The 230,686-nt window shown below is 37.8% G+C and carries 208 protein-coding genes and 1 tRNA gene (2 of these 209 only partly in view); 125 read left to right on the forward strand and 84 right to left on the reverse strand.

Annotated elements, in window-relative coordinates:
- The 25 genes from BM207_RS01555 to BM207_RS01675 form a co-directional block, all read left to right on the forward strand.
- Positions 1-1,096 carry the 3' portion of a GumC family protein gene (locus BM207_RS01555; protein ID WP_090991793.1) on the forward strand. 1,298 nt of this gene lie to the left of the window's left edge, so 1,096 of the gene's 2,394 nt are visible here — the last part of the coding sequence; its start codon lies beyond the left edge, outside the window; the stop codon is at positions 1,094-1,096.
- Positions 1,097-1,104: 8 nt separating this feature from the next.
- Positions 1,105-2,412 carry a nucleotide sugar dehydrogenase gene (locus tag BM207_RS01560; protein WP_090991794.1) on the forward strand — a complete coding sequence of 436 codons (1,308 nt, stop codon included), beginning with the start codon at positions 1,105-1,107 and terminating at the stop codon, positions 2,410-2,412.
- 21 nt (positions 2,413-2,433) lie between these two features.
- On the forward strand, positions 2,434-3,450 hold the full coding sequence (gene pseB / locus BM207_RS01565; protein ID WP_090991795.1) for a UDP-N-acetylglucosamine 4,6-dehydratase (inverting): 1,017 nt from the start codon (positions 2,434-2,436) through the stop codon (positions 3,448-3,450).
- Positions 3,450-4,652, forward strand: a complete 1,203-nt coding sequence (pseC, locus tag BM207_RS01570; RefSeq protein WP_090991796.1) for a UDP-4-amino-4,6-dideoxy-N-acetyl-beta-L-altrosamine transaminase — start codon at positions 3,450-3,452, stop codon at positions 4,650-4,652. The genes pseB and pseC overlap by 1 nt, the downstream gene beginning before the upstream one ends.
- Positions 4,636-5,478, forward strand: a complete 843-nt coding sequence (locus tag BM207_RS01575; RefSeq protein ID WP_090991797.1) for an aldo/keto reductase — start codon at positions 4,636-4,638, stop codon at positions 5,476-5,478. Before pseC ends, BM207_RS01575 begins: the two co-directional genes overlap by 17 nt.
- Before the next feature lie 6 nt (positions 5,479-5,484).
- Positions 5,485-6,270: an SDR family oxidoreductase gene (locus tag BM207_RS01580; RefSeq protein WP_090991798.1), complete on the forward strand. Its 786-nt coding sequence runs from the start codon at positions 5,485-5,487 to the stop codon at positions 6,268-6,270.
- Entirely contained in the window at positions 6,248-7,093 is an 846-nt protein-coding gene (locus tag BM207_RS01585) for a cytidylyltransferase domain-containing protein (protein WP_090991799.1), read from the forward strand. The genes BM207_RS01580 and BM207_RS01585 overlap by 23 nt, the downstream gene beginning before the upstream one ends.
- Positions 7,083-8,522: a UDP-2,4-diacetamido-2,4,6-trideoxy-beta-L-altropyranose hydrolase gene (gene pseG, locus BM207_RS01590; protein WP_090991800.1), complete on the forward strand. Its 1,440-nt coding sequence runs from the start codon at positions 7,083-7,085 to the stop codon at positions 8,520-8,522. The genes BM207_RS01585 and pseG overlap by 11 nt, the downstream gene beginning before the upstream one ends.
- A complete protein-coding gene (pseI, locus tag BM207_RS01595) occupies positions 8,523-9,566 on the forward strand; it encodes a pseudaminic acid synthase (protein ID WP_090991801.1) in 1,044 nt (347 codons plus the stop codon).
- 8 nt (positions 9,567-9,574) lie between these two features.
- On the forward strand, positions 9,575-10,780 hold the full coding sequence (locus tag BM207_RS01600; protein ID WP_143095902.1) for an MATE family efflux transporter: 1,206 nt from the start codon (positions 9,575-9,577) through the stop codon (positions 10,778-10,780).
- A complete protein-coding gene (locus BM207_RS01605) occupies positions 10,781-11,953 on the forward strand; it encodes a hypothetical protein (RefSeq protein ID WP_090991803.1) in 1,173 nt (390 codons plus the stop codon).
- Positions 11,954-11,956: 3 nt separating this feature from the next.
- Complete coding sequence (locus tag BM207_RS01610) at positions 11,957-13,741, forward strand: hypothetical protein (protein WP_090991804.1); 1,785 nt, start codon at positions 11,957-11,959, stop codon at positions 13,739-13,741.
- Complete coding sequence (locus BM207_RS01615) at positions 13,741-14,718, forward strand: CapA family protein (RefSeq protein WP_090991805.1); 978 nt, start codon at positions 13,741-13,743, stop codon at positions 14,716-14,718. The genes BM207_RS01610 and BM207_RS01615 overlap by 1 nt, the downstream gene beginning before the upstream one ends.
- Positions 14,711-16,057, forward strand: coding sequence for a phenylacetate--CoA ligase family protein (locus tag BM207_RS01620; RefSeq protein ID WP_090991806.1), 1,347 nt, complete (start codon positions 14,711-14,713; stop codon positions 16,055-16,057). Before BM207_RS01615 ends, BM207_RS01620 begins: the two co-directional genes overlap by 8 nt.
- 4 nt (positions 16,058-16,061) lie before the next feature.
- On the forward strand, positions 16,062-17,138 hold the full coding sequence (locus tag BM207_RS01625) for a pectate lyase family protein (RefSeq protein ID WP_090991807.1): 1,077 nt from the start codon (positions 16,062-16,064) through the stop codon (positions 17,136-17,138).
- Between the two features lie 7 nt (positions 17,139-17,145).
- Positions 17,146-18,243 carry a non-hydrolyzing UDP-N-acetylglucosamine 2-epimerase gene (wecB, locus tag BM207_RS01630; RefSeq protein WP_090991808.1) on the forward strand — a complete coding sequence of 366 codons (1,098 nt, stop codon included), beginning with the start codon at positions 17,146-17,148 and terminating at the stop codon, positions 18,241-18,243.
- Positions 18,244-18,253: 10 nt separating this feature from the next.
- Positions 18,254-20,140 carry an alginate lyase family protein gene (locus tag BM207_RS01635; RefSeq protein WP_218155009.1) on the forward strand — a complete coding sequence of 629 codons (1,887 nt, stop codon included), beginning with the start codon at positions 18,254-18,256 and terminating at the stop codon, positions 20,138-20,140.
- Positions 20,140-21,378 carry a glycosyltransferase family 4 protein gene (locus tag BM207_RS01640; protein ID WP_090991809.1) on the forward strand — a complete coding sequence of 413 codons (1,239 nt, stop codon included), beginning with the start codon at positions 20,140-20,142 and terminating at the stop codon, positions 21,376-21,378. The genes BM207_RS01635 and BM207_RS01640 overlap by 1 nt, the downstream gene beginning before the upstream one ends.
- Positions 21,371-21,973 (forward strand): sugar transferase, encoded by a 603-nt coding sequence (locus BM207_RS01645; protein WP_090991810.1) that lies wholly within the window; start codon positions 21,371-21,373, stop codon positions 21,971-21,973. The genes BM207_RS01640 and BM207_RS01645 overlap by 8 nt, the downstream gene beginning before the upstream one ends.
- Before the next feature lies 1 nt (position 21,974).
- Positions 21,975-22,583, forward strand: coding sequence for an acetyltransferase (locus BM207_RS01650; protein WP_090991811.1), 609 nt, complete (start codon positions 21,975-21,977; stop codon positions 22,581-22,583).
- A gap of 2 nt (positions 22,584-22,585) precedes the next feature.
- A complete protein-coding gene (locus BM207_RS01655; RefSeq protein WP_090991812.1) occupies positions 22,586-23,728 on the forward strand; it encodes a DegT/DnrJ/EryC1/StrS family aminotransferase in 1,143 nt (380 codons plus the stop codon).
- 117 nt (positions 23,729-23,845) lie between these two features.
- Complete coding sequence (locus tag BM207_RS01660; protein ID WP_090991813.1) at positions 23,846-25,789, forward strand: polysaccharide biosynthesis protein; 1,944 nt, start codon at positions 23,846-23,848, stop codon at positions 25,787-25,789.
- Between the two features lie 238 nt (positions 25,790-26,027).
- Positions 26,028-27,626 (forward strand): gliding motility protein RemB, encoded by a 1,599-nt coding sequence (locus BM207_RS01665; RefSeq protein ID WP_090991814.1) that lies wholly within the window; start codon positions 26,028-26,030, stop codon positions 27,624-27,626.
- A gap of 447 nt (positions 27,627-28,073) precedes the next feature.
- Positions 28,074-29,222, forward strand: coding sequence for an ATP-binding protein (locus BM207_RS01670; protein ID WP_218155010.1), 1,149 nt, complete (start codon positions 28,074-28,076; stop codon positions 29,220-29,222).
- Between the two features lie 420 nt (positions 29,223-29,642).
- A complete protein-coding gene (locus tag BM207_RS01675) occupies positions 29,643-29,945 on the forward strand; it encodes a GIY-YIG nuclease family protein (RefSeq protein WP_245768004.1) in 303 nt (100 codons plus the stop codon).
- 112 nt (positions 29,946-30,057) lie between these two features.
- Here the strand turns inward: BM207_RS01675 and BM207_RS01680 are convergent, their stop codons facing one another.
- Together BM207_RS01680 and glyA are read right to left on the reverse strand one after the other, a co-directional pair.
- The gene (locus BM207_RS01680) at positions 30,058-32,826 is read right to left on the reverse strand and encodes a PAS domain-containing hybrid sensor histidine kinase/response regulator (protein WP_090991816.1); all 2,769 of its coding nucleotides are present in this window, start codon (positions 32,824-32,826) and stop codon (positions 30,058-30,060) included.
- Positions 32,827-32,835: 9 nt separating this feature from the next.
- A complete protein-coding gene (glyA, locus tag BM207_RS01685) occupies positions 32,836-34,107 on the reverse strand; it encodes a serine hydroxymethyltransferase (RefSeq protein ID WP_090991817.1) in 1,272 nt (423 codons plus the stop codon).
- 496 nt (positions 34,108-34,603) lie between these two features.
- Between glyA and dxs the strand changes: the two genes are divergently transcribed.
- Positions 34,604-36,532, forward strand: coding sequence for a 1-deoxy-D-xylulose-5-phosphate synthase (dxs, locus tag BM207_RS01695; protein ID WP_090991819.1), 1,929 nt, complete (start codon positions 34,604-34,606; stop codon positions 36,530-36,532).
- Positions 36,533-36,918: 386 nt separating this feature from the next.
- Positions 36,919-37,854 carry a GDP-L-fucose synthase gene (gene fcl, locus BM207_RS01700; RefSeq protein ID WP_090991820.1) on the forward strand — a complete coding sequence of 312 codons (936 nt, stop codon included), beginning with the start codon at positions 36,919-36,921 and terminating at the stop codon, positions 37,852-37,854.
- A 300-nt stretch (positions 37,855-38,154) separates the two neighbouring features.
- Here fcl and BM207_RS01705 read toward each other — a convergent pair whose 3' ends face one another.
- From BM207_RS01705 to BM207_RS01715, 3 genes are read right to left on the reverse strand one after another with little or no spacing between them, the layout of a single operon-like run.
- Positions 38,155-39,537, reverse strand: a complete 1,383-nt coding sequence (locus BM207_RS01705) for a hypothetical protein (protein WP_090991821.1) — start codon at positions 39,535-39,537, stop codon at positions 38,155-38,157.
- Between the two features lie 2 nt (positions 39,538-39,539).
- On the reverse strand, positions 39,540-40,238 hold the full coding sequence (locus tag BM207_RS01710) for a ComF family protein (RefSeq protein WP_090991822.1): 699 nt from the start codon (positions 40,236-40,238) through the stop codon (positions 39,540-39,542).
- Positions 40,239-40,259: 21 nt separating this feature from the next.
- The gene (locus BM207_RS01715; RefSeq protein ID WP_090991823.1) at positions 40,260-41,114 is read right to left on the reverse strand and encodes a transglutaminase-like domain-containing protein; all 855 of its coding nucleotides are present in this window, start codon (positions 41,112-41,114) and stop codon (positions 40,260-40,262) included.
- Between the two features lie 43 nt (positions 41,115-41,157).
- Between BM207_RS01715 and BM207_RS01720 the strand changes: the two genes are divergently transcribed.
- The 3 genes from BM207_RS01720 (at position 41,158) to BM207_RS01730 (ending at position 44,886) form a co-directional block, all read left to right on the forward strand.
- Positions 41,158-41,940, forward strand: a complete 783-nt coding sequence (locus BM207_RS01720; protein ID WP_090992060.1) for an O-methyltransferase — start codon at positions 41,158-41,160, stop codon at positions 41,938-41,940.
- A 206-nt stretch (positions 41,941-42,146) separates the two neighbouring features.
- Positions 42,147-42,527 (forward strand): BlaI/MecI/CopY family transcriptional regulator, encoded by a 381-nt coding sequence (locus BM207_RS01725; RefSeq protein WP_090991824.1) that lies wholly within the window; start codon positions 42,147-42,149, stop codon positions 42,525-42,527.
- Positions 42,514-44,886 (forward strand): N-acetylmuramoyl-L-alanine amidase, encoded by a 2,373-nt coding sequence (locus tag BM207_RS01730; protein WP_090991825.1) that lies wholly within the window; start codon positions 42,514-42,516, stop codon positions 44,884-44,886. Before BM207_RS01725 ends, BM207_RS01730 begins: the two co-directional genes overlap by 14 nt.
- Before the next feature lie 104 nt (positions 44,887-44,990).
- Here the strand turns inward: BM207_RS01730 and BM207_RS01735 are convergent, their stop codons facing one another.
- Genes BM207_RS01735 through BM207_RS01750 form a run of 4 tightly spaced genes read right to left on the reverse strand, consistent with a single transcriptional unit; the run spans position 44,991 to position 49,091 of the window.
- A complete protein-coding gene (locus tag BM207_RS01735) occupies positions 44,991-47,165 on the reverse strand; it encodes a penicillin acylase family protein (protein WP_090991826.1) in 2,175 nt (724 codons plus the stop codon).
- Between the two features lie 7 nt (positions 47,166-47,172).
- A complete protein-coding gene (locus tag BM207_RS01740) occupies positions 47,173-47,661 on the reverse strand; it encodes a DUF5362 family protein (RefSeq protein WP_090991827.1) in 489 nt (162 codons plus the stop codon).
- Between the two features lie 58 nt (positions 47,662-47,719).
- A complete protein-coding gene (locus BM207_RS01745; RefSeq protein WP_090991828.1) occupies positions 47,720-48,850 on the reverse strand; it encodes a BamA/TamA family outer membrane protein in 1,131 nt (376 codons plus the stop codon).
- 37 nt (positions 48,851-48,887) lie between these two features.
- A complete protein-coding gene (locus tag BM207_RS01750; RefSeq protein ID WP_090991829.1) occupies positions 48,888-49,091 on the reverse strand; it encodes a hypothetical protein in 204 nt (67 codons plus the stop codon).
- 338 nt (positions 49,092-49,429) lie between these two features.
- Here BM207_RS01750 and BM207_RS01755 point away from each other — a divergent pair, with 338 nt between their 5' ends.
- The 26 genes from BM207_RS01755 (at position 49,430) to BM207_RS01880 (ending at position 79,330) form a co-directional block, all read left to right on the forward strand.
- Positions 49,430-50,410, forward strand: coding sequence for a deoxyhypusine synthase family protein (locus tag BM207_RS01755; protein WP_090991830.1), 981 nt, complete (start codon positions 49,430-49,432; stop codon positions 50,408-50,410).
- 276 nt (positions 50,411-50,686) lie between these two features.
- Entirely contained in the window at positions 50,687-51,976 is a 1,290-nt protein-coding gene (locus BM207_RS01760; RefSeq protein WP_090991831.1) for a c-type cytochrome, read from the forward strand.
- Positions 51,977-52,022: 46 nt separating this feature from the next.
- Complete coding sequence (locus BM207_RS01765; RefSeq protein WP_090991832.1) at positions 52,023-55,070, forward strand: TAT-variant-translocated molybdopterin oxidoreductase; 3,048 nt, start codon at positions 52,023-52,025, stop codon at positions 55,068-55,070.
- Positions 55,071-55,081: 11 nt separating this feature from the next.
- Positions 55,082-56,554: an NrfD/PsrC family molybdoenzyme membrane anchor subunit gene (nrfD, locus tag BM207_RS01770; protein WP_090991833.1), complete on the forward strand. Its 1,473-nt coding sequence runs from the start codon at positions 55,082-55,084 to the stop codon at positions 56,552-56,554.
- A gap of 2 nt (positions 56,555-56,556) precedes the next feature.
- Entirely contained in the window at positions 56,557-57,093 is a 537-nt protein-coding gene (locus BM207_RS01775) for a DUF3341 domain-containing protein (RefSeq protein ID WP_090991834.1), read from the forward strand.
- Positions 57,065-57,673 (forward strand): c-type cytochrome, encoded by a 609-nt coding sequence (locus BM207_RS01780; protein ID WP_090991835.1) that lies wholly within the window; start codon positions 57,065-57,067, stop codon positions 57,671-57,673. Before BM207_RS01775 ends, BM207_RS01780 begins: the two co-directional genes overlap by 29 nt.
- Positions 57,674-57,688: 15 nt before the next feature.
- On the forward strand, positions 57,689-58,912 hold the full coding sequence (locus tag BM207_RS01785; RefSeq protein WP_090991836.1) for a quinol:cytochrome C oxidoreductase: 1,224 nt from the start codon (positions 57,689-57,691) through the stop codon (positions 58,910-58,912).
- Positions 58,913-58,973: 61 nt separating this feature from the next.
- On the forward strand, positions 58,974-60,203 hold the full coding sequence (locus tag BM207_RS01790; RefSeq protein WP_090991837.1) for a cytochrome c oxidase subunit II: 1,230 nt from the start codon (positions 58,974-58,976) through the stop codon (positions 60,201-60,203).
- 15 nt (positions 60,204-60,218) lie between these two features.
- The gene (locus tag BM207_RS01795; RefSeq protein ID WP_177217033.1) at positions 60,219-62,105 is read left to right on the forward strand and encodes a cytochrome c oxidase subunit I; all 1,887 of its coding nucleotides are present in this window, start codon (positions 60,219-60,221) and stop codon (positions 62,103-62,105) included.
- Between the two features lie 90 nt (positions 62,106-62,195).
- Positions 62,196-63,263 carry a COX15/CtaA family protein gene (locus tag BM207_RS01800; RefSeq protein WP_090991839.1) on the forward strand — a complete coding sequence of 356 codons (1,068 nt, stop codon included), beginning with the start codon at positions 62,196-62,198 and terminating at the stop codon, positions 63,261-63,263.
- Between the two features lie 2 nt (positions 63,264-63,265).
- On the forward strand, positions 63,266-64,174 hold the full coding sequence (gene cyoE, locus BM207_RS01805; protein ID WP_090991840.1) for a heme o synthase: 909 nt from the start codon (positions 63,266-63,268) through the stop codon (positions 64,172-64,174).
- A 1-nt stretch (position 64,175) separates the two neighbouring features.
- Complete coding sequence (locus BM207_RS01810) at positions 64,176-64,751, forward strand: cytochrome c oxidase subunit 3 (protein WP_090991841.1); 576 nt, start codon at positions 64,176-64,178, stop codon at positions 64,749-64,751.
- A gap of 31 nt (positions 64,752-64,782) precedes the next feature.
- Positions 64,783-65,490, forward strand: coding sequence for a cytochrome c oxidase subunit 3 (locus tag BM207_RS01815; RefSeq protein ID WP_090991842.1), 708 nt, complete (start codon positions 64,783-64,785; stop codon positions 65,488-65,490).
- A gap of 24 nt (positions 65,491-65,514) precedes the next feature.
- On the forward strand, positions 65,515-65,868 hold the full coding sequence (locus tag BM207_RS01820; protein ID WP_090991843.1) for a cytochrome C oxidase subunit IV family protein: 354 nt from the start codon (positions 65,515-65,517) through the stop codon (positions 65,866-65,868).
- On the forward strand, positions 65,868-66,575 hold the full coding sequence (locus tag BM207_RS01825; RefSeq protein WP_090991844.1) for an SCO family protein: 708 nt from the start codon (positions 65,868-65,870) through the stop codon (positions 66,573-66,575). The genes BM207_RS01820 and BM207_RS01825 overlap by 1 nt, the downstream gene beginning before the upstream one ends.
- Before the next feature lie 18 nt (positions 66,576-66,593).
- Positions 66,594-67,133, forward strand: coding sequence for a DUF420 domain-containing protein (locus BM207_RS01830; protein ID WP_090991845.1), 540 nt, complete (start codon positions 66,594-66,596; stop codon positions 67,131-67,133).
- Positions 67,134-67,227: 94 nt separating this feature from the next.
- Complete coding sequence (locus BM207_RS01835; protein ID WP_090991846.1) at positions 67,228-67,806, forward strand: RNA polymerase sigma-70 factor; 579 nt, start codon at positions 67,228-67,230, stop codon at positions 67,804-67,806.
- Between the two features lie 67 nt (positions 67,807-67,873).
- Complete coding sequence (locus BM207_RS01840) at positions 67,874-68,839, forward strand: FecR family protein (protein ID WP_090991847.1); 966 nt, start codon at positions 67,874-67,876, stop codon at positions 68,837-68,839.
- 14 nt (positions 68,840-68,853) lie between these two features.
- Positions 68,854-72,513, forward strand: coding sequence for a SusC/RagA family TonB-linked outer membrane protein (locus BM207_RS01845; RefSeq protein WP_090991848.1), 3,660 nt, complete (start codon positions 68,854-68,856; stop codon positions 72,511-72,513).
- A 10-nt stretch (positions 72,514-72,523) separates the two neighbouring features.
- Positions 72,524-74,002, forward strand: coding sequence for a RagB/SusD family nutrient uptake outer membrane protein (locus tag BM207_RS01850; RefSeq protein WP_090991849.1), 1,479 nt, complete (start codon positions 72,524-72,526; stop codon positions 74,000-74,002).
- A gap of 2 nt (positions 74,003-74,004) precedes the next feature.
- A complete protein-coding gene (locus BM207_RS01855; RefSeq protein WP_090991850.1) occupies positions 74,005-75,399 on the forward strand; it encodes a substrate import-associated zinc metallohydrolase lipoprotein in 1,395 nt (464 codons plus the stop codon).
- Positions 75,400-75,403: 4 nt separating this feature from the next.
- Entirely contained in the window at positions 75,404-76,744 is a 1,341-nt protein-coding gene (locus tag BM207_RS01860; protein ID WP_090991851.1) for a DUF4302 domain-containing protein, read from the forward strand.
- Positions 76,745-77,116: 372 nt separating this feature from the next.
- Positions 77,117-77,359 (forward strand): hypothetical protein, encoded by a 243-nt coding sequence (locus BM207_RS01865; protein WP_090991852.1) that lies wholly within the window; start codon positions 77,117-77,119, stop codon positions 77,357-77,359.
- Between the two features lie 17 nt (positions 77,360-77,376).
- A complete protein-coding gene (locus tag BM207_RS01870; protein ID WP_090991853.1) occupies positions 77,377-77,775 on the forward strand; it encodes a DUF983 domain-containing protein in 399 nt (132 codons plus the stop codon).
- Positions 77,776-77,793: 18 nt separating this feature from the next.
- Complete coding sequence (locus BM207_RS01875) at positions 77,794-78,456, forward strand: DUF2461 domain-containing protein (RefSeq protein WP_090991854.1); 663 nt, start codon at positions 77,794-77,796, stop codon at positions 78,454-78,456.
- A gap of 10 nt (positions 78,457-78,466) precedes the next feature.
- A complete protein-coding gene (locus tag BM207_RS01880; protein ID WP_090991855.1) occupies positions 78,467-79,330 on the forward strand; it encodes an OmpA/MotB family protein in 864 nt (287 codons plus the stop codon).
- Positions 79,331-79,338: 8 nt separating this feature from the next.
- On the opposite strand, the gene rfbC is transcribed toward BM207_RS01880, so the two are convergent.
- From rfbC to BM207_RS01895, 3 genes are read right to left on the reverse strand one after another with little or no spacing between them, the layout of a single operon-like run.
- Complete coding sequence (gene rfbC / locus BM207_RS01885) at positions 79,339-79,893, reverse strand: dTDP-4-dehydrorhamnose 3,5-epimerase (protein WP_090992061.1); 555 nt, start codon at positions 79,891-79,893, stop codon at positions 79,339-79,341.
- Position 79,894: 1 nt separating this feature from the next.
- On the reverse strand, positions 79,895-80,197 hold the full coding sequence (locus tag BM207_RS01890; RefSeq protein WP_090991856.1) for a DUF4286 family protein: 303 nt from the start codon (positions 80,195-80,197) through the stop codon (positions 79,895-79,897).
- 30 nt (positions 80,198-80,227) lie between these two features.
- Positions 80,228-82,039: a tetratricopeptide repeat protein gene (locus BM207_RS01895; protein WP_245768005.1), complete on the reverse strand. Its 1,812-nt coding sequence runs from the start codon at positions 82,037-82,039 to the stop codon at positions 80,228-80,230.
- Between the two features lie 323 nt (positions 82,040-82,362).
- On the opposite strand from BM207_RS01895, the gene BM207_RS01900 reads away from it, so the two are divergent.
- Genes BM207_RS01900 through BM207_RS01910 form a run of 3 tightly spaced genes read left to right on the forward strand, consistent with a single transcriptional unit; the run spans position 82,363 to position 86,548 of the window.
- Positions 82,363-84,168 (forward strand): S9 family peptidase, encoded by a 1,806-nt coding sequence (locus BM207_RS01900; protein ID WP_245768006.1) that lies wholly within the window; start codon positions 82,363-82,365, stop codon positions 84,166-84,168.
- Positions 84,169-84,182: 14 nt separating this feature from the next.
- Positions 84,183-85,856 carry a sensor histidine kinase gene (locus BM207_RS01905; protein ID WP_090991858.1) on the forward strand — a complete coding sequence of 558 codons (1,674 nt, stop codon included), beginning with the start codon at positions 84,183-84,185 and terminating at the stop codon, positions 85,854-85,856.
- Between the two features lie 2 nt (positions 85,857-85,858).
- Positions 85,859-86,548: a response regulator transcription factor gene (locus BM207_RS01910; RefSeq protein ID WP_090991859.1), complete on the forward strand. Its 690-nt coding sequence runs from the start codon at positions 85,859-85,861 to the stop codon at positions 86,546-86,548.
- Between the two features lie 28 nt (positions 86,549-86,576).
- On the opposite strand, the gene BM207_RS01915 is transcribed toward BM207_RS01910, so the two are convergent.
- The 4 genes from BM207_RS01915 to BM207_RS01930 are packed head-to-tail and all read right to left on the reverse strand — an operon-like array spanning position 86,577 to position 91,315.
- Positions 86,577-87,455: a UbiA prenyltransferase family protein gene (locus BM207_RS01915; protein ID WP_090991860.1), complete on the reverse strand. Its 879-nt coding sequence runs from the start codon at positions 87,453-87,455 to the stop codon at positions 86,577-86,579.
- Between the two features lie 27 nt (positions 87,456-87,482).
- Positions 87,483-88,748: a metallophosphoesterase gene (locus BM207_RS01920; RefSeq protein ID WP_177217034.1), complete on the reverse strand. Its 1,266-nt coding sequence runs from the start codon at positions 88,746-88,748 to the stop codon at positions 87,483-87,485.
- The gene (locus BM207_RS01925; protein WP_090991861.1) at positions 88,745-90,220 is read right to left on the reverse strand and encodes a P-loop NTPase family protein; all 1,476 of its coding nucleotides are present in this window, start codon (positions 90,218-90,220) and stop codon (positions 88,745-88,747) included. The genes BM207_RS01920 and BM207_RS01925 overlap by 4 nt, the downstream gene beginning before the upstream one ends.
- A gap of 3 nt (positions 90,221-90,223) precedes the next feature.
- Complete coding sequence (locus BM207_RS01930; protein ID WP_090991862.1) at positions 90,224-91,315, reverse strand: vWA domain-containing protein; 1,092 nt, start codon at positions 91,313-91,315, stop codon at positions 90,224-90,226.
- Between the two features lie 156 nt (positions 91,316-91,471).
- Between BM207_RS01930 and BM207_RS01935 the strand changes: the two genes are divergently transcribed.
- On the forward strand, positions 91,472-91,897 hold the full coding sequence (locus BM207_RS01935) for a YybH family protein (RefSeq protein WP_090991863.1): 426 nt from the start codon (positions 91,472-91,474) through the stop codon (positions 91,895-91,897).
- Here BM207_RS01935 and BM207_RS01940 read toward each other — a convergent pair.
- The 5 genes from BM207_RS01940 to BM207_RS19345 all read right to left on the reverse strand — a co-directional run bounded on the left by BM207_RS01940 (position 91,894) and on the right by BM207_RS19345 (position 96,371).
- The gene (locus BM207_RS01940; RefSeq protein WP_090991864.1) at positions 91,894-93,174 is read right to left on the reverse strand and encodes a DUF5690 family protein; all 1,281 of its coding nucleotides are present in this window, start codon (positions 93,172-93,174) and stop codon (positions 91,894-91,896) included. The two genes, BM207_RS01935 and BM207_RS01940, sit on opposite strands and share 4 nt — an antisense overlap.
- Positions 93,175-93,230: 56 nt before the next feature.
- Positions 93,231-94,112 carry a cupin-like domain-containing protein gene (locus BM207_RS01945; protein ID WP_090991865.1) on the reverse strand — a complete coding sequence of 294 codons (882 nt, stop codon included), beginning with the start codon at positions 94,110-94,112 and terminating at the stop codon, positions 93,231-93,233.
- Positions 94,113-94,293: 181 nt separating this feature from the next.
- Positions 94,294-94,845: a fasciclin domain-containing protein gene (locus BM207_RS01950; RefSeq protein WP_090991866.1), complete on the reverse strand. Its 552-nt coding sequence runs from the start codon at positions 94,843-94,845 to the stop codon at positions 94,294-94,296.
- A 125-nt stretch (positions 94,846-94,970) separates the two neighbouring features.
- Positions 94,971-96,122, reverse strand: coding sequence for a radical SAM family heme chaperone HemW (hemW, locus tag BM207_RS01955; protein WP_090991867.1), 1,152 nt, complete (start codon positions 96,120-96,122; stop codon positions 94,971-94,973).
- A gap of 102 nt (positions 96,123-96,224) precedes the next feature.
- Positions 96,225-96,371 (reverse strand): Na+/H+ antiporter NhaA, encoded by a 147-nt coding sequence (locus BM207_RS19345; RefSeq protein ID WP_262497189.1) that lies wholly within the window; start codon positions 96,369-96,371, stop codon positions 96,225-96,227.
- A gap of 201 nt (positions 96,372-96,572) precedes the next feature.
- Between BM207_RS19345 and BM207_RS01965 the strand changes: the two genes are divergently transcribed.
- The 7 genes from BM207_RS01965 to porN all read left to right on the forward strand — a co-directional run bounded on the left by BM207_RS01965 (position 96,573) and on the right by porN (position 103,963).
- Entirely contained in the window at positions 96,573-96,959 is a 387-nt protein-coding gene (locus tag BM207_RS01965; protein ID WP_177217035.1) for a hypothetical protein, read from the forward strand.
- Positions 96,960-97,229: 270 nt separating this feature from the next.
- Positions 97,230-98,180, forward strand: a complete 951-nt coding sequence (locus BM207_RS01970; RefSeq protein WP_090991870.1) for a DUF4271 domain-containing protein — start codon at positions 97,230-97,232, stop codon at positions 98,178-98,180.
- Between the two features lie 16 nt (positions 98,181-98,196).
- Positions 98,197-98,967, forward strand: a complete 771-nt coding sequence (locus BM207_RS01975) for a uroporphyrinogen-III synthase (RefSeq protein WP_090991871.1) — start codon at positions 98,197-98,199, stop codon at positions 98,965-98,967.
- Between the two features lie 310 nt (positions 98,968-99,277).
- A complete protein-coding gene (gene porK / locus BM207_RS01980; protein ID WP_090991872.1) occupies positions 99,278-100,603 on the forward strand; it encodes a T9SS ring complex lipoprotein PorK/GldK in 1,326 nt (441 codons plus the stop codon).
- A gap of 34 nt (positions 100,604-100,637) precedes the next feature.
- Positions 100,638-101,447 carry a type IX secretion system motor protein PorL/GldL gene (gene porL, locus BM207_RS01985; protein ID WP_090991873.1) on the forward strand — a complete coding sequence of 270 codons (810 nt, stop codon included), beginning with the start codon at positions 100,638-100,640 and terminating at the stop codon, positions 101,445-101,447.
- 38 nt (positions 101,448-101,485) lie between these two features.
- Positions 101,486-103,024: a type IX secretion system motor protein PorM/GldM gene (gene porM / locus BM207_RS01990; protein ID WP_090991874.1), complete on the forward strand. Its 1,539-nt coding sequence runs from the start codon at positions 101,486-101,488 to the stop codon at positions 103,022-103,024.
- A gap of 6 nt (positions 103,025-103,030) precedes the next feature.
- The gene (gene porN / locus BM207_RS01995; RefSeq protein ID WP_090991875.1) at positions 103,031-103,963 is read left to right on the forward strand and encodes a type IX secretion system ring subunit PorN/GldN; all 933 of its coding nucleotides are present in this window, start codon (positions 103,031-103,033) and stop codon (positions 103,961-103,963) included.
- Here porN and uvrC read toward each other — a convergent pair.
- Genes uvrC through porW form a run of 3 tightly spaced genes read right to left on the reverse strand, consistent with a single transcriptional unit; the run spans position 103,960 to position 110,725 of the window.
- Positions 103,960-105,771 carry an excinuclease ABC subunit UvrC gene (gene uvrC / locus BM207_RS02000; protein ID WP_090991876.1) on the reverse strand — a complete coding sequence of 604 codons (1,812 nt, stop codon included), beginning with the start codon at positions 105,769-105,771 and terminating at the stop codon, positions 103,960-103,962. The two genes, porN and uvrC, sit on opposite strands and share 4 nt — an antisense overlap.
- A gap of 22 nt (positions 105,772-105,793) precedes the next feature.
- The gene (locus BM207_RS02005; protein ID WP_090991877.1) at positions 105,794-108,019 is read right to left on the reverse strand and encodes a penicillin-binding protein 1A; all 2,226 of its coding nucleotides are present in this window, start codon (positions 108,017-108,019) and stop codon (positions 105,794-105,796) included.
- A 6-nt stretch (positions 108,020-108,025) separates the two neighbouring features.
- A complete protein-coding gene (porW, locus tag BM207_RS02010; protein WP_090992064.1) occupies positions 108,026-110,725 on the reverse strand; it encodes a type IX secretion system periplasmic lipoprotein PorW/SprE in 2,700 nt (899 codons plus the stop codon).
- A 134-nt stretch (positions 110,726-110,859) separates the two neighbouring features.
- On the opposite strand from porW, the gene BM207_RS02015 reads away from it, so the two are divergent.
- From BM207_RS02015 to BM207_RS02060, 9 genes are all read left to right on the forward strand, one after another.
- Positions 110,860-111,099: an AtpZ/AtpI family protein gene (locus tag BM207_RS02015; RefSeq protein ID WP_090991878.1), complete on the forward strand. Its 240-nt coding sequence runs from the start codon at positions 110,860-110,862 to the stop codon at positions 111,097-111,099.
- Between the two features lie 456 nt (positions 111,100-111,555).
- Complete coding sequence (gene atpB / locus BM207_RS02025; protein WP_090991880.1) at positions 111,556-112,716, forward strand: F0F1 ATP synthase subunit A; 1,161 nt, start codon at positions 111,556-111,558, stop codon at positions 112,714-112,716.
- Positions 112,717-112,753: 37 nt separating this feature from the next.
- Positions 112,754-112,969, forward strand: a complete 216-nt coding sequence (gene atpE / locus BM207_RS02030; protein WP_090991881.1) for an ATP synthase F0 subunit C — start codon at positions 112,754-112,756, stop codon at positions 112,967-112,969.
- A gap of 72 nt (positions 112,970-113,041) precedes the next feature.
- A complete protein-coding gene (atpF, locus tag BM207_RS02035) occupies positions 113,042-113,536 on the forward strand; it encodes a F0F1 ATP synthase subunit B (protein ID WP_090991882.1) in 495 nt (164 codons plus the stop codon).
- Positions 113,537-113,643: 107 nt separating this feature from the next.
- On the forward strand, positions 113,644-114,180 hold the full coding sequence (gene atpH / locus BM207_RS02040; protein WP_090991883.1) for an ATP synthase F1 subunit delta: 537 nt from the start codon (positions 113,644-113,646) through the stop codon (positions 114,178-114,180).
- A 39-nt stretch (positions 114,181-114,219) separates the two neighbouring features.
- On the forward strand, positions 114,220-115,791 hold the full coding sequence (atpA, locus tag BM207_RS02045) for a F0F1 ATP synthase subunit alpha (protein WP_090991884.1): 1,572 nt from the start codon (positions 114,220-114,222) through the stop codon (positions 115,789-115,791).
- A gap of 43 nt (positions 115,792-115,834) precedes the next feature.
- Positions 115,835-116,716 (forward strand): ATP synthase F1 subunit gamma, encoded by an 882-nt coding sequence (gene atpG, locus BM207_RS02050; protein WP_090991885.1) that lies wholly within the window; start codon positions 115,835-115,837, stop codon positions 116,714-116,716.
- A gap of 68 nt (positions 116,717-116,784) precedes the next feature.
- A complete protein-coding gene (locus BM207_RS02055) occupies positions 116,785-117,567 on the forward strand; it encodes a 5'-nucleotidase, lipoprotein e(P4) family (RefSeq protein ID WP_090991886.1) in 783 nt (260 codons plus the stop codon).
- A 98-nt stretch (positions 117,568-117,665) separates the two neighbouring features.
- A complete protein-coding gene (locus tag BM207_RS02060; protein ID WP_090991887.1) occupies positions 117,666-117,881 on the forward strand; it encodes a hypothetical protein in 216 nt (71 codons plus the stop codon).
- A gap of 65 nt (positions 117,882-117,946) precedes the next feature.
- Here the strand turns inward: BM207_RS02060 and ruvC are convergent, their stop codons facing one another.
- Positions 117,947-118,513, reverse strand: a complete 567-nt coding sequence (gene ruvC, locus BM207_RS02065) for a crossover junction endodeoxyribonuclease RuvC (protein WP_090991888.1) — start codon at positions 118,511-118,513, stop codon at positions 117,947-117,949.
- Positions 118,514-118,555: 42 nt separating this feature from the next.
- Here ruvC and BM207_RS02070 point away from each other — a divergent pair, with 42 nt between their 5' ends.
- The 11 genes from BM207_RS02070 (at position 118,556) to BM207_RS02125 (ending at position 130,878) form a co-directional block, all read left to right on the forward strand.
- Positions 118,556-119,533 carry a lysylphosphatidylglycerol synthase domain-containing protein gene (locus tag BM207_RS02070; protein WP_090991889.1) on the forward strand — a complete coding sequence of 326 codons (978 nt, stop codon included), beginning with the start codon at positions 118,556-118,558 and terminating at the stop codon, positions 119,531-119,533.
- Positions 119,511-120,647: a glycosyltransferase family 2 protein gene (locus BM207_RS02075; RefSeq protein ID WP_090991890.1), complete on the forward strand. Its 1,137-nt coding sequence runs from the start codon at positions 119,511-119,513 to the stop codon at positions 120,645-120,647. The genes BM207_RS02070 and BM207_RS02075 overlap by 23 nt, the downstream gene beginning before the upstream one ends.
- 7 nt (positions 120,648-120,654) lie before the next feature.
- Positions 120,655-121,791 (forward strand): ABC transporter permease, encoded by a 1,137-nt coding sequence (locus BM207_RS02080; RefSeq protein WP_090991891.1) that lies wholly within the window; start codon positions 120,655-120,657, stop codon positions 121,789-121,791.
- Positions 121,792-122,350: 559 nt separating this feature from the next.
- Entirely contained in the window at positions 122,351-123,025 is a 675-nt protein-coding gene (locus tag BM207_RS02085; protein WP_090991892.1) for a hypothetical protein, read from the forward strand.
- A gap of 679 nt (positions 123,026-123,704) precedes the next feature.
- The gene (locus BM207_RS02095; protein ID WP_177217036.1) at positions 123,705-124,433 is read left to right on the forward strand and encodes a sensor histidine kinase; all 729 of its coding nucleotides are present in this window, start codon (positions 123,705-123,707) and stop codon (positions 124,431-124,433) included.
- 2 nt (positions 124,434-124,435) lie between these two features.
- Positions 124,436-125,080 carry a response regulator transcription factor gene (locus tag BM207_RS02100; RefSeq protein ID WP_090991895.1) on the forward strand — a complete coding sequence of 215 codons (645 nt, stop codon included), beginning with the start codon at positions 124,436-124,438 and terminating at the stop codon, positions 125,078-125,080.
- Positions 125,081-125,104: 24 nt separating this feature from the next.
- The gene (locus BM207_RS02105; protein WP_090991896.1) at positions 125,105-125,707 is read left to right on the forward strand and encodes a ribonuclease HII; all 603 of its coding nucleotides are present in this window, start codon (positions 125,105-125,107) and stop codon (positions 125,705-125,707) included.
- A gap of 27 nt (positions 125,708-125,734) precedes the next feature.
- Positions 125,735-126,937 carry a glycosyltransferase family 4 protein gene (locus BM207_RS02110; RefSeq protein WP_090991897.1) on the forward strand — a complete coding sequence of 401 codons (1,203 nt, stop codon included), beginning with the start codon at positions 125,735-125,737 and terminating at the stop codon, positions 126,935-126,937.
- 265 nt (positions 126,938-127,202) lie between these two features.
- Positions 127,203-128,855 carry a DUF3472 domain-containing protein gene (locus tag BM207_RS02115; protein WP_090991898.1) on the forward strand — a complete coding sequence of 551 codons (1,653 nt, stop codon included), beginning with the start codon at positions 127,203-127,205 and terminating at the stop codon, positions 128,853-128,855.
- A 152-nt stretch (positions 128,856-129,007) separates the two neighbouring features.
- Positions 129,008-130,087 (forward strand): glycine cleavage system aminomethyltransferase GcvT, encoded by a 1,080-nt coding sequence (gcvT, locus tag BM207_RS02120; protein ID WP_090991899.1) that lies wholly within the window; start codon positions 129,008-129,010, stop codon positions 130,085-130,087.
- A 77-nt stretch (positions 130,088-130,164) separates the two neighbouring features.
- On the forward strand, positions 130,165-130,878 hold the full coding sequence (locus BM207_RS02125) for a 2-phosphosulfolactate phosphatase (protein WP_090991900.1): 714 nt from the start codon (positions 130,165-130,167) through the stop codon (positions 130,876-130,878).
- 1 nt (position 130,879) lies between these two features.
- On the opposite strand, the gene BM207_RS02130 is transcribed toward BM207_RS02125, so the two are convergent.
- Positions 130,880-131,662, reverse strand: coding sequence for a patatin-like phospholipase family protein (locus BM207_RS02130; protein WP_090991901.1), 783 nt, complete (start codon positions 131,660-131,662; stop codon positions 130,880-130,882).
- Between the two features lie 10 nt (positions 131,663-131,672).
- A complete protein-coding gene (gene gldB / locus BM207_RS02135) occupies positions 131,673-132,713 on the reverse strand; it encodes a gliding motility lipoprotein GldB (protein ID WP_090991902.1) in 1,041 nt (346 codons plus the stop codon).
- A gap of 45 nt (positions 132,714-132,758) precedes the next feature.
- On the opposite strand from gldB, the gene BM207_RS02140 reads away from it, so the two are divergent.
- Positions 132,759-133,430, forward strand: a complete 672-nt coding sequence (locus BM207_RS02140; RefSeq protein WP_090992065.1) for a porin family protein — start codon at positions 132,759-132,761, stop codon at positions 133,428-133,430.
- Between the two features lie 36 nt (positions 133,431-133,466).
- Positions 133,467-135,110: an NAD+ synthase gene (locus tag BM207_RS02145; RefSeq protein WP_090991903.1), complete on the forward strand. Its 1,644-nt coding sequence runs from the start codon at positions 133,467-133,469 to the stop codon at positions 135,108-135,110.
- Positions 135,111-135,116: 6 nt separating this feature from the next.
- On the opposite strand, the gene lspA is transcribed toward BM207_RS02145, so the two are convergent.
- From lspA to rsmI, 4 genes are read right to left on the reverse strand one after another with little or no spacing between them, the layout of a single operon-like run.
- A complete protein-coding gene (gene lspA / locus BM207_RS02150; protein WP_090992066.1) occupies positions 135,117-135,620 on the reverse strand; it encodes a signal peptidase II in 504 nt (167 codons plus the stop codon).
- 5 nt (positions 135,621-135,625) lie between these two features.
- Positions 135,626-137,242 (reverse strand): apolipoprotein N-acyltransferase, encoded by a 1,617-nt coding sequence (lnt, locus tag BM207_RS02155; RefSeq protein WP_090991904.1) that lies wholly within the window; start codon positions 137,240-137,242, stop codon positions 135,626-135,628.
- 6 nt (positions 137,243-137,248) lie between these two features.
- Positions 137,249-137,833: a PH domain-containing protein gene (locus BM207_RS02160; RefSeq protein ID WP_090991905.1), complete on the reverse strand. Its 585-nt coding sequence runs from the start codon at positions 137,831-137,833 to the stop codon at positions 137,249-137,251.
- Positions 137,834-137,853: 20 nt separating this feature from the next.
- Complete coding sequence (gene rsmI, locus BM207_RS02165) at positions 137,854-138,561, reverse strand: 16S rRNA (cytidine(1402)-2'-O)-methyltransferase (RefSeq protein ID WP_090991906.1); 708 nt, start codon at positions 138,559-138,561, stop codon at positions 137,854-137,856.
- 48 nt (positions 138,562-138,609) lie between these two features.
- Here rsmI and serS point away from each other — a divergent pair, with 48 nt between their 5' ends.
- Positions 138,610-139,881, forward strand: coding sequence for a serine--tRNA ligase (gene serS, locus BM207_RS02170; protein WP_090991907.1), 1,272 nt, complete (start codon positions 138,610-138,612; stop codon positions 139,879-139,881).
- An 88-nt stretch (positions 139,882-139,969) separates the two neighbouring features.
- Here the strand turns inward: serS and BM207_RS02175 are convergent, their stop codons facing one another.
- The 6 genes from BM207_RS02175 to ileS all read right to left on the reverse strand — a co-directional run bounded on the left by BM207_RS02175 (position 139,970) and on the right by ileS (position 146,257).
- Positions 139,970-140,281, reverse strand: a complete 312-nt coding sequence (locus BM207_RS02175) for a hypothetical protein (RefSeq protein WP_090991908.1) — start codon at positions 140,279-140,281, stop codon at positions 139,970-139,972.
- Between the two features lie 134 nt (positions 140,282-140,415).
- Positions 140,416-141,120: an SIMPL domain-containing protein gene (locus BM207_RS02180; RefSeq protein ID WP_090991909.1), complete on the reverse strand. Its 705-nt coding sequence runs from the start codon at positions 141,118-141,120 to the stop codon at positions 140,416-140,418.
- 146 nt (positions 141,121-141,266) lie between these two features.
- The gene (locus BM207_RS02185; RefSeq protein WP_090991910.1) at positions 141,267-141,794 is read right to left on the reverse strand and encodes a GNAT family N-acetyltransferase; all 528 of its coding nucleotides are present in this window, start codon (positions 141,792-141,794) and stop codon (positions 141,267-141,269) included.
- 93 nt (positions 141,795-141,887) lie between these two features.
- Positions 141,888-142,490 carry a lipoprotein signal peptidase gene (locus tag BM207_RS02190; protein ID WP_090991911.1) on the reverse strand — a complete coding sequence of 201 codons (603 nt, stop codon included), beginning with the start codon at positions 142,488-142,490 and terminating at the stop codon, positions 141,888-141,890.
- Positions 142,490-142,873, reverse strand: coding sequence for a TraR/DksA family transcriptional regulator (locus BM207_RS02195; protein WP_090991912.1), 384 nt, complete (start codon positions 142,871-142,873; stop codon positions 142,490-142,492). Before BM207_RS02195 ends, BM207_RS02190 begins: the two co-directional genes overlap by 1 nt.
- A 6-nt stretch (positions 142,874-142,879) precedes the next feature.
- Complete coding sequence (ileS, locus tag BM207_RS02200) at positions 142,880-146,257, reverse strand: isoleucine--tRNA ligase (protein WP_090991913.1); 3,378 nt, start codon at positions 146,255-146,257, stop codon at positions 142,880-142,882.
- 80 nt (positions 146,258-146,337) lie between these two features.
- Between ileS and BM207_RS02205 the strand changes: the two genes are divergently transcribed.
- Positions 146,338-146,523 (forward strand): hypothetical protein, encoded by a 186-nt coding sequence (locus BM207_RS02205; RefSeq protein WP_090991914.1) that lies wholly within the window; start codon positions 146,338-146,340, stop codon positions 146,521-146,523.
- Positions 146,524-146,533: 10 nt separating this feature from the next.
- Positions 146,534-146,797, forward strand: coding sequence for a hypothetical protein (locus tag BM207_RS02210; protein WP_090991915.1), 264 nt, complete (start codon positions 146,534-146,536; stop codon positions 146,795-146,797).
- Between the two features lie 6 nt (positions 146,798-146,803).
- Here the strand turns inward: BM207_RS02210 and BM207_RS02215 are convergent, their stop codons facing one another.
- On the reverse strand, positions 146,804-149,083 hold the full coding sequence (locus BM207_RS02215) for an efflux RND transporter permease subunit (RefSeq protein ID WP_245768007.1): 2,280 nt from the start codon (positions 149,081-149,083) through the stop codon (positions 146,804-146,806).
- Between the two features lie 208 nt (positions 149,084-149,291).
- On the opposite strand from BM207_RS02215, the gene BM207_RS02220 reads away from it, so the two are divergent.
- The 10 genes from BM207_RS02220 (at position 149,292) to BM207_RS02265 (ending at position 159,033) form a co-directional block, all read left to right on the forward strand.
- Positions 149,292-149,642: a diacylglycerol kinase family protein gene (locus tag BM207_RS02220; protein WP_245768008.1), complete on the forward strand. Its 351-nt coding sequence runs from the start codon at positions 149,292-149,294 to the stop codon at positions 149,640-149,642.
- Positions 149,643-150,368 (forward strand): DNA repair protein RecO, encoded by a 726-nt coding sequence (gene recO, locus BM207_RS02225; RefSeq protein WP_090991917.1) that lies wholly within the window; start codon positions 149,643-149,645, stop codon positions 150,366-150,368.
- Between the two features lie 120 nt (positions 150,369-150,488).
- Positions 150,489-150,563: transfer RNA gene (locus tag BM207_RS02230), tRNA-Val, on the forward strand.
- A 319-nt stretch (positions 150,564-150,882) separates the two neighbouring features.
- Positions 150,883-151,851 (forward strand): formylglycine-generating enzyme family protein, encoded by a 969-nt coding sequence (locus BM207_RS02235; RefSeq protein ID WP_090991918.1) that lies wholly within the window; start codon positions 150,883-150,885, stop codon positions 151,849-151,851.
- A gap of 53 nt (positions 151,852-151,904) precedes the next feature.
- Positions 151,905-153,227, forward strand: coding sequence for a Gfo/Idh/MocA family protein (locus tag BM207_RS02240; RefSeq protein ID WP_090991919.1), 1,323 nt, complete (start codon positions 151,905-151,907; stop codon positions 153,225-153,227).
- A gap of 7 nt (positions 153,228-153,234) precedes the next feature.
- Entirely contained in the window at positions 153,235-154,242 is a 1,008-nt protein-coding gene (locus tag BM207_RS02245) for an FAD:protein FMN transferase (RefSeq protein ID WP_090991920.1), read from the forward strand.
- Position 154,243: 1 nt separating this feature from the next.
- Complete coding sequence (locus tag BM207_RS02250; RefSeq protein WP_090991921.1) at positions 154,244-155,242, forward strand: metallophosphoesterase family protein; 999 nt, start codon at positions 154,244-154,246, stop codon at positions 155,240-155,242.
- 34 nt (positions 155,243-155,276) lie between these two features.
- Positions 155,277-156,146 carry an aldose 1-epimerase family protein gene (locus BM207_RS02255; protein ID WP_090991922.1) on the forward strand — a complete coding sequence of 290 codons (870 nt, stop codon included), beginning with the start codon at positions 155,277-155,279 and terminating at the stop codon, positions 156,144-156,146.
- A 20-nt stretch (positions 156,147-156,166) separates the two neighbouring features.
- The gene (locus BM207_RS02260; RefSeq protein ID WP_090992068.1) at positions 156,167-158,539 is read left to right on the forward strand and encodes a phosphocholine-specific phospholipase C; all 2,373 of its coding nucleotides are present in this window, start codon (positions 156,167-156,169) and stop codon (positions 158,537-158,539) included.
- A gap of 8 nt (positions 158,540-158,547) precedes the next feature.
- On the forward strand, positions 158,548-159,033 hold the full coding sequence (locus tag BM207_RS02265; protein WP_090991923.1) for a GNAT family N-acetyltransferase: 486 nt from the start codon (positions 158,548-158,550) through the stop codon (positions 159,031-159,033).
- Here BM207_RS02265 and BM207_RS02270 read toward each other — a convergent pair.
- Positions 159,025-160,218 (reverse strand): DUF2130 domain-containing protein, encoded by a 1,194-nt coding sequence (locus BM207_RS02270; RefSeq protein ID WP_090991924.1) that lies wholly within the window; start codon positions 160,216-160,218, stop codon positions 159,025-159,027. The genes BM207_RS02265 and BM207_RS02270 overlap by 9 nt on opposite strands.
- A 162-nt stretch (positions 160,219-160,380) precedes the next feature.
- Between BM207_RS02270 and BM207_RS02275 the strand changes: the two genes are divergently transcribed.
- From BM207_RS02275 to BM207_RS02290, 4 genes are all read left to right on the forward strand, one after another.
- Positions 160,381-161,616, forward strand: a complete 1,236-nt coding sequence (locus BM207_RS02275) for an MFS transporter (RefSeq protein WP_090991925.1) — start codon at positions 160,381-160,383, stop codon at positions 161,614-161,616.
- 49 nt (positions 161,617-161,665) lie between these two features.
- Positions 161,666-162,025: a response regulator transcription factor gene (locus BM207_RS02280; RefSeq protein ID WP_090991926.1), complete on the forward strand. Its 360-nt coding sequence runs from the start codon at positions 161,666-161,668 to the stop codon at positions 162,023-162,025.
- A 143-nt stretch (positions 162,026-162,168) separates the two neighbouring features.
- Entirely contained in the window at positions 162,169-163,749 is a 1,581-nt protein-coding gene (locus tag BM207_RS02285) for a S8 family peptidase (protein WP_090991927.1), read from the forward strand.
- A gap of 51 nt (positions 163,750-163,800) precedes the next feature.
- A complete protein-coding gene (locus tag BM207_RS02290; RefSeq protein ID WP_090991928.1) occupies positions 163,801-166,164 on the forward strand; it encodes an ATP-binding protein in 2,364 nt (787 codons plus the stop codon).
- Here BM207_RS02290 and BM207_RS02295 read toward each other — a convergent pair.
- A complete protein-coding gene (locus tag BM207_RS02295; RefSeq protein WP_090991929.1) occupies positions 166,161-166,415 on the reverse strand; it encodes a hypothetical protein in 255 nt (84 codons plus the stop codon). The two genes, BM207_RS02290 and BM207_RS02295, sit on opposite strands and share 4 nt — an antisense overlap.
- Positions 166,416-166,469: 54 nt before the next feature.
- The gene (locus BM207_RS02300) at positions 166,470-167,186 is read right to left on the reverse strand and encodes a pirin family protein (protein WP_090992069.1); all 717 of its coding nucleotides are present in this window, start codon (positions 167,184-167,186) and stop codon (positions 166,470-166,472) included.
- 92 nt (positions 167,187-167,278) lie between these two features.
- Between BM207_RS02300 and BM207_RS02305 the strand changes: the two genes are divergently transcribed.
- Positions 167,279-168,421: a putative sensor domain DACNV-containing protein gene (locus BM207_RS02305; protein ID WP_090991930.1), complete on the forward strand. Its 1,143-nt coding sequence runs from the start codon at positions 167,279-167,281 to the stop codon at positions 168,419-168,421.
- Between the two features lies 1 nt (position 168,422).
- Here the strand turns inward: BM207_RS02305 and BM207_RS02310 are convergent, their stop codons facing one another.
- A complete protein-coding gene (locus BM207_RS02310) occupies positions 168,423-168,671 on the reverse strand; it encodes a hypothetical protein (RefSeq protein WP_090991931.1) in 249 nt (82 codons plus the stop codon).
- A 208-nt stretch (positions 168,672-168,879) separates the two neighbouring features.
- Between BM207_RS02310 and BM207_RS02315 the strand changes: the two genes are divergently transcribed.
- The 3 genes from BM207_RS02315 to BM207_RS02325 are packed head-to-tail and all read left to right on the forward strand — an operon-like array spanning position 168,880 to position 171,258.
- Positions 168,880-169,233, forward strand: coding sequence for a PadR family transcriptional regulator (locus BM207_RS02315; protein ID WP_090991932.1), 354 nt, complete (start codon positions 168,880-168,882; stop codon positions 169,231-169,233).
- Between the two features lie 11 nt (positions 169,234-169,244).
- Entirely contained in the window at positions 169,245-170,828 is a 1,584-nt protein-coding gene (locus BM207_RS02320; RefSeq protein WP_090991933.1) for a PspC domain-containing protein, read from the forward strand.
- A gap of 49 nt (positions 170,829-170,877) precedes the next feature.
- Positions 170,878-171,258, forward strand: a complete 381-nt coding sequence (locus tag BM207_RS02325; protein ID WP_143095903.1) for a hypothetical protein — start codon at positions 170,878-170,880, stop codon at positions 171,256-171,258.
- On the opposite strand, the gene BM207_RS02330 is transcribed toward BM207_RS02325, so the two are convergent.
- The 13 genes from BM207_RS02330 to BM207_RS02390 all read right to left on the reverse strand — a co-directional run bounded on the left by BM207_RS02330 (position 171,255) and on the right by BM207_RS02390 (position 185,633).
- On the reverse strand, positions 171,255-173,978 hold the full coding sequence (locus tag BM207_RS02330; protein ID WP_090991935.1) for a hypothetical protein: 2,724 nt from the start codon (positions 173,976-173,978) through the stop codon (positions 171,255-171,257). The genes BM207_RS02325 and BM207_RS02330 overlap by 4 nt on opposite strands.
- 131 nt (positions 173,979-174,109) lie before the next feature.
- Complete coding sequence (locus BM207_RS02335) at positions 174,110-174,742, reverse strand: NAD(P)H-dependent oxidoreductase (RefSeq protein ID WP_090991936.1); 633 nt, start codon at positions 174,740-174,742, stop codon at positions 174,110-174,112.
- A gap of 17 nt (positions 174,743-174,759) precedes the next feature.
- On the reverse strand, positions 174,760-175,356 hold the full coding sequence (locus BM207_RS02340) for a TetR/AcrR family transcriptional regulator (RefSeq protein ID WP_090991937.1): 597 nt from the start codon (positions 175,354-175,356) through the stop codon (positions 174,760-174,762).
- Between the two features lie 134 nt (positions 175,357-175,490).
- Positions 175,491-176,000, reverse strand: a complete 510-nt coding sequence (locus BM207_RS02345; protein WP_143095904.1) for a hypothetical protein — start codon at positions 175,998-176,000, stop codon at positions 175,491-175,493.
- 235 nt (positions 176,001-176,235) lie between these two features.
- A complete protein-coding gene (gene gcvP / locus BM207_RS02350) occupies positions 176,236-179,115 on the reverse strand; it encodes an aminomethyl-transferring glycine dehydrogenase (RefSeq protein ID WP_090991939.1) in 2,880 nt (959 codons plus the stop codon).
- A gap of 82 nt (positions 179,116-179,197) precedes the next feature.
- Entirely contained in the window at positions 179,198-179,761 is a 564-nt protein-coding gene (locus BM207_RS02355) for a hypothetical protein (RefSeq protein WP_090991940.1), read from the reverse strand.
- A gap of 12 nt (positions 179,762-179,773) precedes the next feature.
- On the reverse strand, positions 179,774-180,670 hold the full coding sequence (locus BM207_RS02360; RefSeq protein ID WP_090991941.1) for an EamA family transporter: 897 nt from the start codon (positions 180,668-180,670) through the stop codon (positions 179,774-179,776).
- A gap of 6 nt (positions 180,671-180,676) precedes the next feature.
- Positions 180,677-181,393 carry a pyridoxine 5'-phosphate synthase gene (locus BM207_RS02365; RefSeq protein ID WP_090991942.1) on the reverse strand — a complete coding sequence of 239 codons (717 nt, stop codon included), beginning with the start codon at positions 181,391-181,393 and terminating at the stop codon, positions 180,677-180,679.
- A gap of 7 nt (positions 181,394-181,400) precedes the next feature.
- Complete coding sequence (locus BM207_RS02370) at positions 181,401-181,766, reverse strand: DUF6370 family protein (RefSeq protein ID WP_218155011.1); 366 nt, start codon at positions 181,764-181,766, stop codon at positions 181,401-181,403.
- Positions 181,767-181,847: 81 nt separating this feature from the next.
- Positions 181,848-183,011, reverse strand: coding sequence for an ATP-binding protein (locus BM207_RS02375; protein WP_090991943.1), 1,164 nt, complete (start codon positions 183,009-183,011; stop codon positions 181,848-181,850).
- Between the two features lie 187 nt (positions 183,012-183,198).
- Positions 183,199-184,515 carry an adenosylhomocysteinase gene (ahcY, locus tag BM207_RS02380; protein WP_090991944.1) on the reverse strand — a complete coding sequence of 439 codons (1,317 nt, stop codon included), beginning with the start codon at positions 184,513-184,515 and terminating at the stop codon, positions 183,199-183,201.
- A 111-nt stretch (positions 184,516-184,626) separates the two neighbouring features.
- Positions 184,627-185,187: a S41 family peptidase gene (locus BM207_RS02385; RefSeq protein WP_090991945.1), complete on the reverse strand. Its 561-nt coding sequence runs from the start codon at positions 185,185-185,187 to the stop codon at positions 184,627-184,629.
- A gap of 14 nt (positions 185,188-185,201) precedes the next feature.
- Positions 185,202-185,633 (reverse strand): hypothetical protein, encoded by a 432-nt coding sequence (locus BM207_RS02390; protein WP_143095905.1) that lies wholly within the window; start codon positions 185,631-185,633, stop codon positions 185,202-185,204.
- Between the two features lie 97 nt (positions 185,634-185,730).
- On the opposite strand from BM207_RS02390, the gene BM207_RS02395 reads away from it, so the two are divergent.
- Entirely contained in the window at positions 185,731-186,174 is a 444-nt protein-coding gene (locus BM207_RS02395; RefSeq protein ID WP_090991947.1) for an NfeD family protein, read from the forward strand.
- Positions 186,175-186,180: 6 nt separating this feature from the next.
- A complete protein-coding gene (locus BM207_RS02400) occupies positions 186,181-187,137 on the forward strand; it encodes an SPFH domain-containing protein (protein ID WP_090991948.1) in 957 nt (318 codons plus the stop codon).
- Positions 187,138-187,216: 79 nt separating this feature from the next.
- Here the strand turns inward: BM207_RS02400 and BM207_RS02405 are convergent, their stop codons facing one another.
- The gene (locus BM207_RS02405; protein ID WP_090991949.1) at positions 187,217-187,975 is read right to left on the reverse strand and encodes a hypothetical protein; all 759 of its coding nucleotides are present in this window, start codon (positions 187,973-187,975) and stop codon (positions 187,217-187,219) included.
- A 615-nt stretch (positions 187,976-188,590) separates the two neighbouring features.
- Between BM207_RS02405 and BM207_RS02410 the strand changes: the two genes are divergently transcribed.
- Positions 188,591-188,797: a hypothetical protein gene (locus BM207_RS02410; RefSeq protein ID WP_090991950.1), complete on the forward strand. Its 207-nt coding sequence runs from the start codon at positions 188,591-188,593 to the stop codon at positions 188,795-188,797.
- Here the strand turns inward: BM207_RS02410 and BM207_RS02415 are convergent.
- A complete protein-coding gene (locus BM207_RS02415; RefSeq protein ID WP_090991951.1) occupies positions 188,794-189,903 on the reverse strand; it encodes an acyloxyacyl hydrolase in 1,110 nt (369 codons plus the stop codon). The genes BM207_RS02410 and BM207_RS02415 overlap by 4 nt on opposite strands.
- Positions 189,904-190,875, reverse strand: a complete 972-nt coding sequence (locus BM207_RS02420) for a lipid A deacylase LpxR family protein (RefSeq protein ID WP_090991952.1) — start codon at positions 190,873-190,875, stop codon at positions 189,904-189,906.
- A 68-nt stretch (positions 190,876-190,943) separates the two neighbouring features.
- Here BM207_RS02420 and BM207_RS02425 point away from each other — a divergent pair, with 68 nt between their 5' ends.
- The 4 genes from BM207_RS02425 to BM207_RS02440 all read left to right on the forward strand — a co-directional run bounded on the left by BM207_RS02425 (position 190,944) and on the right by BM207_RS02440 (position 193,191).
- The gene (locus BM207_RS02425; RefSeq protein ID WP_090991953.1) at positions 190,944-191,771 is read left to right on the forward strand and encodes an alpha/beta fold hydrolase; all 828 of its coding nucleotides are present in this window, start codon (positions 190,944-190,946) and stop codon (positions 191,769-191,771) included.
- 187 nt (positions 191,772-191,958) lie between these two features.
- On the forward strand, positions 191,959-192,258 hold the full coding sequence (locus tag BM207_RS19425; RefSeq protein WP_177217038.1) for a DUF2752 domain-containing protein: 300 nt from the start codon (positions 191,959-191,961) through the stop codon (positions 192,256-192,258).
- A gap of 3 nt (positions 192,259-192,261) precedes the next feature.
- The gene (locus BM207_RS02435) at positions 192,262-192,678 is read left to right on the forward strand and encodes a CCC motif membrane protein (RefSeq protein ID WP_218155012.1); all 417 of its coding nucleotides are present in this window, start codon (positions 192,262-192,264) and stop codon (positions 192,676-192,678) included.
- A gap of 102 nt (positions 192,679-192,780) precedes the next feature.
- A complete protein-coding gene (locus BM207_RS02440) occupies positions 192,781-193,191 on the forward strand; it encodes a BrxA/BrxB family bacilliredoxin (RefSeq protein WP_090991955.1) in 411 nt (136 codons plus the stop codon).
- Positions 193,192-193,230: 39 nt separating this feature from the next.
- On the opposite strand, the gene cdaA is transcribed toward BM207_RS02440, so the two are convergent.
- Positions 193,231-194,022, reverse strand: coding sequence for a diadenylate cyclase CdaA (cdaA, locus tag BM207_RS02445; protein WP_090991956.1), 792 nt, complete (start codon positions 194,020-194,022; stop codon positions 193,231-193,233).
- Between the two features lie 73 nt (positions 194,023-194,095).
- Positions 194,096-194,947 carry a dihydropteroate synthase gene (gene folP / locus BM207_RS02450; protein WP_090991957.1) on the reverse strand — a complete coding sequence of 284 codons (852 nt, stop codon included), beginning with the start codon at positions 194,945-194,947 and terminating at the stop codon, positions 194,096-194,098.
- 60 nt (positions 194,948-195,007) lie between these two features.
- Here folP and BM207_RS02455 point away from each other — a divergent pair, with 60 nt between their 5' ends.
- From BM207_RS02455 to BM207_RS02470, 4 genes are read left to right on the forward strand one after another with little or no spacing between them, the layout of a single operon-like run.
- A complete protein-coding gene (locus BM207_RS02455) occupies positions 195,008-195,547 on the forward strand; it encodes a DUF1599 domain-containing protein (RefSeq protein ID WP_090991958.1) in 540 nt (179 codons plus the stop codon).
- A 15-nt stretch (positions 195,548-195,562) separates the two neighbouring features.
- Positions 195,563-196,714 (forward strand): BT_3928 family protein, encoded by a 1,152-nt coding sequence (locus BM207_RS02460; RefSeq protein WP_090991959.1) that lies wholly within the window; start codon positions 195,563-195,565, stop codon positions 196,712-196,714.
- The gene (locus BM207_RS02465) at positions 196,714-197,769 is read left to right on the forward strand and encodes an ABC transporter permease (RefSeq protein WP_090991960.1); all 1,056 of its coding nucleotides are present in this window, start codon (positions 196,714-196,716) and stop codon (positions 197,767-197,769) included. The genes BM207_RS02460 and BM207_RS02465 overlap by 1 nt, the downstream gene beginning before the upstream one ends.
- Before the next feature lie 6 nt (positions 197,770-197,775).
- Positions 197,776-198,270: a shikimate kinase gene (locus BM207_RS02470; RefSeq protein ID WP_090991961.1), complete on the forward strand. Its 495-nt coding sequence runs from the start codon at positions 197,776-197,778 to the stop codon at positions 198,268-198,270.
- A 137-nt stretch (positions 198,271-198,407) separates the two neighbouring features.
- Here the strand turns inward: BM207_RS02470 and BM207_RS02475 are convergent, their stop codons facing one another.
- The 9 genes from BM207_RS02475 to BM207_RS02515 all read right to left on the reverse strand — a co-directional run bounded on the left by BM207_RS02475 (position 198,408) and on the right by BM207_RS02515 (position 208,742).
- Positions 198,408-198,803 (reverse strand): acyl-CoA thioesterase, encoded by a 396-nt coding sequence (locus BM207_RS02475; protein ID WP_090991962.1) that lies wholly within the window; start codon positions 198,801-198,803, stop codon positions 198,408-198,410.
- 10 nt (positions 198,804-198,813) lie between these two features.
- Positions 198,814-200,517, reverse strand: coding sequence for a M28 family peptidase (locus tag BM207_RS02480; RefSeq protein ID WP_090991963.1), 1,704 nt, complete (start codon positions 200,515-200,517; stop codon positions 198,814-198,816).
- Between the two features lie 58 nt (positions 200,518-200,575).
- The gene (locus BM207_RS02485) at positions 200,576-201,022 is read right to left on the reverse strand and encodes a DoxX family protein (RefSeq protein WP_090991964.1); all 447 of its coding nucleotides are present in this window, start codon (positions 201,020-201,022) and stop codon (positions 200,576-200,578) included.
- Positions 201,023-201,092: 70 nt separating this feature from the next.
- Positions 201,093-202,592, reverse strand: a complete 1,500-nt coding sequence (locus BM207_RS02490) for a glycosyltransferase family 39 protein (RefSeq protein WP_090991965.1) — start codon at positions 202,590-202,592, stop codon at positions 201,093-201,095.
- A 5-nt stretch (positions 202,593-202,597) separates the two neighbouring features.
- Positions 202,598-203,629 carry a DUF6807 domain-containing protein gene (locus BM207_RS02495; protein ID WP_090991966.1) on the reverse strand — a complete coding sequence of 344 codons (1,032 nt, stop codon included), beginning with the start codon at positions 203,627-203,629 and terminating at the stop codon, positions 202,598-202,600.
- 48 nt (positions 203,630-203,677) lie between these two features.
- On the reverse strand, positions 203,678-205,651 hold the full coding sequence (locus tag BM207_RS02500; RefSeq protein WP_090991967.1) for a beta-N-acetylhexosaminidase: 1,974 nt from the start codon (positions 205,649-205,651) through the stop codon (positions 203,678-203,680).
- 54 nt (positions 205,652-205,705) lie between these two features.
- The gene (locus tag BM207_RS02505; protein ID WP_090991968.1) at positions 205,706-206,215 is read right to left on the reverse strand and encodes a GNAT family N-acetyltransferase; all 510 of its coding nucleotides are present in this window, start codon (positions 206,213-206,215) and stop codon (positions 205,706-205,708) included.
- A gap of 9 nt (positions 206,216-206,224) precedes the next feature.
- Positions 206,225-207,634, reverse strand: coding sequence for a D-alanyl-D-alanine carboxypeptidase/D-alanyl-D-alanine endopeptidase (gene dacB, locus BM207_RS02510; protein WP_090991969.1), 1,410 nt, complete (start codon positions 207,632-207,634; stop codon positions 206,225-206,227).
- A gap of 115 nt (positions 207,635-207,749) precedes the next feature.
- Complete coding sequence (locus tag BM207_RS02515) at positions 207,750-208,742, reverse strand: aspartate-semialdehyde dehydrogenase (RefSeq protein ID WP_090991970.1); 993 nt, start codon at positions 208,740-208,742, stop codon at positions 207,750-207,752.
- 50 nt (positions 208,743-208,792) lie between these two features.
- Between BM207_RS02515 and BM207_RS02520 the strand changes: the two genes are divergently transcribed.
- Positions 208,793-211,399 (forward strand): lamin tail domain-containing protein, encoded by a 2,607-nt coding sequence (locus tag BM207_RS02520; protein WP_090991971.1) that lies wholly within the window; start codon positions 208,793-208,795, stop codon positions 211,397-211,399.
- A gap of 82 nt (positions 211,400-211,481) precedes the next feature.
- Positions 211,482-211,829, forward strand: a complete 348-nt coding sequence (locus BM207_RS02525; RefSeq protein WP_177217039.1) for a YtxH domain-containing protein — start codon at positions 211,482-211,484, stop codon at positions 211,827-211,829.
- Positions 211,830-211,841: 12 nt separating this feature from the next.
- Here BM207_RS02525 and BM207_RS02530 read toward each other — a convergent pair whose 3' ends face one another.
- The 9 genes from BM207_RS02530 to BM207_RS02570 all read right to left on the reverse strand — a co-directional run bounded on the left by BM207_RS02530 (position 211,842) and on the right by BM207_RS02570 (position 221,239).
- Positions 211,842-212,711 (reverse strand): sugar phosphate isomerase/epimerase family protein, encoded by an 870-nt coding sequence (locus BM207_RS02530; RefSeq protein ID WP_090991973.1) that lies wholly within the window; start codon positions 212,709-212,711, stop codon positions 211,842-211,844.
- A gap of 42 nt (positions 212,712-212,753) precedes the next feature.
- On the reverse strand, positions 212,754-213,986 hold the full coding sequence (locus BM207_RS02535; RefSeq protein WP_090991974.1) for an MFS transporter: 1,233 nt from the start codon (positions 213,984-213,986) through the stop codon (positions 212,754-212,756).
- A gap of 4 nt (positions 213,987-213,990) precedes the next feature.
- Positions 213,991-214,671: a 3-keto-disaccharide hydrolase gene (locus BM207_RS02540; RefSeq protein WP_090991975.1), complete on the reverse strand. Its 681-nt coding sequence runs from the start codon at positions 214,669-214,671 to the stop codon at positions 213,991-213,993.
- Between the two features lie 19 nt (positions 214,672-214,690).
- A complete protein-coding gene (locus BM207_RS02545; protein WP_090991976.1) occupies positions 214,691-216,148 on the reverse strand; it encodes a Gfo/Idh/MocA family protein in 1,458 nt (485 codons plus the stop codon).
- A gap of 17 nt (positions 216,149-216,165) precedes the next feature.
- Entirely contained in the window at positions 216,166-216,546 is a 381-nt protein-coding gene (locus BM207_RS02550; RefSeq protein WP_090991977.1) for a c-type cytochrome, read from the reverse strand.
- Positions 216,547-216,562: 16 nt separating this feature from the next.
- Positions 216,563-217,615: a sugar phosphate isomerase/epimerase family protein gene (locus BM207_RS02555; protein WP_090991978.1), complete on the reverse strand. Its 1,053-nt coding sequence runs from the start codon at positions 217,613-217,615 to the stop codon at positions 216,563-216,565.
- Between the two features lie 5 nt (positions 217,616-217,620).
- On the reverse strand, positions 217,621-218,775 hold the full coding sequence (locus tag BM207_RS02560; protein WP_090991979.1) for a Gfo/Idh/MocA family protein: 1,155 nt from the start codon (positions 218,773-218,775) through the stop codon (positions 217,621-217,623).
- A gap of 68 nt (positions 218,776-218,843) precedes the next feature.
- Positions 218,844-220,544, reverse strand: a complete 1,701-nt coding sequence (locus tag BM207_RS02565; protein ID WP_177217040.1) for a GMC oxidoreductase — start codon at positions 220,542-220,544, stop codon at positions 218,844-218,846.
- 26 nt (positions 220,545-220,570) lie between these two features.
- Positions 220,571-221,239, reverse strand: coding sequence for a gluconate 2-dehydrogenase subunit 3 family protein (locus BM207_RS02570; RefSeq protein WP_090991981.1), 669 nt, complete (start codon positions 221,237-221,239; stop codon positions 220,571-220,573).
- A 255-nt stretch (positions 221,240-221,494) separates the two neighbouring features.
- Here BM207_RS02570 and BM207_RS02575 point away from each other — a divergent pair, with 255 nt between their 5' ends.
- Positions 221,495-222,439, forward strand: a complete 945-nt coding sequence (locus tag BM207_RS02575; protein WP_090991982.1) for an NAD-dependent epimerase/dehydratase family protein — start codon at positions 221,495-221,497, stop codon at positions 222,437-222,439.
- 64 nt (positions 222,440-222,503) lie between these two features.
- Positions 222,504-223,232: a YebC/PmpR family DNA-binding transcriptional regulator gene (locus BM207_RS02580; protein ID WP_090991983.1), complete on the forward strand. Its 729-nt coding sequence runs from the start codon at positions 222,504-222,506 to the stop codon at positions 223,230-223,232.
- A gap of 47 nt (positions 223,233-223,279) precedes the next feature.
- Here BM207_RS02580 and BM207_RS02585 read toward each other — a convergent pair whose 3' ends face one another.
- The 6 genes in view from BM207_RS02585 to BM207_RS02610 are tightly spaced (at most 18 nt apart) and all read right to left on the reverse strand, a layout consistent with a single transcriptional unit that may run on beyond the window.
- Complete coding sequence (locus tag BM207_RS02585) at positions 223,280-224,056, reverse strand: carboxylesterase family protein (protein ID WP_090991984.1); 777 nt, start codon at positions 224,054-224,056, stop codon at positions 223,280-223,282.
- 10 nt (positions 224,057-224,066) lie between these two features.
- Positions 224,067-225,563, reverse strand: coding sequence for a sulfatase family protein (locus BM207_RS02590; protein WP_090991985.1), 1,497 nt, complete (start codon positions 225,561-225,563; stop codon positions 224,067-224,069).
- A gap of 8 nt (positions 225,564-225,571) precedes the next feature.
- Entirely contained in the window at positions 225,572-227,872 is a 2,301-nt protein-coding gene (gene bglX / locus BM207_RS02595; RefSeq protein ID WP_090991986.1) for a beta-glucosidase BglX, read from the reverse strand.
- 18 nt (positions 227,873-227,890) lie between these two features.
- Positions 227,891-228,868, reverse strand: coding sequence for a metallophosphoesterase (locus BM207_RS02600; RefSeq protein WP_090991987.1), 978 nt, complete (start codon positions 228,866-228,868; stop codon positions 227,891-227,893).
- 3 nt (positions 228,869-228,871) lie between these two features.
- On the reverse strand, positions 228,872-230,206 hold the full coding sequence (locus BM207_RS02605; RefSeq protein ID WP_218155013.1) for a glucoamylase family protein: 1,335 nt from the start codon (positions 230,204-230,206) through the stop codon (positions 228,872-228,874).
- Positions 230,207-230,217: 11 nt separating this feature from the next.
- A protein-coding gene (locus BM207_RS02610; protein ID WP_394332962.1) for a glucoamylase family protein crosses the window boundary here: on the reverse strand, positions 230,218-230,686 show its final stretch. Its footprint extends 1,091 nt past the window's final position; 469 of the gene's 1,560 nt are visible here — the last part of the coding sequence; its start codon lies off the right edge, out of view; the stop codon is at positions 230,218-230,220.

Below are 230,686 nucleotides of genomic sequence, written 5' to 3' on the forward strand. Positions count from 1 at the left end.
GCCTGGACAGGAGCGTCAATTAATGAGCATTGAACGTAAAAAGGCTACGAAAGAAAGTATTTATCTATATCTCTTACAAAAGAAAGAGGAAGCCGCCCTGTCTTACGCATCTGCAGTTGCAGACAGTCGAATCGTTGATCCGGCTTTTTCTTCGGGGTTACCGATTAAACCAAAACGACAGCTAATATATTTAGGTGCATTCTTTTTGGGTATTTTAATCCCTGTCGGCTATGTTTATGGAAAAGATCTTTTAAATAATAAGGTTGATGGCGTAAGTGATATAAACAAACTTACTAGAACTCCAGTTTTAGGGGAAATTTTGTATGAGGAAGGTACAGAAGCCATTGTAGTTGCTGCAAATAGCAGAAAGGCTATTGCTGAGCAATTCAGATCTATTCGAACGAACATGGCATTTTTACATGGGAAAACAAAAGAAGGAGAAGGGAAAGTAACCTTATTTACTTCGAGCACTAGTGGTGAAGGTAAATCTTTTGTAGCAAGTAATATAGCTGCAGCTATGGCGATAGCAGGTAAAAAGACTGTATTATTGGAGCTTGATTTGCGCAAACCTAAAGTAAGTAAGTATCTTAATTTAAACAATAAAATTGGTTTAAGTAATTATTTAATTGGTGCGGTAAATATTAATGATATAATACAAGGAACCTCGATAAGTCCAAACTTTTTTGTAATTGGTTCAGGTCCAATTCCTCCTAATCCGTCCGAGTTATTGATACAAACAGAGATAGATAAATTAATCAGCTACTTGAAAGCTAATTATGATGAAATTTTGATTGATACACCACCAATAGGTCTTGTAACTGATGCCCAAATCTTGGCCCGTTTAGCTGATGCGAGTATTTATTTGGTACGACATGGAGTGACATTTAAGCAACAAATTAGCAATCTGGAGGAGTTGTTCCAGCAACGTAAGTTCCCTAAACTTAACGTGATTCTAAACGGAGTAAAGTTAGGTGGCAGTTATGGCTACGGCTATGGTTACGGTTACGGATATGGCTATGGTTATTATTCGGACGATGTAAAACAGAAGAAGAAATCGTTAAAAAATATAAGTAAGAGTTTTTTCAATCGTTTTTAATTCCATCTATGTATACAAATTTTAAAAAAGAAGATAATAAAATTGCAATTATCGGTCTAGGTTATGTAGGCCTGCCATTAGCAATTGAATTTGCCAAACAATATGAAGTGTTGGGTTTTGATATCAACTTAGCTAGAGTTGAAGAATTAAGCGAGGGAAAGGATCGGACCCAAGAAGCAAATTTGGATGATTTAAACAAATTAATTGCTGATAAAGCGAAAGGTGATTTATCAATAGGTATTTCATTCTCTTCAAAAAAAGAGGATCTTAAGAATTATAACGTATTTATTGTTACCGTACCTACACCTATTGATCAATTTAAAGCGCCGGATTTAACACCATTAATTAAGGCTTCTGAAATGCTGGGGTCGGTTTTGAAAGTAGGAGATCTAGTTATTTATGAATCCACTGTATATCCAGGATGTACAGAGGAAGACTGTGTTCCAATTCTTGAAATGCAGTCAGGACTGAAATTTAACGACGATTTTTTTGTTGGCTATTCTCCAGAGCGAATTAACCCAGGTGACAAAGTAAATACACTTGTTAAGATCAAAAAGGTAACTTCAGGGTCAACTCCGGAAATTGCTGATAAAGTAGACAATTTATATAAATCCATCATAATTGCTGGCACTCACAAAGCACCAAGTATAAAAGTTGCTGAGGCTAGTAAAGCTATTGAGAATGCTCAGCGAGATGTTAATATTTCTTTTGTAAATGAACTTGCTTTGATATTTGATCGGATCGGAATTGACACAACCGACGTTATTGAAGCGGCAGGGTCTAAATGGAATTTCTTAAAATACAAACCAGGTTTAGTTGGTGGTCATTGCATCGGCGTTGATCCCTATTATCTAGCTCACAAAGCGCAAGCTTTGGGCTATCATCCACAAGTAATTCTTTCTGGAAGAAGGGTTAACGATAATATGGGAATGTTTGTTGCTAATAAGGTTATTAAATTAATGATAAATAAAGGCCAGGTTATTAAAGGTGCAAAAGCCTTAATATTAGGGTTTACATTTAAAGAGAACTGTCCAGATGTTAGGAATACACGTGTGATTGATATTTATAATGAACTAATTCAGTTTGGTTTAGAAGTTGATATTTATGATCCGTGGGCAAATATTCATGATGTAAAAGAAGAGTACGGTGTGGAAATTAAAGCAGACTTGAATGGCGATTCATACAAATCCATTATTGTAGCTGTTGCACATAATGAATTTTTGAATATCAACTATAAGGAATATAAGGATGCTGGTGCGGTAATTTTTGATACTAAATCTTTTGTTAATAGAGATTTAGTTGATGGTAGGTTATAATAATAAACGATATATAAAACTATGTTAGATCTTAACGGTAAGTCACTTTTAATAACTGGAGGAACAGGCTCCTTGGGGAAGGCATTAACTTCTCATATTTTAAAAAATAGTCCAGGAATAAAAAGGTTGATTATTTTTTCAAGAGATGAACAGAAACAATTTCAAATGGGACAAGACTACCCTGCTAGTAAATACCCACAATTGAGATTTTTTATTGGCGATGTAAGAGATAGAGAGCGTTTAATAAGAGCCATGCAAGGAGTTGATTATGTAATCCATGCTGCAGCGATGAAGCATGTGCCAATTGCAGAGTATAATCCTGACGAATGTATTAAAACCAATATTGGCGGTGCTCAAAATGTTGTAGACGCATGTTTTGCTACAAAGGTTGAGCGTGTTGTAGCTCTGTCTACTGATAAGGCTTGTGCTCCTATTAACTTGTACGGTGCTACAAAGTTAACATCTGATAAGCTTTTCGTAGCTGCAAACAATATTAAGGGAGATAATCCTATTAGATTTTCTGTGGTAAGATATGGAAATGTAATGGGGTCAAATGGTTCTGTAATTCCATTTTTTATCAATAAGAAGAAAGAAGGTAAATTGCCAATCACTGATCCAAAAATGACAAGATTTAATATCTCCCTTGATGGTGGAGTTGATATGGTAATGCATGCCCTTGAAGAAGCATGGGGAGGAGAAATTTTTATACCTAAAATTCCATCTTATAATATTACAGATGTAGCAACGGCTATTGGACCTGATTGTGAACAAGTTATTGTTGGAATTAGACCGGGAGAAAAAGTTCATGAAGAGATGATTACTCCATCCGATTCCTTTTACACTTACGATTTAGGGAAGTATTACACAATTTTGCCTGCAACACACAAATGGAGCTTGGACGAATTTAAGACTAAATTTAATGCTAAATTAGTTGAAGAAGGTTTTGCATACAATTCTGGTGATAATACTGAATGGGAAACAGTTGAAAGCTTGCGGGCTTTAATTAAGGAACATGTCGATTCAACTTTTGAAAACTAATGGAGAATAAAATTATACCATACGGTCGTCAGAATATTACGGAAGAAGATCTTAAGGCTGTTGTAGAGACTTTAAATTCCGACTATTTAACACAAGGACCTAAAATTGAAGAATTTGAGGTTGCCTTTGCGAAATATGTAGGAAGTAAATATGCAGTTGCCCTTGCTAATGGAACTGCGGCGCTACATTTATGTGCTTTGGCCTTGGATGTTAAAGAAGGTACTAAGGTTATTACTACACCAATAACTTTTGCTGCTTCGGCCAATTGTATTCGTTATTGTGGTGGCGAGGTGGTATTTTCAGATATTGATCCTGATACATATTTACTTGATATTAATAAAGTAAGAACTCTTCTTGAAGCATCTCCAAAGGGTACATATCAAGGTATTGTACCAGTGGATTTTGGCGGTAGAGCAGTTAATCTGGAAGAATTCAAAGCACTTGCCGATGAATATGGATTATGGATTATCGAAGATGCATGCCATGCTCCAGGAGGGTATTTTACCGATTCAAAAGGTGCAATACAAAATTGTGGGAATGGTAAAAATGCAGATTTGGCGATATTTTCTTTTCACCCAGTTAAACATATCGCATCGGGTGAAGGTGGAATGATTACTACAAACGATGAGGAATTGTATAAAAAGTTGTTAATGCTGAGAACGCATGGTATAACCAAAAATGCAGATTGCTTTATTAACACAAAGGATTTTGCCGCTGGTGCCGAAAATCAAACTGCCTATCCAGGATGGTATATGGAAATGCAAACACTGGGTTATAACTATCGTTTAACCGATTTTCAAGCTGCGCTTGGATTAAGTCAATTGAATAGGGCAGATGAAGGGATTGATAGGAGGCGTGCGATTGCATTAAAATATGCAGAAGCATTTACAGATAAAACCTTTATCAAAGGACAAGCAGATTCTATCGAGGGGCATGCTTATCACTTATATATTATTGAAGCAGAAAATAGGGTTGGTCTTTATAACTACTTACGTGAGCATAAAATCTTCGCTCAAATTCACTATATACCATGCCATTTGATGCCTTATTATCGAGAACTTGGATGGAAAGAGGGAGATATGCCTCATTCTGAAAACTATTATAAATATTGTATTAGCTTGCCGATGTATCCTACCTTAACAGACGAGGAACAAGATTTTGTAATCGGAAAAATAAATACATTTTATGAACTTCAATCATAAAATTGGATTAGGGACGGTACAATTTGGAATGCCTTACGGTATTTCTAATAGTGGTGGACAGACTTCTGATAAAGAGGTTGCTGATATTTTAAAATACGCATTAAGCAATAATGTATTATTTATTGATACTGCATCTGCTTATGGGAATGCTGAGGATATATTAGGAAAGACTAATTTGGAACCTTTTAAGGTTATTTCTAAATTTATGCCTCCTACTGCCTCTGTGGGTATAGAAGAACAGCTCAATCAGAGCTTGTCAAAATTACAAATTGGTAGCCTTTATGGTTATTTAGCACATCGACCAACTGATCTGTTGAAAAATCCGCATCATTGGCTGGAGTTAGAAAGATTAAGAGAGGAAAATAAGGTAGGCAAAATTGGATACTCATTAAATACAGTAGAAGAACTTATCACCTTGCTTGATAAAGACATGATTCCAGATTTAGTACAGGTGCCTTATAACTATTTTGATAACAGGTTTCGTCATCAATTAATCGAATTGAAATCTCAAGGTTGTGAGATTCATACGAGATCTGCCTTTTTACAAGGCCTCTTTTTTATGAATGTGGATGAGCTCCCTGTATTTTTTGCTGAGGTGAAGGAGGATATTCAAAACTTACAGACTGAATTCAAAGAAAGCTTAGCAAGTGTGTTATTGAAGTATGTCTTATCATTAGACTTCATAGATTGTGTTATAATGGGTGTCGAAAATGTACAACAACTGTCTTTAAACATAACTAATATAAGTGAAGCTCCAATTATCAAAGATTGGAACAGAAAAATATCAGATCTTATTTTAATGCCAGTTAACTGGCCAAGTAAGTAAACAAGCATGATACAAACATTTGACTTAAAAAGTAAAGTAGTTTTAATAACTGGGGGATATGGCCACTTAGGTAGGGCTATTACAGAAAGTTTGGTATACCATGGCGCTAAGGTATATGTCTTAGGAAGGGATGTAGATAAATTTAATCTATGCTTTAACGAGAATGCTGCTCTAGATAAGAATTTGTTTTTTGAGGAAACGGATGTTTCAAATACAATAAGCATTAAAAATTCTTTTAACAAAATATTTAGTGTTGAAGGAAGAATTGATGTACTTGTTAATAATGCGTTTTATAGTAAAGGCCAGTCACCTGAGAAAATGACAGATGAAGAATGGTCTTACGGCATTGATGGGAATCTTGGGAGTACTTTTAGATGTATGCGTGAAATTATTCCTTTTTTTAAAGAATTAAAAGGAGGAAAGATCATTAATGTTTCGTCTATGTATGGAATTGTCGCTCCTCAATTCGAAGTTTATGAAGGATTCCCTTCTTTTTTAAATCCTCCCCATTACGGTGCAGCAAAGGCAGGAGTAATTCAAATGACGAAATACTATGCTAGCTATCTGGGTCATCTAAATATAAATGTAAATACTATTACTCCTGGCCCTTTCCCTTCCAATTCGGTTAAAGTGAATGAAGGGTTTATAAAGGCCCTTGAAAGTAAAACATGCTTAAATAAAATTGGCGAACCAGAAGATTTAGCGGGTGCATTTGTTTTTTTAGCTTCAGATGCCTCAAATTTTATAACTGGGCAAAATTTAATTATAGATGGCGGCTGGACAGCAAAATAAAATTGCTTTGGTTATCCAGGCAAGAATGAGATCTACTCGGCTACCGGGGAAAATTCTATTACCTATACCATTAGGTAGTGGAAAACCATTACTTTCTTGGGTGATAGATGAATTGAAAGCTTTTTCTCTTGCCAATGACATCTTTATAGCTACATCAACAAATCTTGAAAATGATTTACTAGTTTCATATTGTATAGACAATAAAATTCAGTGTTATAGAGGAGAAGAAGATAATGTTTTGAGTAGGTTTATTTCCATTGCTAATATGGGGCCCTACAATTGTATAGTAAGATTAACAGCCGATAATCCCATAATCGATATCGATATATTAGAACGTGTTGTTATGCGTCATCTCAACAATGGAAATGATTATACCAAGACTGAAGATTTACCAGTTGGAATGAATTTCGAGGTTGTTGCTACTTCGGCATTACTGGACTTGCAAAAGTACAAGCTTAGTTTAGACGATGAAGAACATGTCACAATGTTCATTAGAAATAACGAACAGTATAAAAAAGAGATTTATCCAATTGCCGACTATAAGCATTTAAAGGGATTGAGGTTGACAATCGATTACGCCTCGGATTATACGTTAATATCATCTTTACTATCTCAATGCATTAATGATGATAAGTTGAAAGGAATACAGATTGTCGAGAGGGCTTTTAATAAATATCCTTGGATTTTCGAATCTAATGGAGGAAATTTTCAGAAAAAACAGTATCTAGATCTTGATGAAGAACTTAGAGAAGCTCGTGCATTTCTCGAAAACCATGATTTTAAAAGAGTTGCAAAAATCCTAAAAGTAAAAAATGAAGACTAAAGTCTATATTCGCGTCGACGGTAATGGAGATATAGGACTGGGGCACCTAGTTCGATGTATTGCCTTAGGTCAAATGTTGAAAAATGGATTTAAAATTTATTTTTTTTGTAAGGAAGTACCCGAGACCATTATTAGTGATATAATAGCTAACCAATTTGAATTTTTTAAGATTCGAGAAGAATCAGAGTTTTTAGCTATCTTAGAAGGTAATGAGATGGTTGTCTTAGACAATTATTTCTTTGAGCCAAGCTATCAAGAGCAAATTAAAAATTTGGCTGGAAAACTAATATGTATAGATGATTTACACGATAAGAAGTTTTATGCAGATTTGATAATTAATCATGCCCCAGACACCAAAGCTAATGAGTATGATGCAATGCTATATACGCAATTCGCTTTAGGATTAGAATATGCTTTGTTGCGAAGTTTTTTTTTAGAACAAGCAAAAATAGGCCGACAAACTAATCTCATTGAATCAGTTGTAATATGTTTTGGCGGATCTGACCCTAACAACTTAACTTGCAAAACGTTAAAGGTTGTTCTGAAAGAGGCTAGAATTAAAAAAGTTAGTGTTATAATTGGATCCGCTTATAGGTTTAGAAATGATCTAATTAATATCTCCAGCAGATACCCGCATACGTCGGTTTTTACTGCCGTGAGTGAAGAGCAAATGTTGAAACTAATGAGTACGTCAGACCTTGCTATTGTTCCCTCAAGTGGGATCTTATTAGAGGCTCTTGCTACTGGTTGTAGAGTGATCTCAGGAATATATACAGAAAACCAAAAATTTATTTTTTCACAATATAAAGAAGCTGGTTTTTTTGTAAGTGCAGAGGATTTCTCTACAATGAATATTGAAAATGCGTTGAGGACTGTTTTGGCAAAAGAGGGAAGCGCCTATAAAAGTTTAAAAATTGATGGGTGTTCTGGGGAACGAATCTTTAGGATTTTTAATCAACTTAAACTTGAAAATGAAGTTGAATTACGGTACGCAGAACCTGACGATTTAACAATCACTTTTAATTGGGCGAAAGATCCTATAATAAGGGCATTTTCTTTTAATAGAAATGAGATAAAATACTCCGAACATGAAAATTGGTATCTTTCTAAAATTAAGGATAATAAATGTAAGTTTTTTATAGCTCAGAGGAATAGTGAGAAATTAGGCTCAATTCGGTTTGACATAGAAAAGGGCAGAGCTGTTATAAGTTTTTTAGTTGATCCGAAATATCATGGTTTGGGATTAGGACAAATTTTACTAAAAAAAGGTTTAGATAAACTTATAGATGAGGATTTAACAATAAATAGTGTAGTGGGATACGTAATGCCGGATAATTTGGCATCAGTTAAGGCTTTTGAACGATTAGGCTATACTAAAACTATACATAATAGTAATTTTGAATTTATAAAACTATTAAATCAACAATAAATGAAAATAGATTATTTTAATATAGATAATGAGAGTCCGGTTTTTATAATTGCTGAATTGTCAGCAAACCACAATGGGAGAATTGATACCGCTTTAGAGACTATTAAAGCTGCTAAACGTGCGGGTGCTGATTGTATCAAATTTCAAACTTACACCGCAGATACCATTACTATTGATTCCAAAATGGATGATTTTAGAATTGGGGGTACAATTTGGGATGGTCAATATCTCTATGATTTATATAAAGAGGCCTATACCCCTTGGGAATGGCATGAGAAATTATTTCAAGCGGCCAAAGACGAAGGATTGATATGTTTTTCGTCGCCATTTGACCCGACGTCAGTTGAGTTATTAGAGGCTTTAGATGTTCCCGCTTATAAAATTGCATCTTTTGAAATTACAGATATTCCTTTGATTGAGTTAGTTGCTTCTAAGGGCAAGCCAGTAATTATTTCTACTGGAATTGCGACAGAAGATGATATCGAATTAGCTTTAGCTGCTTGTAGAAGAAAAGGAAACAATGATATAGCATTGTTGAAGTGTACTTCCAGCTATCCTGCCCCAATTGAAGAAGCCAATATGATTATGATAAAAGATTTTGCTGCAAAATATGGAGTGATATCAGGGTTGTCTGATCATACTATTGGAAGCACAGTTCCAGTTGTAGCAACTTGTTTTGGTGCGAAGATAATTGAAAAGCATTTTATTTTAGACCGGGCTATTGGGGGACCAGATGCTTCTTTTTCTATGAACGAACAAGAATTTACGGAAATGGTTAAGGCCGTTAGACAAGCAGAAAAGGCTATTGGTGTGGTTGATTATACGTTGACTGAGAAGCAACTAAAAGGCAAAGATTTTTCTAGATCTCTTTATATCGTTGAAGATATAAAGGAGGGTCAAGTGTTCACAAGTTCCAACGTACGTTCTATAAGGCCGGGGTTCGGATTGCATCCAAAGAACTATGAACTTGTACTAGGAAAGAGAGCTACGAAAGACTTGTCTAAAGGTACGGCGATGGATATTCAGTATATAGGTCTAGAATAATGGGCCATGTGAAAAATTCATTAATTTTTTCACTACTAAGATATTTGGAATATGGCTTAGTAGCTTTTTCCTATATTATAGTTGCTAAAAAAGTTGGGCCAGCAGAATATAGTAAAACAATCCCGGGTTTCTTATTTATTACTTATTCGCAATATCTGATGTTGGGGTTGAATCAAGCTCTTATAAAAGCATATTCTACTGAAGATAATGAAGAGATTAGAAGAGTGTATATGAGAAATACGCTTTATTACATTTTTCTAGTTTCTATTTTGGTGGTTTTAGCAGGTATAGCACTACTCCCTAGTGAGATGTTTGTTTATATTTCTTTAATTTCTGTAATGATTTATTTTAGAGGAGTATTTCAAACTCTTTTACGACTAGAAGATAAAATCTTAGGCATCAATATTTCTAATCTTGCATTTTCGTTAACGTATTTTGTACTAGTTTTTTTTTATACGGATAGTATACCCTACTTTTTTGCTGCTTGGCTGATTTCGCTGGTTTTCGCAAATTTTTTTAATGCCTTTCAGGCATTTCCAATAATTAATAGGTTAGGTATTTCGTTTAACTTATCAAATATTCGTGATTTGCGAAATACAATTTTGCCTCAAATAAAGTCCGGAGTAAAAATGACCTTAATTGGCTTAATAACTACTTTTTTTCTCACTTATGATAGATTTATTTTAAATCATTTTTCTACCGATCATATTTTGAAGGGAAATTATCAGTTAGCAGATAATATAGCAGGGGCATTGTATCTCTTATTGACAACAATCTTATTTTATTATTATCCAATAATACTAAATAAGGGAAGTAAAAGTGCGGAATTTCGAGTTAAAGTTGTGAAGTATGGAAGTGTAGGGGTAGTATTAGTTTCACTAGCAATCATTGCTATTGGGCCTTTTTTTATCTCTATGCTAGTACATTTTTTCCCTAGCTATGAGAATATAAGTGAATTTCTAATTTGGCAGGCAGTGCTAAAGATTAATATATTAGGTCTTGGAATAGGAAGTATAATTTCGATAACTTCTAACAAAGAATTCTTTTTTATTAAATTCTGGCTTGTCATTGTTACTTTAGTAATGGCAATTCTTTATTTAACAGCTTCACTGGTAAAAAAGAATTTCCCACTACACTTGCTTTATTTAGAAATTATGATGTTAATAGTTTCGAATGCAGTCTTTTTGTTCATTTCTAAAAGATCCCTAAGATAGATGAGAAATAAAGTTATCTTGTTAAGATATCTGCTTTTAGCGCAATTAGTATATATAGTGGCGGTTTATGGATTTTCTCCTATAATCAACAACGCCATCGGAACAGAGGGGACGGTTTATTTTGTTAGACCTATATCTTATTTTCTTGATTTATTGTTTATTGTTTTTTTTATTAAAAGGGATCAACGAGGAAAGTCAAGTTTAAGATTTTTACTGTTCCTATTAATACCGAGTCTATTGATAGGAATTATGTTTAATTCTTTTTCATCAAGACATATAACCGATTTGCTATTTCCACTTATCTTTTTGTTTAAAATCAGTGCTACACTTGACGTGTTGAAGGTTAGAGAATATAGAGCAGAGTTTTTGATTTTTGTTAAAAAACTAGCAGTAGCTTCATTAATTTCCAGCCTATTAATGCTCTTTGTTTTCTATTTTGTAAGTTATAATAAGCTTAATTATTTGGGATTAACCCCCCTCATTCAACCATATTTTGTTACCTCGCTCCAAAATAGTAATTTGATTGGAACCTTGGGTGCGCTTGCTATTGCATTTTTTAGCGGTAAACGTGCCATCATGCTTGGGTCAATTGTGGTCTTCTTTTTTTATCTAGTTTTTAATATTACTAGGCTAACTAAAAAATTTATACTAGGTGCTGGGATTACTGTTTTTATTGGAATTAATTTTCTAATATTTTTAAGTGATTCGACTGCATTTTTAAAACTTAATAGAACCATAGAGAGCTTAACTTCTGATGATCAAGAAGTTATATCTAGCGTTTTCTCTAGTAGGTCTTCAGAAATTGAAGGGATTATGGATGAAATGAGTGGTATGGATTATGTATTTGGCAAAGGCATCGGATCGACATTTAAATTTCAGAATGATAGTTTTCAATTATATAATAAAGAAGCATTAGGAAACGCTCATTTTTCACCTTTGACGTTGGTTTTTAAGTATGGGATAATTTTTGCCGTTTGCTTTTATCTTTTAATGTTCAGAGGAATTATGCAACTGCGCTCAAGAGATAAAGTAGTTCAATTTTCTGCTCTTTTTATCCTTGCGGTTATTGTAGAATATCTTTTTTCATATGGGTTATTTATAGACCGATATTTACCGATGGCAATTGCGGTAGTTTTATTTGCTAAAATTAACAGAGGAACAATTAATGCCTAAACTGTGAAATTATTTATACTTTTTACCAAAGAAATAAACAACCTTAATATTGACAAGGAAGATTTTGTACTAAGCTATTATGCTGATATTATTACTGATGGAAATAATTTGAAAGTTGAAAGCGGGTACTATGAGAATGACTCTTATTTTGAACAAGTATCTACTCATTTCAATAATTTTTCTTCTCAACTTAATACTAGCTTTGCTGAGGTATTTGAGTCTAATAAAACTATAGCCTATCGAAATTTGCAAATTCCCTTCAAGTGGATAGCGACGATAAATGAACTGCTTCTGAATAACCCCATCACCGAAATTATAATTTCAGATATTGTATTAAATGCAAATTATCTCCCGTATTATGAATCGGAGGGGGAATTTACTCGACAATTACTCTACAAACCCTTTGATTTTTTACCTGATTTAATCTTACAATACTTAAAATCAAATCATCAAAAAATAGATATTGTTTTGTTAAAAAAAAGATCGAAAGTGGGGCTCGCTTGGCGAATTTTTGGCAGACGTTATATATTATTGTTTTTGAAATTCTTGTTATTGCTTGTGAAATTTATAAAATATAAATTGGGTGTTAGGACAGTTCTACTTGGAGCAAGCAATAATCCTGAAATTTTATTTTGTAGCAGAGGGCCAGCTCATTTACAATACATGCAGACACTCATAGGTGAAAAGGCTAATTATTTTACCCATGTAGCGGAAGGTATAACTTCTTCTGGCCAAAGTATTAGCTATTTAAAAACTAAGAACCTTGCTGGGGAATATTATTTAAACCTGATGTCATTTGGAGACCTGTTTTTTAGTTTGACCGAAACACTTGGCTTAATCTTCAAAACCTTATTTTTAAATAAAACAACTTTCAAACATCTTGGTGCAAATCTCAATTTGAATAGTCTGTTGCGAGAAATGGTGATACATCAATTTGATGTGAAAGTGTATGAAAGAAACGTAGAGAGATGCTTGAAAAATAGCAGTAAATTAAAGACCAGTATTAAAATACTAGTTACTCCTGAAATTTATACTCCTTATGCTTTTGTAATCGCAAAACTAGCTAAGGCTAATAATCTCAAAAGTCTACAGGTTCAAACAACGGAAATGAGAATAATAAAGAGGCCTAATTTTATTTATTGTGACAAATTTTTATTCTCGAGTAAGCAGAAATCTCAAGAGCTAATTGACAAAATACCTCATCAGGCAGAGTTGGGTGATTTTTGGGGAAATCCAACCTTAAATCTGACTTCTCAAGAGTTATATCCAATTGAAAGAACGATTGATGTTGTAGTTTATACTCAACCAAGGGTTGAAGAGGAATATGATCATATCATAATTAGCAAGTTGGTATCATTAAAAAAATCGGGCTTACCGATAGCTATTTATATAAAGCCTCATCCAAGAGAATTGCGTAGTAAATTTGAGAGATATGGTATTGATATAACTGTATACGACTCAGCTACATCAATTGATGACTCACTTACTGGTAAACATCTAGCTTTTATTAAACATTCTTCAGTTGATTCTTTAATTTTGCAAAATGGAAGAGTGCCCATCTTATATTGTCTTATTACAAAAGCCGCACGCCTATACAAGCTCAATCATCTCACAGAAGTTTACCAGGGAACCATTACGGACATTGATGAACTTGAAAATAAGTTGTTAAATATTAATTTAATTAGAGAAGACTATGCGAAGTTCAAAACTGAATACTTTGAGTTCTTTTACTCGTCTAAGGATTATCGTGTGTTTCATGAACATCTTATAAAATTTGCAACGGCCTAATGAAAATACTATTTCTCTCGGATTTTGTTCCTGATCCAAAACTCATTTTAAATAGGAGCTTTATAGCATTGTTAAATGATGCTGACAAAATAGTTTTTAATTTGGAAGGCTCTCCACTAACTGGTTCTGATTTAGATAACAGGTCTCAAATTATGCCCATAAATTGTGATGAACTAATCGCCTTTTTGGAAGCTTTTGGAAAAGAGCGTTTTGTAATTGCACTAGCTAATAACCATATTCTGGATAATGGCAGTGTTGGATTGGAGTTTTTAATTCAACAATTAAAGGAATACAATGTACCGTTCTTTGGGACAAAGGAAAAGCCATTTATAATAATCGAAGAGGAAGTTGTGATCCTAAACTTTGTAACTGCAGAAACTGTTGCGAAATATGCTGGTAAAGACCATTTGAATTACCTTTTTTATAATACTAAACAAATTAGAGAACAGATTATCGAAATAGAGCAGCTGCCTAATAAGCCAATTTTATACCCTCACTGGGGTAGAGATATGGACACGACAGTGTTTAAAACCTATAATTTAGGTTTTGATAAAAATCGCTGGTTTGTTTTTGGGCATCATCCTCATGTTATTAGTGGTGTTGGAGATAGAGTGATTTACAGTATGGGAAACACCTTTATACCACATCCTTATTACTATAAGAATTATCCTTCCGTGAGATACGGATTAGCAATAATGTATGATAGTGATACGGAAACTTATTCTAAACTTCTTACAAAGGTAATTACTAGTGATAATTATGTGAAGAATTTTGAATTAACTTGTGAAGATTTTGAAAAAATTCCCACGGAAGTTCTGGACAACGAAAAGCATTTTAGCTCTTTAAAACGTGTTTTTTTAAATTTATTCGCATTTGATGGGACACTGATAGACTTTTTTAGGTTATCAGCTTTACAGATGATATCTGGAGCGTTTAGACTTAAAATTAAATACATGAAGAAAAAAGGATATGAATAAAATTTTAGTACGTCTTAAGAAAAGCAATTTTAAAATTCCAATAGGTTTGGGACAACTCATTGCGAGAATCCCATTCAGGCTGCGACCAGGCTTGGGTAAAGTCTATTCAGAACAAACTAAAATGATTGAGCTTTATCCAAAGATGAGTGATGAAGCTAAACAACAATTTATTTACGAGCGTTTTTTTCGAGTATTTTCACATGCTATACGAAATGTGCCATTTTATAAGGATTTATATGCATCTCATGGCTTAAAAGAAGATGATATAAAATGTTTCGATGACATCAAGAAAGTCCCGGTTATTAATAAGGAGGATTTACTCAACGTTTCTCTTGAATATAGAAGCTACCCTATTCCTAATAGGACTATTGTAAACACCGGTGGCTCTTCAGGTAAAACTTTATCTTTTTATATGGATCCAGCGAGATTTGGAAATGAGTGGTCTCATATTCATTACATTTGGAGTAAGTTAGCTTTTAGTCCGAACGATTTGAAAATTGTATTTGATGGTAGGTCTAATGTTGCCAATAATATACAATATGATTTTTTAAGACATTCTTTACGGTATGATATCTATGCGGATCCCAAGGAAAATGCAACTGCTCTCAAAGGAATAATGAAAAAACATCCCGTTTATTATTTACATGGCTATCCAAGTGCAATATATAATTTCGCATTATTTTGTGAAGAAAAAGATACTGATCTGCTTAATTCCCTCAAAGGAAGCTTAAAAGGGGTGTTCTTATCAAGCGAATTTCCTTCGCCAGTATTTAGAAATAAAATAGAGGAAATATTTGGTGTAAAAACTCAATCATTTTACGGGCATACAGAGACATGTGTTTTGGCCTACGAAAATGAATTACCATTTACTTATGAAGTTTTACAAACCTATGGTTATTGCGAAGCAATTCCAGAAAATGCAAACCACAACTTAGTGGGTACAAGCTATTACAATATGGCATCTCCATTAATAAGATATAATACCGGAGACCAAATCGACAGTGTCGACTACGAAGATGACATTCTTACCAAATTTAAAATATCATCTGGTAGGACTGGTGAATATATTCTGGACAAGATTGGCAATAAAATCCCGTTAACTGGCCTTATTTTTGGAAGGCATCATAAAATTTTTGATTTGAGCAAATTCGTTCAAATCAAGCAAAATGAGCAGGGGAAAGCAACAATTTTGTACGTTTTAAAAGACGATAGTGTTAACCAAGAGATCGGTGCTGATTTATTTGATAGCTCCAATGTAAATGTGGAATTTGAATTCAGTAGAATTGACAACCCTATAATGACCCCTGCTGGGAAAATAAATTTATTAGTTAAAGCTTAACCTTATGAAAAAGTTAATTTTGCTAGTTTTTCCTTTTTTCTTTATGACAACCTTTGGGCAAGTTAAGAGAGAAATAACTGAGGTTCAAACAATAGATGCTTTAAGGACTATTGCTGCCTCAAAAGGGGATGTTGCGATGGTTATAGATACATTAAGAGGTGGGATGTTTATTTATGATCCAACGATTAATGTTTATGATAATGGGTTAAAATTTCCAGCGAAGAACAACACAGGAGGCTGGAAAAGACAAAGGAATGTAGATGATGAAGTACACGTAAGGTGGTATGGCGCTAAGTTTGACAATCGTACCGATGATGCTGCTTCAATACAAGCTGCAATTAATTCGGGATTTATCGTAAAATTTCCAAATGCTTCGAAAGCACTTATTAAATCACCACTTATTATAAACAGAGATAATATTCGCATCTTTGGAAATAATATTACGCTAACATACACAGGCGAAGGGTATGCAATCAAAATGGTTCCTAAAAAGAATTTCCTTATTAATTTGTACATAGAATCTGTATCTGTTCGGGTGAGAGCTGAAAATGCTAAAGGGTTTTTAGTACAATGTTCTCGTTCTAGATTACAGAACTGTAGAGTTACCTTGGAAGGTAACGGGCAAGTAGGATTCGAATTAGCTGGAGATAAAAATGGAACTGGGAGTTACCATAATAGTTTTGATAATTGTTTTGTACAAGGATATAGACATAATGGCAAAGTAAAAACTACTGGTTGGCTGTTTACACATGATGCTACATTTCCTAGCAGAGGTCCTAATGCTAACAAATGGGTAGGTGGACGTGTGGGTCAATGTGAAGTTGGGATGTATATACAAGGGGGTGGCAACGTCATTACAGGGATGACAGCAGAAGGTTGCGGAACAGGCTTTATATTTGAAAATAAAGATTCTAAAAATGGTTGTAATGGAAATCAAGTTATAGCCCCTTATTTAGAGATTACCCATAGGCCGTTTCTTTTTTCAGTCAATTCAAGGCAATCATATGTTTCGAAACCAATTATTACGGGCCAAAAAATAAAAGAATTAAATTTTACCAACGGGAATAAGATAGATTATTAAAATATATATGTTAATTACCATTATTGCAGGAGCACGACCTAATTTTATGAAAATTGCACCCATAGTGCATGCTATTCAAAGTGCGAAAAAAGAGGGAAAGAATGTCGATTTCAGGTTAATCCACACCGGGCAACATTTCGACAAAAAAATGTCGGGAGATTTCTTTGAACAACTGGGAATTCCTGAACCTCATGCAAATTTAGAAGCTGGGGGAGGCACCCAAGCCGAGCAAACTGGTGCTATTATGATTCGTTTTGAACAAGAGTTATTGTCAAATCCTACGGATTTGGTGCTAGTTGTTGGCGATGTAACATCGACAATGGCCTGCGCAATCACAGCACAAAAACTTAAAGTAAAAGTAGCGCATGTGGAGGCCGGAATACGATCAGATGATTGGGGAATGCCAGAAGAGATAAATAGACTAGTAACAGATAGTATTACCAATTATTTCTTCACTACATCTGAGGTAGCTAACGAAAATCTACGCAAAACGGGAATAACTGAAGATAGAATATTTTTTGTAGGCAACACGATGATTGATACGCTATTGAAAAATAGACCTCGTTTTATTGCACCTCCAATTTGGGAGGAAGCAAACTTGCAAGAAAAGGGCTACTTAGTGTTAACGCTTCATAGGCCAGCAAACGTTGATCAAGAGAGTCAATTAAAAGATTTGATGGACGAGATAATTCACCATAGTCACGGAGTTCCTATTGTTTTTCCTGTGCATCCTAGAACCGCAAAGAGTTTGCAGGGTTTGGGTATTGCTGCTCCTAACCTGCACTTCATTGAGCCATTAAGTTATCTTGAGTTTAACTTTTTGGTGGAGAAAGCGAAATTAGTTGTTACAGATTCGGGAGGTATTACAGAGGAAACTACCGTAATGGGGGTGCCGTGTATTACACTACGTGATAATACCGAAAGACCAGAGACTATTACCATTGGAACAAACGAGCTTATAGGAACTAATCCAAATGCGATTAAACCAGCTTTTGATAAGTTATTTAATGGCGATTGGAAAAAAGGCGGAATCCCTCCGTTATGGGATGGAAAAACTGCTGATCGGATCGTAGCTCATTTACTGGAGTTATCTGTAAAAGCTTAAGCACTGTTTGATGATTAAAAAAATTCAACGGGCATTTCAACTAGTCAAAAACATGGGCGGAAGGTATGTTTTTTTCCGGACTGGATTTGAGCTGCGTAAGAGGTTGGGGCTGTTAAAGAAGAAATTCCCCGTGGAACCCGCCTTTCAATCATATTACACGTTGGATGATTGGAGAAGTTCGGCTAAGCCTTTCTTTTTTGAAAGTAGAGAGAGTATTAAGTTCGAGAAACGATTTTCTCCAGAATTGCAAAGTAATTATGATCGTTTAAAGGAGTTTAAATACCCATTCTTTTCGAGTTTGGAATATGAGCTGGGAGCTAAACATGATTGGGTAACAAATCCTGATAATGGGTTTAAATATGATAAAGACTTACATTGGCTTGATGTAAATGACTTTGATAGAAATGCAGGAGATATTAAGTTTGTTTGGGAGCCTTCAAGGTTTTCCCATCTCTATACTATAATCCGATATGATTATCATTCGGGACAAGATTCATCCGAACAAGTTTTTGCAGAAATAGAAAGTTGGTTAAATGGCAACAACATAAATCAAGGGCCTAATTTTAAATGTAGTCAGGAAATCTCTCTTAGGATTTTAAATTGGACTTTCGCCTTATATTATTATAAGAATTCTCCAAGTTTGACAGCCGAACGTTTCGATAAAATACAGCATTACATCTTCTGGCAAACAGAACATGTTTATCATAATATTAATTTCTCGAGAATTGCCGTTCGGAACAACCATGCGATAACAGAAACCTTACTCCTCTATTTGGTAGGGTTACTTTATCCAAAATATCCTGGCGCTGCTAAATGGAAGCAAAAAGGTAAAGCTTGGTTTGAGCAAGAAATTGCTTATCAGGTTTACGAAGATGGAACATTTCTTCAATTTTCGATGAACTACCATAGAGTGGTCGTTCAATTGTTAACCTGGGCTCTTAAGCTCTCTGATTTAAATGGTGAGCGCTTTAAAAATGTAGTTTACGAACGGGCAAAAAAGAGCCTAACGTTTTTGATGAATTGTATGAATGCTGAAGATGGATGGTTACCAAATTATGGTAATAATGATGGTGCACTTTTCTTCAAGCTAAATGATGCCCATTACCGCAACTATATGCCGCAGTTAGAGAGCCTAAGCTACGCACTTAACAAAGGCTGGGAATTCACAAAATTTGAAGACGCTTTATGGTATGGTTTAAGTAATGAGGTTAAAGCAGACCCAATTGAAATGGAGAAAGGTAGCATTAGTTTTGAACAGGGGGGGTATTATTTGTACAGGCCAACAACTGAAAGTCTAAACTTTATTCGCTGCGGTAGTCACAAAGACCGTCCTGCACAGGCCGATAACCTTCATCTCGATATATGGTATGGTGGTAAAAATATTCTACATGATGGAGGTACTTATAAGTATAACTCAGACGAGCGCAACTTAAAGTATTTTATGGGAACTCGTTCTCATAATACAGTGATGTTGGGTGATAATGATCAAATGGAAAAAGGCTCTAGGTTTATTTGGTATCATTGGTCGCAGTGCGAACAGGTTAGTACACAAGAAGCCGATGAATTTTTTCTTTTTGAAGGAACTATTAAGGCGTTTCAACATTTGAACAAAGGCATTCGACACAAAAGGACTATAAAGATTGCAAAAAATGAACCTCGCTGGGAAGTGACAGATGTTATTTTGAATAAGCCAACCGCTTTACCACTGAATCAGTTATGGCATACATCATATTTACATGAGCTCAATTTCGAAGCTACATTGCTTTCTGGAGAAAAGGTTTTAGCCCAAATTGGTGAAGGATATTATTCTTCCTTTTATGGTGTAAAAGAGCCTTGTGATGAAGTGGCCTTTGCTACCAATGAGAATACAATAACTACAATTATAACAATAAAATAATGAGAATACTTTTACTGCATCAATATTTCTTGGAGCAAGATGATCCAGGAGGATCGAGGTTTAACGAACTCACTAGCCAATGGACAGAGCAAGGCCATGAAGTAACAGTAATTGCTGGTATGATGCATTATAACGGGCATGAGAAAAGGCCACAGTATAAGGGTAAGTGGTTTGTGAGTAATAAGCAAGGTAATGTGAACGTATGGCGAACTCATGTTTCTGAAAGTTATAACTCAGGTTTCGTTGGAAGGCTTTGGGGGTATTTCTCTTTTGTTTTCTCTGCCCTTTGGGCCGGCCTTTTTAAAGTAAAAGGTAAGTATGATATAATTTTGGTAACCTCGCCACCGCTTTTTATTGGCATTACCGGTTATTTATTATCTAGAATTAAAGGAAAACCTTTTGTGTTTGAGATAAGAGATTTATGGCCAGAGTCGGCAATTGATACAGGGGTTGTTACCAATAAAATGATCATCAAGCTGGCTTACGCTTTAGAGGCTTTTATTTATAAAAAGGCAAAAAAGATCAATGTGCTTACCCCCGCTTTTAAAAAGACGTTAATCGAAAAGAAACACGTTCCGGAAGAGAAGATAATCTTTATTCCGAATGCGGCCGATTTTAGTTTATCGGATCATTTGTTAGATACCTTTGATGTAAGTGCATTCAGGGAAAAACAAGGCTGGAAGGGCCGTTTTGTAGTTACCTACGTAGGAGCCCACGGAGTAGCGAATCACTTGGATCAGATACTGGAAACCGCCGATTTGATGAGAGATACAAATGTATTATTTGTACTGATAGGACAGGGCATGCAAAAAGAACAACTTAAAGCCTTGGCAACAAGTATGAAACTTACAAATGTTTCATTGCTAGACCCTGTACCTAAAGCCCAAGTATTTGAATATATTTTTGCATCTGATATGGGAGCCTCTGTTTTAAAAAATGTAGACACTTTTAAAACAGTATATTCAAACAAAACGTTCGACTATATGGCTTGTAAAAAGCCCATTTTTATGGCGATTGATGGGGTTTCTCGTGAACTAGTTGAGGAGGCTAATGCGGGTATATTTGTGGAACCAGAAAACCCCCAGGATTTTGCCGCTAAAGTTAAACTGTATATGGCGAACCCGAATTTAATGACAGAACAAGGTGAAGCTGGCTACGCTTATGCCAAGCAAAATTTTGACCGTAAGGTATTGGCCAATAAATATATTGATTATTTGAAAGCATTTAGTAATGTATAAATTTGGATTGAAACGTTTTGTGGATTTTTTATTAGCTTTTCTAGGTTTTATTATACTGCTTCCAGTTTTTTTGATTGTTGCTTCATTGCTTTTCTTTGCAAACCAAGGCAAGCCTTTCTTCTTTCAAACTCGCCCAGGAAAAAATGCTAAATTGTTTAAGATTATCAAGTTTAAAACGATGAACGACAAGCGCGGTGCAGATGGGGAATTATTACCAGACAATGTTCGTTTGACGGCTGTTGGTGCTTTTGTACGAAAAACATCTTTAGATGAAATACCGCAATTATTAAATGTGCTGAAAGGAGATATGAGTCTAATTGGGCCTAGACCGCTGTTGCCAGAGTATTTGCCCTTATATAGCAAGGAGCAATATAGGCGTCACGAAGTGCGGCCGGGCATTACCGGATGGGCACAGGTAAATGGACGCAATGCTATTAGTTGGGAACAGAAGTTTAAATTTGATGTATGGTACGTGGATAATGTTAGTTTTTTATTAGATTTGAAAATATTGTGGTTAACATTTAAAAAAGTTTTAATAAGAGAAGGGATTTCTTCGACCACATCGGCAACGATGGAGAAATTTACGGGGAATTAAAATGCATGTAATAGGTGCTGGTGGCCATGCCAAAGTAGTGATAGATATTATTAAATCCCATAATAATAAAATTGAAGGGGTATGGGCTGAAAATTGTATCACACCTACTTTTTTAGATTATCCATTAAATAATTATAGTGAATTTAAGCAGCTGAATACGCATAGGTTTATTATAGCCATTGGCAATAACCAGGTTAGAAAAAGGATAGCGAATGAATTAATGACGAGTTCGGCAGAGATTGTTCATCCCAGTTGTTCATTATCTGCTTCTGTAGTAATGGGCGCCGGTTGTGTATGTATGGCGAATACAACGATTAACGCAGATGTGGTTATTGGAGATCATGTAATAATAAATAGCAATGCATCTGTTGACCATGACTGTAAAATTGCTAATTTTGTACATATCTCGCCGCAGGTGGGATTGGCAGGCAATGTAACCATAGGCGAGGGTACTCATGTAGGGATTGGCGCTACGGTAATACCGGGAGTTAAGATTGGCAAGTGGGCCACGATTGGTGCGGGAGCTGTTGTGATAAGAGATGTACCAGACTATGCAGTTGTTGTAGGTAATCCTGGTAAAATTATTAAGTACAATAAGATAGAAGATTAAAAATGAATAGTAAAATCTGGCTTTCTTCACCACATATGGGTGGCACAGAGCAAACTTATGTAAATGAAGCTTTTGCAACGAACTGGATCGCACCTTTAGGCCCACATGTGAATGGATTTGAACAAGATTTAGCTACCTATACTGCTGCTAAACACGCTGCCGCTTTAAGCTCGGGTACTGGCGCGTTGCATTTAGCCTTAATTATGCTAGGCGTAAAAGCAGGTGATGAGGTGATTTGCCAAAGCATGACCTTTTCGGCAAGCGCTAACCCAATTGCTTATTTAGGAGCTATACCAGTTTTTATTGATAGTGAAAAAGATACCTGGAACATGTGCCCCGACCTATTGCGGGAGGCCATTGTAGATAGAATTGCGAAGGGCAAAAAACCAAAAGCCATTATCCCGGTGCATTTATATGGAATGCCGGCTAAAATGGATGAGATTAGTGCAATAGCCAATGAATTTGAAATTCCGATAATTGAAGATGCTGCCGAAGCCTTGGGAAGCTCAATAAATGGAAAAGCAATGGGCACATTTGGATTATTGGGCATCCTTTCATTTAATGGGAATAAAATTATTACCACCTCTGGTGGCGGAGCACTGATTTCGGACCAGGAGGAATATATAAACAAAGCCAGATTTTTAGCCACCCAGGCCAGAGACGAAGCGCCTCACTACCAGCATAGCGAAATTGGTTATAACTATAGAATGAGCAATGTTTGCGCAGCGATAGGACGCGGCCAAATGGAAGTTTTGAACGAGCGTGTTGCACAACGAAGAGCCAATTTTGAGTACTATAAAAATACATTGGCCAACTATGATGGCATTACATTTTTAGCAGAACCGAACGGATACTTTAGCAATAGATGGTTAAGTGCGGTATTGATTGATCCTGCTAAAACAAAGGATTTAAATAGGGTACAAATTGCCGCCGAACTAGCATTGGATAATATTGAGAGCCGCCCTTTATGGAAACCTATGCATATGCAGCCGGTATTTAAAGATGCGCCTTATTATGGAAATGGAGTAGCCGAAAGCTTATTCGAAAACGGCTTATGTTTGCCTTCTGGCTCTAATTTAACAACGGAAGATTTAGCGAGAGTTACCTTGGGAATTACCAAGGCTTTTGACGGGCAGCCTGTTTAAAACAGTTACTAATTTTATTTTGTTTATTTTTGCACGTCGAAGGAAACTGGCGTTATAATTGCTTTGACAAATTGACAATAATTATTTGTAAATTTGAACAAACTGACTAAAACTAACATGAAGCTAGCTAAAATTAACATCGTGCCACGTTGGGTTATTTTATCGCTCGACCTCAGCATCTCTATTGTTTCATTAGTTATAGCTTATCTATTAACCCATAACCTGGATATATTTAGCATTGATCCGGTTGCTTTTAGTAGAAATACCCTAATATTAACCCTTTTTAACCTGATTGTATTTTATAACGTAAAAACCTATGCGGGTATTATACGCTATACCAGTGCACAAGATACCTTTAGGGTTTTATTCGCGGTATTTGTGAGCAATGTGGGTTTCGTGTTTTTAAATTTAACCTCGATCTCTTTCCATTATGGGCCGCTTATTTCTAATAAATTACTTTTTGTAAATGGATTAACCAGCTTTTTAATGCTCATTACCTACCGGGTATTGATTAAGTACTTTTTTATGTACATTAAAAACTTAACGCTGGATAAAAGAAAGGTGATTATTTATGGGGCAGGTGAAGCGGGCTTGGCCACTAAACGTACATTTGACCATGATGCGAAGGTGAACAAAACAATTATTGCTTTTGTAGATGATGATGAGCGTAAGGTGGGCAAAACCATTGATGGGGTAAAGATTTTAAATGCAAATAGGTTAGAGGCCTTAATTGTAGACCATGAAGTAGATGAAATTATTTTCGCTTCTTACAGTATTCCGATAGACCGGAAGAATTCGATTGTTGATATTTGTTTAGAAAATGAGGTACTGGTACTGAATATACCACCGGCCGATTTATGGACAGGGGGGGTGCTGCATACGAAGCAGATTCAGCACATTAACATTGAAGATTTATTAAATAGAAAGCCGATTGAAATTGATACCCAAGGGATCCAAAACCAGTTAAAAGGTAAAAGGATTTTGATAACGGGCGCAGCGGGTTCTATTGGTAGTGAAGTAGTAAGGCAGTTAATTGGTTTTGAAACAGGCTTAATTATTTTATGCGACCAATCGGAAACGGCTTTGCACCATATATTTTTGGAACTTACAGAAAGTTATAGCAATACGAATTTCCACGCATTTGTTGGCGATGTGAAAGACGAGAGCAGAATGGAGCACTTATTTGCTACGTATAAACCGCATTATGTGTACCACGCTGCGGCTTACAAGCATGTGCCGTTGATGGAAGATAATCCGAGTGAAGCGATTAAAACAAACGTACTGGGTACCAAAACCATTGCAGATATGTCTGTAAAACATGGCGTGCAGAAGTTTGTAATGATCTCTACGGATAAGGCAGTGAACCCAACGAATATTATGGGGGCATCGAAACGTATTGCAGAGATTTATGTGCAATCGCTTAATAACTCGCTTACCAATCGCGACTTTGTATTTAGCAACGGCCTAAGCTATATTAACGATTTAAATGTGAAGCCAATTACCAAATTCATTACGACCCGTTTTGGGAACGTACTGGGTTCAAACGGTTCGGTAATTCCGAGGTTTAAAGCGCAGATTGAAAAAGGCGGTCCGGTTACGGTTACCCACCCAGAGATTACACGTTATTTTATGACCATACCCGAAGCTTGTAGGTTAGTACTGGAAGCAGGCTGCATGGGCAAGGGTGGCGAGATCTTTATCTTCGACATGGGTAAATCTGTTAAAATTGTAGAGCTGGCTAAAAAGATGATCCGCCTGGCAGGCCTGGTACCTAACGAGGATATTAAGATTTCTTATTCGGGATTGCGCCCGGGCGAGAAGCTATATGAAGAACTGTTAAACGATAACGAAAATACCATGCCTACACATCATGAGAAGATCATGATTGGCAAAGTACGCGAGTACGTATTCGATGACATAGAATCGAAAATATACGGGCTAATTAAACACGCCAAGCAAAATAGCGACCGCAATGTAGTGGTAGCGATGAAAGACCTGGTAACGGAATTTAAGAGCAAAAACTCCGTTTTTGAGGAATTAGACGTAGTGCAGGAAGGGTAAAGGGGGGCTTGGTTGTTTTAGGTTGCGTCCGTCAACGGTGCGTGGTTCATTGCGAGGCTTCCGTCAACGGTGCGTGGTTCAACGGAGCTTCCATCAACAGGGCGTCCGTCATTGCGAGGAGCGTAGCGACGAAGCAATCTCACGGTTAGATTGCTTCGCTGCGCTCGCAATGACGGACGCTTACGCTCGCAATGACGAAACCACATTTCGCTACTACTATTATAACACGCATTAATTCATGACAAGATTATTAAGCTTCTTCCTATTTTTTCTTTCCTTTGCTGCAGCTGCTCAAGAAATTAATCCTTATAGTTTTCGTCAGTACCAAAGGCTTAACCGCTCGTTATATAACATCAATACGAGGTTTCATACTTCGCTAAAACCGGTAATTGGCGACGATACGGTGATTACCAAACAGCTTGATTCGCTATTAACGGATAATCCCTCGGGGAAAACGTATACCACTTGGGGAGGCCGTAAATTGTTTAGCGAGCATTTAGTGGAAGTGAAAAAACCAGATTATTACTTTTACCTGGACTACTTGCCCGATTTGTTGATAGGCAGGGATGTTACGCATGGTATTACTACCTGGTTAAATACCAGGGGCTACCAGCTGGGGGGAAGGATTGGAAAGCAACTGAGCTTTTATACCAGTGGCTTCGAAAACCAGTCGCGTTTTAACGATTACCTGGACAGATACATTACCGATAAATATGTAATACCGGGCATGATGTATTATAAGTTTAGGGATACGAAGCCATCGGTAAATAAAGACTGGGCCTATGCTACGGCAATCATCAATTTTACACCGAATAAGTACTTCACGTTTACGTTGGCACACGATAAAAACTTTATTGGCGACGGCTATAGATCGATGCTGATGAGTGATGTAGCGACGGCTTATCCTTCGTTTAAGATTACCACCACCTTGGGCAATGTAAAGTATATGGCCATGTGGGCGCAGTTTCAGGATCCCTTATCGGAACAGTTTAGCTATGATAGTGGCTTTAGAAAGAAATGGGGAGCTTTTCATTATTTAGATTGGAACGTGAATAACCGTTTATCGCTCGGCTTTTTTGATGCGGTGATATGGAAAGGGGCAGACTCCCTAGGTAAACGGGGCTTTGATGTAACGTACCTTAATCCGATTGTATTTTTAAGAACGATAGAAGGGCTGAACCACTCGCCAGATAATGCATTGGTAGGCTTAACAGCGAAGTATAAGCTATTGAAGAATATGACAGTGTATGGGCAGTTTGCGGCCGATGAGTTTACCGCAAGCCTGGCGTTTAGGGGCAAGGGCGACTGGGTGAATAAGTTTTCTTACCAATTAGGGATAAAAGGTTTTGATGCTTTTAAGCTTAAAAACTTAACCTACTTGGCAGAGTTTAATACGGCACGGCCTTTTATGTATAGTCAGCGATCGTCGTTACTTAACTATGGGCATTATGTGGAAGCCTTGGCACACCCCATGGGCGCTAATTTTAGGGAGTTTGTGAGTATTTGGGACTACCAGTGGGGTAAATGGAACTTTTACCTGCAAGGTAACTTCGCCCGCTATGGCTTAGACCTGAATGGCGAGAACTTTGGGAAAGATATTAACCGCCCATATGATACCCGCCGCCGGGAAGATGGCTATAGAACTGGAGACGGCTTGGAAACGAAGTTCAATTATACAGATGTTAGAATTTCTTATTTAATAAACCCAAAATACAACCTACGCTTTGAACTCGGTGGCATTACCAGAACGGAGAAGAATATGCTGGGCACAGATCGTACGCAACAAATTACTTTTGGCCTGAGAAGCACTTTCAGGAACATTTATCAAGATTTCTAAGGGGAGTAGGCTGCGGGTTCGTCGGCGCTACGTCCGTCAACGAGGCATCCGTCAACGAGGCATTCGCCAACGGTGCGTGCTTCAACGGTGCGTCCGTCAACGGGGTGTCCGTCATCGCGAGGAGTTGCGTCCGTCATTGCGAGGTACAAGGCATCCGTCATTGCGAGGAGCGTAGCGACGAAGCAATCTTTACTAGGTAATTATTTATTCGATTAATCGTCATTGCGAGGAGCGTAGCGACGAAGCAATCTAGTCGTGAGATTGCTTCGCTGCGCTCGCAATGACGGGGTTTACGCTCGCGATGACGGATCATCACTTCAAGTTATTATTTCTAATTTTTGTATACTCGACTATACAAAAATACTGTATATTTGCTTAGTAGACTAAGCAATTTGTAAAATGGACTCCTTACATGAAAAATTCATTCAACGTCTAAATCATACTTCGATGACCTTTATAAGGTCGGCGATGGAGGAAATTCACTGGGAGGCTAGGTTGATTGGCATTAAGGGTGCCCGAGGAATTGGCAAGACTACACTCTTATTGCAATATATTAAGCTACATCATTCGAAGTCCTTAGCAGAAACGCTGTATGTAAGTTTAGATTCCATTTGGTTTAATACACATTCGTTGGTAGAGCTGGCTAGTAAGTTTGAGCTTGCTGGTGGGAAATATTTGTTTTTAGACGAGGTACATAAATATCCAGGTTGGGCACAGGAATTGAAGAATATTTATGATGATTACCCAACCTTAAAAATTGTATTTACAGGCTCCTCTTTGCTAGAAATTTTAAATTCAAGGGCCGATTTAAGTAGAAGAGCGATAGTTTATCGGATGCAAGGTTTCTCTTTTAGAGAATACTTGAGCATGGAAACCGGTATTGTATTTGATAAACTTAGCTTAGAAAATATCTTAGCAAACCATTTAGGGCTAGCTACAACAATTATTGAGAAAATAAAGCCATTCCAGCATTTCGGAAACTATTTGAAATATGGATATTACCCTTTTTATAAAGAACAACTAGCACTTTATGACATGCGGTTGGGAGAAGTAATTAATATGGTGCTGGAAATAGAGTTGCCTCTATTGCGCGGTGTTGAACTTGCTTATATCAATAAGTTAAAACAATTATTGGTGGTAATTGCCAAATCAAGTCCGTTTGTGCCAAACATAAGTAAGTTGAGTGAAAAAATTATCATTAACAGAGCTACTTTATTAGCTTACATACATTATTTAGACGAGGTAGACTTAACGCGAAACCTATATAAGGATGCTCATGGTACAAGTGCTTTGCAGAAACCTTCAAAGGTTTTTCTAGAGAATACCAACATTATTTATACCCTTGCACAAGAAAATACGAATACAGGAAATTTGAGAGAAACATTTTTTGCAAATCAGCTTAGCTTTAAACATCGAATTACCTATACCGGACAGGGCGATTTTCTGGTAGACGATAAATATACTTTCGAAATTGGAGGTAAAGATAAAAGTGGAAAGCAGCTTAAGGGTGTTCATGATTCTTTTATTGTAGCTGACAACATCTTATCTGGACATGGAAATAAAATACCCCTATGGCTCTTTGGGTTCCTTTATTAGGTAATTGTTATTCGGTTAATCGTCAACGGGGCGTCCTTCAACGGGGCATCCTTCAACGGGGCGTACGTCATTGCGAGGAGTTGCGTCCGTCATTGCGAGGAGCGTAGCGACGAAGCAATCTTTACTAGGTAATTATTTATTCGATTAATCGTCATTGCGAGGAGCGTAGCGACGAAGCAATCTAGTTGTGAGATTGCTTCGCTGCGCTCGCAATGACGGGGTTTACACTCGCAATGACGGGTTTAACGCAATGACGGGGTGTACACTCGCAATGACGGGTTTAACGCAATGACGGGACCTTACACTCGCAGTTGGTAAGACCTAACTTCCGCAACTTACATCATTACCCTTTACCCTACTCCCTATTTGCTGGAACGAAAAATTTGTTATATTGAATTTATTCAACATAAACAATCGAAAATGAGGATAGGGAAAGGAGGGTGTGTTTATATCATGACGAATGTAAATCATACTGTTTTGTACACAGGAGTTAGTTCGGATTTAGAATCGAGGGTTTGGGAACATAAGAATCATCAACATCCAAAGAGCTTTTCGGCGAAGTATAGATGCCATAAATTGGTGTATTTTTACTTTTTTATCCACATTGAGGAAGCAATTGATGAAGAGAAAAGAATAAAAGGGGGAAGTAGAAAAGCAAAAGAAAAACTGATCAATGCACTGAACCCGGAATGGCTGGATTTGTATGAGAGTTTGTTTGATTGAGGAGGATATGGGGCATCCGTCATTGCGAGGAGCGTAGCGACGAAGCAATCTCACGGCCAGATTGCTTCGCTGCGCTCGCAATGACGGACGCTACGCACTGACGCTGCGTTTCTTACCTCAAATAATTATTTAATACTTCCTTAATCTCGTTAGGATTAAACGGCTTTAACACATGCCCGTTCATGCCAGAATCTTTGAACTTGGTATGCTCATTGTGCAGCGTGGAGGCGGTTAAGGCAATGATGGGGACGTTTTTGTAATAGTCGCCCACAAGTTCACGGATGATTTTAGTAGTATCAAAGCCATCAATGCCCGGCATTCTGATGTCCATAAAGATTAGATCGTAGGTATTGGCCATTATTTTATTGATGGCTTCTTCGCCATTGACGGCAAAATCGATAACTAATCCCCATTTGCTTAAAAAGCGCTTGGCAATTAAGATGTTTACTTCATTATCATCTACAACGAGCACCTTTTTATCGGTAAACAAATTAGCGACTGCCGGAGCAGCCATCACCTGGTCGTTAGTGTTATTATTGGCAAAAGAGATTTCAAAGCAAAAGGTAGTGCCCTTGCCTTCGGTACTTTTTACTTCAATTTCTGAATCGTAGAGCTTTAACAGTTTTTTGGTGATAGCCAGGCCTAATCCCGTACCGCCATATTTACGGGCAATATCTGTTTTAGCTTGGGTAAAGGTTTCGAAAATATACGATTGCTTATCGGCCGGAATGCCGATACCCGTATCCCTCACTTCGAAATAAATTAACGTATTATTTTCGTCGCTGTGCTTAAATTTAACTTGAAGCTGAATAGTACCATTGTCGGTAAATTTAATAGCGTTGCCAAGCAGGTTTATCAGCACCTGATAGAGCCTTGTTTTATCGCCCAGTAAGGTGGCCGGGATCTGATCATCATAAACTAAAATTAACTGATTGCCCTTTTTGCCCGCGCTAACCTGCAAGGAATTGGTAATATCAACACAAAGGGTATGCAGATCAAAAGGGATGGATTCCAAGTGAAGGTTGCCGGTTTCGATCTTGGTGAAGTCGAGGATATCGTTAATGATATGCAGGAGGTTTTCGCTAGAGAACTTTAGAATATTGAGATCATCTATCTGCGACTCTTTAGGGTCATTGTCAAGCAACAAATGCGTCATACCGATAACCGCATTTAACGGTGTACGTATTTCGTGGCTCATCACCGATAGGAACATTTCTTTCGCTTCGCTAAGCTGGAGGGCCTGCTCACGCGATTCGACCATCTCTCGCTCTACTTGCTTGCGCTGGGTAATATCATTGATGAGCTCTACTTGTCGCTCAATTAAACCTTTATCATTTAAAATAGGGGTGTTATAAACAGAGAGCCAAATTTCTTCTCCGTTTTTCTTATAGGCTAAAACCTCTAAGCTGTGAGGTAATTTAGCTAAAGATTTATCTCGTGATTCGGCAATAGAAGTTCGGTCGGTATTAGGGCCCGAAAGGAGATTGCCCAACATTTTTCCGGATAGTTCGCTTAAGCTATAGCCCAGCAGTTCTTCGAGTGCCGAATTGGCCCAGGTAACTTCTCCTTGGGCATTGGCAATGGTAACCCCGGTATTGGTATTGCTGGCTACGAGTGAAAGCACCTGTAAGTCGTCTTCTACTTTTTTCTTATCGGTGATATCGATAATGATTTCTACTTCACTTTCTACCTTGCCATCTTCATCGAGTACCACGGTATTGTAAACGGAAATCCAGATAGGGGTTTTGTCTTTGCGGTAGGCCAACATATCTACCGTAAAAGATTTGCTTTGCTGGGTCATAGCCCGAGCCCTTTCAATGATAGACCAGTCGGTATCGGGACCGCTGATTAAATCGCCCAATCGCTGTCCCTTTACATCATCGAGGGTAAATCCGGTAATTTTTTCAAAAGCATTGTTGATCCACGTTACCCGGTTATTGGCATCATTGATAACCACACCATTGTCGATTTTACTGGCAACGAAAGAAAGTTTCGTTAACTCATTCTCCACTCTTTTGTTCTCGGTAATATCGCGGCCATAGCAATACCAGCGATCGCCTTTGGCAACCATGCCCCAGCTAATCCACCTAATTTCATTGTGCTTGCTGATGAGCCTGAAATCTAGTGCGAACTGTTTTTGTTTATTTTTTAATCCCTCTTCGAGGGTGTAAACGGTTTTGTTAATATCATCGCGGAAACAGTAGTTCCACATACTTTGCCCAATGGTTTCGTCGACCGTATAATCTAATAAGGTGGTAACCGCCTGGTTGATGAAAAGGATTTCCCCTTGCCGGTTTAAAATGCAGTGGATTTCTGGGGAGGCGGTAAAAATATCTACAAACTCATTGAAGCGCAAGGTTTGTGCCTGAAGCTGCGCATTTTTTCTTTTTAAGGCAAGATGGGTAACCACCTGCTTTGCAAGGGTTTCTATCGCTTCTTTTTGATGTTGATTGATTTCGCGGGGCACAACATCTAACAGGCATAAACAGCCGAGGGGAAAACCATCTTCATCTTTGATTGCGGCACTGGCATAAAAACGAAGGGGAGAATCGACGGCGGCCATGAGGTTGGCGACTAACTCCGGTTGCAGGAGTACATCAGGTGCCACAAAAATCTGGTCCACCAACATGGTATGCTGGCAAATGGTTAAATCTCTGGGAAGGATGAGGTGTTTTTCCTCAATACCAATGGCGGACTTTAAGAAGACCTTATCTGTATCAACAAAGCCAACGTAGGCCATGGGCACATCAACAATTTGTGCGGCGAGCTTAACGAGTAGGTCGAGCTCATGCTCGAAACTTTCGCCCAATACATCATAAGAATGGAGCGCAGCTAAACGCTGACGCTCATATTCTTCAGATTTTATCGGGAAATTAAACATTGTTGGTTTTTACTTGTAAAGCGGGAAATTACGAACTAATGTTTGTACTTTCTCTTTTATTTGCAGTAAATTTTGTTCGTCTTCAGGATTTGATAAAACTTCATCAATTAAATCAACAATTTGCTGCATCTCAGTTTCTTTGAAACCTCTGCTAGTGATAGCTGCGGTACCTACACGCATACCCGAAGTTACAAATGGTGATTTATCGTCAAACGGTACCATATTTTTGTTTACAGTAATATCTGCTTTTTCCAGGGCGTTTTCGGCTAGCTTACCTGTGATGTTCTTGTTGCGGAGATCAATTAACATTAAGTGGTTATCTGTACCGCCAGAGATAATGCCATATCCTTTGGCCACGAAAGCCTTAGCCATAGCCTGTGCATTGGCGCCTACTTGTTTAATGTAAGTTAAATAATCATCAGTTAATGCTTCACCAAAAGCAATTGCTTTAGCAGCAATAATATGTTCTAGCGGACCGCCTTGTGTACCTGGAAAAACAGCCATGTCTAACAAGTTGGACATCATTCTGATTTCGCCTTTAGGTGTTTTTAATCCCCATGGGTTTTCAAAATCTTTACCCATCATGATCATCCCGCCTCTAGGACCTCTTAATGTTTTGTGAGTGGTAGTAGTTACGATATGGCAATGTGGAAGAGGGTTTGCCAATAAGCCTTTGGCAATAAAGCCTGCAGGGTGTGAAATATCTGCCAATACTAAAGCGCCAATTTTATCGGCCACCTTACGGATGAAAGCATAATCCCATTCTCTGGAATAAGCAGAAGCACCGCAGATAATTAATTTAGGTTTTTCGGCTAAAGCAACTTCTTCCAGCTTGGCATAGTCGATGAGGCCATCTTCCTTTTTAACTCCATAGAAATGTGGCTGATATAATTTGCCTGAAAAATTAACTGGAGAACCATGGGTTAAATGTCCGCCATGAGAAAGATCGAAACCTAAGATTTTATCGCCGGGCTGAATTACCGCTAACATCACTGCTGCATTTGCCTGTGCACCTGAGTGCGGCTGTACATTTACCCATTCGGCACCAAAAAGTTGTTTTGCTCTATCAATGGCAATATTCTCGATTTCATCTACTACCTGACAACCGCCATAATAGCGCTTTCCGGGTAAACCTTCGGCATACTTATTAGTTAAAACAGAGCCTGCTGCTTCCATTACTTGTTTACTTACGAAGTTTTCTGAAGCAATTAGTTCAAGACCATGCTCTTGTCTGTCTAATTCTTTATTGATTAAGTCAAAAATTAAGGTGTCTCTTTTCATTTTAATGGGGTTGTATTTTTGGTAAAAATAAGGATTTTATCGGGAAATTTGAAATGGGTTTTGAGCGTAACTGTCCATCCAGAGCGTAGTGCCATTGCGAGGGAATAGTCCGTCATTGCGAGCACACAGCCCGTCATTGCGAGGGAACAGTCCGTCATTGCGAGCGCAGCGAAGCAATCTAGTCGTGAGATTGCTTCGCTGCGCTCGCAATGACGGGAACCTTCCACCTTCACCCTTTCGATCTCCACCCTCCAACCCCCATGACCCACCAACCTCCAAGCCAACCCCCATCCTCTTAACCCCTCCAACCTCCAACCCAGCCCCCTTCCTCTTAACCCCTCGAACTCCAACCCCCTTCCTCTTAACCCCTCCAAGTCATCAACGTTCCTCCTTCAAGCCTCCTCCCATGCCCCTGCCAAAATTTGGAACGATTCTTCATAAAAGTATTAAACAAAATACCGTACTTTGTAAATGATTATTTTTGATAAAATATTGCATGGAAGTTAAGACAGGTCCATTATTAGCTGCGATAAATTACCCCGCTGATTTAAAGAAGTTTAGCGAAGAGGATTTAGAGCAGATTTGCCACGAATTACGACAGTACATTATTGATGTGGTAAGTGTAAACGGAGGCCATTTTGGTGCGAGTTTAGGGGTAGTAGAATTAACAGTAGCCCTACATTACGCATTAAATACGCCTTACGATAAATTGGTATGGGATGTTGGACACCAAGCATATGGACATAAAATACTAACGGGACGGCGAGGTCAGTTTCACACAAACAGGATCATTAATGGTATTAGCGGCTTCCCGAAAATTACGGAAAGCGAATATGATACATTTGGGGTAGGACACTCTTCAACCTCCATATCAGCTGCGCTGGGAATGGCCGTTGCTTCGCATTATAAAGGGGAAAAAGACCGACAACATGTTGCCGTAATTGGCGATGGAGCCATGACAGCGGGTTTGGCCTTCGAAGGATTAAACCATGCAGGAATAGAAAACTCTAACTTATTGGTGATTCTGAACGACAACTGTATGTCGATTGATCCGAATGTTGGTGCACTAAAAGAGTATTTAACAAGTATCACCACCTCAAAATCTTATAACCGTTTTAGGGATGACGTATCGCATGTGTTGACCAAGATTTCTGCGCTTGGTCCGAATGCACATAAATATGTTAAAAAAATAGAAAAAAGCATCAAAGGAACTTTACTGAAACAAAGCAATTTATTTGAAGCATTAAACTTTAGGTATTTTGGACCGGTTGACGGGCATGATGTAAAGCGCTTAGCGGCTACAATTAAAGATTTATCGGCCATACCTGGACCGAAACTATTGCATTGCGTAACAGTTAAGGGAAAAGGATTTGCTTTAGCAGAAAAAGATCAGACCAAATGGCATGCGCCAGGCTTGTTTGATAAAATTACAGGAGAAATCAAGAAATCAGTAGCGGATAAACCACAAGCGCCCAAATATCAGGATGTGTTTGGACATACACTAGTGGAACTGGCCGAAGCCAATGAAAAGATTGTTGGAATTACACCGGCAATGCCTTCGGGATCGTCGCTCAATATTATGATGAAAGCGATGCCAAATAGGGCGTTTGATGTGGGTATTGCAGAGCAACACGCCGTTACGTTCTCGGCAGGATTAGCGACACAGGGCTTGGTGCCGTTTTGTAATATTTATTCGAGCTTTATGCAAAGGGCATATGATCAGGTGATCCACGATGTAGCAATCCAGAACTTGAACGTAGTATTTTGCCTGGACCGGGCTGGCCTGGCAGGAGCAGACGGAGCAACACACCACGGTGCATATGATATAGCCTATATGCGTTGCATCCCCAATATGGTGGTGGCATCGCCGATGAACGAAGAGGAATTAAGGAATTTGATGTTTACGGCGCAGCAGGAAAATGTGGGGCCGTTTACTATTCGTTATCCACGGGGTTCGGGGGTTATGCCCGACTGGAAAAGACCATTTAAGAAATTAACGATCGGTACAGGCCGCAAAATAGCGGATGGAGAAGACGTTGCCATTTTATCAATCGGACATGTGGGTAATTTTGCGGTAGAAGCTTGTACCGCTCTGAACACGGAAGGGATAAATCCGGCGCATTACGACTTGCGTTTTGTAAAGCCATTGGATGCGGCGTTACTGCATGAGGTAGGTAAGCGTTACGCACACGTAATTACGGTGGAAGACGGTTGTGTGCAAGGGGGTATGGGAAGTGCGATCCTGGAGTTTATGGCAGATCATAATTATAAACCAAATATAGTAAGGTTAGGTATTCCGGATGTTTTTGTTGAACATGGAGAACAACCTGAATTATGGGATGTTTGCGGCTACGATACAAATGCGATTATTGCCGCAGTTAAAAAAATTGCAGTAGGAAGAACTACGAAGGTAATGGCGTCCTAGAAAAGGGGCATTGCGTCGCGAGGGTTGCGAAGAGTGAAGCTGAGGGACGTCGCGATACGGTACGGTAGTCATTGAGGGCCCGGTTGTCATTGAGATGCGGTTGTCATTGAGGGTGAATCGTTTTGGTGGCACGTCGTCATGGCGTCATTGCAGGGTGTGTCGTCTTGGTGGCATAGGAGGGGACGTCGTCATTGCAGGGTGCGTCGTCATAGCAGGGTGCGTCGTCATTGCGAGCGCAGCGAAGCAATCTCACGACTAGATTGCTTCGCTGCGCTCGCAATGACGGAAAGTTTTCCTTAGGGAAAATTCTCACTAACAGAAGCGTCTCACCACGTAAGCATCCTATTAACGGGAGTTCATCCCACTACTAAATATTACACAGATTAATGGAAAAGAATTCGAAAATATTTGTTGCTGGCCATAAAGGTATGGTAGGTTCGGCAATTGTGAGAAAGTTAGAGAAAGAAGGCTATACCAATATCATTACGCGCAATTCTTCCATATTAGACTTAAGGAACCAACAGGCAGTGGCAGATTTTTTTGCGCTGGAAAAGCCGGAATATGTTTTCTTAGCGGCGGCAAAAGTGGGGGGCATCATTGCGAACAATACCTATCGGGCTGATTTTTTATATGAAAACCTGTCGATCCAAAATAATGTAATCCACCACGCCTATGTAAATGGCGTGACGAAATTAATGTTCTTGGGATCGAGTTGTATCTATCCGAAACTGGCACCTCAGCCTTTAAAAGAAGAATATTTGTTAACTGGATTGCTGGAAGAAACAAATGAACCTTATGCCATCGCCAAAATTGCGGGAATTAAAATGTGTGATGCCTACCGGAGTCAATATGGCTGTAATTTTATTTCAGTAATGCCAACGAACTTATATGGCTATAATGATAATTACCACCCTCAAAACTCACACGTATTGCCTGCGCTGATCCGTAAATTTGATGAGGCGAAGAAGAATGGCGATGCAACGGTAACAGTTTGGGGCTCTGGCTCGCCGAAAAGGGAGTTTTTATTTGCGGACGACCTGGCAGAAGCTTGTTATTTTTTAATGCAGACTTACAATGAACCAAACCTGATTAATATTGGTACCGGGGAAGACTTGAGCATTAAAGAACTGGCACTGCTTATTAAGGATATTGTTGGTTTTAAAGGCGAATTGGTATTTGATACAACTAAACCAGACGGCACGCCTCGTAAACTTATGGATGTATCTAAATTGCACCAGCAAGGTTGGAAACATAAAATTGAATTAAAAGAAGGACTTAGCTTGGCGTATCAGGATTTCTTGAGCAAAAATTCTTTAGCGTAATTTCCTAGAAAGGCTATAAAAGAGGAAGGGTCGATAATTCCTCAGAATATATCGACCCGTACCATCTAAATTAACGCTCTCGGATATATAAACGCCAAAGCAGTTTAAATGTTTTATAGAATTTAAATTATTTTATTTTTTTTGAAAAGATGAGCTGCGCATCGGGTGAAGGCAGGTTGTACAGAAAAAGTGAAGGGCCGATCACTCCGAAGAATAATCGACCCTTACCATCTAAATTAACGCTCTCGAATACATAAACGTAAAAATTATGCCAAAAGTTCTAAAAAAGATCAAATAACATTAATTTTTTTCGTAACATCCTAAATCAGAGGGAAATAATCTTTTTTCATCGTTCATATCTCTTTTTAGGTAGCGGTTAAAGTAAGGGTCATCGCTTAAGTCGATTCCTTTATTTAGTACGGGACTGTTATTGTTTAAGTTAAAATTGCCTAGAAGCGGGTGTACAAAAAAGAGTTCAGTGTATAAAAAATTACCTGCTGAGAAATAAGATAACTCGGTACATCTTAAAAGGTTGTTTTTAATGACTTTTGTTAAGGTAGTAGCAGGCGATTTTTTGTCGACAATAAACTCATTAGGCAAAACTCCCCAAATGATATTATTTTGGAGATCCAGAGTAAGATGGTCCTGCTGCGTGTTGCTGATAAAATCTGAAAGATACACGGAAGCAGTTTTCCGGGCATAATGTAAATTGAAACCTGCGAAAGTATTTTGTTTTAAGTTATATTTTCCACCTCCAACGCCATATAGTAAGTACTGACCACAATTGTAAAATAGGTTATTGAAGCCTGTGAGCGATGTTTGATAACCTAAAAAGCCTACCACCTCCATGTTTTTCACAATCGTATTAGTTAATAAGAGCTTGGGTTGATCGTTAACAGACAAAGAATCGGCGGTAATGCCCACAATACCGTTTTTAATGACAGCGTAATTGATGTGTGAATTTTTGCTTTTTGGGTAAAAATGTATCCCATTCCATTGTCCGGGGTCTTCTGCATAGAAAGTCTCTAAGCGATCACTTGCAAAAAGGACACTGTCTGTTTTTGTACCCATTACCTTTAATGTCCCCTTAATATTCATTGTGGCATTGCTATGGAAAAGAATTTTACTGCCAGGTTCAATATGAAGACTGGCATCTTCCTCTATAGTTAATGATTTATAAATTACATAGGGAAGTTTGCTGTCCCAGGTAGTATTGGTTTTAATAGTTCCATTGGTTATAAAATTCGCATTCTGCCCATAAGCAATTAATGGAATACTTTTCCGCTGACCATTGTAATCGAATAAAATAGAATCCTTTACAAGGAAGGGTAAGTTTTCATCGGAAGAGTTAATGTTTACCTTGACAAAGACATTTATGGAATCTTTACCATTGATTTTAATTAAGTTTACTTCTGAAGCAGCTTGTCCGTTGATATTTAAACTGTAGGCAGAAATATTTTCGCCGCTTAATTTAATCCGACTGACGACAATGGCTTTTTCGTTAGGGTTGTAAATTTTTAACCTTCTACTTGTTGAACCAACCGTGGTAAATACCGTATCAAATAAAACACTATCGAAAGAAAATGATAGCCGGGCATTCATTTCTTCGGTAATATCTTCCTCCTTTGAGCAAGAAGCAAAAATAATGGCGGTACATAAGAAAAGAAGTAGTTTTATCCTCATAATTACTGTGCAAATGCTAAGCCCGCGATACTCAATTTTTTAATGCCGCACTTAAGTAACGAGTTGCCGCATGCTTCTAGTGTGGCGCCGGTAGTAATAACATCATCCAGCAATAAAATGTGTTTGTTTTTTAAAACTGCTGGATCGACGATTTCAAATACAGTCAACATATTTTCATATCTGTTATATCTCGATTTCTTTGTTTGCGTTTCGGTTACTCGTTTTCGTATTAACTTATTTTCTTTTACCGGAACATTCATTCGTGCTGCTACACCTTTTGCAATATACGAACTTTGATTGTAGCCTCTTTCTCTTTCTTTTTTATGATGTAAAGGCACTGGAATGATATAATCGACATCTTTATAATATTCGCTATCGTTTAGCTTTTCGCCAAGTAGACCACCCAGTTTTACGCCTACTTGCGTTTTGCCATTGTATTTTAAATTGTGGATTAAATTTTGGGTTTTGGTTCCTTTTTTAAAGTACAACATAGCCATCGCCGCTTCGAACGGTAGTCGACCCCAAAGTTGCTTTGCTACTAAATTTTGCTGATGAAGGTGGAAATCTGTATAGGGCAAATCGGACATGCAGCGAAGGCATATAGCCTCCTCGCCGTTGTAAAGACTTAATCCACAGCCGCCACAAAGGTTTGGAAAAAGCAAACCGATTACATCGAGCGCAAGGTGTTTTATTTGTAGCATAAAACAAGGTAACGAAAATTATTATACCAAAATCTCCTGGAGCGCTTTTAGTTCATTGACTTTATCTGTTGAGCCTAAGTTTTCATAGGCAGAAATTAAATTTCTAATAATGCGTCTTATAATTTCGGCATTGCTGCAGGGAGCGTAAAATCCTGGTTGAGGTTCCAAATTTAATTGTCTTAAAAACTGATCAACATCGTGTTTACCGAAGATGGCGCCTTTGTTAAAAGCATTAATATAGAATAATACGCCGTGATCCTTTTCCTCATTGCTTTCATCAATATAGCCTAAAATAAAATGCTGCGGCAAATTAACGCCGTATACCGGAATATCTAATTTCTGGGCCAGGGTAGCATAGATGATGGCCAACGAAATCTGGTTGCCTTTTTTACTTTCTAAAACCTGATTTAAATAGGAATTTTGAGGATCATGATGGTTCTTGGTATTGCCGCTAAAGCCATATTGGTGGTAAAAAACATGGTTAATGAGCTTGATCTTTTCGATAGAGCTCATCTCATATTGCAGATTGAACCAGATCTCACGCTTGATTTCTTCGATCTGATTGATAATATGCTGCTCGTTTAAATCCGGATATTGATAACGATTGATGATCAAGGCGCCCTGTAAAAGGTCGAACGCACCACTTTGATACCATAAATTGAGGTCTTCCTTTACCGTTGTAAACTGGATGGTGTGGACCAGATTTTCTATCCGCTCTTGAAGAACAGTGTTTAGCGACTGCTCCCAGGCATGCTCCAAGTGGGAAATAACTTCAACCCCATAATTTAATAAGCGCTCTTGAACATGTTGGTAGACCTCCTCATCGGGATCGTCTAATAATTTTACCAAGGCATCAATTTCTGCAAGATTTTCCATTAAAATGCAAATTAGAATTTTCTGTTTACCTATTTTTACGGCTATGTTATTTCAATTTGTAGCCGATTATTTGAAGCATCGCCTTACTGCCAAGAGCAGACATGGAACGCATTCGCCATTTGTTTATAAGTTGGTTGATGAGGTAATTTACGATTTTTCTGCAAAAAAAGTATATCAAAACATTGAACTACAACGAAAAAAACTTTTAAATGACGATACCTTACTGTCGATTACCGATTTAGGGGCAGGCTCACAGCTGAATAAGAACAAACAAAAAAAAGTTAGGGAATTGGCGAAGAATGCCTTGAAAACTCCCCGCTTAGCACAGCTAATTTATCGATTGGCAGAAAATCATGCTGCAGAGAAGCTCATCGAGTTAGGTACTTGCCTGGGGATTACCACAGCTTACCTGGCGAAGGCTAAGCCGAAGGCAACAATTGTGACTATAGAGGGCTGCCCGGAAACGGCGAATGTTGCTTACCAAAATTTTGTTGCGCTTGAGTTAAAGAATATTGAACTGCAGGTTGGGAATTTTAATGAACGGTTTCCGAAAGAGGTTGAAAATACCGAGTTATTAGATTTGGTGTACATAGATGGCAACCATACAAAAGAGGCAACATTGAACTATTTTATGCTTTGCCTGCCTAAAGTCCATGAAGGGACACTGCTGATATTTGATGATATTTATTGGAGTGAGGGAATGAAAGAGGCCTGGGAAGAGATTAAGGCGCATTCACAAGTTTCTGTAACTGTTGATTTATTTTGGATCGGTCTGGTTTATTTTAAAAAAGACCAGGTTAAGGAACATTTCAAGATTAAATTCTAAACCAACTTCTAAACCGACTTCGTAAGTCGGCTCAAAAACGTCGACTTACGAAGTCGGACGATTCAACCCCGACTTACGAAGTCGGAAATTTGTCAAAAAGGTTGTGCTCACTGGGATGTGAAGTTTATTCCATTAATAATCAATTAATTACAGTTATAACTGATTTTATAGTTGTATAACTGAAAAATAAGTTATAGATTTAGGTTATGGAAGAATTAACTAAAGCAGAAGAACGTATCATGCAAGTCCTATGGAAATTGCAAACTGCATTTGTCAAAGACATTATTGACGAATTGGACGAAGAACCTAAACCGCCATACAATACCATCTCCTCTATAGTGAGGCTTTTAGAAAAGAAAGGCTATGTTTCTTATAAAGCTTATGGTAAAACCTACGAGTATTTTCCGGCGATAACGAAGGAGGAGTACACGAAAACAACTTTCACGAAACTATTTTCTGGTTACTTCGATAATTCTCCAGCTAGTTTGCTATCGTTTATGGTGAAGGAAGAAAAATTAAGTGCAGAAGATATTGCCGAGTTAACTGCTTTAATCAATAAAAACAAAAAACAAGATGGAACTATTTAGCTACCTCCTCAAAGTAAGTGCATGTTCGATGCTGTTCTTCTCCTTTTATTTACTGGTATTGAGAAACTTTACTTTTTTTAAGATTAACCGATTTTATCTACTGTTTAGCCTATTACTCAGCTTTGTTATTCCTTCGCTGCAGTTTACGATAGAAAGGGAAGTAGCCTCAAGCACACCAATAGAGGGTGCTTTAGTCGCCCCAGGCATGGATTTGAGCAAGGTCGCCTTAGAAACCCCGATAGTAGTGAGCACTGGCTCAGCACCATACGCACAAAGTGAGGTTGATTGGTATGCGCTATTACCTTACCTGTATGGTGGTATTGTTGCCGGCCTTTTACTCTTAACTGGTTGGAGGGTTTATCAGCTGCTGAAACATACTGGTTCTGTGGTTAAAGAAATTAACGGACTGAAAGTGGTGACCAAACAGAGCGGTTTTACCAATTGCTCTTTCTTTAATTATGTTTTTGTTGATGAAAAGAGTTTAACCAAAGGGGAGCTTGTAGTTTTACTAGCCCATGAAGAGGTGCACGCAAGGCAGTACCATTCGGTAGATAAACTGCTGCTAATGGTAGTAAAAGCTGTGCTCTGGTTTAATCCGATTATGTACTTGTACGACAAAGCTTTGGAGCAAGCGCATGAATATGAGGCAGATGAGGCTACCTCGCAGCAAATTGGCACGGAGACATATGCTACGCTGTTATTAAATCTGGCGGTAGCTAAAAGCGCTAACCCATTAATCCACAATTTCGTGAAAAGCCCTATTAAACAAAGAATTAAGATGTTATTTAACTCAAAATCAAAGAATATGAAAAAGTTAGCTTATTTGTTAGCGTTGCCGATTGGACTGATCCTAATTTGGGGCTTTACAGTTGATGTTGTAAACGTATTTCCTAAAGGAAGTCAGGATAAAGATTTTACCTTGGTAATTGATGCCGGTCATGGGGGCAAGGATAAGGGGGCTGTTGTTGATGGCGTTTCTGAGAAGGAAATTGCTCTTTTAATGAGTAAAAAGTTAAAAGTATTGGCGGAAGAAAAAGGGATAAAAGTAATGATTACCCGGGCAAATGATTCTTATATGAGTTTGAAGGATCGCGCTAGCCTGGATGGAAGCTTTCTAATTTCTCTACATGTAAATTCCGCTATTAATGGTAACACGGCAAATGGAGTTGAGATGTTTGTTTCCCCTTCATCAGATCGGTTGAAAGATATCAGGGCGATGAGCATGACCTTTCATTTGTACAAGAACCTAAAAAGTATTAACGGAATCGCCATATCCAATAAGCCAAAACAAAAGAAATTGTACGTATTAGAGAATTCAAAAATGCCAGGTGTGACGCTTGAACTGGGTTATTTAACTAATAAGAATGATTTTCAATTTATCACCAATGAACAGAAGCAAAATGAATTAGCAAAAGCTATTATTGAGGGAGTTTTAAACTATCGGAAAAATAGCAAGAGTGACGAAGAAATTAAGGCTATGCAAAAGGAAGTAGACAGAATTTCGGCAGACTATGCAGCGTGGAAACGCTCCGATAAATATAAACTGAACCTCGCCAAAGCAGCTAAAATCAGACAAAAAACATTAACTGGTAAAATAGAATCTCTTCATTACTTTTCAGTAAGAAATATACTTGATGGTTTTATTTTAAATGTGGATGGGGAACGGTATCGTGTGTATTTAACCAAAGAGCAACTTAAGCACTTTAATTTAGCTGTTGGAGATCCAATTTCGGTAAAGGCAAGTGAAACAGCGGCATGGATAGATTCGGAATACCCGGTTATCCAACCAAAAGAAATCAAGAATGTCGACAAGATATCGTCAACTTCCCCGAAACCAATGCTCCATTCTTCGTCTACTTTAACAGTTGATCAGCATACAAAACTCACGTATGTTAAAGATGGTGTAATGAGTATCTTCGACGGGGAATTAAAGGCTGAGGAAATTGAAATAGATACGGAAGGGGGGCTTGTGACGGCTAAAAATGCCCGGTTTAAGAAAGCAAATGGTAAGTTAACATCAGCGGCTCTCATGAAATTTAACACGAGAACGGGGGGATTTTCTGCAAATTATATGACTAAAGATAATTCAGCTGCTTTTGAGCTGATTTCTAAACTAAAATATGAAGCTTCTGACTCTGTTACTATAAATCGGGTTATGGGCAGTGGAATTATTTTAAGCGGGAATATTAAATTAGCGATTGATAATTACACGATTAAGGGTAGAATTGTTTCAGTTAACGCAGGCTCTAATGTTTTAACAGCACATCTTGGTTCTTTAAAGAAAGGAAATGGACCTGAAATTAAATATGAGAAAATGGAATTTGATCTCTTAACGAAGGAGACAAAATATTCAAATTAACGGAGATATCAGCCCTCCGACTTCGTAAGTCGGCTCAAAATGGTCGACTTACGAAGTCGGACGATTCAACCCCGACTTGCGAAGTCGAAAAAAGTCGAAAATTTTTATAAACCCGGCTGATAGGTTCTTTCTGCATTTTTAAGGACATCTTCCTTGTAAAACAACACCTCCTTAAATTGCCCTTTGCTATACATTAATGCTTGATCGTTAAAATGTTTCGATGTTGGGTCGCCACTATTGCCTCCAGCTAAAATAGATTTCGCCTTTATCTTGCTTCCAAATTCAACTACGCAAACAAAACTATTTCCACTGGTTCCGTAACGTTTATTGGTTTTGAAAAAGCCACTTCTATAAGAGGGCAGTTGGCCCCACATTGCTGATCCAAAGCCAACGGGTATGCTTGGCAATGCATCATCATACTTTTCGTTTATGGCACCAGTTAATCGTTGGAAGCGATTTACTTCGCCCCATGGCATATCCCATTTTCCGTAACGCTTGGTTAAATTTGTGACTACAGCCTTTAAAGGATCTAATAACTCGTTGGGCCTGGCCTTCGCCGCAAACTCGATGGTATTTTGAACTTGATCTTTTTCGCCCTGATCGATATAAACGCGTTGTATATTTGGAATTAATAATTGTGCCCAATCGAACGCCAGGGTTGACGCGATAGAATTTTCATTACAACGATAATCCCATGCCTTGAGCACTGCGAGAGGCTCTTTTAGTTCGGTTAACAAGGGATCGCTCTGTGGCAATTGTTCATAGGCATTTACCAAAGCGGGCACTAGCACTGCAAAAGCAGACAGATAAGTATCGTAACCAGTAGCAATTACCTTGTCGATGTTGTATTTGGTTGGCTGATTTAATAACCTCACCGCATTTACACCCCTAAAATTTTCTCCGTCTGGAGCCATGTAGGGAGGATAATTTTCTTTTTTGGGGCTGTTTGCTCCTGCTACTGAAAAAGGGGTAGAATTACAGTTCTGCAACCATCCGTTTACCGGGTTATAGATATGGACACTTTCTTTAACAGGGTGCAATCCTTTCCAGGCTGTTGCAGAAGTGCTGCCATCAACCACGTTGCCCCAGTTAAATTTTGGATCTCTGATTGGAATGAAGTTGCCGTGCCAGTAGGCGATATTTCCTTTTGCATCGGCATACACAGTGTTGTTAGAGGCATTGGCTTTTAAGTCCATCGCTTTTTGGTAGTCTTCAAAGCTTTTGGCTTTTGTTCTTACCCAACTTTGGATCAAACTTGCCGTGTTTCTGTTCTTTGATTTTAAGCTGATCCATTTTCCATCTCGAATAGCCATAATGGGACCGTTTTTGGTGAAATAGGTGTTGAATTGCTTGGTTTTAATGCTTTTGCCGTCGAGGTATTTGATGCTGACCTTTTTTTGTCCGACAGGGAGGAGTTTCTTATCATACTCATAGAAGAGGCCTTTTGCAGTTTTACTCACTTTCTCAGCATACATATCGGCAATGTCGACGTTATTGGAGGTGTGCATCCAGCCGCAAAACTCATTAAAGCCCTGGTAAATGAAGAATTGTCCCCAGGTAACGGCGCCGTAGGCATTTAGGCCCTGCTCGCTTTGCATTTGTACTTCGGGCCTGAAATAGAAAGTTGTGTGTGGGTTGATGTATAAAATTGCGTTGCCCGATTCGGTAATGGAGGGGGCGAATGCAAAACCATTGGAACCGCTCTGTTGATCTTTAATAACCTTTCGATAGGCCGTGGGAGTATAATCGCCGCTATAAAACTTCTTTAATTCGCCGATGGTGAGGTTTGCTGTATTGATGGCGCCGATGCTTCCGTCGGTCCACAATAGCGGATACCAAGGTTTAAAGCGTTTAAGCAAAGCTGGTTTAACTGCTGGATGCGTGTGGAGATAGAAATTAATGGCTGCAGCTTGTGCATTTAATAAACTTTTTAACCAAGGTTGTGCTTTCTGATAGTCGGCAATGGCCGCGGTGCTGTCGATTAATAATCGGATTTGAAGGTCGTTGAAGATATCTTTCTCGCCGTTTATCTCTGATAATCGCCCTAGTTTTTCGATATAGTTAAGTTCTATGCGTTTGAAATCATCTTCGCATTGCGCATATAATAAACCGAACACAGCGTCGGCATCTGTTTTACCATACACATGGGGGATGCCCCAATTATCGCGGATAATGGTGACCTGTTTAGCTTGCTTTTGATAGGAAGCTATTTCTGTTGCGCTAAAGTTTTGTGCAAATAGGGAGAGCGGGAGGAAAAGGAATAACAGGAATGATTTCATAGCGTGCTTAATTTCTCATCGTTGCAAATATTACTGCACCGATGATTATTAAAATATATACTCCAATAAATACAATTGTGCTAATACCCCAGAGCTTAAACAATGATTTTAACTTTTCTAAAGCATTGGTAATACCAATATTATCTCTGAGTACGATGGCTGAGCTGATTTTACTGCCAAACTGAAAAATGTACAGCGAAGAAAAGAAATAAAATATATCAATTAAAACATAAAATGCGATAATAAAACCCCTCATGCCTGCAACCATATGTGTGCCGGGGTTGTTGTAGGGGTCCATTTGGGTCATTCCTGAAAGGATAGCTCCCATTGCCAAGGAAACAATTATAAACAATCCGCAAAAGATAAATCCCATAATGCCTAAAAACTTTGCCCATTTGGCAGCGGTAAATAGGTAGTATTGTGCCTGTTCATTTAATGCAATGTTTTCGAAAGCTTCAGGGGCTTGGGTAGGTTCGTTAATTTCAATATTTTCCATACAGTATTTAGTTTAAACAAATATGTGTAAATAAAATGGAAATATATTGTTGTGGAAGTTAAAATGCTTCGGCTAGGCTAATATAAAATCCCTTCTGGCGGTCTTCGTTTGCATTCTTTTCTCCGATACCGTAATCTAAGCGTATGCTTAATCCTTTTGCAGGGTCGAAAAAGTACCGTCCGCCGATGCCGTAATTAGGTTTTAATGCGTTTAAAGTGAAGTTGCCGTTTGAAAATACTTTTCCGGTACCACCAAAAGCCACCAGGCCAAAACGATTGCTAAAACGATAGCGGAGTTCGGCTTGTGAGGCTATTAAATTCTCGTCACGATAGCGGCCGGTATAATAACCGCGCATTATTTCGTCGTTACCGAGTTGGGGCAGCAAATAAAATGGGGTATTTTGGCCTTGTATGGTATAGTATATCGCTTGTACACCAAAGACTAATTGAGGGGCAACAGGCCAGAAATTCCGGATATTTGCTTTGATAAGGCTTCCGCTAAAGTTGTTTCCGCCAAAAAAGCTTGGAGCATATTGATAGGTTAGTCTGCCAAAGAAACCTTTCGTAGGATAATTGTTGGAGTTTCGGGTATCATAGCTTTGAGAAATGCCCAGATAAAATACATTACCGCCGTCTCGATCATTTAACGAAGGCGAAGTTTGGTAGAGACCACCAGCGATTTTGTCCTTAAATTGATAACTTTCGAAACCTAATGATATACCTGTATAGGCTGATTTGATAAAGGTTTTTTCAGCATCGAATGCAATTTTAACCAGCTGTTGAATCAAACGGTCTTCATTGATTTGCGCAGTATTATTTCCTATGCCGTAAAAGTTGAAAGGAATTTTTTTAAATCTTATTTCCCCAATTAGGTGATAGCGGTTTTTTCTGGTCCAAGCGTCGCCTTTTAAGGCTAGGTTATATGTTTTTTTTGTGGAATAAGTGGCTGTTCCAGAGAAGTTTGAACTACGGTTGAGGGTGTCTTTTCGATCTACATAAAAGGAGTAGAGTGAGCCTAAGCCAAATTCAAAGCCAATTTCTTGCGAATAGCCTAATGCCGGGATTGGCATAAAACTAGCTTTACGGGTGGTATCCTTTTCGTTTGATAGCAATTTTTGGATCAACTTTTTCTGGGCAGAAACGGGGTTGCTGACTAGGAAAAATATAATTAGCAGGGGCAGTTTTCTCATTGATACAAAGTAAGGGAAAAAGCGTTAGAATTTAACTTTATTCCCAATCTGGCTTAAAACCAATTTTTTTCGATTGGTTAGCTATGGCAAGTGATTTATTTTGCAATTCATCAAGGTATTGAAAGATGATGTCTATGTTTTTGTTTTGTGAAACATGTTTTTTGTCGTGGAGTTGAAGCTTATCCCTAATCTGGGCTATTTCCAATCGGATTGATAATTGATCAGTTAACAAATGACGCATTTTCACAAAAATCCTAATGATTTGAATATTAACCTTCTCTTATTATATAAATCTGGTTCATGATGATTTCATCAGGAAGATATAATTGATCTACTAAATTTGGGATTTTCATATATCGTTTTGGTTACGCACACAATTTATTATTAAATAGCTTTAGCAGCCAAGTTATTTAGGTTGAATTAATATCAACTTAAATAATTTTGATATTTGAATTCTTGCTTAATGAGGCATTCAACGTGGTATCACAAATTGTGATACCACGCTGAATGCATTGAATCGATGATTTTAAGTTTTAAGAGGTAATCGTTACTTTTGCACCCGAACAAAAAAATATAATGATGAGCACGAATAGAGGACCGATATCGAAATTTATGGAGACTAATTATCTTCATTTTAATGCTGCTGCCATGATGGATGCTGCGAAAGGTTATGAAACCCATTTAGATGAGGGCGGTAAAATGATGATTACACTTGCTGGAGCGATGAGTACAGCAGAACTTGGCATTTCTTTAGCAGAAATGATTAGACAAGATAAAGTAGCCATTATTTCATGTACCGGAGCCAACCTTGAAGAAGATATTATGAATCTGGTAGCGCACTCACATTATAAAAGGGTGCCGAATTACCGGGATTTGAGTCCGCAGGACGAGTGGGATTTGCTAGAAAATCACTATAACCGCGTTACAGATACTTGTATTCCGGAAGAAGAGGCTTTTCGTCGCTTACAAAAACATATCCACAAGATCTGGAAAGATGCGGATGATGCTGGCGAACGTTATTTTCCGCATGAGTTTATGTATAAGATGTTGCTAAGTGGCGATTTGGAACAATACTATGAGATCGATCCAAAGAATTCATGGATGTTAGCGGCAGCTGAAAAGAACTTACCAATTGTGGTTCCAGGATGGGAAGACTCTACTATGGGTAATATTTTTGCTTCTTATGTAATGAAAAAGGAGTTAAATGCAACTACTATGAAAAGTGGAATTGAGTATATGGGCTGGTTGGCCGACTGGTATATTGCAAATTCAGCTGGTAAAGGCATAGGTTTTTTCCAAATAGGCGGTGGTATTGCGGGCGATTTCCCGATTTGCGTAGTACCGATGCTTTATCAAGATATGGAAATGGAAAATATTCCTTTCTGGAGCTATTTCTGTCAGATTTCTGATTCGACCACCTCTTATGGTTCGTATTCTGGTGCCGTGCCGAATGAGAAGATTACTTGGGGTAAATTAGATATTCATACACCAAAGTTCATCGTAGAGTCGGATGCGACAATTGTTGCGCCACTGATTTTTGCCTGGATATTGAAAATGTAGTAGGCATTCACAATATTCATTTATTTGGAAGCTCAAAATTTTTTTTGATAAGCAACTTGGTTCGGCGACAACTTTTTTATAAAAACCGTCGATTTCTTAGGTAAAAAGCAAGGAAAACCAACAATTTAGAATGATTATAAATTGTATTTCTCTGTCATTAATATGTCATTGGTATCTTAATAAATTCTACTTTTGTTCAAATCTTTCTGAGCGGTGGAGGCCGGTACTTCAGTTAGCTTTAAATTTTATTTCAAAATATAGCATAAAACACTCATTATGAGGAATATCTCATTAAATTTTAAGAAAGTTTGGAAGTCGGCATTTGTATTTGCTGCTTTCTCTTTTTTAATTCTATCAGGAGCACAAGCACAAGATTTAGTAGAGGGTAAGACTTTATTTAAAGATAAATGTGCTTCTTGTCACAATCTTGCAACCAATAGCACTGGTCCGGCATTAACGCCAAAGATGAACGAATTGGACGAGGCGTATTTAATTCCATGGATTAAAAACAACTTGGCTTTAACTGCATCGGGTAATAAACAAGCTATTGAAGCGTCTAAGTTTTCGCCAACGGAAATGAAGGCTTTCCCAACCTTAACTGACGATCAGATTAAGAGCATTATTGCTTACGCTAAAGTAGGGGAGCCTAAAAAGGAAGTTGCTGCTGGTGAAGCTGCAGTTGATGAAGGTGCTTCTGCCTTATCAATCGTTGGTATCATTGCGATTATTATTTTATCGATCATTGTATTGATAGTTTTAGGACGTGCAGTGAAAATGTTAGAGCGCTTAATTCTACAAAAACAAGGGATTGAAATTGTGGAAGAGGAGTCTGTATCACTTACTGTAGGTGTTGGTAGATTATTCAAAAACAAGAAATTCGTATTTTTCACTGTACTTTGTTTAGTGGTAGTATTAGGTTCATTTGGTTGGATGGGTATGTGGGAAACAGGTGTTCACACAGGTTACAAACCAACACAGCCAATTAAATTCTCGCACGAACTGCATGCAGGTATTAACCAGATCGACTGTCAGTATTGCCATACTGGTCCGTTTAAATCGAAAAATGCAACTATTCCTTCTTTAAATGTATGTATGAACTGCCATAAAAACGTGCAGGCTGTACAGGAAGATGGTTCAGTTTCGCCAGAAATTCAGAAAATATACAATGCCATCGGTTACGATCCGGCTACGCAGACTTACGATAAGACTAAAGAGAAGCCTATCGAGTGGGTACGTGTACACAACCTGCCTGATTTTGCTTATTTCAATCACTCGCAACACGTTGTAGTTGGTGAAGCGGCTATCCGTAAAGAAAAAGGTTTAAAACCAACAGATCCTGTATGTTTTGCTTGTCACGGTCCGGTGAATACAATGGAAGAGTTAGAACAGCATTCTCCATTAACGATGAAATGGTGTATAAACTGCCATAAAGATGCCGATATCTCTGATAAGAAAGATGATGCTTTCTATACGAATGTGATTAAAGCACACGAGAAGATTAAAAAAGGAGAAAAAATTACCCCTGCATTATTGGGTGGTTTAGAGTGTGGTAAATGCCATTATTAATAAATAGATTTTAGTAAAACGTTCGATAAACAGTAATATAGCTTAAATGGAAAGCAATAAAAAATACTGGAAAGGCTTAGAGGAGTATAAAAACACTCCCGATTTTGTTGAAAACAACAAAAACGAATTTGCAGAGCCCCTTCCAATAGAAGATGTTTTAAGTGAAGCAGGTTTAAGTACCGTTACCCCACGCCGCGACTTTTTAAAAGCCTTAGGCTTTGGTTTGGGTGCCGTTACTTTAGCAGCTTGTCAGAAAGCACCAGTACACAAGTCAATTCCTTATTTGATCCGCCCGGAAGAGGTGGTGCCAGGTATTCCGAATTATTATGTTTCAACCTTTAAAGGAAGCCCTGTATTGGTAAAAACGGTAGTTGGACGCCCAATTAAAATAGAGGTTAACCCTAACGGTGGCATGTTTAGCACAGGTACTGATGCACAAGCACAGGCTTCGGTACTTGATTTATATGATGTTTCTAAATTAAAAGCACCAGTGCTTAAAAAGAAAGAAACAACTTGGAGTGAGATGGATGCTTTTGTAAAGGGAGAATTAAACAAAGCCCAAGCATCTGGTAAAAAGATCCGCATTGTTTCTTCTAGCTTAAACAGTCCATCGGCAAAAGCTGTTGTTGCAGATTTTGCTTCAAAATACCCTACTACTAAACATGTACAATACGATGCGGTATCTTATACAGGTATCATCAAAGCAAATGAAAATAGCTTTGGTAAAGCAGTATTGCCAAAATATAACTTTGATAAAGCAGATTTAATTGTAAGTTTTGCGGCCGATTTCTTAGGAACTTGGATCAGCGGCGAGGAGTTTACTGCTCAATATGTTTCTAACAGAAATCATAAATCCTTAGAGAAAAAGAAAATGTCTCGTCATTTTCAATTCGAAACGGGAATGAGTTTAACGGGTACAAATGCTGATACGCGTGTGCCTATTAAGTTATCTGAAGAAGGACCAGCATTAATTGCTTTATATAATGCCATTACAGGTAATAATTTAGCAGGTGCTGCTTTACCGAATAATGCCTATGCAACGAAAGCACTTAAATTAGTAGGAGCTGAGTTACTGCAAAACAAAGGAAAAGCATTGGTAGTTTCGGGTTCAAACGATGTATCTACACAAATTTTAGTGAATGCGATTAATGCTGCTATTGGTAGCTACGGTACTACTATTGATTTAGATAATCCTTGTAAACGTTACGAAGGTAATGACGCTGAATTTGCTGAATTGATCAATGAGATGAATAGGGGCGAAGTTGCTGCGGTATTCTTCTTGAATAGCAATCCTGCTTATGATGCTACAAACGCAAAAGCATTTACGGATGCTTTAACAAAAGTAGCTTTAAAAGTATCATTTGCTGATAGAGCGGATGAGACTGCTGATCTTTGTGACGCGGTTGCGATTACCCCTAACTATTTAGAGTCGTGGGGTGATGCAAACACTTACGAGGGATATTACTCTGTAGTACAACCTACCATTAATCCTGTATTTAATTCCCGCCAGGCAGAGCAAAGTTTATTGATCTGGTCTGACGCTGCGGTTCAGGATTATTATCAATATGTTCGCAATAACTGGGAAAAAACCATTCTTCCATCGGTTGGTAAAACCTGGAATGAATTATTGCAATTGGGAGTTGTATCGTCGACTGCTAAAGCTGCGGGAGCATATAGCTTCGGTATGTCATTAGAAGCAGTTGTGGCTTCGATTTCAGCAAGTAGCAAAGCTTTACAAAAAGATATCGAATTACATGTTTACGAAAGCATTCCAATGCGTGATGGTAAGCATGCGAACAATGCATTTTTACAAGAGCTTCCTGATCCGGTTTCAAAAGTAACTTGGGATAACTATATCGCCCTTGCGCCGAAACAAGCCGAGAAATTAGGTTATAAAGAATTTGACCTTATTACTGTAAAAGGTGAAAATGGTTATGCAGTAGATCTTCCTTTATTAATTCAACCTGGGCAGGCCATGGGTACAGCTTCTGTAGCTTTGGGTTATGGTCGCGTTAAAGTGGGTAAAGCAGGAGATAACGTTGGTAAAAACGCTTTCCCGTTTGTTACTTTTAACAACGGTACTTTAAAATATGCTACAACAGCCAAGTTATCGGCTGCAGGCGGAAGAGAAGAATTAGCGCAAACGCAAACTCACCACTCTTTTGAAGGTAGAAATATTATCAGAGAAACTTCTTTAAAAGATTTCTTAAAAGATCCGGCAGCAGGTTCGGGTAACCACCATAAGCATAAGGTTTATGATTTGTGGACGACTGATAAGCATGAGAAATTAGGTAACGACTGGGTAATGGCAATCGATTTGAATGCTTGTACTGGTTGTGGATCTTGTATCGTTGCTTGTAACGTAGAAAACAATATCCCTGTTGTAGGTAAGGACGAAGTACGTAAACGTAGAGAAATGCACTGGTTACGTATTGATCGTTATTATAGCTTTAATGATGAGAAGGCAGGACATGAAGTAACTAAGGAGAAAGAGATTGCTCACATGGAGGATCTTGATCAAGTTTCTGTAGTGCATCAGCCTATGCTTTGCCAACACTGTGATCACGCACCATGCGAAACAGTTTGTCCGGTATTAGCAACAGTTCACTCATCTGACGGCTTAAACCACATGGCTTATAACCGTTGTGTTGGTACAAGGTATTGTGCAAATAACTGTCCATATAAAGTACGTCGTTTTAACTGGTTCAACTATTGGAATGATTCACGTTTTGATAACTATCTGAACAATGAGTTTACCCAATTAGTATTAAATCCAGATGTTACTACACGTTCTCGTGGGGTAATGGAGAAATGCTCGATGTGTATTCAACGTATCCAGGCTGGTAAATTAACTGCCAAGATGGAGAAACGTGCACTAAAAGATGGAGATATCAAAATGGCTTGTCAGCAGGCTTGTTCAGCAAATGCAATAATTTTCGGCGACAAAAACGATCCGAATTCGGAAGTTGCCAAAGCATTACGTAGCGAACGTATCTATTATGTTTTAGAGGAGATCAACGTACAACCAGGTATTGGTTATATGACAAAAGTTAGAAATATAGATTCAGAAACTAAAGAAGCACACCACGCATAGGAATAAATATTATGTCAGGACATAACGAATCAATTTTAAGAGAACCATTAATTACCGGTAAAGACATTACGTATGCAAAGATTACGGATGATATTTTACTACCGGTAGAGAACAAGCCTAACAAAGCTTGGTGGATTGGGTTTATTATCTCACTTTGTGGGGCTACACTTTGGGTAGTTGCTGTAAGTTATACCTTTTGGTTCGGTATCGGAGCATGGGGTTTAAATAAAACAGTTGGATGGGCTTGGGATATCACCGGTTTCGTATGGTGGGTAGGTATTGGTCACGCAGGAACGCTTATTTCTGCAGTATTGCTACTCTTCCGTCAGAACTGGCGTAACTCAATTAACCGTTCGGCAGAGGCGATGACAATTTTTGCCGTTATCTGCGCCGCAACATATGTTGTATCACACATGGGTCGCCCATGGTTAGCTTATTGGGTATTACCATTACCAAACCAGTTTGGGTCACTTTGGGTGAACTTTAACTCGCCATTGGTATGGGATATGTTTGCCATCTCAACTTATTTCTCTGTATCATTATTATTCTGGTACACAGGTTTATTACCAGATATTGCTACGATTAGAGATCGCGCCGTTGGTATGCGTAAGAAAGTTTACTCTATCCTTTCATTTGGTTGGACGGGTAACGTGAAGACTTGGCAGCGTTTTGAGGCGGTATCGTTGATTTTAGCAGGTATATCTACGCCACTAGTACTTTCGGTACACACTATTGTATCAATGGACTTTGCAACCTCGGTTATTCCGGGATGGCACACGACGATTTTCCCTCCATACTTTGTGGCTGGAGCGATTTTCTCGGGTTTTGCGATGGTATTAACGTTATTATTGGTTGCACGTAAAGTATTAGGATTAGAGAACTATATCACGATGTTCCACATCGAATCGATGAATAAGATTATCATCTTAACAGGTTCAATTGTGGGTGTGGCTTACTTAACGGAGTTCTTTATTGCATGGTATTCAGGTGTAGAATATGAGCAATATGCATTTATCAACAGAGCAACCGGACCTTACTGGTGGGCATACTGGATGATGATGACTTGTAACGTAATTTCTCCTCAGCTGTTATGGTTCAAGAAAATACGTACCAGTATTGCTGCAACCTGGATCTTATCGATTATAGTGAATATCGGTATGTGGTTTGAACGTTTTGTAATCATCGTTACTTCGTTACACCGTGATTACTTACCATCAAGTTGGGTGATGTTTTACCCAACGTGGGTTGACGTAAGTGTATTTGTAGGCTCAATTGGTGTATTCTTTACCTTATTCTTATTGTTCTTAAGAGTATTGCCATCTATTGCAATTGCTGAGGTAAAATTATTATTGAAGAGCGCAAGTGAGCAAGCAAAATTAGAATTGATTAAAGAAGGTCACCTAGATAAAGAACAAGTAAACGAATACATCGAGTCTTTAGATAAGTTTGATAGTGTTAAACAAGAAGAATACGCAAAAATATAACAATGAGTAATATCAAATATATTTTAGGCAGTTTTGGCGATCCTGACGAAATGATGCATGGCATCGAAAAGTTACAGGAAAATAACATCAAGATACATGATGTGTATACGCCCATGCCTATTCACGGCATCGAAGCAAAGTTGGGAGTTAAAAGATCTAGGTTAGATATAGCCGCTTTCTTTTTCGGAATAACAGGTACCATTACCATGTTAACCGGAGTTTATTTAGCTACCGCAGTAGATTGGCCAATAAACATTGGTGGTAAAACGCACTTTGCTTTACCGGATTTTATTCCAATTACGTTTGAGTTAACGATTTTATTCTGTGCTTTTGGCCTGGTAGGATCTTATTATGCATCAACCCATCTTTTTCCGGGAAGAGCACCAAGAGTAATGGATTTACGTGCAACTAATGATCGCTTTATTATTGCGATTGATGCAAAACAAAATATTGAGCACACTAAAATAGATGAATTATTAAAAGGTGCCGGAGCTTTAGAAGTAAAGTATAATGAAAGGAAGTATGTTAGCTATGAATAAGAAGAATATAGTTTACGCCGCATTTACCATGCTTGCTTCTGTGGCGATGCTTTCGGCCTGTAGAGATAGTAAGAGTACAGGTTTAGAGTATGCAAGGAATATGTATGACCCGATTGCTTACAATCAGGATCAGCCAAATAAGAATTTTGCTAATGGGCAGACAGCACAAAGTCCTCCGGCAAATACGGATCCTATCGGTTTTGTAAGGTATGAGTTTGCCAATACACCGGAAGGTTTAAAAGCTGCTGAGGCTGCTGTTGTTAACCCCTTGCCGGTAACTGAGCAAAACTTGTTAGAAGGTAAACATTACTACGAGGTGTTTTGTGGGTTATGCCACGGTGAAAAAGGAGATGGTAATGGTCCGATTACCTTATTGGAAAAAGGAATTACTGCACCTGCATTTCATGGTGAAGGTAAAGAATCATCACGTGGTGGTTTAATGAGTGAGCTTTCTACCGGAAGGATTTACCAAACCATTATGTATGGATACAATGCAATGGGATCTCATGCTTCACAACTTACGCCTTCTGAAAGATGGAAAGTAGTGATGTATGTTCAACAATTACAAAAAATAAAATAAGAAAAGCAGATATAAATGGGAACTCATCATTATAATTTAACTGAACAATTTGAGTTTACAGGGAAAGCTAAAATCCTAAGTATTGTGGGCATCGTATTAGGTGTTGCCGCTATAGCTTATGGTTTTATGAGTGGTGCTCATGAGCGCACATTCGCCAACCTGTTACTAATGGCATATTACTTTGCATGTGTATGTATGTCGGGCGCTTTCTTTTTAGCTGTTCAATTTGTTGCACAGGCAGGCTGGTCTGCCTCGATACTTCGTGTACCTCAGGCGATGGCCAAAGTGTTACCTTTAGCTGTGATTATTTTATTGGTTGTAATAGGTTTAGGCTTATACACGCATAATTTATATCACCACTGGAATGCACCAGGTTTAACGGATCCTAACTCTCCTAATTATGATAAACTGATTGACGGTAAGTCGGCCTTTTTAAATGTGCCTTTCTTTATGGCTCGTCAGGTAATATTCTTAGGTGTATATAGTATTTTCGCAGTATTATTGGCTAAATGGTCTAACAACGAAGATTTGGCAGGGGGATTAAACTCTTACCGTAAAAGTTTCAAATACTCATGTGTATTTTTGGTAATCTACGGATTTACTACGCCGATCTTCGCATTTGATACCATCATGTCATTAGAGGCTCACTGGTTCTCGACCATGTTTGGATGGTATAACTTTGCCGCCATGTGGGTAAGTAGTTTAGCAACGATTGCAGTAATCATTATTCTATTAAAGAAAAGTGGTTATATGAGTTGGGTTAACAATAGCCACCTGCACAATTTAGGTCAGTTCATTTTTGGTTTCTCTATCTTCTGGACTTACGTATGGTTTGCTCAGTTTTTATTGATCTATTATGCAAACATGTCGGAAGAGACTGTTTATTTCTACAAACGTTTTAATGGTTATGAGTTCTGGTTTTACTTGAATTTAGCCTTAAACTTCTTATCTCCGCTTTTATTGTTAATGGATAGAGATAACAAAAGAAGTGAAAATATACTGTTAACGGTTTCAATTATCGTATTGGTTGGTCACTGGGTAGATTACTACCAAATGATTATGCCAGGCATATTTGAACTTGGAACAGCAAGCGGAAGTGGTTTCGGAATTTTAGAAGTTGGTACTGCTTTAGGATTTATTGGCTTATTCACATTTGCGGTATTAACAGCATTGAGTAAAAAGCCTTTAATCGCTAAGAATCACCCGTTTTTACAAGAAAGTTTAAATCATCATCTATAACGGATAGGGGTTTTAACAGATATAAATTAATATAAAAGTACATTGTACTACTTTTAAGAAAATGAGTTTAAAAAGATTGATAAGTAATAAAACAATGGCGGCTTCAGCAGTATTAATGACTGCGTTTACAAGTACCAGTGCGTTTGCACAAGAAGCAGCGGCTGCCGCTACAGCCACAGCAAAACCAATAGATATGACTCCGATCTATAAAACGACGTTGTTTTATGTGTTAGCGTTCTTGCTGCTATGCTTGTTCGTTGCCATTATTGGTAAGGCACTGAAGGTTTACGAATTAACCCGTGAAACTGAAGGTAAAGGCAAAGGAATTAATTGGGATAAGATTAATGCAGTTTTGTTCGCCCTATTTTTAATAGTGGGTTTGTATGGGGTGTATTGGGAATATACCGTACATGGAAATATGCTTTTACCTGAAGCGGCATCAGTGCACGGTGTTAAAATCGATGAGATGTTAAATATTACATTGATTATCACCACTATTGTATTTGTAGCTACTCACATTGTGTTATTTGCATTTGCGTACATGTACAGATACAATAAAGAGAGAAAAGCATATTACTATCCACATAACAATACTTTAGAGAGAGTTTGGACAGTTATTCCAGCTATCGTTTTAACTTTCTTAGTGTTAATGGGTTTCTTAACCTGGAGATCTATTTTCTACAAAATTGAAGATCCAAATAATAAGCCAATCAGTATTGAAGTAACTTCTTCTCAGTTTCAGTGGGATGTTCGATATCCTGGAGCTGATGGTGTTGTTGGAAGAAAGAATTATAAGTTAATTACAGCTATCAATGCCTTAGGGATCGATTTTAACGATAAGAATAGCATGGATGATCAGGTTGCTGACGAGATCGTATTGCCAGTAAATAAACCGGTTCGTTTTAGCTTGGTAAGTAAAGATGTAATTCATAGTTTTTATATGCCTCACTTTAGGGTGCAGCTGAATACGGTACCGGGTATGACTTCTTATTTCGAATTTACGCCTACCATTACTACAGCAGAAATGAAGGTAAAAACGAATGACCCTAGCTTCAAGTATTTATTGCTTTGTGCGAAAATTTGTGGTACTAACCACTATAACATGCAAAAGGCAGTAAGAGTTGTCTCTGAACAGGAGTATAAAGAATGGGTAGCTAAACAAGTACCTTATTTAACAAACGATTTAAGAGAGACCTTTAAATTGCCATTACTTGCTGAGCCAACTGCAGCGCCAGCAGCAGCAGATACTACTGCAAAAGATACTACAAGTCAAATAGCTTTAAAAAAATAATATAGAGCCCTTATTATGTCAACTATATCAGTACACGATACACACCACGATAACCATGATGATCACGCACATGGTCATCACCATGAAACGTTTTTAAGTAAATACGTATTCAGTATGGATCATAAGATGATCGCCAAGCAGTTTTTAATAACTGGTATCATTATGGCGGTTATCGCAATGGGTTTATCTATTTTATTCAGAATTCAATTAGCTTGGCCAGATAAAACCTTCCCGATCCTAGAATCTTTTTTAGGTCACTGGGCAGAGGGTGGTAGAATTAAGCCAGACTTTTATTTATCATTGGTAACCATTCATGGTACCATCATGGTATTCTTTGTATTAACAGCAGGTTTGAGCGGTACGTTCAGTAACTTGTTAATACCATTGCAAGTAGGTGCAAGAGATATGGCTTCGCCATTCTTAAACATGCTTTCTTACTGGTTCTTCTTTATGGCCTGTGTGATTATGATGAGTTCATTCTTCATTCAAACAGGTCCGGCAAGTGCTGGTTGGACGGTTTATCCACCTTTATCGGCTGTGCCGAAAGCGATACCTGGTTCTGAATTGGGTATGACATTATGGTTAATTAGTATGGTATTATTTGTGGCATCATCATTAATGGGTGGTATCAACTATGTAACTACCATTTTAAATATGCGTACTAAAGGAATGGACCTTTGGAAAATGCCATTAACAATCTGGGCATTCTTCTTAACAGCTATTTTAGGTATCCTTTCATTCCCTGTATTAGTTGCAGGTGTTGTGTTATTGGTGTTTGACCGTAGTTTTGGTACGAGTTTTTATTTATCAGATATCGTATTAGGGACACAGATTTTGCCTAATCAAGGTGGATCGCCAATTTTATGGCAACACTTGTTCTGGTTCTTAGGTCACCCAGAGGTATATATTGTAATTATGCCTGCAATGGGTATTTCTTCTGAGATTATCTCTGTAAACTCTAGAAAGCCAATCTTCGGATACCATGCGATGGTTTATTCATTGATCGGTATTACCATATTATCATTCATCGTATGGGGTCACCATATGTTTGTGACGGGTATGAACCCTTGGTTGGGTGGTGTATTTATGATCACTACCTTGATTATTGCGGTTCCATCTGCAGTAAAAACATTTAACTGGTTAGCGACTTTATGGAGAGGTAACATTAGATTTACGCCAGCTATGCTTTTTGCAATTGGCTTGGTATCTTTCTTTATCTCTGGAGGTTTAACGGGTATCTGGTTAGGTAATGCTGCTTTAGATATTAACTTGCATGATACTTATTTTGTTGTTGCCCACTTCCACTTGGTAATGGGATCTGCAGCGATATTTGGAATGCTTGCAGGTGTTTACCACTGGTTCCCTAGGATGTTTGGACGTTTAATGGATAAGAAATTAGGTTATTTGCACTTCTGGGTTACTTTCATTTGTGCTTACCTGGTGTTTTTCCCTTTACACTTCTTAGGTTTAGACGGTGTTCCACGTCGTTATTATGCCTTCACCGAGTTTGAGTTTATGCAAAAATGGTTAACGGTTAACGTTTTGGTAACCTGGGCTGCAATTATAGCTGCATTAGCGCAAGTTGCATTCTTGTTTAACTTCTTCTATTCAATCTTTAGAGGTAAGGTATCTACACAAAACCCTTGGGAGGCAAATACCTTAGAATGGACTGCTCCGGTTGAGCGTATCCATGGTAACTGGCCTGGAGAGATCCCGACTGTTTATCGTTGGCCATATGATTATAGCAAGCCAGGATCTGATGTGGATTTCATTCAACAAACTACTCCTTTCTCTGAAACGATGAGCTCAAATATGCCGCATGATTTTGAAGGAAATGAGGAAGCTGAAGAGATTCAAAAACAATGGGATGCGGTAAATAAACCATCTCAAACAGCAGAATAGACCAGCTAAAAGTTTAAGCATAGTAATAAGGTATCTGCTGAAGTATAACTTACATCAGATACCTTATTTTTTTTATCTATTACCCATCAAATGATTACTAAATCTGAAAGTAGATTTATTAGGTTAAACTTTATCACCATTGTTGTGACACTGTTGGTTATTTTGGCTGGAGGAATAGTGCGGAGCACAGGCTCAGGAATGGGTTGCCCCGATTGGCCAAAATGCTTCGACCAATATATTCCGCCTACGGATGTATCTCAATTGCCGGCTAATTACAAAGAGAAGTACGTTGCTGAGCGACTTGCCAAAAATGAACGTTTTGCGAAGTATTTGGAAAGTATGGGTAAAGCCGAATTGGCTGACAAGATTAGAAAGGATCAAAGTATTACCGTACCAGAAGAATTTAATGCAGCGAAGACCTGGACAGAGTATGTGAATCGTTTAGCCGGTGCTACTTTAGGGATATTTTTATTGATAACGGCAGGCTATGCCTTCGCTTATCGCAAAACAGCTAAAAGGATACTTATACTTAGCCTACTGAATATTTTTGTAGTTGGTTACCAGGGTTGGTTAGGATCTATCGTTGTTTCGACAAACCTAACGCAATGGATAGTTACCGTGCATATGTTATTGGCCCTGGTTATTTTGGCAATTGCAATTTATACCTACAACTATGCTAAGCAATTACATCAACAAAGAAGTGTGATTATGTATCGCATTGCTTGGTTAAAGGGATTTTTGGTATTTACAATTGTGGTAAGTATTGTGCAGATTGTATTGGGAACGGAAGTGAGGGAACACATTGACTCCATTGCTAAATCATTACAGTTTGGAGGCAGAGATACCTGGATTGCGGAACTCGGCGTTGAGTTTTCATACCACAGAGATTTGGCGATATTTTTAACGATCTGCAACTTTGTAGTTTATAAAATGGTAATTGATCGCTTTAGTGGGAAAGCATTACCTTTGATGGCTGCAAATTATATTATCGTAGTATTAGTTATTCAGTTGGCAAGTGGATTTTTGCTAGCTTATTTATCATTACCACCTTATGCACAGGCGATTCATATTTTGTTTTCGACTTTGCTATTTAGCTTACAATATTACCTATACCTTTTAGTGTATAGAACGTCGACCTATAAACCTAAAACTAATTAAAATTGAGACAGTTTTTTTCAGACTTTTCTAAATTGATCAAGTTCAGACTAACATTTTTAGTGGTGTTTTCTGCTTCGGTTACTTTTTTAATCGGCTCGAGAATTCAGATTGAAAGAGGGGTAGTGGAAGGGATTGATTGGACGAATTGGTTAATTCTAGTAATTGGAGGTTTCTTGGTAACGGGGGCTGCGAATTGTTTCAATGAGATTATTGAGGTTGATTTAGATAGACTAATGACGAGAACGAAGGATAGGCCGATGCCTGCTGGTAGGATGACTACCGGACAAGGATTGGTACTGGGTTTGATCATGGGAATTGCAGGTACTTCGCTATTGGTTAAATTAAATCTTGAGACCGGTATGCTATCGGTTTTTTCGATCTTATTATATGCTTTTGCTTATACGCCTTTGAAGCGCAAATCGCCTATATCGGTTTTTGTAGGTGCTATACCAGGGGCTTTACCTCCTCTTATTGGTTATATCGCTGCAATTGGTAGCCGTCAGTCGGAAATAGGCTATGTGGCAGTGGACTACCAAATTGCCGTAATCTTGTTCTTAATTCAGTTTGTATGGCAGTTTCCTCACTTTTGGGCTATTGCATGGGTTTTGGACGATGATTATAAAAAGGCAGGCTTTAGGTTGTTGCCGACAAAGAAGCGCGATAGAACGAGTGCGATTTTTACGTTTGTGAGTACACTTATTTTAATACCCGTAAGCTTATTGCCAACCTTTTATGGTTTTGGTGGTTACTACATTGCAGGGGTATCTATTATAGCAGGATTATTATTTAGTTGGTATGCTTATCAGCTAATGGTTAAAATGGATTTGGCCAGTGCCAGAAAAGTGATGTTTTGTTCTTTTTTTTATATCCCATTGGTACAACTCATCTTATTATTTAATATAAAAATATAACATGGAATTTACAGCAGAGCAGAATGTAAAATTTGATGCTAAACCAAAGAAGTTTATCATGTGGTTATTTGTGGTCTCGTCAACCATTATGTTTGGTGGGTGGACGAGTTACTATATTGTATTTTCAGCATCGAAGGGTAAGGGACACGGCTTGGTATTGCCGGATGTATTTATGTATAGCTCGGTGGTACTGGTAGCAAGTAGTATCACTCTGTTTCTAGCTACAAGAGCATTGAAAAGTAATAAGATTAACATGCAAAGAACTTGGCTATGGATTACCTTAGGGCTTGGCCTTGCTTTTGCCTATTTGCAGTTTGATGCCTGGTCGGCCTTATATCAAAGTGGAGCTGCAATGATCAATAATAATGCGGCTATCTCGATGATTTACATCGTGTCTGGGTTTCACCTATTACACATTTTTGCAGGTCTTTGTATCATTGTAAATAGCTTAATCGGGACTTACAAAGCACTATCAACAGAGAAAGCCGTTTACCGTCAAGAAATTGCTGCTATTTTTTGGCATTTTATAGATATTTTATGGATATATCTGTATGTTTTTTTACTTTTGAACAGTTAGAATTTTTAACAAACTATTATACGATTACTAAATGGATTCATTATCGAAATTAGATCAAGTTAAAACCACTGCATGGGCTGGTGGCCATTCTCCATGGTCGGTAGAATATGGCAAAATAATGATGTGGTTTTTCTTACTATCAGATGCCTTTACTTTCTCTTCATTATTGATATATTATGGAGCGCAAAGATTCACAAAATTTACGTGGCCTTCGCCTGATCTGGTATTCCAATCTATCCCTGGGATAGGTGATCATGGTTATCCTTTGGTTTTTGTAGGGATCATGACCTTTATCTTAATTATGAGTTCTGTGACGATGGTTTTGGCCGTAGAAGCGGGTCATAGAAAAGCCAAGAAGGAAGTTATCTGGTGGATGGTAGCTACGATTATTGGCGGTTTTATGTTTTTGGGCTGTCAGGCGATAGAATGGACGCACTTACACCACGACGGTTTTTGGTGGGGAACAATCCCTTCGGCAGAAGAATTAACCCATTTCTTTAAGGGTCCAGTATCAGCAGTAGCGGCTCAACAATTTGCTAATTTGTTTTTTACCATTACAGGTTTCCACGGTTTCCACGTATTTAGTGGGGTAATCATTAATATCATCATATTAATCATGACGATTAATGGAACATTCGAAAGACGCGGTCATTACTTAATGGTGGAAAAAGTAGGATTGTACTGGCACTTTGTAGATTTAGTGTGGGTGTTTGTATTTACCTTCTTTTACTTGGTTTAATTATTACGTTATCATAAAAATATTATGTCAGAGCACAATATACATACAGAAGAGCATGCACACGGTGAGCATGAAGGAATGACAAAAAAGAAAATTTGGTCGGTATTTGGAATACTACTATTAATTACCGTAATCGAATTTATTATCGCACTATGGGTAATCCCTAACGGATACATGACCCAGCACGTTGGGAACTATATTTATATTGGCTTAACTTTATTAAAGGCCTTTTATATTGTAGCTTATTTTATGCACTTGAAGTTTGAGAAATTGGGATTGCAACTTGCTTTAACAGTTTCCTTCATCTTCATTATTTACTTTATTGTTTTAATGTTGGTAGAGGGAAGCTATATACACGATCACGTGTTTCAAGTTTAATGAATTCTAGTAACATAAAAAAAATATTAATCCTGGTTACCATTCTAGCGGTACCAGGATTTTTGTATTATTTACTTCAGGAAAAAGGGAAAAACAGGTATAAGCCCCTCGCCATTTATGGCCCCAAAGAAGTGGCGAAAACCTTCCACTCTGTGAGGGGTAAGGATGTTCCCGACACCATCTATCACACTATTGGTGATTTTAAGTTAACAAATCAATTTGGTGCTCCAATAAGTTGGAACAAGCGGGCCGGTAAGATCTTTTTAATAGATCTTTTTCATGCGACAGATAGAGGTGTTGCAGTTGATTATGCAAGTAAGGCAATGGCAGGATTTTCGAAGATGTATGCCAGTAATACCATGCTTCACTTTTTGAGTGTGAGTATTAATCCAACAGAAGACACTCCTGAGGTATTAAAGGAATACGGGGAGACGATAGCAGCCAACCACGATAGGTGGGATTTATTAACAGGGGATAGTACAGCGGTATATCAACTGATTAATAAGGGCCTGTTTTTGGATGCGGTTAAAGATGTTAAAGGTGGCGAAACGAAATTCACTTATAGTAATTTATTTGTTTTGGTCGACTCCCAACACCGGATAAGAGGTTATTATGAAGCGACTAATAACGAAGCGCTTTCTAAATTAGATGATGAGATTAAGGTATTGATTGCCGAGGAGTTGAGGAATATGAGAGATGGGAGATAATGAACAAAAAATAGAAAAATGGAATCAACAATAGAGAAAAAATATAACAATTGGATCATCGTGTTATCGGTAGCGATACCTTTGGTTGTTGCGATGCTTTTTGGTGTTAATTTAAGAAAGCTGGGTTACGATGTGAAACCTTTGTCGTTTTTACCACCGATTTATGCAACGATTAACGGAATAACTGCCATTGTATTGATTGCTGCTGTTTGGGCCATCAAGAATGGAAGAAGAAAACTTCATGAATACTTGATGAAGTTTGCTATTTTTCTTTCGGTAGTGTTTTTAGGAATGTATGTAGCCTATCATATGACGGCTAATTCCACTGCATTTGGTGGTGAGGGTGCAATTCGCTATGTATATTATTTCATTTTGATCACACATATTTGCTTGTCGGTTATCATTATTCCGTTTGTATTGGTTACTTACGTGAGGGCTTTAGCGCAAAGATTTGATAAGCATAAGAGAATTGCAAGAATTACTTTTCCGCTTTGGTTATATGTGGCGGTAACTGGTGTGATTGTGTATGTAATGATTTCTCCGTATTATAATTTTTAAAATCTACAGTTGTTTAAATTCTGTTGTTTTACCGTGCATTATTAACGATAATGCCTATATTAGAACGTAACAACATTATTATAATTGTTCAACAGTGGAGATTGCAACCGGTAAAGATTTGTTTAATATTGTCAATAAAGGGCAGACTTTAGCTTTTACCCAATTTTATACAAGTTTTTTTCAAAAGCTCCTTTTAGCCTCGCATAAGTATGTAAAGGACGCTTTTATAGCCGAAGAAATTGTTCAAAACGTTTTTTTGAAGATGTGGGAAAGTCCGGAGGACTTAGAACATGTAATGTCTATAAAGGCCTATATGTACAAATCAGTCATAAACGCTTCCATTAACCATTTAAATAGGCAGAAAAATATTGAACATCATCATCAAAAGATAGCGGCAAATTTTACCGATGGGTATTTAGTAGATACTGACGACGAGAACGAGTTAATAGTTCTTCTACACCGCGAAATTGACAAGCTCCCTCCTCAATGTAAGAGAATATTTAAATTGAATCGATTTGATTGCTTGAAATATAGGGAGATAGCTGAGATGCTTCAGATCTCAGAAAGGACCGTGGAGAATCACATTGCATTAGCTTTAAAAACACTTCGAAAGTCTTTTACGGAAGGGAAATCAACAACTGGGCGCTTTATAATTAGTTTATTTCTGTATTAAATTAATTTTTTAAACCAGCTAGGGGTTTTTAGGTTTCCGTTTGTCATAGCATATAAATACACATTATATGCTTATAAACGATGAGTCGTTGGCGCTGATAACTCGCTATTTGAATAACACTTCTGATGAAACACTCCAACAAGCAGTCGCAGCGTTTCGTTCGGCATCTTCAGAAAACGAGGCATACTTTTCCTCTATGGAAAGATTATGGCATCAATCAGCAAAAGCAGGAGTTCTGGAAGAAATAAACGTAGCGGACGCTGCTAAAAGGTTAAAAAACAACTTGCCTCAAAATGCCTCAAAACCTCAATCTGCGATGGTGTGGATAAGAGGTGTTGCGGCTTCCTTATTAATCTTATCCCTGGGTTATTGGATATTTTCTCATGGTGACAAACCAAATTACCTCGTAAGAGCCACCAGTAGTGGCCAAATTGATTCTGTAAAGCTACCAGATGGTTCGGTCGTAATATTGGCAGGTAGCAGTGAATTAGTTTATCCAGATAAGTTTAATAGTTCTACGAGAGAAATTTCCCTGATAAAAGGAGAGGCTTTTTTTAAGATTATTAGAGACGTTGCACATCCATTTAAAGTTGCTATCAACGAGTCGGAAGTGGTTGTGTTAGGAACATCTTTTAATATTGAGGTAGCGGATAGCGCAATTAACCTTGGGGTTAAAACAGGTAAAGTGTCATTCTCGCCTTATAAGTCTGCCGCTGCATCGATACTAACAGCTGGTCAGGCTATTTCTTATGATGTTAAAAAAAGAGAGGTTTCTTCCAAAACTGCCGAAAATGAGGATGCCTGGTTAACAAAGGAGTTAGTGTTTGTAGATACTCCTTTAGAAGAGGTTTGTAGGCAGCTAACTGATTATTATAAGATTGAGATTAAACTTCAAGATAATAAACAGCATTCAAAAAAGCTAAATGCAAGATTTACTAACCAACCTTTGGACGACGTACTTCTTGTACTCAAGGCAGCCTATAGTTTCGAAATTAAAAAAGAGAACAACCAAATCAACTTAATAACACCCTAAACAAATTAACCACTATGGAGAAAAATTTTTACAAAAGAAAAGCCGTAATGCATTGCTACCGAACGGTACTGCTTGTGTTTGCGATCTTTTGGACGTCTTTAGCCAATGCGGAATTATCGCAAGGTAAATGGAAGCCTGAAAGATTAGAGAATTATTTAAAAAAGATAGAGTTGGCTTATAAAGTTAGCTTTGTTTACGATGCTGATGAAATCAGCAAAGCTATGATTATTGAAGTGCCAGAGAAACTAGGAACTATTCAAGAATCACTTGAGCCGTTAAAGCAAAAAAATATCGGATATAGACAAGTTGGCAATCAAGTGATCTTAAAGATTGAGGTTCCCGCCGTGAAGCCCATTAAAAAAGATATTATCATTAATGGGGTAGTTAAGGATAAAAAGGAGGGAACTGGCGTGCCGGGGGTAAGTATATTCGTGAAAGGAACAAATGTTGTTGTGGCTTCCAACGAGAAGGGTGAGTATCAGATTTCCGTTAAAGATGAGTCAAGTATTTTGGTATTTAAATACTTGGGTTATAAAACAGTGGAAGTAGCAGTAGGAGGTAGAAGAACAATTAATATTGACTTTGAGGAAGATGCAAACCAGCTAAGAGAGATCAATATTGTTTCTACGGGGTACCAAACCTTGGATAGAAAATTATTTACAGGTTCTGCAACAAAAATCAGCGCTAAAGATTCGGAAAGAAGTGGTGTTCCAGATATTAGTAGGATGTTGGAAGGACAAGCTGCCGGTGTTTCAGTTCAAAATGTATCCGGTACATTTGGTGCTGCCCCTAAGATAAGAGTGAGAGGTGCTACATCTTTGTCTGGGGATAATAAACCTTTATGGGTTGTTGATGGAATAATTTTAGAAGATGTGATAAACATTTCTAATGAGGCTCTTTCTACTGGAGATGCGAGCACCTTAATAGGTTCTTCTGTTGCTGGATTAAATCCTGACGACATCGAGTCTTTTACTATTTTGAAGGATGCTGCAGCTACTGCGATGTATGGAGCAAGAGCAATGAATGGGGTTATTGTTGTAACTACTAAAAAAGGACGAGATACTGAAGGAAAGGCTAATATTAACTATTCGAGCACATTTACTACTTATTTAAAACCAAATTACAACAATTTCGATATTATGAACTCTGGTGAGCAGATGTCGGTATTGTTAGAAATGGAGAATAAGGGATATTATACTCATAGTTCCCTTGCAAATTCTTCAAATGGTGGAGTTTTCAACAAAATGTATAATCAGATGTACGATTATAATATTGGGAGTGATTCGTTTACCTTAAATAACAATCTAGGCAGCAGACTTAATTTTTTAAGTAGGTATGCCAGTGCCAATACAGATTGGTTTGACATCCTGTTTAAGAATTCACTTCTTCAAGAGCACTCATTAAGCGTTAATAGTGGTACAGCAAGATCGCAAACATATTTTTCTACAAGTTACACACATGACAGCGGTCAAACCTTAGGTGATAACGTTAAACGTTATACAGCAAATTTGAGGAGTTCATTTAAAGTTAGCGACCGCTTAAGTGCTGAATTATTAATGAATGGATCTATCCGTGATCAACGTTCTCCAGGAACTTTAACGCGTCAATCTGATCCAGTATACGGTCAGTACTCTAGAGATTTTGATATTAACCCATATTCTTATTCTCTAAATACAAGTCGTGTTTTAACGCCATATGCCGAGGACGGAAGCCTAGAGTTTTTTACCCGTAACTATGCGCCATTTAACATTATGAATGAGCTACAAAATAACTATCTTAAATTACAAATGCTTGATTTGAAAGTCCAGGCGGGGGTGAAATATAAGATTTTATCAAAACTAACTTACTCTATTGATGGGGCTTATAGATATGCACGTTCGGAGAGGCAACATCACATTTTAGGCAACTCGAACATGGCCGGAGCTTTTAGAGCAAATCCAAATCCTGCGGTTAATGATGCGAATATCTTCTTATATGATGATCCTGATCTTCCGAATGAGCCATCGGTTGTAGTGCTACCAGAAGGTGGTTTTTTTAACGTGAATAATAATAATATTTTAAATTATTATCTTAGAAATAACTTAGAATTTGACTCGAAGTTCGGTGAAAATCACCGATTAAACGTGTTTGGTTCTTATGAAATGCGCTATACAGATCGTCAGAATTCGAATTTTGACGGGGTTGGTTATCAATATGATAACGGAGGGTTAGTAAATCCGAATTATAGATATTTTAAGAAAGCTATTGAAGGTGGCGCTCCTTATTATGGCATGGGGTATGGATACGACAGGTTTTTAGCGGCAATGGCAAGGGCTGCCTACTCTTTTAAAGAAAGATATAGCTTTAATGCAACTGTTCGTAATGATGGTTCTAATTTAATGGGCAGGTCTAAAGTTGCTCGATGGCTACCAACTTGGAATGTTTCTGGGGCATGGGATATTGACCAGGAATCTTTCTTTAAGGGAGTTAAGCCTTATATTTCGGGTGCAAGAGTAAGGGCAACTTACGGGCTAGTAGGTAGTTTAGGTGCCGCAACCAACTCTTCAGCTGTGTTCTACAACCGGGTTACCTATCGACCTTATGAAAATGAAAAGGAATCTCAAATTTATACTTCAAGTTTAGAAAATTCAGAATTAACTTGGGAAAAATTGTACGAATTAAATATTGGTACCGATTTAACCCTATTTAATAATAAGATAAACTTGACGTTTGATTATTATAAGAGAAATATTTTTGATTTAATTGGAGCGATTAGAACTTCGGGTATAGGCGGTCAGTTTACTAAATTTGCTAATTATGGCGAAATGAAAGCCTATGGTTACGAATTAACCGTTTCAGGAAGTCCTGTGAAAACGACTGATTTTAAATGGAGAACGCAGTTTAACTTTGGTTTTAACAAAAATGAGGTTACTCGTTTAGACATAGATCAGAACATTTGGACATTGGTAAGAGCGGAGGGGGCAGCGAAAAAAGGCTATGCCCAAAGAGGCTTGTTTTCTATTGAATTTGATGGTTTAAATCCCCAATATGGCTATCCAACCTTTGTGGGGCTTAATGGTGTAAGAAATGAAACAAACATTCCTCTACAGGATACAAACGTAGAAAGTTTAGTCTATCATGGGCCTGTAGATCCCATCTTTACAGGTGGTTTTTGGAATCAATTTAGTTATAAGAACTTCACATTATCGGCTTTGTTTACCTTTTCGACAGGAAACTATGTACGATTGCAACCCACATTCACTTCTACCTATAGTGATATGACGGCAATGTCAAAGGATCTATTGAATAGATGGATTATGCCTGGTGATGAAAAAGTAACCAATATTCCATCCATAATGGATAGGTTTTCAAATGCGTCTAGAATTTATAGACCAGATGGAACTACAGTTGTAAATCCAGCATATCCATATAATGCATATAATTATTCCGATCAAAGGGTAGCCAAAGGAGATTTTGTTCGACTAAAGAACATCAGTTTTTCTTATCTCTTACCAGCTAAACTAAGCTCTAAAGTTGGCTTGGCAAACGCACAGTTGTCGATAGTTGGGAATAACGTTGCATTATTATATTCAGATAAAAAGTTAAATGGGGCTGATCCGGAATTCTTTAATAACGGGGGAGTGGCAATGCCGATACCAAAACAATACACGCTTTCTTTAAAGGTTGGATTTTAAAATTTGAATTATGAAACGATTAAATAAATATATTTTACTATTAATAGGAACTGCGGTACTATTTACTTCATGTAAGAAGTATTTGGATCAAAGCCCGGATATGAGGGCAGAGATTAATACAATTGACAAAGTAGCTCAATTATTGGTATCGGCTTATCCTAAGAACAATTACTTGGCTATGGCCGAAACCTATTCTGACAATGTTGTAGATAAGGGATTTGGAGTTGGCCACATCAACGAACCATTTGTAAGTCTTTACAACTGGCAAGACATTGTGGAGACTGGAAACAATACTCCTACGCAATATTGGAACGCATGTTATGCCGCTATTAGTAATGCTAATCAGGCTTTGGAAGCGATTGAGAAGCATAAATTTGGTAACGAGGCGAGAATTTATAAAGGTGAAGCCTTGGTGGCCAGGGCCTATTCTCATTTTATGTTGGTTACCTTTTTTGCCAAAGAATATACCATTGGGTCAGCAAATGACTCTCCTGGAATACCCTATGTACTAGCTCCAGAAACAACAACGTTACCTCAATATGAAAGAGGAACGGTTGCCACTGTTTATGCACAAATAGAGAAGGATTTAGAAGAGGGTTTGCCATTACTTGAGGGTGGGACTTGGAAGGTTCCAAAATATCATTTTACACCAGCAGCGGCTCATGCCTTTGCTTCTCGATTTTATCTATTTAAAGGGAATTGGGATAAAGTAATTCAACATTCAAATCTCATGGTTCCAAATGGAAGTTATGAGGGTAATTTAAGACCATGGAACACAACTTTAACCAACTATACTTCTGCGGAGTTTCAAACAGAAGTAACCAAAGCAGACAAAAGTTATAACGTGCTTTTGGGAGAAACGTATTCAACTTACCAGAGAAGTTCTGTAGGTGGTACCACTAGGTATGGCTTTGGCACTAGTGTTTTTCAGAATTTATACAATGGATTAACCGTTACTGGTGCCAGATTTTACAATAAAGGTTTAAGATGGTCGGATAACAATTACACAACCTATGTATTCAAAGAGTATTTCCATTATACAAATGTAGCTGCTGGAATTGGTTTGCCCTATTTAATGCAGCCTATGTTTATTACTGATGAGGGTTTAATGAACCGAGCAGAAGCATATACCCAGCAAGGTCAGTTTGATTTGGCGTTGGCGGATTTGAACACCTTTGCTTCGGTGCGTATTACAGGTTATAATCCAACTACACATGCGGTAACATTGGCGAAAGCCAAAGCTTTTTTTAATGTTGCAGATGATAAAGATGCGTTAATTAAAACTGTATTGCAATTTAAACAAATTGGATGGATGTGCGAAGGAATGCGTTGGTTTGATATTCTAAGACATCATTTGCCGGTGAAGCATAATCAGTTGTCGGTAACAGGGGTGGAGACCTTCGTAACTTTAGAACCGAATGATAACAGGAGAATGTTCCAAATACCAAAGGAAGCTCAAATTGCAGGTGTTGCCTTAAACCCAAGATAATTATGAAAAAGACATTATATAAATTAATAATGATTGCTCTTGTTTTTGTTGCTTATTCCTGCACAAAGGAAGAGAATTTAGATGTAGATCTCACCAAGTACAATACGGATACTTATGTAAAAGGGCCTATTGATACTTGGTTGCTTAATAATTTGGAAAGTCCGTATAATATACAGACAGTATATCGTTTTGAACGAAATTTGACAGATGTAAACAGAGATTTGTCACCCGTTGCCTTAAATAAAGTTGAACCAATGATGAATGCAGTATTGCAATCATTTTTAAAGCCATACGAAAAAATAGGAGGAAAGACTTTTATTAAGACCTATACACCTAAACAATTCGTACTCTATGGATCTCCTTCTTATAACACGAATGGTTCTATTACATTAGGATCTGCCGACGCAGGTAGGACAGTAATTTTATATGAATTGAACAGCTTGAATTTTAGCAGCGCCAGTGATGTAAAAAGAAAAATAAGAACTATACATCATGAATTTACGCACATCTTGAATCAGAATATCATTATCCCGCCGGCTTTTGAGCAAATATCGAAAGCTGAATACTCTGCAGATTGGACCGGATCAGCAAATACAGCAGCCGTGGCGAAAGAGTTGGGCTTTATTTCGCAATATTCAAGAAGTTCTTTTGGTGAGGATTTTGCTGAAATGGTGGCTTTTTTACTAGTAGAAGGTCAGGTTTATTTTGAAAACTTTTTGTCAACCACAAACGTAACCGCAGCGGCTAAATTACGAGAGAAAGAAAAATTGGTATACGGGTATTATAAAGATTATTATAATATCGATTTTAAAGCTTTGCAAAATGAAGTCCAGGCAGTTTTAAAAACGGTTTATGGGGCTACAGATCCAGTTGATGTTAGTTCGACTTTTCCTATTTATTTAAAGAGCAATAAGGTAAATACCTTAGTTTATGATCCTGGCGCTACACACTATGCCACTTATGGGGCTTCTGCGGCCTTTACCACCTTGTTTAATAACTATAAAGCAATGATTGTTGCGCCTCGCGTATTGCAGAACTTCCAATTTATATTTACAAGTGGAACTACTATGACTTTTAGAATTGAATACGTTAGTGGGACTTCTACTTTAAATGCAGACTACAATTTTACTTATAATGTGAATACGACTACAGGCGAGATAACATTCCAGAAAGTTATGCCGGAAGGAACGGGGACAACATACAACAACGGTCAAAACTCAGCTACGTTACCTGCGTTTGAAACTTACATGTTGCCTTATTTAACGAATAGGACATTTATCGCCTCTTGGTTGCCGTCGGGCATTGGCCCAACGAGCCCACTTTATAGAACTTTTGCGGGTTTTTCAGTGAGTGGAGCCTCGACAAATTATTTTTACGGACCTATTACACTAAAATAATGATATGAAGAAATTAATAATATTATGTACAGTATTGCTAGTCTTAACTGGCTGTAAAGAGTCGGAAATACTAATTTTTGATGAAAAACCTGAAGTAAGACTAACTCAATCGATAACTGAGGTAAGAACAAATCTATTAAGCTCAGCAAACGGATGGATCGCCACACTGCCTACGCAGGCGGGTGGTGGATACGGGTTTTATATGAATTTTGATGCCAATGAAAACGTTAAGATGTACGCGGATTTGAATACAAATTCAATTGGAACTAGTATGGCTTCAACTTATAGACTTAAAACGGTATTAGGGACCGAGTTAATTTTTGATACGTTTAATTATATTTCTATGTTGGCAGACCCTGTACCAGCTGTTTTTGGTGGAGCAGCAGGTTCAGGATTCAAAAGTGATCTAGAGTTTTTACATTTAAGAAGCACGGCTGACAGCATGATTTTTAAAGGTAAAAAATATGGACAAACATTAGCAATGGTAAAAGCTACAGCAGCCCAAAAGGCTGCCTACGAAGCAGGAGGGTATAAAACGGCAATTGATAAGGTTAACGGTTTTTTCATTGGTATCAAAAATCCTTATATAGAAACAGGTGGGGGAGCTCAACTAGCGAAGATCGGGGTTTCAATTAATACGACAAATAGTTTAACATTAGGTAAAAGAATAGAATTGTCTGGACTTGCACCCTCGGGAGAAGTTTTGGCAGGTACTGGTAAATTTGCTTATACATTAAATGGAATTGATTTATTGGGTACGGGTTTGTTAATAAATGGAGTGAAGATGGTTAAAGTTACATTTAAGGATAATGCAACTATGGCATTTTATGATGATCATGGAGTTGAATATGTAATTAAGTCAAACCCTACACCTTTAACTCCTTTAGCTGCTTTGTTTGGTTTCCCGACAACTTTCCCTTACAAGAGAATTACTATCCCTAATACGGGCTTAGTTGCGGGAGTAAATTCTGAGTTCACGGCAGTCTACAATCAAATGCTCGCACTCTTCATTAGTTCGGGTAGAGCAGTTGTATCAACAGCGTTTATTTTATCAAGTAATAGTACTTTCACGGTAGAGGTTAATTATACTTCAGGAAGTTCGGCATTTGTCGCCTCTGCAGCCTATACCTATACTAAAGTTGGTGATATAATCACACTCGGAGATAACCCTATTCCCAATGTAAACTGGCCAACAAGGGCGGCTCAGATTAAACCTTTAGCTGATTATATGCTTACAGGTCCCTTCAAAATTGACTGGGTAGTAAGTAGTAATCCAGCAGTTACAAATATTGGTGGTCTGTATCGTACAGGCAACTCAAATTCATTTATTTATGGGCAATTGTAATTGTTAGTTGTCCCTTAAATTCCTTGACTAATAAGGGAGGTAACGAAAAGTCGCACAGAAAGGAGTAGAAAAATGATTTTCTGCTCCTTTTTTTAGAGGTGTACCATTGCTTTTAGGCTGTATGCGACCTGCCTTTGAGTATGATATTCGTCGTTTCCGATGCCTATTTAAGGATGTCGTCCTGCTACAAAGGGGGGCTAGGGGTTCTGAAGATATTACCTGACGAGAAGATGATAATTTAATAATAGGCAAAGAATTGGGAGATAAAAGCGAACTTTCTATTTCTGTGTGAAAATTAAGGCAGGGCGTAAAAGGGATTTTTTATGACATAATGTTTATATCTCGCAAAAGTTAATCCGTATATTTGCCTTCATGTTTAAACGTGTAATTTTTATACTATTTATCCTGGTTTCAACATTTGCTATTGTTCCTCAAGCAAATGCGCAATGCTCTATGTGTACCATTAGTGCCGAACAGGGAACTAAAAATGGTAACACGCAAGGTAAAGGCCTTAATGACGGCATTATTTATCTATTAGTATTCCCTTATATTTTGATCGCAGGCATAGGCTTATTATGGTATCGTAATTACCGTAAAAAAACGCTTGTTTCTTAGGGCTAACCTTAGCCAAAATGAAGAAAACAACCAAGTTGTACGCACTTATAAAGGGGAAATGCCCTAAATGTAGAAGAGGCGACATATTTACTGGCACTATTTACGGGTTTAATATTCAGCGGACTAATTATAGCTGTAGCCACTGTAAGCAACGGTTTGAAATAGAGCCAGGCTATTTTTATGCAGCTATGTATGTGAGTTATGCGATGAATATGGCCGAAATGATCGCGGCCGGTTTTGCAACCTATTACTTGTCGGGAGGCAGGTTAGATTTTGATGCTATTTGGATTTATGTAGTCTCTATTTTAATCGTCTCTTTATTGTTATCACCATTCAATTATCGATATTCGCGTATAATTTTATTGCATTGGTTATCGCCAAAAATAAAATATAATGCAACTTTTGACCGTGAATGAGTTTAAACAATTGAAGTTATGTTAAATAAAAAGACCTTCGAGTTTCTTGAGTTAATAGCCCAAAATAACAACCGGGAGTGGTTTGCTGAAAATAAGCAGTTGTATGAAGATGCAAAGGCTGATTTATTAGAGATGATAGCTCTGTTAATTAAAGAGTTTTCGGCTATAGACCCACAATACTCGGCAGATACGGAGCCTAAGAAAGTACTTATGCGGATTTATAGGGATGTTCGCTTCAGTAAAAACAAAGATCCTTATAAGAAGAATTATGGCCTCGCTTTCGATGTAAAGGGATATGGGCCTCACACACCAAGTTATTATCTTCACATACAACCGGGAAGCTGTTTCTTTGGCGTGGGCTTTTGGCAGCCTGAGACGCAAGTGCTAAAAATGATCAGAGAGGAAATTGACTACAACGCTTCGGAGTTTGTAGCAATCATTAACGCACCAGATTTTAGAAATACCTATACATTAAGCGAGGAAGATAAATTGAAAAAAGCACCAAAAGGCTATGAAATTGATCATCCTCAAATTGAGTTATTAAAATTAAAAAGCATTATTGCTATATATAAAATAGATGAGAAAGAATTTTTTAAGCCAACCATCGTTAATAAGTTGAAAACTGCTTTCGAAATTATACAACCATTTGTTTTATTTTTGAGAAAAGCGGTAGACCACTAATTACCATAAAATGAAAAACACTTTCTTAGCACTATCTATCTTTCTTCTAGCATCAATTATTAGTTCTTGCGTAATCTTATCGCCCAAAAAATATAAAGCCTTATTGGCTAAACAGGATTCGCTAAATACTGGGTGGACCGAGTCGCAGTTAAAAAGTGAAAGTTTAGAACAATTAATTGCCAGGTTAAGGAAAGATACTACCGGACTTAGTTCACAATTGGCAGATTTGCGGGCACAATATGCGGATATGGATGCTAATTATAATAAATTACGTAGCAATAGCTCTTCAGAGATTAATAAACTTTCGGGCAACCTTGATAAACTATCGGAGGATTTAAAAAAGCGTGAGCAACGCTTGAAAGAGGTGGAAGAGATTCTGCGTAAACGTGATGAGGCAACCAATCAATTGAAGGCGAAATTGCAGGAAGCATTATTGGGCTTTACAAAAAATGGTTTAACTGTAGAAATTAAGAACGGCAAAGTGTATGTTTCGCTTACCGATAAATTATTATTCCCATCGGGAAGTATCATTATTGACGAAAAAGGGAAACAAGCCCTAACACAACTTGCAAACGTGTTAAAGCAACAGCCTGAAATAAATATCGCTGTTGAGGGTCATACCGATTCTCAGAAAATCAACAATCTGGGGCAGATTAAAGATAATTGGGACTTAAGTGTGCTGAGATCGACCTCGGTAGTACGCTTTTTAACGGAAGAGCAACGTGTTGAAAGTGTGAGAATGACCGCCACTGGTAAAGGAGAATTTCAACCCCTTGGTTCTAACGCCACTGCAGAAAGCAGAAGTAAAAATCGTAGGATAGAGATTGTGCTTTCTCCGAAATTGGATGAGCTGTATGATTTGATCAAGAAGTAGCTGGGGTGTTAAAAAGGGCTTTCTAAGGATTTAAAGTTGGGTAATGCTAAATCTTTCTCTGATAGTAAGAAATCACTTTCTTTCAATGAATTTCGCCAATTGATCTGAAGATCTTGATCGTTCCAGCTTACACCGAACTCTGAACCTTTGTGATAATAATTAGTGACTTTGTAAGTAAAGATGGTTTGATCTTCTAACGTTAAAAAGCCGTGTAAAAATCCTGGTGGAACCCATAGTTGTTTATGGTTTTCACCGCTTAATTCAATTGTAAAATGATGCCCGTAAGTAGGAGAGTTTTTTCTGATATCAACGGCAACATCCAGCACACTACCCTGTAAAACCCTAACCAATTTACCTTGTGCGAAAGGAGGTAGTTGGGCGTGTAAACCTCTTAGCGTGCCTTTTTGCGATAAACTCTGATTATCTTGTACAAAATTAGCCTCAATCCCTTTTTCTTCGAAGAGTTTAGCACTATAGCTTTCATAGAAATAACCTCTGCTATCATTCCATAACTTAGGCTCTATTACAAATAGATCTTTAATGGGGGTGTCTATAAATTGCATATTAATCAATAAACTCCATTAGTGAACGAAAGGCAACAAATCTATTTTCGAATTTCGCTTGTACCTTAGCTTGTAGAGCTGGAGCGAAATTTGCCTGATAATCCTCATAATCTTCAAGGGTTTCGGCAATATATTGGGAGCAAAAAGTCGTACCTTCATTAGGAGAATCTACTACTTTTAATAAGCGATTAGAAACAAATTTTTCGGTTGCCAAAACCTCTGGGACATGTATTTCTTTCATCCACTGAAGCCATTCGTCGGCAACAGCATCTTCGATTATTACGGTTACATTGTATAATAGCATTTTGCAAAGGTAATTAATTTGGTTAACCAATCAACCCAGGTTATCGCCTCGTAAATTTCTAAATCTTTTTCGAGCTTCAGCATTGAACATGCTACCGGGATAATTGCTCATTAATTTTTGATACAATATTTTAGCCTGGGCCACGTCATCTAATTTCTTTTCATATAAATCGGCTAAAGTAAATAAAGCGTCGTCAATCCAAATACTATCGTTATGGGAGTCGATCAAATCTTTCAGCACTTCAACAGCTTTGGCCCATTCGCTGGTTTTTAGGAAAATTTTGGCTTTGGCCATTAAGATATCATCTGCTAAACTATTATTGGGGTATAATAGGGGAATACTATCTAATTTTGACAAGGCGAGTTCGGGTCTGTTTTTAAATTGGATCATTTCTGCTTTAGCATACATTAATAGTGCAAGACTATCATTTTTAGCTTGCAGGTTATCAGAAATTAACAGGCTTAAGTTAAGCGCATCGTTTGCAATGAGCTGGGAGGTTGACGCTTTTAAAACATCTGCTTGGGATTTAGCATAATTAAAATCGCCCTGGTAAAAGGCCAGCCTGGTAGAGCGGAATTTAGCATCATTACCGATCGGTTGATTCTCGAACTGTTTTGCTACCTGTTCATAAGTTAAAACGGCTTCCCAGGGTTGTTGAGTGAGGATATAGGTGTCTCCAAGTTCCAATTTTATCCTTCCAATATCCATTGAGGCGATTCCTGGAATAGTAAGGCATTCTTCTAAAGCGGCTTCTGCTTTTTTAATATCATTTAAATAATAGGCCTGCAAATAAGCCCATCGTTGGAGCGCAAATAAAGTCTGCGAGTTTTTCCCGTACTCCTCTAAAATGCTTTTATATTGATCTGCCAAAAGACTGATTTCCTGGGTTTCATATTTACCGTTGATTGCCAATTGAAATCTGGTGTTAACAAGGTGAATTCTGGCTGGCAAATAATAGGGGTTTTCTTTTCCTTTGGTTAAAATATATTCATATGCCTTAATGGCGGTTGAATATGCTTCGTTAGCGATAAAGGTATTTGCAGTATTGAACAGTAGCGCCCCCTCGTCCTTAATGCGCTTATCTTGTGCAATTAATTGCCTCAATGCCATGTCATATTGCTGCTGTTGTAAGAACTGCCAGATAAATAACTGGTTAAAAACCTCTGTGTCGGGTTCTTTCTGGATCTTTTTAAGCAGGGCAGTTTGCAGTAGTTGGTAATCGCTATTGCTTTCAAATACAGATGAAAAAGCATTTTGTGCCTGGGGCAATAATTGCGGAGTTGTACTAAGAACAGTGATATATTCTTCTATTAATTTTATTTTATTTTTCTTGAAACGATAAATGCTGATGAGTTCATAAATAAACGCCTGGTCGTCATTTAATAACTTTCTTCCTTGTAAAAATGTACTGATTGACATATCATAGGCTTCAAAGCGATAAAAATGATTGGCCAGTTCTCTGATACTAAACTCATTTTTTTGCACCTTGCTAATCACATCCAAGAAGATCTTATTTGCTTCGGCTGTGCGACCGCTTTCTAAATAAACTCTTCCCAAAGCAATAGGATATTGCGTTTTTAAGGGGGATTGTGGAATCAATTTCTTAATGATATTTTCAGCTTCTGCATACTTTTTTATTTTAATGAGGGAGGTGAAATAAAGCTCAAAATAATTGTCATCCTTTGTTTCATTAAAAAGCTTTTCTAATAAAACCGCAGCTTTTTCATATTCAGCTTGCTGATAATACTGGAAAGCAAGTGCCTCATTGGCACGGTCTTGCGCTTGAAGGAAAAAAAACGAAAAGCTAAAAAGGATAAATAAGCTTAATTTCTTCAGTAGCATAGCAGGTTTTTAAAATTGATTTTTTTAAAAAAAAATTAGTCAATGATGGTATAAAACAATACTATTGCTAAAATAGCGAAATTGTAACAGCGTATTCTAATTGTTACTCATATTTTATTTGAATAAAGTGCAATCTTCTTACATTGAGTTGGAAATGCCAATTTTATAAAGTAACAATGTTAATGTTTAATGGCTTTTCCATACTGGGGATACGTATTTTTGCCCTACGAAATAATATGACGATTGCGAAGAAATATATAGGACTTATATTAATTACCTTATTCCTTGCCTGTAAGGAAAAAAATAAAGTGAACGTGATACCTGTGGACAATTTTTTTAAGTCGCAGGATAAAGCTACCTATCGTCTTTCTCCAAACGGTGAAAGCATATCTTATTTAAAATTGCAGGACAAAAAACAAAATCTTTTTGTTGAAGACTTAAACACTGGAAAATTAACGCAACTGACAAAGCTAATTGAAAAAAATATCAGCTTTTATTCTTGGGTAAGTAATGACGAGTTGATTTATTATAAAGAAAAGGTGGGAGAAAGATATCAAGCGGATCTTTTTATCATTAACAAGGAAGGCAAAAACGAGAGACAATTAAGTGTAAATGAAAAAGCACGGATTAGGATTTTAGAAGATAAACTTATCGATAATAAATACCTGCTGGTACTTTCTAATAAAAGAGATTCAACGGTTTCTGATGTTTATAGATTAAACGTGAGAGATGGTAAAATGCAGATGGTAAGTCGGAACCCTGGTAATATTACGGGTTGGATGACTGATAGCAAAGGAAAAGTGAGATTAGCTTCGTCAAGCGATGGTGTAAAAGAGACATTGCTGATTAGACAAAGTGAGGATCAACCATTTAAACCCATAGTTACTATCAATTTTAAGACTACCTTAAGGCCTATTGCATTCTCGGAAAGCGAACCGAACATTATGTATGTTATTTCTGATGTTGATAGAGATAAATCTGCTTTGGTAGAATTGGACTGTTTAACTGGCAAGGAACGACGTGTGCTTTTTGCAAATGATACGCTTAATGCGGTTGATGCGCAGTACTCAAAAAACAGAGGAGAAATGGATTATGTGGTTTATGAAAGTTGGAAGAAACAAAAACATTATCTAAATGCAAATGCAAGATCTTTTTATCAGAAGCTGGATAAACTAGTGCCTAATACTGAATATAGGATTATTGATAGAGATAAAAATGAGAAGATATTTGTAGTAAGAACTTTTACAGATCGCAATCCAGGTTCCTATTATTTGTACACAGCGGAGAGTGGTAAGCTGAAAAAGTTAACTGATATTAATTCGGCGATCGACGAAACACAGATGTGTGAGATGAAGCCCATTAAATATACCTCAAGAGATGGACTAGAAATTAATGGCTATTTAACTTTACCATTAAACTCTGATGGTAAGAATTTACCAGTAGTCGTGATCCCGCATAATGGTCCGGGTCAGAGAAATACCTGGGGCTTTAATGCCGAAACCCAGTTTTTAGCAAATAGAGGGTATGCTGTTTTTCAAGTAAACTATAGAGGTTCATCGGGCTATGGGAAGAATTTTTATGCCGCAGGCTTTAAACAGTGGGGAGGGAAAGTGCAGGATGATATTGATGATGGAGTAATGTGGTTGATTACCCAGAAAATAGCTGATCCACAGAAAATAGCTATTTATGGCACAAGCTTCGGCGGCTTTATTGCATTGAATAGTGCTATTAAAAGCCCGGAGCTTTATAAGTGTGCAGCTTCAAATTCTGGGGTGCTTAATTTATTTAATTACTTGATTTCTATTCCTCCATATTTTAGATCTAATTTGCAGATGTATTACGACATTGTGGGAAATCCGGAAACTGATGCGGATTACATGCGACAGGCTTCACCAGTTTTTCATGCTGATAAAATTAATGTGCCTATTTTTATCACCCAAAATATTAAAGATCCAAGGATTAACCCTAGTGACGCAATACGGTTAGTGAAAGAGCTAAAAAAACGGAATATACCTGTTACTTACCACGAAAAAGAAGACTCTCCTTTCTCGATTAACCGGGAAGAAAGCAGGCAAAAGGTGTATGCTGCACTTGAGCAATTTTTAGAAAGCAATTTGAAGAAGAAATAAGCAATTCGAATAAAATGGCTTCAGAAAAGGATAGTGGTTATCGGAAGAACTTCTCGTTGATTGTTACTTTTATTGTACTGATCTCGTTGGTATTTGTACTGTCGCTTTTTCTAGCTTTTAATTTTAGCAAAAAAAATATTGAGAATGATTTTGTATCAGCGAAAGCTAATGTGCTGGAAGAAAGCATCAAACCATACAATGACTTCTTCTTGAATAAACTACAAGAAATCTCTTTTTATAATGGATATTTAGATTCTGCTACCGCGACAAGATTTGTGGATACCATTTTAAGGGATTATCCATTTGTATCTAAGGTTACTTTTTATGATACGGAAGTAAAGAATATAAAGTATGAGGGATATGGCGTAAACGCAGGAGACTTTACGATAGGCATGAAGAATGTGTATCAGTTTGGGCATGATGTACCCAAAGACTCTATTAAGATTTTTGGAGAAGATGAAACTCGCCATCTGTTGAAACCAGGAGATTTTAACACACTTTCGTTAAAGCTGATTACTTTTATCCAAAAACTAGACACCACTAAGGTTCCATCACCGGAAGAATTATTTAGCAATTTTACGAATGTACAAACTAACCGTATCGATTATTTTAATATTCCAAGCTTTGAGTTGCTGAAAACCTACAAGCGTATGGTTACTACAAAACTGGCTTCCAATCCGGTATATCAGCTGGACATGTTTTCATTTGAGCTCGATCAAACCAAGATAAAAATAAAGAATACGAGGCCGCTGTTGTATCAGGACGTTAGAATTGAACCGATTAGTTATGATCCTCTGGTTACTTCATCTGATAATATCACTGGCGAGATTACGCTCGGGGGTCCATTCTCGGATTATAAGCTCTATTTTATTTCATCTAAATCTTTTGTGAAAAAGGAAATCTTTAGCTACTTTTTACCAATAGCTGCTGTGTTGTTTCTATTTTATGGTGTTTTGGTACTGGTAGCGTTTTTGATTTACCGCAATTTAAATGTTAACCATAAGATGTTTAAACTCCAATATGATTTTGTAACCAATCTTACCCACGAGTTTAAAACACCGGTGAGCGTCATTAAAATTGCAGGAAACAATATTAAAAGCGCTACGAGCTTAACGCAAAGGGAGCAGCAGTTATATGGTAAAATTTTAGATGAGGAAGCCGATAAGCTCAATGGTTTAATGAATAAGCTATTAGCTTTTACTCAAATAGAAAATAAAGCGATTACCTTAAATAGAGATGAAATAAATATTGAGGACTTTATAGAAAGCACCATAGAAGTTCATAAGCTAAAACATCCGGATTTTGATTTTACCTATGAAATTTATGGTTTTAAGACGTTTATAGCCGATCCGGTACTATTAGGGAGCTTATTTGATAACCTGGCCGAGAATGCTTATAAGTATTCGAATGAGGGGCAGAAAAAACTGCACATTACTGCTAGGTTGATCAAAGACAAAGTAGTATTGCGGTTTAAAGATGCTGGTATTGGTATTCCATCATCAGAAATAAATAATATCTTTAAAAAGTTTTACCGTATTCAAAACCGATACAACCAAAATGGGAGTGTAGGTTTGGGTTTGGCCTTTTGTAAAGAACTAGTTAACTTTATGAACGGTGAAATTTCTGTTAGAAGTACGGTAAATAAGGGATCAGAATTTAAAATAGTACTACCATATATAAATAATTAAAGATGTCGAAGGGAATAAAAATATTAATCGTAGAAGACGATGAAAATCTTAGATTTTTAGTAGTTCACCGTTTACAGGCTGAGGGTTATCAGGTGCTCGAAAATAGCGATGGTTTAACCGCTGTGCAGACAATTATGACTGAAAAGCCAGACATTGTATTATTAGATTGGATGTTGCCTGGTAAGGAAGGTGCGGAAGTTTGTTCGGAAGTGAGAAAAGCCGGCTATGAAGGATTGGTTATAATGATGACTGCAAAGGCACAAGATGTTGACAAAATTGATGCGTATAACTTTGGGGCCTCTGATTATGTTACGAAGCCTTTTAACATGGATGTACTGGTAGCAATGTTAGATAGTAAGGTTAAGTTTTTATTGAACAATGATCGATCGGAAATCCATCGTTTTGGAAACATGGAGCATCATCCGAATATTCACACGTTGTTTCGTGATGGAAAGAAAATAGAATTAACCATTTTAGAAAACCGTATTCTTTTATACTTTTTGCGTAACCCGAATAAAGTGATAAATAGGGACGAACTGATGTTAGTAGTGTGGGGTTACAATTCGGACGTAAATACCAGAACTTTAGACATGCACATTGTACGTTTGCGTAAAAAAATTGAACTAAATCCAGATAACCCGCAATTATTACAAACGGTTAGAGGAATTGGTTACCGGTTTAATGCGGGGTAGGAGATTTGTGCGTTGTAAGTTGTACGAGTTAAATAAAACTTAAACCGCACAAGATTATATATTGCAATAACATTGTTCCGTCAAGAAAAAAGAAATAATAATATTCGTTTCTTTTGAGGTTTGATTTGAAAATTAACCATCCTGTTAAAAAAATGGTTAGGGCAAGACCTACAACATCCAGATTAATGGTTTTGGTAAACAAAATTAATAAGATAAGATAAGCACCTAATAAAGCCTGGCAAAAGATCCAGGCTTTTTTTTCGCCTAGCATTACCGGAATAGTTTTTAATTCGTAAAGCTTATCTTGGAATAGATCTCTGATATCAAACGGAATAGTTATCGCGCAAATAAACAGAAAGCGTTTAGCCACTAATAATAAAGTTTCGCCGAGGGATACAGAAATGCCATAGTTATTTTCCAGTTCGACAATGGGTAGTAAAACACAACTTACCGACCATACAAAGGCAATTAGAAATAATTTTATACCGGGTAAATTCCTTAACCCAATTTTCTTTTGGTTGACACTTAAAAAAGGAAGGTTATAGGCTATGGCAATGATTCCGACAAAGCTCATTAGCAATTTTGCCTGGATACTGAGGTATAGTAAGGTAATTGGAATGATGCAAAGTGTGGCAATTAAAGTGATAGAGATAATTAAACGGTGATGTGAAAAAATCCATCTAACTCTTTTAAAGGGTGATTTATGAGGCTCTTTTGGTTTTGCTAAGAGCATGCTCAGATTATAGACCAGTAAGGTTGAGAAGAAGACAAAAGCTAATACATATTTGTCTGCCGGGACCTTAAGGAGATAATAAGTAACCAAGCCTTGAGCGACAGCGCAAAAAGCAATGAAAAGATTGCTAAAAAGCAGAAAATCCAAAACAGAAAAAAATGCTCTTTTTACCATCAATTAAAAATTAAGCATAAGTCGATATCAAGATCGCTTTAACTCAAATATCGTAATTTCTGGCAAAATTCCTACACGACCTGGATATCCTAAAAAGCCATAACCTACATTTACGTAAAGCTGTTGTTGCTGCGCTTGATATAAGCCTGCCCATTCTTTATAAATATACTGCACAGGGCTCCACTGAAATTCTTTTAAACGCACTCCAAATTGCATTCCGTGTGTATGACCACTAAACATGGCATCAATGTCAGGGTATTTTTCGAGTATTTCCCCTCTCCAATGCGAGGGATCGTGCGATAGCAACAGTTTTACGGGTAAATCTTCTGTGTTTTGTACGGCCTGATCCATTTTTCCGTATTTAGGGAAGCGTCCCATTCCCCAGTTTTCGATACCTAAAATTCCAATTTCCTCCCCATTAACTTTTAATCTCCTGTTTTCATTCATTAGCAGATCGAAGCCCATTAACTTATGGGTTTTAATCATGTCTTGCAGGTTTTTTATTTTTGCAGGGGAGCTTTCTTTGCCAAAATAGTAATCTCCATAATCATGATTACCTAACGTGGAATAAACACCTAAGGGAGCTTTTATTTTAGCAAAAATGTCTTGGTATTCGGAAACTTCGCTGGTTAAGTTATTGACAAGATCGCCAGTGAAAAAAATAAGATCGGGTTTCTCTGCCAGTAATAAATCTACACCACCTTGCACGGCTGTTTTATTGTAAAAGCTGCCCGAGTGGATATCTGATATTTGCGCTAATTTGATGCCGTCGAATGCTTTTGGAAGATTTGGTAATACGAGTTTAACACGCTTGACGTGATAGTCATACGCTCCTGATACGATGCCCCAACTGAGAGAACTTAAAGGAACTGCGGCGGCTACCAGACCGGCTTTTGTTAAAAAAGCGGAGCGACTGATGAGGTCGTTTGTTGGTTTGTTGGTTAGGTTTTTGGTTTGCTGGTCAGTTTGTTGTTTGGTTTTACTGAAGCCACTAAGTTTATTAATTCCCCGTCTAATATCATCTACCACGAAAAATGGGAGCATAAACATTTTTGCAACGGCCGACAAGAAGAAAGCAACCAGGATAACTGCTCTTAATGTTAGGAATAAGTTTAGAAATATGGCAGCAAAGACACCAATGATCAGTAAGATGTTGAATGTCCACCACGCTATAGTAAAGTTTCTTTTTACTTTGGCAGACCATTTTGTGAAAGAATTTATGATTGCTTTATAACAGTAAAAATCCAATAACAATACTAGTAAGCATATGACGAATAACAAGTAAGATCTCATTCGTCCTCGTCGGCTAAATCTACATTGAAAAGACTATCAAACATATCTGAAAAGCCAAAGCCGCTGTTTAGGTAGTTTTTGCTTAGCTGTGAGAATTCGGCTAGGCCATGAAGTACAAATTCCATTAATAATAAGCTTTGGTTTTCGCTTAACTTGGGATGAAATTTTTGCACAACTTCTTGAAGTCCATCAACTTCTAGCAAAGCTTTTTTGTAAGCCGGGAGGGTTAACTCGTCTCCAATGTCGAGGGTATTACCCTCCGTAAACCATTCGGTTATTTTGCTGTAGGGATTGGCGTTTCTGCTTTTCTTCGCTTTTTCGGGGTCGGGGAAGTATCTGGCAAATAAATGTTTAATTGATTTGCCAATTAAAGTATGTGCTACTTTCGCAGGTCCTTCTAATTCGCCTTCATAGACTAATTCTATTTTACCGGTAACTGCCGGAATAATTCCACTTAGATCGGCTAACCTAGCAAAGGTAGTTTGTTCGTGATTGATCAGCATTCTTCGCTCAGCATTGCTCACCAAGTTTTCATAGGCAGAGATGGTTAGGCGTGCTGAAACGCCCGACTTTTGATCGATAAATTCACTTTTTCGGGCTTCGAAAGCTACTTGCTCTACTAAGTCTTTAATCAGGCCATCTACTTCAATTTGGGAGCGCTGTTCAGTACTAAGTTTCGCTTCCTGAAAAGTAATTTTTTTAGCTATCTCTACTGTCTTCGGATAGTGTGTTAAGATTTGGCTTTCTATCCTGTCTTTTAATGGTGTTACAATACTGCCACGATTGGTGTAATCTTCAGGGTTTGCGGTAAACACAAACTGAATATCTAAAGGCAAACGGAGCTTAAAACCTCTGATTTGAATATCCTTTTCTTGTAACATATTAAATAAGGCAACCTGAATTCTTGCCTGTAGATCGGGCAGCTCATTGATGACAAAAATACTTCTATGGGCTCTTGGGATAAGTCCAAAATGGATTACTCGCTCATCGTTATATGTTAACTTAAGTGTGGCGGCTTTAATCGGGTCTACATCGCCAATTAAATCGGCTACTGTTACATCGGGCGTTGCCAATTTTTCGGTATAACGTTCGCTGCGGTGTTGCCATAAGATTGGCGTTTCATCACCTTTTTGTGTAATTTCATTTTTGGCAAACCAGGAAATCGGATTCAAAGGATCGTCGAATATCTCGCTGCCAGCAACATAGGGAATGTATTCATCTAATAGGTTTACTAATAAACGGGCGATACGTGTTTTCGCTTGTCCGCGCAAACCCAATAATAATATATTGTGACGAGATAGAATAGCTGTTTGTAATTCGGGAATTACCGTCTCATCATAACCTAAAATGCCTTCAAAGCCAGCTTCTTTGTTTTGTAGCTGCTTGATCAGGTTTTTTCGCAGTTCGTCTTTAACGCTTAATGATGTATAGTTGCTGGCTTTTAATTGGCCTAGTGTTGTTATTTCTATCATTATTTACTTAAATGTTTTTCTTCTGTTCTTAATATAATCTTCAAAAATGTATTCTCCCAAACCGGTAAGAGAACTATAAAATGCCCTACCTCCATTTATTTGGGTGAACTGTCTTACAAACTGCTGAAGATAGGGGTCTTGAGCAATCATAAAGGTGGTGATTGGAATATTTAAACGTTTGCATTGTGCAGCCATATTTAAGGTTTTTCCAATTACTTTGCGATCTAATCCCATGCTATTTTTATAATATCTCCCATTTTCTTTTAGGCAGGTAGGTTTGCCATCGGTGATCATGAAGATTTGTTTATTATGTGTTTTTCGTCGTCTGAGTAAATCGGTTGCCAATTCCAATCCTGCCAAGGTGTTGGTATGGTAGGGGCCAACTTGGAGGTACGGAAGGTCTTTAATGGTGATTGGCCAAGCGTCATTCCCAAATACTACGATGTCGAGCGTATCTTTTGGATATTTTGTTTTAATAAGTTCCGCTAATGCCATCGCTGTTTTCTTTGCTGGCGTAATCCGGTCTTCCCCATATAAAATCATCGAGTGGGAAATATCTATCATGAGCACAGTGGAAGTTAGGGTTTTATAGTCTTTTTCTTCTACTTCTAAATCACGTTCTGTTAAAGTAAAATTTCCAATGCCATGGTTAATTTGCGCATTTTGGATGGAAGCTGTCATGTCGATCTGGTCTAAACTGTCGCCAAAGGAAAATTCTCTCCTGTCTGCATTTTTCTCTTCACCAATTCCAGAGATATTGCTATTGTGATTTCCCTTTCCGGCTTTTTTTAATTTTCCGAAAATTTCTTCTAATGCCGATTTGCGGATGGTTTGTTCTGTTTTGGCTGTGATTTTAACTTCTCCGTTTTCTTCTTTGATGTATCCTTTTTCTTTTAAGTCATCCATGAAATCGCCCATGGCATAGTCGTTATTGGTAAACTTGTATTGTTTGTCCAGTTCATTCATCCATGCTAAGGCCTCACCTGCATCTCCCGCAGTATAGTTTAGCAATTCGGTAAAAAGCTTCAGCATTTCATCGAAGCCCCCTTTCGGGCGCTCATCAGGCGTAAAATCAGAAAAATGAAAACCTCTCATATTAGGGTATTAACGGAATATCGAAGGTAAAAGTTTAGGATAGAAGTATTTTAAGCGGGATGTCATATTTGCTCGGCTGGAGCGACGAGCGACGAACTTTTTGCGAGCATAGAAATTAGAATGTTTTAGTAGATTTGTTTTATCAATAATTTAGCCATGAAGAAAATTTCAATCCTTTTATTTTTAATAGTTACTGTATCGGTGCATGCCCAGAAAGTGAGTGATAAACAAGCGATTTTAAACGTATTGGAAAAACAGCGTAGTGACTGGAATAAAGGCGATGTAAAGGCTTATATGCAAGGTTATTGGAAAAGCGATAGTTTATTGTTTGTAGGAAAGAATGGACCTACCTATGGCTGGCAAAAAACCTTAGAGAATTATGAAAAGGGATATCCAGACAAAGCAGCTATGGGATTTTTGACTTTTGGCATTAAAAAGGTTAATCTCATTGCGAAAGATCAAGCCTTTGTACTAGGAAGTTGGCATTTGAAACGTGAAAAAGACGAACCAAAGGGGTATTTCACTTTATTGCTTCGTAAAATTGATGGTATTTGGAAGGTTGTGGTTGATCATAGTAGTTAAGCAGCTCGGGATGACAAAGTGGTTAATTTTTGATATTTCTTCGTAAAATATACCAGTGAAAACAAGGTAATTAGACCCCCAACGATGGAGAGAATTACCACGCTATTTGAGAAAAAGGTAACCCAGTTAAGTTGTATCTTAAAAATTTCTTTACTCATGAGAACGCCAATACTACCCACATAGCCGAAGGAATCGGCAATGTAGATTAGGAAGCCAACGTTACTTGTGTACTTGAAGGTTGAGATTAACCTATCAAAGAATACTGCATTAAAGGGGATATAAACCATATATAAACCTAATCCTACTAAAGTCATCCACCAAATGGGAGATAGGTAATTGATTTTGAATAATATTGTACAGGTGCCAGCTAAGATGAAGCCTGCTAAGATGAAATAGTGTGCTGTTTTTAAAGCGGTAAAATTATTTTTAATTAATACCATACTTCCGATTAGGACAAGTACAATTAAGGTAATTGGCGTTTCTGTTTTAGAAAAAATAGCTGGTTGATTAAAGAATCCCATTTCCTTCCACATCTCTGCTCCAAAATTATCTCTGATGTCTCTAAATATAGTTGCGAAACAATAAATTAATACGCAGGCAATTAGGCCTCCTAGGAATTCTTTGATAAAATTACGTCGGTCATCTTTCGACATGGGTACTCGTTCAGCTCTATAGGTTACATCATCTGCTGTGGGCGGTGGTATCTGCTCCATTAAGTAAACAAATAAGAGCAGGGGCAGCGCAAACGCTAAGCCGGTATAAAATGGTACCCAAAATTCGGAAATGCCGAAATTAACCATCAGCCAAGCGCCAACAGATTTAACAAAACCTGAGGCAAAAATAAAGCTTACTGCTAAGGTGGCTCCAATAAAATCGGTACTCCTTCGTCCCTCGACATAGGAAAATACAACACCCCAAAGCATTCCCAATGGGAAACCATTTAAGAATAGGAAAACGATATTATAAGGTACTGGGATTAAGGCAAAAAGCAACCAGCAAAGCCATGCAAATGCTGTTAATATTAAGATAATTTTACCTCTTCCAGTTCGTTTTAATTCGGAGATGTATTTGATGCCATAGAACTTTGCCAGGAGATATCCGAGCATCTGGCAGATGACCAACACAGTTTTATAGCTATAACCGGCTATGGTGATCCCATCAAAAGTGGCGACGGTAAATGATTTTCGGAAACCGAATATCATGGTATAGGCCAAAAAAACAGCTATTGCTGCGTATAGGCCAGTTTTAACTTGATTGTTGTTTTTGAAGAGACCCATGCTTATTATCAGATTTTCAAGTTGAAGATAACTTAAAAATCTGTAAGTCGAGGCGACTATTTGGGACTTCCGTTACGCATCGCTCTTTCAGCGATTCTTACAGCGCCTTTTTCTCGCCAAGCTGCATATTTTTCTTTGAAAGCCATTTTTATTACGCTGTCTACAGCGCCATGTCTAAATAAGCTCCAAACACTGGCGATTTTACGAGAAATAGATTGATCCCAAGCTCTTAAACTTAAAGAGAATGAACCATCTACATACTTCATCCAATGCCACATGCCAGTAGGCATAAATAAGGTGTCGCCGTGCTCTAAAAATACTTCGTAGCCTTCTACGCCTTTAAGCGCTGGGAATTTCTCAAAATCAGGGTTATCCACTTTATAATCTTCTAAAGCATAAGTAGCGTTAGGTAAGCAGTATAAACGGTCTTTCCATTTATAATCAAAAAGGATAATGTGCTTGCGGCCCCCAAAATGGGTATGGAAAATATGAGGTAAATCGATGTCGTAATGTAAGAATGTTACAGAGTTGGATCCCCCAAAGAACATTGCTGGCATGCTTTCAATAAAGCCGCCCATTAAATCTTTAGGGATTTTAATATCATTTATCAGACTGGGAACTTTCTTAAATAAGTTGAAGAAGAAGATTCTCAATTCAGTAGGTTCTCTTTTAATCAAATCTAAATAATCACCGAATTTCATATGGGCTGTTGCCGCATTGATTGGCTTTGAAGGATCTGCTTTAGAATTGTCGTATAGCGGGACTTCTAGGTCACCTCCAATTTCCTTTAAATAATCTGTTGTCCATTTTTCTCTGGCGGGCCAATCTTTGGTTAAGCCTTTAATAATCAATGGTTTTCTAGCGTCGAGGTAATTTTTTTTAAAATCTTCTCTGCTAATAGTTTCAACGGTGTCAACAGGTTTTAAAATGAAACTCATATGCTGTTTGTCTATGTTTTACGAGGATACAATCTAAATTATTTTCCTCACCACAAAAATGTAAATTAATATTTGAAAAAAATAATTCGCTTTACAAAATGTTAACAGTATGATAATAATCAAAAAGAGCCTCCTTAATTTTTAAGGAGGCTCTTTAAGACAGATTAAAATAGACGATTTATTACTTTGGCATAAGCACTGTGTCAACTACATGGATTACACCATTGCTTTGAAACACATCTTTAATTGTTACCATAGAAGTTCCCCCTTTTTCATCTTTAAGCATTAACTTTTTGCCTTCCATCCAAGCCCATAATTTGCCGCCTTGTACGGTAGTTAATTCTGCTTTTCCATTACCAGCTTTAATTGCTGCGGCGATTTCTTTGCTGCCCATTTTGCCTGCTACCACATGGTAGGTTAAAATGGTTGTTAATGTTTTTTTGTTTTCCGGTTTAACAAGAGTAGCTACTGTTCCAGCGGGTAGTTTATCAAATGCGGCATTTGTTGGTGCGAATACGGTGAACGGTCCGGCACTTTTTAAAGTTTCTACTAAACCGGCTGCTTTAACGGCGGCAACTAAAGTAGTATGATCTTTCGAATTCACGGCATTATCAACAATGTCTTTTGTTGCGTACATTGCTGCGCCGCCAACCATTGGATTTTTTTGTGCTTGCACTTGAGTGCTGATTGTCATAGCTACTACGACAATTGTAGATAGAATTATTCTCTTCATAGTTTTATATTTTATGAAGACAGATACGGAGAAAGAAATAGCTTGGATTTTTAGAACGAGGTTTTTTTTTCGACTTCGTAAGTCGACCTAAAATAAGTCGACTTACGAAGTCGGTTATGAATCGGTCAACTTACGAAGTCGTTATCGTCGTCATCTGTAAAAAGTTCCACAGCCAGGCCATCAGCAAATAGTTTTCCAGTTTCACTCAAAATTATTTTATTATCAAGCCTAATAAGTTTGCCATTTTCGATAAATTCTGCAGCTTGGGATAAGGTTTGTGCTGTATATTTTTGCCCAAATTCTGTTGATATTTTTGTAAGGTCAACGCCCCATTGGGTACGCAAAGCTGTCATAATATACTCATTAAACTGGTTCGTGATCGACAATTCTTCAATGGTTTCTGGAAGGGTGCGGCCATTTAAAGCGGCGAGGTATTGTGCATTATTGGCGACATTTAGATACCTTGTAGTCCCGTTGAAACCATGGGCCGATGGGCCAATTCCTAAGTATGGTACGCCTCGCCAATAATTCGTGTTATGTACAGCATAGCAACCTGGCATACTATAGTTTGAGATCTCGTAATGCTCAAATCCCGCCTTGGTTAAATGCTGATTGAGCATGAGGAATTGAGCGGCGCTTTGCTCATCGTCCAGACCAGTTTGCTGGCCTTTTTTAATAGCGGCAGCTAAAGCAGTTCTGGGTTCGACTGTTAACGAATAGGCGGAGATATGCGGTGTTTTTAATTCGATTGCCTGTTGAATATTTGCCAACCATTTTGGGTCGGTTAATAAAGGATACCCATAAATTAAGTCGATACTCAAGTTCTCAAAGCCTGCATCCTGACTTCTTTTAATACAGCTTTCTGCTTCAATTGCGGTATGTGCTCTGTTCATCCAAACTAAATCTTCCTCAAAAAAAGATTGGATGCCAATGCTAAAGCGATTGATTGGTAGCTGCTTTAAGGCTGTAATTTTTTGCCCATCTAAATCATCTGGATTTGCCTCCATGGTAATTTCGGCAGCGCTTGCAATGGTAAAACACGAAGTTAAGGTGTCGAATATCTTTTGATAGGCTTTTGCAGGCAATACAGAAGGAGTGCCACCACCAAAATAAATACTCTCAATCGTTTCTGCTAGCAGACGATCTTTTTTGAGCATAATCTCTTTGCAAATTGCATCCACCATTTCATCAGCATATTTTAAGGAAGTGCTAAAATGGAAATCGCAATAAGTACATGCTTTTTTACAGAATGGGATGTGAATATAGATGCCGGCCATGTTATGAACCTTGATTAGATGAACTTAAAATGAGGGTAAAATTTATAGTTGTTTTGTTCATTATCTGTGTATAATAATTTCAATTTTTCTTTTACTATGTTGTTACTTAAATGTTACTCGTCTCGATTTTCCACTAACGAAAGTAACAAACATTGTTTCATCTAACCTACATAGCAATTCACGTTTTAGCTCCAGTCCAATTACAAAAAAGAAGATTGCCATCAATCCGTCATTGATCCAGATATGCAAGAGTTATTTAGTTGGGGTCTTTCTGGCTGCTGGCATATTGAAGATTAATTAGTGTACATTTCGTCAATTATAGCCAAAAATAGTATTATTGTAAGGAATTAAATCACTTTACTTTTGTATCTTGATAGGAGTTACTTGTTTGTAACAATTCAGGTACTTTATAGTCAAAAGGTATAGTGTGAAATTAATTGGCTGAACCACATGATTCTAATCGCGAAATGGGTAGTGGTACTTTTTGGATTGTTTCTTATCTGTATAGGATTGCTTATGCTCTTTGCCCCACAGAAAGCTAGAGAAACTTTAAGAAAGGCTGGCAGTACCAATTTTATCAATTATGCTGAAATAACCTTCAGAATGATTCCTGCAGCGGGAATCATCATCTATTCGGACTATTCAAGATTTCCAGAGATATTCAAGATATTTGGATGGTTTATGTTAGCAACCTCTGGTGTTCTTTATCTTGTGCCTAGAAGAATTCACCACGCATTCTCTATGAGCGCGGCAGACGTTCTGAAGCCGCTCTATTTCCGTTTGTTATCGCCATTAACATTGCTATTCGGGGTTGCAGTGATTTATTGCGTAATCTAGTTAGTTTAAAAGATTAAATAGAGGTGTCTAGTTTAGAATACCAATTGATGGGTTGCGATCTTAATCTGAAACGATCATTTTTTTCCACATGATATGGCGATAAAAACCTAATTAAGGTACCTTACCTCTGTTCTTAAAAAGTTAAATATAAGGGTAAGATTTGCGTGTTAACTTATTCCAAAAAGCTTTGATATAAGTGCTTGATAAAGCGATTAGGAAATCAAAATAATAAAGCACTATTTTTGCGATGGCTAATATCTAATCTGTTCTATGTACCAAAAGCTTATTCTGTTTCTTCTTTTAGGTCACTACACTTTCGCACAACAGCCTGGTGTTGATTCATTAACTCAAAAGATCAAACTGGATGCCCGATATTTAGACACTGCAATTATTCAGCAGCAAAGTGTTCGGGATACTGTAGCCCCCGTTTTGCTTCGCACATTAGATTCTTTACAGCGAGTGCAATATGATGACAGTGTTAGGAGAACTTTTGGATTTCCATTTTTCAATCTGCAAGATGCGGTCAAAAATTATAAACGAGCTGATCAAATTCCTCAATATCAAGAAGGAAAACCCATTGAAAGAAGGGACCTATGGATTGTCGCTTCAATTGCTTTCCTACTTATTTTGTTTGCTGTATTAAAGAATTTTTTTGATAAACAACTCACACTGCTCGTTCAATCTTTTTTTAGCAACCGGATACTTGCTAACGTAAATAAGGAAGAAAATTTATTTACTTCTTGGCAATTTTTATTGTTATTTATTCATTTCGGCTTTACTATTGGCTTATTTTTTTATCTAGTTGGACGCCATAAGGAGTTGAGCTTTGTGAAGGACGGCTTTTCAGCATTCATCAGTATTTCAATTGCTATTCTGATTCTTTATGCCTTAAAGATTGTAGTTCTAAAGATGCTAGGCTTCTTTTTTAAAGTGCAGAAACCTATCAATGAATATGTTTCTATATTGTATCTCACTTATTTTAATGCATCATTTTTGTTCATGCCATTGGTAATTGCCTTTGCTTTGTCGCCAGCTCCGTATGGCAAATTTTATATGGCAACTGCGATTGTTTTGTTGTTGATTATATTTGTTTTTCAGATGATTAGAGCGGGATTTACTATTTTATCTCAAAATCGATTTTCAAAAGTCTATTTATTATTGTACTTTTGCACCCTCGAAATTTGCCCTATATTAATATTAATCAAGGCAATAGGATTTTAAGCGGTAATTATTTAAAATGCAGGAAAAGAACGAAGATAGGGTACTCAAGGTAAAAAGTATACTAGTTACATTGCCAAAGCCCGAAACAGAAAAATCACCTTATTTTGACTTAGCGAAGAAGTATAATTTAAAAATTGATTTTAGATCTTTCATTCATGTTGAAGGTGTTGCAGCAAGAGACTTTAGAAAAGACAAGGTTAATTTAGCAGATTTTACGGCCGTGGTATTTACGAGTCGCAACGCGGTTGATCATTTTTTCAGAGTTTGTGAAGAGATGAGATATGAAGTGCCGGCTGATCTAAAATACTTTTGTATTTCGGAGTCGACGGCATTATACCTACAAAAGTATATTCAATATAGGAAGCGAAAGATCTTTTTCGGAAAGCAAACTGCTTCTGATTTAGCGGAGGTTTTGAAAAAGCACTCGACAGAGAAATTCCTTTATCCATGCTCTGATGTAGCTACTGAAGACACGATGAACTTTCTTCAGAAAAACGGATATGACGTTACGCCTGCGGTTTTGTTTAGAACAGTGGTGAGTGATCTTTCCGATCTTGCTGAAGTTTTTTATGATGTGATTGCATTTTTTAGTCCATCAAGTATTCAATCGCTTTACACAAATTTTCCTGATTTTAAACAAAATAAGACTCGAATTGCTGCTTTTGGACTAAATACTCATAAAGCTGTGATGGATGCTGGACTTATTGTAGATATTGCAGCTCCAAGTCCGGAAGCACCCTCCATGATTATGGCAATTGAGAATTATATTAAGAAGTCTAATAAATAAGATAATTGAATTCAAATTGAATTGGAAACCCTCTCAAAGTTAACTTGAGGGGGTTTTTTTATTCTCCTTGGCTTTTCACCTCTATGAGGTGAATGTTTTTGATGATGCGTTTTACTTTGAGTCGAAAGGATAAACCGAAGCGTTAAATACGCTTAACAAGCTTAACGACAATTATTTGAAGTAGTCATGCGGGTAGGGACTGGTTGATTCCATTGTTCAATTTGTTTTTTTTAGGTAAAATATTGTTTATATCGATGATTTTCGATAAAATTGCTATAAATATAGTTTTGATATTGCTATAACTAATAGTATGAGAAAAATTTACTTTCTTGGTTTTCTGATTATTTCAAGCCTTTTTATAGGGTGTTCTAAGAATGGTCAGCAAGGAGAACTGGTAGGCGCTTATAATAAGAAATTCAAGAATAAAACCATTCCATTGGGCATGGTGTTTATTCCGCAAGGAAGAACGTTAATTGGTATGACAGATGAGGACCTGAGTTTTTATCAAGGGTCCCCAAGTAGGATGACTTCATTTACGGCCTTTTATATGGATCAGACGGAGATTACCAACGCCGAATACAGGCAATTTGTAAACTGGGTGAGGGATTCTATTGCGATCACTTCTATGGGGCAAGCCGGGGCGCCAAACCTGTATAAGCCTGCGCCTACAGGAACCACTCCAGCTGGCCCACAAAGCATTAACTGGAATGCGGCTAGTAAAAGTGGAGTGCTTTGGGGAAAAAATAATCAATATTCAGCCAAGCTACAAAACATGTATTATAGTGGTAACGATGCTATTTCAGGGAGAAATGAGATAGATGTGAGACGATTAAGATATGCCTATGAGTATGTTAATTTAGGTTTAGTTGCTGAAGGGAGAAACGACTCTACCAAAAGCAGACAGGATTTTATTGAGAGATATTTAGACAATCCTACTCCTGGAAAGGCAAATGAACACCCATCAGTGAATGTGTATCCTGATACCATGGTTTGGAGAATGGACTATTCTTATTCCCAAAATGATCCAATGGTTGAATCTTACTTCAATCACCCCTCGTACGATGAGTATCCGGTTGTAGGGGTGACTTGGGAGCAGGCTAATGCTTTCTGTAATTGGAGAACTGTTTTTTATAACAATGTTGCAGCAGCACGTAAAATCCCGGTTAATTCGAGAAATAAATACAGGTTGCCAACAGATCAAGAGTTTGAATACGCTGCAAGAGGTGGCAATACTAAAACAACCTATCCGTGGGGCGGGCCATACATCATGAACATCAAAGGATGTTTACAGGCTAACTTTAAAGTGGGAAGAGGGAATTATACGGATGATGGTGGAATGTACACCGTAAATGCAAAATCATATTTGCCAAACGATTACGGTTTGTATTGTATGGCGGGTAATGTTGCAGAATGGACAATTACGGCTTATAATAAATCGGCGACTAGTTTGTTGTTAGATTTTAACCCCAATTATACGAGTAATAGAAAAGGTAATAAAGTAGTGCGTGGAGGTTCGTGGAAAGATATTGGTTTTTTCCTTCAAAACTCCGTGGGCACCTACGAAATGCAGGATAAGCCTAGATCCTATATTGGCTTCCGTTGTGTATCTGATTTCGCAGGTAACAGCATCAACTAACTTCAAACAATAAAACAAAATTTTAAAATAGCATATGGCAGCAAGAAAACAACCAGGTTGGTTACACGTAGCGATTTCCTGGGGAGCAAGTATAGTAATTATCGGAGCATTGGCAAAAATTGTGCATTGGGGAGGCTCCTATGCCAATTATATTATCGGAGTAGGCCTCGGTGTAGAAGCCGTATTGTTCTTTTTGACAGGGTTTTTTCCTCCTGAACCTGAATTGCCTTGGGAACGCGTTTATCCAGAATTAAACCCTGGTTTTGCGGGAGAATTACCGAAAGCAACAGTTAGAACTGCGCCTGCTACAGGTTTCTCTTCCACTGCAGCACTTGACAAAATGTTAGTGGATGCGAAAATTGGTCCCGATCTTATCGAAAGTTTGGGAACTGGCTTGCGCACTTTTGGAGATAAAGTAGCCGCAATTTCAACTGTTTCTGACGCAGCACTTGCTACGAATGAATTTACCGGTAAAGTTAAGACGGCAAGTACCAGTTTCGACAATTTGAATACAGCATTTGGAAAAGCGACCGCTCAATTAGTGGAAATGGGCGAAAGCAACATTGATTCTAAAGCATATCATGACCAAATAAATAATTTGGCTAAGAATTTATCAGCTTTAAACGCAGTTTATGAATTAGAATTACAGGATTCAAGTGCTCATTTAAAATCAATGAATAAATTTTATCAGAATCTATCGTTAACGATGAATAATTTCAATGAGTCGATGGAAGATTCGAAACAATTCAAGGACGAAGTAGGTAAACTGGCTAAAAATCTTTCTTCATTGAATGCTATTTATGGCAATATGCTTACGGCGATGAATCAACCACGTACAAATTAGTATTTTAATTAAATAACCATTACAAAATCTAATTAGACATGGCTGGAGGAAGAGAAACAACAAGGCAGAAGATGATTAATATCATGTATTTGGTATTATTAGCGATGCTTGCTTTGAATGTTTCAGACACAATACTAAATGCTTTTAAGAATATCAACGATAGTTTAGACGCTTCAAAAACCAATGTGAGCACGAGCCTTGACCAGCTATTCAGCGCATTTCAAAATACAGAATTAAAAAATAAGCCTGAACGTGCGAAACCTATTTGGGAAAAGGCAAATAAAGCTAGAGCGTATGCGGATGAGCTGAATAAAGAAATTCAAAGACTTAAAAATGAATTTAGAACTGCTGGTGAGGGGATTGATGAAGAGACAGGAGATTTCGTATTAAGAGAGAATATGGATATCGCTCAAAACATCATGCTCAACAAAAAGGAGGGACAAAAATTAAAAGCCAAAATAAATGAAACCAGAGCAAAATTGATCTCATTGCTGGATGCGAAAGCACAAAGAAATGTTTCTTTTTCGCTAGAAGCCAAAGACTCGGAGAAACCAATTAATGGTAAAAAGAAATGGGAAGAGATTAATTTTGGAGAGGGAACACCTTTAACTGCTGCAAATACAATCCTTACTAAAATTCAAGCGGATTTAAAGAATGCAGAGGCGGAAGTTGTAAAGAGATTGTTTAGTGAAATGAACCAAAATCAAATGACTTTGGATGTATTTAAGGCTGTTGCCGTACCGTCTGGAAGTTATGTAATCCAAGGTCAACCTTATAAGGCTGAAGTGTTTTTGACAGCAAGCGATTCGAAATCTAATCCTAGTATTAGTGTAGGAGGTAATTCCCTGAATGTAAAAGATGGTGTTGGAACCTATACGGGTAGTACAAATGCGGTGGGCTCATACACTTGGCGTGGAACAATACGTGTTAAACAAGCGGATGGGGAAATTAAGATATATGAAACCCAGCCAATTACTTATCAAGTTGCAAAGCCGTCTGCAACGGTTTCTTCTACGAATTTGAATGTAATTTATGCTGGTATTGCAAATCCATTTTCTATTTCTGCTCCGGGTTTTTCATTAGAAAGCATTAAGGCAAGTATTTCTGCGGGCTCTTTATCGGGAAGTGCTGGCAAATATATGGTAAATGTTCCGGGGAGTATGGTTGGTAAGGAAGTTACTATTAATGTATCTGGAACAGCTGATGGAAAATCGCTAAGTTTAGGAAGCAATAAATTTAGAGTAAAACCGATTCCTAATCCTACTGCTAAATTTGCAGGCAGAATGGGGGGCATAATTTCGGGGAATAAAATTGTGAATGAAGGTGTGGTAGTAGCGGCGATAGAGGATTTTGAGTTTGACGTTAAAATTCCGGTTTTAAGATTTACAGTTGTGATTGCTAAACCGAGGCAAGATGCTCAAACTTATAACTGCCAAGGGAGTGCTTTGAGTGCCCAAGCTAAATCGGCGATGTCTTCATTACCTTATCAATCGAGGGTTTATGTCGAGAATATTCAGGTTCAATTGCCAGACGGACGTACGCCGACGATTAATTCTATGGTATTTACAGTAAATTAAAAGATTATGAAAAGATTGCTTTTTTTGGCCATATTTATTTTTACCACAGTGTTCGCGTTTGCACAAACACAAGGCGCCATAACACCTCCAGTTGTCGATAAAAAGGACACTCCAAAAAAGAAACTTATTCCTAAAAAGGATGGATATCTTTCTAAGGAAGTTACTGAAGCGGATACGGTGGTCCCTTATTCTGTTATTAAGGATGAAGATAAAGCTTTTGTAAAGAGGGTTTGGAGAGAAATAGATCTACGTGATCGGGGCAATTCAATACTTGCTTCCCCTAAAGTAAATTTACTAGGCGTAATTTATACGGCACTAAATAATGGCGAATTAGACATGTATGCGCCAGACGACGAAGATTTTAAAGGGCAGCCCTTAAATTCCTCAAGAGGAAATAGCACTACTGCAGGAACGGGTTCGGCTGCTGATACCGCTTTTTTAGGCCTTAATCAAAATACAAATGAATTAAACAGAGCAGACAATGAGTTTTTTGCCGCTAGTTACTCGATCATAAGAATTAAGGAAGACTGGGTATTAGACATTAAAAGAGGGATTTTTGAACCCCGGATTGTTGGTATTGCTCCGGTAAGAATAGACGTTAAAACACCTGTTGATAACAATGGGGTGCCTTTGGTGGATCCCGTTACAAACACGGTGAGAGGGGATACATTGAAATCTGTTGCAGGGTGGTTTTATTTCGATGACCTGAGAGAAATTTTAGTAAAAACCAAGATTGCTAACAATGGCAATGATAACTCGGGTATTAACTTTGATGATGTGTTTGTAAGAAGATTATTTTATAGCAATATTACAAAATGGTCTAACGCAGCAGATAACAGAATTGCGGATTATATAGCTAACTCAAAGGATAGATTAATCGAATCAGAAAGAATAAAGAAATGGTTATCTGATTTTGAACAGGGACTTTGGGAGTATTAAACCTCGTAAGTCTTGCTAAAATATTCAGTTAAGGCTTGGATCTGCTTTTTGTTTAATAAGGTAACCAGCTCTTCTTCTTTAGCTTCTTTAATCCGCTTTACCGACTTAAATTTGACCAATAACTTATCGGCTGTTGCTTTGCCAATGCCCGCTATTTGCTCAAGCTCTGTTTTTAGCGTTCCCTGGTCTCTTTTTTTCCGGTGAAAAGTAATTCCAAAACGGTGTGCCTCGTCCCTTAGCTGCTGAATGATTTTAAGCGTTTCGGATTTTTTATCGAGGTATAACGGCAGGCTATCACCTGGGTAATATAGTTCTTCCAACCGTTTAGCTATACCGATTACAGTCACTTTTTTATCTATACCTAATTTCTTTAAACTAATTAAGGCAGATGATAACTGACCTTTTCCCCCATCGATGATAATCAACTGCGGTAGAGGTTCATTTTCGTCGAGCATTCTTCGATAACGTCTATAAACGGCTTCTTCCATTGTCGCAAAATCATTCGGTCCTTCAACTGTTTTTACGTTAAAATGCCGATAGTCTTTTTTACTGGGCTTGGCATCTTTAAATACTACAATAGCCGAAACGGGATACTTGCCTTGAAAATTCGAATTGTCAAAACACTCTATATGTTGGGGAAGTTGAGTTAAACGCAAATCATTTTTCATCTGACTTAAAATGCGATCAGTACGGAGATCGGGATTAAGTTTTTCGTATTGGTTTAATTTCTCTCTCCTGAAAAATAATACGTTTTTCTCCGAAAGCTCTAACAGCTTTTTCTTTTCACCCAGTTTAGGGACTATGAGTTTTAAATTTGCATCGCTTAAGCTAATCGGGAATGGAACAATAATTTCTTTGGAAGTACTATTAAATTTCGTTCTAAATTCTGTAATTGCGATGGTTAATAGCTCTTCATCGGTTTCATCCAAGCGCTTTTTGATTTCAATGGTCTGCGTCTGGATGATACTGCCATTCATCACTTTTAAGTAGTTCACAAAAGCATATCTCTCATCCGATGCAATACTCACCACATCGATATTGGTAATTGCACTGTTTACCACAGTAGATTTGCTTTGATATTTTTCTAAAAAGGCTAATTTCTTTTGATAAGAATGAGCCAACTCGAAATTTAGTTGATCTGAGGCAACTTTTATGACTTGTTTTACACTTCTAATTACATTGCCAATTTTTCCGTTTAAAATGTCTTTGATCTCTTCAATATTTTGATCATAGTCTTCTTTACTTTGGTAATGCTGACACGGACCTTTACAATTTCCAATCTGATATTCCAGGCAAACCTTGAACTTGCCTGCATCTATATTTTGCGGTGTTAGAGGCAAATTGCAGGTTCTGAGTGTATAGATTTCCTTAATCAGATCTAAGATGGTATGCATCATTCCTACTGAGGCATAAGGGCCGAAATAGGTTGATCCATCTTTAACCATTTTACGGGTCCAATATATGCGAGGGAATGCTTCTCTTTTAATGATAATCCACGGATAAGTTTTATCATCCTTCAGCATAATATTATACTTTGGCTGATGTTTCTTGATCAAGCTGTTTTCTAACAGCCATGCATCTATTTCAGTGTCTACAATAGTAAAACTTATCCTGCGGATTTTGGATACCAGGACCTTGGTTTTTCCATTGAATTGATTTTTATCCTGATTAAAATAAGACCCGACACGATTGCGCAGGTCTTTTGCCTTGCCAATATAAATGAGCAAGTCATCTGAATCATAATACTGGTAAACTCCGGGCTTATGTGGAACATCTACCAATGCCTTTTTATAATCGAAAGCACTCATAAACGAGGAATTACAAGATTAGTTAAAAGCCTAATTTTTTATCGAGCTCAGTTTGTTCCTGTTCAGAAGGGGGGGCATATTGATCACAGTCAACGACAATATTCAGCCCATCTTTTGGGGGTTCGAAGTCAGCCTTACTTACTTTTAATTTGGGATTTGCGTATACCCGTTTCATAAAGCCTGCAAAGATTGGTAATGCCGAATTCGCTCCCTCCCCATCTCTTGTACTTGTAAAGTGAAACGCTCGATCTTCACAGCCTGTCCAAATACCTGCTACAATATCAGGAGATATAGCCATAAACCAACCATCGGAGTTGTTTTGAGTTGTTCCCGTCTTTCCACCAATCGGGGTCTTTATTCCATATTTTCCACTTAACCGCCAGCCTGTACCTCCAGTAATAACCCCTCTTAACATCCTTGTCATTACATATGCAGCCTCTTCGTTCATGGCCAACTTCACAAGTGGCTTACTATCATATAATACTACGCCATTTTTATCTTCAATTCGTGTAATGTAAGTAGGTTGAATCCAAGCGCCCTTATTTGCAAACACACCATATGCCCCTACCATATCATAAATTGAAGCGTCAAAAGAGCCTAAACAGATAGAGGGTACAGCTGGAACGTCGGAAGTGATTCCCATTTTTTTGATTTCATTTACTACGGCAGTAGGGCCTACTTCATTCATTAGGTAGGCAGCAATATAATTTTGGGAATAAGCTAAACCTTTTTGTAAGGTTATTGGTCCGGGTATGGTGCCCGATGATCGTGGAGTCCAATCTTCACTTCCCGGATTTTTAATGGTAACCGGAACATTCGGTACGGGTTGGCAAGGGGAGTAGCCGTTTTCTATAGCAACAGCATAAGTAAAAGGTTTTGCAGTTGAGCCAACTTGTCTGGTTCCCATTTTAACTTGGTCATACTTAAAATGTTCGTAATTAATACCGCCCACCCAAGCTTTGATATAGCCCGTTTTAGGATCCATTGCCATCATCGCATTACGCAGTAGTAGTTTATAGTATTTTACGGAATCGATAGGTTTCATCAAAGTATCAATATTCCCTTTCCAGCTAAAAATGCTCAGATTTGTGGGAGTATTAAAATCTGCTGTAATCTCTTCTTCAGACTTTCCTTCTAGGATTAAAGATTTGTACCGATCTGACCTTTTTATCCCTTGTTGGATCTGCATTTCCATTCCTTTAAATGGATTTCGGCCTTTCCAGCTATTGCTAAATTGTTTCTGAAGAATTTTCATATACTCTTTTTGCGCCTCTTCCGCATAAACTTGCATATCGTAATTAACGGTCGTAATGATTTTTAAACCATCTCTATCTAGATCATAAGGCACCCCATTTTTGGTGATCGACCGCTCTTCTAAGATCTTTTTCACTTCAGATTTCACGATTGCTCTAAAGTAAGGGGCAATCCCATCATTAGAGGTGGCGGCATTGAAGTGCAGGTTAAGCGGTTTTTCTTTAAATAGGTCAAACTCCTGCTGACTTAAAAAATTTTCTTTCACCATAAGGGCCATAATGGTATTCCGTCTGCCCATTGATCTTTCCGGATTTCGTGTTGGGGAATAGCGTGTGATCCCTCTTAATATTCCTACTAATGTGGCCGCTTGCGGAACCGTTAACTTGTCGGCCGTTGTATTGAAATATACTCGTGCTGCCGATTTAATTCCATATGCCTGGTTTCCAAAATCAACCGTGTTTAAGTACATGGTAATGATTTCTTCTTTGGTATAGTTGCGTTCTAGTTTAACCGCGATTACCCACTCCTGAAATTTTTGTATAATTCTTTTTAAGTAATTTTTTTGGCGTCCTTCTTCTGAAAACAAGTTCAACGCCAACTGTTGTGTGATGGTACTTCCTCCTTGCTTTTTACCCATCATGGCATAAGCAAAAATGGTAAATGTACGTTTAAAATCTATTCCGGAATGCGATTTGAAACGGATATCTTCCGTCGCGATTAACGCATTAATTACATTTGGTGAGATTTGAGCATAACCTACATTCGACCTGTTTTTAACGAAATAAGTCCCTAATACTTTCCCATCTTCCGAAATAACTTCGGTAGCCTCGTTGCTCTTTGGGTTTTCGATGGCTCTAAATGAAGGGATTTCACCAAATAAGCCGAAACCTATGCAAACTATAAATAGGGCAAAAAGTATTAATCCCCCGAATAGAAGTTTCCATATACGACGATTGTATTTTTTAGTTAATTCCGGGCTTAACGGTTTAGTCATATTGTATTAATAATTAGTTTTAAAAAATTCAAGGTAGCGGTTTAAAGTTGTCCTGTCCTTAATTTTATCAAAATTTTCTTTACTTATAAAGAAGTTGTTGTAAATATTGGCTGGCACTTTCATTATCTTTGGTAATTGCTTTTTAATTTCCTCACTGTATTCGGCGACCTCACTTAAACTATTGAAATTGCCTACATAAATGATTTGGTCTTCTGCTAAGTCAATGAGTTGATGTTTTAGATTTTCACCAGCGTAGTTACCGCGATTAAATTGGCCAATCCCGAACCGTGATGAACTTACGCTATGTTCCATGCTACCTACACTTACAATGAAATAATAAGTTGTTGATGCGGCAGTGCTAAACAGACCATCGCTTTTAATATTGTTAACTATCCTCGTACTATCATTCGCTATCGGGGTAATTGGTGGGGTTGGGCTATTTGGCTGGGTAATGGGAGCATTCGCTACAGGTGGTGTTTGTACAGGCGTTCCAGCTATGGGATTTACTTTCTGCGCCACAAATTTTTGCTCTGCTTCATCAAAGTCCAACAGAGCGATTTTTCTCTGTTTAAAAACATCCAGGTTAGCATTAATATAGTCCAAGTGCGCGTTTATTAAGGGTCTTATTAATGAATCTGTAGGATATTGTGTGTTGATTTTTTCAAATGCGTTAAGCAGGCTATCTAAATTTGCTGTCTTGCCGATTGAAATAGCCTTTAAATAATCATATTGTATTTGTAATGAGTTTCCTGGGAATCGTTGATTTACTTCGTTGACGCCGGCGATTACGGTAGCATATTCTTTTTTTTCGTAATTGCTAAAGATGTTATTGTAAATTTTGTTAATTTCCAGATCTAAGGCGCTCTGTTTAATACTATATGAGGGGTCTAAAATAGTTTTTGCATAGGTTGATGTCGGATAATCCGTTAAGACCAAATTCTTATAGTAATCCGACTTAGTCTGGTCTATCCCTTTATAACCTAAATATAAGCTATAGTAAGTCGCCTCTAGGTGATTGTTTTTAGGAAATCTACTGAGTAAGGTTTCGTACACTTTAACAGCTTCTTTTTGATCCTCTAAAACCTGTTGGTAAAATCCTGCAATCTCAAAGTAGGCATTTATTATTTCTTGGTTAGATCTTTTCAACTGCTCGCTGGTTAATGGTAATGAAGCGGTATAAGCCTTTATTTGGGCAGCGGTATCTGGTTTTTCAGTAATGCCAAGAGCGCCGTTGCCATTACTGCCATTTGCTATTCCATTTGCGATATTTTGCTGATTTAGTTGTGATGATGATTTGATGCTTTGTCTCCAGTTGTCGCCCAAGGTACGATTGCCCCAGCGCTTTTTAAAATCGCTAAAACCTCTACTAATAGCGATCGGACTTCCAAAATAAAACGTGTTGCCTTGTTTATTGTTAGTTGAACCTATGTTTAATATTTGCCTTGGGCTTGTGGTATTCACATCATCAGCCACTAGTTGAGGTTTTGGCTCAAATAGCTGAGCAATTTTTTTTGTCCGCTGTGGCTCGGTTAGTTTTGCAATAAACTGCAATGTATCTTGTGCACTGATAATCTCATAGCGATTGCTAAGATATTCCAGATTTTGAGACTTCTTTAAAATTTGCTCGTAATTCGGATAATTTTTTGGAAGTGTATTGATGGCGCTATCATAATAAAGTTTTGCGGCAATGTAATCCTTCGTGTTCTTAAAATTAAGATCGGCTATTTTAAGGTAGGATAATCCTTTTTGATTTGAATTAGTTGTGCTCTCTTTAATCGATAATAAATAGAATTCTGTAGCTTTTTGATAGTCGGCATCACTATAATAATCTTCAGCGACCTCATAATAGATCTGGTCTGTATAATCAAGATTCTTATCATCCTTAATTAATTTCAATAGTTGTGCTTTTCGATTAGAAGTTTGTTGGTTTAGCAAGTCATTAATTCTGATTTTGCTCAACCGGGCATTAAAATACATTTCAAAGGGAGCATTACTGTGTTCAACTTTAGTATAATTTTTTAAACTCTCTTCATAATTTTTGTCGTACTCATATAGCTGACCTAGAATATAAGGCCATCGTGTGCGACTTAACATGTGGCTTGATTCTTTAATGGCTCTTTCCAGATATTCGATCGCTTTTTTATAATCTTGACGATTAATGCTCATTTGCGCAAGAGTGGCAAGCGGTTCCCCTTTTTCACGTTTTACCGAATCAAGTGTAACTATTACAGAGTCTAGTAATCGCATGGCCATCATTTCATTATTTAGCTGCATGTAAGTTCTGGCTTTCCAGTTTAATGCATTTAGATAGGTGCGTTTATCTTTTTTGTAAGCTCTTTCTACATAATCAAAATATTCTGCAGCGTTATAATAATTTCCATTGTAGAAATTGGTTTTACCTAAAAGAATATAAGCCTCATCAATGTAATTACTAAAATTTTTTTCCTGTATAATAGTTTGAGCTTTTAAAGCAATATCTGCTAACTCCTGACTTTGGCCAGGGCCGCCAGTTAAATAATCTATGGATGGTGGAGCGATGTTTACGCTTAAGATTTGTTCATAATTATCCTTATAAGTTTGGGAAAGACCTTCTTGATAATCATTAAGTAAAACATTTGCGTTATATATATAGTTATATCGTGCGGATAGATTTTGAAGACGCCTATTTGCTACAGTATCCTTTTGGGTAGAACAAGCCCATAGCATAGCAATTGCTAGGAAGGTTAAAATTAGACAAGCGCTGGTTTTAATGGGGCTATTCAAAAATTTAAATTGAGTGTATAAAACAATATAACAAAATGTAAGCAAAAATATTATATTTTTAATCAATCTTAGCAATTATGACAGATCAAGAAAAAGACGACGTTGGAAAACAGGCGAATAATTTTGCTAAATATACGGGTATGGCTTTTCAAATGTTAGCCACAATCGGCCTCTTTACATTTATTGGTTATAAAATTGACGAACGTCAGCCGCACAATAAGGCTATTTATGCGGCCTTGTTTGGTTTTCTAGGAGTTGTTGTTTCTTTGTATTGGGTAATACGCTCATTAACTAAAAAGAGAAACTTAAATAAGTAGGTTAACAATATATACCCGCTTTATTGTACCTTTGTAGAAAATTATCGATATCTTGAATTTAAGACGTTTTATCTTTTTTTATTTCTTATTTACATTTTTAGTTGCAGGAATTGCCATTGCCTTACCTTATCTTTTTCCTGATACGCTCTTATTGATTGATAAATTCTGGGTTGTTTTCTCTTTTGTAGTTGGAATAACTTTTATAGCTTATTTGGTGGCTTATTTTGGTATTAAAAGAAAGCCTGAAATGGGGGTCATGGCTATCATGGCATCGGTTGGATTAAAGATGTTATTTTCGATGGCTTTTATACTCGTTTACGTGCTCTATACACCCGTAAACCGCATACTTTTTGTGTTCAATTTTTTTTCTTTATATTTCTTATTTAGCGGCTTTGAAATTTACGCTTTGTTGTGTAACTTGCGCCACTCAATAAAAAAGTAAAAAACATACAGTAAATGCACTTCAGTCATATTTTTAAATCAAAAAAAATTGCACAAAGCACTGCTTTTGCGCTTTTTTTAGCATTTTTTAGTCTAAATGTTTCTGCACATCCAGCTTCAGAAGCCCCAGTTTCGACAGAAAATCATGCAACAGCTGCTGCAGACGGAGCCAAAGAAGAGAAGTTTGATATTACTGGTTTTATTTTACATCACATTGCTGATGCACATAGTTTCCATGTTCTTGGAGAAGGTGAGGGTTCAATTAGTATTCCGCTTCCAGTAATTTTATGGACGGATAATGGTTTAGTTACGTTTATGTCCAGTGAATTCCATCATGACGATCAAGGGAAGCATATAGTTGAAAGGAATGGTCAGCGTTTCGTTAACTATCACGAAAAAATTTATGTAGCGTCTGCAACTCCAAATGCCCACGGCGAATATGTGGATGTGGATGCAAAGCATAAGGTGGCGAATGTAATGCCATTGGATTTTTCGATTACGAAGAATGTTTTTACTTTAATTTTTTCCGCAGTCGTATTAATCATTGTTTTTGTGCGTGTTGCAAATGCTTATGCTAAGCGCAAAGGTAAATCTCCAAAAGGCTTCCAGTCATTAATTGAGCCAGTTATTTTGTTTATCAGAGATGATATTGCTATTCCTAATTTGGGCGCTAAGTATGAAGGTTATATGCCGTATTTATTAACCATATTCTTCTTTATTTGGTTTAATAATATATTGGGGATGGTGCCTATTTTTCCTGGGGGTGCAAACTTAACAGGTAATATCAACCTTACGCTAGTATTATCTGTCATTACATTTTTGATAACAAACGTGAAAGCGAATGGTCATTATTGGAAACATATTTTTTGGATGCCAGGTGTTCCTGTTCCAATGAAGATATTTTTAGCTCCATTGGAATTAATGGGCATTTTCACTAAGCCTATTGCTTTGATGATACGTTTGTTTGCGAACATTACTGCTGGTCATATTTTGGTATTAGCTTTATTATGTTTAATCTTTGTGTTTAAATCTGCTTTTATTGCGCCAGTTTCCGTGGTATTCGTAGTGTTTATTAGCATGATTGAATTATTAGTAGGTTTTATACAGGCCTTTATATTTACGGTTTTAACCGCATTATTTATTGGTCTGGCTGTGCAGGAGCATGGCGAACATTAATTAGAAACAATATTGTTTACATATAAATTAAATTAAAATGGTAGTAGGAAGTATTGCTGCAATTGGTGCAGGTTTAGCTGCAGTTGGTGCAGGTATTGGTATCGGTAAAATTGGTGGTTCAGCTTTAGAAAGCGTTGCTCGTCAACCAGAAGCTGCATCTAAAATTCAAACAATGATGTTAATTGCTGCAGCGTTTGTTGAAGCGGTTGCATTATTTGCGGTTGTTGTATCTTTCTTAGGTACAGGCGCTTAAAAAACAAGATTTCGGAGCGGTTGGCTCCGAAATTTTATTGAAATTTTGTAAACAACAATAAAATAATATAAAATGGATTTATTTAGTCCCAGTATTGGTTTAATCGTTTGGAGTGGCGTTGTATTTCTTACATTGCTTTTTATTTTAGCAAAATTTGCTTGGAAGCCAGTAATGGCGGCTATCAAAGAACGTGAGCAATTTATTGACGATGCTTTAAACAAGGCAGAATTGGCTAAACAAGAAATGGCTAGATTAACTGCACAAAACGAAGACTTGATGAAACAAGCTCGTTCTGAGCGCGATGAGATCTTGAAAGAAGCAAAGACGCTGAAGGATAACATCGTTAACGAAGCTAAAACACAGGCTCAAACAGAAGGTGCTAAATTGATTGAAAAGGCTCGTATTGAGATTGAGAATCAAAAGAAAGCAGCTTTAGCTGAATTAAAAGGACAAGTTTCTACTTTGTCTTTAGATATCGCAGAGCGGGTTCTACGTAGTCAATTAGATGATAAAGCAAAACAACAGGATTTGGTAAACAACCTGTTAAAAGATGTGGAATTAAATTAAGTTATAAGTATTACGTTTTAAGTTATAGGTATTTAGGTTTAAGTTTTAGATTTTTAATCGACAACTGAACTTACAACTTACAGCTTACAACTTACAACTAAGAATATATGTCAAGTAAAGCAGCAAGTAGATACGCAAAATCATTAATCGATCTTTCTATAGAGCAAAACGCTTTAGAGGAGTTGAAAAATGATATGGTGCTATTTGAAGATGTTGTTGATAACAACAGTGAATTGGAGGCGATCTTAAAAAACCCTATCGTTCCTTTAGATAAGAAGTCTGGGATTTTGAAGGAGGTTTTTGGCAACAAAGTTCATCATATTACCCAAAGCTTTTTAAAATTGGTTGTGAATAAAGGTAGAGCTGGGATTTTGTTTGAAACATCGAAACAGTTTATTCATCAATACAATTTAATGAAGGGTATTGTAACTGCAGAAGTGACTTCGGCTATTGCATTAACTGATGACAATAGAAAAGAGATCGTAAGTTTAGTAAAAAAAGAACTAGGCGCCAATGAGGTTGTTGTTAAAGAAAAAGTTGACGAGAAATTAATCGGTGGCTTTGTTTTAAAAGTTGGCGATAAGCAATTTGATGCTAGTATTGCTAGCGGTTTAAATAAATTGAAAAGAGAATTTGCACTGTAAAAAGCAAGTAAAAAAAGAATTTAAAAAAACAGAAATATTATGGTAGAGGTAAGACCAGACGAAGTATCGGCAATTATCAGACAACAATTGTCGGGCTTTAAATCAGAAGCTGAGCTTGAAGAAGTTGGTACCGTTTTGCAAGTGGGCGATGGTATTGCTCGTGTTTACGGCTTAACTAAAGTTCAAAGTGGAGAGCTAGTTGAGTTTGCTAATGGATTGCAAGGAATCGTTTTGAACCTTGAAGAAGATAACGTTGGTGTGGTTTTATTGGGGCCAAGCGACGAGATCAAAGAAGGGGACACGATAAAACGTACTAAGAAAATTGCCTCTATTAAAGTTGGTGAAGGTATGTTAGGTCGTGTTGTAAACACGCTTGGTGAGCCTATTGACGGTAAGGGACCAATTTTAGGAGAAACTTATGAGATGCCTTTGGAGCGTAAAGCGCCAGGTGTAATTTATCGTCAGCCAGTTACCGAGCCTTTACAAACAGGTATCAAAGCAATTGATGCAATGATTCCAATTGGCCGTGGTCAGCGTGAGTTGGTTATTGGAGATCGTCAGATTGGTAAAACTGCTGTTTGTATCGATACTATCATCAATCAAAAAGAATTTTACGAGGCAGGAAATCCTGTATTTTGTATATATGTAGCTTGTGGGCAGAAGGCAAGTACTGTGGCAAACGTTGTACGTACTTTAGAAGAAAATGGTGCGATGGCTTATACTGTTGTGGTTGCTGCTTCGGCTGCTGAACCTGCTCCGTTACAGTTTTATGCGCCATTTGCAGGTGCTGCAATTGGTGAGTTTTTCCGCGATACTGGTAGACCAGCTTTAATTGTTTATGATGATCTATCTAAACAAGCAGTTGCTTACCGTGAGGTGTCATTGTTGTTACGTCGCCCACCAGGCCGTGAGGCATATCCAGGTGACGTGTTTTATCTACATAGTCGTTTATTAGAACGTGCTGCGAAAATAAACGCTAACGACGAAATTGCTAAAAACATGAACGATTTACCTGAGTCGCTTAAAGCAATCGTTAAAGGTGGCGGTTCATTAACTGCATTGCCTATTATCGAAACTCAAGCGGGTGATGTTTCTGCGTATATTCCAACTAACGTAATTTCGATTACTGATGGACAGATTTTCTTGGAATCTAATTTATTTAACTCTGGTATCCGTCCTGCAATTAACGTAGGTATCTCGGTATCTCGAGTAGGTGGTAATGCGCAAATTAAATCGATGAAGAAAGTTGCTGGTACTTTAAAATTGGATCAGGCACAATACCGCGAGTTAGAGGCGTTCTCTAAGTTCGGTTCAGATTTAGATGCAGCTACCAAATCCGTATTGGATAAAGGTGCGCGTAACGTAGAGATGTTGAAACAAGCTCAGTTCTCTCCCTTTACGGTAGAGAAACAAGTTGCGATTGTTTATTTGGGTACTAAAAACTTAATGCGTTCTGTTCCAGTAAATAAAGTAAAAGAGTTTGAAGCGGAGTTTTTACAAGCATTAGAATTGCGTCACCCTGAAGCTTTAGCAGCATTAAAAGCTGGTAAATTGGATGATGCTACTGCGGTGTTAGAAACAGTAGCAAAAGAGATCTCAAGTAAATACTAATAGTTATGAGTTACGTAACCCGTAACTCGCAACCCAATATAAGATGGCTAATTTAAAAGAAGTAAGAATTCGTATAGCGTCAGTACAATCTACCCAGCAGATTACCAAAGCCATGAAAATGGTTTCGGCTGCGAAGTTGAAGCGTGCAACTAACGCTATTGTTCAATTACGTCCGTATGCTACTAAACTAAAAGAAATTTTAGGGAATCTTTCAGCAAGTTTAGAAGGGGGTTCTTCTCCATTTATTGAAGAACGCGAGCCTAATAAAGTGTTGATCGTAGTCGTATCATCAAATCGTGGTTTGGCAGGTGCCTTTAACATGAATGTGATTAAAACTGCGAATAATTTAATTGCCGAAAAATATAGCGAACAGCTTAAAAAGGGTAATGTAAGTATCGTTGCGATTGGTAAAAAGTCTCAAGATTTTTATGAGAAGCGCAATTACAAAGTTATTGGAAATAATAATGAAATATATGCAGCGCTTACTTTTGAAAATGTAACAAAAATAACCGAGGCGATTATGACTGGCTTTGAGCAAGGCGAATTTGATAGAGTTGAGGTAGTTTATAATCAGTTTAAAAATGCAGCCGTGCAAATTTTAACGAGCGAACAATTATTGCCGTTACCAAAAGCAGTGGTTAATCTTGAAGCCAAGGCAACAAATGTTGAATACATCCTGGAGCCAAACCAAGAAGAGATTGTTAAGGAACTAATTCCTAAATCGATTAAAACGCAATTATATAAAGCGGTATTGGATTCACACGCTTCTGAGCATGGTGCACGTATGACTTCAATGGATAAAGCGACAGAAAATGCTGGTGATTTATTAAAGGCATTGAAGTTAGCTTATAACCAAGCGCGTCAAGCTGCAATTACTACAGAGTTAACAGAAATTGTAAGTGGTGCAGCAGCACTTAATGGATAAGTTAGCAAAGATTTAAAATATTAACCCTTATCTTAAACGATAAGGGTTTTTTTATGCAACTTTGTCGTATGAAAAGATGCACATTTATTTGGATACTGTTACTGTTGGTCTCCTTCCCAATTGCTAGCTTAGCACAAGCACTAACTCCGGCAAGGGATTTTACAAATGCAGTACTTTGGCAACAAACCAGTGGCGAATATAGGGCGCTCGCTTTTCAAGCCTATAATTTTGCTAGATTATCATTAAAGGAAGCTTTGTGGGAGCAAGCGAATGGTAAACCCAATTGTGTGATTGTAGATGTCGACGAGACGGTATTGGATAACTCCCCTTTTCAGGGACATGAAATTAAAAAAGGTATAAGTTTTTTGCCAGAGGATTGGCATAAATGGACTAGCTTGGCTACTGCTGATACTGTGCCAGGAGCTTTGGCTTTTTTAAAGTTCGCCGCCAGTAAAAAGGTAGAGACTTTTTATGTTACAAATAGGGAGGAAGTTGAGTATACGGCTACTTTAAAGAACCTTCAAAGATTAGGTTTTCCTAACGCTGATGATGCTCATCTATTAGTAAAAACAACTACATCAGATAAAGAAGCACGTCGCCAGAAGGTGTTGGAAAAGTATAATGTACTTTTACTATGCGGAGATAATTTAAGCGATTTTTCTAACGTGTTTTATCGGGAAGGCAAAAATACCAAGGAACAGGTTGATGCGGTTCAGCATTTGTTTGGGGTTAAGTTTATTTTATTGCCCAATCCGATGTATGGCGATTGGGAAAAGCCATTATATAGTGGAGAGAAATTGAGTGAAGGCGATAAAGCTAAGCAGCGATTGGATCGTTTGAAGAGTTATTAGGCCGTAGGGACTCGAGGTATTTTTTTTAAAAAGCCTTAATTTTATGCAATAATTAGCGAATAAATATTAATTTTGTAATCAATAAACTTAAAGAAATCATGGGTCAATCGGAAGAAAGAGAAAAAAGCATGGAAAGTGCAAATAGTACATCAAATTACACACTCATTTTGTGGGGGGTACTTATAGGTATGGTTGGTGTTTATGCACGTTTTGCTTTCGATTCAACTGCGCTTTCTATCGCGTCATGGGTTGTGCTATTCATTGGTTCGGTTGTCGCTTGCAAAGGGGTTTTCAAAATTTTAGACGCAAAATAATTTGCCAGATTTTATATTAAAAGTCTATTTCGCTTATCGGAATGGACTTTTTTATGTAAAAACCTTTAGCCTTTAACTCTTTTCTTATTGTCTTGTGCAAAAGCTTCCCAGCCAGAGTAAGACTTCGAATTACTAGTGGTGGCTATTCGTTGGAATGAATGGCAAACGGCAACTGCTAAACCATCCGTTGCATCTAGAAACTCAGGGGCTTCGTTAAACTTTAATAAGCGCTGCAACATAGCGGCTACCTGCTCTTTACTTGCCGTACCTTTACCGGTAATAGATTGTTTTATCTTGCGGGGTGCGTATTCTGTGACTGAAATATTTCTTGAAAGCGCAGCAGCCATGGCAATTCCCTGAGCCCTGCCTAATTTAAGCATTACTTGTATGTTTTTTCCGTAAAATGGAGCCTCAATGGCTAGGACATCAGGTTTATATGCTTCTATTAAGCCAATGGTTTTTTCAAATATCAGTTGTAGTTTTAAGAAGTGATCATCTAGATGTCCCATTTTAACAATGCCCATGTTAATGAGCTCAATTTTGTTTCCTTTTTCTAAAATTACCCCATAACCCATAATCGCAGTACCCGGGTCGATACCCATAATTATACGTTCCTTTTTTTCAACCAACATACAACAATATTAAGCATATTTGCACATACAAAAAGCAAAAAGTTGACACTTCAATCAAAAAAACTATTTTCTATTTCTCTTAAAATTGCGATTGTGGTTTTTGCATTTTGGTTTATTTATACCAAACTAACATCCAATAACGACCTTAAAAAGTTTATTGCCTTATTGGAAACACTGCCTAAAAGTGAAATTTGGTATGTAGTTTCTTTTGTAATGATTTTAATGCTCCTTAACTGGGGTATGGAAGCCGCTAAATGGAAGCGCCTTATCAAACCAATTGAACCCATTAGCATGTGGAGGGCAATCGAGTCGGTATTCTGCGGATTAACCCTCGCAATTTTTACTCCAAATAGAGTAGGTGAGTACGGAGGCAGGGTTTTCTTTTTATCGCCTAAACGGAGAATAGTTGGAGTAGTTGCAATGGCTGTGGGGAACATAGGACAAATGGTTGTTACAAATGTGTTCGGCGCAATAGCCCTCAGTATATTTATTTTTAAATTTAATCTGCTCGACTATCGTTTGTGTTTAGCGGGTTTCGCCATTGCTGCAATTTTCTGTTTATTTTTTCTCCTCTTTTTCTTTAATATAAAATGGCTTAATACACTCTTACTTTCTATTAAGTACACGCGTAAGTATAAGAAATTCTATATCATTTTAGCGAGATATAAAAAGATAGAGTTGTTTAAAATTTTACTCTTTTGCTTAGCACGATATCTTATCTTTAGTACTGAATATTTTATCATGTTTTATTGGCTGGTGCCAGGGATAAGCTATTTAAATATTTTAATGCTCGTAAGCATTTTGTTCTTTGTTCAATCTTCATTGCCCTCATTAGATTTATTGGATATTGGAATTAGAAGTGTCACTGCATTGTTCTTTTTTAAGTTTGTAACTGATCAAAGCACAGCCGTTGTAGCCTGTATTGCGAGCATTTGGTTCATAAATATTATTATTCCTGCTATCTTAGGTTCTTACTTCGTTTTTAAACTGAATTTCTTTGGAAGCAATAAGCATAGTTAATTATTTATCCATTGCCTTGACACTTGTCTATGTAATTGTTGTCATTACATTTATTAGGGGTTGGCATAGGATAGCTTTGTACAAGAACATTAAAACGACTGCTAAAACAAGGGTGTCGATTTTGGTAGCTGCTAGAAACGAAGAAGCTCATATCGGAAAAACTATCACAGATTTGTTAGCTCAAAACTATCCAACAGAACTCGTTGAAATTATCATTATAAACGATCACTCAACAGATGACACTGCTACTGTTGTAACATCTTTTTCAAACGATGGCGTACTCTTGATTAACCTAAATGAAGACCGCGCATTAAATTCATACAAGAAAAAGGCTATTCAAATTGCAATTGAGCAAGCCGGAGGTGATTTGATTATTACTACTGACGCAGATTGTAGAATGGGGTCGAATTGGCTTAGCACAATCGTAAGTTTTTATGAGGAACATGATTTTAAAATGATTTCTTCGCCAGTAGCCTATTATGAGGAAAAAAATCTCTTTGAAAAATGCCAGACTTTAGAATTTTCTTACTTAATAGGTTTGGGTGCTTCAACAATAGGAAGCAAAAGCCCAAGCACCTGCAATGGCGCTAATCTGGCTTATGAGCGTGAAGCTTTCTATGCTGTAAATGGATTTAAAGGGATTGATGATCTTGCTTCTGGTGATGATGAATTATTATTGCATAAGATAGCGGCAAAGTACGAAAATAAGGTAGGCTTTTTAAAAAACCATGATGCTATTGTTTATACCTATGCTAAGGAAACACTCAGCGCTTTTATTGAACAGCGAAAAAGATGGGCATCAAAAAGCACCCGCTATAAAAATAAAGGAATTGTAATGCTTGGTCTTGCTATTTGGCTATTTAATTTAAGTATTGTCGTAAATGGAGTAGTAGGGATATTTCTTACACCATTTCTTAATGTTTTTGCCTTTCAGCTAAGTATAAAATTGGTTGTTGAAATGTTTTTTTTAATGGGCATTACGAGTTTCTTTAAAAGAAAACAATTGCTAGTTTTACAACCATTAGTCAGCACCCTACATATTGTTTATATGGTGTATATTGGCATTGCTGGTAATTCTGGAAAATACAACTGGAAAGACCGAATGGTAAAATAAAAGGAAAATGAGCATAAACAGTCCCTCAAAAAAAATATGGAATAAATTTAAACGTAATAAATTAGCTTTTGGAGGACTAATTTTCATCTTACTATTAATGCTTATGGGAGTGTTGGGATATTTAATTACGCCAGATCAAACTCCTTACGCCAACACGATGCATCTGCAGCTGAGTAATAAAAAACCATTTAGGACTTTTGATTTCCTCATAATTAGCCAAAACAAGAGTATTAAAAAAGTTAACCTTTTTGAAAAAATGCTTTACGGGCAGGAAGCTAGTATTAAAAGTATCCCGATTACATCTTTTAGGTTTAAAGAAAATCGGGTATTTGTTCGTGAATATATTGGCGACGATGAAATTGCAGAGGAAACCTCTTATCAATTAAAGGATTTATGCAACTCTTGTGTGCTAAATAGCGATGCTCGATTAAATTTTGAAAGAAATTATATATATCGGCAAACTTTTTATCTAGGAACTGATATGTATGGTAGAGATTTGCTGAGCAGACTTATTTTAGGAATTCGCGTATCGCTTTCTGTTGGACTAATGGCTGTTTTAATATCTTTATTTATTGGTGTAAGTTTAGGTTCCATAGCAGGTTATTTTGGTGGTAAAACGGATGCTTTTATTAGCTGGTTTATGAACGTTATTTGGGCTTTGCCTTCACTGTTGCTGGTAATTGCTATCTCTTTTGCACTTGGTAAGGGCTTTTGGCAAATATTCATTGCCGTTGGACTTTCAACTTGGGTTGACGTATCCCGCTTAGTTCGGGGGCAAGTAATGGCCTTAAAAGAAGTTGAATTTGTTGAAGCAGCAAAAGCGCTAGGATTTTCTACAACAAGGACTATTGTTAAGCATATCTTACCAAATATAGCAGGGCCTATTTTAGTGGTTGCTTCTGCAAATTTCGCTTCCGCAATACTATTGGAAACAGGTTTGAGCTTTCTTGGATTTGGCGCCCAGCCTCCGATGCCAAGCTGGGGTAGCATGATTAAAGAGCATTATGCTTATATCATCATGGATGCTGCATATTTAGCGGTGTTGCCAGGCTTAGCCATCATGCTTACTGTTTATGCATTTAATTTGCTTGCGATTGGATTAAGAGATGCATTTGATGTAAAAGGGGGAAATACTAATGTTTAAATCACATGTAAATAAAAAACCTCCCATTCGTTCCAGAGAATAGGAGGTTGCTTCAGAGTTAAATTTCGCTATCGCTAGCGATATATCTCATTAAACGATTGAAACATAAAAAACGCTACAACTATTTTGAAATATTTTTTGTTAAGAAAAATTACCTGCCTAACTGGTAGGACAGGTAACTAACACCAAATTTTTTATAGGTAGATAGGTGTGATTATTATAGCTTATGAAGAATAGACCTGCAGAACTCAATCTTGAGTTGAATGGAAGTTAAAAAATCCTTAATTTTCTTAAAATGTCTATTCATTGCTGTATTTTCCTTGCTTCTTAATTAATTAAAAACAAATAGTTTCTCGTCATTTATCTTGAAACAAATTTGCAGACTGTTTTGAGATTTTTTATTGTGGTAATAACGAAATTTATACTGGTGTATTAACGGTAAATTTTACCGTTGTTTAACGGATATAGAAATGAGGTTTTAACGACGCTTTTTTCAATGGAGGATAGTTTCTTTGTAAAGTAAAAAGTATATTTAATTAAATTAATCGAAAATAAACTCATGGAAAAGAAATACTTAGTTTTAATAATAGGCATTTTACTGTCTGCGTTTGGAATCTATTCATGTAATTATCCACCGACAAAAAAGGAGAACGACACAGATACAACACATGGTGAAACATTGAAGGGTGGTAGACATGATACAGAACCAAGTAAACTTAGGATGACCTTAATTCAAGAAATGGTGGATAATTATAGGAATACGCAATTAGTTTCCATTGAAGATGCACCCAGAAATGGTGTAAAAGGTGATTCGCATTCTATTTTATTTGATCTTGATACCTTAAAGAAATTTATAAGTGATATTGAAAAGGGTGTAAAACAAGTTCAGCCTAATGCTAACCCGAAACTTGCTATAAGAATGTATTATGCTGCCTATCCTTTAGCCTCAAAGTGGGGAGAGCCGGGTTACGAAAATTTAAGAGATTTGCTTGGTGAGGAAATAACGAAACAATATGAACGAAAGCACACTTTAATTATGATCCCTGTAATTAAGAATAAAAAGGGCGTTTTCGCAGACTTTAATCCCTTCGATAAAAATACCTATCAAGGTTTTCCAAAAAGGCTGAAAACGGGGATGCAACTTTTTAGAGTTTCTACCGATACAACTGAAGTAATGGGTTTAAATCATGGGCAACTTATTCCACCAAAAAGCATTGAAGGGGAAGCCTTTTAAAAACTATGAATGATCTTCAAGTTTTACTAGCTGAAACTTTGATTTGGGTTCAACTTTTCACTGCTTTGATAGCTTTATTTTATTGGACTAAGCTAAGAAATAGTTATTGGAGATGGTTTATTGCGTACCTCTGCATTGTTTTTCTAGTAGAAGCCTTAAGTAAATGGGGTTTAAAAAGTTATCCGAATTTTAAAGTTTACCTATACGATTTTTTCGGAATACCTATTCAGTTCTTGTTTTTTTACTGGCTATATGCTGTCAAGTCGCTAAAAAGTAATAGGTTGTTTTGGATTTGCGTATTGATTTACTGCATTTCATTTTTGCCTTACTTTACTTTATTTGCAAAACAAAATATTGTATATTCTTTAAGTTACACTGTAGGGAATGTTGTCTTAATGCTGCTTGTTTTTCTTGAAATATTGAAACAGATCAAATCAGAGAAAATACTATTATTTAGAGAGAATTTTATGTTCTATATTAATATTGGGATTATGGTATTTTATATCGGAACGCTTCCCTTCTTCTCGTTTTATGGTTTAATTTTAAAAAACTTGAGCTTATGGACGAATTATTATATTTTTTTTATGGTCGCTAATCATATTATGTATTTATTGTTTATTTCAGCTTTTTTATGGGGGAAACCGAATACACATTAGTTATCATCGTTTTTAACGTTTTTTTGTTAGCGTTCATAGCTGCTGCTATTACGTTTGTGGTGCAATACAAAAATAAGAAGAGAGAAAATCAAGCTCGACTTGCCCAACAACAAATCATACATCAAAAGGAACTGCTTTCAACAGAAGTAGAAATCCAATCGCAAACAATGCAGCATATCGGTCGGGAAATACACGACAATGTAGGACAAAAGCTAACCTTGGCAAGTTTATATACCCAACAATTGGCCTATGAAAATAAAGCTCCCGATATAAATGAAAAAATTGAAATCATTGGCGAAATTATTAACCAATCTCTAGCAGAGTTAAGGCAGCTGTCCAAATCCTTAACAGATAATAAAGTCGAAAAAGGAAATATAAACGATCTTTTAAGGCAAGAATTTGTTAGAATAGGAGAATTAAAGAAATATAAACTTAATTTAGCTATCGCTCTTGAAGAACTAACCTTACCTTATCAAACCAAAAGCGTAATCGTAAGAGTTACCCAAGAATTTTTGCAAAATAGCATAAAGTACGCGAATTGTAAAACTTTAAGTATTTCTGCTTCTAAAGTTGAAGATCATCTTAAGATAGTATTAGCGGATGATGGTATTGGCTTTGATTTGTCGAGTGTGAAAGATAAAGGTATAGGCTTGGTAAGCATGAAAAAGAGAATTGAATTGATTGGTGGCAGTTATTTGCTGGAAAGCAAGAAAGATGAAGGTACAAGACTAACCGTACAAATTTCCTTATAACCATGAAACATAGTATCGTAATTGTAGATGACCATATTTTAATTGCCAAGGCAATAGGAAGTATTTTAGCAAATTTCAAACAATTTGAAGTGCTTTACGAATGTGAAAATGGAAAAGAATTGCAGGAAAAATGTAACCATAAAAATAATGTGCCTCATATTGTGTTATTAGATATTAGCATGCCTATAATGGATGGTTTCGAAACTGCAAAATGGCTTAAAGAAAATCACCCGGACGTGATTGTAATGGCATTAAGTATGCAAGATGACGAACAGAGCTTAATAAAAATGGTTAAATGCGGTGCAAAAGGTTACTTACTTAAAAATGTGCATCCTGTTGAATTAGAGAATTCGTTGAACAGCCTCATAAAAATGGGTTTTTACTATCCCGATTGGGCAGCAAACAAAGTGTTTTCGAGTATTAGCAATGGCAACACCGAGTCGGATGAAAAAATTCACTTCACTGAAAGAGAAAAGGATTTTTTGCGTTATACTGTAACAGAGATGAGTTATAAAGAAATAGCGGATCAAATGTTTTGCAGTCACCGAACAGTTGAAGCTTACAGAGACAGTTTATTCGAGAAATTAGGGTTGAAGTCTCGCGTAGGCCTTGCCGTTTATGCAATCAGGAACGGTTTTGATAGTTAGCATAAGAATTGATACTTTTATAACATGTTATTAAATTGTTATCAGGAAATTCATGTGGAAGCAGGATGCGATGAGGCGGGTAGAGGCTGTTTAGCTGGTCCTGTTTTTGCAGCTGCAGTGATTTTACCCAAAGATTTTTATTTAGAAGGCTTAAATGACTCGAAACAATTAAATCATATCCAAAGAGAAAAATTAAGACCAATCATTGAAAGAGAAGCACTTTCATGGGCTGTTGCATCCGTGGATCACGAAGAAATAGATCGGATCAATATTTTAAATGCGTCTTTTTTGGCAATGCACCGAGCTATTGAAAAATTGGTGATCCAGCCTGGTTATCTTGTTATAGATGGAAATAGATTTAAGGCATACGCCAAAATCCCACATACCTGTATTGTTAAAGGTGACGGTAAATTTTTAAATATCGCAGCAGCTTCTATTTTGGCAAAAACGCATCGAGATCAATTTATGGAAACCATTGGCGTGGAGTATCCTCAATACAATTGGCAAAAAAATAAAGGGTATCCAACTGTTGCCCATAGAACTGCCGTAATTGAAATGGGCCTATCGCCATTTCATCGTAAAACTTTTAATGTGAGTGATCCACAACTTACAATTTCTTTTGAATAAGGCTGATATTTCGTAATTTCAGCCTTAGTGAAAGCTTTAATTTTAACCAACCGAGTTCCCTTTCCGCCTAATAGTGGATACCCAATTGTTGTTTACAATACCATAAAAGGTTTGTTAAACCTTGGGGTAGAAATTTCTCTGTTTAGTCTTAATGTAAGCAAACACAGAGTAGATGTGGATGATATTTATGACCTGGTATTTGAGAAAATTAATTTCCATTCCTACCATATTGATATAGAGGTAAATATTTGGGGAGCTTTCTTTAATATTTTTTCTAATCAATCTTACAATGTTTCTCGTTTTTATGATGATGATGCAGCAAGAATCTTAGAAAATGTGTTGCGGGAAAATGAGTTTGATATTATCCAGTTTGAAGGTTTGTTTGTGGTGCCATATTTAGATTTGGTGAAGGCAAATAGTAAGGCAAAGTTAATTTATCGGGCACATAATATTGAATTTGATGTTTGGGAACGCTTAGCCGCAAGAGAACGGTTTACGCCTCGAAGAAAATATTTAGAGTTTTTATCTCGAAGGTTAAAGATTTATGAAAAGGAACAAATTAACCGTTTTCATCAAGTGTTTGCAATCAGCGAGCCGGATAGACAAAACATATTGCAATTTGGGTGTCAGACTAAACTTGATGTATTCCCTGTAGCAGTAGATTTTGAAAAATACAAAGTCGATTTGACCAAAACAAGCTTTCCTACTTTATTTCATTTAGGAGCAATGGACTGGCGACCGAATAAGGAGGGACTAGAATGGTTCTTAGAAGAGATTTGGCCCGACATTGAAAAATTAAGCGGAGAGTTGAGATTTTATATTGCCGGAAAGAACATGCAGCGCGAATTTTTTGACTATGATTCTGATAACTTAATTGTTGAAGGGGAGGTATTCGATGCTGTAGAATTTATGAATTCAAAAGCAATTATGATTGTTCCACTCTTATCAGGTAGTGGTATGCGGGTAAAAATTATAGAGGGGATGGCTATGAAAAAATGCATTATAGCCACTTCTATGGCCGCAGAAGGTATAGCGTGTGAACACGGAAAGGATATCTTAATTGCAGATACACCAGACGAATTTTATCGATCGATCCTTCAGTGCATTACCCAGCCCCATAGATGGCGAGAAATTGGAGAACAAGCCCGTAAAACGGTAGAACGAGATCACGACATCAACGGGAATACCAAGCGAATGTTAGCAATCTATGAGAGCCTTACCACCAAATAGCGATGAGATTTGAAATCCTGAAATAAAAACACATTAAAACGGTAAATAAAAGGCAATCAAACGTTTGTGCGGTATTTTGTAATACTAAGGTTAAAAATTGCGCATTTTGTCGAACCGATAGCTCGAGATTATTCATAAACTAAGATTTAATTTCTTATTAACAATTTGATAGGCAAACGTTTGCGTTTAATTTATACAGGTTAAAACATAAAAAGAGATTTAACTTGTTGTTAATTAACCTAAACCAATACTTAAACCTTTTGTTATGAAACTCCAACCATTAAGTCACCTTTTAGTATGTATAATCGTATTGTTCGGTATCGGATGCAAAAAAAGTGATACCCTAGCGCATTCATCAGAAAATTCTACCGAAGAAGGAGCAACCAATATCAAAAAAACTAGCAAGACTGGCATAGCAGCCACAGAAAATGCCGCCCCATCACAGCATCTTTTTTTTACCTTTCCTACTGACGCAATTCTTAAAATGCACAAAATTAAGGTGACGCAATCAGCAAACTCTTCCTATTTTTCGGTTCATAATTATACAGGGGGGTACGCGGGCATTCAACAGACTTCGAGTACTGCTTATGGCACTCCCAATATCCTTATATCTTCGTTATGGGATCCGAATACAGCTGGAAACATACTTGCAACGGCTTCCTATGTTGCTCCCACTACGGTAAGTAGCAGGTTTGGTGGCGAAGGAGATGGTGCAAAAACTATCAATCCGTATAATTGGTCGCTTAATGTATGGTATAATGTGGTATTGAGATCGTGGAAGGCGAATAACAAGTTGTATATCGCAACCTTTATCCAAAACCTGTCCAATAATAATTGGTTTCACACCTCTACGTTAACTATTCCTGAGCGTACTACTTTCTTAGGGAAAAATAATGATGCATTTTTAGAAAATTGGGAAGGATTTCAATATGACGGAAGCTACGAAAGAAAAGCGTTTTTTAAGGATTGTTGGAATTTAACTACTGGTAACCAATGGGAAAAACATACCTCAAGAAGTTTTAGTGCTAATGCCAATGATGCTTATCGAAATGGGATCTATGATAGAGCCTTTAATGCAGGATATGACGCAAATGAAGATGCTTATTTTATGGAGCACGGTGGCAATGTTGTACCCAGTGCAGCCTTTGGGCAAGGGCGCACACTTAATTTGCCTGTTCAAACCAACCAAGGAAGTGCCCCCATTATTACCACGGGTAGTATCACATCAGTTTCAGCGAACTACAGTAATGGTTCGGTTGCAGTAAGCTGGATCATTAATCAAACTAAGAGCCCACAATTCTCCTCTAAAGTGGAGATTTTAAACTCGTCGGGCACTGTAATCCATACCGCTAATGACAATTTACCGGAGAAAAGGACTACAAATATTCCTATTTCCTTGTCGACCGGTAATTATACGGCAAGGGTAACTATTACCGACATTTTTAACCAGGTCTCGTCAGCTTTTACCAGTGCTTTCGTGGCAAGTACGAATGCCATCACTACTGGAACATATAGATTAGTTAACGCAAATACTGGAAAATCTTTAGATAACTTGGGTGTTTCAACAAACGGATCGGGGATAGGGATATATTCAACTAATAGTGGAAACAATCAAAAATGGGTTATTACGCTCAATGGGGGTTATTATAGGATTAGCTGTGTAAGTGCGCCAGGAAAATCATTAGATAGTGGTAATAACACAGCCGATGGCTCAGCAGTTATTCAATATTCAGATAATACCGGGACTAATCAGCAATGGTCGTTGGTTTCAACAGGGGATGGATATTACTATATCATTAACCGCACAAATGGTAAATATTTAGATTCAGTAAATGGCACAACAAATGGATCACTTGTTAAATTCTGGTCATTATCTGCTGGTAGTACTAATCAAAAATGGTCTGTTATAGCGCTCTAATAATTAGTTAATTATAAACTTGTCTAAAGTAAAGCAGGTTGCAGATGGCTTTACTTTAGATTTTTACTTGAAAGTTTTAGATAACTTGATAAATTATGCTAAAAACATTGGTCAATTCTTAGTATTTTTGGAGCTTATACTTAAAAAACCAAATGAAGAGTACCGCATTATCAGAGAAACATATCACATTAGGGGCTAAGATGGTTCCTTTTGCAGGTTATAATATGCCCGTTCAATATGAAGGAATCAATGCCGAACACGCAACTGTAAGAAGCGCAGTAGGTGTTTTTGATGTTAGCCATATGGGAGAATTTATTTTGAAAGGTGAAAATGCCTTAGATTTAATTCAGCGTGTAACTAGCAATGATGCTTCAAAGCTGTATGATGGTAAAGTACAGTATTCTTGTTTGCCAAATACTACAGGAGGTATTGTTGATGATTTATTAGTATATCGTATCGACGAGAAAACATATATGTTGGTAGTAAATGCATCCAATATCGAAAAGGATTGGAATTGGATCCAGCAATTTAATACTGCTGAGGTAGAAATGCATAATATCTCAGATCAGACTTCTTTATTAGCGATTCAGGGACCAAAAGCTGCTGATGCATTGCAAAGCTTAACAGACATTGATTTAGCTTCAATGGAGTATTACAGCTTTAAAAAGGGTGTTTTTGCCGGTGTAGACAATGTAATAGTTTCTGCAACGGGTTACACTGGTGCTGGCGGTTTCGAGATTTATTTCGAAAACAAATATGCCGATCAAATATGGAATGCAATTTTCGAGGCTGGAAAATCTTATGGCATTAAACCGATTGGTTTAGGCGCTAGAGATACCTTGCGTCTAGAAATGGGCTTTTGCTTATATGGAAATGATATTGATGATCAAACTTCTCCAATTGAGGCTGGTCTAGGTTGGATTACCAAGTTCACAAAAAATTTTACCAACTCCGAAGCGCTTTTAGCGCAAAAGGAAGCTGGAGTAAAAAATAAACTAGTTGGTTTTGAAATGATTGATCGAGGCATTCCCCGCCACGATTATCCAATTGTTGATGAACAAGGAAACTCCATTGGTAGAGTTACTTCTGGTACCCAATCGCCATCTCTGCAAAAAGCAATTGGAATGGGTTACGTAAACAAAGAATTTGCTAAGGAAGGAACAGAAATCTTTATCGAAATTAGAAATAACAAGATCAAAGCTAAAGTTGTAAAATTCCCTTTTTTTAAATAGCGTTATGAGTTATGAGGTGTGTGTTTCCTATTTAGACGCATATACCCATAACCTATAGCCCATAACCGATAATCCTTTTGTCTAGAACCATCGAAGTTTGCCTTACACCTGCCTTGTTGCATTTATACGCAATTGAAAAGAGCATTGTTGTTGTAATCGATATCTTGAGGGCAACGTCATCTATTACGTATGGTTTAGAAAATGGAGCTGAATCGATTATTCCAGTGGCACAAGTAGAGGATTGCTTAAGGTATAGTAATAAAGACTATTTATTAGCAGCCGAACGCAATGGTGAGGTGGTGCCGGGTTATGACTTTGGAAATTCACCTTTCTCTTATACTCAGGAAAAAGTGGCTGGTAGAACGATTGTTTTAACCACTACAAATGGTACAAAGGCAATGCATATGGCTCAAAAAAGAGCCCACCAAGTAGTTGTGGGCTCTTTTTTAAACCTAACAGCACTATGCGATTGGCTAAAGGTGCAAGATAAAAATGTATTGTTATTATGCGCAGGTTGGAAAGATCAATTTAATTTAGAGGATACCTTGTTTGCGGGTGCAGTGGTTAATAGACTCCGAAAAGACTTTATGCATTTCGACGATGCATCTGTAGCGGCCGAGGATATGTACTTATTGGCAAAGGATGATTTAAGAACCTATCTAAAAAAATCTTCACACAGCCATCGTCTTGAACAATTAAACATTGAAGAAGATGTTCAGTTTTGTTTAAAATTGGATGTATGTAAAGTTATTCCCGTTTTAGATGGAGAGCGATTGGTAAAGTTGTTTTAGGTCATTTCTTTTTAACCATTTCTTGCATTGTTTCGTTAGATTTTATTGCTTTAAGCGCCTCTTCGTGGGCTAGCCAATAAATTGTCTCGGCTTTTTTCATGTCGAAGGTGCTAATTTCGCCCATCCCTTTAGGTTCGATCAATAAATTACAGAATTTAGCTTTGCGCTCCATATCGTGATTGATGGACATAATCCCTGCACGTTGCATCAGGTGTGAAATCCGCGTAATCTTGTCTACAGGCTTGAGATGATTACAAGATGATCCAATAATATAGTCGCAATTATCCAGCAGAGGTTCAACTGGGAAATTGTTTAAAATACCCCCGTCAACAAACATTTGATGCTCAATCATAATTGGTTTAAAAATCCCAGGGATACAGCTCGACGCAAGAATCGATCGGATTAATGGTCCTTTAGTAAAATAAGTTAGATTGCCTTCGCTAAAATTTGTAGCACATATAGTTAATGGTATTTTAAGGTCTTCAATTTTATCATGTGGGAAATAGTCCTTTAATATTTCACGCGTATTTTCAATATTGATCAAGCCAAGAGAGCCAATCGCCGGCCGTATAAAACGCAATAATTTGGTTTTAATGAAAATATTTAACCCTTCTTCAGGGTCGATGCCCGCTGCATAAAAGGCTCCGGCAATAGAACCTGCACTTGTTCCACTGATGTGACTGAATTTTATGCCAGCATTCATGAAAGCTTTTAGAATGCCTAGGTGTGCTATGCCTCTAATTCCTCCGCCAGATAATACGATACCAATTTTTGGTTTAGCCATTGTTTGATGTTTAATTGTCCTTTATCTTCGGTTTATATTTAGATTTGGTTAATATTTTCTGAGCATCGGTATCGGTCATTAATTGCTGTAATGAAATAGTTGGATTTTCTGCCATATACTTTCTTACAATTTGCCAGCCAATCCAAATTCCTAGTTTGGGCGCCGAATCTGCTCTATCTCCTAAACCAGCAGTGAATGGCCCATCGGTTAAATACATTTTGATTTTGTGGATATCTGTTTTATATAACAGTTCATTTTCCAATAGCACTCCCCAAATATTTCCTTCAAAATTTTGGCACCAGGCTAATTGTCGACCCGTGTATCCAATTTTAACCGTATCGCTCACCGCCTCGGGCAATACCTGATCCATAAAGTATAAAATTTTCCCGTTATAAATCATTTGTGATAATAAGGTGCGATCTTCATCCCTTGGCATAAAAAGCTCCTGTCTTGCAAACTCTTCGGTGACTCTCGGGACAATATAAATTGGATCAAAGCGCCTAGATTGATATCTGGGAATGCTCTCTACTAATGCCGGGTAAAATTTACTATCTTTTCCCAAAAACATATCAAGACCTATTCCCATGTAATTTTCACCGATAGGAATTTGGTAAGAGAAGCCGGATAAGAAAGAAATAAAATGTGGAACCTTAATTTTGGGATAATAATACTTAATATATTTAAAGGTTTGAGTTAAGTCTCTTTCTAAAATATCAAGATTAGGGTACACACTATCTACTTCATGATTCAAATCCTCGTATGCGCTCCCTTTATATAGCTCTTCAAGAACTTGTATTCTTTTTAAGTCTGGATTTCCAACCATTCTGGTAATGAAGTCATTGTAAAATTGGCCGTACTTTTTCTGTAATAGTTGATCTACAACGGCAAGATCTTTGCTCTTCCCTTTATACAGATCTTGATCGAATCTTTGTATTTTAATGTCAAGGTTAATGTGACCTACATCCGGTTTTTGATCTTGCTGACAAGAAAAAATAATCACAACACATAGAAAGAATAGATAGATTTGGAGATGTTTTACGTTATTGTTCATTATAACAAATATAACCACAAGTAGATGAAAAGAAACTACATTCGAATGAAAACAATCATAATTGGATCGTTAATGATATTTTTAACGAATCAAACTAAGGCACAAAGTCTCGCAAGACCATATTATGGTTTTAGACTTGGGTTAACAGCGCACCCTACATTTGGTAGCATAAAGGCTGAAGAAGGTAAGCGCAAAGGCACTAATTTGGGCTTTTCTTATGGCTTGATGGGAGATTTTAATTTTGCTGAGAATTATAGCTTTAACACGGGGATAACTGTAACAACTATCAATGGAAAAAGTACAGAAAAGAATGCGATGCCATACCATGCTGTTGTAAGCAGTACTGCGCCGGTTGCGTATGATTTAAAATATAAGATGCAGTATGTCGAGATTCCTCTAGTGGTTAAATTGAAAACGTCTAAAATTGGTGCTATTAAATGGTTTGGTCAGTTCGGTTTGTCAAATGACTTTAGGATTAAAGCCAGACAAGACGCCAGCAATACAAACGGTGTGTTAGCGGATAATGTTAATGCTTCCGATTGGACTCGTTTTTATAGGGCAGGGCTTATCATTGGTGGTGGTGGAGAGTTTGATCTTGATGAGCATACTAGCTTAATGGGTGGACTTTCTTTTAATAACGGCCTTACCAATATCACTAACTCAAAAAATATGGTCAGAAATCATTTTGTATCCTTAAATTTGGGAGTTTTCTTTTAATAGTGGGTATAACGCTTAAATAACAAATCGTATCTAATGAAGATAGCACTAGCGCAACTTAATTATCATGTAGGTAATTTTGAATATAATACGGAAAAAATAATTTCAAATATTAGCGAGGCTAAAAAGTTGGGCGCAGATATTGTTGTATTTGCAGAGCTGGCTATATGCGGGTATCCACCTCGCGATTTTCTGGAGTTTAATGATTTTATCAGCCAATGTGAAAGTGCTACACAGGAAATTGCAAAACATTGTTTAGGTATTGCAGCTATTGTAGGTCTGCCAATTAAAAATGATGTTTTAGAAGGAAAGGATTTATATAATGCAGCCTATTTTATGGCTGATGGGGAAGTGAAAGCAATCACCAGAAAAGCATTGTTGCCAACTTATGATGTTTTCGATGAATACCGATATTTTGAACCTAATACCTTGTTTAAGGCGATTGATTTTAAGGGGAAACGGATAGCCTTAACCATTTGCGAAGACTTATGGAATATCAATGACAACCCACTATATGTTTCTTGTCCTATGGATGAGTTGATAAAAGACAGTCCGGATTTAATGATTAATATTGCGGCATCGCCATTTAATTATCGCCATGATGAGGATAGGATTAAGATTTTATCCGATAATGCAAAGGAATATAAATTGCCTTTATTCTATACTAACCAGGTTGGAGCCCAAACAGAAATTATTTTTGACGGGGGATCTCTTGTCTTTAATGAAGAGGGGGAATTAAAGGCAGAGATGAAGTATTTCGAAGAGGACCTTCAGGTATTTGATTTAGAGGATGTAATTAAACGCCCTTCTTCGCAAATACTAAGCACAGAACGCCCAAATGATATTGCTCAAATCCACGACGCATTGATCTTAGGTATAAAAGATTATTTTCAAAAATCTGGATTTACAAAGGCAGTTTTAGGCTTGTCGGGTGGCATAGATTCTGCAATAGTATGTGCATTGGCCTGCCGTGCACTGGGCGCGGAAAATGTAATGGCGGTTTTAATGCCTTCAAAATATTCAAGCGATCATTCTATCAAGGACGCATTGGATTTGGTTGGGAACATTGATTGTAAACATGAGATTATTGAGATAGCACAGGTAGCTGATGCATTTGATCAAGTTATGGCGAGACCATTTAAAGACCTTCCTTTTAACTTAACAGAAGAAAATATCCAAGCTCGTTGCAGGGGGATAATTTTAATGGCTATGTCTAATAAGTTTGGCTATATTTTATTGAATACATCGAATAAAAGCGAGTGCGCAGTAGGATATGGTACATTATATGGCGATATGTGTGGTGCCATTGGCGTAATTGGGGATGTATATAAAACTCAAATATTTCAATTGGCGAGGTACATTAATAAGGATGGAGAACTTATTCCTGAGCATACTATCATAAAACCACCATCGGCAGAATTAAGGCCAGATCAGAAGGATTCTGATTCATTACCAGATTACGATGTACTGGATCAAATTCTTTTTCAGCATATTGAATTACAGCTGGGGTCAAAAGCCATTATTGCAAAAGGATTTGACGAAAGCTTAGTGCAGCGGATTTTAAAAATGGTTAATCTTGCAGAGTTTAAACGCTACCAAACCCCACCCATATTACGAGTTTCACCTAAGGCTTTCGGTATGGGGAGACGAATGCCAATTGTGGGTAAATATATGGCGTAGAGGTTTTTATCTTTGAGTTTTTATTATTTTACCTCTTAGAGATTGGAATAGTAAGATTCCAATTCCTACCATAATCGAAACGTCTGCAAAATTAAAGACCCCTGTACTAAATAGACCAAGGTCCATGTGAAGAAAATCTGTTACTGATCCGAACATTACCCGGTCATAAATGTTACCAATGCCACCTCCTAGTAAAAAAGACATTCCCAGCTGCATAAGCTCGGGTAAATCGGTTTGTGTAAGTAAATAATATAGGCCAAACCCTAATACAAAAATGGGCATTAGACTTAATAAAGTAAATCTTACAGCCACAGGTAAATTGTCGCCCATGCTCAAAAATGCACCTGTATTTTCGACTTTCGTTAGCGTTAAGATGTTTTTTATCAAACTTATGTTTTCGTGATAATCAACTTTTTGACGCACTATGGTTTTTGAAACCTGGTCGCAACCCACATTTAAGCCAACCAAAAAAAGCAGTACTAGCAGTTTTATTGTCTTTTTCCTCTTCATGATTTTTATTTCTTTATCCATTTTCTATATGGAATGATCAAAGCTAGCAATACACCCATTATAGCAAACAATTTAGCTAAGAAGTCTCCGTTATTAGCATAAACAGTAATTGTGTCGTTTAGGTTGATGTCTTCTTTCAGCGCTGTGCTCGTCCACCATTTTGATTGTTTAACTATATCTCCTCTTTGATTGATGAAGCCAGAAATACCCGTGTTTGCTGATCTCACAACCCATCGCCTGGTTTCAATTGCCCTTAATTTGGCATACAACATATGTTGATCTTTTCCTGAGGTATTTCCCCACCAACCATCGTTGGTAATTATGGCAATAAATTGGGCGCCATTTTTAACAGATTCACCAATCCAACTGCCCCAGATAGATTCGTAGCAAATTACAGGTGCTACACCTATTCCACTGTGTGCATAGAAAACATCGGGATGATCTTGCCAGCCCCAGCCTGAAACGCTTCCTCCTAACTTTTCAAATACTGGTGCCATAAATGAAAACACCTTCGGGAATGGCATTTTCTCTACCCCGGGCACTAATTTGGATTTATGATAAAAAGCTACTTGTGCTGAGTTTTCTATTTGCAGCGCAGCATTGTAATTATCGAAGAATACTCCCGGCTGTTTTTTAGATTCTTTGGCAGAAACAGTTTTTTTAGAACTATAGGTTTTGATGCTTTCAATACCAGTAATCAATGTGCCATTTTTGTATTTGCTTAAGAATTGTTGGGCAGCAATAAAATCAGGGTGACTTCTAATCGCATCTTCCTCAACATATACTGGCATAGCTGTTTCCGGCCATATAAAATATTCGGTATTTACTTGTGCTGCAGAATCGGATAAGCGGGTTAAAATCCCTAATTGTTGAGCAGGACTAACTTTCCCAAACTTCTCATAGGGATCAATATTGGGTTGTACAACCACTACATTTACCGGTAGGGCTTTTTCTTTATAGGTAAAGTAAGTGTAGAGGGAATAACCAATAGGTAATAAGAGTACTAGCAATGAAGAAATAATGGGCCGGTAACTTTTAGTGTCTTTTTTAACAAAGGCTTTATAGCTTTCAAATAGGAGAATATTGCTAAGCAAAATCCAAATAGAACCGCCGTAAACTCCTGTAAATTCATACCATTGTATGAGTTGATGCATTCCGGCAAAACCATTGCCCAATGTCATCCATGGAAAGGCAAGATCCCAGCTCTGGTGAAGATACTCCATCGAGACATAAAATGCTATTAACCCCAAATATGCAAGCTTAAGATTTACATAACTCTTTAAACGATAGTATAACCAAAAAGCAAAGGTCATTAGCAATGCACCTAATCCGTAAGGGATTAAAGAAACTAATAATGACACCAAACTTTCTATAAAATTAGTGCTAGCGCTATTAATTGCATTGTACACCCAATAAATAGAAGCTGTATTCCAAATCAGGAATGTTAAACCTGCAGTTAAGAAAACTTTCTTGCCTTTTCTGGGCTTGTCAATACTTTCAAGCGCAATAAGCAGTGGCACTAAACCGACAAGTAATAATGGTGCTAACCAAATATGAGGAGGCCATGCCAACCACATTAAAAGGGCACTAAGCAGCGCTAGTAGATAATTTTGATGTTTCATTCCTGATTAAAAACTTGCTAAAATTGCTGCTTTTTTGTTTTCGTATTCTTCGAGTGTGATCAGCTGCTTGTCGTATAAGGTTTTGAGCTTTCTCAATTTCAAGGTTGTTTCATCCTCAGTCTCTTCTATAAATGATTGCTCAATTATTTGAGCGTCTTCAATTTCAAGCTCAATATTTTTTTGTGAGGATTGCATATTAGCAGTGAATTGTGCTAACTGTTCGTTTGCTGCCTGATATAACTTCCTGGCTTGTGTTTTTGGGATAAATTCGGTTACAATGTTTTCTCCATGCTGTGGAACGCAGATAAATTTAGAACCAAAAAATTCTTCTTTAAAAGAAACTTCTTTGATGTTCTTCCAAGAGATATCTTTGAAATTCATCGTTAAACCTAAATTTGCGGGTTCGCAATAAAAGATGCGCTTATTGCTTACGGCAATACTATCGGGTAACAAATTTACTGCTGGCTTTTTCTGAACCGCTAAATAGACAAGCTCTTCGCCCGAAGTTAGGAGGTCAGCTAATTTGCTAATCACCTTTTCTACCGCTTTAACGTCTTGCTCGTCATTTAAAAATTTATCTATGTTTATCATGTTCTATATTGTCCTTTAATTTAATCCTTACGCTTTGTTCCTTTTCCTTTGTTCTTTACTCCACCGGCTACACAAATTACGAATTCTCCTTTTAATATATTGTTTTCAAAATGTGATTTTATTTCTAGCACAGTTCCCCGAACGGTTTCCTCATACATTTTAGTTAACTCCCTGCTTACAGAAGCTTGCCTGTCTTCACCTAAAAATTCCCCAAATTCACTCAGTGTTTTAAGTAGGCGATGTGGACTTTCATAAAAAATCATCGTGCGTTCTTCACTCGCCAATAGTTTTAACCGCGTTTGTCTCCCTTTCTTGACTGGCAAAAATCCTTCGAAAACAAACTGATCACTCGGTAATCCCGAATTTACCAATGCAGGCACAAAGGCTGTTGCCCCGGGTAAGCAGTTTACTTCTATTTCATTTTTTAAAGCCTCACGTACCAGAAAAAAACCAGGGTCGGATATAGCGGGTGTTCCTGCGTCAGATATCAAGGCTACATTTTGCCCCTGTTTCAAGAATTTAATGATCTCGGAGGTTGCCTTGTGCTCATTATGCTGATGATGGGAGAAAGCCTTCTTATCTATTTCAAAGTGCTTCAGCATTGGAGCGCTTGTGCGAGTGTCTTCTGCTAAAATTATATCTACTTCTTTCAATATCCGGATCGCTCTAAAAGTCATATCCTCTAAATTGCCAATCGGTGTAGGTACGAGGTATAGTTTGCCAGTCATAGTTCGCATTGACGAGTTAAGTTATTATCTTTGTGAAAAAATAAAATAATGTTGCAAGTTAACTATATCCGCGAAAATAGAGAGAAAGTTTTAGAGCGCCTTAGCGTGCGCAATTTCAAACAACCAGAATTGGTTGATCGGATCATCTCCATCGATGAAGAACGCCGTCAAACTCAAACTTCGCTCGATAACTTATCTGCTGCCGCAAATACTGCTGCGAAACAAATAGGTGAGTTAATGCGTAGCGGTAAAAAGGAAGAAGCAGAAGCGGTTAAAGCAAACTCTGCCGGACACAAAGAAAGCATTAGAAATCTTTCTGAGAAATTAGCCGAACTGGAAGCAAGCCAATTTAATCTGTTAGTTCAGTTGCCTAATTTGCCTCATGATTTGGTGAAGGCTGGAACAACACCAGATGAAAATGAGATTGTTCTGGTTCATGGCCAACCGGCACAATTACCAGCTGATGCAAAACCGCATTGGGAATTGGCAGCAAAGTACGACATCATTGATTTTGAGCTCGGTGTTAAAATAACCGGAGCAGGATTTCCCGTGTACAAAGGGAAAGGCGCCCGTTTACAACGTGCCTTGATTAACTTTTTTCTAGATCAAGCGATCGAAGCTGGCTATAAAGAAGTGCAGGTGCCTCACTTAGTAAACGCGGCTTCTGGATTTGGAACTGGGCAATTGCCGGATAAAGAGGGGCAAATGTATCATTCAACGGTTGATGATTTATATTTAATCCCCACTGCTGAAGTCCCGGTAACTAATTTGTACCGCGATGTAATTTTAAAGGAAGAAGAATTACCGATCAAAAATACTGCTTATACCCCTTGTTTTCGCAGAGAAGCTGGTTCATATGGGTCACACGTTCGTGGTTTAAATCGCTTGCATCAGTTTGATAAAGTGGAACTGGTACAAGTAACACATCCAGATAGTTCTTATGAAACTTTAGAAGAGATGGGCAGGTATGTACAAAGTCTGCTGCAAAAATTAGGTTTGCATTATCGCGTGTTACGTTTATGTGGGGGCGATATGGGTTTTGGTTCTGCTATGACTTATGATATGGAAACTTGGAGTGCTTCGCAAGAACGTTGGCTAGAGGTGTCATCAGTATCTAACGTAGAGACTTTCCAAAGTAACCGTTCAAAGATCCGTTTCAAGGGTAAAGAAGGTAAAACGCATTTAGCGCATACTTTAAATGGAAGCGCTTTAGCATTACCTCGTATCGTGGCATCAATCTTAGAGAATTATCAAACCGAGAACGGGATTATCATTCCGGAAGTGCTCAGGAAATACACTGGTTTTGATATAATTGATTAAAATATTTTAAAAAACAAAGGTCAATACTTTAACAAACTGTAAAATTTGTCAAAGTATTGACCTTTTGTTTATAGGTAGATCTAGGGTCTTATAAGATTAAGATCAACAATAAGATGATGATGATAATCGCTCCAACTGAAAGATACACACCTTGCTGTAAAGCACGCGCTTGTTCTTTCATTTCTTTTAATTCCTTACGTAAAGCTCTTTTTTCAGTTCTGTTTAAGTTTGATTTATCCATATTGCGGATTTCTTCAACTCGATTTACTAATCTTTCAAACTGAACTTTTTGCTCCGCAGTTAATTCTTTTTTTGGCTCGTTTTTATCGGCTGCCGAAACAGTATTGGTACTAATTCCTAAAGTGAAAACAAGTACTAATGTGTAAATGAATTTTTTCATAATTTTTGATTTTAAACGTTTTGTTCACGGTTACTTACTTAGCTATAAACAAAAAACCTACCAATATTTACTTGATAGGTTTTTGATGTTAAATAAGCTGATTTGATCAAAAGGCTGTCTACTCTAGTAGGCAGTTATTTAATTTCGAACACTGTATTTACTACATAATTCAATTTTATTTTTTTAAAATCTAGTTCTGGGGCAGCGGCATCAGCAGCCATAGATTCACCCTTCATCATCATTACATTGGCACGGTACATCGGTTGTGGATAAGCTTCATTATTTACCTCTTGAATATCGATTACACCACCTAATTTTTCTCCCAGGGCTTCTACCATGTACATCGCTTTTGCTTTCGCAGCTTGTAAAGCTTTAATTTTTAATTCTTTTTTCAAATCTTCAATTTTGGAGTAATCGTAACTTTCGATATTGGTATATGCAATTCCTTTTGCATCAACAGCGCTAATTAGTTCATTCCATTTATTTAAATCAGTTACCTTTAAACGATATTGCTTGCTTGCTAAGAAATCTGGGTTTTTCTTTTTCTCGGTCGCATAGTTATAGCTTGAGATATTGTTAACCATTAGGTTTTCTTTTGCTATTCCAGCTTTTAATACAGCATTATACAATTGATTTTCTAAATCGGTAATGTCTACTCTTTTTTTACTATTGTTGTCTTTAAAGTATTCTTTTAGAGAGATACTTAAATAAATAATGTCCGGAGTTACTTCAGCTTCAGCTGAACCACTAACGTTAATTTTCTTTCTTAAATCTACTTGTTGCGCCATTGCACTCATACTAAATAAGGCAATAAAGGCTAGGGTTATTAATTTTTTCATCTTTTTAATTTTTTGTGTGTATACCAATTGGATGTAAATATCGTACCAATTCCATATGCTTGATGAAAAATAAGGGAAATTCAGAGGGTAAATACCAAAATTTCAAGGATTTAAAATTTTTTGATTTTCTTAGCGGAACTTTCGAATTATTCGTTTCTATTCACTTCGTAGACAAAATTCAACTTAACAGGTTCTCCGTAATAAGCGACATTTATTTCTCCTGTTTTAGTTGCACCAATTTTCTCAGCTGCTTTTTGTGAACGAAAATTGGTGGCTCCAATATGCAAGATTATTTTGTCAACATATTGAAAAGCATAATCAAACATTAAGTTTTTAATTGCAGCATTGTATCCTTTGCCCCAATACTTTCGCCCTATAAAGGTATAACCTATTGCAATAGCATTAGCGTCTTTATCGTAGTATCTGGTGCTTCCAATAACCGTATCACTGTCGGCTTCGTAAATAATAAAACCTCCTTTACTCTCCATTGCACCTTCGAAGAATTTCTCGAGAACTTTACGTTTATACCGATCTCTATTAGGGTGTTGTTCCCAAATTAAAGGGTCTGAAGCTACCGCAAATAGGGCTTCGAAATCAGTTTTCTTTAAAGGAACTAGTTTTACTAACTCATTAGCGAGGGTAGGCTGTAAATCAAAATATTTCTCTGTTTTCATCTTACTTAGCAAGCTGCTTAATAGGTTCCAAAAAAAGCCGCTGATGTGCAAATTAAAATGTGCATATCAGCGGCTCGAATGTGTTTTATTTTTTTAATCTTCTACTGTTTCGTTATTGATGCCTATTTCGTCATTAACTTCTTCTTTAAAATAGGTCTTCTGAAATACTAAAATTGCAATTACACCTATAGAAATAGCGGTGTCTGCAATATTAAATACAGGACGGAAAAATACTAGCTCTTCACCTCCCCAAATTGGGAACCATGACGGGAAATGGCTATTTACAATTGGAAAATAGAGCATGTCCACTACACGGCCGTGAAATAAAGTTTCATAATCATAAATTACTCCATAAAATACTGAATCGATGATATTGCCTAAGGCTCCAGCAAAAATCAACGCAACATTTAAAATTAGCCCTCTATGATATTTACGTTTAATTAAATAGTGTAAGCCATATCCAATTCCAGCAACTGCAATCACCCTAAATAAGGATAAAGCTAATTTTCCGAACTCTCCACCAAACTCTAAACCAAACGCCATCCCATTGTTTTCGGTAAAGTGGATGATAAACCAGTCGCCCAAGATCTTAAATTCTTGACCAAGAAACATGTTCGTTTTTACCCAAACTTTAGAAGCTTGGTCGACCAGCAGCACTAAAAATATTAAGAGTAATGGTTTTGTATAGCCCTTCATTAACCCTGCTTCAATTTTGCTTCCATACTTAACGTCGCATGAGGAACTGCACGTAAACGCTCTTTTTGTATGAGTTTTCCTGTTTCTCTACAAATACCGTAAGTCTTATTTTCAATCCGAACTAATGCAGCTTCTAAATTGTCTATGAATTTTTTCTGACGTGCAGCTAATTGATTGATTTGCTCTTTTTCCAAAGTAGCAGAACCATCCTCCAAAGTTTTATAAGCTCCAGATGTATCTTCTGTGCCGTGTGCATTAGGATTACTTAACGAAGAGGTTAACGAAAGAAATTCTTCTCTAGAGCTTTTTAATTTTCCTTGGATCAGCTCTTTAAACTCTTGTAATTCGCTATCAGAGTAGCGCGTTTTTTCAGTTTTTTCCATTTTATTTTATTGTTTGGCAATTAAAATTTGTAGTTCAACATCTTCAATTACTATTTTGTTTCCGTTTTCTATGCTTTCTGACAAATGAATGTCGTCAGCTAATATTTCTGCGCAAATGTAGGCCTTGTTTTGCAAAATTGCATCTGTCATAAGATGATGCTTTTGTAAATTTACGGTTATCCGATCGGTAACTTCAAACGCTAACTCTTTCCGTAAATTCTGAATACGATTAATTAACTCACGAGATAACCCCTCATTTTTTAATTCGTCAGTAATACTCACATCTAGTGCAACAGTTAAGTTGCCTAAATTAGTTACTTGCCATCCAGGTATATCTTCAGCAATTATTTCTACATCGCTTAATAGGATCGAGTATCCCGCCTCAGTTAGTGAGATTGAACCATCACGTTCAAATTTGGCTAAATCTTCTTGGGACATAGTTGAGATGGCTTCGGCTACCAACTTCATATCTTTCCCAACTTTAGCACCCAATGCCTTAAAATTAGGTTTAACCTTTTTCTTAATAAAACCAGCAGTATCAGTAATGAAATCTATGGCTTTGATATTTGTCTCTGATAAAATTAAATCTTTTACCAACTCAACTTTAGCCTGGAAATTATCATCTAAAACTGGAATTAATACTTTAGCCAAAGGCTGACGAACATTAATGCCCATTTTCTTACGAAGTGAAAGCACCATGGATGAGATGTTTTGTGCTAACTCCATTCTTTCGTTTAACGCATCATCTACCAAGTCCGTGTCTGCTTCATTCCAAGAAGTTAAATGCACAGATTCGGAAGCGATGCTTAAATTTTTATATAACCAATCGGCAAAGAAAGGAGCTACAGGGCTCATTAATTGCGATATGCTCATCAGGCAGGTAAATAACGTTTCATAAGCCGCTTTTTTATCAGCTGTCATCTCACCTTTCCAAAAACGACGACGGGAGAGACGGATGTACCAATTGCTCAAATGCTCGTCTACAAAAGTTTGGATTGCTCTGGTAGCTTTTGTAGGCTCATATGCATTAAAACTTTCATCAACCTCTGCAATTAATGTTTGTAATAAGGATAAAATCCAGCGATCTAATTCACTGCGTTGTTCAATAGGGGTTTGGTAATTTAAGTCGATTTCAAACTTATCGATATTCGCATATAAGGCAAAGAAAGAGTAAGTATTATAAAGCGTTCCGAAGAATTTACGGCGTACTTCATCTAACCCGTCTAAATTAAATTTTAGGTTATCCCATGGTGATGCATTGCTGATCATATACCAACGGGTAGCGTCGGCACTATAGGTATCGATTGTGCTAAATGGATCAACAGCATTGCCTAAGCGTTTAGACATTTTATTGCCATTTTTATCTAATACCAAGCCGTTTGAGACCACATTTTTATAGGCAACACCTAAATTGTTTACGTGCTTGTTAATAGCTTTAACCTCATCGCTGCTTTCGCTTAACATTACTGCAATTGCGTGTAAGGTAAAGAACCAGCCCCGAGTCTGATCTACCCCTTCTGCAATAAAATCTGCAGGATAGGCATTTTCAAATTCTTCCTTGTTTTCAAAAGGGAAATGCCACTGTGCGTAAGGCATTGCGCCACTATCAAACCATACATCTATCAGGTCTAACTCACGGGTCATTTTCTCGCCTTTTGCAGACACTAAGATTACCTCATCAACATAAGGACGATGCATATCTTTTAGCTCGAAGCCTGCGGGCATAAATCCTGCAGCAATTGATTGTTGTATAGCAATGTTTAATTCTGCAATTGAACCGATGCATTTCTCTTCAAGGCCATCGGCCGTACGCCAAATCGGTAAAGGGGTGCCCCAGTAACGCGAGCGTGATAAATTCCAGTCGACCAAATTCTCCAGCCAGTTTCCAAAACGTCCTGTTCCGGTCGCTTCAGGTTTCCAGTTAATTGTTTTATTTAGCTCAACCATTTTCTCTTTCACCGCTGTAGTTTTAATAAACCAACTATCTAATGGGTAATAAAGTACCGGTTTATCGGTTCGCCAGCAATGTGGATAGGTGTGAACGTATTTTTCTACTTTAAATGCTTTATTTTCTTCTTTTAACTGGATTGCAAGTGCTACATCAACAGATTTCTCCGGGGCCTCGCCATCAGCGTAATATTCATTTTTAACATACTTGCCGCCATAATTATCGCCAAGTGAGGTAATAAATTTACCTTGTAAGTCGACCAATGGAACGGGGTTCCCATTGTCATCTAAAACAAGCATCGGAGGAACCTCGGGAACAGCTGCTTTAGCCACTCTAGCATCATCCGCACCAAAAGTGGGTGCTGTATGAACGATACCAGTACCATCTTCTGTAGTTACAAAATCTCCGGAAATTACCCTGAATGCATTTTCTGCATTTTGGTAAGGCAACACGAATGGTAAAAGTTGCTCGTATTTGATGCCCACTAAATCTGCGCCTACAAATTCATTTAGGATAACATATGGTATCTTTTTGTCGTCGGCCTGGTAATTCTTTAAATCATCATTACTTTCAGCTAAAAAATATTTCCCGGTAAACTGTTTGGCAACGAGAGCTTTGGCCAAAATAACTTGGATTGCTTCAAAAGTATATTGATTAAAAGTCTTAACCAATACGTAGTCAATTTTAGGACCTACAGTTAGTGCCGTGTTACTTGGTAAGGTCCAAGGTGTGGTAGTCCATGCTAAAAAATAAACCTCACCATCTATTTGCAATGAACTGGGTAAGCTCTCCTTTTTTGCTTTAAATTGCGCAACAATTGTGGTGTCGCTCACATCTTTATAGGTTCCTGGTTGGTTTAATTCATGTGAGCTTAAACCTGTACCGGCGGCTGGTGAATAGGGCTGCACCGTATATCCTTTGTACAATAAGCCTTTATCATAAAATGATTTTAAAATCCACCAAAGCGTTTCAATATATTCGTTATGATAAGTAACATAGGGTGCCTGCAAATCAACCCAATATCCCATTTTTTCAGTAAGGTCATTCCAAACATCTGTGTAACGCATAACTTCTTCTTTACAAGCTGTGTTATAAGCTTCTACAGAAATTTTCTTACCGATGTCATCTTTGGTAATACCTAATTTTTTTTCAACTGCAAGCTCAATTGGTAAACCATGAGTATCCCATCCGCCTTTGCGTTTAACTTGATAACCTTTAAGTGTTTTGTAACGACAAAAAATATCTTTAATAGCGCGTGCCATCACATGGTGAATTCCAGGCATGCCATTCGCCGAAGGAGGACCCTCGTAAAAAGTAAAAGGCTTAGCTTTTGAACGGGTGCTAATGCTTTTTTCAAAGATCATTTCCGCCTTCCAAAAATCTAGTATCTCTTTACCTATTTTAGCTAATTCTAAAGTTTTAAATTCCCTATACATCAATCAAGTATCTTCAAAAATTAAGGATGCAAAGTTACAGTTTTAGAATGAATTATGGTAGTTTTGTTTGAATTTGTTTTATGGATAAGTACCTCAAAATAGGATTAATAGCGATGGCAGCTGCGGTTGTATTATTACCAACTGCTATTTTATTGAAAAGTTGGAGCGAGCAAGCCATGTTTGTTGCTTTAGTTTCGACAATGATTTTAGAACTTATTGGTTTAATTTTTGTTATCATCAGTATAATCAAAAAAAGAAGAAGTTAAAAACTAAGCCATGTTAAAAGTTTTAAAACTACAGAAAGCTGTTTACATCATTATTCTAGGAGTCTTGACACTTATAGCGTCTCAAATTATGAGCGAAAATAAAGTTGCTAGAAGTAGTCTGGTTTTAGGAATTTCTGGTGTTTTGTTAATTATTGGGGCTTTAATGTTTCTTTATCCCATATTATTTGCCAAAAAAGTGGATGCAGACGGCCAAAAAGTTGAGCTTCAACCTATGGAAAAAGAGTTAACAGAAGAGGAGCAAGCGGCGTCATGATAGTTGTCAATGATCATCCAAATTTTCTTCATTCCTTGCAGCTTCTTCAGCCGGAATTAGTTTCCGCATTTTTTTCTTATCCAGCCAAAGCATTAAGGCCGGAAGTAAGGTTAAATTGAATACCAAAGCTACGAGCAAGGTTATGGATAGCAATAAGCCTAATACCACAGTACCTCCGAAAGTTGAGGCAGTAAAGATTCCAAAACCAAAAAATAGGATCAATGCAATGTGGGTCATGCTAACCCCTGTTTCCCTGATTGTATCAGAAACAACTTTATTTACAGGGTAATTGGTAAGTGTGAGTTCTTGTTGATAGCGTGTGAGGAAATAAATTGTCTGATCAGAAGCTAAGCCAAATGCAATGGTGAAAATTAAAATTGTAGAAGGTTTAAGAGGGATGTGAAAAAAGCCCATCAAACCTGCCGTGATAACCAGTGGTACAATGTTAGGCAATAGCGAAACGAACATGATGCCCAAGCTTTTAAATTGGGCTAATCTGAGCAAGGAAATTAAAATAATAGCCAACCCAATACTTTCAAATAAGTGCTCCAAAAGGTAATCAGTTCCTTTAGAGAATATTATACTGGAACCGGTTAATTCTACATTAAATCTTTTTGGTGATAAAATGGAATCGATCCTGGGTTTTAACTCTAATAATAATTCATCCAATCTTTTTGAACCTACGTCAGCCATTTGAAAACTTACTCTTGCGGTTTGCTTATCCTTATCTACAAAATTAGTGAGCATATTTCCATTACCTTTTCCAGAATTTGCTGCATAAGCCAATATGAAGTTTTTTTCAATATTTGTGGGTAGTCGATAGAATGCCGAATCGCCATTATAAAATGCTTGAGATGCATATTTTAGGCCAGTGTTTAGCGATATAGATCTAGAGAACTCAGGATAGGCTGCAATCATCCGTTCCATCCGGTCAATTTTGTTGAGCGTGCTAATGCTTAAAACTCCATTCTTTTTTCTTGTATCCACACTGATCTCGAGTGGCAGGATACCTTCGAAGTTTTTTTCGAAAAATTTAAGGTCAGTTAAAATCTGCGAGCTTTTAGGTAAATCATCAACTACATAGCCGTTGATATTGATTTTGTAAATTCCGATAAAGGAAACTGCAGTTAAAATAAAAGTTATTACATAGATCAATATGCTTTTTTGTTGTACGAGGATGTCTGTTTTTGCCAATAAGTGGTCTAAGAAATTAGGTACGTGCGGTGTGTTGGCTTTTCCTTTTGGAAGCGGTAAGTAACTAAAAATGATAGGGATCAAGCATAGGCACATTAACCAGGTAAACATCACATTTAGGGCTGCCACGCCGCCGAATTGCATTAAAAGCTCACTACCGGTAAAGTATAGCACTCCAAAGCCTATCGCCGCAGTTACATTGGCAATTAGCGTGGTAATGGCTATCCGTTCAATTGTAATGCTTAGGGCTTTTTGTTGGTCGCCATGCTTTTTTAGTTCGTTATGGTATTTATTTAATAGTAAAATGCTGTTAGGAATACCGATAATGACAATTAAAGGAGGTACCAGCCCGGTTAAGATAGTGATTTCATAGCCCAATAATACGAGGGTACCTAGACTCCAAACAACGCCCATAATTACAACCAAGATAGGGAAGAATACGGCATAAAAATTTCGGAAGAAGATAAGCAATATCAATGCAGAAACCAAGATAGACAGGCCGAGGAATAGTACAAATTCTTTGGAGACAAGGGCACTCGTTGCTGTCCTAATAAAGGGTAAACCCGACAGATGAACATCAATTTTAGTGCTTTGCTGAAATGTTTTTGCTTTGGCTTCAATCTCTTTTAGGATGGGGTTTCTGGCGACTGAATTTAATATTTTCGAATCGAAAGTAATGGCCATTAAAGTAGCGCCGCTTGTTCGGTTAAACAAGAGACCGTCGTAAAAAGGCATGCCAAGAATCTTGTTTTTCAGGGAATCCATTTCTGCATCGTTTCTAACAGGAGTAGCGGGAATCGAACTAACTACAAATTTTTGGTTGATGGTGTCTTTTTGAAGTTCAAATAGCTTTCCGATAGATAACACTCCTTTGATACCCTTTAGTTGCTGGATTTCATGAGTAAGCTGTACCCATTTAGTGTAATTTTGCTTCTGGTAGATGGAAGAGTCGCTAATTCCTAACACCATTACACTTCCATCTTCTCCAAATTGTTTTTTGAAGCTATTATATTTAATAAACACTGAATCGGTTAGGGGCAAAATTTTACTTCCTGCATAGGAGAGCTTTAAATTTTTGCCATTCCAGGCCATGAAAATGGTTATAACCAAGAAGAAAATAAGAAGAGGAATTCGATTCTGAAGTATAGCCCTGGAGAGTTTAGCCCACATATCAACTGCATTTTAAAAAGGTAAAGAAAGTATAAAAACTGCTGAATACAAAATAAAAACCTTCTTTTGTTGTTAGACAAACAGTGAATGAAGGTGAATTGTTTCTCCTAAAATTGATGTAATTTAGCGCATGATGAAAGCTCTGCTCAATAGTTTTGTTTATGCATTCAATGGATTAGTATATGCTTTTAAAACGCAGTTAAACTTTAAAATCCATTGTGTGGCGGCCCTATTAATCGTAGCACTAGGATGGTGGGTAGGCCTTTCTAATACAGAATGGCCACTCATTGTGATTGCGATAGGCTTGGTCATTGTGGCTGAATTGTTTAATACGGGGATTGAGGTTTTAGTTGATCTGGTTTCTCCTCAGCAACATCCTAAAGCAGGAGCTGTAAAGGACATTGCCGCGGCCGCGGTACTAATCTCCGCAATAATAGCTTTAGCAATTGCCTTGTTTATTTTTGTGCCTAAATTTGTTTAAATGCTACATAAAACGCGAGGGATTGTTCTAAAAACTACCATGTATAGCGAGAGTAGTGTTGTTGTAAAGATTTTTACCGAAAAATTTGGTATTCAGTCTTATCTAATCAACGGTGTGAAAAAGTCAAAAGCGAAAATATCTATGAATATTTTGCAGCCTTTACATTTATTAGAGATGGTTGTGTATCATAAGGCCACGAGTCAGATGCAGCGGATTTCAGAGGCTCGCCCATCACCCACATTTAGAACTATACCTTATCACGTTATAAAGAATACCATTGTTCAGTTTTTGAACGAGGTGCTTTACAAAAGTGTACATCAGCAAAATGCAGATCAGCATTTATTCGACTTCATTTATAGTGCTATTTGCTGGTTTGATGAAACTGAAGAGCCAAGTGCTAATTTCCATTTGGCTTTTTTGTTAAAACTTTCGAGATTTTTAGGTTTTGCTCCACATTTTCAGTCGCGTGCAGACCAATTATATTTTGATTTGCAAGGAGGAGAATTTGCGACATTGCCGCCTGTTCATCCTTATTTTATTGAAAAAATTGATGCGGACTATTTAAATCAATTATTTAATTGTCGATTTGAAAAATTATTTGAAATGGAGATTTCTAATGTTAAAAGAAGATTTCTATTGGATAAAATATTGGTTTACTATACGTTACATGCTGCTTCGTTTGGACAAATTAAGTCGCATCAAATTTTAGAAGAGGTGCTTTCATAAAAAAAGTGAAATTTTTTTTGTAAAATAAATACAAGACGCTATATTTGCAATCCCAAAACGAAAGAGATTTATCTAATTGTTTGGGGTTGATGACTGGATAACTCATCACAAAACACACCAGGGAAATTAGCTCAGCTGGTTCAGAGCACCTCGTTTACACCGAGGGGGTCGGGGGTTCGAACCCCTCATTTCCCACGAAAAGCCTTTCATTGCAAAATGAGAGGCTTTTTTCGTTATATCCCTCAAATAATTTCAGTTTTCTTTAGTAGCTCTTATCTAGACTTTGTTCTTGCTTATATCAGTTTGATGAACTAGAGCGGAACTTTACCGATAGTTCTCCGAAGAAACTCCGAAAGAAGTGGTAAAAAATCACCCCTCTTTTATACTGGTAAAGTGTACACTTTAGATTTAGAAAGGCTGAAATAATCATAAAGAAATTGTTGAAATAATTAAATAGTCGGGATAATTTTCAGCATCGATTATCAATTCTACATTTTTTTCCTATTTTTAGTGCATGAATCGCAAGTTCCAAATTACGATGCTTTGCTTACTGCTTGTCGGTATTCATAGCAAAGCGCAAGAAAAATTTAGCACATATAGTCAAAACATAGAAGGAACTAAAGTTTCTTATGAAATGGTACCCATTCCCGGCGGTTCCTTTTTAATGGGAAGTGAAAATGGCAACTCCGATGAGCAACCAGTGCATAAGGTAGAACTTGATCCTTTTTGGATGGGTAAGATGGAAGTGACCTGGGATTTGTTCGAACTTTTCCTATATAAAGATTACGAAGTTTCCCAAAGTACAAAAGCTATTTCTTCGGCAGTTGATGCCGTAACGAGACCAACCAAACCCTATTTAGATATGACTTTTGGAATGGGTAAGCAAAATCATCCAGCCTTAGCCATGACGCAATACAATGCTATCCAGTTTTGTAAATGGTTGTACGCCCGTACCGGGATGTTTTATAGATTACCTACTGAAGCCGAATGGGAATATGCTTGTAAAGCAGGGACTAACGGAGATTTTTATTTTGGGAATGATAAAAAGGAATTAGCTAGTTATGCATGGTATAGCGAGAACAGCGATAAGAAAACTCATCCGGTAGGACAAAAGAAGCCTAATACATGGGGTTTATATGATATGCATGGAAATGTTGCAGAGTGGACCTACGATCAATATCTGCCTGCTTTTTATGCAGAAGGAGCTGGGAAGGAAGTAAAAAACCCAGTAGCGAATCCAGAAAAGCTTTATCCACTGGTAGTGCGGGGAGGGGCTTTCGACGATGAAGCTAAGGATCTTCGCGCTGCTGCTAGGGAGGCTTCAGATCCAGCTTGGAAACAAATAGATCCTCAGATCCCTAAAAGTAACTGGTGGTTTCCGGAGGCTCCATTTATCGGCGTGAGATTGGTTAGGCCATTAAACACCCCAAGTAAGGAGCAAATAGAAGCTTATTATAATAAAGCTCCAATTAAAGATTATTAAACGAACCAAGTACCTAAAAGAAACCTAATAAAGTTAAAACCAATTCAGTAAACATGAAAAATTTGAAAGAAACAAAGACGGAACGTAGAGAATTTTTAAAAGCTTCTGCGCTCGTTGCCGGTGGGGTAATGATGAGTGGATATTCTTGGGCTGGGGTGCAGTCCTCTGTTGATGATACTATTAAAATTGCCTTAATTGGTTGTGGTGATAGAGGTACAGGTGCTGCTTTTCAGGCCCTAAGTACTAAGGCCAATTTAAAATTAGTAGCAATGGCCGATGCTTTCCAAGATAGGCTTGATAATAGCTATAAGCTGTTGTCGGATAAATTTAAAGAAAAAGTTGATGTACCAAAAGAGCGTCAGTTTATTGGTTTTGACGCTTACGAAAAAGCAATTGCTTTGGCAGACGTAGTGTTATTGGTAACCCCTCCTGGATTTAGGCCGATGCATTTTGAAGAGGCAGTGAAACAAGGGAAACATGTATTTATGGAAAAACCGGTTGCAGTTGATTCTCCGGGGATTCGTAAGGTGTTGGCAGCTGCTGAAATTGCAAAACAAAAGAAGCTGAATGTGGTGGTAGGATTACAACGGCGATATCAAACAAATTATAGAGAAGTTTTAAAAAGAATTCAAGATGGTGCGGTAGGTGATATTGTATCGGGACAGGTGTATTGGAACAGCGGGGGTGTTTGGGTTAAACCGCGTACAGCCAATCAAACAGAGATGAACTACCAGATGCGCAATTGGTATTATTTCAACTGGTTATGTGGTGATCATATCGTTGAACAGCATGTACACAATATCGATATTGCCAATTGGGTAAAAAATGCTTATCCTGTGTCGGTTCAAGGTACGGGTAGTCGTGCGTGGAGAACTGGAAAAGATTATGGAGAAATTTATGATAACCATGCTGTAGAGCTAACCTATGCAGATGGTTCTGTAATATATAGTCAGTGCCGGCATTTCGAAGGAACGAATAATCGCGTAGATGAAAGTTTCCAAGGTACAAAAGGTAAGGTCTATTTATCTGCTAACAATAGTGGTAAATTATGGGATCATAGGGGAAATGAACTTTATAATCACAATACAAAGGGCAATGCGAATCCATATCAAACAGAGCATGATGAACTGTTTGAAGCCATTTCAAGAAGAGAATATAAGTTTTGGGATGCTGAGCGTGCTGCTAAAAGTTGCTTTACATCAATTATTGGCCGTTATGCAACCTACTCGGGCGAGGTTATTAAGTGGGAGGATGCGTTGAAAGCAGAAAATAGCTTGTTCCCTGACCAGTTAAGCTGGGATGCAAAACCTAAGGTATTACCTGATGCAGATGGGTTGTATCCTGTAGCTAGGCCTGGGAAAATAAAGGTAATCTAGCTTACGAATGAATCTTGTAAAGCATCTTTTTGCATTTTTTTCTGGAATTTTTGTTTTGACACCCGGTGAGGGTTCAGTTCAGGAGTTTAAGATTAATGGATACGCACAAGGCACTAGTTACTCGATTACCTATTATGCTCAAGGGGAGTTTGTTAAAAAGAACAATATCGATAGCATTATCCAGGTTATAGACCAGTCGATGTCTTTATACAAACCTGGCTCAATTATTAACAGATTAAATGAATCTACAAGCGAAATGCTTGTAGATTTTCACTTTATGGAGGTTTATAAACGTGCTAATGCCATTTTTAAAGACACTGATGGTAAATTTGACGTAACTGTTGGTCCGCTGGTTCAAGCCTGGGGCTTTGGTCCAAAAAAGGAGGAAAAATTTCCTGATGATGCGACGATAAAGAGTTTGCTAAAATGTGTGGGCATGGATAAAATTACTTGGGATAACTTAACTATAAAAAAGGAAAATCAGTGTGTAAAGATTGATTTAAATGGCATTGCGCAGGGTTATACTGTAGATCTAGTTGCTTCATATTTACATTCGAAAAAAATAACTTCCTTTATGGTTGAGGTAGGAGGAGAGTTAAGGGTAAATGGTACTAAACCAGGCGGACAATTATTTAAAATCGGGATAGAAGGACCGTCTGACGGAAAGCTATCGGTGCAAAGTATTAAACATATTCTACAGTTTAAGAAAGGTGCCATTACCACGTCGGGAAATTATCAAAAGTATAAAATGAATGGGAATCAACGGATTTCGCACTTAATAAACCCAACAACGGGCTATCCGCTAAAAAACGAAATGATAAGTGTTACTGTTTTTGCAAAAGATGCCATAACAGCCGATGGGTATGATAATGCGCTAATGGCTATGAGTGCGAAGGAAGCGTTAGCTTTTGTCGCTAAGAGGAAACAATTGGAAGCATATATTATATATCAGAAAGAAAACGGGGAAATTGCAGATACTTTAAGTAAGGGGTTCACAAAGTTAATTTTAAATTAAAATGGTAAAGCGCATTGTTTTAATATTACTAGTACTATTTGCGTTTGGTACAGTTTCGTTCAAGTTGATAAATTATCCACCTTGGGATGCGGAAACAAAAAACAAGCCTTTAAAAATACTTTTAATTAGTGATTTGAATGCCGGCTATGGTTCATTAACTTATAGCGAAGATGTGCCCGCTGTCATTAGTGAAATAGATCGTATTAAACCAGATATGATCTTATGTGGAGGAGATATGGTTGCCGGTCAAAAAGCATCATTAACTGAACAAAATATCAAAGGGATGTGGCAGAGTTTTAAAAACGTTGTTTTCGATCCTATCCAAAAAAGGGGCATCCCCTTTGGGTTTACCCTCGGTAATCACGATGCTTCACCTGGTTTTTCAATGGATCGGGCTCTTGCCGCTCAATTTTGGAACGAGGAAAAACAATCAACAAATTTAACTTTTGTCGATTCAGCGCATTATCCCTTCTACTTTAGTTATTTAAAAAATAATGTGTTTTTTATGAGTTGGGATGCTTCCGGTGCTAAAATAGATCCGGCTTTATACACCTGGCTGAAGGAACAAACAAGCTTGAGTGTAGCTAAGAAAGCGAGAATGAGAGTTTTGTTAGGTCATTTACCCTTATACGCAATTGTTGCAGCAAAGAACAAACCTGGCGAAGTAAATGCAAATCCAGACAGTGCGTTGTCATTTTTTAAAATGCATCAAATAGACCTGTATATAAGCGGTCATCAACACGCCTATTACCCGGCTGCAAAAAATGGTGTTCAACTCCTTAATTCGGGTTGCATTGGCGATGGACCACGCATGATTCTGGGTCATACCACCTTAGCAAAAAAGGCTTATGCCGTTATTGAAATTCCGGTTAATCGGCCTTTAACTTTTAGCCAGAAAGCGTTTGCACCTTTCACAAATGAGGAGATAAGGCTAAGTTGTCTACCTGATTCGGTAATTGGATTTAATGGCACTGTTTACCGTAAAGATTGGAAAAATTAGCTTTTTTGTTAATAGTATTTTATAGTTTTGAGTGATGGAATTTAGTATCGAAAATGAACATATCAGGGCTTCGTTTGTTTCAAAAGGGGCAGAGCTCCAACATATTACAGGGGTAGACAGTGGTACTGAATATCTCTGGAAGGGAGATCCTAATTATTGGGGGAAATTTAGCCCGGTTTTGTTTCCGATTATTGGTGCTTTGAAAGAGAATATTTATCATTACGAAGATAGAACCTATACGTTACCCAGACATGGGTTTGCTAGAGATATGGAGTTTGATGTGGAGCGAATTTCAGATCACGAAATTTTATTTACCTTGCGCAACACTGAGGAAACACTGAAAGTATATCCCTTTAAATTTATTTTAAAGCTTCGGTATAAACTTACAGCCGCCACTTTAAGTTGCACTTATGAAGTAAGCAATCCAGATTTGAAAGAGATGCTGTTCTCGATTGGCGGTCACCCCGCATTTGCAGCGCCCTTGAATAAACAAGGGAGCTATACCGATTACTTTTTAGCGTTTAACGCAGACGAGGTTATTACTTACCATCATATCACTGAAAATTTAATTTCTGATGAAACAACTACTTTGGTGTTAGATGATAAAATGTTATACCTGACACACGAAACCTTTTATAGCGATGCGTTAGTGATCAAAAATCTTAAAAGCAATAGCGTTTCATTAATGAACAAGAAAAACTATAACGGCATTAATTTTAAGTTTGAAAATTTTCCCTATTTCGGAATATGGGCGGCTAAGGACGCTGATTTTATTTGTTTAGAGCCTTGGTGTGGTATTGCAGATTCATTAGATCATAACCAACAGTTAAAAGATAAAGAGGGAATAATTACGTTGGCTCCGAGTGGAGAGTGGCAACGCACTTGGAAAGTAACCTGTTTTTAGGAAAAAAGATTGAAGTAAACATGGATTCAAGAAGAGAATTTCTCAAAAAGGCGGGGATACTCTCGGGCGCTTTTGCAATGCCGAACGTAATTCCAATGTCGATACAAAAGGCGATGGCCATAAATGCCGAGCCAGGCAGCACCTTTTATGATGCTGAACACGTGGTTTTCCTGATGCAGGAAAATCGTTCTTTTGACCACATGTTTGGTGCCATGCGAGGCGTTAGAGGCTTTAATAATCCCCGTGCAAAGACGTTGCCTAATCAAAATAAAGTTTGGCTGCAAAATGACGAAAAGGGAAATACCTATGCGCCATTTCATGTAGATATCAATAAAACAAAAATTACCTGGCAAGGAGGTTTACCGCATTCATGGTCCGATCAGGTTGCCGCAAGGAATAAAGGAAAGTACGATAAATGGGTACCGGTAAAATCACTGATGAGTTTGGGATACTACAAGAGAGAAGATATTCCATTTTATTACGCGATGGCGGATGCGTTTACGGTTTGCGATCACAATTTTTGTTCGTCGCTTACTGGAACAACACCTAACCGGTTGTTTTTTTGGACCGGTACTATTCGTCCGGAGCAGGATGCAAATTCGGTGCCTGCTGTGAATAATTCGCAAGCCGAGTCGCGAGATAATGTTTTTGTAGACTGGCAAACTTTTCCGGAGATCCTGGAGGATAATGGGGTTTCTTGGAAAATCTATCAAAATGAAGTGTGGACTGCTAACTTGCCTGAAGGGGAAATAGACGATTGGTTGGGTAATTACGGAGACAATGCTATAGAATATGTAAAGCGCCATCATGTTAAGTTATCAGCGTACTTTCGTAAAAATGGCGATCAGACGAGTAGGCCGCCATTAAGTTCTGAAGAAGTGTTAGCTAAATATAACAAACTTACGCAGCGAGAAAAGAATTTAATCGATAAGGCATTTTCGTCAAATATTGCAAACCCGGATTATTTAAAATTAGCTCCATTTACTTTTACCAACGATGAGGGAAAAGAAGAAACAGTAAACCTCCCCAAGGAAGATATTTTTGAAGGCTTTAGGCATGATGTAGCTGCCGGAAAATTACCTACTGTGTCGTGGCTGGTGGCGCCCCAACGTTTTTCTGATCATACCAGTTCGCCATTGTATGGGACTTGGTACGTGTCGGAGGCCATAGATATTTTAACCAAGAATCCGGAGGTATGGAAGAAAACTATTTTTATCCTTACTTACGATGAGAATGATGGATATTTTGATCATTTACCTCCTTTTGTGCCGCCAAAACCAGATGATACATCCACCGGAAAGGTTAGTAGAGGCTTAACGCCCTGGGCTGATTATGAATTTAGAAAGAATAGTCCGATAGGTTTGGGTTATCGTGTGCCAATGATAATCGCTTCACCATGGAGCAAGGGAGGTTATGTAAACTCGCAGGTATTCGATCATACTTCTTCGCTGATGTTTTTAGAACATTTTTTAAGTCATAAAGCAGGTAAAAAGGTTAAAAGTGACATGATTAGTCCGTGGAGAAGAGCAGTTTGCGGAGACCTAACATCAGTTTTTAGACCTTATAACGGGGAAAACTTAACCATTCCGGATTCACTTAAGCGCGACAACGTAGTTGCCGGCATTCAAAATGCCAAATCAAAACCCCCTCAAGTAACGCCAAATCCTTTATCGGGCGAAGACATTGCCAAAATCAATACGCATTTACCTTTTGAAGCTGATGCTTCTGCTTTTGCGCCGGTTCAGGAAAAAGGAATCCGTTTGGCTTGTGCATTGCCGTATCAATTAATTGTCAATGCAGAATTAAATGAAGCTAGAACTGCTCTGAAGCTAAATTTTCAAGTTGGGAGCACTAGTTTCGGACAGAAGATGGCTGCTTCAGGGGCGCCTTTCAACGTTTACACCAAAGGTGCTTACCGTAATGAGGCGGGAAAAACCTGGGCGTATGCTGTTAAGGCTGGTGATAAAATTGAAGATGAATTTCAGGTATCTGATTTCAAAGATGAAGTATATGCACTGTGTATTGATGGACCCAACGGGTTTTTTAGGGAGTTTATTGGAACAAAGCGAGATGCAGCCGTAAACTTAAACTGTGTTTATGAACAAAGCGGAATCCTTAAAAAGTTAACTGGCAATCTTCAATTGATTATAGAAAATCAAGGGGATAAAGCTGTTGAAATTCAATTGAGCGATGCTTATGATATCAACAACAAATCGATTAAAATTGGCGCAAAAAGCCAAAAGATCATTACCTTGAATTTGCAGAAACACAAAGGCTGGTATGATTTTAAAGTTCGGCTTGTAGGAAGTAACGATTTTTTTCAGCGTTATGCTGGACATGTAGAAACAGGTGAAGACTCGATCAGTGATCCGTTAATGGGAGGCCTACTATAATTTTAACTATGCAAGTAATAATACGTCCAATACAAGAAGCTGACGATGCTGCGGTAGGGAAGCTCATCAAAAATGTTTTAACCGAGTTTAAAGCAAATAAACCAGGTACGGCTTATTTTGATGAAAGTACCAACCACTTGTCTATTCTTTTTAAAGACTCTAAATCAGCTTATTGGGTAGTGGAAGACCAGGATCGCATTATTGGCGGGGGAGGGATTTTCCCAACGGCAGGCTTGCCTGGGGCAACTTGTGAATTAGTAAAACTCTATTTATATCCAGAAGCTCGAGGCAAAGGCCTTGGTAAAGCTTTGATGGATAAATGTTTTGAGAAAGCAGTTGAGTTCGGCTATAAAAACATCTATTTAGAATCTATGCCCGAACTCAATCAGGCAGTAAACATGTACGAGAAAATGGGCTTTGTGCATCAATGTTCAGCCTTAGGGGATTCGGGTCATTTTGGTTGTGATATTTGGATGGTCAAAAGTTTACTCTAATAGCAAATCTTCATCTTCTTCGCCTAGGTTTAATTGAATATTATCGTTTCCGGAAATCCCCTCAATCGATCCACGAATGTGAGCCGCATTGAGCAATACTTTTTCCAGTTGTTTCTCTCTGCTCTTCCATAGTCGTTCCATTGCATCACGTTCGCGCTGAATAGATAACTTCATGCTCATAAAGCCTTCACGGATAGCCTTCCATTGTTCTGAAAATTCATTGCCATTTAAATAATCATACAACATGTGCATTTTATCACCCTTATTCTCTTGAGATTTTGCCGCTCCAAATAGCTTTACAATGCCATCTCTAAGAATGTAAGAAACTGCTTTAACTTCATCGAAAGAACAAATCCAAACGCCGTCTCTTTCACCAAAACAATCCATTCCTTTCGGATAACATTGTGTTACGATTACTGCTACATCTACGCCCATTCCACGCATATCTTTTTTCAATTTTTCAATCCATTCCATTGAAAAATCTTTGGTGCGTTTACTTTCGTAGATAATTTTGCCGCATTCTTGACCAAATTGGTTTCGCACAACATGCACGCAATCAGCTCCACGTACACCTTTTCCAACCTCTTCCACTACATCGAAGGGAAATGTATTGCGTAGTAATTCTTCTAAAATTAATTCTTGCACTTCGCCTTGTAACTGCATAGAGCCCTGTTCGGCTTTGCGTTTCATTTCTTCTGCAAGCTTCTTCTGGTCGTCCAATTGCTTTTCTAATTCTTTAACTCTCAATTGATGTTCAGTTTCTTTAATGCTATTTTTTTCTAGCTCTTGCTTGCGAACTTGTTGAACTAGCTCTTCGCGTTGCTCTTGTAATTTGCGCTGTATGCTCAATTCTAATTCAGCCTCACGATTTTTGATCTCTTGTTCTTTTTTTAAAAAGTCGATCTCTTTGCTTCTCGCAAGTTTGAGTTTTTCTTCATTTTCTTTATTGGCATCAGCGAGCATCTTTAATTTGTTTTCGAAATCTGCGGTAATGGTTTTGCGCAAATTTTCTGTCATTGATGTTTGTAACGCAGCTTTTTCTTTCGCTAGTTTTTGCTCGAATGCTAACTCCTGCTGTTTCCTTTGTTGTTCAAACTCGGCAGTTTTTTTTTGAAACTCTTCCTCTTTTGCCTTGGTGAAAGAAACCATTTTCTCTCTTAAATCCTGTTTATATTCTTCGGCCATTACTTCTTCTATTGGAAAAGTATGGTTACAACTAGGGCATTTTATTTCTGTAGACATAAATGATGGGGTTGAAGCTTAATAGCTGGGCGACATCAAAAATACAGAAATTATAGATAGGATTTTACAGGCAATTGTCTATTTTTGATTGCCCATTCAAACCTGATGTTCCGACAAATTTTTAATGCCTACAAAACCTCCTTTACGGGTTTAAGTAGAGAGACTTGGCTGCTTAGCATTGTTATTTTAATTAACCGATGTGGTTATATGGCAGTGCCGTTTATGGGTTTATATCTTACCCAGTCCTTACACCGCTCCATTTCCGATGCTGGTATTGTTATCTCCTTATTTGGGGCAGGTGCATTTTTAGGTTCTGCAGCAGGAGGAAAATTAACGGATATGTTTGGCTTTAGGCCGATACAGATATTGGCCGCTATCATTGGTGGAGCATTATTTTTAGCATTTTCTCAAATGAGTAATTTCACTTCCCTTTGCATACTTTCATTCTTGATCAGCTTTTTCTACGATGCCTTTCGTCCGGCAAACTTCGCTGCAGTTGCGGCGTATGCTAAGCCTGGTCAGGAAACGCGTGCGTATTCTTTAAATCGTTTAGCAACAAATATTGGCTTTTCCTTTGGTATAACAATTGGGGGATTAATAGCATCTTTTAACTATAGGTTGCTATTTATAGTTGATGGGGTGGTGAGCATTTTTGTGGGTATTGCGATTTTATTACTCCTTCCGAAAGTAAAAGGTTATAGAAAAGCAGTAAAAGAAAAATTGGCAGGCATGGTAGTGCGTAAACCGTGGGAAGATATTTTATTTATAAAATTCTTATTATTGACCACCATTTTTACGACTTGCTTTTTCTTGATGTTTAGGGTTGTTCCGGTATTTTTTAAAGAGGAATGGCATATCAACGAGGCAACGATTGGGCTTATATTGGGCGTAAATGGGCTTCTTATCGCGCTCCTCGAAATGGTGATGATCAGCAAATTGGAAAACAAAAGATCACCAGTTTTTTATATTGTGACGGGCGTTGTAATCGTAGGATTTTCATTTGCACTATTAATGGTTCCAAAGGCCTTACCCATAGCTGTTGGCTTGGTTAGCGTAATCTGTTTTACTTTCGGCGAAATGTTTTCAATTCCTTTCATTAACACATTTGTGATTAAGCGAAGTAACGAATTTAATAGGGGGCAATATGCTGCGGGCTATATGATGTGCTGGTCGGTTGCGCAAGTGGTTGCTCCCTGGGCTGGGTTTCAAATTGCAGAGAGTTATGGTTACAATAGCCTATTTGTGGGCATATCTGTTATGCTCTTTGCTTGTGCCTATGGCTATAGTGCTTTAAATTTCAAGGAGGAAGACACAACGAAGGCATTAGCATCTGCTGAATAAAAGTGATTGACCTTCAAACAATAACTTCCATAATTTGTTGAGATATGATATGAAAAAACGCATACACATTTTAGAGGATGATAAAGACATTGGTTATATCATCGAATTTTTATTGAAGGATGAGGGCTACGACCTACAGCTTTCTTCATCATTTAAAGAAATGAAAAAGAAGTTAAAAGATTCTATTCCTGATCTTTTTATATTGGATGTAATGTTGCCTGATGGGAACGGAATTGAGATCTGTCATGATCTGAAAAATGATATGTTTACAAAACATATTCCAGTAATCGTTATGTCGGCCAATATTAGAAGCAAACAAATGAGTGAAATGGCTGCACCAGATGACTACATTAGTAAGCCGTTCGATCTGGATGATATAGAAAATAGGATAAAAAAGCTTTTAGCTTAGTATTTTGGTTGTTATCGGAAGAAATTAGTAATTTTTGCTCATATTCGCGTGCTGAAGACTTTAGTTTAAGCATTTGAGAAAGCTAAAAATAATAATAAAACATCAGGTAAACCGTTCTTCTTCATTAACACACAATATCATATATGAATTATCATTCTATTAAGAAAATAATTGCACTCTCAATTCTTGGTGCATTATCCTTTTTTGCCTCTGCGCAGAAACCCAATTGGCAAAATTTAGACCTTAAAGCAGACACCACCTTTGGTATTAGTACTGAAAAAGCTTATAAAGAACTTTTAAAAGGGAAAAAATCGACACCTGTTCTGGTTGCTGTTTTGGATGGGGGCGTAGATTTAAACCATGAAGATTTAAAGCGCATAATCTGGACAAATAAGAAAGAAGTTGCTGGCAACGGAATCGATGACGATAAGAACGGTTATAAGGACGATTTACACGGTTGGAATTTTTTAGGAGGACCAACCGGTTCAATTGAGCATGAAACGCTAGAGCTAACCCGATTGGTGCGAAGAGACAATATACGTTTCGCTGGTCTTACGGCCGAAACTGTCCCGGCAAAAGATAAAGCTGATTACGACCTCTTTATTCAGAATAGAGCGAAATTTGAGCAAGATTTAGTTACTGCAAGAAGCAATTATGCTGGGGTTTCGGGTTTTAAAGGTGCTTTAGATCCAGTCATCAAAAAAATTGGAAAAGAAAACCCAACGCTTAAGGATGTAGAGGACTTTCAGCCACAGGGAGAAAGAGAAACTCGGGTAAAGGAAGCTTTGAAGGATATTTTAAAGGATATGGATTTCAAAACATTTTATGAAACCCAAATTGTAGAAGGTGTGAAATACTATGGCGACCAAATAAATTATAACTACAATATAGATTTTGACCCGCGCAAAATTGTAGGTGATGATCCAAATAATAGTCAGGAGCGTTTTTATGGCAATAACGATGTAAAAGGTCCTGATGCTTCACATGGATCACACGTTGCCGGAATTATTGCTGCCGATCGTACCAATACCTTAGGAATTAAGGGTGTTGCGGATAATGTATTTATTATGGGCGTTCGAAATACCCCAAATGGTGATGAACGTGATAAGGATGTTGCCAATGCCATTAGATATGCTACTGATAATGGTGCGAAAGTTATTAATATGAGCTTTGGAAAATCTTACTCCCAAGATAAATCAATCGTAGACGAGGCTGTAAAATACGCAGTTAGTAAAGACGTATTATTGGTGCAGGCCGCAGGTAATGAGAATAAGGATATTGATGTAAATGCTAATTTTCCATCAAGAAAATACTTAAATGGGGAGGTGGCAAGTTCGTATATTACTGTAGGGGCATCAGGCTTTGTAGATGATGAAACCTTAAAAGCTGATTTTTCTAATTTCGGTAAAACCAATGTCGACGTTTTTGCTCCGGGGGTAAACATCAATTCAACTACGCCAGAAAACAATTATAAATTAGAAAATGGCACAAGTATGGCTGCTCCTGTTGTGACTGGTTTAGCGGCGTTGATTCGTTCCTATTACCCCAAATTAACTGCAGTACAAGTAAAAGAAATTATCTTGAAATCCGTTGTAAAAGTTGGTCATAACATTACTTACTTAAAAGATGGAGCGCCGGTTAGTGTACCTTTTTCGGAACTTTGTGTGACGGGCGGGATCGTGAATGCATACAATGCATTAAAGTTAGCAGCGACCTATAAATAATTTAGTGAAAATGCCTAATTTTAAGTCGTCGTTAAGATTAGGTGTTTTTTCATGATGTTTAGTATTGCATACTATCCCATTTTTTTAATCTTTTTTAGCTTATTCACCGGTTTTGTGGCCGACGATAAGCCACTGGCAAAAAATGGTGTTTTAGATCTCCGTAACCAATCAGTCAATAAGTCGATAGCCCTTTCAGGCGAGTGGAAATTTTACTGGAAACAATTAATTATTCCTACGGATAACACAAAGGCGCAAATCGTTCCTTTCCCGTTAAAATGGAATGATTTAACTATAGACGGAAAGAAGTTGCCTGCATTTGGTTATGCTACCTACGAACTGAAGTTATTGCTGCCCAAAACCGAAGAAAGTCTGCGTATCGCCGTGTCGGATGTATATTGTTCCTATCAGTTATTTTTAAATGGCAAATTGGTTGCAGCGAATGGCAAGGTAGCCGATAATCTTAAAGATTTTAAACCTCATTGGCAATATAGGGCGTTTGACATTCCCGTAGGTACTGACACTGCGAATCTGGTATTACAGATTGCTAATTTTGTACACTCCAAAGGCGGTATAAAAGATCCTATCTTTATCGGAAAATCTAGTGATGTTGTATTAGCTCGTAGTAGGGCAGGAGCCATAGATTTACTCTTAACCGGCTGTTTATTCATGGGCGGTCTCTTCTTTTTAGGCCTGTATCTTTTAGGCAATAGAGATAAAGCAATTTTGCTTTTTTCGTTATACTCCATTGTTTATTGTTACCGTATTATGGGGGTGAGTAACTACGTTCTCCACACCATTATACCTGATGCCAGCTGGTATGTGATGGTTCATTTAGAATACGTCAGTTTATTTGTTGCAATCGGATTGTTTGGGCTTTATACCCGTTATTTATATCCTAAAGATGTCAATAAAAAGGTTGTTAACGTAATTTCTGCGCTATGTCTGATTTTTAGCTTGGCTACTTTAATCTTACCATCCTATTATTTTACACAGTTAATTGATCCGTTTTTGGTAGTTACTGTATTTTGTATCGTTTACACCCTTTATATCTACGGCGTAGCCTATCGAAGGAAAAGACCGGGTTCGGTTTACGCTTTAATGAGTTCTGTAGCTTTAATGTTTACCTTCGGATTAACTCTTTTAAACTATTGGGGGATTGTTCCCGTGCTTCAATTACTTAGTTTTGGAGGGTATGTAAGTTTTTTCTTTCTGCAGTCATTGATCCTATCCCATAGAGTTTCCTTTCAATTAAAAAAGGCAAAAGAGCAGGCAGAGCAGGGTCTTTTGGCGAAGAGTGAGTTTTTAAGCACTATGAGCCATGAAATTCGGACTCCTCTTAATTCGGTTATTGGATTGAGCCATCTTTTATTAAAGAATAACCCTCGAAAAGATCAAGCCGAACATTTGGATATTATGTTGTTTTCTGCTAACAATTTATTGGGAATTGTAAATGACATATTGGATTATAATAAAATAGAGGCTGGGAAAATAGATCTTGATTATACTGAAATTGATATAGTTGCGATTGTTAGAAATATCGTTGCGGGGTTACAGGCTCATGCCCAAGAGAAAAATATTGATTTGACTTTAAAAGTAGATCCTAACCTAACTTGCAAAGTTCTGGGAGATCCGACCAGGATATTTCAGGTTATTACCAATTTAACGCATAATGCGATTAAATTTACCAACACAGGCTACGTAGCAGTAAGTTTAGTGGTGGTACATCAGACAGCGCAGGATGTTTCTGTAAAAATTGCGGTAAAAGATACTGGAATTGGGATTTCAAAAGAGAAACAATCTATTATATTTGAACGATTTACGCAAGCTGATTCTTCTACTTCAAGAAGTTTTGGTGGAACAGGTTTAGGTTTAGCTATTTCAAAAAGAATTTTGGATTTACAAGGTGCTTCTTTAAAGGTGTCGAGTGAAGAGGGAAAGGGCTCTATCTTTTATTTTGTTCAAAGTTTTAAAAAAACGGCCAGCAAGTTAGATTCTGTCAATGTAAAGAGCAACTCGTCTGAAGCTGAAGAAAAACCGTTTAAGGGTATTTCGATTTTATTAGTTGAGGATAATACAATTAATGTAATGGTGGCGCGTAGTTTTCTGGAAAATTGGGGTGCTGAAGTTGATGTTGCCAGCGATGGGGTTATGGCATTAGATAAGCTTGATGTAAATCGCCATCAGATCGTGTTGATGGATCTGAATATGCCGGTGATGGATGGTTATGAGGCTTCAAAGAAAGTTAGGGAGTTAAATACAAATATCCCTATTATAGCATTGACGGCCAATCTGAGAAAAGATATAGAAGCAAAAATTGCTGAACTGGCGATTAATGATGTCATTGTAAAACCTTTTTTACCTGATGAACTTTACCAAAAGGTAAAAAAGTATGCCATTGATTATTATAGTAATTAACCTGGCATTAATACCTGATATATTTCTGCATAAAGTAAACCGCTTCCTCCACCATAATGGGTAACAACGGGTAGCGCTGGATATAGCTGAGACAGTGTTTCTATCAGTTGTGTTTCTTTTTCAATGCCGGCACCTAACAGCACCAATTTAAAATTGGTGCTGTTCAGTTCCCTCAATGCTTCGTCATTTGTGAAAGCAATTGTGGCCTCCCAAATACCGTTCTTATTAATTAGTCGTTCAATAGTCTCCATTATAGTCCGGTTGGAACCTATTATTAAAATTTGGGCTAATGACATTGCTATAGTTTAAAATTCCATTGGTACTTCCATCAGCAAGAATTCTGCATCAACAACCGCTTTGATGTCTAATGAATCAATTTCCCAAACGCCAAAGCCGTCGCGGGTTTCTAAAAGCTGTCCGTTTACTGTTATTTGTCCTTTAAGTACAAAAATGTACACTCCGTTTCCTTGCTGATGTAACTGATATGTTTGACTGTAGTTGGTATCGAAATACGCTAGATTAAACCAGGCATTTTGATAGATCCAAACCCCTTCGTCATCTTTATCTGGCGACAATATTTGAATAAATTCATTTCTTTTAGTCTGGTTTTCTAGTAAAATCTGGTCGTATCTAGGGGTTACATTTCTTTGGTTTGGAAATAACCATATTTGTAAAAATTTGGCGGGATTATTTTTATCTGAATTATATTCGGAATGAAAGATCCCAGTTCCTGCACTCATTACTTGTATTTCGCCCGCTTTAATGGTAGCTGTATTTCCCATGCTATCTTTGTGCTGTAACTCGCCCTCCAAAGGAATAGAGATAATTTCCATGTTGTCATGCGGATGTTCGCCAAAGCCCATGCCACCTGTTACAATATCATCGTTTAGGACTCTTAGTGCACCGAAATTAACTCTGTCAGGATTATAATATCCAGCGAAGCTGAAACTCTGATAACTTTTTAACCAGCCGTGATCTGCCACCCCTCGGGTGTTGGCTTTATGCAATACTGTTTGTGCCATTATTTTTATTTTTTGTTGATACAAATTTAGCATACAAGCAAATGTTGCGCATTGATGTAAGATAAGTAATTTTTATCCCTTAACTTAGTGAAATGGTAAATAGAGCAACCTATCAGGCTGCAAAATTGGTAGCGACAAAAGTAGAGGCGCATTTTGCAAAACATTTGGCTGAGGCTAATGCTAAAGGTGAAATTGACTTGGCTCCCCAGCCTCCGGCAAGGGTAGTTGAGGCTATTTTGGATGCTGCTTTTTGGTCGAGTTTACGCAAAGAAGAAGGACATTCTCCAAAAATATCCATCGCTTTTTTGCCGCCAGAGCAAGCCGGAAAACCACTGTTATTTAATCAAACGTTGAAGTTGAATCCCACTATTTTAACAAAATTGGCTCCAGGGGTTGAGCGTGGAGGTATACATATCGGCGTTTGGCATGATGGATACAACCTTCACATTTGGGGTACTACAATAAGTATTCCTAACTACTGTTTTGTTGTCGACGTATCAGAACCAGGGCTTTTGGTTATTAAGCACAGAAGAATTTATGGTTTTGGAAAATATACGAATGTAGCAGTTTTAAAAGGTGATCAGATTAAAATTGTTGAAGAGAAAAGTGCTGGAAATCCCCATTGTCCTCCCATGCTTTTATCGTTACTCGATTTAACAGCACATTCTTATTGGAATGATTCCGCAAATATTCTTATTCAATTAGCTGTTTCTATGCGGGCACACGGAAGAGGGGGCGCAGTACTGGTTGTGCCACAACAATCTGCAACGTGGAAGCAATCTATTATTCAACCCGTAAGCTATTCGCTTGAACCTTCTTATAAAGGTTTAGCAGATCTAGTAAGTAAAGACAGGCCTGACGCTAGTGAGATATTCTGGCAAAGTGCCCTGAAACGGGAGGTAGATCATTTAGCCGGTTTAACCGCCATTGACGGAGCTACAGTACTTACGGACACATTCGAACTATTGGCTTTTGGAGCGAAAACGGGAAGGGCTAACAGTAGTGCACACATTCAAGAAATATCATTCTCTGAGCCAATAATGGGTGGTGATGCCGTAGTGATACATCCTGCTAAGACCGGGGGAACGAGACATCTTTCAGCAGCGCAATTTGTATTCGACCAAAGAGATGCTCATGCTTTGGTGGCTTCCCAAGACGGCCATTTTACGATTTACAATTGGTCTCCGCACTTACAAATGGTGCAAGCTTATCGTATTGATACCTTGTTATTGTAAATTAGGAAAAAAGTAAAGCAGCAGCTATTGTAATTCCGAATAATATTGCCATTACGATCCGGTCGGCTATGATCCGGTCACTTTTTTTCGAGGCCCTGGCTTTTTGTATTTCCCATTGTCTAACATAGGGAAATAAGATGCTTTGTACTTTAATAATCATAGGTAGATGATTTTGTAAATATTTTACATCAAAACTTAAGCCAATGGTTAACAGTAGGTTAAAATAACCATCGATTTGATCAATATACATCTTTTAGGAGTGAACTAATAATTTAGCAGGTAATTGTCTGCCAACCCACTAACTTGAGTGACTAGATTTTTGCACAGTCCCCCGTATCAACATTACTTAAGGCTAGATAAAATTATTCTATCTGATTATCAATTAGTTATGTGATTTTAATATATTATTATAGTACTATGTATTGCATAATACTATATGAAACATATATCTTTGTATAATGATAGCAGAAAATACGCAAACACAAATGCGAAAAGGCATACTTGAATATTGTGTGCTTTTAGTGATATCTCGCGGTGAAATTTACGCCTCAGATATTATCGCCGAATTAAAGCAGGCAAAACTGCTTGTGGTAGAAGGAACATTGTATCCTTTGCTTACCCGTTTAAAGAACAATGGGTTGCTGAGTTATAATTGGGTAGAGTCTACCTCTGGACCGCCTCGTAAGTATTATGTACTCACTCCGGAAGGACAACAGATATTGAAGCAACTAGATGGTACCTGGGAAGAATTGGCTTATGCAATTACCACTTCCCAGAATGGCGTATCTAAATCATCAACTCCTCAAAACTAATTTAACAAGTCATGAAGAAAACAATAATTATAAATATAGGGAACTCCATCGTCCACATTGAAGAAGACGGATATGAGGTATTAACGGCTTATTTGAATGAAATTAAGCAGCATTTTGCGAAAACTGCAGATGATTTTGAAATTGTAACTGATATAGAAAACAGAATTGCCGAAATGTTTGCCGAAATCCTACAGGCAGGGCAGGTTCAGGTAATCACTTTGGTTGACGTAGAGCGTGTAATTGCCCAAATGGGTCGTGTACAAGATTTTGAGACGGCAGAAGATGAACCCGTTGCAGCTAATTTTGCAAACTATGCAGGGGATAAGAAGTTGTACCGTGATACGGATGATGCCATGTTGGCGGGTGTTTGTTCAGGGCTTAGCCACTATTTGAATATTGAAGCGCGCTGGGTGAGGATCATTGCACTTTGCTGTATATTCTTAGGAGGGGCTGGAGTTTTGGTTTATCTTATTTTATGGATTGCTATTCCTAGGGCGGTAACTCGCTCTGAAAGAATGGAAATGAAGGGTGAGTCGACGAATTTATATGGTTACAATAGAAAATTTGAAGAAGAATTAGCTGCCTTTAAGGATAATATGCAATCAAGTCCTTCTTTTAAACGATCAGGTAATTTTATTACGGAAATAATAAGTGCCATCGGTAGAGCTGCCAATGCATTGGGAAGAATACTGTCGAAAACTATTGCCGGAATAATTATTGTAATGGGTTTTGCTTTTTTACTTAGTTTAGTATTTTGTTTAGCTGCGTTTCTAGGTTTCTGGGATACTGAGGCCTATCAATATTTCCCCCTTTCTGTAATCAACGAGGACTATCGCTCTACACTTGCCTTTGCTGCTTTTGCCATTTTATTTGTGCCAGTGCTTGCCCTGGTATTATTCTCTATTCGGGTTGCCTTTAATAAAACAGCAATCAATAAAACCTTATCCTTTGGTTTGCTAATTATTTGGTTGGTATCAGTATCTGTAGGTGTTTATTATGCTGCTAAAATATCTTCGGAATTTAAAGAGCATGCAGAACTCGTACAAACTACACCAATTATTCCTTTTAAAACTTATATACTTGATGCTGATCAAAGTATGGTTTTTAACAGAGAAGATAGTATTGATTTTCAATTAGACAAAGGTGGGTTTCAAAACCGCATTATCGTAGACGACTCGGATGATCATCCTTTTAGAGTGCCAAGAAATGTACATATTAGAATCGAGAAAAGTGAAACAGGAAAGCACTTGCTTGTTCAGAATTACGAAGCTCAGGGCAAAACATTTAACATTGCGTTGCAAAATGCAAAGAACATCAGTCATACTTTTATCCAAAAAGATAGTACTTTAACGTTTAGTCCGAGAATTTTATTAAAAAACAATGCTAACTGGAGAAATCAGGAAGTACATTTGACGTTGAAAGTTCCAGTTGGTACGCGGTTAATGCTAAACGACAACATTTATAAGTACCTTAATTTCTATCATTACAATTGCACGGCAGAAGAATATCAGAAGGGTGTATACAGGGAGTGGATAATGACTGAAGATGGTATTAAGTGTAGAGCAGAGTTGGATAAGCCATTAGAAAATCAATAAACTCAACTGATAAGGAAATTGAATAATCGAATACAACAGAAAGAGATAAATGAAAAGAACTATTTTACCTATTTGCCTGCTAGGGTGTCTGGCCTTGGGGGCATGCAACCTGAATCCAGGAAATCGTCATAGTATTTCGATTACTACTCAAGACAATGGGAGTGACTTAAATTTTAAAGCAAACTTTCCTGAAAATAAAACTACTATTGCGCAAGATTATATTGAAAGTAATTTAAAAGAAACGCGGATCTTTAGTTCGTTAAATGATGTCAAGAAAGTTGCAATTAGACTAAACGACGGCACACAGTTTTATATAAGGTATGAGCCTGGCTTCATCGCTATTAATTTTGATCGTGATAAAAATTCATTCAGTTCATACAACCGAATGAAAAAGATGATCTCAGGGTTTGGGAATGCTATAAAAGATTAATTTACTTTATAGCGATAAACTGCTCTACCAATGTTTCCATTTTTATCAAAACCTTCTACGACGGCTCGATAAGAACCTTTTCCATCCGCATTAAAGAAATCAAAACTAAAATTACCCGTGGCATCTGTTATTACTTTGGGGTTCCAATAAATTGTAGTTCTTAAATCGGTACTCGAAATTGGTGCATTTGGTAAATATCTCGGTGAGTAAAATTCTCTTTCTTTGCTGTAACCCATTGGGGTAATAGTGATGATGTTTTTCTTAGGGAGCATATCTAGCAATTCTTGTCGGCTAATCTTTGTACCAACAGCAGTTGGTTTTTTAGTATTGATAACCAATACGCCTTTAGTTCCATGGGCACGATCCACCGTTCCCAGTTGATCTACTAAAAATACTTCGACCGATTCTAATTCGGCTAGGTTTACAGAGTTGATATCTCTGGCGTCGACCGGGAAATTGTTGAGGAAGACCTGAACAGGTGTTCTGCTTCCTTGGTTATAATCTCTAGTAACATAAAATTTATCTATATCAAAAGTTAACCCCGTGGCTCGAATTTTTACACAATCTAATAACAATCCTCCACAGCCAGTAAATGCTTCAGCGTCTATTACATGGTCGGCATTTGGACTTAAGCCAGAAAGTGCACTGTGATCTCGGTGACTAACTTTTTTTGCTGCGGCACCTTTAATCACAACTTCTTTTAAGGTGCGTAAATAACGATATTGCTTTTGGCTATTATTTAAATAGGCCGATAAGGCAGTGTCTATATTTTTTAATTCGTCAACTGCATTTTTATTTTTTCCGGGAGAGGGCATAAGTGTGCCATCCATAACAATCATCAAATTGGCGGCATTTGGGTTATATTTTGCGCTGATAACTACTTGTGAGGAATCCGGAAAAACTAAGTTTTGAAAATTAAATAGCCCTGAGTTACTGGTTACAAGTTCTGCAGAAATAGGTTTGCCTGGTACCATTAAACGTAAAGCACCTTTTCTGATTGGCATCCCAGTTAAATCGCGTAATGTTCCTGTTAAATTTATTCCTTGTTCAGGAAGGAAACTCACAACTGGAAACTTGTCTGCCAAAATATCTGCGTACAGAAACCTCCTGTACCCTTGTGTTAGCATTAGCTTATCAAGTTCCGCTATTTTCTTATCGTCTGTTTTGTTGAAATAATAATTTGGTTTTTCAATGTAACCTTTCAAATCTGAAGTTAATAATAGTGAACTTAGGATAGTGGTTTCACTATTTTCGTCCACCGGCACCTTTTGCTCATCTGTAACAGCAACTGAAAAATCTCCAACAATAGGCAGGCCATTCGCACTCGCATTTAAAGTCATTTTTACTTTCTGACGAGTTTTGTAAGCTGGTAAATCTGTTTTTACCATTAAATTCATGCCGTTGATAGGCATTATAAACGATAAACGTTCACTTAGCGGTGTGTTCTCAGCGCTAAACAGCGTGAGCTGGACAATTCCTGGTGGGAAATCTTTTTTAGGTATTTTGACACTTATCAATTGGCTGGTTAGGCTTGCTTTTGCGGCATAATACACAGCGTTGGTGTTTTGACCAACTATAAAAAAAGTTTTGCCTTTATTAGCTTCAAAAAAGGGAGTATTAGCAACAACTTTTAAATTGATTACTTCGGGCGTTTGATTTGTTATTTGTAAGGTAATTCCACTAAGATTTGCCTTAGGTAAAGGATAGGTTTTGACAGTTCCGTCTTTAAAAGTCAATTTTGCACTATAATTTTTTCCTTCCTCTGGCGTGATATAAAAGGATCCCATTCCAGCATGTGTGCTGTTAACTGTTGTTATTTCGGCGTCATTGGCTAAAATGCTACCTTTGAGATCTATTCCAAGCCCATTTGTGTTAATTGCCTTAAAAGCAATTTGATTGGGAATTCCCATAATCAAACTCCCGCCTTCCGGGAAAAACTGAAAGTCGATTGCCTTTGAAGTTTGCTTTAAATCAAAAATGGCGTTGGCCGTTTCTTTCTCGTTAGTGTTAATAGTTGTAATAATATTTCCATTGTTAATAAGCTCTCCCGCTTTACTATTAATGGTAATGTTAAGTACGCCATTTTGGTCGGTTGTCCCTTTTCCCTTCATTACAACATCGTAATTGGAAAGAATACTCCAGTTTACAACTTTATTAGCATATGCTTTTTTGTTAAGATCCTTAAATTGAATTTTTGCAGTAGTTTTAAGATTCTTATCTATTTCCTCATTAACATAGGTAATATTGGTAATTAAATCCTTATCAATGGCCTCTCCAATTGGAATGTTTTTCGTGAAAAAATAATCGTCACCAAAATTTACCATCCACATTGTATAAGCGCGCACATAGTAATTCCCTTGCTTAAAATTTTGCATATTAAGCGGGACATTACCATAGGCAACACTATTTTTAAGCGGTAATTTAACGGTTTTGATTAGTGAATCTTTAGCATTAAATACTTCCACGTATACAATTTTGCTAAAGGGCGAGGGTAGATTTTGTTCAACAGTTACATAAGCCTTAAACCACATGGTATCGGCCACAGCATAATAGGGTTTATCGAAATGTAGGTATACTTTCTCTATTGGTTGTTCATCAGTTAATTTTTTTACTTTTCCTAGAATGGTATTCAGGTTGATACTGTCCTGTTGTGCAGAACTTGTAAAACTGATTAAAACTGAGCAAATAAAAACAGCAATAAATAATTGTATAGACTTCATCAAATGGATTCCTTGTAATGATTATTTGCTAATATATCGATTATTGATTAAGGGCTTAGCATTTAACGGAATCTTTAACAAATTTTTACACTTTGACAATCTCTTAAAATTGTCAAAGTGTAGGCAATTACTTATGCAAATTCGGTAATGAACTCTGATTTCGGTCGGCGCACCTTCTTTAAGCCCGCTAGCCAGTCGCCCGTTTCGTCGCGGTAACCTAGCGGTAATATGGTTACACTTTTGAGACCACGTTCTCTAAGGCCTAACAATTCATCATATTTCGCATTGTCAAAACCTTCCATTGGGGTGGCGTCAACTTTTAACATAGCAGCTTCTGCAAGTGCAACACCGAAACCAATATAAGCCTGGCGCGCCGCATGCTGGAAATTTACCTCAGCAGTACGGGGTACGTACATTCCAACTAGTGTTTTTTGATAATCTACCGTACTTTCTGGGGGTGTGCCACGTTCACTATGTGTGTGTGCAAACACGTTGTTAATCCGATCTTCAGTATAGTTGTCCCATGCAGCAAAAACCAACAGGTGAGAGCTATCCACTATTTGAGTTTGATTATAGGTATACGGTAAAAGTGCCTTTTTTAGCTCCGGGTTGGTAATTACGATAATTTCATATGGCTGCAGGCCTGATGAAGTGGGGGCAAGGTGGGCGGCCTCTAAAATTTGATCTACTTTATCTTGGGGAACGGATTGTCCATTCATTTTTTTTGTGGCATAGCGCCAGTTTAAAGCATTTATTAAACTCATCTTATTATATATTTGTATTAGTGATTAATATTTTTGATAAAACCTTGCACAGCATCCTGCAAAACAAGTTGTTGCATTTCGTTTGGAGTTGCTGTCATATCAGACATATTGATGGCGGTTAATCCGTGGAGGATAGACCAAAATGTGTGAAATTTTAAGCGGATTTTTTCTTCATTATTAAGTGGGGGATGGATATGCTGGATGGTATCAATGATCATTGTTCCAAATTGGCCAATTTCGCTAATCTCTTTTGCACGTTCACAACTCGGCATCCCTAAGCCAAACATCATTTGGTAATATTCTCTTTTAGCAAAGGCAAACTGGAAATAAGTGTCGGCCATGAGCGTTAACTGTTGCTCCGGCTGTGTAGATTTGCTTTTTGCAATGGCAATTTCCTCGTTCAACATTTCGAAGCCCAGTATCACAAATTCTTCGAGTATAGCATCTTTACTTTCGAAATGCGTATAAACTACGGGTAAGCTATAACCAATAGCATCGGCTATTTTACGAATAGAAACGGCTTGCCAGCCTTCCCGGAGTACGATCGTTCTGGCAACTTCTAGGATCGCATCGCGAACTTCTTCTTTTTGTTTTAATCTTTTTGCTGAAACCATATTTTTAAAACCTAACAGTGTTAGCAAAAGTAGGAATGTTGCTAGGAATATTTCGTCGAATTCATCGATGTGACTTTTGGATGATCGCAATTTGACAAAAAGTTAACACTGTTAGGGAAAGTTGAGTCGCAGCCCTAGTAGGCTTTATACGACGCTGATACAGGTTCTATGGTAGCACACCTAAAAGAAGTAGGCTTGATCATATACATTACGTACAAACCTCCACCAGCGTTCGGACAAGTGATACATACTAAATAAGGTTTGCATGTTTGGTTGGCGATGGCAAGCCAGCCTGCTATATGAGCGTCATAGTAACTATTGATTTCATCCCAGCAAAGTGCAGAAGGGTCAACAGGATCAACCGGACCAGTGGTGCCTGTATCAGGGATAAAGAGGTTAGCTTTCGTTGCATCCTTTTTAAGATAAACTATTGTGTTTGTTTCGCTAAAAGCTTTGTCTAATTCTGCTTTTGTGCCAACTACGATTCCGCTTTCAACTTTGTCTCTCGTATTTGCCATTTGTATGGCTACAGAAAATTTTTGTGGTTTCTCTGCTGCTTTAATTTCATCATTGCTTTTTTTGCAAGCAAACAATACAGAAACGATAATGGCTAATGAGCCAAAGATTTTAATTGAGTTTTTCATGACTTGTTGTTTTAAGTGAATATTTAACATTTCCTTTATATCAACGGATCATGAAAATTGTTACCCCCTAACTAGGAGAAAAATATAAAAGCGTCATTGCGAGGTACGAAGCAATCTCACTAGCAGATTGCTTCGTACCTCGCAATGACGGAGACGTGAACTCGCAATGACCTGAGATGTTGAACCAATGTGGGGTGATAAAAGAAAAGTCCCGATTTTGATCGGGACTTTTCTTTTATGCGGTTACTTCTTCTTCAAGGTAACTCTCTAGTGGTGGACAGGCGCAAATTAATGACCTATCGCCATGACTATCGTTTACCCTGCCTACTGATGGCCAGAATTTATAATCGGCCACGTAAGGGAGCGGGAAGGCTGCGGTTTGACGGCTATAACCGTGTGACCATTCGTTTGCAGTTACCACCGCTGAGGTGTGCGGCGCATTTTTTAATGGGTTGTCTACTTTATCAAGAGATCCATTTTCTACCGATGAAATTTCCTTTCTAATGGCAATTAATGCATCGCAGAAACGATCTAACTCGTGCTTAGGCTCACTTTCAGTTGGTTCAACCATCAAGGTGCCTGCCACAGGGAATGATACCGTAGGTGCGTGGAAACCATAGTCCATTAAACGTTTAGCAATATCTACCACTTCGATACCGAAGTTTTTAAAACCACGGCAATCTAAAATCATTTCATGTGCACAACGGCCTTGACTTCCTGAATACAAAACTGGATAATGTGCTTCTAAACGCGCTTTCATGTAGTTTGCGTTCAGGATAGCATATTTTGTGGCATCTGTTAACCCTTCGCCGCCCATCATAGCGATGTAGGCGTGAGAGATAATCAAGATAGAAGCCGATCCCCAAGGGGCTGAAGACACTGCGGGAATAGATTTTTCGTTGTTGATATCTACAACCGAGTGTCCGGGTAAATATTTTACTAAATGTGCTGCCACACCAATTGGCCCCATGCCAGGACCACCTCCACCGTGTGGAATACAGAATGTTTTATGCAAGTTTAAGTGGCAAACATCTGCACCGATATTAGCCGGACTGGTTAAGCCAACTTGTGCATTCATGTTAGCGCCATCCATGTAAACTTGTCCGCCATTTTGGTGAATTATATTACATATATCGATAATGCTTTCTTCAAATACCCCATGGGTAGATGGGTAAGTGACCATTAAGCAAGAAAGATCTGCGGCATGTTGTTCAGCTTTTGCTTTTAAATCATCTACATCAATGTTTCCGTTTTCTAACGATTTAACCACTACGATTTTCATTCCGGCCATTGCTGCAGAGGCAGGATTGGTGCCATGTGCTGAAGCAGGAATTAAGGCAATGTTACGGTGATGATCCCCTCTGTCCTGGTGGTAAGCTCTAATAACCATTAAACCGGCATATTCACCTTGTGCACCTGCATTTGGTTGCAAGCTCATGGCTGCAAAGCCAGTAATTTCGCTTAACCATTTATCTAATTCATCAAAAACAGTATAGTATCCTAAAACTTGATCAGCGGGTGCAAATGGATGTACTTTACCAAATTCTGGCCAGGTAACCGGGATCATTTCACTTGTAGCGTTTAGTTTCATTGTACATGAACCTAGAGCAATCATCGAGTGACAAAGCGAAAGATCTTTTGTTTCCAACGATTTGATATACCGCAACATTTCGTGTTCTGAATGATGCGAGTTAAATACTGGATGTAATAAATAGGATGATTGACGCTGTAAGGTAGCTGAAATTGTTGTTTTTACTTCCTCAACGATTGTTAAACTATCAGCGGCAATTCCTTTAACTTTAGAAAAAATACGAACTAGGAGCTTAACATCTTCAAAAGATACTGTTTCGTCTAATGAAATGCTAACCTGGTTTCCTTTATAGTTTAAATTAATATTGTTATCTAAACACTCTTTATGGATAGAACCAGTTAATTCGCCTAAGTTGATTTGGATAGTGTCGAAATAAGCTTTGTTCAATACCTGGTACCCAATTTGGTTCAAAGATTCTGCGAGGCAAACCGTGAGTCCGTGAACACGCTCAGCAATTAGCTTTAATCCTTTTGGCCCATGATAAACAGCATAAAATCCAGCCATGATAGCTAAGAGTGCCTGCGCTGTACAAATATTGGAAGTTGCTTTATCTCTACGGATGTGTTGCTCACGTGTTTGCAGAGCCATACGCAGTGCATAGTTATTATTGCTGTCGATCGTTACGCCAATGATACGGCCAGGAATTGAACGTTTGTATTCATCTTTTGTAGCAAAGTAAGCAGCGTGAGGACCGCCAAAACCCATAGGTACGCCAAAACGTTGCGTAGTTCCTACCACAACATCGGCTCCCCACTCTCCTGGAGGGGTTAATAACGTTAAACTTAATAAATCGGCTATTACCGTTAATTTAATGTTTTGCTGATGAAGTGTGTCTGCGAAATGCGTATAGTCAAACACCTCTCCATTACCGGCTGGATATTGAACAATTGCCCCGAAGAATTCAGCCGTTGCGGTAAAATCAATATGGTTGCCAATTACCAGCTCGATGCCATAAGGTTGCGCACGCGTTTTTAAAATATCTATTGTTTGCGCAAAAACCTGATCAGAAACAAAGTATTTGGTAGCTTGTTGGTTTTTACGAAGGCTATATTGCATAAACATTGCCTCGGCTGCTGCGGTACCCTCATCTAATAGAGAGGCATTTGCAATTTCCATTCCGGTTAAATCAATCACCATGGTTTGGAAGTTTAACAGCGCCTGCAAACGGCCTTGTGCAATCTCCGCTTGATAAGGAGTGTACTGTGTATACCATCCTGGGTTTTCCATTACATTACGTAAGATTACTCCCGGGGTAAGTGTGTCATAATAACCCTGACCGATATAAGATTTATAAACTTTATTTAAGGAAGCTGTTTGCCTTAAGTCAGTTAAATACTCAATTTCAGATTTTGCCTTCGGTAAATTTAATGGGCTTTTTAACCTGATTTTTTGAGGAACGGTTTGTTCAATCAACTCGTCGATAGAACTTACGCCGATTGCCTGTAACATTGCCGCTGTATCATTTGCATTGGGCGCAATATGGCGGTCTTGAAAATCTTCTTGGTAATGAATGTTTAAACTCATGCAGTTTGAAAAAATAAGTTGTGCAAAGGTAAGAAATTGTACCTCAATTAGCTAATCAGCTAATCAGAAAATCAGCAAATTATTACTTCACTACTTTCCAGCCTTCTTCTTTGTCTTGCTTCAAACGATAAGTTTTTGTAATAAAGTCACTATTTTCATTTGTATTTTTTTGAAAAGGTGCAAAAACGGTGTTAGTCTTTTTTAAGGATACCGTAACCTTCGCATTGTTGTCATTCACCCGATTAAAATTAACTGGTTTTTCGCTAGCCAACTCATATAGTACTACTTTTACAGTAGCTTTGTCCTCGTCCTGTTTAAGAACTAAATCATTTGCCTTTTCGGTAAGTTTGATGAGATAAACATAGCTGCTGTCTTTTGATAGAAATTTCTTTTTGCCTTCTTGTAAAGTCATCGATATATAGCCTTCATCTTCCAGTGCTCTATATTTTTCGAGTTCGATCATTTCGTTTTTGCTATTAAACTTTATTTCGCCAAAATGAAAACGTGCAGTTTTATATTCCTGATTTGCTTTTAAGTAATCAGTAATTACCTCTCCAGCTTCTTCTGAACTTATTTTGCCAATATCCTTACAGCTAGTAAAAGCAACGACAATAAATAAAAGGGCAGTTAAGATTTTGTGTTTCATTTGCGTATAGTTTTATTTAAAGGTATTCTGCTTTTTTGTATTTTCCAAATTTGGGATAACGAGTGCGCCTAGAATAGTGGTCACGCCTACCCAGCGAATTAAGCCTACCTCTTCCTTTAAAACTAAGCTACTAACCATTATGGCAACTGGTAATTCGACAGAGCTTAAAATTGAACTTAAAGTTAAACCCGCTTTTGGAATGCCGGAGGCAAAACAAAGAGGTGGAATGAAAGTGCCGAAAACAGCTAAAATAATTCCCCATTTTAACAGGCTTCCGGTTAAGGCCCCATTTACCAGGAAGGTTGGAGGAAGCAAAACAAATATCAAGATACATGCTCCTGTGATCATTAAGGCGCTTTTCTTTAAGGGCGGATAATCATTCCCCAGCTTACCATTCAGCAGCAGGAATATCGCATAACAAAGTGCAGCCAGCATTCCAAAAAACAGACCCTCCAGGTTAATTTGATTAGCATTTGAAGTTAAAAACCCGCTAGCTAAAACAGTTCCAAAAAGAATAATAGCAATGGCTATGAGCTGCAATTTACTCGGTTTCTTTTTGTAGATAAAGAGTTCAAGTAATATACTGATCCATACAAATTGCATCAATAAAATAATGGCTAATGATGCAGGTACCAGTTTAACACACTGATAATAAAACATACTTACCAGTCCCGTGAACAAGCCAGCTGCAATTAATTTAAGCCAATGGGTAGCTGATTTCGGAGACTTTTTTTTGCCAATCTTTATTTGTACAAAATAGCATGACCACAATAAGATAGCTCCGAAAAAAGCTTGTGTTCCGGTAACGTCACTTAAGCTATAGCCATCAGCATACGCAAGTTTTACGAAAGTAGATAGGATACCGAAACTACAGGCACCAACAAGTACAAGGATTACTCCTTTTAACATATATTTCTAAGCTAATTGCTTTAAATAAAGCTGGATTGTGTTCTCCAGGCCTAAATATAGGGCATCACTAATAAGTGCATGGCCAATTGATACCTCCAATAAGTTAGGAATATTTTGCGCGAAGTATTGCAGGTTGTTTAAATCTAAATCATGCCCCGCATTAATGCCCAAACCTAACTCATTTGCTTTTTTTGCCGCTGCAACATAAGGCGCAATTGCTTTTGCGCTATCTTCATGGTAATGGCTAGCATAAGCTTCGGTATACAATTCAATACGATCTGTACCAGTTGCTAATGCACCTTCTACCATTTCGATCACTGGGTCTACAAAAATAGAAACACGGATACCTGCGTTTTTAAACGAGGAAACCATTTCTTTTAAATAGTCTTGCTCTTTAATGGTGTCCCATCCATGGTTTGAGGTGATTTGGCCTAATACATCTGGTACCAAAGTAACCTGTGCGGGTTTGTTAGCTAATACTAAATCGATAAATTTCTGTTCACGACAATTGCCCTCGATATTAAATTCGGTAGCTATAACTGCTTTTAAGTCAAAAGTATCCTGATAGCGTATATGACGTTCATCAGGCCGAGGATGTACCGTTATTCCTTGGGCGCCGAAACGCTCACAATCTAGCGCCACCTTTACCAGATCGGGATTGTTGCCGCCTCTACTGTTGCGTAAGGTGGCGATTTTGTTGATGTTGACGGATAGGTGAGTCATAACTCGATTATTTCTTTTCTGGCTCTAGGGTAATTGTCTTTGCTTTAAATCTATTGTTTACTAGTTCCCCAGTTACTTTTGCTTTAGCAATTACATTGCAGAAACCATGCTTTTCATCATGTGCATCACCAAAATCATCTACCGTTTTTCCATCAACGAAATAAGATTTTCCATCGATCCTGATTGCAAGATCACAGCCTTTGCCTTCCATCTTAAATTTACATTCGCCACAGGCAATTTCTACGGTTTGGTTCTTAAGCTCTTTTTGAACAATTGCCTTTGCTGTCTTCTCGGTAGTTGGCTTTGAAGGAGTCTGCGCATTTGCAACAACGTAGCAGATGCTGATGAATAGGGTGAAGAATAATTTTTTCATTTGAATATGTTTATAGCAAATTGGTTAGCAACAAATTTAGGGTTTAAAACAGTATTCACCTAATTTTAGATTCGTTCTTACTTAAAGCAATGCTAGTCTTGTTTCAATAAAATTAACAAGACTAATTGTTGTGATCTCGTTGCCCACTAGGTAAGTGTCGCTTTCTGGTGTGATGATAAAGCTATATTTTGGGGCTAGGTCTTGTATACAGTTCACAAACCCTCGAGATACCACTGGACTATTAGATAATTTAATCTCTATACAGGCAATTGGTGTAATGCCTTGAACAAGTAGTAAGTCGCATTCTGCTCCTGCTTGGGTTCGATAAAAAAACAGATCTAAGTGGTTAGGTTTAGCTTGAAAAATTTGTTCTACCACGTAGCCTTCCCATGAAGCTCCAACTCCGGGATGGCCGAACAATGCATCAAAACTGGCTATATTTAGTAATCTGTGCAGTATTCCAGTGTCTCTTATATAGGTTTTAGGAGATTTAACAAGCCGCTTTTTTGCGTTGATAAACCAGGGCTGCAATCGTCTAACCATGTATGCCCCTTCTAAAAAGTCCAGGTATTTCATTACCGTGGTTGCACTTACCCCAAGTGATCTTGCAAAAACCTCTGCGTTCAATAAATTTCCGTTTGAATGTGCAAGCATGCTCCAAAAATTACGCAACGTTACAGGCGAGAGGGTTACGCCAAATAAGGTCGCTAAATCTCGTTCAACATAGCTTCTAATAAAATCATTAAGCCATTCAATTGCGTCCTCATTATTTGTTGCTAACAGTGCTTCTGGGAAACCACCTCTAAACCAATTATTTTTATAGCCTAATGACGTATTCAACTCTGTGATGCCAATGGGGGTTAATTCTGTATATGCAATTCTGCCAGCAAGAGATTCGGACACCCCTTTAACTAAAATAGGCGATGCAGAACCTAATAAGATAAATCTGCCAGCTATACGATTTGCGTCTATCAACGGCCTTAGGATAGCAAATAACTGGGGCATCAGTTGAATTTCATCAATAATTATTCTACTGTCCTTATGTAAGGTTAAATAACTAAAAGCATCTTGTAACTTATTTTGATCATTAGGATTTTCCATATCTAGATATAGATTCTCCTGTTTATCAGATTTTAATTGCTTAGCTAATGTAGTTTTACCAACTTGTCGTGGCCCTAAGATAGCTATAGCTGGAGTCTTCTTGAGCTTGTCCAAAAGAATGGATTGTAGATTTCTGCTAATCATTGCTCAAAGTTAAGCATTAACCTAGTAAATCCAAACTATAAGTTTGGATTTACTAGGTTAATGCTGTAAAAGTCATAAAAAAGCCCCCAAATTTATCTAACTTTTGGGGGCAGTACTTTAAGATTGCTTCGTTCCTCAAGATTGCTTTGCTTCATGCTTCGCAACTCCTCTCAATGACGAGAATTGATTAATATCTGTAAGTATCAGGTTTAAAAGGACCTTCTACTGGAACGCCGATATAATCTGCTTGATGTTGATCTAATATGTCAAGTTCTACGCCGATTTTCTCTAAGTGTAAACGAGCAACTTTCTCATCTAAATGCTTAGGTAAAACATAAACTTTATTCTCGTACTTACCTGGGTTAGTCCAAAGCTCTAATTGAGCTAAAGTTTGGTTGGTAAATGAATTACTCATTACAAAACTTGGGTGGCCGGTTGCGCAACCTAAATTAACTAAACGACCTTCAGCTAAAATGATCACGTCTTTGCCATCGATGGTATATTTATCAACTTGTGGTTTAATCTCCACTTTCGTGTCGCCATAAGCACCGTTTAACCAAGCCATGTCAATTTCGTTATCGAAGTGACCGATGTTACAAACAATTGCTTTGTCTTTTAGGGCTCTGAAATGTTGTTCCCGAACGATGTCGCAGTTACCTGTGGTTGTTACAACGATATCAGCTTCTTTGATTGCATTCGCTAATTTTTTAACTTCATAACCCTCCATTGCCGCTTGTAAAGCACAAATTGGATCAATTTCGGTTACAATTACCCTAACGCCTTGTGAGCTTAAAGATTCGGCAGAGCCTTTACCCACGTCGCCATAACCACAAACAACAGCTACTTTACCGGCCATCATTACGTCGGTTGCACGGCGAATTGCATCAACCAATGATTCACGGCAGCCATATTTGTTGTCAAATTTCGATTTGGTAACCGAATCGTTTACATTGATTGCAGGTAAGTGCAAAGTGCCATTCTTCATTCTCTCATACAAACGATGAACGCCTGTAGTAGTCTCTTCAGATAAACCTTTAATTGCCGCAATTAACTCTGGATATTTATCGAATACCATATTAGTTAAATCACCACCATCATCTAAGATCATGTTTAAGGGCTTACGTTCTGGGCCGAAATGTAAAGTTTGCTCAATACACCAATCAAAATCTACCTCATTTAAGCCTTTCCAAGCATAAACTTGAATTCCTGCAGCAGCAATTGCAGCAGCGGCGTGATCTTGAGTTGAGAAAATATTGCATGATGACCAGGTAACTTCTGCGCCTAATTCAACTAAAGTTTCGATTAAAACTGCAGTTTGAATGGTCATGTGCAAACAGCCTGCGATACGCGCACCTGCTAAAGGTTTAGATGGTCCGAATTCTGCACGTAAGCTCATTAAGCCGGGCATTTCTGCTTCTGCTAATCCAATCTCTTTGCGGCCCCATTCTGCCAGTGAAATGTCCTTAACTTTATAAGGAACGTAAGTTGTCTCTACTGATGACATATTGTTTATTGTTTAAATGAAGTGCAAATTTACGACATAACCTTATGAAAGCCAAATGGTATTGTAAGGGTTAGGGCTGTTAAGGGTTTGAAGATTGTAAAAATAATGCTTTTATCGAACCCAGTGAAGCAAGCTATTTTCCAGCTCCTGATAATTACAAGCGCTATAATCTGGTTCAATTCCTTGAGGATATTTCCGGGAATGACAATCATACATCCATGCAGTAGTTAAAATTAAGAAATCGCCATTATCCATAGGGATTGTTTCGTTTGAAGTCGCCAACCCCCTCGTTCTTAAACCAAAAAAGCTCACATTCTTTACCGATTTTAAAGCAATAGTAGTGGCTTCACCTGCACTTTGAGTAGTTTTGTTAATCAATACTGCAATTTTGATGCTTGCATTTTTAAGCTTGTATGTAACTGCTGAATTATATACACGTTCGTTCTGAGGGTCGTCCTTTATAAATATCTTATTGCCTGATTTTTTCCATATTTCATTTAATCCACTCGATTTAAAGGACCCAAGTTGCCCATCTTTAAAAAAGGGGCTTAACGCTATAAGCATCGGCCACATATCGCCTCCATAGTTAAATCTTAAATCAATAATCCAACCGTTAAGTTTCGATTGGTCCTGGGCTTTAATTGAATCTAGAATTTTATTGATGTAGTTTATTGAATTCTCCTTTGTTAGTTTTGGGTGTTTGGAATAGCATAAAGTTTTGGTATATTAATATACCCTATATCTTTGAAGTTTTTCCTTTTAAAGGGTCTCATTAAATTACAGGAATCGTTGCTGGTTTTTTGGGGATAAATGCCTTTCAAAACCTTCCCTTGGTAATAATAAGAGCTATGTGGATTATTATTTAGGGTTAATGCTGCTATAATGCCTAATTCCTTAGACACCTTTGAGCGTTCCATAACTTTCTCCCTAAAAACTTTCCAGTCTATACTATCTCTGTTTATGGATTTCTCTTCAAATCTGGTGATCAACTTTTCTGCAAATTGAGCATCTGATTCTTTGCAAGAAAAAAACAATAGTGCTTGCAGAAACAACAACAAAATCAGGTGATTCTGCTTGGTAATCATATTTGGTTTTAATAGATCGATAAATATATTCACTTTAGTGTAAGTTGAAATAGCAATTTCGGATAAAAATGACTATTTTTCGTAAGAAACATTATTTTGTCTCCGATCGTCATCTTTAACCCTAAATAAAATGAATGAAATTTTTAATAATGCTGTAATTTGGTTCTGCATTGGATTTGTATTCTTTCTGCTTGAGTTTGTTTTTCCTGGTTTTGTCCTTTTCTTTTTTGGGGTAGGGGCATGGGTGGTAGCGATTGCATCTTTCTTTTTTGATCTATCACTCAATACTCAAGTTTTACTCTTTATTGTAAGCTCATTGGCATCGGTGTTACTCTTCAGGAATTGGATTAAAAGAAAGTTTGGCAGCTCTGATGTGAATAGTTCAGAACTTGAAGATGAATTTGTGGGTAAAACAGCTATTGCGGAAACAGCAATAAGCCCTGATGCTAAAGGAAAAGTTGAGTTTAAAGGAACAAGTTGGGATGCCACTTCCGATGAGTTTATAGCAGCGGGAGAATCCGTGCTAATTACGGCAACTAAAAGTATTTTATTAATCGTTAAATCAATCAAATAAAAAATTATGAATCCATCTACTTACATTTTAATCATTTTAGCCGTATTTGTACTAATCGCTTTTGTTTCTACGTTTAAAGTGGTGCCTCAACGCTCAGTTTTTATTGTAGAGCGCCTTGGTAAATACAGCCGTACCTTAGAAGCGGGTTTTCACGTTTTAATTCCTTTTATTGATAAAATAGCCTACAAACAAAATCTTAAGGAGCAAGCTATAGATGTTGCATCCCAAATCTGTATAACCAAGGATAACATTGCGGTTGAGGTTGATGGGATTTTATACCTGCAGGTAATGGATCCACAAAAGGCTTCTTATGGTATCGATAATTACCGATTTGCTGTTATCCAAATTTCTCAAACCACTATGAGGAGTGTGATTGGTAGGATGGAGCTAGATAAAACCTTTGAAGAGCGTGAAACGGTTAACGGCACAATTGTAAGTGCTGTTGATAAGGCCAGTGAGCCCTGGGGTATCAAAGTTTCCCGATACGAAGTTAAAAACATTTCTCCGCCTCAAAGTATTAGAGATGCGATGGAGAAACAAATGAGGGCTGAGCGTGAGAAGCGAGCGCTCATTGCTGAATCTGAAGGTGATAAGCAAGCTAAAATTAACCGCGCCGAGGGAGACAAGCAAGAAATGATTGCTAGATCTGAGGGCGAGAAAATGCGTAAAATAAACGAGGCCAGCGGTACTGCTTCCGAAATCGAAATGGTAGCTGTAGCAACGGCTAAAGGGATTTTAGAGATTTCAAAAGCGATAAACATGGAGGGTGGTATGAATGCAGTTAATTTGCGGATTGCTGAACAGTACCTCACTGAGTTTGGAAAGTTAGCTAAAACAAATAATACGATGATTGTGCCTGCTGATCTTTCAGATATTGCCGGTGTAATTTCTAGCATAACCTCTGTATTGAATACATCAAACCTTAGTCCAACGCTAACTAAAACACCGGTCAGAAAATCTTAGTCGATATAAGAAACTTTTTTTCGAGTTCGCTATATATTAGCAAAAGGGCAGTTTTCATTTTGAGAACTGCCCTTTTTGGTTATGCGGTATCTACCGCTACAATACACAGGGTATTAAAAGCCCCATTAATGAGCGAGTAGTAAACACCATTTACCTCCTGGTAAAAGTTTACGCCAAGCGCCAATACAATCGGGCCGACGGCATTTGGAGGCAGCGTGCCGGTTAAAACCATGGGCGGAATCGTGCCTGTAACCGGTGCATAATCAGATAGTGCAAGCTGTAAATCGCTACGTTCCACCACTTGGTCGAGGGTGATCAGCGCAGTCCCAGCCGTAAGGCGGAAATGCGTGGCCGCTTTTGGTTTGGCCAAGTGAATTTCCGGCTTAATTTCCGGTAAACTCATTTCTACTACCCCTGTTGCCCGGTTGATGCTGGATATGGCATCTACAAACAGCGTGTTGTTCAGAGGAGCTGCTTCGTTGAAATTGAAGTCCTTCAAGATCCCGAAGCTGGCTGCGGTTACCTTTCGCTCTCCGCGCAGACTGCTCGTATCGGCTTTCATCATGCGGAATAGTCTGCTGCTTAACCTTGTCGCCATTTTCGGATCATGTGTTTGCAGGATCATTGAACGCAGTAAATCCCTGATGTTCTTCGCTGCGACACTCACGGCCGCAAACTCAGCATTGTTTTCTCTGGTGCGCTGGTAGGCCGGATCATTTTTAATGCGATCGGCACTTACGCCACCTTTAACTCTGGCCTGGTAGCCACTTTTTGTTTTGAAGAAGGATAAGTCCCCGACTTTCCCCTGCAGCTTAATAAAGCTTTCTTGTTTTGCCATTATATTATGTTTTTAACAAAAGCACCATTGCCCTTGCTTGATGTAAAGGTGAGGCTATTAAAAATGAGCAATGTCGTTTTTGGCGCATTTGGCGCATTTGTCGTTTTTGGCGTAAAATGTCGTTTTTGTCGCAGGGAAATTGGCCGGTAGTAAAGTTTGCTTGCAAGTTCGTTTAACCGTAGCCTTCTCGATATCCCTTGCTTTGCTATTGGGTTCCTATCCGATAGTATCTCGGCATTATAACACTTTAAGGGGGTAAGAAGCAATAAGCACCGAGACTAGTAGGGTAAACGGCGGATAAGTGGAAGGCATTTGGGTTAATTTGGAAAACGAAGTGGTTACCGTTAGTATTTAGGCAGAATTTTGCTGTCTTTAACCATAATTATTTCAATCCGACGTCATTTTCACTTATAATATTCTTAATGAAATTTTGTTTTTGTTGTGAATATGATAATGGGTGTTTTACCTACCCTTGTCAATTTGGCAAAGGCGCTGTGCCTAGCATTACGATATTCGTAAAAGTGTTAAAATTGGTGTTAAAGAGCTGAATATTAGGTATCTTTACATTATAAAACATTAAATAAAAACAACTCGATGAGTGAATAATTAAAGAAGATGAAAGTGCCGTTACATAGAATAGTTTTTTACACTGCCGATCTTAAGCAGATTACGGGTAAAAGCGATCGTACTTGTCAGCGTACGATGACGCTAATGCGCGATTTCTTTGCCTTAAGCAAGTTTCAGCAGGTAACGGTTCATCATGCTTGTGAATTTTTAGGGTTAACATTGGATGAGATAATGCCTTTTATCAAGATGCTTTAAATTTTAAGTACGATCCCATAATTCATATAATCTGCCTGGGCAAAATGCATATAAGAGCTGGCTTGGATCCCTAGTTTAGGGGTAATGAAGTAGGTTGGACCGAATGCCCAATACCAAGTAGCATTTTTATAATAGCGGTCATAATAAATATATTTGCCAATGCGACCGTTGATGGTTATTCTCCACACATTTACATCGGTACCCACGCTTGCACCCAGCCGCCAGGGTTTGTAAGAAGAGCCATAATTTTGAAAAGTCTCTGCATTATTATTTGGATCAAAGGTGGTAAAATAATACACCGCGTCTAATCCTGTCTTGAGTGTAATTAAATCATTTAAGTACAAATTATATCCAGCGTATAATCCACTTCTATATTTAGCTCGTTGCTTTTCAAAAACACCTCTAAAACCGAAACCTCCCATTATTTCGAATGAGTTTCGCCGCAAAGTTTGAAAGCTAGTTTCGTTTTGGTGATTGGGCTTTGCCTTGTCGTTAAATTTAATACCCAAATAAACATTTCCGGTATTTAATCCCCCGTTGGGAACTACCACGCCCCCGTTTGAATGATGTAAATAAGAACCACCCCCAAGTAAACTAAATTTAGGAGATAAGGGAATCTCTGCTTCCAACTCACCTAAAATCGTTTCGTTAATGTGGGAACCCATATATCGATTTTGTTTATTGGTAAAATACGGCTTGGTTACATACGATAAACCTAAGGCAGGCATGAAATTGATTTTTACTTTGCCAAGTTCGAGTAATCGGATTTTTAAACGGGCTACCACACCGATAGAGCTGCCAAGGCCTTTAGTAATGGTGTCTTGCATGCCTTGCAGTCGACTAAAATCTCTATAAACCAGCATTAGCCCATAAGATTTAGCGTTTGCATGCCTTATCCAATTGGCGGGGTCATGTTCCAGGCTTTTATTATAAATAAAATCAGCGCCGTAAATTTTATCCTGGAATAAATGCCCCTGGTCTTGTAATCCATGTGCGCCGAAAACAGTTCTAAATTCGTAAGAGTCTCCTTGTTTTTGGGCAAAAAGTTTAGGGGTTTCTATTAAAGAAAGAACTCCAATTACGGCGAAAATTATTTTATTGATCATTTAATTAAAACTATAGGCCAGTATTGCCGAACCATAATGGTAAGCTTTTGCTGAGCCGTCAATTTCTTGTGTTTTTAGGGTAACGATAAACTTCGAATTCCATCTTTTAGATGCAAAATTTATGCCTAGCTCTTGCGAATATACCCAATGTTTGATGCCAAAAGTTACCGGGCCTTTATCGGCATTAAATAATCCGCCCTGAATCGTGGCATCATAGGCAACAAAATTAACCTGTGGTTTGGTGAAAAAGAAAAACTCCCGATCTGTTTTTCGGTTATCTCCTTGCTTATTTTTTATTCTGCTATTGGCATATGATGATTCATAAAAGGGGTTCATATTACCGAAACGGATTAATAATCCAATATTGGCACCTGAGAAGGTATTGCCTAATAATACGGATGACGTACCGCTGAAATCTAATTTCTGGTTTACGGTGTGATAAACTGGTTGTTGATAGGAAAAATTGAGGTTGAGTGCCAATTCATCTTTGACCTGGTACTCCCAGCCTTGTACAGTATAGGTGCCAATTAGTTTATGGAAGGCAGTTTGCATTTCTTCTCCAAAGGCGTGCGGACCAATAATGCCTATTTGTGCCGAAGCTTTTAAGATCGCTTCGCTTTTGTAAAACCAGCCCATGGCAGCGCTCCCATATAAATAACCTGCGAAAGGTCTGTCGTGCAGCTTTACATCCGGCGCATGGGCAGAATAAGGGTTGTAGATTTTCTGGCCAATCTCCAAGTCAACAATCTTTTTCTCCAGACGAGGTTTTAAATTTTCTTGCTCTAGCGCATGGCGATAGTAAGCAAAAAAGCCATTGGTATAATAACGGTCTTGCAAGTAGGCAATATAAACATCGTTTTCGGCCATTGCACCTATTTCGTTTTTGTACGATTGGCTGTAGCTGATTTTGCTTGATAGCATAAAAACGATAAAGAATAGGCCTAAGGCGGTTGCGTAGATTTTAACTGGCATCGGTAAAATTGTGAGCTAAAATTAGTTAATTTTTTCTGTTCCATTTAATAGAATTATCTTCGCTAATCATGACAAGCCACTTTCTTAATCATCCAATCGTAAACCTACATTATTATCGTTTCGGAACGGGAAGCAAAATAATGCTCTGTTTTCATGGCTATGGGATGCATGGGAGGCAGTTTAAATGGTTAAAAGAAAAGTTCGGAAGTGAATACACGTTTTACGGATTTGATCTATTTTTTCATGAACAAACCGTATTAAGGGATAATGCGATCTCCAATATAAAAAAAGGGCTTACCAAAGCTGAATTCTGCGAAATCATCAGTTCGTTTTGTAGCAGTCAATTCATCGGGGAGTTTTCCTTGATGGCCTATTCTTTGGGAACAAATTATGCAGTGGTAATGGCAGAGAGCGGATTGTTTAAGATTGAAGAAATATTTTTAATGGCTCCGGCATTTTTAAAAATCCCACCTGTATTTAAAGTATTGGCTAAAAATAGGCTGGCAAATTTATTTTTCCGAAAGGTATTGCTAAGCAGGAACGGTGTTAAATTGATGCTTGATTTTTCGAAAGGTATCGGCGCAATTGATGCTAAAAACCATGAGATTCTCCAAAAGGAGATGTCAACACCTGATTTACGTTTTGCTTTTTATGCAACTGTTACTTATTTACGATTTTTAGTACCTGTGCATCAACAGCTAATTGAACGGTTAAATGAACAAGGTATTAAATGTTTCTTTATTTTTGGCGAGCGTGACAGCATGTTTCCTCAGCATATTGCTGATGATATGATTGCGAAATTAAACTTTGCCCAAAAAATTGTACTGGATGAAGACCATGATTTGGTGAATGCTAATTTGGGCAATCATTTATATCGTTTAAAATATGATCATTAAAGCTAAACCTTTACCAAGAAACTGCCTATTGATTTTTGTAAATTTCTTGTTCGGGTATTGCAGATATCATAAAAAACATAATTGGTAACTGTGGAACGAGCCATGAGTTTAATATAAATTCCTTCAGCTTTGCTATCTTTGGGTTTAACTCCATAAAGGTTTGTATCTCGCAACAATTATTTTTAGTGTGTTTGATTTTTTAAGTAAGCACCTGTTTACCTGTCCAATAAAGGAACATTTTGGAATCGATTGTCCGGGTTGTGGATTTCAGCGTTCTGTTTTAGCGTTTTTTCAGGGCGATTTGATACAGTCATTTAAGCTTTATCCCCCTACCATCCCTTTTATAATTTTAGTGGTATTGACAGCCATTCACTTAAAGTTTGATTTAAAACATGGCGCCTTTTTAATTAAAATATTATATATAGGAATTAGTTTAATCGTCATAATAAATTATATTTATAAAATATTTACGCATCAATTAAATTAATCTATGTCTGAAGAACAACAAGATCCACAAGGAACAGCACACCAACACGTAAACCCAACTCCGCAACCGGGTGGCGGATTTAATTATGGGATGCAACATGCGCTGCCAAATGCTACACCAGTTTTGATATTAGGTATTTTATCTATTGTAACCTGTTGCTGCTATGGTGTAATTGGATTAATTTTAGGTATAGTTGCTTTAGTTTTAAGCAAAAAAGACAGGGCGTTATATGCTGCCAATATTACGTTTTACACGGAGAGCTCCTTTAAAAACCTAAATGCGGGCAGGGTATGTGCTATTATTGGGTTGGTATTAAACATTATTTATCTATTGCTGATGATTGCTTTTGTTGCCATGTTCGGATGGGCAGCATTGAGTGATCAACAGGAAATTCAACGCATTTTAGAAAGTTATCAATAGGAAAGTCACCACTTTGACAAACTTTAAAAGTTTGTTAAAGTGGTGACTTTTTTACCGCTTCATATTTATTATCTTTGTACTTTAATTTAAAAAAGGAAAAAGATGTATCCAGAATATTTAGTAGAACCCATGCGTGCAGAGTTAACCAACGTAGGTTTTGAAGAATTGAAATCAGCAGAAGAAGTAGATCAAGCGATCAAAGGCGAAGGTACTGTTTTTGTCGTGGTGAACTCAGTTTGTGGTTGTGCAGCTGCTAATGCTCGTCCGGCCGCAAAACTTGCAGCTGCTAATGCAAAACACCCTAATAAATTGGTAACCGTTTTTGCAGGTATGGAAAAAGATGCGGTTGATAGAGCGAGAGGTTATATGATGCCTTTTCCACCTTCTTCTCCGTCGATGGCTTTGTTTAAAGATGGCAAATTGGTGCACATGATTGAGCGTCATCAAATAGAAGGCCGTCCCGCACAAATGATTGCCGATAGCTTAATTGGCGCATTTGAACAATATTGCTAGTCTATAATTAGCTAATTAGTCATTGGGCTAATTAGCTAATTAAAAATCCTTATTCAACAGTTTCTCCAGTTCTCCAAAAGAAACGTTCATTCGTACCCTGCCTTGTTTGGCGTAGGCAATCTCACCGGTTTCTTCAGAAATAATTACGGCAACAGCATCGGTATTTTCGGAGATTCCTATTCCGGCACGATGCCGTAATCCAAATTGTGGCGGTAGTTTTTCGTTATCTGTTAGGGGTAAAATACAGCTGGCGCTCTTAATTTTGTTTTCTGCAATTACTACAGCGCCATCATGCAAAGGACTGTGCTTCTGAAAAATGCTTTCTAACAAACGTTTGGATATTTTTGATTCGATAATCTCGCAACTATTGGCAAAGAGTTGATCATCATAAAACTTTACAAAAACAATCAGTGCGCCTGTTCTAGTTTTTTTCATGCTTTTGCAGGCATCTATAATCGGCTTAATCCTTAGTAAATTATCTCTTTCTAAATCTTTACTGCCAAAAAGGTTGCCCCACCAGGTTTTGTTTTTTTGTAAAAAGGTATTCTTTCCAATATGTAAAAGAAATCGCCTAATCTCGGGTTGAAAAATGACTACCAAGGCTAGAATACCAACACTCATAAATTTGTTGATGATGGTAGACAACAAATCCATATGTAAGCTGGTTACCAAATGGTAAAACAAAAAAATGATAAGGAGGCCAAGGAGTAAATTTACGGCGAGGGTATTTTTAATCAAGCTATAAATGTAATAGAGCAGAATAGCCACTACAATGATGTCTATTACATTAACCCAAGTAATTTTAAGGAAATCGAAGTCGAGGCTCTTCATGTTGCACAAGATAAGAATTATCCATTTAGCTTTGACAACTTTTTAGCAATGTGTAGAGAAAGTTGTTAAAGCTTTAGATCATGCGATTAACCAGCGAAACACACTCTACCGCCTCCTTTACATCGTGAACACGCAAAATGGAGGCGCCTTTGGTTAGAGCAATGGTGTTTAAAATAGTGGTCCCATTTAGTGCTTCGTCGGTTTTATTATGAAGCACTTTGGTAATCATTGATTTTCTTGAAAAGCCAACTAAAACAGGTAACCCAAAGCAATTTAACGCTTCCATTTTTTGGAGCAATTCATAATTATGTTCAACGGTTTTAGCAAACCCAAAGCCAGGATCGATTACCAGGTCTTTTACACCTAATTGGTGTAAGGTATTTATTTTGTGCTCAAAGTAAGCTATCACCTCGCTCAAAATGTCTTCATATACAGGGTTTTCCTGCATAGTTTGCGGGGTTCCTTTCATGTGCATCATGAAGTATGGGACTTTTAATTTTGCCACGGTTTCGAACATCATTTTATCTAAGTTGCCGGCCGAAATATCATTAATAATATGCGCTCCAGCATCGATTGCAATCTCAGCAACGCCAGCATTAAAGGTGTCGATAGATAGTAAGGCTTCCGGAAATTCTTTTGTAAGGGCGTCAATTACAGGAATTAACTGAGCGATTTCTTCTTCTTCATTAATATGAACAGCCCCGGGCCGAGAAGAATAGGCACCTAAATCGATAAATTTTGCCCCAGCTTTTAAAAAACCATCAGTTCTTTGTAAGGCTTCTTCAACCGTAGCTATTCGGCTCTTGCCATAAAAGGAATCGCTTGTTAAATTTAAGATAGCCATTACAGCGGGACTACTTAAATCTATCAATTTACCCTTGCTATTTAGTGTAACTTTTCGGTTTAAAAATGTATCTTTAGCCATAATTTAAATACAAAAATAAGCATTAAAACAGCTTAAACAGACAATCAAAAATTAATTGTTTTGGCAGCAAACACATCTCAAGAATTTGACCAAATAATAGCCGCTTGTAAAACGCTATTTCTAAAAAAGACAAAAGATTACGGTACTGCATGGCGCATTTTAAGACCATCATCCATTACCGATCAGATCTTTATCAAAGCACAGCGTATCCGTACTTTAGAAGAAAAAAAAGTATCTAAAGTTGGGGAAGATATTACTTCAGAATATATCGGTATCGTAAATTACTGCGTAATAGCTATGCTGCAATTAGAATTAACAGATAGCGATCCGAATGAAATGGAGGTTGAAGCTGTTGAAAGCCTTTTCGATAGGAGTGTGACTGAAACAAAGGATTTAATGTTTGCTAAAAATCATGATTATGGTGAGGCCTGGCGGGATATGCGAATTAGCTCTTTAACGGATTTAATTCTAATGAAAATTTTGAGAGTGAAGCAAATTGAAGATAACTTAGGGCAGACTTTGGCATCTGAAGGAGTAAAAGCAAATTATCAGGATATGCTGAACTATGCTGTTTTCGCACTGATTAAATTAAGTGTTTAATTTAAACAAAAAAATATGCAGAAGATATTAGTACCCTTTTCTCGTTGGTTTGTTGGCTTGTTATTCATCTTTTCAGGGTTGATAAAAGCAAATGATCCGTTAGGTTTTGGTTATAAGCTTCAGGAATACTTTGAAGTTTTTCACATTAATTTTTTAAACGGTTGGGCGACAGGGATTGCCATTCTTTTGTGTGTATTAGAAATTGTTTTAGGTGCTTTATTGCTATTCGGATTTTGGCGTCATCAAGTAATAAAAGGTCTTTTAGCACTGATTATTTTCTTCACCTTTTTAACCTTTGTGTCTGCAGCATTTAAAGTAGTAACCTCATGCGGCTGCTTTGGCGATGCAATTCCGCTTACTCCTTGGCAATCATTTGGTAAAGACTTAATATTGTTGGTGCTGATTGTTTATCTTTTTGTTTACAGAGAACGAATAAGGCCGCTTACAAATCATAAAAATTGGCAATTGGGCCTATCGGCATTTGTGCTGATTGCATCCTTGTCTTTTGGCATATTTACTTACAATTATTTACCTGTTATAGATTTTTTACCCTATAAAGTCGGTTCGAGCATCCCCGAGTCTATGAAAATTCCGGAAGGGGCGCCGCTTGATGAGTTTTTAATCATGTACCAGCTTAAGCATAAGAAGAGTGGCGAGACCAAGGCTATGAGCGACAAGGATTACATGAAGTTGGAAATTTGGAAGGATGAAAACTGGGAGATCGTTGGTGAACCTGAGAAAAAACTGATTAAAAAAGGTTATGAGGTTAAAATTAAAGATTTAATTATTACAGATGGTTCAGGTACCGATTATACCAAAGAACTTATTGAAAATCCTTTTTATAATTTGGTTGTAGTTGCTTATAACTTAAATGATGTAAATGAAGAGGCTGTTGCCAAAACGAATGCACTTGCTTTAAATGCGGTCGAACAGTTTAATATTAGATCGGTGCTATTAACTTCCAATTCTGCCCAGGATGCTGCCGTGTTCAGCAAAAAGATGAAACTTTTTATGGAAGTGTTTTACGCAGATGCGGTGCCTTTGAAAAGTATGGTAAGAGCGAACCCTGGAATTTTATTATTAAAGAACGGGGTCATCATCAATAAATGGCATTATCATAACCTGCCTTCTTTTAACGAGCTTTCCGCTACCTATTTTAGTAAATAATGGGAGCTTACGCAATTAGAAAATTTTTATACGGACTTGCGGTAATGGCAGGCGTAATTCTGGTTGTGTTTGTATTATTTAATATTTTACCTGGCGATCCGGCGCGGATGACAATGGGTCAGCGTTCTGATGTACAATCGTTGGAAGCGGTTAGAAAGGAGTTTGGATTAGATCGTTCAAAACCGGTTCAATTTCTACTTTATATTAATGATTTACTTCCTTTAAGCGTTCATCCTGCCACAGAAGAAAACCAAGAGAAATATCATTACCATACGATTTTTAAAACCGGAGATGACGTGGTGGTTATTAAGACACCTTATTTGCGTCGTTCGTACCAAACCAAGCGGGATGTAACCAAGATCTTGGCAGAGACGGTGCCCAATACCTTTGTGCTCGCTTTAACGGCAATGTTATTTGCGACTGTAATCGGGGTTTTCTTAGGAGTTTTATCTGCTGTGCATAAAGATACTTGGATAGACAATATGGCTAACTCATTTGCTATATTAGGTATTTCGGCTCCCTCATTTTTTGCAGGGATTATTATTGCATGGCTGTTTGGTTTTGTGCTGGCCGATTATACGGGTTTAAATATGAGCGGCAGTTTATATAGCTACGATCCTTTTAATGGTGAAATTATTACCTGGAGAAATCTTTGGTTGCCAATGATTACCCTTGGATTAAGGCCATTGGCAATTATTGTTCAATTAACCCGTAGTGCTATGTTGGATGTATTAGCTCAAGATTATATCCGCACTGCTAAAGCGAAGGGATTAGGGCGAAATGCGATAATCTATAAGCATGCGCTTAAAAATGCGTTGAATCCTGTTATAACAGCAATATCTGGTTGGTTTGCCTCTTTGTTGGCCGGTTCTTTTTTTGTGGAGTATATCTTTGGCTACAACGGCTTGGGGAGAACTACCGTTAATGCTTTAGAGATGTCGGATTTCCCGGTGGTGATGGGCGCTATTCTTTTCATCGCTTTCGTATTTGTAGTGATGAATATTTTGGTTGATATTTTATATGCCTGGGTTGATCCTAGAGTTAAATTAGCATAAGTGAGTATGAAGGTCTTTTTAGTAGGTTTTATGGGCTGTGGTAAAAGTACTAAAGCAAAGCAGCTAGCTAGTCGTTTAGGCTGTGAGGTGGTGGACCTGGATGCGGTAATAGTAGCCAAGCAAGGTAAATCAATTGCTGAGTATTTTGCTGAACATGGAGAATCTGCTTTTAGAAAATTGGAGCAAGAAACCTTGCAGAGCTATGCTTATCCCGAAAATTGTATCGTTGCAACAGGAGGCGGTTTACCTTGTTTTTTTGATAATATGGAATGGATGAACGCGAATGGAAAAACGGTATATTTAAAGATGACGCCACCTCAATTGGTTTCGAGATTACATAATAGAGAAAAAAGACCTTTGCTTAAAGGAATGGATGACGAACAATTATTAGCTTTTATAGAAACAAAATTAACTGAACGGAATGCTTTTTATAATCAGGCTCACCTAGTTGTTAACGCATTTGATTTGGATATTGAGGAGGTTGTTAGTTCATTGGTATAATTTGCGTCATTGCGAGGTACGAAGCAATCTTACACGATACTTGAAAAGAGATTGCTTCGTACCTCGCAATGACGATTGTATCTCTCAATGACGATTGTACCTCACAATGATGCATATCGAAAGAAACAAAATAGCAATTACTTTAAATCTTCAAATTGCTCCTCAATATATTTAATTTTGGTTTTACCGTGCGGCGTTGGCTCACCATAATCGTTAATGTTTACGAAAACGATCTTATCAATCGTTAAAATACTTTTCCTTGTTATTTTGTTCCTTACTTCGCAACACATGGTGATGGACGTGGTGCCAAATGCAGTAGCCGTCATGCCCAGCTCAATGATATCACCTAACTTGCCCGAGCTTACAAAGTTAATTTCCGACATATATTTGGTTACCACTTTTGGGTTTTCGAGCTGTACAATAGCATAAATTGCTGCTTCTTCATCAATCCATTTTAAAAGGCTACCGCCAAATAATCCGCCATTGGGATTTAGATCTTCGGGTTTGATCCATTTACGTGTGTGAAAATTCATATGGATTAAATTATTTTAACGCTCCTAAGTAGGCTTGCACTTGTTTTTCAACGGCTAATGTTGCCACTTTAATAGATGAACCTACTCTTGTTGTTTTCGCCTGCACGGGCATGGTACCAATTGTTGCCAATGCATCTGTATACCATTTACCCCAAACTTCGAGAATATGTTTCTCATCAGCGGAAGCTTTGCCGTCGGCGATTGCCTTTTTACTTAGTTCAAATTCAGTTTTTAAACGAATTAGGGCAGCAGTTTTAACCTGTTCTACGGTGCTAATCGCTGTGTTTTCATCGGCAGTTATTAAAGTATAAGCAGCAGTTAATGCACTTACGCCAACGTTTTTCATGGTAGTTGCCGAAACTTTATCGATTCGGTCATTATCGGTATGGTAAAATACATCAGTAAAATGCCACATTAACAAACCGGGGATTTTGTGCTGTAAAAACGGTGTGTGGTCACTTCCACCCTCGAAAGGGTTATAATTAACGGTCCAGTTGGCAAATTTTCCTTGGGTCTTGCAGATGTCAAAAATAAAATCGTTAAAGTAATGAGGGAAAAGGTCTTTCTCTTTTACATCTCCAGCTCCCCATTCGCTATGTTTGTCGGTACCTCTTGTCCAAATCGCAGAAGGATCGGGCATTTTTTCCAACAAGAACGAACCGCCTGTTTTTTCAGTGTCTTCACCTACCATGTCTAAGCTCATGCCCCATAATATGCTTTTGGCGCGCGAGGTGTCCTCTTTGATATATCTTCCTGTCGACACAATTTCGTCGCCCCAAAGAAAGGTTAAGGTGCGTTGTGGTTTAAGTTTACCTGCTTTGATTAAACTTGCAGTTAATCTAGCCATTTCGGCTAAAGTGCCAACCCCTGTTGCATTATCATTTGCTCCCGGCTCTTGTACATGCGCACTATAAACAAAACGTTCGGTCGGATTTATCGATCCTCTCGCATTGGCCACTATAGTAAGTTCTTCTGCTTCGTATATTTTGGTAGCAATATCAACCTTTAACTGAACTTTTCCCTGTAAACAAGCGGCTTTTAACCGCTCTTTAACCCCATAAGACAGGAGTAATGACCAGATGCCCGCACTGGCTTGCATACTGCCAAACTGAATAGATGTTTGATGAACTTCTGGCTGCGTGTATTTTGGCATCGAATAACCCATCGCACCAATAGCACCTGCTTTAACTGCTGCTCCGATCAATCGACCAGTAGCAGCATCGCCAAAAACAATTTTCCCTTTAAGATCCTTACCTTCAAAATCAGCCGGCATACCTTTTCCTACAAACACAACTTCTGCAGTAACTCCGCCTGCAGGGGTAGAAGGGCAGTTTATCGGAATCATATTGCGATTGGTCTTAAACGCGATTAAAGGTTGGTTTTCTCCAACAATTTGTACACTGGCATCTATCGGCTCCCAGGTATTGCGTTTCATTGCCCTTTTTTCAATTCGATAGGTTAGTGGAGCTTCAAATTCGCTTTCTTTTTGTTCAACGTACCCAGCTTTTTTTAAAATATCTTCCACATAATGAATGCTCGCATTGAAACCTGTATTACCGGGTACACGAAAATATTTTTCTACAAATGCCGTAGTTGTAAAGGCGTTTTTTTCGTTGAAGCCTTCGCGCGTAAGTTTAAAATATTCTGCACTTTGGTTTTGTGCAAAAGCATTGGTAACTAGTAGTAATAAGGCTATAAAAGGGGCTTTCTTCATGTTGTATATCTAAAAGGGAAAGATAAGGTTTTATCTTTGCTTTTGTAAGCCCCAGGTCTTACCTTTTCTTCTTTCTAAACTGTTGATCAACCGATAAGGGACCAGCACCAACTACCCAGAATAATACTAAAAGACAAAGTACAATGATGGATAGCCACAATTCTGAATTTAATGCGGAAAAGCCGTTAGCAACATTCACAAAGAAGACTGCGCAAAGTAGAATTGGAATTTGAATAACCACTGCAAAGCGCGTAACCAAGCCAATGGTAATTAAAATACCCCCTACCAGATGTGCAAAAGCTACAATGTGAAAGGCCACGCTGGCCATAACCGATGAAAATGCGAAAATACTATTCCGAAATAATACATCTTGCAAATGTCCGGTATCGCTCACTAGCGCAATACCCTTACTAAAAATTACTAAGCCTAATACGATGCGAACAACATCTAACCATTTTGTGTGATGGGCATCGCCCCAGTGCTCAACTTTTTGGACTACGTTCATAATAAACCTCCTTTTTATAAGCTAAATGAAGTTACGAATAAAAAATGAAATAACCGACTTCGTAAATCTGTTATTGTAGGTTTCCTGCTGCTTTTTCTTTCCTAAGCAATTGGGCGAGATCCAGTTTAGGTTCGGTTAATAGAATAATTTGAGTACCTCTTTCCCGGGCAAATTTGTTATCGATTTCTCCGATTCTTATAACATTTTTAAATAAAGCGTAGTCGCGGGTAAAATCAGTATTCCCAACATCCTTAATTCTAATTACTGTTTCAATTTTATGATCCAGCTTAACCCAATTGATATAATCATTCGTAAAGGAATCAGCTATTAACCCTTTAAATTTTGTGTAATAATTAATCGCCCCTGCTTGGCCATAATTATCGCATAGTATTAGTACTGTTTTTTTATCTGAAATGGTATTGTACAGAGAATCTACCTTTGCAGCTAATTCCTTCCAGCCTAGCATATCGGCAAAATCTTGGCTAATAGGATGTTTTTTTCCATCTTCCCAAGTATGTTGTCGACCCGATTTAAAGTATTCTTCAGGAGTTTTTAAGGGCAATGCCCGATCTAGCAGCGGAATAAAGAGTAATAAGATAATGGCAATTGGAATTAGACGAAGGTAAAGTTTCCAGCCATGTTGTAAAAGGTGACTGAGATAGACCGCTCCAAATGAGAAAAAGATAGGGTATAAGCCAAGCGCATAATATCCCTTGGCTTTTAAATAGATAAATATTGCTAAAGTGAAAGAAAGTGCCCAAAAAAGAAACCGATAAGGCTTAAAAGGTTTGTAAGCGAAAAGCGATATGAAACCCGCAATGATAATCAATAAGGAACTAAGGAAAAACATGACCTGATCTACTACAAAATCCATCCGGTTTACATGCACTAGCTGCGTTTCGGAAAGCTCTTTCATGTGCTGAAAAACGGGGAAATCGTTTTGAAACTGCCAGATCAAGTTGGGGCTTATCAGTATTATTCCGATAAGCAGCGCCAGATAAAATTTAGGATTAGTAAAAACCTTTCGATATGTTGTTAATAGAACGGCAGGAAGAAGACCCAATAGGCAAAATACAATGTTATACTTGTTCAAAAAGCCTATTGCAAAACAAATTGCGGTAAAGTACAGCCATTTATACTTTTCGGTTTGAATAAACTTGATAAAGGTAAAATATACCAACGTCCAGCTTAAAATATCCAAAGAGTTTGGTTGGTATAACATATTTATGCGCAATAAGCTTGAAAATGTTAGGGCTATTGCGGTAAGAATGCAGGCATATAAGCTTCCTTTTAAGGTTTCAACTGTTTTCCAAACAACCAGTATGGTAAGGGCGCCAAATAGGGCTGGAAAAAATTTAACCCAAAAGTAAGAATTGCCCAGTTTTAAAATGAGCCAAGAAATCCATGAGGTTACAGGGGGGATAGAATGATAACCCCAGGCTAAATGTTTTGCCTGATCTAAATGCAAATATTCATCTCGTTGTAAATCATAAATGGGATGAATGACCAAGTATTGTAAAATGAATTTAGTAATTATAAAAGCGAAAAGAATGAGCGTTGCCTTTTTCATATTTATTATCTATAAAAATCTGTGACTAGATTTTTTATAGTCGCAGTAGATGTGGAATTCTTTCCCGCATCTATTACGATGCGATATTTGAAGTTAACTTTTTCTCCTTTCGCTAGTTTAAGATTAGTAGTACGGGCTCCATTAGAGAATATTTTTTCACCAAGTGGATTGGCTGCAAACAAACCGTAGCCACGTGCATGCCAATAGGTTGGGTAGTTCACATTTTTAGGATGATCTATGATCGTAACACTCACTGAATCGCTGCCCATTTTACCAAAAGCCTTAACCCAATGCGCCCGACTGCTCCATACTTCATCACCTATTTTGCCTTCACTACTTAGATAATTGCCATTGGCAACTTTATCGGTTCCGCCTTTTACTATAGTTACATTCCCTTTGTCGTCTGTAAATTTCTGATCTTGCTTAGTTGGGATTTGCAGCTCGTGAGCAAGTCGCATACCTAAAAACCCATCTTTTACGTCGCTAAATATAACTTCGGTAACGGCTGTTAGGGTGGTAGTTCGATCTATGATCCGGCTTCTCCCGGATGTGCTGAATTCGAGCTTCGTATGCTCTTCAAGCAATATATCGCTGTTTTTATTTATCCAATTGGCGTGGTAAGTTAGGCTTCCTTTCTTGCCGTTTTTGAGTTCGATAATTTTATCGGTTTTTATCCAGCCGTACTTGTCTTTTTTAGCTAATGGAATAGCATAGGAGTTGTTCCAGAAGTCGAGCCCATTTACATTTTCATAGTTTAGCCAGATGCCAATGTGGTGGGGGTGGTCGGTTGGATCACCAGGTTTTGGGTTTAAAGGAAAGCCTCTCGTAACATCGGTTTGATTAACGGTAAAAACAGGATACAGGAAAGGCTTTTCAATATTATCGGGATACTGAAAACTGGTAAATAGTTTATCGCCAATGGTTATGTCAACCTTTTTTGACGTTGGGTGGTGGGTTAATTTTACCTGTGCGTGCACCGCAAATAAGGTTGATGTTGCACAAAACAAGAACGCGAAAAAGGGCTTAGCAAACTTCATTTAATAATGGTTAAATAGTTAAGTATTACTAAAATAAGTATTCTTTTTTTATTTCTTTCCAGCTCTTTTGTTTAGCTCCTCAATTGGCATATTCATCATTCGGCCAATTGGTTTTTTACCTCTATAGGTAATTACCTTTAGCACTGTAGCGTCAATAGGCGGGATTAAGGGAGTTGTATATTTAGGATAAAAGTGGTCTGGAAACGAATTGTCAAAACTATAATACATATCAAGTCCTTCTACTTCTGTACTTAATGTGATTTGTAACTGCCTATCGGCGCCTCTTTTTACCGTAAATATCGGGTCATACACACTAGGTGCATACTTGGTTTCTGCAATATTTAAACGTTGAAAGTGTTGCTCGGTGCGTGCAAAGAAGTTGGGCCAATTCTTTTTCTCTTTTGGCGACCATACTGATTCTGCTATGGCAAAGCCTCTTGGCCAGGTCATGTATTCGGCCTGGCGAATGTTGTATACTTGCTCTGTCCACAGATTTGCTTGCCCACCTTTAATAAATTTGGGATCAACACCTGGTGGAACTGGGTCAAACTCATATGCTGTACTTAACCTAAGTGTTGCATAAACTTTGGGTTCGGTGATAGCATCAGCTTGCATGTAATCAATGTATGCATATTGGGTTGGGCTCATTACTACTTCGTGACCTGCTTTAGCTGCTTCAATGCCATATTTCATCGAACGCCAGCTCATAACCGCTGCGCTTGGTGAAACGCCGCCTTCTAAAACTTCATCCCAAGCCATAAATTTTTTGCCTTTCGATTGAACAATTTTCTCTAACCTACGTTCAAAATAACCTTGCACTTCAGGAATGGTTTTTAGTCCCTCTCGTTTCATTAATTCCTTGATCTGATCGCTCTTTTCCCAGAAATTATGCGGTGCCTCATCGCCGCCAACATGGATATATTCAAAAGGGAAGAGTTTGGCAACTTGTGAAAGTACCGTATCCAGAAACACGTAAACTTTTTCGCTTGCTGGATTTAAGGTGTTGTCTACTAAGGCTAAGGGTGGTGCGCCTCTACTCCAATCCATTATTTTTTCGCCACTTCGTACCCGGTAATTTATTGCGTCGGGAGTGCCCGATAGTTCGGGATAAGCCGCTATAGCCGCTAAGCTATGGCCGGGAACATCAATCTCGGGCATAATATCAACAAAACGTTCTTTTGCATAAGCAACAAGTTCTTTAATATCTTCTTGTGTATAGAAACCACCATAATTGCGTGGTTCGTTCACCGTTGGTGGAATGAAGTCTCCAAAAGTTCCTTCTCTTTTTACTCTCCATGCGCCAACTTCAGTTAGCCTTGGTAAGCCTTTGATCTCGATTCTCCAACCCTCGTCGTCTGTTAAATGCAGATGTAAAATGTTGTATTTGTAGCGCACCATCGCATCTATGTACTGTTTAACCTCTTGCTTGGTGAAAAAATGGCGGGCCACATCAAACATTAAACCTCTCCAGCCCAAACGTGGGTAATCGGTAATTTGAACACAAGGCATGGTCCACTTTATCCCTTTAACTTCTTCATTACTTTCTATCTCCTTCGGTAAAAGCTGTAATACTGTTTGTACGCCATAAAACAATCCAGCAGGTTTATTAGCGTTTATCGTCACGTGTTTTAAACCAACGGTTAAACGATAACCTTCATTCCCTAAAACTGGATCATTTTTATCGTTCAGTATTAATTTAAAAGTAGCAGTTGCGGATGGAATGTGTACGACGCTTACAAAATGTCCGGTAGATTTAACGATACGCTCCTGTAAAAATGCGACAGTTTGTTTCAGTTCAGGAGATTTGTTCGCTTGAATTACAATATTTTCGGGTAAAATAAAGTGGCCTGTTTGTTTAATGAGTGTAACAGGTTCGGGGATAATGGCTATTTCTTGTGAGGCAATTGGTGCTAATGTTTCGATAGCACCAACAGTACTGGTATTCTCTGTGGTGCCTTCGATGGTTTGCGCTAAGCCATGCAGAGTTAAAAAGCAAAATATAATAGCTAAGAATTGTTTCATGAAAAAGGATTGAAGTGCTAAATAAATGGCAATTTATTAAAAATTTAAGAGAAACTAAAGATGATTTGTTTTTCTAACGGCATAAACCATTTCGTCGTATACCGTGCCATTTTTATAATAGGTGCCTTTCAATTCAGCTTCTAACTTAAACCCTGCTTTTTCCAATGCTCTTTGCGATTTGAAATTGGTATCAAAAGTTCTGGCGAAAATTCGGGTTATATCGAAAGTTTTAAAACCATAATTAACCATTTCTTTAATGGCTTGTGGAACAATACCATTGCCCCAATAGGGTTCAGCAAGCCAGTATCCCATCTCTGCATTTTTGCAATATAGATCTTGCTGTGGGTGTACACCAATTGAACCAGCAACTTCATTATTTACTACTATAGCGAAAATTTCCAGAGGTGAAGCCGCTAATGCTAAGTTGATGAAAGCAATGCCATCACTCTGTGTGTATGGGAAATTAAACTTGTTGCTTAAGTTTTTAGAAACGTTATAGTTATTGGCATATTTTACCAAGCTGTTAAGATCGCTATGTAGAAAAGGGCGGAGTTCGAACTGCATTTGTTTTAACTATTTCAAAGCATCTAATACCTTAAACAACTTTTTACTAATACCCGAGCCGCTATAGTTGTTGATATTAATTACAGCAATATACTTATTTCCGTTGGCCGCTGTATAATATCCGGCGTATGCTGAAACATCATTGATACTACCGCTCTTCAACTTCATGCCATTATTTTCTGGAAAAGAATTTAAGTAATCAGAGAACCACACTTCTTTTTGAACTTGAAATAAGATCGAAGCCATTGCTAAGGTAGTTACCCTCGTGCCAGGCGAAAGACCGCTTCCATCTAAAATATTTAATGCATCCTTGTCAATTCCTTTTGCAGCCCAGAAATTAACTTCGGCGGCTGCGCCACCTCGTGTTGAAGGAGTTTTGCCCGATTTCCAAGCAATAGTTTTCAATAACTGCTCTCCGTATAAATTAATACTCTTTTTATTGAACCAATAAATAATCTCGCTCAAAGAAGGAGAGGTGATGGTAGCCAATTTTTGGGTTATTGCGGGAAGGGTGGATCCATCCAGATTGAGCCTCCTTGTAGTAGTTACATGGTTGCTTTGAATGTTTAATCGTTTTAAAGTATCCTGCAATCTATAAGCCGCGTCAAATGCGGGATCTGGTACTGCCAATGAAATGCCATTCTTACCTATTCCCATACCCCAGGTGCCACGCAAATAGGCTAGCGAACTATAGGGGGGTAAATAACCATATGCGTTATCTCCAGAACCGGCAGGTCCTGTTTTAAGTTCGTTGATAACCTGTATGTAAGGCATGGCTGGGACAATCTTACTGATGTTAACACTTGAGCCAACAGTAGCTCCGGGTTTAAGGTGGATGTCGAATTGGTTTTCACGCCAAGTTAACGATGAGGTTCCTGCGCCATAGTAGTTGCCCATATCTTGCCAAATCCATCCTTCTGGCATACTTTGAGAGCCGAACAAGCTGTCATCACCAATTATTTTACCTTCAATTTTTTGGATGCCAGCTGCTTTAACTGCATTTACCCATTGGGTTAATACCACGTTTTCTTTGCTTTGCTCATATCGCCATGAACCTAAGGTCGGATCTCCGGTGCCAATAATAATAAGGTCTCCCTGCAACGTGCCATCAAGCGTAATTTTCCCACTATAGGCCAAGGTAGTCTGATACTGAAAATCTTTCCCTAAAATACTAAATGCTGTTGCCGAAGTAATAGTTTTAAGCGTGGATGCTGTTGCCAAGCCTTTATCCTCATTTTTTGCAAAGATAATCTTTCCTGTATTGGCATCTAAAATGCATATCGAAGTTATTGCATACTTGGTCTGATTATCAGTCACTAAGTCTTGATAAGCTTGTGCTAGTTTTACTATTGGAAATTGAGCAAAACAGGTTTGGGAAAACAAAAATATAAGTAGGAGGGAGGCTTTAAATCGGTTCATTCACAAGGGTTCTATCTGCTGTAAAATTAGCGTAATACTTAAAAGAATCAAAGGCATAAAAAAAGTGATGCTTTACACATCACTTCAAGATAATTAAGTTTTAGGTTAAGAACTACTAAACTAGTTCTTTTCTTACTATATATTCAGCAATCTGTACAGCATTTGTAGCTGCTCCTTTGCGTAAATTATCTGCCACAATCCACATATTTAATGTATTTGGCATCGATTCATCTCTACGAATGCGACCAACGAATACTTCATCTTTTTCATGCGCATCCTTAGGCATCGGATATTTTAAATTTGCAATATCGTCTACAACAATAATTCCTGCTGTTTTTTCTAATAGGGATGTTAGTTCCGCCAGATCAAATTCGTTCTCGAACTCGATGTTTACTGATTCGGAGTGACCACCCATTACTGGAATGCGAACGGTTGTAGCAGTTAAACGGATGGTTTCATCGCCCATAATTTTACGGGTTTCATTGATCATCTTCATTTCCTCTTTTGTATAGCCGTTTTCAGTGAACACATCAATTTGAGGAATTACGTTCAGATCTATCTGATATGGATAAGCCATTTCTCCGTCATATACGCCTTTCCGCTCATTCATCATTTGCTCAACTGCTTTTACCCCTGTACCTGTTACCGATTGATAGGTTGATACAACAACCCGCTTGATGCGGTATTTGTCGTGCAAAGGTTTCAAAGCAACTACCATCTGAATAGTGGAACAGTTCGGATTAGCAATAATCTTGTCGTCAATAGACAAGGTATCCGCATTTACCTCTGGAACAATTAAGGGGATTTTAGGATCCATTCTCCAGGCGGATGAATTATCAATAACAGTAGTTCCTGCTTCTTTAAAACGAGGGGCATGCTCTAATGAAGTATTTCCTCCGGCGGAAAACAAAGCGATTTCTGGGCGCATGCCTATTGCAGTATCCATGCTAACAATTGGAAACTGCTTACCCTTAAACGTAATTAACTTACCAACGCTCTTTTCAGACGCAACGGGAATTAATTCGATCAACGGGAAGTTCCTTTCTTCCAATACTTTTAACATTACGGTACCGACCAACCCAGTGGCACCTACTACTGCAACTTTCATTCGTTTTTTGATTTTTAGTATATTAAGTTAATTCCTAATACCCAGCAAATATGAGAAAAACTTTACTTTTTTTACTGCTATTGTGCAGTAAACTTACTTTCGGCCAACTTCATGACGACTTCAGTGATGGTAATTTAACAGAAAACCCAACTTGGCAGGGACAGGTTTCCCAGTTTTATATTACGGCAGATAAGAAATTGCGGTCATCTTTATCCGTTACTGCACAGACTGTTAGTATTTTTTCAGCTAATAATTTAGCCCTCAATGCAAAGTGGGAATTTTCAGTTCAGCTTAATTTTGATCCTTCTACAACAAATCTGACAAGAATATATTTAATTGCTGATAAAGAGGACTTAAGCAGCAGTTTAAACGGATATTTTATCCAAATTGGTGAAAGCGGAAGTGCAGACAGCTACGATCTGTATAGGCAAACAGGTAATTTAATCAGTAAAATCATCGACTGTCCGACTAAAAACAGGGCAGATATTAATTATTTATCCACAAAATTGCGGATAACCCGAGATGATTTTGGTAAATGGGAACTGTTTAGTGCAGCCCCTAATAGCGCTATTTACAACTTAGAGGGTAGCGTAATTGATAACACGTTTACAAATACAAATTATTTCGGAGTTTATGCAAGGTATACCGCTACGAGATCTGATGGTTTTATATTTGATGATTTTAAGATCGAGGAGCTGGTAGCTGACTTAACTCCCCCACGGCTACTAGGTATTAAGGTGGTAGATGATTATGAACTTGAAGTAACATTTTCAGAAAAGTTAGCAGTGAGCTCATCGCTGGTTGCCCAAAATTATAGGCTCAAAGAACAAGGGACAAACCCCCTTTCCGTTTCAGCGACAAATGAATCAAATATAGTTAGACTACATTTCACTAATGCATTTGAAACTGGCCAATACTCCCTAGTGGTGCATAATCTTAAAGATCTAAAAGGAAATGAGCTCATAGAAAACAATGAAATAAGTACTTTTTTTGTCAAGCCGTACGTTGCTTTAAAAGGCGATGTTATTATCAATGAAATCTTTGCGGATCCTTCCCCTGTAGTTGGGTTGCCACCGGCAGAGTTTGTGGAGATTTGGAACACGACGCCCCACTATATTAAATTAGCTGGCTGGAAATATAGAGATCTAACTACAACAGCCACCTTTTTAGCGGATACTTTAAAGCCCAATGAGCGTATTATTTTATGCTCAGCGGCAGATACAAACCTTTTCAAAGTATATGGAAGAGTAATAGGTCTTTCGACATGGCCCTCGCTCAACAATGACAAGGATAAACTTAGTCTATTAAATGCTCAAAATATATTAATAGACGAGGTTTTTTATAATGAGAATCTGTATAAGGATGTAATAAAGAGCAAAGGAGGATATAGCTTGGAGTTGATAGATCCACGTAATAACTGTGTGGGTACCCAAAACTGGCAGGCGAGTATAGCTGCTTTAGGAGGTACTCCTGGAACAGAAAATTCAGTTTACCGTAAGCAGTTAAGTATCACAATTCCAAAGATACTCAAAGCAACTGTAATAAACGGAACGACAATTAGCCTTGATTTTAATAAAAGTATAGATAGCCTAAGGGGGTCTTTAGTGACTAATTATAGCTTGAACAATGGCACTGGCGTGCCCGAAAGTGCTAAGCCACAATGGCCCGACTTTTCTACTGTCATACTTAAGTGGGCTATTCCGATAGATAAAGGTAGAGAACACACACTTTCTGTTGATCAAATCACAGATTGTGCCGGGAATTTGATAGACCAAACTTCAAACACACTGAAAATATTTTTAGCAAAAGAAGTTTTGGCCAATGAGCTAATGATTAGTGAAATTTTAGTAAACCCCAAAGCAGGCGGAGTAGATTTTATTGAGGTTTATAATAATGCTGCAGAAGTAAAGGATTTGGCGACTGTGAAGCTGGGAACGATTGACGGGAATGGAAATCCTTCTAATATTAAAACTATCAGTACTACGCCAGTTCTTATCCCCCCTAAAGCCTACTGGGTTTTAACCACGGATCCAGAGGTAATCAGCCAGCATTATGAACTGAAAAACCCGGTAAATATTACTAAAATGAATGCCATGCCTACCTATACTAATGAAGAGGGTACCGTTATTTTATTAGGAGCCCTAGGAGTGATTGATCGTTTCGATTATCGGGAAGATATGCATTTCTCGATGCTTCAAATTGCAAAAGGTGTTTCGTTAGAGCGGGTTTCTTTTCATAAGAGCGCTAATGAAAAGGGCAATTTTAAATCGGCATCTCAAGCGAGTGGGTTCGCAACTCCGAGTTATAGAAATTCCCAAGAAGAAAGCTCAGGTATTTCGAATAAAATTTGGTTTAGCAGCAAGGTTTTTTCTCCAGATGGAGATGGATTTGATGATGCACTACAAATCAATTTTGAGCTTATAGACCATGACTTTTTAGCTAATGTAACTATTTATAATGACAAAGGGGTAATGATTAAGAAGTTGGCTCGAAACAGCAATATTGCTAAAGCTGGTAGTTTTATTTGGGATGGATCAAATGATGGAGGAGCTACTAGTAAAATTGGCATTTACCTAGTTAAATTTGAAATTTTTGCTTTGAACGGAAGAGCCTACAATTTTGAAAAGTTTTGTGTATTAGCTTTAAAACTAAATTAATCTATCATATCATTATTTCATTTTCTTAAACAATCTAGGAAAATGTTTGTTGTTTTAATAAAGAAACGTTATGAACAAACATATGAAATATAACAAATTAATTGGAAAACTTCTTTCAAGCAGAACGAGCTCCAATAATACTCAAGTGGCAGTAGCTTTAGTTGCAGGTGTGGCAGTAGGTGCTGTTATCAGCATCTTATTTGCGCCTAGTAAGGGATCAAACATGCGCAATAGTATCGCAGGGAAAGCCAGGGATTTGGGAAGTGAAATGCGGGATAGTTATAGGACGTACAGAGATAAGATGTTTGGAAACCATCCCCAAGAAAATGTTGAAGCGCCAGAAGTGCCGCATTTTGCTCACAGTGTTCCAAAAAAAAGAAAGTCGGACATTAAAACGCTGATTAATGAGGATAAAGGGGTAATCAGTTAACTGATTACCCCTTTATAGGGTATTTACGTAGTCGAAACTAGTTTTCACCGATCCCATTTGATCTGGTTTATAATTAGTTTCGTGCTCAACAAACAGATGTTTTAAACCTGATGACTTCGCTTCAGCAAATATCGATTTGAAATCTATTGCGCCTTGACCGATTTCAGTATTCAAATTCTTGTTGCTTTTGTCCATATCCTTAACGTGCCACATTGTGAAACGTTTAGGATGAGCTTTAAAAAGAGTTAAAGGATCTACCCCAGATCTAACAGCCCAATAAATATCCAGTTCAAAATCAACTAAATTTTTATCACTTTCGTCAAGCATAATACCTAAACCTGTGGTATCACCAAACTTGGCAAACTCGAAATCATGGTTATGGTAAGCCAATTTTAGTCCACTTGCTTTGCACAAGGTTCCGGCCTCGTTTAATTTATTTGCAATCCTCTTATAGTCATCAGCCGTTTTTCGCTGTCCGCCCAAATAAGGTACGGTAATGTATTTACAGTCGATGATATTCGCTGCTTCAATGTATGATTTTAAGCTATCACTTCCTTTACCACTTATAAAACCATCCATATCAAAATGACCACTTGGTGATTTTAAACCGTTTTGTTTTAGAAGATTAGCAAATGCTTTAGCATCTAAGCCCCAAAAGCCGTCTTTGCGGTTATACCCATAGGTTTCTACCTCTTTATAGCCAATGCCAGCAACCTTTTCTATTATTCCGGTGATATCCTTACCAATAATATCGCGCAAACTATAAAGTTGTAAGCCAACCGCACGTTTTTGACTATACATGCAGTTAGCAAAAGATGGGATTATTACTGCACTTGCAGCTAATAAACTGGTTTGCTTAATAAATGCTCTTCTTGAATTCATATTTGAAGATATACATTATATGTAAATAAAGTAAAATAAATTTTAACTTTTAGCATCGGCCTTTGTTTTATCGTTAAAGAGTAATGCGAATAAAAGAAACACAACTAAAGCAATACCAGCTGGGATAATCCATATCATTTTCCAGTCCATGGTTCCATCAGCAACTTTATAGCTGTCTGATATAAATCCAGCCACTTCAAATCCAATAAGCATGCCTACACCATAAGTAGCTAAAGTTATAAGGCCTTGTGCTGAACTTTTAAATTTCTCTCCAGCTTTTGAATTGGTATAAATTTGGCCCGACACAAAGAAGAAATCATAACAAATTCCATGTAGCGCGATACCAAGAATAAGCAAGAAGCTTAACTCTCCGGAGTTACCGTAGGCAAAAAATGCATAACGAATGGCCCAAGCAAGCATTCCAACTAAAATGGTACGTTTAAAGCCAAATTTTTTAAAGAAGACCGGTAGAAACAATAAGAACAATACTTCAGAAACCTGCCCGATCGTCATTTTACCCGTGGGGTTGTCAACTCCGATTGTGGATAAGAACAAATTCGCATTTTGGTAGTAAAATGCCAATGGAATACAGATTAAAATAGAAGAGATAAAGAATATCAAGAAATTCCTATCCTTCAAAAGCTTTAATGCATCTAAACCTAGGAGTTCAGATATGCTTACTTTTTCACCTGTAGTAGCTTTTGGAGGTGTTTTGGGAAGCACAAAGCTAAATAAGCCCAAAATTAGCGAAGCTACCCCCGCCATCAGGAATGTGTTTTTTAACAAGCCGTCTGCAGTAGCTTCTTTAGAGTCCCAATGAAAATAGAAGCTAATCAATAAACCAGCACCAATCCATCCTAATGTTCCCCAAATTCGAATAATTGAAAATTCTTTTTCTGGGTCTTTCATCTGATTGAATGAAACTGAATTTACCAAGGCCAATGTGGGCATATATAGGACCATATATCCGAATACATAAGGGTAAAATACAGCTATATCAGTTGCATTATACATTTGATACATTAATACTGCTCCAACAATATGCAGAAATCCAAGAATCTTCTCAGCGTTAAAATAGCGATCTGCGATAAGACCGATAATAAAAGGGGCAATAATTGCTCCCCAAGATTGCGTTGAAAAAACTGAGGCTGTCTGAGACCCCGATGCGGTTAAATTTGATGCTAAAAATGTTCCTAGGGTTACGAACCATGATCCCCAGATAAAAAATTCTAGGAACATCATGAATGATAACTTAATTCGAATAGTTGAGTTCATATGGCTATAGTTCTTTAATCATTATATTTTTATACCATACTTCATCCCCATGATCCTGAAGAGCAATCTTGCCAGTTTTATAAGTTCCGAAGCCCGTCCATTTAGCAAATTTACTTCCAGCAATTAAAGCGGCCCAATTATCGTCCCACATAGTTGTATTTACTACCTTTACGCCATTTAAAATAAGCGTAAGCTTACCTTTATTGGCAATAATTTCGGCTTTATTCCATTCTCCCACTGCTTTTACAGGCTCAGAAGTACTTTTAACAAGGTCATACAAATCGCCAGAACGGTGTTTAGTGATTTTCCCGTCTGCGTGACCTTCATTGTCTAACACCTGCATCTCTGGTCCGGTAAGATAGGTTTGTCCGTATTTTTCATCCTCATGTACAAAGAAAATAATCCCACTGTTGGCTTTTGGGGCGACTTTCCATTCTAACTTTAAGTGAAAGTTGCTATATTCTTTGTCGGTTACTAAATCGCCTCCACCATCTTTGCCTTTTTTTGTCGGACTCATGTGTAGTGCGGCATCTTCGACATCCCATGCACTACCTACTGTAGTTTTATTGTAAGTATGCCACCCGCTGGTTGTTTTACCGTCAAACAAGGGTTTAAATCCTTTTTGAGCACTTGCAATATGCGTTACTGAAAACAGAAACATTGCAGCTATTACGTATTTTTTCATCTCTTTGTATTTTAATTGATTACGAACCTAAAGTCCATCCTTTACGGTATTCTCTTTTTACAAACTGGTTAACCTCATCAAGATTGGTCACTTTCATTTGATCATTATCCCATAAAAGTTTTTTATACCTTCCTGGATAAGTAGTTTTTCCATTTGCATCTTTACGTTGTATATCGGCACCACGGATAGCCAAATTAGCCATTAGTAAAGCCTCCGTTAATGGGCCAGCTATTTCGAAAGGAGAACTTAGCTCATTTTTTCCAGGCCCTGCAATGCAAGCTTCAACCCATTGTGCATAATGGCCGTCGGCCTGACCTTTAACACGAGCGAATTTTTCTTTAACTTTAATGTCTTCATTTTTAGATAATGGCAATAAACGTGGGTTTGCACTATAGGTGCTGGCCATCATTTTACCTTTTGTACCTATAAACAAAGTTCCATTTCCTCCATCGCCGAAAACTTCGTTTGCACCTAATTCTTCTGGTCTTTCTGGTTGTATACCACCATCCATCCAATGAACAGTTACATCACCTTTGGTTTTATTTGTCTTAGGGAATTTTAAAGTTACGTGGCTTGAAGGAGGGCAGCTATCAGGGAAATAACCGCGTTTAAATTCATCAACATAAACTGAACCTACACTTGCTTCAACCTCTGTAGCATATTTTAAATTAAGAACACTAAAAGGAGCTTCCAATAAGTGACAACCCATATCGCCTAGTGCCCCGGTTCCGTAATCCCACCATCCGCGCCAGTTAAATGGCACTAATTTGTTAACATAGTCTTTAAATGGTGCAGTTCCCAGCCATAAATCCCAGTCTAGCTCAGCTGGTATCTCTGCTTTATTGGCCGACCATGGAATGCCCTGAGGCCATACAGGCCTGTCTGTCCAGGCATAAACCGTATGTACATCACCGATTAATCCCGCATCATACCATTCTTTCATTTCGCGGGGGCCGTTATTAGACGCTCCTTGATTACCCATTTGCGTAACGACGTTGTACTTTTTAGCCGCTGCGGTTAATGCACGCGCTTCAAAGATATCGTGTGCTAATGGTTTTTGTACATATACATGCTTTCCTAATTGCATGGCAGCCATAGCCTGAACGGCATGGTTGTGATCTGGAGTTGATACAGAAACAGCATCAAAATTTTTATGCTCTTTATCGTACATTTCTCTCCAATCTTTATAGAACTTTGCTTTAGGGAAATCTCTTACACTATCGGCTGCTCTACGAGTGTCAACATCACAAAGAAAACCAATATCGGCTTTGCCGCTTTTGGCAAACATAGCAATATCACTTTTCCCTTTTCCACCTACCCCAACTCCGGCAACAATCAGTCTATCGCTAGGAGCTAAGAAACCCGGGCCACCTAAAACATGTCGCGGAACAATCATAAATGCTGCCGTAGCAATGGTGCTAGCTTTCAGGAAGTCGCGCCTACTTGTAGAATTTTTTTCTTTTTTTAACGTATCCATTGGTCTTAGTTTTTTAGTTATTTCTTTAACGATAAAATATAGGTTACCATTTCTTTTGCATCGCTTTCAGTGATTTTTGCATGGGGTGTCATTGGAACTGTGCCCCAAACTCCTTTTCCACCACTTATTATTTTGCCTGCTAATAAATTTATATTTTCCTCATTTGAAGGGTATTTATCAGCAATTGCCTGATAAGAAGGGCCTATGATCTTATTTTCTTTGTGATGACAGCCTATGCAATCAGACTTGGCAATTAACAATTCACCACCGCTTTTTGTAGGTTGGGTTGATGCCGGGGCAGGGGTAGAAGTACTTTTTTCTGTTGTATCAGTACTTGAGCCACCACAGGCAGCTAATATTAACGTAATTGTGCTTAAAATTAGAAGTGTTTTTTTCATTAGTGTTTAATTTACTTTATAGTCCCAATATCTCTTTATTAAGATTGCTATCGCTACCAGCTGAAGCAAAATCGTCGAATGCTTTTTTGGTTACTGGTATGATGTGATTTTTAATGAACTCGGCGCCCTCTTTTGCTCCAGTTTCTGAATCCTTGATACAACATTCCCATTCCATAACAGCCCAACCTCTAAAATCGTATTGTGTTAACTTACTAAAAATGCGTTTGAAATCTACTTGCCCATCACCAGGAGAACGATATCGGCCGGCACGATTTGCCCAGCTTTGATAGCCTCCAAATGTGCCTTGTTTACCGGTTGAATTAAATTCAGCATCTTTCACATGAAATGCTTTAATTCGTTCGTGGTAAAAATCAATGTATTGAATATAATCTAGTTGCTGCAAAACAAAGTGCGAAGGATCATAAAGCAAACAAGCTCTTTCATGGTTGTCTACTTTTTCCAGGAACATCTCATAAGTTTCTCCGTCAAAAAGATCTTCGCCGGGGTGTATTTCGTAACAAACATCAACTCCGCAATTATCGAATTCGTTCAAAATTGGTAGCCAGCGTTTAGCCAACTCAGTAAATCCTTCGTCTACCAAGCCCTCAGGTCGCTGCGGCCATGGATGAAAAGTATGCCAAAGCAATGAACCACTAAATGTTGCGTGTGCATTTAAACCAAGATTCTGCGACGCCTTTGCTGCATATTTAAGTTGTTGAACTGCCCAAGCTGTTCTTGCTTTGGGGTTATTTTTAACTTCTTCAGCAGCAAACGCATCAAATAGTTTATCATAAGCAGGATTTACTGCAACTAATTGACCTTGTAAGTGCGTAGAAAGTTCAGTAATCGCCAAGCCATAAGAGGCGACTTTACCGCTTAGCTCATCAGCATAGGTTTTGCTTTCAGCTGCTAATTTCAGGTCGATAAATCTCGAATCGAGTGTAGGTATTTGTATGCCTTTATAACCTAAATCTGCGGCCCACCTACAAATATTATCTAATGAATTAAATGGGGCTTCTTCTCCAATAAACTGGGCTAGAAATATAGCGGGTCCTTGTATTGTTGTCATTGTTTCTAAACTTTAAAATCGAACCATTTTTGATCGGATTTACTGGAGGCCACGACATTTTCTATAAAGGCCATTCCTCTAACACCATCCATGGCATTCGGAAAATCCAGGATTTCTGGTGTAGGCTCTATCCCTTCTTGTTTTGCCTCTATGGTTAACGCAAAATTTTTATAAATATTAGCGAAAGCCTCTAAATACCCTTCTGGGTGACCTGAAGGCGTTCTTGTGTTAAATTTCGCAATATCAGATAGGTAGCTATTACCTGTTCTGTAAACTTGAGTAGGTTGATCTAACCATCTTACAGTTAAAGTATTAGGTTCCATCTGATGCCATTCAATTCCCCCTTTCTCTCCATAAACCCGGATTTTGATAGCGTTTTCTTCCCCGGCAGCGATTTGCGAGGCCATTAAAATACCATTTGCACCATTGTTGAATCTTAATAACACATTACCATCATCATCCAGCAACCGATCTTCTACAACAATGTTTAGATCAGCACAAATCTGTGTGATTTGAAGTCCTGAGATATATTCTGCCAAATGTGCCGCATGTGTTCCCACATCTGCCATGCAACCACTAATTCCACTTTTAGCTGGATCAGCTCTCCAGGCAGCTTGTTTGTTCTCCATTGGTGCTGGTAAGCTTAGCCAGCCTTGGGGGTATTCTACACAAACTTTTCTGATTTTGCCCAATGCTCCTTCACTTATCATTTGCTTGGCTTGTTTAACCATGGGATAACCCGAATAAGTGTGGGTTAAGCAAATTAACAATCCTGTTTCCTCGGCTTTAGCTTTCAATGCTTTTGCTTCTTCTAAACTAAAAGTTATTGGTTTATCAATTAACACATGGAAACCATGCGTTAAAGCTAACATTGCTGGCTCGAAATGAAGATGATTTGGCGTAACGATACTTACAAAATGCATTCTTTCAGAAGCAGGTAATTTGCTTTCCGAGATAATCATTTCTTCGAAACTTGTATATATTCTATCATCTGGTAAAAATAGATCCTTTCCAGAGGCTTTGGCATTTTCAGGATTGGAACTGAGGGCACCGCAGCATAGTTCTATTAAGCCATCGATGTTCGCTGCGATACGGTGAACAGCCCCAATAAAAGCCTGTTTTCCCCCGCCAATCATACCCATTCTAATTTTTTCTTTCATATTTTTAGCTAAAAGCTAAAAGACTAAAGCGGTATGCCATGTGCTTTAGTCTTTTGCTTTGGACTGTTTTATATATTTCCTTTTTTTAATTCGCTCACTGCGTAATCTGCTGCTCTAGCCGTTAATGCCATAAAAGTTAAAGATGGATTTTGACAGGCTATTGAAGGCATACAAGAACCGTCTGTTACAAAGACATTTTTCACTTCATGCATTTGGTTCCATTTGTTTAACACCGAAGTTTTCGGGTCGTTACCCATACGAGCAGTTCCCATCTCATGGATGGCCATACCCGGAGCAGAGCCATTGTCAAAAGTTTTGATGTTTTTCATGCCCGCAATCTCCAACATTTCAGCAGCATCATCCATCATATCTTTACGCATTTTAAACTCGTTATCTCCAAATTGGCAATCAATTGCGATTACAGGTTGCCCCCATTTATCTTTTTTGCTTCTATCCAGTGTTACTTTGTTTTCGCGATTTGGCAACGTTTCTCCAAAACCACCTAGGTTCATATTCCATTTTCCTGGCGTGCTGATTAAATCTTTGAAATCTCCCCCAAAATCCATTTCAGCGATACCGGTATGAGAATTTGAACGATTGGCACCACCCTGAAAACCGAAACCACGTAAATAATCTCTTTTATCGTTACCAATATTACGGTAGCGCGGAATGTAAATACCATTAGCACGCTTTCCGAAAATATACTTATCTTCAAATCCTTCAGCTTCGCCGGATGCGCCACAACGAAAATGGTGGTCCATTAAATTACGGCCGAGTTCACCACTTGCATTGCCTAAGCCATTTGGATGCGCCTCGGAGGTCGAGCTTAATAAAATTTGAGTGGTTGCCAAAGTTGACCCGTTTACGAAAATAATTTTAGCAAAGAATTCCATTGTCTCATTGGTTTCTGTGTCGATGATGCGAACGCCAGTAGCCTTTTGGCTTTCTTTATCATGCAGTACCTCGGTAACATAAGAAAAAGGTCTTAGCGTTAAATTGCCAGTTGCAACTGCGGCAGGTAATGTAGCAGATTGTGTACTAAAATAGGCTCCGAATGGGCAACCGCGGCTACATAAGTTTCGGTATTGGCAATTGCCGCGACCACCATGCTCGACAGTTAAGTTAGCCACCCGACCTATGGTCATTATCCTCGCGCGTTTAAAGTGATCTTCTATTCTTTTTTTAACAGATTTCTCGACAACATTCAAATCCATAGGAGGTAGAAACTGTCCATCGGGAAAATGAGGATAGTTTTCAACCTGACCGCTAATGCCTGCAAATTTCTCTGCATAATCATACCATGGTGCAATGTCTTTGTAACGAATTGGCCAATCTATACCATGTCCATCTTTTGCATTTTCAGAAAAGTTTAAATCACTTAAACGGTAGCTTTGTCGACCCCACATGAGTGATTTTCCACCCACGTGAAAACCTCGGTACCAATCAAACCGTTTCACTTCGGTATATGGGCAATCTAGGTCATTTACCCAAAAACTCTCATTAAATTCTGTATATGGATAATCTCGTTTTTGAACTGGATGTGTTCTCTTTTGCTCCTCAGTAAGTTTGCCTCGATGTTCAAACTCCCAGGGTTTTTTCATGGCTGTGGTATAGTCTTTTATATGTTCGATGTTACGACCTCTCTCGAGCATTAACACTTTTAATCCTTTTTTTGTAAGATCCATCGCGGCCCAACCTCCACTTATACCGGAACCTACAACAATTGCGTCATAAGTATTTTGAGCCGTGGCTTTAGTATTTAAGTTCATAATTATTGTTGTGTTTTATGTGTTGTCTAGACAAAAAGACGTTGACCTGGTTTCATTTTGTAATCACCATCGTATTTACCTGGGATAGCAATATACTCGTAGGCTTTTGTAGCACCAATTTCTGAAGTGAAAAAGCCGAGGATGGTCAGATCTCTTGCGATAGCGAAAAATTGAGGTTTTTTAGCTGGCTTTTCTTTCATGGCCATTGGATTATCCATGTTTTCTTTTGCAGATTGTTGTTGCGCCTTAGTTTCTTCCAATTTTTGAGCTTCTGCTATTTCTTCAGATTCTTTTTTCTGGCTTGAAATCGTCGCTTCTCTTACTTTACGCAATAATATTTCACGTTCTTTAACGCCAATTTCTAGAAATGATTTGCTATAATCTTTCTTAGCGCTTTCTTCCAGGGCTTCTAATCCTTTCACAAATGCTTTTTGGGCTTCTTCCGGATAGCAGTCTTTAATCATCATTGTAATGAATGGCCCCACCGCGGCAGCTTTCGCACCTGGCGATTTTGCGGTTGTGGGAAGAATAATGTCAGCGATCTCAGTAACTAATTTCTCTTGGTCTTCAGTAAATAGATTTTCGCTGTTTTTACCAGGCTGCGTACAGCTGTCAAATAGTGTAGCAATAGTAGTGGCGGATAATGCTCCTCCAATCAAAAAGGCCACACTTTTTACGGCATCTCTTCTGTCCATAATGTTAGGTTAGGTTTTGTTTTGTGTTTTGAGCAATTAAATTAGGTAAAATATCTTAAGATTACGAAATACAATTGAAATTAAATCCGATTTAAGAGGAAATGGGTGTATAAACTACACTTAGCTGCGGTTACACAGTAAATTGCCGAATGTAAAAATGTGTTTACATTAATAAAACGATTTAGTAAAAATTTAAGACGTTGCGCGTATTAGGTTTGGTTCATTTTTTTAACTTTGCTCAAATTTCTGAAAAGTATGAACGAAAAAATATTAGTATTAGGATCGAACGGTCAAATTGGTACGGAACTAGTTAACGCTTTGCGTAATGGCTATGGTAATGATAACGTAGTAGCTTGCGACATCCGTAGGCCGGATTACGAAACTAAAAATGCTGGGCCTTTTGAATTCGTAAATGTACTTGATAAAGATATTTTGAAAGATATTTTCAATAAATATAAGCCTACTCAAGTTTATTTATTGGCGGCATTACTATCAGCCACAGGCGAGCAAAATCCGAAATTAGCCTGGGATTTGAATATGAATGGGCTGTTAAATGTATTGGATTTAGCCCTAATTTATAAAACTGCGAAAGTTTATTGGCCAAGTTCTATTGCTGTATTTGGTCCGAATTCTCCAAAAAACAATACACCACAGTATTGTACGATGGATCCAAATACTGTTTATGGAATTAGTAAATTAGCTGGTGAACGATGGTGCGAATATTATTTTCAAAAGTATAATTTGGATGTAAGGAGCATACGTTATCCAGGTTTAATTAGCTGGAAAGCGGCTCCGGGTGGAGGTACCACTGATTATGCAATTCACATTTTTCATGAAGCCTTAAAAAAAGGCAGTTATGCATCCTTTTTATCGGCAACTACAGAGTTGCCGATGATGTACATGGAAGACGCTATCCGTGGTACAATTGAATTGATGGATGCGCCGGCGAGTCAGATTTCTATTCGCTCAAGTTATAATTTTGCAGGAGTAAGCTTTACTCCCGAAGTTTTAGCGAGTGAAATAAGAAAACATATTCCTGATTTTAAACTAAGCTATACGGAGAACGATCCAAGACAAGAGATTGCCAATAGTTGGCCAAGCTCTATCGACGATAGTTATGCTAAAAAGGATTGGCTTTGGGAGCCTACGTTTGACTTAGCGAAAATGACTGAGGATATGTTGGCAAACTTAAAAAAATAGTAGGGACGTAGAGCGTGGAGCTTCAAAGTCTTGATACTTGATACTAAATATTTGATACTAGAAAATGGGAAGAGCATTCGAATTTAGAAAAGAAAGAAAATTTAAACGTTGGGCCAAAATGGCTGTACAATTTACCCGTATTGGTAAAGATATTGTAATGGCTGTTAAAGATTCCGGAGCAAATCCAGAAACCAACTCACGTTTACGAACTGCCATGCAAAATGCTAAGGCAGTAAATATGCCAAAGGATAGAGTAGAAGCAGCTATAAAGCGTGCTTCTGATAAATCACTGGCTAACTATGAAGAACTGGTGTACGAGGGTTATGCCGCACACGGGGTTGCAGTTTTAATTGAAACAGCTACTGATAATACGAATCGTACGGTTGCAAATATTAGAAGTTATTTCAACAAAACAAATGGTACACTAGGTAAAACCGGGTCGTTGGATTTTGTTTTTAACCGGAAATCTATTTTTAGGTTTGTACCTGCTGAGGATTTAGACCTGGAAGAATTGGAATTTGAACTGATAGATGCTGGTTTGGAAGAATTGTATGTGGAGGCTGATGAAGAGGGCAATGACATTGCCGTTGCCCAAGGCCCATTTGAGAATTTTGGCTCATTACAAAAGGCTTTAGAAGAAAAAGGCATTGAATTAAAGAGCTCGAAATTAGAGCGTATCGCATTATCTCATCATCAGGTAACAGAGGAGCAGGCTGTTGATGTATTAAAATTAATTGATAAACTGGAAGAAGATGACGATGTACAGGCAGTTTATCATAATATGGCCGAGTAATTCTTCAAGCATTCTCGCAGGTCAAATTATTAACCTGCGAGGTGTAACTATTTTGATTGGCTAAAAAGCCAAGGAATCAGTTCAGGCTCGGCGAATGCAGAATCCCAGCTATTGTGATTTGCCTTTGGATAGACAGTAAATTTTGGAGTATGATTGATTGCTTTTAAGGCATGATAAACATTGTAAGAAAGTTGCGGATTTACCACATCATCTAAGCCTCCATGGAAAATCCATAAAGGGACATTTTTATATTTTTTAACATTAGCTACATTGTCGCCACCGCATATTGCGAAGGCAGCTGCAAATGTTTTTGGTTTCCTTCTCAAGATTTCAAAAGTCCCCATACCGCCCATAGATAATCCACCTATATAGATTTTAGCCTTATCTGCAAATGGCTGCTTAACTATTTGATCTGTTAAATCCAATAAAAGATCCATCGATTTAGTGGGAACCCCACCAGATAGAAAGTTGAAAAATCTTTTACCATTGATAGTCTCTATCTCAACGTTAGACCAATAGCTGTTTTGTGGACATTGAGGGAAGACAATGATTGCAGGAAATTTGCTTTGGAATTCATCAGTAAGAAACATTTTTGCACCATGAGTTAACTGTTTTTGATTATCATTTCCCCGCTCACCTGCTCCATGTAGAAAAAAAACTACTGGGTATTTCATGTTAGAATGAAAATTTTCGGGATACAGGATGCGATATTTAAGGGTGTCAATGCCCTTTATAAAATCTGCTTTTTTAAACTTTGTCAATTCTTGAGCTTTAGCAAACGAGAAAATTACGCAGCTAATTAAGTATAGTATTATTTTCTTCATCTCATTATTATTAATAGGTTCCCTTGTATAAATGATCAATTCTTTTTGAATCTACTCTTTTAAGCGGGATTTGCATCCCTCCGGTTTGTTCTAACCAGTCCCACATATCCTTTTTCAACTGGCCTGCAATTTTACTATATCTTGGATCTCTAATTAAGTTATTGATTTCTTCAGGATCATTTTTCAGGTCATAAAGTTCATTGGCATCCCAAACGCCTTGATTGAAAATGTATTTAAACTGCTCGGTTCTAACTCCAAACATTGTAGGCGTTTGTGGGAAGGCCCATTCCCAATAATATTCATAAAAAATTTTATCTCTCCACTTGGTTTCTGAGCCTTTTAACAAATTAGCAAATGATAACCCTTGAATTTGCGTTGGTTTCTTTATACCCGCTAATGCTAAAAATGTGGGGGCTATATCAATATTTTCAATCATTTCATTAACTACTAATCCGGGTTTTATCATTCCTGGGGCATAAGCCAGCATGGGAACTCTGAGCGAGGCCTCATACATGTCACGTTTGTCTATCAAGCCATGCTCGCCAAATTGAAAGCCATTGTCGCCCATATAAATAACCAATGTGTTCTTGTCAAGGCCTTCTTTCTTTAGTTCGGCTAAAACTTTGGCAATACTTTCATCTATACTAAGCAAGGTTTCATTATATCGTCTATAAAAGTCTATAAAATTAATGGTGCCGTCATACATATAATCGACTCCATGCCAACTATAGCGTTGATTTTTAACCCAAAGCGGGATATCAGCTTTGTTTGTACGGGTTTTTGGCTCCAGTATTTTGCCATATTTTTTGCTCGAATCTGTTGCGGTGAGGTACATGGAGGGCGGACTAATCACCTCCATATCTTTATATTTTCCCGCGTGTCTTTTTGCTGGTTGAAAATCGGCATGTACACCTTTATGAGAGAGGTACACAAAAAATGGTTTGTTCTTATCACTTTGTTTAATAAAATCTAAAGCGTAATCTGTTAGTAAATCTGTGGTATAACTACCTCGTGGCTGTTTTATTTCTTTTCCGTCAATATTAAAAGTAGGGTTGTAATATTCTCCCTGACCTTTAAAACTTATCCATTTATTGAATCCCGGTTGTGGTTGATCATCTGTATTCCCCATGTGCCATTTTCCCATAAAAGCAGTCTGATAGCCCTTTTTTTGCAAATATTGCGGAAAGAATTTCAAATCTTTGGGCATGGGCGCATTGTTATCTACTATGGTGTGTGTATGGGCATATTGACCTGTTAAAATTGAAGCTCTGCTGGGCGAGCACAACGATGTAGTTACGAAGGCGTTTTTTAAATAAGCTCCATTTTTTGCCATAAAGTCCATGGCAGGTGTTTCTAACCCCGGAACTTTTCCTGTAAAGCCCATAAAGTCAAATCGATGATCGTCACTCAAAATGAAAACGATGTTCATGGGTTTGCCAACTTGATTCGATTGACTGAAAGCGTTAGAACCCAAAATAGACAAAAGCAAAAAAAGAACCTTTTTCATAGAAATCTTTATTTAATCAATTTAAAATTTACTTCTTTAACATCCCTGACATTAGGCCCGATGAACAGCTTAAAATCTCCCGGTTCAGATACAAATTTCAATTCTGAATTATAAAATTTAAGATCGTTCTCGGAGATCGTAAAAGTTATTTCTTTGCTTTCTCCAGCCTTGAGGCTAACCTTTTTAAATCCTTTAAGCTCTTTAACCGGTCTGGTAATACTCCCAACCAGATCTCTAATATACAATTGAACTACTTCCTTTCCATCGTATTTTCCAGTATTTGTTAGCGTAACAGTTGCGGTTATCGTTTTGCCAGATGTTAGCGTGGATGAACTTAACTTAATATCACTAAAGTTAAAAATTGTATAGCTCAAACCAAAACCAAATGGATAAAGAGGGTCATTGCTAACGTCTAAATAGTTAGAACGAAACTTAGCGAACCATTTACCTTCCGCTAATGGCCGCCCGGTATTTTTATGAGCATAATACAATGGAATTTGACCAATGTTTTGTGGGAAAGTTGCCGTTAATTTTCCTGAAGGATTAACTTTTCCGAATAACACATCTGCAATTGCATTACCTGCCTCACTTCCTGGAAACCAGACATTTAAAATTGCTGGGATATTTTCTTCTTCCCATTTTAGCGCTAGCGGTCTTCCCGTAAATAAAACCAATACTACTGGTTTTCCAGTTTTGGCGAGTGCCTTTAACAGGTTTCTTTGGGTTTGCGGGATTTCAATTGAAGTAACACTACTACTTTCTCCACTAAACTCAGAACCTTCGCCCATTACGGCTACTAATACATCTGATTTTTCGGCAACTTCTAAGGCCTCTTTAATCAGCTCAGCTTCTGATCTTGGATCGCGTTTATAGGTGGGATTATGAATATTGACATAACGATTTTCCATTACTGAATCGGCTAAAAAATTTGAACCTCTCGCCGTTAAGATCTCGGCGTTTGTGCCTAAAGCATTTTTTAAGCCCTGTAGTACAGTCACAGACCTGTCTAATAAGGCAGCAACACTCCAGGTACCGAACATATTTGCGGTATTATCAGCTAACGGACCAACCAATCCAATTGTGCCTGTTTTTTTTAGTGGAAGAATGTTGTTTTTATTTTTTAACAATACAAAGCTCTCAGCGGCTATTTCTCTGGCTATCTGACGGTTTTCTGGAGTAAAAACTTCCTTTTCAGCTCTACCAATATCACAAAATTTATAGGGGTCTGCAAATAGTCCTAATTTATATTTGGCTTGAAGAATTAAGCGACAAGCATTATTTATTTGGGCTATTGTAACTTTTTTTTCTGCTAATGATTTTTTTAAAGTCAAAAGAAATCCTTCGCCTACCATATCCATATCTATGCCGGCGTTTAGGGCAAGCGCTGAAACAGTTTGTAAATCACCCATGCCATGCTCAATCATTTCTGGAATACCTGTATAATCGGTTACTACAAAACCTTTAAAGCCCCATTGATTTCTTAGAACTTCAGTCATGAGCCATTTACTTCCAGTAGCGGGAATACCCTCAACCTCGTTAAACGATGCCATTATACTGGCTGCGCCTGCTTCTACCGCTGCTTTATATGGAGGGAAGTATTCGTTATACATTTTAAGGCGGCTCATATCGGCTGGGTTGTAATCTCTCCCAGCTTCGGCAGCACCATATAATGCATAATGTTTAACGCATGCAAGAATTTCATTATTGGCTTGTAGTTTCCCCTGATATCCCGTTACCATTGCTTTTGCAATTTCAGAACCTAAATAAGGATCCTCGCCACTTCCTTCAGAAACCCTTCCCCAGCGTGGATCCCGGGCAATGTCCACCATCGGAGAAAAGGTCCAGTTAATACCATTCGCACTTGCTTCTATCGCTGCTACTCGAGCCGATTTTTTCACTGCATCCATATCCCAAGTGGCACTTAATCCGAGTGGAATTGGAAATACGGTGTGATAGCCATGTATTACATCCATTCCAAACAGTAAGGGGATTTTTAAACGGCTACCTTCTACAGCTAGTTGCTGAGCAGTTTTAATTTTATCAATTCCTTTTATATTGAAAAGACCGCCAACCTGTCCGGCTTTTATTTTCTTGCTTATATCCGAACTGTTGGCTTGCCCGGTGGTAATATCCCCCGACGCTACGGGCAGGTTCAACTGACCTATCTTTTCATCAATAGTCATTTTGCTCATCAGGTTGTTGATAAACGCATCCATTTTCTGCTGAGGAGTTGGAATTGGTTTTTTCTGCTGTGCAAATGTGTGCGTAACGGAAGCTATTAAAAAAAGTAAAGGAATAAATCGTTTCATCTATTGTGTGTTTATATACTATTTGATATTTGTATTGAATTTGATTTCTCTCAAGGTGAAATTATTTGCAGTGTCTAATTTATATTCATTTAAGAAGGGAGAAAAGGTTCGGATTTGAGCACTTTTTTCTTTAAAGTCTAAATCTACAATACGCAAGAATCCGTTTCCTCCCTTTATTGATCCTTTTACACCTTCTTGATAGTTGGCTAACATCTGATAAACTGGTAACGATTTTTCATTTGTACTAATTAAAGTCCCGACTCCAGAATTGAGGATATGACCGGAAAACACCCAGCGAATATTTTGGTTTTTGCTAATCAATTTGTCCCAAATTTGTTCTCCGTCATTCACTGCCTTTTCTCCTTGATCTTTTCCAATTCCATAGGCTTGGGGACGCCAATTGTCCCCAACTCCAATCCTGGTATTGTCTGAGTACATATAGGCGTGGGTATTAACGATTCCTAGGCGGTCAGCATATTTTGATGCAATTTTACCTGCCCATTCCAGCACTTCATTCCGAGGGCCGAATTCCAAAGTGATTACGAGCCATTTAACCTTACCAGTTTGAAACAAAAAGTAAGCGTTCTCTAATTTTCCAACTTCAAAAGAACCGCCGTAATATTTTTTCAAGTTCTGTTCTCCGAAATAGGTGTTAAAAAGCGAAGTATTTCGTACATCGGCAAATAACCCAGGGCCACTGCCCATGTCGTGGTTTCCTGCGGCTAGAACATAAGGCACTTTATTGTCAATTTTGGCAAAAGCATTTTTTACAATTCCCCACTCTTTAACGTTGTTGTTTTGCGTTAAATCTCCCTGTTGAAGGACGAAATCAATCTTTTTAGCATTTTTTGCGATCCACGTTAATTGGGCGTCCAGTACCTCTGGATATTTTTCAGCATAAGTTTGTGTGTCGGGTAAGAGCACGATCCTTGCCTTTTGACTACATGAGGCTAAAATTAGCCCGGTGAAGATCAGATATTTTAGGCGCTTTATCATCTTTTATAATTTTGGGCTTTGAAAATCTAGTTTCTTTAAGCCTGTTTGCACTTCTGGGGCGCTCATAAAAAGATCCCAAAGTAACCCTGTTCTACCGTTTTCGATCATTACAACGATCGGGCCTTGATCGATTCCCAGATAACGTTTAGGGTACCAATCGGCCGTTTCGCTAAAGGCATCATAAAAGCCATATTCGCCCCATACCTTATCGCCCAAATCTTCATATAGGTGACGGATCATTTTCATAGATTCCTTTGGGGTGTAAGGATAAGATGATAAGGCTGCTGTTGGAGAAATTACACCCAAATCATGTGAAGGGCTATGCCCTGCATATCCTTTTACCGAATAACTTGCAGTTAAGCCCCAACTCTCCTCACCATATCCCTTGTATTTTTTTGGGTTCTCTTTGCAATAAGCATGATGGATCAACGTATGGTTTTTCGCTTCCGTCCAATAATCGGCATATCGATCTTTTAGTCCGCGGGGATCTAAGCCTAAGTGAGAATATTGCGACCAAAATAGTGGTCCAACATTATCCTTCTGTCCATTATGAGCTAATTTGATGGGGAAGCCATAGGGTGCAATATTGGTGTTGATTGCCCCGCGTTTTGCCCAGCCTTCATGGTAAACTTCAGCTGGAATAGTATGGGTAGGAGAGGCTGCCGCCATGATATACATAATTAGGCATTCATTGAATCCAGTTACGGCGAAATTCATTTTCCAGCCTACATTGGCCGACCAATGCCAGTATAATACATTCTTCCCACCATTGCGATACCAGTCCCATTCTATCCCTTTCCAAAGTTTGTCTATTTGCTCAGACAGCGCTTTTTCTTTCGGGCTTCCGTTTGCGAAATATTGGCGTACACATAAAAGTCCTTGGGCAAGATAAGCTGTTTCAACTAAATCGCCACCATCGTCGAATTTGCTAAACGGTTTAGCTTTACCAGTAGGATAAATCCAGTGTGGCCATGCTCCATGAAACCGCTCTGCTTTTTCTAAGAAGTCGACCCCCTTTTTTAAACGTTCATATCCCTGCTCTCTGGTAATAAATTTTCGTTCAATTCCAACTAGAATGGACATCACTCCAAAGCCAACCGCTCCGGTAGCGATTACATCTTTATCATTTTGTGGATAAACGTTATCACTATGAAAGCGTTCGCGGGCTAGTCCTGAGATAGGTTCTGCGCCATCCCAAAAATAGTTGAAAGTTTGTTTTTGTACTAATGTAAGTAATTGGCTATCGCTTAATCCCTTTTTAGTAACAAGTGTATTCTTTTTTTGAGAAGAACAACTGCTCAATATTACAAATAAACCAAGTGTATATATAAATTTCATTTGCATCTTTTTTATAGGTTTGGACTAGTAAATCCTAAATTTTTCATTCCTGTTTTTATTTCGGGGGCACTCATAAATAAGTTCCACAACAGTTTGCTACGATGATTTTCGATCATGACTATGATCGGGCCCTGGTCTATTGCGAGCGTTGAACTCGCAAACCAAGGGTCGTTCAGGTTAAAGGAATCGTAAAAACCATAATCTCCCCAAATTTTATCTCCCAGCTTGTAATAGAAAAATTTAAGAGCTTGCATGGATTCGATTGGCGTATAGGGAAACGAAGATAGGGCAGCAGTTGGAGCAATAACCCCTTTGTCGTTTGTTGGGGAACTTGCACCGTAGCCCCCAGGCACATCACTGGCGGTTAATCCCCAGCAGTCCATACCATATCCAATATTTTTTAGGGGGTTGGCTACGCAATAATTATAATTAATCAAGGTGTGTGCTTTAGTTTGTGTTTCATAATTTGCATAAGCGTCC

The sequence above is a fragment of the Pedobacter insulae genome, assembly GCF_900113525.1.
GTDB classification, from domain to species: domain Bacteria; phylum Bacteroidota; class Bacteroidia; order Sphingobacteriales; family Sphingobacteriaceae; genus Pedobacter; species Pedobacter insulae.

Coding starts and splice junctions, on each gene's coding strand:
- BM207_RS02410 (WP_090991950.1), top strand. CDS start 188,591: ATGAAAGTGCCGTTACATAGAATAGTTTTTTACACTGCCGATCTTAAG.
- BM207_RS01720 (WP_090992060.1), top strand. CDS start 41,158: ATGTTATTTCAATTTGTAGCCGATTATTTGAAGCATCGCCTTACTGCC.
- BM207_RS02180 (WP_090991909.1), bottom strand. CDS start 141,120: ATGAAAAAATTAATAACCCTAGCCTTTATTGCCTTATTTAGTATGAGT.
- BM207_RS02465 (WP_090991960.1), top strand. CDS start 196,714: ATGGGAGCTTACGCAATTAGAAAATTTTTATACGGACTTGCGGTAATG.
- rsmI (WP_090991906.1), bottom strand. CDS start 138,561: ATGACTGGCAAACTATACCTCGTACCTACACCGATTGGCAATTTAGAG.
- dacB (WP_090991969.1), bottom strand. CDS start 207,634: ATGAACCGATTTAAAGCCTCCCTCCTACTTATATTTTTGTTTTCCCAA.
- BM207_RS02580 (WP_090991983.1), top strand. CDS start 222,504: ATGGGAAGAGCATTCGAATTTAGAAAAGAAAGAAAATTTAAACGTTGG.
- BM207_RS02440 (WP_090991955.1), top strand. CDS start 192,781: ATGTATCCAGAATATTTAGTAGAACCCATGCGTGCAGAGTTAACCAAC.
- BM207_RS02570 (WP_090991981.1), bottom strand. CDS start 221,239: ATGGACAGAAGAGATGCCGTAAAAAGTGTGGCCTTTTTGATTGGAGGA.
- BM207_RS02590 (WP_090991985.1), bottom strand. CDS start 225,563: ATGAAAAAGGTTCTTTTTTTGCTTTTGTCTATTTTGGGTTCTAACGCT.
- pseI (WP_090991801.1), top strand. CDS start 8,523: ATGAAAATAGATTATTTTAATATAGATAATGAGAGTCCGGTTTTTATA.
- BM207_RS01605 (WP_090991803.1), top strand. CDS start 10,781: ATGAGAAATAAAGTTATCTTGTTAAGATATCTGCTTTTAGCGCAATTA.
- BM207_RS01640 (WP_090991809.1), top strand. CDS start 20,140: ATGAGAATACTTTTACTGCATCAATATTTCTTGGAGCAAGATGATCCA.
- BM207_RS01865 (WP_090991852.1), top strand. CDS start 77,117: ATGTTTAAACGTGTAATTTTTATACTATTTATCCTGGTTTCAACATTT.
- BM207_RS01810 (WP_090991841.1), top strand. CDS start 64,176: ATGGAATTTACAGCAGAGCAGAATGTAAAATTTGATGCTAAACCAAAG.
- BM207_RS01560 (WP_090991794.1), top strand. CDS start 1,105: ATGTATACAAATTTTAAAAAAGAAGATAATAAAATTGCAATTATCGGT.
- BM207_RS02005 (WP_090991877.1), bottom strand. CDS start 108,019: ATGACTAAACCGTTAAGCCCGGAATTAACTAAAAAATACAATCGTCGT.
- BM207_RS01940 (WP_090991864.1), bottom strand. CDS start 93,174: ATGGGTCTCTTCAAAAACAACAATCAAGTTAAAACTGGCCTATACGCA.
- BM207_RS02080 (WP_090991891.1), top strand. CDS start 120,655: ATGAGCATAAACAGTCCCTCAAAAAAAATATGGAATAAATTTAAACGT.
- BM207_RS01910 (WP_090991859.1), top strand. CDS start 85,859: ATGTCGAAGGGAATAAAAATATTAATCGTAGAAGACGATGAAAATCTT.
- BM207_RS02250 (WP_090991921.1), top strand. CDS start 154,244: ATGGTAAAGCGCATTGTTTTAATATTACTAGTACTATTTGCGTTTGGT.
- atpG (WP_090991885.1), top strand. CDS start 115,835: ATGGCTAATTTAAAAGAAGTAAGAATTCGTATAGCGTCAGTACAATCT.
- BM207_RS02255 (WP_090991922.1), top strand. CDS start 155,277: ATGGAATTTAGTATCGAAAATGAACATATCAGGGCTTCGTTTGTTTCA.
- BM207_RS02285 (WP_090991927.1), top strand. CDS start 162,169: ATGAATTATCATTCTATTAAGAAAATAATTGCACTCTCAATTCTTGGT.
- porW (WP_090992064.1), bottom strand. CDS start 110,725: ATGCTATGGGCTTGTTCTACCCAAAAGGATACTGTAGCAAATAGGCGT.
- BM207_RS01915 (WP_090991860.1), bottom strand. CDS start 87,455: ATGGTAAAAAGAGCATTTTTTTCTGTTTTGGATTTTCTGCTTTTTAGC.
- gcvT (WP_090991899.1), top strand. CDS start 129,008: ATGAAGAGTACCGCATTATCAGAGAAACATATCACATTAGGGGCTAAG.
- BM207_RS02205 (WP_090991914.1), top strand. CDS start 146,338: ATGGATAAGTACCTCAAAATAGGATTAATAGCGATGGCAGCTGCGGTT.
- BM207_RS01650 (WP_090991811.1), top strand. CDS start 21,975: ATGCATGTAATAGGTGCTGGTGGCCATGCCAAAGTAGTGATAGATATT.
- BM207_RS02145 (WP_090991903.1), top strand. CDS start 133,467: ATGAAGATAGCACTAGCGCAACTTAATTATCATGTAGGTAATTTTGAA.
- BM207_RS02175 (WP_090991908.1), bottom strand. CDS start 140,281: ATGAAAAAATTCATTTACACATTAGTACTTGTTTTCACTTTAGGAATT.
- BM207_RS02470 (WP_090991961.1), top strand. CDS start 197,776: ATGAAGGTCTTTTTAGTAGGTTTTATGGGCTGTGGTAAAAGTACTAAA.
- BM207_RS01905 (WP_090991858.1), top strand. CDS start 84,183: ATGGCTTCAGAAAAGGATAGTGGTTATCGGAAGAACTTCTCGTTGATT.
- BM207_RS01795 (WP_177217033.1), top strand. CDS start 60,219: ATGTCAACTATATCAGTACACGATACACACCACGATAACCATGATGAT.
- BM207_RS02215 (WP_245768007.1), bottom strand. CDS start 149,083: ATGGCCTGGAATGGCAAAAATTTAAAGCTCTCCTATGCAGGAAGTAAA.
- BM207_RS01785 (WP_090991836.1), top strand. CDS start 57,689: ATGGGAACTCATCATTATAATTTAACTGAACAATTTGAGTTTACAGGG.
- BM207_RS02320 (WP_090991933.1), top strand. CDS start 169,245: ATGAAGAAAACAATAATTATAAATATAGGGAACTCCATCGTCCACATT.
- rfbC (WP_090992061.1), bottom strand. CDS start 79,893: ATGCAATTTATAGACACCCCCATTAAAGATCTATTTGTAATAGAGCCT.
- BM207_RS02360 (WP_090991941.1), bottom strand. CDS start 180,670: ATGTTAAAAGGAGTAATCCTTGTACTTGTTGGTGCCTGTAGTTTCGGT.
- BM207_RS02240 (WP_090991919.1), top strand. CDS start 151,905: ATGAAAAATTTGAAAGAAACAAAGACGGAACGTAGAGAATTTTTAAAA.
- BM207_RS02060 (WP_090991887.1), top strand. CDS start 117,666: ATGGGTCAATCGGAAGAAAGAGAAAAAAGCATGGAAAGTGCAAATAGT.
- atpH (WP_090991883.1), top strand. CDS start 113,644: ATGTCAAGTAAAGCAGCAAGTAGATACGCAAAATCATTAATCGATCTT.
- porL (WP_090991873.1), top strand. CDS start 100,638: ATGGCAGCAAGAAAACAACCAGGTTGGTTACACGTAGCGATTTCCTGG.
- fcl (WP_090991820.1), top strand. CDS start 36,919: ATGGAAAAGAATTCGAAAATATTTGTTGCTGGCCATAAAGGTATGGTA.
- BM207_RS02490 (WP_090991965.1), bottom strand. CDS start 202,592: ATGAAAAAGGCAACGCTCATTCTTTTCGCTTTTATAATTACTAAATTC.
- BM207_RS02355 (WP_090991940.1), bottom strand. CDS start 179,761: ATGAAACACAAAATCTTAACTGCCCTTTTATTTATTGTCGTTGCTTTT.
- BM207_RS01855 (WP_090991850.1), top strand. CDS start 74,005: ATGAAAAAGACATTATATAAATTAATAATGATTGCTCTTGTTTTTGTT.
- BM207_RS01585 (WP_090991799.1), top strand. CDS start 6,248: ATGGCGGCTGGACAGCAAAATAAAATTGCTTTGGTTATCCAGGCAAGA.
- BM207_RS01870 (WP_090991853.1), top strand. CDS start 77,377: ATGAAGAAAACAACCAAGTTGTACGCACTTATAAAGGGGAAATGCCCT.
- BM207_RS02370 (WP_218155011.1), bottom strand. CDS start 181,766: ATGAAAAAATTATTCTTCACCCTATTCATCAGCATCTGCTACGTTGTT.
- BM207_RS01680 (WP_090991816.1), bottom strand. CDS start 32,826: ATGTTTAATTTCCCGATAAAATCTGAAGAATATGAGCGTCAGCGTTTA.
- BM207_RS02425 (WP_090991953.1), top strand. CDS start 190,944: ATGACAAGCCACTTTCTTAATCATCCAATCGTAAACCTACATTATTAT.
- BM207_RS02500 (WP_090991967.1), bottom strand. CDS start 205,651: ATGAAACAATTCTTAGCTATTATATTTTGCTTTTTAACTCTGCATGGC.
- BM207_RS02265 (WP_090991923.1), top strand. CDS start 158,548: ATGCAAGTAATAATACGTCCAATACAAGAAGCTGACGATGCTGCGGTA.
- BM207_RS01730 (WP_090991825.1), top strand. CDS start 42,514: ATGGAACTATTTAGCTACCTCCTCAAAGTAAGTGCATGTTCGATGCTG.
- porK (WP_090991872.1), top strand. CDS start 99,278: ATGAGAAAAATTTACTTTCTTGGTTTTCTGATTATTTCAAGCCTTTTT.
- BM207_RS01875 (WP_090991854.1), top strand. CDS start 77,794: ATGTTAAATAAAAAGACCTTCGAGTTTCTTGAGTTAATAGCCCAAAAT.
- BM207_RS02405 (WP_090991949.1), bottom strand. CDS start 187,975: ATGGCAAAACAAGAAAGCTTTATTAAGCTGCAGGGGAAAGTCGGGGAC.
- BM207_RS01780 (WP_090991835.1), top strand. CDS start 57,065: ATGAAAGGAAGTATGTTAGCTATGAATAAGAAGAATATAGTTTACGCC.
- BM207_RS01670 (WP_218155010.1), top strand. CDS start 28,074: ATGACCTTTATAAGGTCGGCGATGGAGGAAATTCACTGGGAGGCTAGG.
- BM207_RS02395 (WP_090991947.1), top strand. CDS start 185,731: ATGAATGAAATTTTTAATAATGCTGTAATTTGGTTCTGCATTGGATTT.
- ahcY (WP_090991944.1), bottom strand. CDS start 184,515: ATGTCATCAGTAGAGACAACTTACGTTCCTTATAAAGTTAAGGACATT.
- BM207_RS01820 (WP_090991843.1), top strand. CDS start 65,515: ATGTCAGAGCACAATATACATACAGAAGAGCATGCACACGGTGAGCAT.
- BM207_RS02105 (WP_090991896.1), top strand. CDS start 125,105: ATGTTATTAAATTGTTATCAGGAAATTCATGTGGAAGCAGGATGCGAT.
- uvrC (WP_090991876.1), bottom strand. CDS start 105,771: ATGAGTGCTTTCGATTATAAAAAGGCATTGGTAGATGTTCCACATAAG.
- recO (WP_090991917.1), top strand. CDS start 149,643: ATGCTACATAAAACGCGAGGGATTGTTCTAAAAACTACCATGTATAGC.
- BM207_RS01930 (WP_090991862.1), bottom strand. CDS start 91,315: ATGAGAGGTTTTCATTTTTCTGATTTTACGCCTGATGAGCGCCCGAAA.
- BM207_RS02305 (WP_090991930.1), top strand. CDS start 167,279: ATGGTAAATAGAGCAACCTATCAGGCTGCAAAATTGGTAGCGACAAAA.
- BM207_RS02605 (WP_218155013.1), bottom strand. CDS start 230,206: ATGAAATTTATATATACACTTGGTTTATTTGTAATATTGAGCAGTTGT.
- BM207_RS01750 (WP_090991829.1), bottom strand. CDS start 49,091: ATGCGTCATTTGTTAACTGATCAATTATCAATCCGATTGGAAATAGCC.
- cdaA (WP_090991956.1), bottom strand. CDS start 194,022: ATGAAGAGCCTCGACTTCGATTTCCTTAAAATTACTTGGGTTAATGTA.
- lnt (WP_090991904.1), bottom strand. CDS start 137,242: ATGAAACATCAAAATTATCTACTAGCGCTGCTTAGTGCCCTTTTAATG.
- BM207_RS02315 (WP_090991932.1), top strand. CDS start 168,880: ATGATAGCAGAAAATACGCAAACACAAATGCGAAAAGGCATACTTGAA.
- BM207_RS02495 (WP_090991966.1), bottom strand. CDS start 203,629: ATGAAGTTTGCTAAGCCCTTTTTCGCGTTCTTGTTTTGTGCAACATCA.
- BM207_RS01765 (WP_090991832.1), top strand. CDS start 52,023: ATGGAAAGCAATAAAAAATACTGGAAAGGCTTAGAGGAGTATAAAAAC.
- BM207_RS01655 (WP_090991812.1), top strand. CDS start 22,586: ATGAATAGTAAAATCTGGCTTTCTTCACCACATATGGGTGGCACAGAG.
- hemW (WP_090991867.1), bottom strand. CDS start 96,122: ATGGCCGGCATCTATATTCACATCCCATTCTGTAAAAAAGCATGTACT.
- BM207_RS01580 (WP_090991798.1), top strand. CDS start 5,485: ATGATACAAACATTTGACTTAAAAAGTAAAGTAGTTTTAATAACTGGG.
- BM207_RS01745 (WP_090991828.1), bottom strand. CDS start 48,850: ATGAGAAAACTGCCCCTGCTAATTATATTTTTCCTAGTCAGCAACCCC.
- ruvC (WP_090991888.1), bottom strand. CDS start 118,513: ATGTTGGTTGAAAAAAAGGAACGTATAATTATGGGTATCGACCCGGGT.
- BM207_RS02220 (WP_245768008.1), top strand. CDS start 149,292: ATGATGAAAGCTCTGCTCAATAGTTTTGTTTATGCATTCAATGGATTA.
- gcvP (WP_090991939.1), bottom strand. CDS start 179,115: ATGAGTTTAAACATTCATTACCAAGAAGATTTTCAAGACCGCCATATT.
- BM207_RS01895 (WP_245768005.1), bottom strand. CDS start 82,039: ATGCTACTGAAGAAATTAAGCTTATTTATCCTTTTTAGCTTTTCGTTT.
- BM207_RS02100 (WP_090991895.1), top strand. CDS start 124,436: ATGAAACATAGTATCGTAATTGTAGATGACCATATTTTAATTGCCAAG.
- BM207_RS02555 (WP_090991978.1), bottom strand. CDS start 217,615: ATGACAACAATACAAGGACCCGCTATATTTCTAGCCCAGTTTATTGGA.
- BM207_RS02210 (WP_090991915.1), top strand. CDS start 146,534: ATGTTAAAAGTTTTAAAACTACAGAAAGCTGTTTACATCATTATTCTA.
- BM207_RS02485 (WP_090991964.1), bottom strand. CDS start 201,022: ATGAACGTAGTCCAAAAAGTTGAGCACTGGGGCGATGCCCATCACACA.
- BM207_RS02280 (WP_090991926.1), top strand. CDS start 161,666: ATGAAAAAACGCATACACATTTTAGAGGATGATAAAGACATTGGTTAT.
- BM207_RS01665 (WP_090991814.1), top strand. CDS start 26,028: ATGACAAGATTATTAAGCTTCTTCCTATTTTTTCTTTCCTTTGCTGCA.
- BM207_RS02160 (WP_090991905.1), bottom strand. CDS start 137,833: ATGATAAACATAGATAAATTTTTAAATGACGAGCAAGACGTTAAAGCG.
- wecB (WP_090991808.1), top strand. CDS start 17,146: ATGTTAATTACCATTATTGCAGGAGCACGACCTAATTTTATGAAAATT.
- BM207_RS02190 (WP_090991911.1), bottom strand. CDS start 142,490: ATGAAGGGCTATACAAAACCATTACTCTTAATATTTTTAGTGCTGCTG.
- BM207_RS02330 (WP_090991935.1), bottom strand. CDS start 173,978: ATGAAGTCTATACAATTATTTATTGCTGTTTTTATTTGCTCAGTTTTA.
- lspA (WP_090992066.1), bottom strand. CDS start 135,620: ATGAAGAGGAAAAAGACAATAAAACTGCTAGTACTGCTTTTTTTGGTT.
- BM207_RS02550 (WP_090991977.1), bottom strand. CDS start 216,546: ATGAAAAAAACACTTCTAATTTTAAGCACAATTACGTTAATATTAGCT.
- BM207_RS01965 (WP_177217035.1), top strand. CDS start 96,573: ATGATTCTAATCGCGAAATGGGTAGTGGTACTTTTTGGATTGTTTCTT.
- BM207_RS02375 (WP_090991943.1), bottom strand. CDS start 183,011: ATGATTAGCAGAAATCTACAATCCATTCTTTTGGACAAGCTCAAGAAG.
- BM207_RS02545 (WP_090991976.1), bottom strand. CDS start 216,148: ATGGATACGTTAAAAAAAGAAAAAAATTCTACAAGTAGGCGCGACTTC.
- atpB (WP_090991880.1), top strand. CDS start 111,556: ATGCACTTCAGTCATATTTTTAAATCAAAAAAAATTGCACAAAGCACT.
- BM207_RS02085 (WP_090991892.1), top strand. CDS start 122,351: ATGGAAAAGAAATACTTAGTTTTAATAATAGGCATTTTACTGTCTGCG.
- BM207_RS01575 (WP_090991797.1), top strand. CDS start 4,636: ATGAACTTCAATCATAAAATTGGATTAGGGACGGTACAATTTGGAATG.
- BM207_RS02345 (WP_143095904.1), bottom strand. CDS start 176,000: ATGAAAAACTCAATTAAAATCTTTGGCTCATTAGCCATTATCGTTTCT.
- BM207_RS02295 (WP_090991929.1), bottom strand. CDS start 166,415: ATGGAGACTATTGAACGACTAATTAATAAGAACGGTATTTGGGAGGCC.
- BM207_RS02540 (WP_090991975.1), bottom strand. CDS start 214,671: ATGAAAAAATACGTAATAGCTGCAATGTTTCTGTTTTCAGTAACGCAT.
- BM207_RS01800 (WP_090991839.1), top strand. CDS start 62,196: ATGATTACTAAATCTGAAAGTAGATTTATTAGGTTAAACTTTATCACC.
- BM207_RS02270 (WP_090991924.1), bottom strand. CDS start 160,218: ATGGCCGAAGAATATAAACAGGATTTAAGAGAGAAAATGGTTTCTTTC.
- BM207_RS01710 (WP_090991822.1), bottom strand. CDS start 40,238: ATGCTACAAATAAAACACCTTGCGCTCGATGTAATCGGTTTGCTTTTT.
- BM207_RS01620 (WP_090991806.1), top strand. CDS start 14,711: ATGAATAAAATTTTAGTACGTCTTAAGAAAAGCAATTTTAAAATTCCA.
- pseC (WP_090991796.1), top strand. CDS start 3,450: ATGGAGAATAAAATTATACCATACGGTCGTCAGAATATTACGGAAGAA.
- BM207_RS01645 (WP_090991810.1), top strand. CDS start 21,371: ATGTATAAATTTGGATTGAAACGTTTTGTGGATTTTTTATTAGCTTTT.
- nrfD (WP_090991833.1), top strand. CDS start 55,082: ATGTCAGGACATAACGAATCAATTTTAAGAGAACCATTAATTACCGGT.
- BM207_RS01815 (WP_090991842.1), top strand. CDS start 64,783: ATGGATTCATTATCGAAATTAGATCAAGTTAAAACCACTGCATGGGCT.
- BM207_RS01830 (WP_090991845.1), top strand. CDS start 66,594: ATGGAATCAACAATAGAGAAAAAATATAACAATTGGATCATCGTGTTA.
- serS (WP_090991907.1), top strand. CDS start 138,610: ATGTTGCAAGTTAACTATATCCGCGAAAATAGAGAGAAAGTTTTAGAG.
- glyA (WP_090991817.1), bottom strand. CDS start 34,107: ATGAAAAGAGACACCTTAATTTTTGACTTAATCAATAAAGAATTAGAC.
- BM207_RS02055 (WP_090991886.1), top strand. CDS start 116,785: ATGAAAAGATGCACATTTATTTGGATACTGTTACTGTTGGTCTCCTTC.
- pseB (WP_090991795.1), top strand. CDS start 2,434: ATGTTAGATCTTAACGGTAAGTCACTTTTAATAACTGGAGGAACAGGC.
- BM207_RS02340 (WP_090991937.1), bottom strand. CDS start 175,356: ATGGTTTCAGCAAAAAGATTAAAACAAAAAGAAGAAGTTCGCGATGCG.
- BM207_RS01615 (WP_090991805.1), top strand. CDS start 13,741: ATGAAAATACTATTTCTCTCGGATTTTGTTCCTGATCCAAAACTCATT.
- BM207_RS01920 (WP_177217034.1), bottom strand. CDS start 88,748: ATGAGATCTTACTTGTTATTCGTCATATGCTTACTAGTATTGTTATTG.
- BM207_RS02585 (WP_090991984.1), bottom strand. CDS start 224,056: ATGAAGAAAATAATACTATACTTAATTAGCTGCGTAATTTTCTCGTTT.
- BM207_RS01635 (WP_218155009.1), top strand. CDS start 18,254: ATGATTAAAAAAATTCAACGGGCATTTCAACTAGTCAAAAACATGGGC.
- BM207_RS01675 (WP_245768004.1), top strand. CDS start 29,643: ATGAGGATAGGGAAAGGAGGGTGTGTTTATATCATGACGAATGTAAAT.
- BM207_RS02505 (WP_090991968.1), bottom strand. CDS start 206,215: ATGCAGTTCGAACTCCGCCCTTTTCTACATAGCGATCTTAACAGCTTG.
- porN (WP_090991875.1), top strand. CDS start 103,031: ATGAAAAGATTGCTTTTTTTGGCCATATTTATTTTTACCACAGTGTTC.
- BM207_RS02195 (WP_090991912.1), bottom strand. CDS start 142,873: ATGGAAAAAACTGAAAAAACGCGCTACTCTGATAGCGAATTACAAGAG.
- BM207_RS02365 (WP_090991942.1), bottom strand. CDS start 181,393: ATGACTCACCTATCCGTCAACATCAACAAAATCGCCACCTTACGCAAC.
- BM207_RS02560 (WP_090991979.1), bottom strand. CDS start 218,775: ATGAAAGAAAAAATTAGAATGGGTATGATTGGCGGGGGAAAACAGGCT.
- BM207_RS02515 (WP_090991970.1), bottom strand. CDS start 208,742: ATGAAAGTTGCAGTAGTAGGTGCCACTGGGTTGGTCGGTACCGTAATG.
- BM207_RS02400 (WP_090991948.1), top strand. CDS start 186,181: ATGAATCCATCTACTTACATTTTAATCATTTTAGCCGTATTTGTACTA.
- dxs (WP_090991819.1), top strand. CDS start 34,604: ATGGAAGTTAAGACAGGTCCATTATTAGCTGCGATAAATTACCCCGCT.
- BM207_RS01715 (WP_090991823.1), bottom strand. CDS start 41,114: ATGGAAAATCTTGCAGAAATTGATGCCTTGGTAAAATTATTAGACGAT.
- BM207_RS01660 (WP_090991813.1), top strand. CDS start 23,846: ATGAAGCTAGCTAAAATTAACATCGTGCCACGTTGGGTTATTTTATCG.
- BM207_RS01975 (WP_090991871.1), top strand. CDS start 98,197: ATGCAGGAAAAGAACGAAGATAGGGTACTCAAGGTAAAAAGTATACTA.
- BM207_RS02130 (WP_090991901.1), bottom strand. CDS start 131,662: ATGGCTAAACCAAAAATTGGTATCGTATTATCTGGCGGAGGAATTAGA.
- BM207_RS02420 (WP_090991952.1), bottom strand. CDS start 190,875: ATGCCAGTTAAAATCTACGCAACCGCCTTAGGCCTATTCTTTATCGTT.
- atpF (WP_090991882.1), top strand. CDS start 113,042: ATGGATTTATTTAGTCCCAGTATTGGTTTAATCGTTTGGAGTGGCGTT.
- BM207_RS01845 (WP_090991848.1), top strand. CDS start 68,854: ATGGAGAAAAATTTTTACAAAAGAAAAGCCGTAATGCATTGCTACCGA.
- BM207_RS02290 (WP_090991928.1), top strand. CDS start 163,801: ATGATGTTTAGTATTGCATACTATCCCATTTTTTTAATCTTTTTTAGC.
- BM207_RS01755 (WP_090991830.1), top strand. CDS start 49,430: ATGAGCACGAATAGAGGACCGATATCGAAATTTATGGAGACTAATTAT.
- BM207_RS02415 (WP_090991951.1), bottom strand. CDS start 189,903: ATGATCAATAAAATAATTTTCGCCGTAATTGGAGTTCTTTCTTTAATA.
- BM207_RS01725 (WP_090991824.1), top strand. CDS start 42,147: ATGGAAGAATTAACTAAAGCAGAAGAACGTATCATGCAAGTCCTATGG.
- BM207_RS01935 (WP_090991863.1), top strand. CDS start 91,472: ATGAAGAAAATTTCAATCCTTTTATTTTTAATAGTTACTGTATCGGTG.
- BM207_RS01850 (WP_090991849.1), top strand. CDS start 72,524: ATGAAACGATTAAATAAATATATTTTACTATTAATAGGAACTGCGGTA.
- folP (WP_090991957.1), bottom strand. CDS start 194,947: ATGGCTAAAGATACATTTTTAAACCGAAAAGTTACACTAAATAGCAAG.
- atpA (WP_090991884.1), top strand. CDS start 114,220: ATGGTAGAGGTAAGACCAGACGAAGTATCGGCAATTATCAGACAACAA.
- BM207_RS02525 (WP_177217039.1), top strand. CDS start 211,482: ATGAAATATAACAAATTAATTGGAAAACTTCTTTCAAGCAGAACGAGC.
- BM207_RS01705 (WP_090991821.1), bottom strand. CDS start 39,537: ATGAGGATAAAACTACTTCTTTTCTTATGTACCGCCATTATTTTTGCT.
- BM207_RS02310 (WP_090991931.1), bottom strand. CDS start 168,671: ATGTATATTGATCAAATCGATGGTTATTTTAACCTACTGTTAACCATT.
- BM207_RS01860 (WP_090991851.1), top strand. CDS start 75,404: ATGAAGAAATTAATAATATTATGTACAGTATTGCTAGTCTTAACTGGC.
- atpE (WP_090991881.1), top strand. CDS start 112,754: ATGGTAGTAGGAAGTATTGCTGCAATTGGTGCAGGTTTAGCTGCAGTT.
- BM207_RS02015 (WP_090991878.1), top strand. CDS start 110,860: ATGACAGATCAAGAAAAAGACGACGTTGGAAAACAGGCGAATAATTTT.
- porM (WP_090991874.1), top strand. CDS start 101,486: ATGGCTGGAGGAAGAGAAACAACAAGGCAGAAGATGATTAATATCATG.
- BM207_RS02260 (WP_090992068.1), top strand. CDS start 156,167: ATGGATTCAAGAAGAGAATTTCTCAAAAAGGCGGGGATACTCTCGGGC.
- BM207_RS02335 (WP_090991936.1), bottom strand. CDS start 174,742: ATGAGTTTAATAAATGCTTTAAACTGGCGCTATGCCACAAAAAAAATG.
- BM207_RS01775 (WP_090991834.1), top strand. CDS start 56,557: ATGAGTAATATCAAATATATTTTAGGCAGTTTTGGCGATCCTGACGAA.
- BM207_RS02575 (WP_090991982.1), top strand. CDS start 221,495: ATGAACGAAAAAATATTAGTATTAGGATCGAACGGTCAAATTGGTACG.
- BM207_RS02460 (WP_090991959.1), top strand. CDS start 195,563: ATGCAGAAGATATTAGTACCCTTTTCTCGTTGGTTTGTTGGCTTGTTA.
- BM207_RS01735 (WP_090991826.1), bottom strand. CDS start 47,165: ATGAAATCATTCCTGTTATTCCTTTTCCTCCCGCTCTCCCTATTTGCA.
- pseG (WP_090991800.1), top strand. CDS start 7,083: ATGAAGACTAAAGTCTATATTCGCGTCGACGGTAATGGAGATATAGGA.
- BM207_RS01760 (WP_090991831.1), top strand. CDS start 50,687: ATGAGGAATATCTCATTAAATTTTAAGAAAGTTTGGAAGTCGGCATTT.
- BM207_RS02140 (WP_090992065.1), top strand. CDS start 132,759: ATGAAAACAATCATAATTGGATCGTTAATGATATTTTTAACGAATCAA.
- BM207_RS02325 (WP_143095903.1), top strand. CDS start 170,878: ATGAAAAGAACTATTTTACCTATTTGCCTGCTAGGGTGTCTGGCCTTG.
- BM207_RS02435 (WP_218155012.1), top strand. CDS start 192,262: ATGTCTGAAGAACAACAAGATCCACAAGGAACAGCACACCAACACGTA.
- BM207_RS01790 (WP_090991837.1), top strand. CDS start 58,974: ATGAGTTTAAAAAGATTGATAAGTAATAAAACAATGGCGGCTTCAGCA.
- BM207_RS02475 (WP_090991962.1), bottom strand. CDS start 198,803: ATGAATTTTCACACACGTAAATGGATCAAACCCGAAGATCTAAATCCC.
- BM207_RS02520 (WP_090991971.1), top strand. CDS start 208,793: ATGAGAAAAACTTTACTTTTTTTACTGCTATTGTGCAGTAAACTTACT.
- BM207_RS02185 (WP_090991910.1), bottom strand. CDS start 141,794: ATGAAAACAGAGAAATATTTTGATTTACAGCCTACCCTCGCTAATGAG.
- BM207_RS02115 (WP_090991898.1), top strand. CDS start 127,203: ATGAAACTCCAACCATTAAGTCACCTTTTAGTATGTATAATCGTATTG.
- BM207_RS02600 (WP_090991987.1), bottom strand. CDS start 228,868: ATGATAAAGCGCCTAAAATATCTGATCTTCACCGGGCTAATTTTAGCC.
- BM207_RS02565 (WP_177217040.1), bottom strand. CDS start 220,544: ATGAACTTAAATACTAAAGCCACGGCTCAAAATACTTATGACGCAATT.
- ileS (WP_090991913.1), bottom strand. CDS start 146,257: ATGTATAGGGAATTTAAAACTTTAGAATTAGCTAAAATAGGTAAAGAG.
- BM207_RS02275 (WP_090991925.1), top strand. CDS start 160,381: ATGTTCCGACAAATTTTTAATGCCTACAAAACCTCCTTTACGGGTTTA.
- BM207_RS01740 (WP_090991827.1), bottom strand. CDS start 47,661: ATGGAAAATATTGAAATTAACGAACCTACCCAAGCCCCTGAAGCTTTC.
- BM207_RS02530 (WP_090991973.1), bottom strand. CDS start 212,711: ATGAATTCAAGAAGAGCATTTATTAAGCAAACCAGTTTATTAGCTGCA.
- BM207_RS02245 (WP_090991920.1), top strand. CDS start 153,235: ATGAATCTTGTAAAGCATCTTTTTGCATTTTTTTCTGGAATTTTTGTT.
- BM207_RS02535 (WP_090991974.1), bottom strand. CDS start 213,986: ATGAACTCAACTATTCGAATTAAGTTATCATTCATGATGTTCCTAGAA.
- BM207_RS02480 (WP_090991963.1), bottom strand. CDS start 200,517: ATGAAGAAAGCCCCTTTTATAGCCTTATTACTACTAGTTACCAATGCT.
- BM207_RS01825 (WP_090991844.1), top strand. CDS start 65,868: ATGAATTCTAGTAACATAAAAAAAATATTAATCCTGGTTACCATTCTA.
- BM207_RS01970 (WP_090991870.1), top strand. CDS start 97,230: ATGTACCAAAAGCTTATTCTGTTTCTTCTTTTAGGTCACTACACTTTC.
- BM207_RS01925 (WP_090991861.1), bottom strand. CDS start 90,220: ATGATAGAAATAACAACACTAGGCCAATTAAAAGCCAGCAACTATACA.
- BM207_RS01950 (WP_090991866.1), bottom strand. CDS start 94,845: ATGAAGAGAATAATTCTATCTACAATTGTCGTAGTAGCTATGACAATC.
- BM207_RS02300 (WP_090992069.1), bottom strand. CDS start 167,186: ATGGCACAAACAGTATTGCATAAAGCCAACACCCGAGGGGTGGCAGAT.
- bglX (WP_090991986.1), bottom strand. CDS start 227,872: ATGAAACGATTTATTCCTTTACTTTTTTTAATAGCTTCCGTTACGCAC.
- gldB (WP_090991902.1), bottom strand. CDS start 132,713: ATGAACAATAACGTAAAACATCTCCAAATCTATCTATTCTTTCTATGT.
- BM207_RS01945 (WP_090991865.1), bottom strand. CDS start 94,112: ATGAGTTTCATTTTAAAACCTGTTGACACCGTTGAAACTATTAGCAGA.
- BM207_RS01880 (WP_090991855.1), top strand. CDS start 78,467: ATGAAAAACACTTTCTTAGCACTATCTATCTTTCTTCTAGCATCAATT.
- BM207_RS01625 (WP_090991807.1), top strand. CDS start 16,062: ATGAAAAAGTTAATTTTGCTAGTTTTTCCTTTTTTCTTTATGACAACC.
- BM207_RS01890 (WP_090991856.1), bottom strand. CDS start 80,197: ATGCTATTATACAATGTAACCGTAATAATCGAAGATGCTGTTGCCGAC.
- BM207_RS01840 (WP_090991847.1), top strand. CDS start 67,874: ATGCTTATAAACGATGAGTCGTTGGCGCTGATAACTCGCTATTTGAAT.
- BM207_RS02235 (WP_090991918.1), top strand. CDS start 150,883: ATGAATCGCAAGTTCCAAATTACGATGCTTTGCTTACTGCTTGTCGGT.